This is a genomic window from Shewanella alkalitolerans (assembly GCF_019457575.1).
Taxonomy (GTDB): Bacteria; Pseudomonadota; Gammaproteobacteria; order Enterobacterales; family Shewanellaceae; genus Shewanella; species Shewanella loihica.
On the sequence record NZ_CP080422.1, the window covers coordinates 2,530,311 to 2,760,996 of the forward strand.

A 230,686-nucleotide genomic window follows, 5' to 3' on the forward strand; every position below is an offset into this window, starting at 1 on the left:
CCGCCATGAAGGCGCTGAAGGATAAGAAGCTTATCGACACCATCTGCTCCCTCACCCAGCCTGTGCTTGGCGTCTGCCTCGGCATGCAGATGCTGACCAAGGCCTCACAGGAGCGCGGTGGCTTAAGTTACGGGAATAGTAGCCAGAACTGTCAATGCCTTGGGCTGATCGACACCAATATCGAGCAGCTGGACGCCAAGGGCCTGCCACTGCCCCACATGGGCTGGAATCAGATAAGCCCGGGCGATCACCCACTGTTTGCCGGCGTCGCCGAGGGCTGCTATGTCTATTTCGTTCACAGCTACCGGGCGCCGCTGGGCGATTTCACCATCGCCAAGTGTGAATATGGCGAGGGTTTTAGCGCCGCCATCGCCAAAGACAACTTCATGGGGGTGCAGTTCCACCCGGAAAAAAGCGCCGCGGTGGGCGCCACCATATTAAGAAACTTTATGAAAATGAATGCCGGCAGCTTTGCAGGTAACCACAAATCTACACAGGAGAGCGCCCAATGATCATCCCTGCAATCGATCTCATCGAGGGACAAGTGGTGCGCCTCTACCAGGGCGATTATGCCCAGCAGACCACCTTCGATCTGAGTCCGCTCGCCCAGCTACAGGCCTATCAGGCCCAAGGCGCGACCTGGCTGCATATCGTCGATCTGACCGGTGCGAAAGACCCAGACAGACGCCAGACCCGACTCATAGGTGAACTGGTTGAGAATCTCGAGGCCAACATTCAGGTCGGCGGCGGCATTCGCAGCGAGACCCAGGTCAAGGAGCTGTTAGATCTCGGCGTCAAGCGGGTGGTGATAGGCTCCCTCGCCGTCAAACAGCCAGAGCTGGTGCAATCCTGGCTCGAGACCTACGGCAGCGATGCCATCTGCCTGGCGCTGGACGTGAACATCAACCTGGCGGGTGAGAAGATAGTCGCCGTGTCGGGCTGGCAAAGCGGCGGCGGCAAGACACTGGAGTCTCTGGTGGCCACCTTCGCCCCCTTTGGCCTCAAGCACGCGCTGGTCACAGACATCAGCCGTGACGGCACACTGCAAGGCAGCAATACCCAGCTCTATCAGGAGATCGCAGCGCGCTATCCCGATATTGAGTGGCAGGCCTCGGGCGGTATCGCCACCCTGGAAGATGTGAGCGCCGTGCGTGATAGCGGCGCCAGTGGCATCATCATAGGCAAGGCCCTACTCATCAACAACTTTACTGTGAAGGAGGCGATCGCATGCTGGCCAAACGCATAGTTCCCTGTCTGGATGTCCGTGACGGTAAGGTGGTCAAGGGGGTTCAGTTTCGTAACCATGAGATCGTCGGCGACATAGTGCCCCTGGCCGCCCGCTACGCAGCGGAGGGCGCCGACGAGTTGGTATTTTACGACATCACCGCCAGCGCCCACGACAGAGTGGTGGACAAGAGCTGGGTCAGCCGCGTCGCCGAGCAGATAGATATCCCTTTCTGCGTCGCCGGCGGCATCAAGAGTATCGAGCAGGCGCGGGAAAAGCTGGCGTTCGGCGCCGATAAGATCTCGATAAACTCGCCGGCCCTGAGCGATCCCAGCCTGATCGATCGCCTGCAGGATGAATTTGGCCGTCAATGTATCGTGATAGGCATAGACTCTTATTATGACGCCGACACCGACAGCTACAAGGTGAAGCAATTTACCGGTGACGAGGCCGCCACCAAAGATACCCAGTGGTACACCCAAGACTGGGTGGAAGAGGTGCAGAGACGTGGCTGCGGCGAGATAGTGCTGAACGTGATGAACCAGGATGGCGTTCGTCAGGGCTATGACATCAAGCAACTCGCTATGGTACGCGCCATCTGCGACGTGCCCCTCATCGCCTCGGGCGGCGCCGGCACCATGGAACACTTCCTCGAGGTGTTCACCCAGGCGGGTGTGGATGCGGCCCTCGCGGCCAGCGTCTTTCACAAAGGGATCATTGAGATAGAGGCGCTGAAGCGATACCTGCTCGACAACGGCGTACAGATGCGCCTGTAACCGCCGCAAATTTGTTCAAGGAATTAAGATGAAAAACCTAGAAGATTTTAACAACTTAGATTGGGACAAACAGCAGGGGTTGCTGCCCGCCGTGGTCCAGAATCACCTCACGGGTAAGGTGTTGATGCTGGGCTATATGAACCAAGACGCGCTGGCTCAGACCCTAAGCAGCCGCAAGGTCACCTTTTTCAGTCGCAGCAAGCAGCGGCTGTGGACCAAGGGCGAAACCTCGGGCAACACCCTAGATCTTATCGCCATCGACAGCGACTGTGACAACGACAGCCTGCTGGTACAGGTGATCCCCAATGGCCCCACCTGCCACCTAGAACGGGAAAGCTGCTGGCCCGACGGCGAGGCGCACCCCTTTATCGACAATCTGGCGAATCTTATCGCCTCGCGCAGGGGACAAGATGCCAAGAGCAGCTACACGGCGCACCTGTTCGAGCGCGGCACCAAACGGATCGCCCAAAAGGTCGGCGAAGAGGGACTGGAGACCGCCCTCGCAGCCGCCACCCATGACAAGGAGGAGCTGATCAACGAGGCCTCAGATCTCATCTATCACCTGCTGGTGCTGCTTGAAGATCAAGACCTTAGCCTGGAGGATATCACCGCCAACCTGCTGGCGCGTCACAGCGCCGCCAGCAAATAGACTAAGGCTAGCGTAGCCATACAATCAAGGGCGTCCGGGAGAAGCGGGCGCCCTGATCTAAATCTTGCCATGACGGTTTATGACCCCCCCTCTATCCCCTTTTCTTACTCCTCTGGGCGACTGAATCCACTATCTCTAAAATCGACTACGCTATCTCTAAAATCCGCTACGCTATCGCAAAAATCCACTTCCCTGGCGTAAAAATCCACACCGCTATTGCAAAAATCCACTCTGGCACATAATATACATTCATATACAAAAGAATACATGGCGTAACAAACGGACTTATTGGCAACAAATTCATTACAAACTCACCGATGAAATGCCCACTGATGTTAGCGTTTAAACAAGAGGTATCCGGTTATGGCTAGGCGTTTTCGACAGCTCACACTCAAAACAACTACATGCTTTGCCTGTAGCTTAATACTACTGCTCTCTAGTCAAGTCGCGGCAAATGCTAGCCTTACTCAACCTCAGCCTATGCTCATGCCTTATGCACTCACATCTCACGCCCTCATGCCTGGCGCGTTGGCCGCCCCCTATAGCATGGTCGCCACCGCAAGCCCTAGACTCGATCAGAGCGGCAAACCATTCCAGTTTGCCCCGGCGCAATCTAACCTGGCTTCCGTAGGCCTTTCCCAAATTTCCAAGGCCTCAGCATCACCTCTGCACGACCCAAGCCGTCAGGTCGGCTTTGCCTCCTCATGGCTGGGCGAGCTCAAAGCCCATTATCCGAATCTGCTGCTTCATTATCTTGCGCCGCTTATTGCCATCGCCTTGGTGATGCAGCGGGTTTACAGACAGGCTAGTACCCTATCCAGAACACGACTGGAGCAAGCGATCGATGAACGCACTCAGGCGCTGCAACTTGAAAACCTGCGCCTGCAGGAGATGAGTCACAGAGATCCCCTGACCGGACTTAAGAATCGCCGCTTCATCGAAGAGATGATTGCCCAAGACCTGAATCGGGTCGACCGCAGCTATGACGCCACGCAGCTAAGGAATGAAGAGCTGCCGACCAAAGCCGACCTGCTGGCGCTCATCATAGATATCGATCACTTTAAGCCCATTAATGACACCTATGGTCACCTGGCCGGCGATCGCGTGCTGAGCCAGGTGGGTCAGCGACTGACGACTCTGTTTCGCAACTATGATTATGTGGTGCGCTGGGGCGGTGAGGAGTTTCTGGTGGTAGCACGCTTTATCGATCGCCAACAGATAAACCACCTCGCGGAAAAAGTCCGTCACGCCATCGAGTCGATGGAGATCGAACTCGACGCTAAGCGCACCATCAAGATCACCGCCTCGGTCGGCGCCGCACCCTACCCCTTCTCCACAGCCCAGGCGGACAGGATAAACTGGGAGCAGGTGATTCACCTCGCCGACATGGCGCTGTACCAAGCCAAGACAAGTTCGCGCAATACCTGGTTTAGTTACAGGGGGAGTGACCAGCTGCCTATCCCGGATGAGCTGCAATTAGACCCCGCCAAGATCCCTCGAATCGCTATGGTTTCATCTAAGCCTTTGTCCAGGCAGAGTCTCGATCTAAGGAAAGCCGCTCTTTAAGCAAAGCTTCTCGCCATCCAACCACAGCCTTATCTCGTTCTGAGTGCTAAGTGCTAAGTGCTAAGTGCTAAGTGCTAGTTTTATGTTTAAGGCAGGGAAGCCTTAAACTTTTTTATCTCCCCTCAGCTTCTAACCCTTCTAGTACGCGGTTAACTTATGTCGCTAACTTATGCAGCTAGCTTATGTCGCTGGCTATAGTTTCTAGCCACTCTTCTAAATTAAGCTTCGAAAATAAACGTCGAAAATAGGCTTGGAAAATAAGCCTGTTTGCCACTAAGTTGGACCAATTTTGCGCTAACTATTGCTTTCACAACAAGTTTTATATACATAAACATACATTAGAATACAAAAGTGATATATAATAACTGGCAATAAACCTTTTACAGTATTGCAACACTTCAGAGGGATATCGTGAAGGATAATAACTGGATACTGATTGTCGATGACGATGCCGATCTGGCAAACCTGGTCGCCGATTTTCTCGAGATGAACGGCTATAAGACCGAGATAGAACACAACGGTGCCAAGGCCGTCGAGCGCATCATTGCCGAGCAACCTATGTTGGTTATCTTAGATGTGATGCTGCCCGACATGGACGGCTTGTCCATCTGCCGCGCGGTGCGTCATGGCCATACGGGGATCGAAGGTAGCTACAACGGCCCTATCCTGATGCTGACCGCCCTTAACAACGATATCGACGAAGTTGCCGGCCTGGAGACAGGCGCCGACGACTACCTGGCCAAACCCGTGCGCTCCCGGGTGTTGCTGGCCAGAGTCCGGGCCCTACTGAGACGTAAGCCTGAGCCACCTGTCACCGAGAAGCTCAGTAAGCTGCACAGCAATAACGATAGCCTCATCGAGTTTGACGGCCTCAGCATAGATAAGAAATATCAACGTATCCAACAACATGGACAGGATATCGAACTCACCACTGCCGAATTTGAGCTGCTGTGGTTGCTGGCCAGCCGACCCGGCGAGATCTGCGACAGAGACTCTATCTCTGATTACTTCAGCGACCTGGGGTACGAGAGTTCCCACAGGACCATAGATCTCAGGGTGTCACGCATTCGCCGCAAGCTTGGCGACGATCCCAGCCACGCCACGCGCATCAAGACGATCCACGGCAAGGGTTATCTGTTTGTCGGAGACTGACGCTAGATGCGAAAAAAGCCCATTGCCTTACTACTGCTCGCGATACTGATCAGCCTAAGCCTGGTCGGTATCGCCGCACGTATGGATCCTCCCGAGGCAAGGGCCGACATCACAGAGCGAGAGGCGCAGCTGACGACGCTACCGGAAAACCAGCAGGGAGAGCTGCTCACCGCGCTGGTCAAACATTATCGCGACAACGACCCCCTCAAGAGCCTGGCCTATGGTGAACAGGCGCTGACCCTCTTCTCCAAGATCCCCGACGATATCCGTAAAGTCACAGTGCTGAACAACATGGCCTGGATATATGTCTCCCTGAGTCAGTATGAAAATGCTCAGCTGCGCACCGACCAAGCCAAACAACTGGCCAAGGCAAGCAATGACCCACATGGACTCTTTACCGCACAGACCATGCAGGGGATCATCTATTGGCGCAAAGCGGACTATCAGACCGCCCTCAAGACCTTCGAACAGGCGCAGGAGATAGCCAAGCAGGAGAAGAATCTCAGGGGCATCGCCAGCACGACCAACTATATGGCGATCATCTACCAGACTCTGGGGCAACCGGAGAAGGCGCTCGACTATTTCATACGCGCCTTCAACATTCAAAAAGAGGTGGGTGATGAGAAGAGCATTGCCGTCTCCCTCAATAACATCGCCAACATGTATGGCACCAGCGGCAACTATAGCCTGGCGCTGGACTATCAACTGCAGTCGAGGAAGATTCGCGAGGAGCTGAACGATCTGCCTGGCCTGGCGCAGATCCTAGGGAATATCGGCCTCACCTATTTCTATCTGAAGGACAGCGAGCAGGCCCTCTCTTATCTGCAACGCTCTCTGGGTTACTACGAATCCCTCAAGGATCAACAGGGCATAGCCGAGATCCACGGCAACCTCGGCATGGTCCATCTGCACGAGCATCAATTGGAGTCGGCGCTGTTGCAGTACCAAGAGGCCCTGGCGCTGGCCAAAGCGATCCCGGATACGGCGCTCGAGGCCAGGATCAACATAGATCTCGCCAATGCCTATATCGAACTCGATGACCCCGAGCAGGCCTTCAAGCAGATCACCACGGGCTTAGATCAGGCCAATAAGCTCGGCATCGTCTCTCTCAGCGCCTATGGCCTGCTGACCCTCGCCAAGGTGGAGAAGCTACGCGGCAACAGTGAACGCGCCCTCACCTTGAGTGCGGCGGCGTTAAACAGCTCCCAGCAGCTGCAAGATAAGCGTATCGTGCGCGACGCACACGAGTTTCGCTATCAGCTCTACAAACATCTCGGGCAGGCCGAACAGGCGCTGGCGAGTCTGGAAGCCTTTAAGCAGGTGAACGATGAGATGTTTAACTCTGAGAGCGACCAGAGAATGGCCTTTCTCCTCAGCCACTTCGAGGCCGAGCAACAGGAGCAGCAGATTAAGTTGCTGCAGGCCGATCAGGCGCTGCAGAAGACCCAACTGGCGCAACATACTTATCAGCGCAACGTATGGCTAGGTGGTCTGAGCGTCTTGTTTATCATCCTGCTCCTGCTGGTGAATCGACATCACCAGCGCAAGATCAACGCCTCCCTCAATCAGAACATTCAATCTCAACGTGAATTAATTCAAGCCGTTGCCCACGAGTTTAGATCCCCGCTTGCCCGGGTTCAGCTGGCCTTCGACATGCTGGAAGAACAGTTTGAGCAGGACAAACCCACTCGCCTCATCGACACCATCAACAAAGGCCTGAGTGAACTGGAGAAGCTGATCAAAGAGGCGCTGGATTTCATCCAGATAGAGAGTAAATCCAGGCCGTTGCACCTCTCACAGGTTAACCTCAATAAGCTGCTGGGTGAGTTGATGGACGCTAATAGTGTCCTCTATCCCGATAAGGCCTTTAAGCTGGAGGTTAACCCAAGTGAAGCTTGCCTGGTTAAGGCCGATAGCACCCAGATTACGCGGGCATTTTCCAATATACTGCGCAACGCGGCGCGCTTCGCCCGCTCTCAGGTACTCATTAGCCTCAAGCAAGAAAAGTCCCGTATCCTGGTCATCATAGAAGATGATGGTCCTGGGATCCCCACGGAGCAGAGAGAAAGGGTATTTGAGCCCTTCGTCAGGCTAGATCAAAGCCGTTGTCGAGATTCGGGCGGTATCGGCCTGGGTCTCGCGCTGGCCAAGAAGATATGCGAAGCCCATGGTGGCGCCCTCACCATCTCCTCGTCCCAGCTCGGCGGCGCCAAGTTGTCGCTCGCCTGCCCTTTAGTTAACAGAGAGTCTGATAACTAACATTCTTCAACCAAGGCAGCTGAACACTAAGCGGTAGAACATAAGGCAACGGAACATCAAGCGGCCGCTCACCAAGCTGCCACAAGCAAAGCCCCTGAAAACAGATAAGCTAGAAACAGAACGTCGGTAAAGCCTGTAGAAACAGGCCTATAAAACCGATGCGCTAATAGTGCCAGTTCGCTGCTCATCCCCCTTCCTCTTCTAATGCCGCTGCTAATCTCCCTGCTGATAAGCCAACTTTTCACGCCCAAGCGACGAGAATTTATCCGGTTGCATCCCAACATTTTCCGCCTAACGCACTAAACCACCCTAAAAAATGTTTGTTATTTGTTAAATACATTTGATCAAATGAATATCTTTGTATATATATGTATATTTAAAGCTGTAAATCTTGCAGAGAAATCCCCCTCAGCAAGGGGAACGGCGCCATGAGCCTAGCTCATCCCTACCACACACAATAACAACGAGGCACCTGAGCCGGCAGCGGTATAGCAGGATATGCGAGCTGCCAATGCAACAGGAAATCGAGGAGCATATAAGATGAAAATCAGTAAACTAGCAGGCATGATCTCACTAATCACACTGGGCATCGCCGCCTCGAGTCAGGCATCAGACAACCGCTATGTGGTTCAAGTCGATAATCAACACAAGGGCATAGTGAAGGCCCTGGCGGTCAAATCTGGCGCGATAATCGAACTCGACGGTGATGGCTTCTTCGCCGCCAGCTTTAACGCCCAGGATCTCGCCCAGGTCAAAGGCCTGTTAAACAATCCCCATGTGAAACTGGTCGAGGAAGACCAACGCCGTACTCTGCAGTCACTCTATCAGGATGATGCGGGCGACCCTATGTTGAGCCAACTCACCCCCTATGCCATCTATCAGTCTCAGGCAGATCAAGTTGATTTCGTGCCGGGCGCCGGCATTAAGGTGTGCGTGATCGACTCGGGCCTGGATAGAAGCAACCCCGACTTTAACTGGGGAGCCATCACAGGCGATAACGATTCCGGCACAGGCGATTGGGATGTCAACGGCGGACCCCACGGCACCCACGTTGCCGGTACCATAGGCGCTGCAGACAACGGCATAGGTGTCGTTGGTATGGCACCTGGGGTCGACATGTATATCATCAAGGTCTTTACCGCTAGCGGGTGGGCCTACTCTTCTGATCTGGCTCATGCCACTGATCTCTGTAGCCAGGCGGGCGCCAACATCATCAGCATGAGCCTGGGTGGTGGCGGTGCGAGCAGCATTGAATCTAACGCCTTCGAAGCCTTTACCCAGGCAGGTGGCCTGGTGGTCGCCGCTGCGGGCAACGATGGTAACAACGCCCGCTCCTACCCAGCCGCCTATCCCGCCGTCATGATGGTTGGCGCCAACGATGCCGATAACAATATCGCCAGTTTCTCACAATTTCCTAGCTGTAGCAGTGGCCGAGGCAAACATGCAACCCAAGATGAAATGACCTGCGTAGAAGTCACCGCCGGCGGCGTACAAACGCTGTCGACCTATCCAGCCAAAATGGCCACCATAGCCGCCATGTCGGCGGATGATGTTTTCTTCGAGGCCTCGGCCATGGAAAATATCGGCAGCGCCAGTGGCAGCACCTATTTCATGGGCACGGCCGAAACCTTAGACACCCGAGCCCAGGGCAGTGTCTGCGTTATCGATCGCGGCAACATCTCCTTCCATGACAAGGTCGCCAACTGTGAGGCCTCTGGCGGTATCGGCGCCATCATCGTCAATAACGTCGACGGCATGCTATATGGCACGCTGGGTGACGCCAACAGCACTCAGATTCCCGCCGTGGGTGCGGCGCTCAGTGACCGCACAGCCTTAATGGCAGCGACTCAGGCATCAGTGTCTATCGCTAGTGGCGATTACGGTTATATGAGCGGCACCTCGATGGCGACCCCTGCCGTGTCGGGCGTAGCGGCACTGGTGTGGTCAAACTTCCCAGAGTGTACTGGTAGCGAGATCCGTCAAGCACTTAAGGCGACCGCCGAAGATCAGGGCATACCTGGACACGATGAGTATTTTGGCTATGGCATAGTCAAGGCCAAGGCGGCTTATGACTATCTGCAAAGCAGTGGTTGTAATGGTCAAGGCGGCACGCCGGGAACCTTTAGCCTAAACGCCGAGTATGAATACGCGCGAGGCAAACACAGGGTTAACCTGACGACGGTCGCGGCATCGAGCCCTAAGGTTGACATCTACCGTAACGAGCAGCTCATCGCCACGGTAGCGGCAAACACCCTCTATACCGATAGCTTTGGTCGCAAGGCGACTGGCAACTTCAGCTACAAAGCCTGTGAGGAAAATACCCAGATCTGTACCGAGACCCAAAGCGTCAACTTCTAGTCACGGAGATTTGTCGCTGCAGCTAATCAAGGGCGATTTGGTAAGGTGCTGATAGCCTTAGAGATGAGTGCTGTAGCGGCTGACGCTAGCCATTGAGCAATAGCTCATCAAGCGTGAGCTCATTGGGCACTGTCTCGCTAAGAAAAAGCTCGCTAAGAAAAGGCTCGCTAAGAAAAAGCTCGTAAAGCACAAGCTGATTGAGCACAAACTCGTTAGACACGAGCGCCTTATGCGTAAGTAAATTGAAGGGCGGAGATCATCTCATTTGATCTCTGCCCTTATACTCTATGCAGCAGAGCTCACGCGATTAGACAAAGCTCGGCTAGACAAATCTCGGCTAGACAGGGCTCGATTAAACAGTGCCCGATTAAGCAGTGCCTGATTAAGCAGTGCCTGATTAAGCAATGTTAGTTGAAACCCAGTGTTTGTCGCCTAGGAATTCGTCGATCCTAGTACATTTCCCCAACTCATACACTGCCTCACCACTTCCACACTATATACAGAGCACTCCCCTTCTCGATCGCATCCATCTCCAATCAAATTATATTTTTTATAAATATCAGTAGATTGTGAGCACGGAGTCAGATTAACACACAAACATTGATATACATAAATTCACATTTAAGACGAATTTGTGACATTTTTGATAAACAAATGTTGATCAAAACCAAATCGAGGTATATAAATGTATACATATCGAATACATTTGTATGTGATATAGCCCTATTGAAGACCTCATCAAGTAACTGGGTGCGACAACACTGGGTACTTATAAATTTTATAACAACAGGAGAACAGTTGATGACTACACCCAAGAAATCATCTTCCAAGCTGCTCACAACACTATTAGGTGCCTCACTCTTAACTGGTTTGAGCCCTGTAGCACTGGCCGTAACCAAGGCGCCGCTGAAGGCAATGCCGCAGTACGATAACCAAAGCGTACTAGTCAAGTTCAAACAGAAAGTCACTAAGAAAGATCGTAAGGCGCTGACCCGTAACCTGGGCGTCTCTTTCAAAGATAAGAACAACGACGGCGTGGATGACCGCCTACGTAACATCGCCAATGGTCGCCTGGCCGTGCTGGATCTGGGCCAGGGTCGCCAGGTAGAGGCCGTCCTCAACAGCCTGAAAAACCACCCTCTAGTTGAATACGCAGAACCTAACTACATAGTACACACCACTGCGGTGCCCAACGATACTTCATATGCAAGCCTTTACGGCATGCAGAAGATCCAAGCTGAAACTGCCTGGGACTATGTGATCGGTGATTCTTCTGTTGTTGTTGGTGTGATCGACACCGGCTTCGACTTCAACCACCCAGATCTAGCTGACAACATCTGGACCAACCCAAATGAAATCGCGGGCAACGGTATCGATGACGACGGCAACGGCTACATTGATGATATCCACGGTATCTCAGCTATCCTGGATAACGGTAACCCGTCTGATACAGGTGCTCATGGCACTCACGTATCTGGTACTATCGGTGCCAAAGGTAACAACGCCCTGGGTGTTGTCGGGGTAAACTGGCAAACCAACATGGTCGGCTGTAGCTTCCTCGGCACAGGCGGCGGTACCCTAGCCGACGGCGTTCAATGTATCGACTATATGATCGGTCTTAAAAACGCCGGCAACAACATCCGCGTGCTGAACAACAGCTGGGGTGGCGGTGGCTTCACCCAAACCCTAAAGGATGCCATCTCGGCGGCCAACAATGCCGACATCCTCTTCGTTGCGGCTGCGGGTAACGATTCTGCAGACATCGACAACGGTGGTTTCTACCCTGCCGGTTACGATGTGCCTAACGTAGTAGCGGTAGCCTCTACCGATAGCGCCGACAACCTGTCTGGTTTCTCTAACTATGGCGATCAACTGGTTCACCTGGCTGCACCAGGTTCATTTATCCTGTCAACGACGCCTAACAACAGCTACGACACGTTCAGCGGTACCTCGATGGCGACACCGCACGTAGCCGGCGCCGCAGCCCTGATCCTGGCGGGTAACCCGAACCTGACCACGTCTCAGCTAAAAAGTGTACTCATGAATACTGGTGATGCGCTTACCGCTTTGCAAGGTAAAACCATCTCAGGTAAGCGCCTGAATCTTGCCAACGCCCTGATCGATTCAGGCGGAGCGGGTCCTTCTTTCTTCATGGAAGCAACACCAACTAAATCGACCGTCAACCAAGGCGACAGCCAAGCTTATGCTATCGATCTGGTGGCTGCGGGCGGTTTCAATGGCACAGCGACTATGAGTCTGAGCAGCGTACCTGAGCTCAACGCAGAAGTGGTATTTGCACAAAACCCAGTTGCGGGCGACACCACTAACACTATGACTATCAATACGACCGAGCAAACTGCGCCAGGTACGTACAACATGACGGTCAACGCCACCGACGGAGCCGTGTCTAAGAACATCAACCTGGAGCTGAAAGTATGGCCTCAAGGTACTGTTTCTACTATGTTGACCAGCAACCAAGTCGTGCCTATCAGCGATAACGATCCTTCATTCCCTGCAACCAGCAGCATTAATGTTCCATACGACATGACGCTGACTCAGGTTGAAGTGTTTGTTGACATCACCCACGCCTGGGCACCTGACATGCTTGTGTCTGTCATTTCACCAGCCGGCGAAGAAGTCATTCTGCACGACCGTGCGGGCGGCAATGGTACTGGCCTTGTTGGCAACTTTATTCCTACCGAATACGAGCTGGACAACGCATTGGGTGAGTGGACACTGAAAGTTGTCGACGAAGTTGCGGGCGACACGGGCGCTATCAACAGCTGGTCGCTAAAACTGACTGGCGCACCATCGGCAGGCACGGACTTCGTACCAAACGTACAGATAGCGACGCCTGCTAACCAAGGCGCGTACCTGACCGGTGAAACCGTCAGCTTCAGCGCAAGCTCAAACGACACCGAAGACGGCGACCTGACGTCTGGCATCGTTTGGACCTCAAGCATCGACGGCGTTATCGGTAACGGCGCATCGTTCACTAAGTCTAACCTGTCGGTAGGCGACCACGTGATCACTGCGACCTCTACTGATTCAGCAGGCCAGGCAAGCACAGAAACTGTTGAGCTATCTGTTGCCGATGCTAACACTACAGTTAGCGGTGCTAATAACACGGCTATTGCTATGCCTGAGATGGGCGGCAAGGTATTTACTGAAATCGACCTGCCTACTGGCGTTGCTATCGATGCAATCGAAGTCAATGTCGATATCTCGTTCGAATCGGTTCAATACCTGAACGTGTGGCTACAGTCTCCGTCTGGCACCCTGGTTAAACTGGTGACTTGGCGTCAGTTCTGGAACAAAGACCTGGTTAAGACCTTCAACCCGGTTGAGTTCGCAGGTGAGTCGAGCATGGGTACATGGCGCCTGTTTGTAGAAGATACCTCTAGCTACATCATGAATGGCGTACTGAACAACTGGAGCATCTCGGTTTCAAACGGCGACGCGGTACTTCCGCCTCCTGCTGAAAACACAGCGCCTGTGATGACTATCAATGCTCCTATGGGTGGTTCTAGCTTCAACCTGGGCGACAGCATCACCTTCGAAGGCAGCGCAATTGATGCCGAAGACGGTGACGTAAGTGCCGGTATCGACTGGTACTCAAACTTCGGCGGAAAGATTGGTACCGGTGGTTTATTCACGACTAGCTCACTCGTCGCAGGCGACCACATAGTGACAGCGGTAGCTCACGACTCTGAAGACGCATTCGACCAGGCACAGGTAAGCTTTACCGTGCTAGATGCGCCTGCTAACGAAGCCCCAGTGGCTGACTTCAGCTTCGCGACTAACTTCTTAGCGGTGCAGTTTAGCGACCTTTCGGGCGACAGCGACGGCGCGATAAGCAGCTGGTCTTGGGACTTCGGCGACGGTGCTAGCTCAACGCTAGCAAACCCAGGCCACAGCTATGACGCCGCAGGCATCTACACTGTCACCCTGACCGTTAGCGATGATGACGGCGCCGAGCACTCAGTCACTAAAGAAGTAACTGTAACTGAGCCATCTATCGTACTAGAAGGCAGCGCAAGCAGTGATGGTAGCCGTGTGGTAGCAAGCTTGTCTTGGACTTCGAAGAATAAGGTAAACTTCGATGTATACCGCGACGGTGCCCTAGTAAGCTCTGGTGTAAGAAAAACAAGCTACACAGATCGCTTCAGCTCTAGCGCTACTAGCTTCACTTACCAAGTATGTGAAACTGGCACAAGCACCTGTTCTTTAGAGGAAACCATTGTGGCTACTCCTAAGACTAAAGGTAGAAACAAGTAAGTTGTAACCCAGGGAAGGCTCTGCCAAGAGCCTTCCTTTTTTTCTATCTATATCTAATTTTAGCTAACGCTATCTAACGTTATGAAAAGCAATCACTCCGCCGCTGGATTGACCTACATCCAGGCCGGGCAGACACCCGAGGCACAAGCGGTGAACAACAACCGACTCTCCCTATTCGCGATACTCCTGCTATTTATGCTAACGCCCTTCACCCATGGCTCGAGCGAATTTCGCGCCTACCAGAGCCGCTATGACGACCCACTGCTCAATATGGTTGCCGAGGACAGGGAAACGCTTGAAAAGTTTAACGCCCAGAGCAAGGCAACTATCGGCTCAGTAGAGATAAAACCCAAACGGATAAGCGAAACGAACACAAAAAGCAAGACGCCGATAGCGAGCGTTCAAAAGGAGGCTTCAGCAACTCCAGAGGACAAGCCTACGGAATTGACGCCCGGTTTCGTGCTGTCGGTAAAAGAGAAACGCTTAAGCAGAGCTGCTGGCGAGACCGCGATTTATCACTTCTCGACACTTGAAGACAGGACGCTTGTAGACAATAGCCATACAGCTACAAGGTTAGCAAGCGAGAAATTAGAGGAACAGATATGCCTGAGCCTGGCCTCCTCGCTTCCCGGCGCCAGGCTCACTAAAGAAAGGATTCATCCTGGCGACACATTCAGCCTCTTGGTGCCATCCAATAGTGACGCCCAATGGGGCGACTACATGTTTACCGTGACCGCCTCTGCTGACGGCGGCAATTGGGTTAAACAGCAGAGCGTCAATCTCAGCCTGCTTCCCGGCGACATACGCGAGATACAGCAGGCCAACTTCACCTGGCAGCCCATCACAGACAATGTCCCAAAGGGAATAGAGAGCCGCATCACCGTCGAAGATGAACTTGCCGCCTTTGGCGTGCGCGTCTTAGTTAATGTCTCCCATACCTGGCACAGAGATCTTAGCATGACCCTCACCTCCCCCATGGGCACAAGCTATCAACTAGAAAGCGAAAGCTATGCTGCAAAAGAAAGTAAAACAGTAAAAGCTAGCAATTCGTCAAAAGAAAGCCATGCTGGAAGAGACAATCAGCATCGGGAATATCGTACCCTGGCCTTCAATCACGAGGCGATAAGAGGCGACTGGATCCTCCAGGTGAGTGACCTGGCAGCAGGCGACATAGGCACGCTAAGGGGCTGGCAACTCCTCATCTCGGGTTACTCGGCCGCCCAGCCACAAGATATAAGTGCTAGTCCTTAATCCTCCATAGACCAAAGTCCATAGTCCTTGCTGTAACATGAGCCAGATACGTACTGAATCACAGCTGACCAACACCCGAGAATCCTAGCCCTGAAAGCCGCCATTTCGCGCGAGAAAACGCCAATTTTATCGTGCATCTTACATTCACCTTCTTCCAATGAGAACACTCTGTTTTCGCAAAAGAATTAAAGCGAAAAAGCTGTTGTCCCATAGCAGTTCTGCTACAATTTCGCCGTAATTTCCTCCTCTAACATTACATATAAAAATAGTACCCTATGAATCAATCTAATAAAGTTCTAGCCGTTAACGATGATCTGCCCATCCGCACCGACAAGCCGGTACATTCAGGTAAAGTCCGCAGTGTTTATTGGTTAACCGCCGAAGACAGTGCGCGCCTGATCGAGCAGAAAGGTTATGACGTTCCCGCCGACACGCCGCTGGCGATCATGGTGATCAGTGACCGTATCTCTGCCTTCGACTGCATCTGGCAAGGCGAAAATGGCCTCAACGGCGTCCCTGGCAAAGGGGCGGCGCTTAATGCCATCTCTAACCATTGGTTCAAGCTATTTAAAGAGAAAGGCTTAGCAGACAGTCATATTCTGGATGTTCCACATCCTTTCGTGTGGATCGTGCAGAAGGCGCAGCCAGTGATGGTCGAAGCGATCGCCAGACAGTACATCACAGGTTCTATGTGGCGTGCCTACAGCAAGGGTGAGCGCGACTTCTGTGGTATCACCCTCCCCGAGGGACTGGAGAAGGATCAGAAGCTGGAAGAGGTGCTGATCACTCCATCGACCAAAGGTGTACTGACAGGTCTTGAGGGCGTCCCCGAAGCCGATGATGTTAACGTCTCACGTGCGGATCTGGAGCGTCACCTTGAAGGCTTCAACTTCCACAGCAAGGGCGATATCGACCTTTACGAGAAGCTGCTTAAAGAGGGCTTTGCGGTGATCAGCGAGGCCCTGGCCGAGCAAGATCAGATCTTCGTCGACACCAAGTTTGAATTTGGTTACGTGAAAGATGCCAGTGGTCAGGAAAAACTGATCTATATGGATGAAGTCGGCACCCCTGACTCATCACGTATCTGGGACGGTGAAGCCCGTCGTAACGGCAAGATCGTCGAGAAGTCGAAAGAAGGCTTCAGACAGTGGCTGCTAAACCACTTCCCAGATCCCGATATTCTGCTCAACAAGGAGCGTATGCCTGAGCGTTTCGCCCTGGCGCGCGACAACAAGCTGCCAACCGAGGTGATGATGGATATCTCTAACACCTACGTAGGCATCGCCGAGACCATCATAGGTCATAAGCTACACCTGAGCGAGAATCCTCGTCAGGAGATCATCGATATCCTGCGCGATGAGTATCAGCTGATCCAAGCCTAATGCCGCTAAGCTCCTGATGCTCAACTGGCATAATTTGCCAGGGCAAGATGAGATAATCAGGGCTGACTAGAAAACGAAGGCCAGCGTTCAACAGACGCTGGCCTTTTTATGCGTGTTTATCTGCGTTTCACCTGAGATTCGATTGGGCCTTTTTATTGGAAAGTCACCCAGAAGTGGTTTTATCATGCTTGAGCTTGAGCCCTAAAAGCCGCTAGCAATGGCGCTAAAACCTGCCACAGCTCGCTCATAAGACGATGATGAAAGAAAATTAATCTGCTAAAGCAGATAGGCGCGCCATCGAACGGCGACTAAAAACTCGCTTAATCTGCGCCAATGATTCGCTTTGCCCAAACATGACCAAGATGGCAACTTACCTCAGAGTGGGAAACCTCATACGCGGTCGGCCGGCATGGCTTAGCTCAAATAGCGCCAGCACATCCATTTAAATGATTTAACACACAATAACCATTAAAATCAGTATGATATACAAGCCTCAATCCACTCAGGCCTGGGTATTCGGTGGTGATAAAAGCTGCAATTCATCTCTAAACCGCCGCTTGCCTCAACTTTATAAAAGGTAAGGCAACGAAAATGAACATTAACTAACGAGAGACAAACAAGACAGGATCTGGCAACTCAAACCGCAGTTAAAAAACCAGTTGTAAAGATTGCCTTAATATTTTCTCACAACTTTATTAATCCAATCTTAAACTTTTGATTTGCCGCGCCCCTGCCCCGCTTGATAAGGTATGGCGGCAATCACATCTTTAGCGCCCCCATGCCTGTTAGGCAGTAAAAAAACGATTGGGCGCCAGCAACAGGGAGAACCCATGCGTAAGTCTATCCTCACCACGGCTATCTTAGCCGGTCTATATCTCACTGGCTGTACACCAGCGAGTCAGGAAGCAAGCAATACAGAAGTAGCAAGTACCGAAGCGGCGAAGCCCGCCGTACAGGAGAGTGAAGGCCAAATCAATGCCAGCAACGTACTGCTCAAGAAGAGCGTGCTACAGTATCAGGCGCCTGAGTTTGATAAGATCACCTTCGACGATTATGCACCAGCATTCACCCAAGGGATCATAGAGCACGATAAAGAGATCCAGGCGATCATCGACAATCAGGCCGCCCCAGATTTTGACAACACCATAGTCGCCATGGAAAAGTCTGGCAGCCTGCTTACCCGCGTGGCCAAAACCTTCTTTAACCTGGCCAGCGTTAACTCTAACAGCCAGGTACAAACCCTGGAAGCCGAGCTAGCACCTAAGCTGTCTGCGCACTGGGACAACATCTTCCTTAACCCTGAGCTGTTTGCCCGCATCGAGAGCGTCTACAAGAGCCGCGACAGCCTGAGCGCCGAAGATAAACACTTGGTCGAGTATTACTACCTGGCATTCGAGCGCGCCGGTGCCAAGCTATCTGACGCAGATAAAGAGAAGATGCGCGATCTCAACGGTCAGCTCGCCAGCCTAACCACAGAGTTTTCTAAGAACGTTCTAGATTCATTTAAGAACGAAGTGATCATAGTTAAAGACAAGGCAGAGCTCGACGGCCTATCTGACGCCGAAATCGCTACCCTCGCCCAGGCCGCAAAGGATGCAGGCAAAGAGGGATACCTGATCACCCTTGTGAACACCACTCGCCAACCTATCCTCTCCAGCCTAAACAATCGCGAGCTAAGAGAGAAAGTGTGGAAGACCTCGGCAAACCGCGCCATGGCGCTTAACGGCCCGAATATCGTCAAGCAGTCACACCTGCACGCCGAAAAGGCGGCGCTACTTGGCTATGACTCCTGGGCAGCCTACACGGTAGCCGATCAGATGGCCAAGACACCGACGGCCGTATATGAGATCTTAGATGACCTAGCACCTAAGGCTGTGGCCAAGGCCAAGCTAGAGGCGGCGGACATACAGGCGCAGATTAAGGCATCGGGTCAAGACTTCGAACTGGCACCTTGGGACTGGGCCTATTACAGTGAGAAGGTTCGTAAGGCCAAATACGACCTGGATCAGAGCCAGGTTACGCCTTACTTCGAGTTTAACCGCGTCCTCAACGACGGTCTCTTCTTCGCCATGGAAAAACTCTACGGCATCACGGTCAAGCCGCGCAAAGATCTGCCTGTCTGGAACTCGGATGTGCTCGCCTATGAGATCTTTAACAAAGACAAGAGCTCAGTCGGCATCTTCTATCTGGACCCTTATGCCAGAGAAGGTAAGAACGGTGGCGCCTGGATGGATGAGTTCGTGACCCAGAGCGGCCTACTGGGCACTAAGCCTGTGGTCTACAATGCGTTGAACATTCCAAAGCCGGCTTCAGGCCCAACCCTGATGACCTATGATGAAGTCAGCACCATGTTCCACGAGTTCGGTCACGCCGTGCATGGTCTCTTCTCTCAGGTGAAATACCCAAGCGTTGCCGGCACCGCCACCCCGAGAGACTTCGTCGAATTCCCATCACAGGCCAACGAAGACTGGTCGATCGATCCCGAAGTTCTGGCCAACTACGCTAAGCACTATCAGACCGGCGAGCCTATTCCTGCCGAGCTATTGAAGAAGGTCCTGGCGGCGAGTAAGTTTGGACAAGGCTTCGATACCACAGAGTATCTGGCAGCGGCCATCCTGGACATGGAGTGGCACTCCATTGGCGTCGATGCCAAGATCGACGACGTGGCGAAGTTTGAGCAGCAGGCACTGGCGAAACACGGCATTGATTTTGCGCCTATCCCGCCACGCTACAAGTCAACCTACTTTAGCCATGCATTCGCCGGCGGGTATTCGGCGGGCTACTACGCCTACCTGTGGACCGAAGTCTTTGCGGCAGACGCCTTCGACTTCATGAGCCACAACGGCGGCCTGTCACTGGAGAACGGTAACAAGTTCCGCGACAACGTGCTGTCTAAGGGTAACAGTGAAGATTTGATGCAGGACTACATCAAGTTCACCGGCAGAAAGCCAACCGTGGATGCCCTGTTAAAGCACAGAGGCCTGACGGAATAAGTCTGGATTTCAGGCATTAAAAAAGCGGCTCATTGAGCCGCTTTTTTTATCGCTATCTGCTTCAGTGCAATCTTTTCCCTAACTCTAACGCAAACTTTCAAGAGCTTACTTTAAAAGCTAGTAGATAGAGGCTTCGCCCGGCGGACGAGTACGCAGGAGTTTGAGGAACCACATATATTGCTCTGGATAGGCGTTTATCACCTGCTCCACCGCGCGGTTTAATGCTAAGGCCTCATTCTCCTTGCCCTGCATCTCCTCGGGTGAGATGGGCGGCAGTACCGTCAGCAGGTACTGACGCTTTTGCTGATCATAGCCAATCTTCACCGGCATCACCTGAGCGTTGCCCGCCGAGGCCAGACGCCCCACCACAGGCAGAGTGGCCTTAACAGTGCCAAGAAATGGCGCGAAGACGCTCTTCTCTGGGCCTAGGTCTTCGTCTGGTAGATAGAAGAAACTGTTATCGTTTTTCAGCTCTGACAGGAGCGCACGTATACCCGCCTCGCGCATATAGACGTTGCCGCCCTTGGAGCTACGCATGCGGTTATTGAACCAGTCGAACAACTTGTTACGATGAGCCTTGGCCATGGTGACCATGGGGAGCTCCAGGTTCAACCTGAGCCCGGCGTATTCTATGCCCCATACATGGGGCATGATGAAGATCACCGGCTGACCGGCATCACGGGCGCGCTGCACATGCTCGAAGCCTTCAAGTTGAACCCGGCGACGAAGATTAGCATCTGAGCGCAGCAGCAGCTCTGACTGCGCCAACAGGATCAACACGAAATTCTCGATATTCTCTTCGAGTAGCTTATCGATTTCGGCCTTGGATTTATCCGGGAAACAGGTCTCCAGGTTTGCCCTGGCCACCCTGAGGGGCTTCTTGGCGATCTTCTTCACCAGACGCGCGAGCAGGCGCGCTATCGGATCCCTTAGCCAGGCGGGCATCAGGCCAAAAAACACCAGCAGCCCTATGGCAAACCAGGTGGGCCAATGCTTAGGATGTAATAACTCGGCGCGAAAGCGGCGATCGAAATACTTAGGTTTTCTAGACAAGAGTACAACCTCTTACTCATCCAGCGCCTGTGACCACACAGGCTTAAACAACAGATAACCAGTTCAGAAGAAACAGAAAAAGCCACTCAAGGAGTGGCCTTCTCTATGTATTAAGTCGGATTATTTACCGGCGTTAGCCTCTTCAACACGACTCTTAAGTTTCTGTCCTGGACGGAAAGTCACCACGCGGCGAGCAGAAATCGGGATATCCTCGCCTGTTTTAGGGTTGCGACCCGGTCTTTGATTTTTGTCCCTTAGGTCAAAGTTGCCAAAGCCAGATAACTTGACCTGCTCACCGTTCTCGAGGGCTTGACGAATTTCTTCGAAAAATGCCTCAACCATCTCTTTCGCAACTCGCTTGTTAATGCCAAGCGTTTCAAAAAGATGTTCTGCCATTTCGGCTTTGGTAAGTGCCATACTTTTAATCCCTCAACAGTGCGTTGAACTCGGTCTTGAGTTCAGAAACTACCTTTTCTACCATTTCAGCAATTTCTTTCTCTTCAAGTGTACGAGCGTTGTCTTGTAGTGTAAGTGCAATCGCCAGACTCTTTTTACCTGGTTCAACACCTTTACCTTGGTATACATCGAACAAGTTTAAGCCAACCAACTGATTTTCGCCAACTTTTCTTATCAAATTTACAACATTTCCTGCCGAGACATCTTCATCAACCAGGATGGCAATGTCACGTCGGTTTGCTGGAAACTTAGACACAGTCTGGGCTTGCGGCAAACTTGCGTGCAATAAGGCGTCTAATTCGAGCTCGAATACGATGGTTTTACCATTTAAGCCGAAGGGCTTTTCCAGGCTCGGATGGACGGCACCAATGACACCAATCACACGATCATTTCTTAAGATTTCAGCACATTGCCCCGGATGAAGCGCCGGATGAGATGCTTTTTTAAAAGTAAATTCATCCTCTGAAACTGTCAAGCCGATAATGGCTTCCAGATCGCCCTTAAGGTCGAAAAAGTCTACAGTTTTTGATTCCATCGACCAATGTTCGTCATTTTGGTTACCGGCAATGACGGCACCTAGCATCGCCTGCTGACGCACACCCGATTCGGCGTTGGCATCTGGCACGAAACGCAGACCGGTTTCAAACAGGCGAACACGGTTTTGCTGACGGCTCTGGTTGTAGCCCACGGCAGTCAACAGACCGGTAAACATAGACAAACGCATGGCCGACATCTCTACCGAGATAGGGTTTGGTAGCACCATGGCATCGCTGCCCGGATGTACCAACTGCTGCAGCTTAGGATCGACGAAGCTGTAGGTCACGGCTTCCTGGAAGCCACGGGCCACCATCATGGCGCGCACGCGCTTAAGGTCGATATCAGACTCTTTGTGAAGTGGCATGCTCAGGGCCGCAACAGGCGCAACATTCGGAATGTTGTTGTAGCCATAGATGCGGGCAACCTCTTCGATAAGATCTTCTTCGATCGCCATATCGAAACGGTAAGTCGCAGTAACGACCTGCCAGTTGTCGTCCACACGTGACACGCCAAAGCCAAGACGCTCGAGGATTTCGGTCACATCGGCATCGCTAATATGATGGCCTAGCACGCGATCTAGCTTGCTACGACGCAACAGTATGTTAGCAGGCTGAGGCAGATGCTCGTCGGCCTTAGACTCAACCACAGGGCCGGCTTCGCCGCCGCAGATCTCTAGTACCAGGCGCGTAGCACGGTCGATCGCCTTATGTTGTAGCTCAGGGTCAACGCCACGCTCGAAGCGATGTGACGAGTCAGTGTGCAGGCCAAGACGACGTGATTTACCCATGATCGCCAGCGGCGCAAAGAAGGCGCACTCCAGCAGGATATCTTGGGTCTCACCGGTCACACCCGAGTACTCGCCACCAAACACACCGGCCAGGGCCAGAGGTTGGCTGTTATCGGCGATAACCAGGGTATCGTTTGGTACGGTAATTTCGTTGCCATCGAGAAGAGTCAGCTTCTCCTCACCATCACCCAGACGGATCTGGATCTTGCCGTCGATTTTCGCCAAATCGAAGGCGTGCATCGGCTGGCCGAACTCGATCAACACATAGTTGGTGATGTCGACGATAGGATCGATAGAGCGAATGCCGCTACGACGCAGTTTTTCCTGCATCCAGAGTGGCGACTGCGCCTTAACGTTAACGTTTTTCACCACACGACCCAGGTAGCGTGGACAGGCGCTAGGCGCCTGGTTGTCGATCTCGATAGCATCTTCGATGCTAGGGGTGACCGCTTCCCATGTCGGGGCAACAACTGCTTGACGGTTAAGCACACCCACTTCGCGGGCCAGACCCACCATGCCGAGACAGTCGGCGCGGTTGGCGGTCAGATCGACATCGATCACCGCGTCATTAAGGTCCAGGTACTCACGTACGTCCTGACCGATAGGCGCATCGAGCGGCAGCTCGATAATGCCATCGCTCTCGATGTCGATACCCAGCTCGCCATAGGAGCAGAGCATACCAAATGATGGCTGACCGCGTAGCTTGGCCTTCTTGATCTTAAAGTCGCCCGGCAATACCGCGCCAACCATGGCCACCGCCACTTTCAGGCCCAGACGGCAGTTTGGCGCGCCGCAGACGATATCGATCAACTCATCCTGACCGACATTAATCTTAGTGACACGTAGCTTGTCGGCGTCTGGGTGCTGGCCACATTCGACCACCTCACCTACGATAACGCCTGAAAAATCACCGGCTACCGGGTCGACACCGTCGACTTCCAGGCCCGCCATGGTGATCTGATGTGACAAATCGTCACGGCTAATACTTGGATTGACCCACTCACGAAGCCAAGACTCACTGAATTTCATTATTTACTCGCTCCGTTATTTGAATTGCTTAAGAAAACGTAGGTCGTTTTCGAAGAAAGAACGCAGGTCATTAACCCCATAACGCAACATAGAGAGGCGCTCTACCCCCATACCGAAGGCGAAACCTTGGTACTTCTCGGGATCGATGCCAACGCTGCGCAGGACATTAGGGTGAACCATGCCGCAACCCAAGACTTCTAACCACTTGCCGTTTTTACCCATTACATCCACTTCGGCTGAAGGCTCTGTAAATGGGAAGTAAGAGGGACGGAAGCGTACTTGTAGATCTTCTTCGAAGAAGTTACGCAGGAAATCATGCAAGATCCCTTTCAACTCCGCGAAGTTAACATTTTCATCGACAAACAGACCTTCAACCTGATGGAACATAGGCGTGTGGGTCTGGTCATAGTCATTACGGTAAACGCGGCCCGGAGAGATGATACGCAGCGGCGGCTTTTCCGTTTCCATGGTGCGGATCTGCACGCCCGAGGTTTGGGTACGCAGCATCAGCTTAGGATTAAAGTAAAAGGTATCGTGATCGGCACGTGCCGGATGATGCTCAGAAATGTTGAGCGCATCGAAGTTATGGAAATCGTCCTCGATCTCTGGCCCCTGCTTTACGCTGAATCCTAGCTCACCAAAGAAGGTTTCGATACGTTCGATGGTACGGGTCACAGGATGCAGGCCACCATTGTCGATGCGACGGCCAGGTAGGGTCACGTCGATGCTTTCGGCGCTCAGCTTAGCTTCGAGCTCCTGAGCCTTTAAGCCTTCGATACGCTCAGACAGCTTTTGCTGTACCGCTTGCTTCGCCTGATTGACCGCCTGACCAAAGGCTGGCTTCTCCTCTGGACTCAGCTTACCCATCATCTTCATCATGTCGGTGATCTTACCTTTCTTACCCAGGTAATCGACACGAAGGTCATCGAGGGCTTTCAGATCATCTGTCCCTTCGATTGCCTGTAAGGCCTGTTCTACGATTTCTGTTAACTCTGACATCATCTCTTCCAGTACGCCCGCCCTCACGCTGAGAGCCAAGACTTTCTATATGCTGACTATTTAATCTTTACGAAAATAGAAAAAGAGACAAATTTTACGTGACCATAAGACGTTTGACTAGGGCTTATTTGGTATTTTTCTAACGAAATCCGTGAGAAAAGGCCAAGCTGGCTAAGCATCAAACTCAGATAGGCTAAAAAGCCATCCCAAAATGTAATTTTGATTCGCCGCGATCACAGCAAGCATGTACACTTGAGCCGTACCTTATTTAACAATAACGATAAAATCCCAGTACAAATAAACAACAAACAAACGCCCTGAGGCAAAATTCTCGTTAAGTAATCACTTTGCGATCCGATAACGAGATCATCCCCAGGCGGCAGAGAAAAGCTATGAGAGAAGTAAAGTTTCGATGGATAGATCAGTATCTTATCCATATGACCCTGAAAACCAAATTTACCATTCTGGCCATCATCCCCATCATCACCCTCATGGGGCTTTCCTATATCCTGTATGGGCAGTTCAATAGCCAGATTAAGCAGAGTCACCAGCAGAGTGCCTTGGCTGACGCCCAGAAGATGGTGGAGCTTATCGACCTGAGCCTTAAGTACGTGCCAGACGACAAGTCGGCGAGCTTTAAGCAGGAACTGGTCAGTGCCGGCTTTGCCGATACACAATCGTCCCTCAACGCCAAGGCGAGCCGCCTGGTACAGGCCGGTGGTGGCACCTTAATGCAAGGTGACAGCCTGACAGCCCATAGCCGCGCCTCAAGCGCCAACCTGGTAGCCAAGACAGAGGTGACAGATCTCGATCAGGTACTGAGCTCGGCCCAGAGCGTGGTCATTATCAGCCTGGTGGCACTTATCTTTGTTATCCTGCTAAGCAGCTACTATATCTCCACCTTCGTCGGCGGCGCCCTCTACACCAACGTGATGGCACTTAAACGCGCGGCCGATGGCGATCTCACCGGACGACTGAACTTCTTCGAGGTGAAAGATGAGTTCAGCATCCTGGCGGTGAGCATAGACACACTCGTCGAGCGTCAGCATCAGCTGGTGAGCCGCATGACTCAGGCCAGCAGCCAGATCCGCACCGTAGTGCAGGCCTTCAGGCAGACGGCCCAGGAGGGACAAACTCTGGCCGCCGAACAGCGTCAGCATCTGGATTCACTGGCCACGGCTATGGAGGAGATGACCGCCGCGGTGAAAGAGGTGGCCCGCAACGCCGAGCAATCATCTAACGAGACCCAAGAGGCAAACCAACAGGTTGAGGCGGGCTCGAAAGATATCGCCATCACGGTTGAAGCCATTGGCGATCTTGCCAACGAGATTGGCGACGCCTCGACGGCGGTGAATACCCTGAACGACAATGCCGCCAAAATCGACGAGGTGGTCACCACCATCAACGCCATCTCAGAGCAGACCAACCTACTGGCGCTTAACGCCGCCATCGAAGCGGCCCGCGCCGGTGAACAGGGTCGCGGCTTTGCCGTGGTCGCCGATGAGGTCAGAACCCTAGCGGGACGCACCCAGGCCGCCACGGTTGAGATCAAGTCGATGATCGAGGCATTGCAGACAGGCTCTCACGCACTCACTCAGGTGATGAAACGCACGGTCGAGAAGGCCCAGGACGGCAAGCAGCATGTGCTGGAAACCGGTGAGGATCTCAAGGCCATCGCCCACCACAGCGAGCGGGTGTATGAGATGAGCGTGCTGATCGCCACCTCGGCCGAGGAACAATCGGCGGTCGCCAACGAGATCGCCACCAACCTGATGGAGATCCGCAACCAATCGCACGATGTGGAGCAGTCCGCCAACCAGTCTGTCTCAGGCTGCGACGAGCTGCACGCCACCGCCGAGCAGTTGGATCAGCTATTGGTTGGACTGAAAGTCTAGTCACTAATGCTCTAGTCACTAAAAGCTAGTCACTTTAACGGCTTAGGGAGGCAACTCGTCACCCTAAGCCGACTTCATAAGAGTTTAATCCTGTCGCATTTTGATTTAATCTTGAGCTATCACTAATGCATGAATGGATCACAAGCCCCTATGGTCGCCAATGAGAAAGACGAGGCCGGCTCATTAAACACCCAGTGGAAAAACAGCCTTACCTTTAAATTCACCATAGTCCAATTTGTGGTCGCGGTTCTGATCATCGCCTCAAGCATCTGGTTGATCTTCTCAACCGAGAAGAAACATCACATGGACACCCAGCTCTCGCTAAGCCAGAACTATGGCCTGGCGGTAATAGAACAGCTGCAACAGGTCACCTCCAAAATCGAGACACTGGCGAACACTATAGGCATAGTGGGCGAAACCTATCGCGGTCAAGATGAGGTGGTGAAAGAGCTGATCCCTTCCCTGCTGGATATTGGCGAGCGCCATCAGCTGATCGCTGGCGGCGGGATCTGGCCCGAGCCCGGCATGTTTGGTAAACAGAAGACGCGCAACAGCTTCTTCTGGGCGCGGGACAAGCATGATGAGTTTCAATACCTGGACAACTACAACAGCGCCGAAGGCCCTGGCTATCATCAGGCCTTCTGGTACCTGCCGGCAAAATATTTCCAAGACGGCCATACCCACTGGTCTAAGTCCTATGTCGACCCCTACACCAAGGAGGTGATGATCACAGCCTCTATACCCATGCGCGCCGACCACAGCTTCATCGGCGTGGCCACGGTCGACATCGCCCTGCGCGGCCTGGATAAACGCTTTAATTTTTCCGACCAGAACCCCCTCTCTAAGGGATATATTCTGGCGCTGGACAGCTACAACAATCTGCTTGCGGATCCTTTCGACGAGTCTGATAAGCAGCAGACCGCCATGCTCGGCCAGCCCCTCTCTAGACTTATTCAGCGCTACCCGCAGCTCGCCCCCATTGCCAAACGCATAGAGACGATGGACCAGACCTTTAGTCAGCAGATAATGACCAGCCCAGCCTATCGCCCCGAACAGCTCGAGAAAGTGCTGGTACAGACGCCTAGAGAGGAGCGAGAGCGCTTAACCACACTCATCAATGCCTCTATCAGGGGAAGCCATGGCAAGACGCCTATAGTGACCCTGGAGCTAAGTAGCGATCCCCTGTTTAACGAGCCCGTGCTGGTGTCTATCCTCACCATGGCCCAGACCCAGTGGAAGATCATCCTAGTGACGCCGCTGTCGAGCCTTGCGTCCCAGGCCAACGCCATCGCGCTGAAGATAGGCGCGTTTCTGTTGCTGGCGCAGCTTATCGCCCTGCTCATTCTGTTTATCTTTCAGCACAAGCTCTTTATCCGGCCAATCTTTCAGATCGTCTCGGCGCTGCAAAACGGTAACCTGGGCAGGCTGGAGCTCGATGCCAACAAGCGCCATGATGAGGTGGGTCAACTGGCTAAGGCCTTTATCGCCCGCAGCAATCAGCTGGAGATCGCCTATGCCAGTCTCGATGCCAGCAACCTAGCGCTGGAGCAGCAACTGGCGATGCAGCAACTGGCGCAGCAGGAGCTGGAGAATAAGAAGGAGTTAATCAACTCCCTGCTCAACGCCTCGCAAAACCTCATCTGCATCAAGGACACCCATGGCTGTTACTCCTTGGTCAACGACAAGTTTTGCGAGGTGATGGGCATAGAGCGAGCCCGGGTCATCGGCATGCGCGACAGCGACCTCTATCCAGCGCATATCGCCGAGATCATCAATCATCATGACCACATCATCTTGGGCAGCGATCAAGCCCAGAGTTTCGAGCAGCCCATGCCGACCGTGCATGGTGAGCGTATCTACCTGATCACTAAGTACCCGATCAAAGACAAGGATGGCAACATCATCGCCCTGGGTGCCATGGCGGTAGATATCAGCAGCCTCAAGGCCAAACAGGCAGAGCTGGAACAGACCATCAAGCTACAGGGGGCAAGAAACACAGAGCTAAAACAGGCCTTAGATGCCAAGCCACAAGCCGTGGTAAAAGAAGGGATAGATCTCAAGGGGCTGGCGCAGCTTAAACAGATAGAGCTGGCCCAGCAGGCTATCTTGCCTCAAGTAGTTCATCTGTTACTGCGCCAGGAGCTGCAGGCGCTAGAGCAGATCTTTATCCAGCTGCGTCAGTTAGATGCAGGTGATATCGATGAGCCTCAACTTGCCAAATTTACCGAGGCCCTGACATCCCAGATAGATATCATACGCCATGGTCAATCCTTGATCAGCGCAGACATCACAGATGTTCGCGCCACTGTGCCCGACCTCTTCTTGCAAGACCTGGTGGCCATGTTAAGACCTCAGCTCGACGCCAAGGGAGTAGCGGTGGAGATAGACTGTCCCCATCACCTGACACTGCCCATCTCACCCTGGCATTTTCTGGTGCTCTGCCACAGATTGATCGGTAACAGCCTGCAACATGCCTTTCCCGACGGTCAGGCGCTCAATCGACCGAAACAGCTGCGCATAGGTATTCGCTATCGAGAGGGTGTGCTCAACCTGACCCTGAGAGACAACGGCCTGGGGATTGGCCAAGCTCGGCTGGAGAAACTCACCCACGCGCTAGACAGCAGTAGTAATAATAATAGTGGCAAGGGACAAGGCTCCCTCATCCATATCAATCAGTGGCTCAAGGCCCACTTCAACGGCAGACTCACAGTTAGCAGCCAGAGCGCGCAGTTTACCGAGCTGGTATGCGAGTTACATCTCGATAAGGCATAAAAAAATCCCCGGAGGTAGCCACTTCCGGGGACGCTATTTTGTCTGCCGTGTCTGACGGGTTACTTCGCGACGTCGACCAGGTAGTGGCCCTGCAACCAGTTACGGCCTATCAAGAGCTTGTTGGTCATCTTAGTACGGTCTCTCAGGTTCACCTTGACCTTATACTCCCTGCCCGGCTCGCCCACATTGAGTTCCACCATGTAGCGCACCTCACTGCCCTGGGCATTGCGAATAAGCGAGGTTTCGACGATACGGGCATGGACACGTTTTGTTTCACCTTTCTCGTTTTCCGTGGTGAAAGCGAGCATCTTACCGACATTTTGCTCCATATCTTCGACGCCATTTTCCACCTTGAGATCCACCGCGTGCAGCGAGTTCTCTACCGCGCCGGTATCGATACGGGTATCAAACAGGAGGCCAGTTTCCAGGATGCTGATGGGGGCCCTGGCACCTATCACCCGCTTTTCAGACACATCCACCACATACTTGCCTTTTAGCCAGTTACGGCCGATCAGCAGCTTATAATCCATGTGGCCTCTGTCTCTAAGGTTTACCTTGACCTTGCGGGTCTCACCGGCAAAACCGACGTGCATCTCCACCATGTAACGTGTCTCAGTGCCCTGAGAGTTGCTGACGGTAGAGGTTTTAACTATCTTGGCGCTCAAGCGCTTACGCTCGCCGGCAACGTTTTCTGTGGTAAACCAGATAGTCTTACCCACGTTGTCTGCCATCTTCTTGGCGCTGCCCCCTTGGATCTCAAGATCGAAGGCATGCAAGGAGGTATTACCTGCGCCGGTATCGATGCGGGCCTGATAGACGAGCCCGGCTTCATCGACCGTCATCATGGCCGTCTGGCCAATGACGGCTTTATCGTCGCCATAGGCTGGCGCCAGCAGAAATAGCGCCACTAATGTTAATGCTTTGGTCAACGCTTTAAGGCTCGACATTCTCAAGGTCAACATTCTAATCATAAAAAATATCCTAAACCCAATTAAACGAAGCCGACTGAGTGTCGGCCTATCTACAATCTTAATCCGGCGAACTCTCACCCAGCCAGTGCAGCGCCTCATCCGCCGCTTGCCGGGCAAATACCTTCACCGGACAGGGCGCCATATAGGCCATCACTTTGGCAGTGTTGGCCACCCACTCACTATCTGTGATGATGGCGACTCTGGAAAAGTCCGTCAAATGAAAGAATCCTAATTTGGCATCATCCCACAAGGTTTCAACAGATACCCCTTCAAATTCTTCACTAAATTCATACCAGAGCTTAATGGTTGAGTGATCTTGCAACTTGGTCTCTATCGCCGGAACCAGAGTCTGGTCATAGTCGGCCCGAGAGAGCACGCCTCTGGCTTTGACCGCCACGGTATCATGATGAAATCCCGACAGTAGTTCTATCATCAACCACTCCTTTTGAACTAATAAACAAAATGATAGACGAAGAGACAAAATAGCGTACAGGTACAGACACAATGCACCAGGTGCTCGCTGATGTTGGGCCCTAATCGTATGTACCTGTAATGACGTACAAACTGCACCCCCAACCAGACCAAGATGAAGGGCACAAAGGGCAAGGAGATGACAAACGGAATGAACCCCCAGCCAAACGCCAAGGCGTTAGCACTAAAGATCTGAAAAATGACCCAAAACAACACGAGTACCGCATAGATAACAAAATGTTGTTTACTGATAGAGGTTGCAGACATGCACACAAACTTCCCAATTTCGCACTTATGCTAACAGTAGGAATAAAGGCTGACATTCTCAAGCAGTGAGTTGTAAACACCTGTTTCGGATTGCAAAACCTAAGCTTGCATCTTGGCAATTTCTTGATCGAACAGATTTTTGATCAATCCCGAAAACTCGGTAATAAACAGGGTCTGCTCTTGGGTGGCATTGTGGTTTGCCACCTTGGCTAAGATCTCTTCTAAGTCATAGACGATGGCGTCGACTTCGCGGATCACCATGTTGCGCTCGGCAAAGGTTAAGGAAGGATTTTGGCCACACACCATGATGATCTGCGCCGCCAACTGCTCTTCAAACAACTCCATGACGGTGTCACCCGCTACCCCACCCGCTTCGGAGGCCTCAAACAAGCCTAGATGCTCGGTAAGATATTGTATTAGATGTATGTATCCGTCTTTATCAGTAACCATTTTTTACCCTAAACACACGACTTATATATGAGCATGGTATAGCCCATGCTCAATATCCAGTTTCTACCGCCATTATGATATAAATCGAGTATCCAATCTTGTTGTTAGTGCACGTTTTTCTATCGCATTAAGGTTAACACGAAAGAAACCGGCACCGCCTTGCTGATAGCAGGCAGACCGGCTATTTCTCTGAGCTTCTCAACCCCAGGTGTCAGACCAAAGTCACCTGCATTGACCACCAGTGGCGCCTCACTGGCCACCATCAACTTATCATTGGCCACCTTGGCCACACTCACCATCACAGGAAGAGTCTGGGTCTTACCATGCAGGCTCACCTTGGCATCGACACTCATCGACATTATGGTGCCGACACTGGCTTTGTCGATCGCCTGTCCGTCGAGACTGGCAGTTAATTCGACGCTCGGATACTGAGCGGTTTCAAACAATATCTCTTTCATGCGCTGATCTCGGATCTCCACATTGGTGACCACACTGTTAAGGGGAATAGACAGGCTAAAGGCGCCGGCGTCGCTAAGCTGGCCCGAGACCTGAGTAAAATGATGCACCTCTGCGATATCACCCTTCTTGATTGAGATAAAGTTAACCCGTGACCCCTGGTTACTCACCTGCCAATCGGCCGAATAGGCGTTTAAGCTTAAGATCCCAAGTCCTGCAGCCATGATCAGTGTTTTCATTTTACGCTCCATTTATAACCCTAAGTCCGTCGAAACCTCTGCGATGAAACCCAGCTAGTTTAATGATTAGCAAGGTAATCTTATCTATATTAGCCTAATACAACAGATTATGAACCACTAATATTTATCTCAATAAAAAAGCCCTAACTCAGTTAGGGCCCTTCTTAGATAATTGACACTCTGTCAGTTAGGCTTTCTTCTTTGCCTTTGGCTTAGCCTTGGCTTCGCTGACCCACTTGCCGCCGACAAACTTGGCCGTCCAACCGGTCGCCTTACCGTCGATTTCGGTTGCCACATACTGCTCCTTGGTCTTACGGCTAAAGCGCACAACCGCCTTATTACCGTCTTCATCCGCTACAGGGGCATCGGCCAAATATTGATACTTGGGCCATAGGAGCTCACGGTACTTCACCAGCTCTTCCACCAAAGGCGCGCGGGTTTCACGTGATTTAGGGAAAGTGCTCGCGGCCAAGAAGATGCCTGCGGCGCCGTCTCTGAGCACGAAATAGCCGTCAGACTTGGTACATTTCAGCTCGGGCAGGTGGATTGGATCTTCCTTTGGCGGAGCCACTTCACCATTTTTCAACAGTTTACGAGTATTCTTACACTCGCTGTTAGTACAGCCAAAATACTTACCAAAACGGCCATTCTTCAGCTCCATATCGTTGCCACAGCGGTCGCATTCGATAATCGGCCCTTCGTAACCCTTAATCTTAAACTGCCCCTGCTCGACTTCGTAACCGCCACAGATGGGGTTGTTACCACACACATGCAGCTTGCGCTTCTCATCGATAAGATAGCTGTCCATCGCCGTGCCGCAAACATCACATCTGTGCTTGGCGCGCAGTGCATCGGTTTCGGCATCTTCGCTGTTTTCGCTGACGGCCTCTTCACCCGGCGTCAGATTCATGGTCGTCTTACAGCGCTCTTTCGGCGGCAAGGCATAGCCTGAACAGCCCAGGAACACGCCGGTAGTACCGGTACGAATGCCCATTGGACGTCCACAGGTCGGACAGGCGATATCGGTCAGCACCATCTCGTTAGGGCGCATGCCGCCCTCTTCCGGCGGTAGTTCGGCCTTTTCAAGCTGAGCGGTCAAGCCTTTATAGAAGTTATCCAGCACCTTCTTCCATTCGAGCTGGCCCTGGGCCACGTTATCCAGGGTCTGCTCCATGCCGGCGGTGAAGTCGTAACTCATCAGCTCTTCGAAGCTGCCGATGAGGCTCTCGCTAACGATCTCCCCCATCTTCTCGGCGTAGAAACGACGATTCTCGACCTTCACATAGCCACGGTCTTGAATGGTCGAGATGATGGTCGCATAGGTCGACGGACGGCCAATACCGCGCTTCTCGAGCTCTTTTACCAGTGATGCTTCGCTATAACGCGCCGGTGGTTTAGTGAAATGCTGCTTAGGTAACAACTCTTCTAATGCCAGCACATCACCCTCGGCAACCATTGGCAGGGTGTTGTCTTCCTCGTTTTTCTTCTTAAGCGCAGTCTGGACCCGAGTCCAACCGTCAAACTTAAGGGTACGGCCACTGGCCTTGAGTTCGTAATCCCCTGCGGTGACAGTCAGACGCGTCGCATCGTATTTCGCTGGGGTCATCTGACAGGCAACGAATTGGCGCCAGATCAACTCATAGAGACGCTGGGCATCTCTTTCCATATCGCTAAGGCTGCTGGCACTGACATTCACATCAGACGGACGGATCGCTTCGTGAGCCTCCTGGGCCCCCTCTTTGCTACCATAACGGATCGGTGCATCAGGCAAATACCTATCACCATACTCCTTGCCGATCATGTCACGCACACTGTCGAGGGCTTCCTGACTCAAATTGGTCGAGTCGGTACGCATATAGGTGATATGACCCGCCTCATAGAGACGCTGAGCCATCATCATGGTCTTCTTCACACCAAAGCCGAGACGGGTACTGGCCGCCTGCTGAAGGGTCGATGTGATAAAGGGCGCCGAGGGCTTGCTAGAAGTCGCTTTGACTTCACGGCTAGTAACCTGGTACTTACTGTCTTTTAGTGCGTTAACCGCCACCATGGCCTGGGCTTCGTTTACAGGGTTAAAGTTATCCCCCTTAAACTTAGCCACCTGCATCTTGAGCCCTTCGTTGCTCAAGGTCGTCAGCTCTGCATGAATGTCCCAGAATTCTTCTGGTACGAACGCCTTGATCTCGCCTTCACGCTCGACCACCAAACGCGTCGCTACCGATTGCACACGCCCTGCGGAGAGGCCACGGGCCACTTTTTTCCACAGCAGAGGTGACACCATAAAACCCACCACGCGGTCGAGAAAACGTCTCGCCTGCTGGGCATTAACCATATTGGTGTTGAGCTGCGACGGATGGCTGAACGCCTCTTGAATCGCGCTCTTTGTGATCTCATTAAAGACCACGCGCTGGTAGCGCTCTGGATCCCCACCAATCACTTCTTGAAGATGCCATGCAATTGCCTCCCCCTCTCTATCCAAATCGGTTGCGAGGAAGATATGATCTGCATTTTCAGCAAGTGACTGTAATTCTTTGACAACTTTCTCTTTGCCCGGAAGCGTCTGATACTTGGCCTTCCAGCCTCGCTCTGGGTCGACACCCATACGCGCAACCAGGGCTTTCTTCGCTTTGTCAGCCTTATATTTAGCCTTCTCTTCGGGGGACATCTTGCGCACTTCGGCGGGCGATTTAGTCGACGAACTGGCGTCACTGGAGGATGAGGTAGGGAGATCACGGATGTGACCCACACTCGATTTTACGATGTAATCTTTGCCGAGATATTTGTTAATAGTCTTGGCTTTGGCCGGTGATTCGACAATAACTAGCGATTTACCCATAGAATGATCTGCGCCAAAAAGTCTCAAAATTCTGTAAATTGGCTCCATATATAGAGGGTTGTATCAATAGTTTCAAGCTAATCCCTGTTTTATTTGTTACGGCGAGCCAATTTTTAACCGTTTTTGAAAAAAATGTGAAAAATAATATTGCGTAATTAAAAACTAATATTTCATTATTCCCCAACTAGCAAGTAATACTTATGCATTTCTGAGCCAATATCACAGATAAGGCTCCATCCCCCTAGCTTGTTATGCCCCAAAGCTCAAGTATACTGGAGCACAAATTCAACGAATTACGGCGCCACCTCTAACCTGTGTTGACGCCCTATTAAAGCAATAATAACTTGAAGGATATGCAATGAAGCATTACGAAGCGAATTTTGATGGACTCGTCGGACCGACTCATAATTATGCGGGCCTGTCATACGGTAATGTGGCTTCTTTAAATAACGCCGCCGCAATATCCAGCCCTAAGGCGGCTGCGAAACAAGGCCTCAAGAAAGCCAAGGCCCTCGCCGATTTAGGCTTGGCCCAAGGGATGCTTGCCCCTCAGGAGCGTCCAGATCTTCACACACTGCGTCGAATTGGTTTTTCTGGTACAGATGCCGAAGTATTAAATAAAGCCGCCAAACAGGCCCCTGCGCTCCTCAGAGCCTGCTGCAGCGCCTCAAGCATGTGGACGGCCAACGCGGCAACCGTCTCACCAAGCGCCGATACCCATGATGGTAAGATTCATTTCACCCCGGCAAACCTGGTAGACAAGCTCCATCGCAGCATAGAACCGGTGACCACAGGTAACATACTGGCCGCCACCTTTAATAATTCGTGTTACTTCCACCACCATCAACACCTGCCTGAGCACGTAAGTTTCGGCGACGAAGGCGCTGCTAACCATACACGTCTTTGCAGCGAATACGGTCATGCGGGTATCGAACTCTTCGTCTACGGTCAGGAAGCGACCAACCCTAACGCGCCAAAGCCAAAGAAATACCCGGCGAGACAGACTCTCGAAGCCTCACAGGCCATCGCCCGTCTGCATCAACTCGATGATGAGAGCAGCGTATTTATCCAGCAAAACCCAGATGTCATCGACCAAGGCGTGTTCCACAACGATGTGATCGCCGTGGGTAATCAGAATGTACTCTTCTACCACGAGCAGGCCTTTGTCGATACGCAGAAGAAGCTGGCCGAGATCCAAGGTAAGTTCAACGGTAAAGAGCTGCACTTTATTGAAGTCCCTACCGCCAAAGTCGGCATTCAGGATGCGGTGAAGAGCTATCTGTTTAACACCCAGATAGTCACCCTACCCAATGGTGAGATGGCAATTATTGCGCCGACAAACTGTCAGGAAAATGAGGCGGTATATGCCTACCTTAACGAACTCGTCACCTTGGGAACACCGATCAAGCAGGTGCACTATTTCGATGTGAAGCAGAGCATGCAAAATGGCGGCGGCCCCGCCTGTCTACGACTGCGTGTCGCCATGAATGAGACAGAGCTTGCTGCCGTCAACCCAAACACCCTTATGAATGATGAGCTGTTTAACAGGCTTAACCTCTGGGTGGATAAACACTATCGTGATGAGCTTGCAATCGACGACCTCGCCGATCCTCAGCTCATCGTCGAATCGCGCACCGCGCTGGACGAACTGACACAGATAATGAAGCTCGGCAGCGTGTATCAGTTCCAGAAATAGCTATTAATTACTAAGTTAAAACTGAAAAAGCCATCTGAAAAGATGGCTTTTTGCATTCCTAAACTCAAGTACTGACTTTCCTTCCCCGTCCAACTTACTCAGCAATAAAGGCTCCTGTTCAACGCTCCTTATTTTAGATAAGTTAAATGAAAGGGATATACATCTTAGTAATACACAAGGTTAACAATTGATTAGTCTCATAAATTCTATATTGAACATTATTTACTCTAAGATAAATCTCATCTGTCAATATCAATTACAACTAGAAACAAAAAACGCACAACAATCTGCGCTTTTATACATGGTCGAGATCAACTTAGTGAATCACAATAGGAATACTTGCCAACTCAGTAATGTCACCTTTTGGCGTAGTTGCTTCAATGAGAAGCGTACCCGCATCTGGTTGTTCAGCACCTTTAATAGTCACACTATAAGGTACAGAGCTGTTTACGTTGGTTGATTCGACAACAAATCGTCCTTTGCTCGCCAAGCTTCCCGCCGATGGAGTAAAAGTAATCACTGTCCCTGCAGGTAAAGGTTGATTGTGGAGATCTCCAATGATGATCGAAGCACCACCGATAGTCTTACCTAATATATCGATAGTTTGATCACCATTTAAACCCTTGCAAGGATCAGTATCGCTACCATCCTCAATACAGCTATCAACAATGACTGGAGTCGAAGCAATTGCATTGCTTCCCGACATAACTAATACCAATGAAGCTCTTACATCTAATGATTTCTTCATAGAAGAACAACCCACATGAGGTGTGCCAGTTTCGTCTAAGGCACACAAGCTGCCATTGTATAGATCATCACCAACATCAAACATCCCGTTGTTATTAAAATCGACAAAAGTTTCAGCATCACCACCAGCTTCGCCATTGAACTTCGGATTGAAAAATCCATCCTCATTATGATCAACAAAAGCTTCATCTAAATCATAAGGATTTCCAGAGACATCATTTCCCTTAAAACGATCAAACTCAGCTAAATCGAAACGTCCATTACCGTTAAGATCAGGGAAAGACTCTTCGCCGATAGCTCTCGCCAATATGGTTACACGTCCGCCATAAGGCTGTCCAATATCGGCTCCCAACGACGGTTCTTGGCCAAGTTCAAATAGCGTCTTGCCTGTAGGTCTAGGATTTTGGCTCGTCCACTTCACCGAACAAACACCATCTTGTGTAGTACACGATGAATCAATTACGCCACCCTCAGTGGTAAAGGTTACTGCAGTACCATCAGGTACAGGGTTGTTAAAGGCATCAGCCAAACGTGCAGTGATATTGACGACTACACCATCATAATCCCAACCTTCAGGGTTAAGAACATCCGCAGAAAGCGAGAAACTATCCTGATCTGGCAAACCAGTCGATATGACCAACAAATTAGATTGACTGGAAATCTCAGGAGAGCTGCCATCAACAACCGCTGTTACTCTAACAGATGTAGATACGGTACCAGAGTTAACCACTGTTTGCGCTATACCTTGGCTGTTAGTCGTTGCAGTTGTTGGATCGAGTACAATATCACCAGTATCCGTGTTAAGCGAAAAATTCACCCTTTGATTGCTGACAGGATTACCATTGTTATCTATCACTTGGAATTTAACAGTCGAGGACTCGGCTCCACCAGTTCCTTTTAGACGAATAAGTTCTGGAATTGCTTCAACAAACTTGATACTACCCACACTTGCAGGTAAGACATTGACCGTCGCCTTTGCAGACAATGACTTACTGCCAACAATTGCATTGACATTTATCGCGTCATCACCCACACAGCCTTTTGCAAGATATGTAGAAGTTGCTACACCATTAACGGCAACTACTGGCGTACTAATCTCTGCTTCAGCTGGTGTTTTATTTGCACAAACAGATGAAAACTTAACTTCTACTGGCTCGGTAAAAAGATTACCAGCGTCATCTTGAAGTGTCACAGAGATACTTGCAGTACCGCCTGCTGAAACAACCGCTGGCGAAACAGCCGCAACTTCAGCTTGGAAAGGCTCACCACTCCCCATCAATACATTTGTAGCTCCAACCTTAAAGACTAACTCTGCATTTTCACCAGTAACAAGTGTTGCTGTAGCAATCCCAGCTCCAGGCTGAGAACCTGCCAAAATTTGAACATAAGCTTTACCATCTTCAGTTGCCGCTGTTTCAATTGGTAACTCGCCAATATCACTGGTGAACTTTACGATTGTTGCTTTAGATATTCCCGATACCGTGGCGACCAAATAACCTGGCGATAATGACGATATAGTATTGATCGGGGCCATAGTAGTTAAATCGTCTACCAATATCAGAGCAACTTGAGCGCCACCTGTTGCTGCGCCGCCATCACCTTGAGTATTAAAAGAAACTGAAGCTTCTACTGTTGTTCCACTCTCAACTTCATATGATGCGGTTATCTTACCCGATCCCAGCTTATCTCCAGGAAGGACGTCTATTGATACATTACCATCAGCGTCACTGACACCACTATCAGGAGTAAGAACCCCTTCACCTTGAAGTGAAAATACGATTCTGCCACCAGACAAGGGAGAACTATTCTTGGTTAGGGTCGCATATAGTTTCCCCGGTTGAGCATTGGAAATGTCAGTAGTTGGTTCACCACTTCCATTAACTAATGCAAGAGACAAACTATAAGAGTCCTCACCTGGAGTCGGTGTACCGCCACCACCGTCCGTGACATTTCCCCCGCCGCTACAGGCGACAATAAAAAGCAAAAATAAATATGAGGTAAAAACTTTAAACGCTGACTTCATTGTCAGACTCCCTGTTACTCAGATTATCATTATAAGCATCGGCTTATTACTTATAGGCTAACATTACACAATTTTCCCATAACTTTTCCATCACTAATCGCAATTAAGGACCCAAAAGTGACAAAAACTTTAACTATTTAGCCGTTTCATCACCTGGGGTTTCTTGCTAGGCTTTAGGTGCAAATTGAAAAGCATAAAAATAATACAGGAAGCACTATGGCTGGCACGCAAAACAAAAAATTAGGCCTCACCGGAAAAATACTCATAGGTATGGCCGGAGGCATTTTAATCGGGCTACTGTTACGCAGTTTTTTCCCCGGTAGTGAGTTTATCGAAGAGTATATTACTAACGGCTTATTGAACGTGGTCGGCAGTATTTTTATCTCGAGTTTACAGATGTTGGTCGTCCCTCTGGTCTTCATCTCCCTGGTCTGTGGTACCTGCTCGCTGAGTGACCCATCATCCCTTGGTAGGCTCGGCGGAAAAACCATCGCTTTTTATCTGTTTACCACGGCGATTGCCCTTTCTATGGCCATCTTGGTCGCGCTGCTTGTTCATCCAGGTAACGCCTCGCTAGCGGCAGAGAATATGCAGTACAGCGTTAAAGAGGCCCCTAGCCTTTCGGACGTATTGATCAACTTGGTTCCCCGCAACCCGATACAGGCAATGACAGAGGGGAATATGCTGCAGATCATCATCTTTGCAGTGATCTTTGGCTTTGCCATTTCCCATATTGGTGAGCGCGGCAAACGTGTATCGGCGCTATTTAATGACTTAAATGAAGTGATCATGCGCGTGGTCACCCTCATCATGCAGCTAGCCCCTTACGGTATATTTGCCCTCATGGGTAAACTCGCCTTAACCTTAGGTCTCGAGACATTTGAAAGCGTCGTTAAATATTTCGCGGTAGTTCTGGCGGTGTTATTAGTCCACGCCTTCGTGAGCTACCCAGTGCTATTAAAACTCTTCTCCGGACTCAGTCCCTTTACCTTTATTCGTAAGATGCGCGATGTGCAGCTGTTCGCCTTTAGTACGGCCAGCTCAAATGCCACCCTGCCAGTGACACTAGAAACCTCTGAGCACCGTCTAGGGGTGGATAATAAGGTTGCCTCTTTCACTCTGCCGCTTGGCGCCACCATAAACATGGACGGCACGGCGATTATGCAGGGTGTCGCCACGGTGTTTATTGCCCAAGTATTTGGTATCGACCTCACTATCACCGACTATGCCATGGTGGTGGTCACAGCAACCCTAGCCTCTATCGGCACAGCAGGTGTACCAGGTGTCGGTCTTATCATGCTAGCCATGGTGCTTAATCAGGTGGGTCTGCCTGTCGAAGGTATCGCCCTTATCATGGGGGTCGACAGACTGCTGGATATGGTGCGCACCGCGGTCAACGTGACTGGCGACTCGGTGGCGACTGTGATCATCGCCAAATCGGAAAATGCCTTTAACCAGGCAACCTTCGATGATCCTCAAGCAGGTAAGACGGCGGGCAGCTTCGTCGATCAGGTAAACGCCGAGCTCAAAGAGTAAATATGCTAGATATCATCAATCTGTAAAAGTAAAAATCCACCTGCATAGCAGGTGGCTTTGCTTTTGAGGCACCCTATAAGGGTGCCTTTTATATCGATAGAGATTTTAGTGTTCTCTATGACCTACTCTCGTCTTCACCTACATTATTTTAGTTTTCACTCTTCCTCAATCATTCCACCACTAGCAATACCTAAACCAGAAGAATCTCACAAGTATTCAATCACTTAATAACAAAGGTGTTTTGAATAAATATGGAAAGATTGAAAATACGAGAGATACTGTTCAGGAGAAAGTACGGGCATAGGCCAGAAGGAACGATCACCACCTCCATAGGAGGTCGTTTCAGATTGCCAACGAAAAAGGCGTCCAATGGACGCTTTTTCTATTGATATATGGTTGAACAGGAATTAGCTTAATCGAGCCTTTCTAAATCAGCACAAGCCTCTTTAAAACAGCACAAGCCTATTTAAAGCTGCCAAAACCTACCTTTCCCAATAGCCTATCTTTCCCAGTAAGCTTCTTCCAGGCTGTCTTCCCGCTCAGGCAGGCCGCGAGACAGACGTGGACTGTGCTGCGCCAACACCTCGTAGGCTACGCGGTTGGCATACTTACAGATCTGCGAGAAAGAGGAGTAACACAGGCCGTCGCGCTTATGCTTGCTTGAGCCCGGCACATTGGCCTTATGATAGGTGTTAGAGGCAAGGTCGTGCAGCAGCGCCGCCAGCGCACCATCTCCCGCACCATTGGTGTTACGTATGATCTCAGGGCCGCCCATATAAGGCGAGATATGCGCAAATACCTTAATAGGCGTCTGGCAGTCACGCTTTAGCTTGGGCCTGGAGAATTCATAGCGATTAAATTCTGGAATTGCGCCAGGTAGCAGCGTATGACTGGTTTCGCGCTTCTCAGAGTCCTCGGTATAACCCGCGGTGTAGAGCCCCAGCGGACCTGCCGTAGTAAGCACCATATCACACCACTCAAGCGCCGCATTGCTGGCACTCAAGGGGTCTTTGAACCCGGTCAGGGCTTCGCCCTCATCTTCGTTCATCGCCAGTATGGTGACATTTTCCTTAATGAATTCGATCCACCACTGTGGATCTTCCTCAATAAGGAACCGTGTTCCCAAAGTCAGTACCACGGGCACATCTGCCGCCTTGGCGTATTCGATGGCTTTTAACGCCGCATCTGTGATCTTATCGCCACCGCTTGCGCGCATCAAATAAGCGGTAAGCACTAGTGCCGACGAGGTCTGTACTATCTCCTGGTCGATATATTCAGGCGTAAGCTTATCCATCGATCCCTTGCTGATGGCAAAGGTGCGCTCGCCGCACTCTGAGATCAGGGTGAAACAACGACCGATAGGCCCATCGACTGGCTGCAGAAAATTAAGATCCACCTTAGAAGAGGTGTTGCACAGGTAACGATAGGCGTAGCTACCCACCTCGATGTGGTTGCTCATTACCCCAAACAGCACTGAGCGATCGTCGGCGAGAATAGAGTAGTTGTGTACCGTGTTACCTATGGTGCCACCGGCAAATTCATCGCTGATCAGCTCAGAAGACTTCAGTTCTGTGTAGAGCTGATGCGCCTTCTCGTCATCGATCAGCGTCGAGTTTCCTTTCGGCAGGGCGTAACGGCTAAGCAGTTCGTCCCCCACTTTGGCTTCGATGTCGACCAGCGTCTGATCGATTCCGCTGATATGGGTGGAAATATGCTGCGGCTGCAGGGTTAACTGCGCCAATAATGGATCACGATTCTTAACTGGAAAGTAATGTTTCGACTTACGTTGACCGGGAAACTTCATACAGAACTCACTCTAATGCATCCATGCTGAATCAAATAAGAATAAACAGCACACTAGACCCCCTTAGTCTGCTGTCTACCAGGCCGCGTTATGGTTAATGCTACGCGGACGCCATCGCCTCAAAAAAACGGCGGCAGATCGTACCATATAAAATAGCATCGGGCAGTGATTTATGCCGTTTACCTAAGATTCTTTGCTTAAGATTTAAGCCAGCCCGCCGCCTGCTCATCGACCAAGTCCGCGAGCAGCTGCATGTGCGCTTCATCCTCGTTCAGACAAGGGATGAAATGATAGGCCTCCCCGCCCGCCTCGATAAAGCTCTCCTTGCCGCCAATGGAGATCTCTTCAAGCGTCTCCAAACAATCCACGGCAAAGGCCGGGCAGAGAATATCCACGCGCTTAATCCCCTGACCCGGCAGGCTCTCGAGCAGCGCGTCGGTTGCCGGTGTCAGCCACTCCTCCTTACCAAATTTCGATTGAAAACACAGACGCCACTGTGACTCGGTCAATCCCAAGGCCTCGGCTAATAGCTCGGCAGTGCGTTGACACTGGTTCTGATAGGGATCGCCCTCGTTCACATAACGTAGCGGCACGCCATGAAAGGACATCAAGAGGCAATTCCCCTGCCCCTTATCTTGCCAGTGACGCCTTACAGATTCGGCCAGCGCCGCGATATAGGCTGGATGCTCAAAATATTCTTTACTGAAACGGGTCTCGGGATAGTTGCGTCTGCCCTTATAGTCACTGGCGATGGCATCGAATACCGGTGCCACGGTGGAGCAGGAATACTGGGGATACAGCGGCAGCACCACCAGGCGCTCAACACCCTGAGCCACCAGCTTGTCTATCCCCGACGACAATGAAGGGTTACCGTAACTCATCCCCAATTCCACCGGAATATCGCTGCCATGACGCGCTTTTAGAATCGCACTCAGCGCCTCACGCTGACGCTCACTGATCACCATCAGGGGCGAGCCCTCGGGCCACCAGATAGACTCATAGAGCTTGGCTACGGCCTTGGGACGCGTATTTAATATGATGCCATTGAGTATGGGTTTCCAGATCCAAGGATTTAGGTCCACCACACGGGGATCGCTGAGAAACTGTTTTAAGAACTGCTTTACATCTTTAGGCGTGGGCGTATCTGGCGTGCCGAGATTAACCAGCAAGACACCAAGCTTAGCGGGAGATAAGTTGTCGACTTTATTCAAGAATTACTCTACTCATATTCTCTGGCAAGGATAGCGCTAGGCTAGCACCCACCCTGGCATAAAAAAAGCCCACCTAGGTGGGCTTTTTCAAATATGAGAAGCAGCTCATATAGCGCTTCGCTTTATCGCAGCGGAATTAGCCAATCGCCTTAACGATAGCTTCGCTCACAGCGCCAACACTCTGGGTGCCGTCGAACTTGTTGTAGGTCAGCTTGCCTTGTTCGGCGACTTTACCGTAGTACTCAACCAGCGGCTTAGTCTGCTCATGGTAGATGCCTAGACGCTTACGCACTGTGCTCTCTTCATCATCTGGGCGGATAGCCAGATCTTCGCCGGTTACATCGTCTTTACCTTCCACCTTAGGTGGGTTGTAAACGATGTGGTAAACACGGCCAGAGCCTGGGTGTACACGACGACCGCTCATGCGCTTAACGATCTCTTCGTCTGGCACGTCGATTTCGATCACGTGATCGATATCGATACCGCTAGCCGCCATGGCATCTGCCTGAGGAATGGTGCGTGGGAAACCGTCGAGCAGGAAGCCCTTGGCGCAATCGTCTTGGGCGATACGCTCTTTAACCAGTCCAATAATCAGCTCATCAGAAACCAACTGTCCTGCATCCATCACTTTCTTGGCTTCTAGACCCAGAGGCGTTCCCACTTTAACGGCTGCACGGAGCATGTCGCCCGTAGAAATTTGTGGCACACCGTATTTTTCCATGATGAATTGGGCTTGAGTACCTTTACCGGCACCTGGGGCACCTAATAGCATAATGCGCATCTGAGAGTCCTCTTATTTCGCATAAATTTGATTATTAGTTTTATCTGGGCGGCGATCTTCGCACAAATGGGCGTCTATTTGAAGGGCCGCATGGCCAGTTTTAATTCGACTTTAGGCTGATACCACAGATACCACCTTATAAAGCGACCGGGTCAGCATATATCACTGGTATGATGACCCGCTGCAGAGACTCATTAGGGGCTGTTGTTCTTTCAAGTTTAATTTTTGTTCAATCTAAACGCGTTTTGCACGAGGCGAGAGTCATGAAACATAGTTACTCTATGTGAATGGCGAACAACCAAGAAATCGTCTGGAACGATTTCTAACAGCATTGCTGACCGCCCACGGTGAAAGGCAGGAAGCCTTTCATAAAGTGCAGTGCGTGTTTAGATGAACCCATTGGGCAGTGTTTGTAGGCCATTTTTATAGCATTATCGCCCGTTTGTGTAACTCTGGTTTATAAAAACACTACACGCACAGGCTCTGCCTTGTATAAATCACCTACAAACTGCTGCAAAAACAAACAGCAAAGATCAACAGGACCTAGTAGAGCAAGGTGTATAATTTGCGGCGATATTGATTGGCCACGGCATGTCCCTGACCCAAGGCGGTGAGGATCTCCATGAAAAGCTGCTTGATCTCACCTTGCTGAGCCTGCAGATCTGTCTTTAATACCAGATAGAGACGCTCGAGGGCTTCTTCATCGCGCTTGGCGCCATGAAGCGCCTTGGCAAGGGACAGGAGCTTGGCAAAATCGCTGGGGTGTTGTTCGACATCATCCAGCAGACTTCTGATCTCCGGTGTATCGGCGGCGTCCAGCGCCAGGGAGAGCTTGGCCTTGAGGCTCTGATAGTAAGCGTCTTGATCGGCAAGGCCGACACCATCGAGTAGCACCTTAGCCTGATTGATGTCTGACACGGCCAGCAGCGCATCAGCATACACTAAGGATACCTCGGCCGTCTGGCACTCTTGATAGGCTTGCTTGAGCAGCGGCATCGCCCCTTCGGCATCGCCCTCGGCGAGCTGTACCTTGGCCTGATTGAGCGCGACTTGCCAGGCCTTAGGCAGATGCTGGTCGAGTAAGGCCTCAATTTGCGCCGCCTCTTGCAGGCCGGCAAAGCCATCGACAGGCTTACCCTCTTTCAGTACCAAAGTGGTTGGTAGACTCTGGATCTGAAAATAGTTGGCTATCTCCATCTCCTGATCGCAGTTGACCTTAGCCAGCAGGAAACGTCCCTTTGCGGCGATCTGGGTCAGCATCTGCATCAGCTGCAGGCTCTCTGGGCTCTGCTGGCTCCAAAACGTCATGACCACCACCTGCTGCATGGAGGCATCGACCACTTGCTGAATGTTTTCTTTGGTTAAATCCAATACTGAATCCATAATATCTCTTTTATCGAGAGCGTCTCTTTTTTTGAGAGAGCTTGTCTCTGTTAATGAGTTAGCGATAAGTAGATAGCATAAGAGGCAGTCAAACTGCCTCTTACTAACTCTAGCTTAGATTTATTTAACGCTGGCTAACAACATCTTGTTCATCAGTTTGATAAAAGCTGATGGGTCTGCCAGGCTGCCTTTCTCAGACAGCTGCGCCTGTTGCAGCAAGAGGTCGGCCCACTGACCAAACACCTCTTCATCCTGCTCAGTGTCCAGACGTTTCACCAGCGGGTGCTCAGGGTTAAGCTCAAACACAGGCTTGCTCTCTGGCACGGCCTGGCCTGCGGCCTGCATCAATTTAATCATCTGCGACGACATCTCACCGGCGCCGGCAACCACACAGGCTGGGGTGTCGGTTAGACGACTGGTCACCTTCACCTCGGCCACCTTATCACCCAGCACCTCTTTGACGCGTTTCACCAGTCCTTCAGACTCGGTTTCCAGCTTCTCCTGGGCCTCTTTCTCGGCGGCATCTTCCAGCTCACCCAGTTCGAGATCGCCACGGGTCACTGAGTGCAGCTGCTTGCCGTCGAACTCAGTAAGATGGTTGATCAACCACTCGTCGATACGCTCTGACATCAACAGCACCTCGATACCCTTCTTACGCAGTAGCTCTAGGTGTGGGCTGTTGGCCGCCGCGTCATGACTGTCGGCAACGATATAGTAGATCTTGCTCTGACCTTCCTTCATGCGCTCAACATAGTCACTCAGTGACACTGTATGAGCCGCCTCGTTAGCGTGAGTCGAAGCAAAGCGCAGCAGGCCGGCAATCTTCTCCTTGTTGGCGAAATCTTCCGCCGGACCTTCTTTCAATACCTGGCCAAACTCGGCCCAGAAGGTTTGATACTTCTCGGGATCGTTCTTAGCCAGCTTCTCTAGCATGCCAAGCACGCGTTTGGTCACCGCTGTGCGCAGCGCCGTGGTGATCTTGTTGTCCTGCAAAATCTCACGCGAGACGTTTAGCGGTAGATCGTTTGAGTCGATAAGACCCTGCACGAAACGCAGGTAGCTCGGCATAAACTGCTCGGCATCATCCATCACGAATACGCGCTGAACGAAGAGTTTCAGGCCGTGTTTACGGTCGCGATTCCACAGATCCCAAGGCGCCTTCGACGGGATGTAAAGCAGACTGGTGTACTCCTGTTTACCCTCGACGCGGTTGTGGCTCCACAGCAGAGGATCGGTAAAATCATGGGAGATATGCTTGTAGAACTCTTGATACTCTTCGTCGGTGACATCGCTCTTGTTACGAGTCCACAGGGCGGTCGCCTTGTTCATCGCCTTCCAGTGACCTTCGGTCGCAGGAATGGCTTCACCGCCCTCCTCGGTCGCTTCCTGGGCTGGCGTGCCTTCTTGCCACATCTCTACCGGTACCGAGATATGATCTGAGTATTTGGTGATGATTGAGCGCAGGCGGTAATCGCTCGCAAACTCTTTCTCTTCTTCGCGAAGGTGTAAGATGATCTCTGTACCACGACTCTCTTTGACGATGTTTTCGACAGTAAATTCGCCTTCACCGGCTGATTCCCACTGCACCGCCTCATCTGCCGCGTGACCGGCGGCGCGAGTGCGTACGGTCACCTTGTCGGCAACGATGAAGGCCGAATAGAAGCCCACACCAAACTGACCGATCAGCTGTGAGTCTCTAGACTCATCGCCCGACAGGTTCTTGAAAAACTCCGCGGTGCCAGACTTGGCGATGGTACCCAGATGCTCTATCACGCCATCGCGGGTCATACCGATACCATTATCTTCAATGGTCACTGTACCTTTCTCGCTATCGGCACTGACGCGTACGCGCAGCTCACCGTCGCCTTCGTAAAGCTCATCTTTAGTCAGGGCTTCGTAGCGAAGTTTATCGGCCGCATCGGCGGCGTTAGAGACCAATTCACGCAAGAAAATCTCTTTATTGGAGTATAAAGAGTGGATCATCAAATTGAGTAGTTGTTTGACTTCTGTTTGAAAGCCATGGGTTTCTTGATGTGACATGGATGTTTCCTTCTCTATTTCACAAAAACGCTTATGGCTTTAGAGATGGGGCTAGATTTTCGCTTTTCAAGCCAAAAACAGACAAAGGGTTTTAATTGGTCAAAAAAAATCCAGCTCAAGATGAACTGGATTTTATTGCAGGACTTAAAAGAGCCTTATAACGGAATGCGTCCATTAAAGGAGAGCGCCAGCGTGGTGCTGTCGACATACTCAAGCTCGCCGCCCACGGGCACACCATGAGCGATTCGGCTCACATTGACCTCGTGCTGCTTGGCCATATCGGCGATAAAGTGCGCCGTCGCGTCCCCTTCTACCGTGGGGTTGGTCGCCAGGATAAGCTCGCTCACCTCGCCACTGGCCAGATGGGTCTCCAGCAGGCTCAACCCAAGCTCGTCCGGTCCCACACCATCGAGGGGTGACAGGTGGCCTAAGAGCACAAAATAACGGCCAGAGAAGTGACCGCCGGCTTCAATCGCCAGCACGTCTGCAGGCGTCTCGACCACACAGATCAGATCTGAGCTGCCACGGCGACTACTGGCGCAGATGGGGCACAGGCTCTCTTCGGTGAAGGTGCGACAACTGCTGCAGTGTCCCACATCACTCATGGCACTCGACAGCGCCTGGGCGAGCTTGTGACCCGCCTTGCGATCGCGCTCGAGCAGCTGAAACGCCATGCGCTGAGCCGACTTGGGGCCAACCCCGGGCAAGCAGCGCAGCGACTGGATCAACTCATCGACCAGGGGACTAAATTTCATCGTTAGAAAGGCATCTTCATGCCAGGTGGCAACTGCATGCCGCCTGTGACTTCAGCCATCTTCTCTTTCTGGCTCTCTTCGACACGACGCGCCGCATCGTTACAAGCCGCCGCGATCAGATCTTCGAGCATCTCTTTGTCATCTTCTAGCAAGCTTGGGTCGATCTCGACCTTACGTACGCTGTGAGAGCCTGTCATAGTGACCTTAACAAGACCCGCACCGGCTTCACCGGTCACTTCCATACGCGCGATCTCTTCTTGCGCCTTGGCCATCTTGTCTTGCATCATCTGGGCCTGTTTCATCAGGTTGCCCATACCGCCTTTTCCAAACATATCGAGTTCTCTTCAATATTAAAAAAACTGGCTAATCTTACTGAATTAGCACCAATAAGCAATCAAAGCTGATCACCAATCTTAAAACTTATGACCTGCGAGCCCTTTCGCACCGCTCGCCCCATTCATTCTATCGAGCCAACTGCACTAGCTCACTGCACTTGCTCACGACACTTGCTCACGACATTAGTAAGCCGCACTAATGACTGACTCAAGCTATCCCTCATATGAGCGATAACTCGTGTGAGTTAAGACTCCTCTGTCGCCACAAAGTTCGACTTATCGATAAGTGCTATCGTCTGACCCCGCTTACCCAGCAGCTCCGGCAGATAACTTAAGCTGTCTGGCTCCATCTCTGCCTGCATCACCTGTGTCAGCCACTGAATGTTTTCATCTTGCAATAGCCCCTGATGCGCCTGCTCTAACAGCTCACGATGAAAACGCTGACGTATCTCTAGCGGTGTCTCGCGCTCAGGCTCGACGCCGACACTAAACCCCACCTGGCAGCTGCCGCCCAAGGCCTTCGACAAGGCATCTTCGAGCTGACTGATGGCGCCTGGCGCCGCCAAATGCTTCTGATTGGGTTTAAGCACCAAAGGCAGTGGCTCAATAAAGGTCTTACATACGGCGTTGACCGCCAGCTGTCTTACCCGGCCGCCGATCTCCAGCGCCGACATCAAGCGGTACCATTTAAGATCCGTATCGTGGCCTGTGATCTCATCGGCCACAAAGGTCACTTGTGTAGTCTGGCTGACGGGCTCAGTGACGGCTGAAACTGCCGTCGCATCCTGGACCGCAGGACTCTTAACTGATTGATTACCGTTGTCTGAATTTTCCTCTAGATCTTGACCATCCAGGCCTCGATTCTCAACGCCTTGGTCATTCCCAGCAACGCCATCGACGCGGGCTTGCGACTCTGTCTGAGTATCAACTTGCACTACCTGATTAGGCGCTTCATCGCTTGGCGCGGTCATCGCCTGCAGGCTCGGCTCAGGCGACACCCAAGGCGGCCTGTCTTCATCATTTAGGTAGGCAGTAGGCTGCTCCGCAAAATTATTGTTCTGCGTCTCAGGCGCTTTCGTACCATGCTCAGTCATTCCCGGCTCGATCGTCACAGCCGTGTCCGAGATAGCTTCGACGCTCTGGGCATTATCTTGATCGTTCTGAGCTGTCTCACCAAGGCTATGGGGGGTAGCTTCCCCGCTCGAAGCTATTTCACCGATGCTCTGGGCTTCGTCATTCCCGCTCAGGGCTGCTTTTTCTCCGCTCAGGGCTGCTTGCTCTGGCCGTTTGGGTGGCACATAAGGCTCTGCGCCAAACTTGTTCTCTTCGCCCGCCTGCTGTTCGCTACTCGCTTGAACCTGGTTAGCCCCAGGCTTCTTAGCGCCGACTAGAGGCTTTTTTGATGCGCTCTCCTTAGCCGCGTCCTCCTTAGCCGCATCTTCCTCAAGATCGCTAAGCAGACTCTGACGCGCGTTCAATACGGCATCGAGCAGATCATCTTCTAACAGGTTGGGCGTGGTTTCTTCACTCGCCGATGCAGTATCGGGCGTCAAGCCGCCATGGGGGGCATTTTCACTTACCGGAGCGCTAATAGTCTGGGCACTGTTGTCACCAGTCGTTGTCGCCTCAGAGGAAGAGTTATCGCCAGATGCCTGACTATCCTGTCCCTGTTGATAGGCAAGGTAGGCTTCATAGTCGCTTGGGTCACCAGACTCATCGTCATCTGCACTGAAATAGAGATCATCGTAAAAACTGCCGCTCTCGTCTGCCGATGATGCAGCTTGCTCGGCTGCTGTAGTTGTTTGCTCGACGCTTTCTGCCGGCATTTTTAGCTCGCTAGGCAGAGCCGCTTTACCGCCTTGTGCTGTCGCAGCACTCGTCGACACATCTGCTTTAGAATCGGCAGATGCTTCGCTTACGGGACTCTTATTTGCCGAGCTTGTTTCTTGCGAGCTCGGCTCAGGGCTAAGCTCAGGGCTGTGCCCTTGGCTTTGGGCCTGACTCAAGATCAGCTGCTGCTCGGCAAACAGATCGAGTGCGCCCTCATCTTCTTCAAGCGCATCCTTTTCTGTAGAATCAGCTTCAACTAAATCCGCTTCAACTAAATCCGCTTCGACTAAGTCCGCTTCAATTGGGCCGTCAGTATCGTTTAACTTTTTCGTCTGCTCAGCAGTTGGCGTTTGCGCATCTTCTTGAGAAAACATTGCCGCACTTGCTTCACTGCTGGCCTCGACCTTAGCTTTTTCTTCAACCTTAGCTTTTTCTTCAACCTCGGCCTTGTCTTCAACCTCGGCTTCCGCCTGACTGTTTGGCACAGACTCAGCAGGTTTCACCAACTTAACTGTTTCATCTGGCTTAGCAGAGGTTGGCGCAACTTCTTCACCCTTGCCCTGTTCTGGTAAGAGAGGTTCAGGTAAGAGGATCTCACTGCCGGCCTCGCCCATCCAGCGCTGCACGGGCGCCTCGGGCACGAAAGCGATAGCGCGCAATAGCGCCATCTCCAGGCCTGACTTAGGGTCGGGCGCGTGGGGCAGATCCTGACGACCATTTAGCAATAGTTGATAATAGAGCTGTACCTGCTCGGGCCTTAGCTGCTTGGCGAAGGCCTTGATCTGCTCGGCATATTGCGACAGCTGAGCGGCGCTGGGTGCAAACTGGGTCAAGGTGATCTGGTGCAGCAGTTCCAGCAGGCTGCGCAGTACCTCACTGGGATCGGCGCCAAAGGAGAGCACTTCTCCGGTCACCTTCATCAGCTGATCCACGTCGCCATCACACAGGGCTTTGAGCAACACAATCACATGGTGCTCATCTATGGTGCCTAGCATAGTTTGCACCTGAGTGAGCCTGACTTGACCAGCCCCGAAGGCGATGGCCTGATCCGTCAGACTCAAGGCGTCACGCATACTGCCGTTGGCCGCCTTGGCGAGTAGTTTTACCGCGCCATCGTCATAGCCAACCTGCTCCTGCGCCAGGATGTGGCCAAGCTGCACGCAGATCTCATCGAGTGTCAGACTCTTAAGGTTAAATTGCAGACAGCGGGAGAGTACGGTTACCGGTAGGCGCTGGGGATCTGTGGTCGCCAGCAAGAACTTAACATGCTCAGGGGGCTCTTCCAGCGTCTTCAACAGCGCATTGAAGCTGCTGCGCGAGAGCATGTGCACCTCATCGATAAGATACACCTTGAAGCGGCCGCGTGTGGGGCGGTACTGAACGTTGTCCAGCAACTCGCGGGTGTCGTCGACCTTGGTGCGCGACGCCGCATCCACCTCGATAAGATCGACAAAACGGCCCTGGGCGATCTCGACGCAGCTGGCACACTGGCCACAAGGCGAGGCCGTTACCCCTTGCTCACAGTTCAATCCCTTGGCAAATAGCCTGGCCAGACTCGTCTTACCTACCCCTCGGGTACCGGTAAACAGATAGGCATGATGTAGACGGTTTTGCGATAAGGCATTGGTAAGGGCATGCAGCACATGTGACTGACCGACAACTTGCTCAAATGTTGCAGGGCGCCATTTTCTGGCTAACACCTGATATGACATGGAACTCCCCAAGGTTGGTAACTATTACGAAGCACACTTCATTAATCAGCAAACAATAACATGTCAAGGTCCATCTCGCTAGCAAGCTAAGCGCTTAGCGCGCCTTAATTTATCTTTGTTAAGCCAGCTTGCTTCATGTTTAACCTATCACCCGCTTTGCCCGCCATTTAAAGGCCTATTTCTAAGCCATCAAGAGCGACCATTTCGGTCACTGACAGGGCAATGTTAGCCATCTCCCCTCACCCATCAGCCGCATTTGATAGACAAAAGGCTCACATATCTCATCGGCCTGAAATCACTGACCCAGATAGCAAAATGCCGCGGCATAGCCACGGCACTTAGATGCTCAACATGAGTGAGCAATTAGACGATATTACTCGCCTTCAAACTCACATAGGGTCATCAGAGAGAGGCCCATCTCGGCTAGACGATGCTCACCGCCAAGCTCTGGCAGAGAGATCACAAACGCCGCATGCTCAACCTCACCACCGAGCTGACGGATAAGCTTTACTGTCGCTTCGATAGTGCCGCCTGTAGCCAGCAGATCGTCGACCACCAATACCTTATCGCCCGGCTTAATGGCATCCGTGTGGATCTCCAGCATGTCATGGCCATATTCCAGCTCATAACTCTCAGAGATGGTTTCACGCGGCAATTTACCCGGCTTACGCACAGGCACGAAACCTACGCCCAGCTCTAATGCCAGCGGCGCGCCGAAGAGGAAGCCACGCGCCTCGGTGCCCACTACTTTGGTCACGCCAAGATCTTTATAGCGCTCAACAAACAGGGCAATCGTCGCCTGATAGGCCGCGGGGTCTTCCATTAAACTGGTTACATCGCGAAACATAATCCCTGGTTTCGGATAATCTGGAATTGTCTTAATGCTCTGCTTGATCAAGGCTAACTTGTCTGTATTCATTACTACCATCTTTTTCGTTTGAGCCCTTAAAAAGGACAAACTGGCCATAGGGCCAGTTTTGACTAGAATTTTCGGCTAAAGCTTAAGCTCCTTTGATATGGGTTGCAACAGCGAATGTCACAAAGCTTAACCAAACTCACCGCCAAGGTTCACAACCTAAGTTCACAATCAGTCGTCTAATTCGGGAATTTGCCTGAGATAAAGCAGCAAGCCTGTCAACATGGCCAGCAGCATCAGCTTCACCCACAGCAGCGGCACCAAGATGATACTCACGCTAAAACTCAAACAGGTGGCGATATAGGCCTTGCGCTTCAAGCCGCGGCGAATGGCGCGCTCGCTATGCCAGTTCTGCAGCGCATCGGCAAACCAAGGATGGGTCATCAGCCAGTCATGCAGACGCGAACTCGAGCGTGCGAAACAAAAGGCTGCCAGCAAGATAAAAGGCACGGTCGGCAGCAGCGGAAGGGCGATGCCAAGCAGGCCGAGAAACAGACTGCTAAGGCCTAGGAGTAGATAGAAGCCCCGCTTGATAACCATGAGTTCCTCGCATAAAAAAACCACTCAAGAATGAGTGGTTAGTATACCCGACTTAGCCCGCTAAGCTAGTTGCTTAACCGCTTAAGGCTAATGCTTAAGGCTAACGCTTAAGAGATCAGGTTTAGGTGTTTCAACCATGATAGGGTAGCTGGCAGCGTAGGCAACATCATTACCAGCAAGAAACCAAGAAAATAAACAAAATTAAACGGGTCTTTAAACGGCTGACTCATACTTTCCTCACTCATGATTAACAACTTTTATTGATCTAGATCAATTTTCGCCGCCATTATAGTGACAAGCCAGCACGATAGAAAGGCCTAATTGGACAAATTTTATCTCGCGGCGACCACTATGCCCCGCTGAGCCATATCCAGCAGCAACTGCCGACAACCCTCTACTATCTGAGACCTCGGCATCTGACGATAAAGCGATGCGAGCCAGTCACATAGCGCAGCAAACTCCACACCATCTTGCTGTTCGATATAGGCCAGCACCTGCGCCGTAAGCGGATTAAGCTGCAAGAAACAGACTTCATCGTCAGCATCCCGGTAGATACAGAAAAAGTTAGGCTGCTCGCTAGGCGCCTCGGGGCGATACTCGGGGCTGATACGCTGCACCTCAAAATGGTATTGGGCCACCCTGGCAGCCAAGCTTAACCCCAGGGGCTGGGTTTCCAGGCTTTGCTCGTCAATACGTTGCGACTGTCTGTCATCGAGCGCCGTGGCCACCACCAGCTCCAACCATTCATAGTGAGCCAGCTCTAGCATGAAGGCGGGATCTTGCTCGCTCAGCTGATACTCGTTTTGCAAAAACAGCAAAAACTCCTGGGCGATTTCGATAAAGATCGGCGTCTGACAATCATGGGTCACAAAAAACTGCTGCACCAGCGCCTGCCAGTCATCTTCTTCATACAAGGAGCAGAGCACGGGAAAACCACTGGCGACAAACCCCTTCACATTATTAAAAAACAGTTCGCGATAGATCCCCATACGCCTTTCGTCCGTCCCCTGAGGCAGGGGCGATGAAGGGTCTTTGATGTAATCGATAAACGACTGCTGAACTTGGGTAAAACTCATCTAGGCGCTCCGATGACTGGGCTGCAATGCCTTAGTCTGATAGTCATGTATCTTGTTGATCTCTTTGAGCAACTCAGAGGTGGCTGGAATATTAAAGTCACGCTCAAGCAAGGTGGGAAACACACCATGGGTCTGATAGCAAAGCGCTAACAAGCGCCACACGGGGTCGATCACCTCGCTGCCATGGGTATCGACCTTAAGATCTTCCGCCTCATCGTAATGACCGGCAATATGCAGATAGGCGATACGCTCGCTGGGCATGGCCCTTAAGAAAGCTTCGGCGTCATATTGATGATTGATCGAGTTAACATAGATGTTGTTCACATCCAGCAGCAGGCGACAATCTGCCTCTTCTAGCACGGCGCTGACAAACTCGCACTCACTCATCTCGCTCGCGGGCGCGGCGTAAAAGGATACGTTTTCCAAAATAAAGGGACGCTCTAAGATATCCTGTACCTGCTCGATCCGCCTTGCCACGTGGCGCACCGCATCATCAGTAAAGGGAATTGGCATCAAGTCATACAGATGACCCTTGCCCGAGCAGTAGCTTAAGTGCTCCGAATAGATCTCTATGTCGTGATGATCGAGAAAGGTTTTAACCTGCTTAACGAAACGCGTATCTAGGGGCTCTGGGCCACCGATAGAGAGCGACAGTCCGTGGCAGAAAAACTTGTGCTTCTCGGTTAACTGCCTAAATTGACGGCCAAACTTACCACCAAGTGTCATCCAGTTCTCAGGCGCCACCTCGAAAAAATCGATGGCACCAGGGACAGACTGGCAAAACTCATCTAGCATCTCGCGGCGCAGGCCGAGCCCCACCTTAGCTTGTGTCATCATCACTCCACCTCTAGTGAACAAATTGACGCATTTACCTTATGTAAAAAGAATTAGGCCAGTATTCACTGGCCTAATCGACATGGGCAATTGCCTTAAGGCCTATTACTTATGGCCGCCACACTTTCCTTCTTTGCCCTTCTTCATATCTTCGCCGCACTTGCCCTCTTTGGCCTTCATGTTCTCGCCACACTTACCTTCTTTGGCTTTCATGTTTTCGCCGCACTTACCCTCTTTATGGGCCTTCATCTGGGCGCCGCATTTACCTTCGCCACACTTACCTTCTTTGGCGCCTTTCTTCATGCCTTCGCCACATTTACCCTCTTTGGCTTTCATGTTCTCGCCGCACTTACCTTCTTTGGCGCCTTTCTTCATGTTCTCGCCGCACTTGCCTTCGCCACACTTACCTTCGCCATCGGCGATCTGGTAACCAGCTTGCATTTCACTGTAACCAAACGGATTAGCTTGAGCCTGCGCCGCAAACGCGCTACCAACAAACACAGTGCCTAACGCTACAGCAACAGCAGTATTCTTAACTAATTTCATAATCTCTTCCTTTGTTGATCTCTTATATGCAATGGTTTGCCAACATCAGTGCGTTGCTGGCTCGGATAATATGACCCGGCCCCCTAGATTTTTATTTCAAAAAACTTATCAGGCATCACATTTATGACCCAAATTATGTGTTAGCGCAAGCATCTAAACAGCAGTAATCGATTGATCTCACGTCTTTATTGACTAGAAATCGATAAGCCAGTCATAGATAACAAAAGATACTCGCATCTAACTCATAAGTTTGGCTGGGCGCAGCCGTTATCCCCACACCTTCCCGCACGCACACAGGCTTTGTATCTGCCAGGCGCTTGACGTAGAATAAGCGCCCTTTTACCCGGCCTGGCAATGCAGTATGCAAGCAGTACGTACACCATGGCCGACAGGTTCACCTTTTTAGGCTCTGCGCCTTAAATTAATGAGAAAACGAGAATCATGCGTGTCATCTTAGCCCCGATGGAAGGCGTTGCCGACGCCCCGATGCGAGCCCTGCTAACCAGCGTTGGTGGCTATGACATGGTGATCAGCGAATTTATTCGTGTCGTCGATCAATTACTGCCGGAAAAAGTCTTCTACCGACTCTGCGCCGAGCTTAAGTACCAATGCAGAACCGCCTCGGGCACTCCGGTGCGCCTGCAATTGCTGGGGCAGGAGCCTAACTGGATGGCAGAGAATGCCATTCGCGCCGTCGAGCTCGGTTCTCGCGGCGTCGACCTTAACTATGGCTGCCCTGCCCCTATGGTTAATCGCAGCAAGGGCGGCGCGGCGCTGTTAAAAGAGCCTGAAACCATCTACCGGGTGACCCAAGCCGTGAGGCAGGCGGTGCCCAAGGACAAGCCTGTGTCGGCCAAGATCCGCCTGGGGTGGGATGACAAGAGCCGCTGCACCGAAATTGCCCAGGCTATCGAGGCGGCCGGCGCCACCGAACTCACGGTGCACGCCCGCACCAAAGAGGAAGCCTACCGACCGCCGGCGCACTGGGAATATATCGCGCAGATAAAATCTGTCACTCGTCTGCCCATCATCGCCAACGGCGAGATCTGGGGCAGAGAAGATTACCTGAAATGCCGCGAGGCCAGCGGCTGTGATGATGTCATGCTCGGGCGCGGCGCCCTGACCATCCCAAACCTGGCCCACGTCGTTAAAGGCGAGCAGACGCCTATGCCCTGGCCCGAGGTGCTGGCGCTGCTGCTGCAGTATTCAGAGTTTGAGATAGTCAGCGAGAAAGAGAAGTACTATCCGGCGCGCATCAAACAGTGGCTGAGGTTTATCGCCCGCCACTATGAAGAGGGCGAAGCCCTGTTCCGCCAGGTACGCGTACTGAAAGATACCCAGAGCATCTTGTCCCTGCTACGCAGTTGCTAGCAGGAAACTTGTGCCTGACGGTCGCATCTGTAGGCTCTATGATGCTTCAGGGCATCAGGCACTGCTAACCTTCAAGCCTTCCCTATCTCAAGGCGCGACAAATAGCCAGCCCAGTCGCGCCTTAACTGGTCTGATCTTCACATCCCTCAACGCGATTCACCATAAAAGTCACCGACTTTTGATCTTAGTCATAGCCAATACGCCCAAGCGGTTTAGACTGATTATCTAAGAATATCAACTAGGCAATGATTTGTGAGCAGATCCCATATCAGACATGAACTGTCGGTGCTTGAAGCGAATCTCAGGAAAGAGTTAGGTACCCTGCTGGCATTACATCAAATAACGCTCGATACCCAGCAACTCTCGCTGACCTCCCTCATCGACGAGATGACCGCGGCCAAACTGGCCGACGAGCCCCTATTTATCAAGCTGACCCAACTCGATGCGGCGCTGTGCCAGCTGGATCTGGGCCTCTACGGCTTATGCTCAGACTGTGAGGCCGACATCGAAGCCGAGCGGCTCAACGCCAATCCGCTCGAGCAGCGCTGCACCCAGTGCGCCGCCGATTACGCCCACGAACACAGGCACGAGCTCAGGCTCACCCACTAAGCACAGTTCAATAAGCGGACTGCTTGTTAATCGAGCGGTTCGCTTAACCGCGACAGTAGTCAAATTACTGGAAGGCAGTCCAGAAAAAGACGTACATAAAAAAGCCGCACCCTCGAGGGAGTGCGGCTCTTTATATCTTTAGACCAAATGGCCTAATCTAGTCGCCTAATCTAACAGCATAACCTACAAGCGGTTCAACCTAGCTTCTTTGACGCGGCGTTTTACCCGCTGTGGTCTTGTGCTTACGCACAGCGCGGCGGATCTTGGCGCTTTTCACCTTGGCGCGGGCCACACTGTGTTTGTCTGTGCCCAGCAGGGTGCGCGTCTCCTCATCCATGCCGGCTAACTTACGCAGATAGTTCACCTGCTCGATTGGCAGCTCGACCCAACCACCGCGAGGTAGGGATTTAGGCAGATCTATCATGCCGTAGCGAATGCGGATCAGGCGGCTCACCTGCACTTCCTGCGATTCCCATAAGCGGCGAACCTCGCGGTTACGGCCTTCGGCCAGCGACACATGCCACCATTTATTCATGCCCTCGCCACCAGCAGGCTTCACCTTGTCAAAATGAGCCGGGCCATCTTCCAAGGTTACGCCGCTGCGCAGACGCTGAATGCAGGCGTCGGTCACCTCACCAAAGGTACGCACGGCGTATTCACGCTCCACCTCATGGGACGGGTGCATCAGGCGGTTAGCCAGCTCACCGTCTGAGGTAAACAGCAACAAGCCTGAGGTGTTGATATCCAGGCGACCTACCGCCACCCAGCGAGAATCTCGGGTCTTAGGCAGACGGTCGAATACCGTCGGACGCCCTTCGGGATCTTTGCGACTGCAGATCTCCCCTTCAGGCTTGTGATAGGCGATCACGCGGCATACCAAGTCGTCTTCCGACTTAATCGATACCGTACGACCATCAATACGCACCTTGGCATCGGCCTCGATACGATCGCCAAGTTTGGCAATTTCACCGTCTATACTAACTCGGCCTGCAGCAATCCATGCCTCCATCTCACGACGGGAGCCATGGCCTGCACGGGCCAAGACTTTCTGCAATTTTTCACTCATTAGGTAGACTCTTCATCGGTTTGAGGCGCTGTGTTGTCAGGGGTCGACTCGACCGCCTGGGTTTGTCCAAACAGCGCCGCTAGTGACTCGGCATCGGATAAGGGAGGAAGGTCCGCTATCCTGTCCAAGCCAAAATAGGCTAAAAATTCATTTGTGGTCGCATAGAGCGCGGGTCTGCCCGGCACCTCTTTATGACCAACAATCTTAATCCAGTGTCTATCGGATAGACTCTTGATGATATGGCTTCCCACTGCCACACCACGTACAAACTCAATATCGGCGCGGGTGACCGGCTGACGATAGGCGATCACCGCCAGGGTCTCCAGGGTCGCCCGGGAATATCTCGGCGCCTTCTCCTGCCACAGTGGCTGCAGATAGGGACTCAAGGTCTCGATGGACTGAAAACGATAACCGCCCGCCACCTTGACTAACTCTATGCCGCGCCCCTGATAATCCTGCTGCAACTCCTCTATGGCAGCCTTAACCTTGGCGCGGGAAACGCTAAAGTTTGCCAGCACACTTTCATTTAAGTGCTTGATAGAGACAGTCCTAGCCATCACAAACAGACTGGCTTCAATCAGCTGCTTGAGCTGATCCGGGTTTATTTGCAGTTTCTTACTCGACAATCAATAGGCCCTAACATGTATGGTCGACAGCGGCTGCGCCTGAATTAGGTCGACCAGAAGCTCTTTTACCAGCTCCATCAGCGCAAGAAAGCTCACGACCACGCCGGCTCGCCCCTCAGAAACATCAAACAGCTGCTCGAAAGGCACATAGGACTTGCCTTCTAGCATAGCCAATATTTGCGTCATGCGTTCCCGTGTCGACAGATGCTCGCGCTGCACATGGTGATGCTCTGTGGCCTCGACCCTCTTTAACACGGCGGCGAAGGCACCGGCCAACTCCACCAGGGAAACCGACGGCGGCACTAACACCGGCTTGATATCAGGCGCGGGCAACACCTTAGCCTGAAACACATCTCGCTCGAGTCGCGGCAAGGCATCTAGCCTTTGCTGCGCGTCTTTAATCACCTCGTAGGCCTTAAGCTGTCTAATCAGCTGGGCACGGGGATCGGCCTCATCTTCCTCTGCAAGCTCGGGTCTTGGCAGCAAGAGGCGCGACTTGATCTCGGCCAGGGTAGCGGCCATTACCAGATAGTCTGCGGCCAGTTCCACCCTCGCCCCCTGCAACAGCTCGATATACTCAAGATATTGATCCGTCACCGGCGCGATGGCCATCTCGACCACATCCAGTTTCTGCTTACGGATCAGATAGAGCAGCAGATCCAGCGGGCCTTCGAAAGACTCGAGAAACACCTCTAGCGCCTCGGGCGGAATAAAGAGATCCGCCGGCAGCTCCTTAACGGGCTCGCCCCTGACCACGGCCAAAGGTAAACTTTGCTGAGTCCCCTGCATCCGCTCTCCAAGTCAGCAGACTGACATTTGCCTGCCACAGGCTAAAGGTTAGATAATAACGATAAATTACCGCCATTTAGGGCGAATAATCACCGGTTTCTGGCGAGGCTAATCGACACCAAACGCGCGATTATACCTGCAAATTTGACCAATAGACAGGGCTTTAGCCAAACTGGCTAACATCCCCTGCGCCTTCACGTAAGATCTCGATATCGCCCTCGGAGAGATCGATAACCGTAGTTGGTTTCTCACCCAGATAACCGCCATGAATAATCACGTCTACCTGATGCTCGAGGATGTCACGGATATGCTCGGGATCTGACTCGGTAAACTCTTCACCCGGCAGGATAAGACTGGTAGACATCAGCGGTGCATCGAGCGCCTCCAGCAGCGCCAGGGCAATCACATTGTCTGGCACGCGAATACCGATAGTCTTCTTCTTCGGGTTCTGTAGGCGCTTAGGCACCTCTTTGGTGGCCTTGAAGATGAAGGTAAAAGGACCAGGAGTGTTGTGCTTGAGCACGCGATAGGCCTGGTTATCCACCCTGGCATAGGTCGCCAGCTCAGACTGATCACGCACCATCAGCGAGAAGTTGTGATCGTTCTCGATCTGACGAATACGCACTATGCGGGTCATCGCATCTTTCTCACCCAGCAGACAACCTAGGGCATAGCCAGAGTCTGTGGGATAGACCACCACGCCGCCTTGCTTGATCACATTGACCGCCTGATTGATCAGACGAACCTGAGGATTTTCCTCGTGTACATAAAAAAATTGACTCATGGGTTTCCCATCCAATTATCCATTTGCCAAACCCAATCGACACCTTGGGGTTGGAACATATTTCTGCCTAACTCGAGCCAGCTACCGGGAAAATGAAAATCGCTTCCCAGCGAGGCATGCAGTTCATTTAGCCGACTCAAGGCAATTAAATTGTTACGATCGTCCAGGGTTTGCTGCCCCAGCACCACTTCCATGGCATCGCCCCCGGCGGCCTTAAATTCACGCACCAGACGCTTTAGCCATTTGGCCGACAACTTGTAGCCGCTAGGGTGTGCCAGCACGGCGACGCCGCCCGCCTCATGAATGATGGCGATAGCGGTTTCCATGTCAGACCAATTGTTTGGCACATAGCCTGTCTTGCCCCGGGCCAGGTATTTCTTGAACACGGCGGCAGCATTGGTGGCATAGCCGTTGTCCGCCAACCAGCGCGCATAGTGGCCGCGACTCAGGGCGGCGCCTTCGGCTAACGCCTTAGCCCCTTCATAGGCGCCGCTGATGCCCGCCTTCTCCAGGCGCACGCCTATCTCCATCGCCCGCGCCTCACGCAAGGCACGCTGCTGGGTCAGGAAGGCATCCAGCCCCTGATGTTCAGGATCAATATTTAAGGCGACGATATGAATATCGAAGTTATTCCAACGGGTAGAGATCTCGCAGCCGTTAATCAGAGTCAAAGGCTCGGCTTGACTGTCGTTGAAGCTGTGGGCTTCCTTGAGACCGGCTAAGGTATCGTGATCGGTAATGGCCAGCATCTGCACCCCATTAGCGAGGGCACGGGCCACTAATTCTGACGGGGTTAACTGGCCGTCGGATGCCGTGGTGTGGCTGTGAAGATCGATTAAACGCGTTTCATCTGTCATCCCTTTATTCTACTCGACTTTGTTATTAGAAACATCTAATTGGATGAAAATGGACGAAATTGCATGAGATTCGTTAAATCTTCTCGGTTATCACTGCAGATTGTGATCTTAAAGTGCTAAATAACAGCCAAATAGAAAAATATTCAATTGACAAGGCAACGGAGGGGATGTTTTTATATAGCCATCAACGAGATTTTACCTTTACATGAGATAGACACTGAAATGACGACGCAGCGATTCAACAACATCAACTGGTGGTGGCACTTCCCAACATAGCGGGTGGTGTGAATTTCTGTGCTCATGTAAAAGAGACAAGATTTAAACAAAAAGCCCGCACTCGATGCGGGCTTTTTGCATTTAATCACCTAATTTTATTAATAGATTTATAAACGACTAACCCAAACGCATAAACAAGTTAGTCTACTATCGGCAAGTAGGAGCGCAAATATGGGGCAAGAGTTTCTGGCCAGCGTCAACACGATAAAGGAGCGGATCACCTATCATGATGATCCTCTCCAGCTGTATCAGCACCTGACGCAGGATGCGGCACATACCATGTTGCTGGAGTCGGCTGAGATCGACAGTAAGGACCACCTTAAAAGCATCATCATGACCCACGCCGCCCTGGCCATACGTTGTGAAGGTTACCAACTCAGCTTCACCGCGCTGAGCGACAATGGTCAGGCGCTGCTGGTCCCCATCGCCCGCTTCTTCGGCGAAGATGAAAGTCAGGTCGATGGCAAGACGTTGACCTTAGTCCTGCAAAAAGACACCTCGCTCCTGGATGAAGATGCCAGATTAAAATCTACCTCACCGCTCGATGGCCTGCGCAGCCTGATAAAGCATATCGAGATGGGTAATAATGCCCAGTTCGAGAGCCTGTTCCTCGGCGGCGTACTGGCGTTCGATCTTATCGACACGGTAGAGCCGCTTCCCAAGGTGAGTCAGAGCGCCAATACCTGCCCTGATTATCTCTTCTACCTGGCCGAAACTCTGATCCTGGTCGATCACCAAGCGCGCAGCGCCGATATCATCAGCCATGATTTTACCCAGAAAGCAGATGTTAAGGCGGCATTGGCCGAGCGAGTCGCACAGCTGCACCAGTCCTGTAGCGAACTTCCCGATATCGCTCCGCTCTGCCCTGTGGATGCCGAGACCCAGGTTAATGTGTCAGATGATGAGTTTAAGACCATAGTGACAGATCTTAAGTCACACATCGTCGCCGGCGATATCTTTCAGGTGGTGCCATCGCGTAGCTTTAGCCTGCCTTGCCCGAATGCCCTGGGCGCCTACCGCGCCCTGAGACTGACCAATCCCAGTCCCTACATGTTCTACTTCAGAGGCGATGACTTTACCCTGTTTGGCGCCTCACCAGAGAGCGCCCTCAAATATGAGGCCAGCACCAACCAGGTGGAGATCTACCCCATCGCCGGCACCCGCAAACGCGGCAAGACCGCGAGCGGCGAGATCGATTTCGATCTCGACAGCCGCATCGAGCTGGAACTGCGCCTGGATAAGAAAGAGCTGTCTGAACACCTGATGTTGGTAGACTTGGCCCGTAACGATGTGGCCCGCATCAGCCAGAGCGGCACCCGCAAGGTGGCCGAGCTGCTGAAAGTGGATCGCTACTCCCATGTGATGCACCTGGTCAGCCGGGTCACCGGCCAGCTTAGAAGCGATCTCGATGCCCTGCACGCCTATCAGGCCTGCATGAACATGGGCACCCTAACCGGCGCCCCTAAGGTGAGCGCGGCCCAGCTTATTCGCGGCGCCGAAAAGACCCGCCGCGGCAGCTATGGCGGGGCCGTAGGCTATCTCAACGGCCTTGGCGACATGGACACCTGCATAGTGATCCGCTCCGCCTTCGTTAAAGCGGGCACGGCCCATATTCAAGCCGGCGCTGGCGTGGTGTATGACTCAGATCCCCAGGCGGAAGCCGACGAGACCCGCCAGAAGGCCCAGGCGGTCATATCAGCCATCAAGATGGGAGGCGGACAATGAAGCTCTACCTACTGGATAATTTCGACTCTTTTACCTACAACCTGGTGGATCAGTTCCGCAGCCTGGGCTTCGAGGTGGTGATCTACCGCAACGACTTAGATGCCCAGTTTATCGCCGACAAGCTACTGCAAGAGCAAGGCAAGGCGGCGCTGGTATTATCCCCCGGCCCGGGCGCGCCCCATGAGGCAGGCTGTCTGATGGCACTCATCGGCCTGTTGGCTGGCAAGGTGCCCATGCTGGGGATCTGCCTCGGCCACCAGGCAATGATCGAACACTTCGGAGGCAAGGTGGAGCGCGCCAAACAGGTGGTCCATGGCAAGGCCAGCCCAACCGAGCACAACGGCCAGGGGATCTTTGCCGGTCTACCCTCGCCGCTACCTGTGGCACGATACCACAGCCTGGTGGCAACGCAGGTGCCCGACTGCCTCGAGGTGATCGCCACCACAGAGGAGATGCCCATGGCCATCTCCCACAAAACCGTCAAGGCGGTGGGCTTTCAGTTCCACCCAGAATCTATCTTGACCACACTCGGCAGCCAGTTGCTGACCCAGACATTGACCTACCTGACCCAAGATGCCCAACTAAGCAGCGGCCAAGGAGTATAGTAATGAGTGAACTACAGCCGATTTTCGACAGGCTTTATCAGGGGCAAACCATCAGCCGCGAGGAGACCAAGGCGCTGTTTAGCGAGATAGTCGAGGGTAAAATGGATCCCGTGGCCATGGCCGGTATGTTGGTCGCGATGAAGATGCGCGGCGAGACAATAGATGAGATCTCCGGCGCGGCCGACGCCCTGCTGCAAGCCGCCAAGGCGTTTCCCGCCCCCAGTGAGGCGACACGCACCCAGGGCATAGTGGATATCGTGGGTACGGGCGGAGACGGTCACAACACCATCAACATCTCGACCACCTCAGCCTTCGTGGCCGCGGCGGCGGGCGCTAAGGTGGCCAAACACGGCAATCGCAGCGTATCGAGCAAGTCTGGCTCGTCTGATCTGCTGGCGCAGTTTGGTATCGATCTCAACATGGCGCCCGAGACTGCAAGAGACTGTCTCGACAATCTGGGGCTCTGTTTCCTGTTCGCGCCCCACTATCACGGCGGCGTGCGCCACGCGGTGCCTGTGCGTCAGGCACTGAAGACCCGCACCCTGTTTAACGTATTAGGTCCATTGATCAATCCGGCCAGACCCGACTACATGCTTCTGGGGGTCTATGATCCTATGCTGGTACGCCCTATCTGTGACGTGCTTAAGGCGCTGGACGTCAAACGCGCCATGGTAGTCCACGGCAGCGGCCTGGATGAGGTAGCGGTTCACGGCGAGACCTTAGTCTGTGAGCTGAAACAGGGCGAAATCGTCGAATATTACCTCTCACCCGAGGCCCTGGGGCTGAGCCGCGCCGAGATAAGCGATCTCGCCGGCGCCGGCCCTGCAGAAAACGCCGAAATCACCCGCGCCATATTGCAAGGCCATGGCCAGTTGGCGCACACTGAGGCGGTAGCTGCCAATGCAGGCTGCGCCCTCTATGTTTCCGGCTGCTGTGACAGTCCACAGCAAGGCACGGCGCTGGCGCTACAGACCCTCGCCAGCGGCAAGGCATACACCCTACTCGAGCAGCTTGCTAGCGCGAGCCAAAGTGACAACCTAGGAACAAACTGATGCAAGCGAGTGTAAACAGTCAAACTGGCGAATCCAAGACAAGCAGCAACGTGCTGACCCGTATCGTCGACACTAAACCGGCCCACATCGCCGCGCTGAAACAGCGCTTCCCCGAGGCCTCGCTAACGCCCAAGGTGTCGGATCGCAGCCTGTACCAGGCACTCAAGGCGCCCAATGCCGGCTTCATCTTCGAGTGTAAGAAGGCCAGCCCCTCTAAGGGCCTGATCAGACAAGCGTTCGACGTCGAGGCCATCGCCGATGTCTACAAGCATTATGCCGCAGCCATCTCGGTACTGACCGACGAGCAGTTTTTTCAGGGCGACATGGATTACCTGCCCAAGGTACGCGCCCGGGTGAGCCAGCCCATCTTATGTAAAGATTTCTTCGTCGATCCCTATCAGGTGAAGCTGGCGGCCCACCAAGGCGCCGATGCCATACTGCTGATGCTATCGGTACTGGATGATGACCATTACCGCCAGCTGGCAAGCCTGGCGGCCCAGTACCAGCTGGATGTGCTGACCGAGGTCAGCAATGAAGAGGAGCTCAAGCGCGCCATCGCCCTGGATGCCGCCATCATAGGGATTAACAACCGCAACCTAAGAGATCTCACCACAGATCTGGCGACCACGGAGGCTTTAGCCCCGCATATTCCATCAGACCGCGTGGTAGTGAGCGAATCAGGCATCTACACTCAGCAGCAGGTGAGACGCCTCAGCCCCCTGGTAGATGGCTTCCTGGTGGGCAGCTCGCTGATGGCCGAGGCCGATCTTGATCTCGCCTGCCGCGCCCTGACCCTTGGCCACAACAAGGTGTGCGGCCTGACCCGCAGTGAAGATGTGCGCACTGTTGCTGACGCCGGCGCCCTCTACGGCGGACTAATCTTTGCCAAGAAATCGCCTCGCTACGTGAGCCCAGAGCAGGCACTAGACTTAGTCGAGCAGCAGCGAAGCAGTGGTAAGGGGCTGAATTTTGTCGGCGTCTTCGTCAACGAAGAAGTCACCACCATCGCCGAGCTGGCCAAACGTTTAAACCTGTTTGCGGTGCAGCTTCACGGCAGCGAGAGCGAATATGATATCGATCAGCTCAGACTTAAGCTAAATGAACTTGATTGCCAGACCCAGATCTGGAAAGCGGTAGCCGTCAGCGTCGATAGCGACGATTGTCAGGCCCCCTCCACGCCAGACAATGCCGATCGCCTGCTCTACGACAGCAAGACAAAGGCGACAGACGGCGTGCAGTTTGGCGGCACGGGCCATGCCTTTAACTGGCAGCAGCAACTGCCGAGCAAAGCTGATGCCATGTTGGCCGGTGGGCTTAACGCAGGCAACGCCTTCGACGCCGCCCGGCAGGGCTTCTTTGGCCTGGACTTTAACTCGGGCCTCGAATCGGCTCCCGGCATCAAGGATGCAGAGCTTATCAAGCAAGCCTTTACTGCCCTTAGAGAATATTAACGTTTTGCGGCGCACCTTAACGGCGCCGCCCCATACAGAGAGAGCTTTATGATGACTAAGCTGGACCCTTATTTCGGCGAATATGGCGGTATGTTTGTACCGCAGATTTTGATGCCCGCCCTCAAGCAGCTCGAAGCCGCCTTCGTCGATGCGCAGAACGATCCGAGCTTTCAAGCCGAATTTACCGATCTGCTGAAAAACTATGCCGGCAGACCGACCGCCTTGACGCTAACCCGTAACCTCAGCCCCAACCCACTGGTGAAGATCTACCTCAAGCGTGAAGATCTGCTCCATGGCGGCGCCCATAAGACCAACCAGGTATTGGGTCAGGCCCTGCTGGCCAAGCGTATGGGCAAGAAAGAGATCATCGCCGAAACCGGCGCAGGACAGCACGGCGTCGCCACGGCCCTGGCCTGCGCACTATTAGGCCTCAAGTGTAAGGTCTACATGGGCGCCAAAGATGTCGAGCGTCAATCGCCCAACGTGTTCCGTATGCGCCTGATGGGCGCCGAGGTGATCCCGGTCACCTCAGGCTCAGCCACCTTGAAAGATGCCTGTAACGAGGCGATGCGCGACTGGTCTGCCAGTTACGACAAGGCTCACTACCTGCTAGGCACCGCCGCCGGCCCCCATCCCTTCCCCACCATAGTGCGCGAATTCCAGCGCATGATTGGCGAAGAGACCAAGGCGCAAATACTCGACCGTGAAGGACGTCTGCCCGACGCAGTGATCGCCTGTGTTGGCGGCGGTTCAAATGCCATCGGCATGTTTGCCGACTTTATCGACGAGCCTTCGGTGAAGCTTATCGGCGTCGAGCCAGCAGGACTCGGCATAGATACCCCTAAACACGGCGCGCCGCTCAAGCACGGCAAGACGGGGATCTTCTTCGGCATGAAGGCGCCGCTGATGCAAGATAAAGAGGGCCAAATTGAGGAGTCTTACTCCATCTCGGCAGGCTTAGACTTCCCATCTGTGGGGCCACAGCACGCCCATCTGGCGGCGACCGGTCGCGCCACCTATGAGTCGGCCACAGATGATGAGGCCTTAGCCGCCTTCCAGCTGCTGGCCCGCAGCGAGGGGATCATCCCGGCACTGGAATCGGCCCATGCCCTGGCCTACGCCATCAAGCTGGCCGAGGCCGCCACCGAGGAGACCCTATTGGTGGTCAACCTCTCTGGCCGCGGCGACAAGGATATCTTCACCGTCGCCGATATCTTAGAGAAACAACAAGCAAACAACGAGGAGAGCGGCAATGAGTAACCGTTATCAGGCAGCATTTGCCGCACTTAACGCAAGCGGGCGCGGCGCCTTCGTGCCTTTCGTCACCATAGGCGATCCCAACAGAGAATTGTCACTGAAGATCATCGAGACTTTAGTGGAAAACGGTGCCGATGCCTTGGAGCTGGGCTTTCCCTTCTCCGATCCCCTCGCCGACGGCCCGGTGATCCAGGGCGCTAACCTGCGCGCCTTAGCCGCGGGCACTACGCCGGGTGGCTGTTTCGAGATCATCACTGCGGTGCGCGCCAAGTACCCAGATCTGCCCATCGGCCTGCTGCTGTATGCCAACCTGGTATATGCCAACGGCGTCGAAGCCTTCTATGCCAAGGCCAAGGCCGCCGGCGTGGATTCTGTGCTGATCGCCGACGTGCCGGTGGAAGAGGCAGCCCCCTTTATCGCCGCCGCCAAGGCCCACGAGGTGGCGCCAATCTTTATCGCGCCGCCTAATGGCGATGCCGAGACGCTACGCCAGGTGGCCAATCAGGGCCAGGGCTACACCTACCTGCTATCACGCGCCGGCGTCACGGGCACTGAGTCTAAGGCAGGCATGCCGCTGGATGATATCCTGGCCCAGCTAAAAGAGTTCGACGCGCCGCCGCCCCTACTGGGCTTTGGCATCGCAGAGCCGGCTCAGGTCAAGGCCGCCATCGACTCGGGCGCGGCGGGCGCCATCTCGGGCTCTGCCGTGGTGAAGATCATCGAAGCCCATCAAGACGACGAACAGGCGCTGCTCGGTGCTCTGGGTCAGTTTACCCGAGAGATGAAGGCAGCGACCTAAGCCTAAACGTCTAACCCCCTTCTCATCCAATCTAAGATCCCCGCACCAGCGGGGATTTTTTTTTATCCGCTACTCCCCATTACTGATCCATTAGTCGCCGGGCGCCGTATCACCTCAATCAAACCAAATGAGAGCCGGCGCTTGAAACGCTCGCTAATGTCAGCCCTGACAGGAGTGACAGGCCGCTACTGGCTATACTTATAGCTATTAAGCTAGCGACTTTCTTAACAGCAGCCTTCTTAACAGCAGCCTTCTTAACAACAGCCTTCACCTTCAATCTAGATAAGGACACGCCATGCAGAGCTTTAATAACTTGTTTAAGGGAGTCATCTTCGACCTCGACGGCACCTTAGTGAGCAGCTCCCTCAACTTTAAGGCCCTCAAACAGGCGGTCGGCTGCCCGTTAGACCAGGATATTCTCGCCTTCGTGCAGCAGCTGCCAACAGAGCGTGCCAAGAAGGCCCATAGCATCATCACTCAGGCCGAGCACTTAGATGCCCTGAGTGCCAGGGCGATGAGTGGCGCCTTAGCCCTGCTGGATTTTTTGTTGCTGCAACAGATCCCAACGGCAATCGTCACCCGTAACAGCCGCCAGGCGGCAGAATTAAAGATAGAGCGCTGCGCCCTGCCGATCGATCTCATTCTCAGCCGCGACGATGGCCCGGCCAAGCCAGATCCCAGCTGTCTGCTAGCGCTAGCAAAGTTGTGGCAGCTGCCGCCATCGCAGATAGCCTATGTGGGCGACCATCACTATGATATCCAAGCGGCCAAACGGGCGGGCATGCCATCTGTGCTGCTCAGCGAGCAGAGAACCTATGGCGAGCAGCATGGCGCCAGCTACATCTTCAGGGATCTCATGGCGCTACACAGGGCCTTACCCTCCATTTCTCTGTGCGCCTGAGCTTGCAAACAATAAGCAGCGCACATGAAGATGCTACTTGGCTTGACCTTGCTAGGTCCTTACCTTCTCACTATCCAAGGAGTCGATACTAAGATGGAAACATTAGCCTTACTGACTCACCCAGGTCACTGGCAAATCGTCAACGATGGGGTAATGGGAGGCCGCTCCCAGAGTGAGCTGAGTGAGTTCCTCAACGCCAATCAGCAATATCGACTGCGCTTTAGCGGCAATGTCTCCCTCGAGAACAACGGCGGCTTCGCCTCAGTGTCGCGCACCCTAAGCCAGGAGGAGCAGCAGATTTTGCAACAGGCTCATCCAGGCGGCATTCGCCTCACCACCTTAGGCGATGGCAAGCACTACCAGCTCAGACTCAAAGTGCTTAAACAGGGCGAGCTGGTCAACTACAAGGCAAACTTCGATACCCAGGCGGGCAGACTCGAGCAGTGGACCTTTGCCCCAGGGGAGTTTATCGAGACCTTTCGCGGCGCGGATTATCCAACGCGCCCCTACCCAGACCTGACGCAACTGGTCGCCGTTGGTCTCTTGATTGGTAATGGCCAAGCGGGAGATTTTGAGCTGCAACTCGCCGAGCTGGCCATTCAATACGCACCGGCCTCGCAATGACCACGGAAAGCCCTATTAACTCAGGACGTTATAGAGCTAGGAGTTAAATGAGCAAAGGCGTTAATAAGCTAGCGCTTGACCAAAAAAGCGCTAGCCCTCGTGGGAGAGAAACTCGATGATCTCATCCATGTCGAGGTCGAAATCATCGGCGCGGACATTCTTGACTATGATGTCGTCACGCATCGCCGCCAGATCGATATTGGCGGAGATCTCGAAATGATTGGGATTCAAGCTGTAGAAGGGCTTCACCTTGGGGCGGATAGGGTCTTGATGGTTATGACTCTCGACGATCGCCAGACGATTAGATTCCAGCTGCACCAGAGAACCCACGGGATAGACTCCCATGCACTTGATGAAATGATCCACCAACTCGGCATCCAGCTCGTTATTCTCCCCCAGGGCGCGCAGTATGCTAAAGGCCTTCACCTGAGGATAGCCCGCCTTATAACAGCGATTGGCGGTTAAGGCGTCGAAGATGTCGCAGATGGCGATCATCCGGCCAAAACGGGAGATCGCCTCTGCACTGACGCCAAAGGGATAACCCTTGCCGTTGAGCTTCTCATGATGCAGCCTGGCGACCTCAAGGCTCAGCGGGCTGATGTTGGGCGTATTCTCTATGATGCGGATGGAGTGATTGGCATGAGTCTTCATCACCTCAAACTCCTCGGTCGTCAACCGACCCGGCTTGTCGAGAATGCTTGGGGGGATCATGATCTTACCCACATCGTGCAGGAAGGCACCGATCGCCAGCTCACTCACTATCTCTTTGTCTATCTTGAGATAGCAGGCAAAAATCGTCATCAGCACAGAGACGGCCACCGAATGTTCCAGCAAGTACTGATCTTTATGGCGTATGTTAATCACACAGGCCAGCGCATCGGGATTATCGAATATCGCCTCGATAGACTGATCCGTGACCTGTCTTACCGGCTCTAGTGACAGGGGCACGCCAGCTTGGGCATCGTCAAACAGGCGTCTCTGTATCGCCTTAGACTCGTTGAACAGCTGCTTGGCCTGGCTCAGTCGCTGTTTAAACAGTCCAGGAGGTTTCGTTAGCTGGGCAGCTTGTTTAACCTTGGCAGACTCACTAGGCTGTGGGCGTCGCTTGCTGCTGTCGACTAACAACTTCTCAATGCCTTTACGCTTAAAGCCATCGATCACCTGCTGTTTAGTGATCCATCCCTGCTCCGCCAGTTGAAACTTGTTCTTGGGCTGAGTGATCTCAACCACATACATGCCAACGGCCAGTTCAGAAACATCCAGTTCCACTTTCATATGCTGTACGCCTGCCCCCAGGAGGAAATTCGCTGCTTGCTCTGAGACACCAAGGTTTTCAAAAACCTACTTGGCATCACCTGCAAAAATGTAACACAAGCTTAAACAAAAAACTGCGCCTCAATAGCATCAAGATTTGAGACAAATCAAAAATCTCACCAATAATCATTAACATACAAACAACAAATATCCACTAAGGCTAGCCTGACTGCGCAAAAGAGCAACAGCCAGGTCACTTAATTATCAAACACCAGGTGTGCGCTACCCCAGATTAAAGGAATTTCATCCCAATTGCGCCGCTTTCACCGCGCCCCAACGTTTGCCCCACTCAAGAGGCATGTTACACTGCCAGCCATCTTTATCCCTTGTTTGGTGAACTAGCCTACATGAAACAACTGCTCGACTTTTTACCTCTGGTGATCTTTTTCGCCGTCTATAAATTTTTCGACATCTATATCGCCAGCGGCGCCCTGATCGTGGCCACCGCACTGCAGTTGGTAGTCACCTATCTGCTCTATAAGAAGATAGAGAAGATGCACCTGATCACCTTCGCCATGGTGAGCTTCTTCGGCACCCTCACCTTGGTCTTTCACGACGATGCCTTTATCAAATGGAAGGTCACTGTGGTCTATGCCCTGTTCGCCCTGGCGCTGGCGCTGAGCCAATATCTGAAGAAGCCGATCCTCAAAGGGATGCTGGGTAAGGAGCTTATCGTCGCCGACAAGATCTGGTCGCGGGTCACCTGGTATTGGGTCACCTTCTTCATCGCCTGTGGCCTGGTTAACATCTATGTCGCCTTTAACCTGTCTCAGGAAACCTGGGTCAATTTCAAGGTGTTTGGCCTCACGGCCCTGACACTGATCAATACAGTGATCACTGTGGTATACCTCTACAAACACATGCCTGAAGAACATAAAAAGGAACTCAAATAATGTGGTACATGATCTCATCTCAAGATGTTGAAAACAGCTTAGAAAAACGCCTTCAAGCCCGTCCTGACCACCTGGCACGCCTGCAGGAGCTCTCTGACGAGGGTCGCCTGATGATCGCCGGTCCACACCCAGCTATCGACAGCGACAACCCAGGTGAAGCCGGCTTCACAGGTTCACTGGTAGTAGCCGAGTTCGACTCACTGGAAGCGGCCCAGGCCTGGGCAGACCAAGACCCATACGTGGCCGCCGGTGTCTACCAAAGCGTCATCGTAAAACCCTTTAAGCGCGTACTCCCTTAACCAAAATCGCAGGAAGCAAGCACTTGAAAATTGTTTCATTTAACATCAATGGTCTCAGAGCCAGACTGCACCAGCTACAGGCGCTGATCGACAGCCATAGCCCGGATATCATCGGCCTGCAGGAGACCAAGGTCCACGACGAGGCCTTCCCCCTGGCCGAGGTCGAGGCCATGGGCTATCAGGTGCACTACCATGGTGGCAAGGCTCACTATGGCGTCGCCATGCTCTCCAAACTGCCACCGGTCAAGGTACAGAAGGGGTTCCCCACAGATGATGACGAGGCCCAGCGCCGAATGATCATGGGCACCTTTACCCAGGCCAACGGCCGTCAACTGACGGTGCTCAACGGTTACTTCCCCCAGGGCGAGAACATCAGTCATGAAACCAAGTACCCGGCCAAGCGCAAGTTCTACCAAGATCTGATGCACTATCTGCAGCAGCACCATAGCCCAGATGAAGATATCGCCATCATAGGCGACATCAACATCTCGCCAATCGATTTGGATATCGGCATAGGTGAAGTCAACGCCAAGCGTTGGTTGAAGACGGGTAAATGCAGCTTCCAGCCCGAAGAACGTGAGTGGCTACAGACGCTGCTGGATTGGGGATTAGTCGACACCTTCCGTCAGCTGCATCCAACACGCAGTGAGCGCTACTCTTGGTTCGACTATCGCAGCAAGGGCTTCGATGATAACCGCGGCCTGCGCATCGACGTGATCCTGGCAACGCCGTCACTGGCTGAGCGTCTGACCGAATCTGACGTAGATTATGATCTGCGCGGTATCGACAAGCCATCCGATCATGCGCCCATCTGGAGCTGCTTCAAAGATTAGTTCGTGATGGATCGAAAAAGGCGCCCTGGGCGCCTTTTTTATTGAGTCACTTTTATAGACTATGTGATTCATCTAGCTACTGCAGGCGATATTGCGACAGAATGCCATCCAGCTCAGTGGAAGATTGCTGCAGCTCGCTCGCCAAGACCACAGAACGCTCGGCGGTCTCCTTGATGGTCTGCGACTGGTCACGGATCTCATTGAGTTGCGAGGCGATATCCCGTGCCGACACGCTCTGCTCCTCTGCCGAAGCCGCGATCTGCGAGCTCATGTCGAACACCTGATCGATAGAATCGGCCATGGTATCCACATCGCTGCCCACAGACTCTATGGCCGCACGGCCAAGTTCGGCCTGCTCGACGATCTCATGGGTAATATCCGCCAGCTGACCCGAGCCCGACTGCAAGCCCTCGATCATCGACTGTATCTCCACCGTCGCCTGCTGGGTGCGTCCCGCCAGGGTGCGAACCTCGTCGGCTACCACGGCAAAGCCACGGCCCTGCTCACCGGCACGCGCCGCCTCGATGGCCGCATTCAGCGCCAGCAGGTTGGTCTGCTCGGAAATACCGTTGATGGTGGTCACCACGGCGCCAATCTCAGTGGCGTTGCCCGACAGCTGATCCACCGCGCTGGAGGCCGCATCAATCTGGCCGGTCAACTGGCCGATACGGCGCACCGCCTCGGCGATACGCTGCTTGCTGTCGGCCGCGGCCGTCGCATTATGCTTGGTGTGATCTGAGGTGTTGGCCGCGTTATGGGACACCTCTTCGATGGCGGCGGTCATCTGATCCATCGCCACGGCGACGGTATCGAGAAACTGATGCTGGAACTGCGCCAGCTCATCATTCTGTTTCGCCTGCAGATTAAATTCATCGGAGGCATTGGCGAGCGTTCTGGCGTTATTGCCTATGGCCTTGACCATCTCGCTCATGTTGTCGGCGTTTCTGTCTATCTCCCGGGCGATAAGGCTAAAGTCATCCTTACCGAAGAAATTGAGTCTGAAGGAGAGATCGCCATCGGCTAGCCGCTTGATGGCAATATACATGTCCCACAGGCCGCCGCCCAGGGAGGTGGAGATCCAATAACTCAGCTGATACAGCGGATAGAGGGCGATAAGGGCGACCCACAGCATCCACCAGGCATCGCTCTTGCCTTCGGCCTCCCAGGCGGTCACCTCTTGGCTCAGCTGCAGATATTGACCCGCAACCGGCGCGCTGGCGGTCACGCTGTCACCGCGGCGCGACTGCTCATCGCGAGATGCCAGCCTCAGGCCGTTGTCCTGGGCAAAACGCCCCAGGGCCTCACCGCTTAAGCCCATCTGGCTCGCCACCTTGGCATAGGCGTCGACGCCCGCCTGTACCCGGGCCGCCGAGCTGGCGTGAAGTTGGTTGTTGGCGGCGTTTAAGTTCAGCAAGGCGATGGTCAGGGTAATGGCCGTCACCATAGAGCAGACCACCCAAAATTTACCGTTAAGACTGAGTTTGATCAGCAAGGCATCTATCTTTCTAAACTGGATAGCTTTCATGGAAACCCACTTGTTTATCAGGCTAAATTGACAATTTCTTTCGACCTACAGAATCAAGTTAAGCACAATTTTTATTGTTGAGCCTTGATTAGACGTAACTTTATGGCAGGTATGGTCTTGGCGGTAAAAGCCACCATCTGCCCCGTCAGGAGTGTCATGGCATAACCCAGCAGCGCACCTATCACGAGTGGCGGCAGTATGCTTGCCATATCGCCACCCAGGGCGAAGGTAATGCAGCAGCCGATGAAGGCGCCGGGAATGAAGGCGAGTCGTTGATAGCTGGCTTGCAGGCACATCAGGCTGGTGACGATACCCGTCAGCAGATAACCCACGAGCGGCGTATCGAAATAGCTACCACCGGAGATCACCACCCAGGCCCAGAACACACCGGAGAGATTAGTGAACCAAGTCATTAACACCCCTTGAAAACCCGCCTTTGGCTGAGCGAAGAAAGTGCTACACGCGAGAAAGCCAACCCAAGTGACTAAGTGAAATGCATCGGCGACCCCTGCCCAAACGGCAGCAAGTAGCCCTGCAGATAATGCGACCTGCATACGATTTTCCATGTATGACCCCTCATTACATTGGAATATTATTTTTGGTTAAATTACTCCAAATTGAATGACAAAAACAGGATCTAGGCCAAATAAACCGGATTAAATGTTATTGAATTGAAAAACCGGCACCATTTGTAGTAAAAGAACCAAAAATCGTGTCACAAATGCATAAGAACGGCGAGAAAAAAGCCAGTCGATATAACGACTGGCTCTAATGGTCTACAGCGTATCTATGGATAGCGACTAGATCTTGAAATGATCGCTCAGGGGCAGATCGCGAATGCGCGTGCCACTGGCCGTATAGATGGCGTTAACGATACTGGGCGCGATGGGCGGTACGCCCGGCTCGCCCACCCCGGCGGGCGGCGCCATAGATGGCACTAGGATGGTCTCTATCTCGGGGCATTGACTCATGCGCAGCAGCGGATAGTCATGAAAGTTAGACTGCTCTACACGTCCATCCTTAAAGCTAATGCGCCCCATCAGGGCGATGCTCAGACCAAACATCACGGCGCCTTCGAGCTGAGAGGCCACCCGGTCGGGGTTGACCAGGGTGCCGGCGTCTATGGCGATAACCGTCTTAAGCACCTTAAGCTGCTTATCCTGAGTCACCTCAACTAGGCTCGCGGCCGCCACATAGGCGGTAAAGCTGCGGTGCACCGCAAAGCCCCACCCCTGGCCTGCTTCAGGCTTAGCCATCTGCTTCACCTTCTGCTCCACCGCTGAGATCACCCCTTTATAACGGGCGGTGTCCACAGGGTGACGCTCTAGTGTCTCGCCATAGTTGCCATAGTTGAACTGCTGATCGCTAAAGGTCTCCTGCCTGTCCTTACCCAGCAACTCGCGCCACATGGTATAGGTATCCAGGCCGCGTTTGTTCGCCAGCTCATCGACAAACACCCCGATGCCGAAGCCATGCTGAATGTTGCACACAGAGCGCATCCAGCCGATACGGGTATGGGCGCTGGCTTTTACCGACTCACAGCGCAGGCTGTCGATGGCCAGAGGCACATCCACGAAGCCCAGATCCAGCTCGGAGGCGCTGGGTTCATCCACACCCTCGGCGAAGGTAGAACTGATACTGGGGAAGCCAGTGCGCTGCAATATGGCCTCGACCGCCTTGTCGCCGACTCTGGCCTTGAAATACTGGGCGCTGATGGCATGCAGGTAACCATTTTGCAGCTCATCTTCCCGGCTCCAGCACACCTTGACCGGCCGCCCTGTTTTTTGGGACAACAGCGCCGCCTCGACGCAGAAATCTGGCTTAGACTTGCGACCAAAGCCGCCCCCCAGCAGGGTCACATGCACTGTCACCTGCTCGGCCTGCAGCCCCAAGGCTGCGGCAACTGTGCCCTGGGCACTCTGAGGCGTCTGGGTCGATGCCCAGATCTCGGCAGTCTTATCGGTCACGCTGGCGGCCGCCGCCGGTGGCTCCATCATGGCATGGGCCAGATAGGGCACGCTATAGACCGCCTCTATGGTCTTGTCCGCCGGCCAGCTCTGGCTCTGCTCGCCGAGCTGCCTGACGGGCTTGCCGCTCTTCTGCACCGCGCGCTTCAGCTGCGCCAGATAGGCGCTAGAATCGTGCCCATCGTTTGGCGAGTCACTCCAGCTAATCTTAAGCGCCTTGCGCCCCTGGGCCGCACTCCAGGAGTTAGTGGCCAGCACGGCCACGCCGCCCAGCGGCTGAAAGCTTGGCGCGCCCTGATGTCCCGGCAGGGTAATAACATCCACCACTCCGGCGACGGCGCGGGCCGCCTTATCATCGAGCTTGTCCACCTTACTGCCCAGCACCGGCGGGCGTACTATGCTGGCATAGAGCATGTTTTCCAGCTGGATGTCGTAACCATACTCGGCGCTGCCGTCTAAAATCGCCTCCATATCCACTATGGTGTGGCCCTTGCCGATATGGGTAAAGGCCTTCGCTGACTTGAGCTTAAGGCCGGTCACCTCAGGCAGCGGCAGCTTGGCGGCTGCCATGGCCAGCTCACCGAAGCTGAGGCTGCGGCCGGAGGCCGAGTGAGTGACCTTGTTATCGGCTGTGCTCAGCTCGGCAACCGGCACCTTCAGACGTTCGGCCGCGGCCTGCTCCAGCATGGTACGCGCCATGGCGCCCATCTCGCGCATCTTGTCGAACCCCTTGCGTATGCTGCGAGAACCATCAGTATTCTGACTGCCGTAGCGTTTGTCGGCCAGCCCCTGCACCACCACGACCTTGTCCCAGTCCGCGCCTAGCTCGTCCGCCAGCACCTGAGGGATACCGGTGCGGATCCCCTGCCCCATCTCGGAGCGGTGACAGGTGAGATAGACCCTGTCATCCTCGCCGATGGCGATAAACAGGTTGAGGCGCGCCTCGCCGTTTTGGGCCAGCGCCATCGGGCTCCAGGCAAGGCCACTGGCTCCCAGGGCCAGAGCGCCACCGGCCGCGCCGAACAGCTTTAATACGTCCCGGCGACTGAAATTTTGTACCGCGCTGAACTGACTCATGCCTCAATCTCCCTTAAGCTCTGCTCCCTTTCGTTCAGATCAAGCTGAGCCGCTGTGCCGCTCGCCTGTTTGATCGCCGCCTTGATGCGGGTATAGGTGCCGCAGCGACACAGGTTGCCCACCATGGCCTCCTCTATCTGGGCATCGTTTGGCTGAGGATATTGACTCAGCAGCGCCGCCGCCGACATCAACTGCCCCGCCTGACAGTAGCCGCACTGGGGCACGTTATTGTCGCGCCAAGCCTGCTTGAGGCCATCGGCCGCCAGCCCCTCTATGGTGCTCACCTGCTTGCCCTGCACCTGCTTTAGGCTGGTGAGACAGGCCCTGGCGGGCTCGCCATCGACATGTATGGTACAGGCGCCACAGAGGCCGGCGCCGCAGCCATATTTGGTGCCCGTCAGCCCCAGGAGATCTCTGATGGCCCAGAGCACGGGCATATTGGGATCGGCATCTAAGGTGTAATCTTTTCCGTTTATCTTGAGTCCAAGTTTCGATTGGGACATCAGTTTCTCCTTGTTGACCAATAGGCTATGGTTAACGGCCTTGCTTTAATTTGAATAGCTTTAATTCGAGTCGGTTGTATCATTGGGCACCCGCCTTTCTCCTCGCCAGGTACGCCATTAGCTGAGATCGGGTATCGATATCGACGCTGGCATCCTCCATCGCCATGGCGATGACGCTGCCCTCCTGGTAGCGCCGGGACAAGAGGGCCTTGGCGCCGCGATCGCCGCTCAGGGTCGACAGCGCCTCATAATCGTCGAAATGAAACAGCGCCGGCGCCCCCAGAGTTAACTCATAATAGGCACAAACCCGGGTGTTTGCCCGGGCGCGGGCGCGAAACAGCCCGAGGTAATCATCGGTCTCCAGCAGCAGCTGATCCCCAAGGGCAATCAGTAGCGTCTCGGCCCGTTGCGCCCTAGCCTCCTTGGCCGCCGCCGCGATGGAGTGACCAAGCCCCCCTTGCCAGTCAGGGTTATGCACTAGCTTAGCCGATGGCGGCAGACAACTGGCCACCGCCTCATGGTGGGCACCGATGATCACACAAAGACTCGCGCCCAACCTGGCTGCCACCTCGCTTAGCGCATGAAATTGATGACCTATCAGGGTCGTCGGCGATGGACTGGCAACGGAATGAGCCACTATGTTTTTAAATTCAGTGGGCTTAGGTACTGACGAAGCGCTTGCTAGGTCATTAGCGATTAAGTCATCACTCGCCAAATCATCATTTGTTAGGGGCTGCGCCAGCTTAACGCCGCCGAAACGTCGGCTCTCCCCCGCCGCCAGCAGGGCGATCATCACCTTACCTTCGATGCAGGTATCAGGCTTCACGCCATCACCTCTTTGAGGGCGACCCGCTTGCCGCCGTGCAGCACGCCGTGACATTCGGACAAGATAGAAAGCGCGATCGAAGCCGGCAGCTCGCCCCCTAACGCCAGGCCGGCCGGCGCCGAGAAATAGGCACCAAAGCTTGCGACCTCGAGCCCGGCAAGGGCCAGCACCCTGTCACGCCTATGGCCAGGGCCCAACAGCGCCAGGTAGCTAAGCTGCTGCGCGTGTTGATGAATTGCCGCCAGGGCCTTGGCATCCAGCTCCAGGTTATGTTGCATGACGATGGCGCCATCGAGACGAGTCCAGAAATTCTGGGGCAAATCATTAACCGGCAACTTGATGATATTGGCGCCGACAAAGTCATACTCCCTGGCATAGCTGGTGCGACGGTCGACCACATCCACTCGCCAGCCCAGCTGCTGGGCAATTTGACACACGGGCTGGGCATCCAGGCCGCCGCCGAAGATGGCGATGCGATGCCGTTCGCGCAGGGGAATGATGAGACTGGCTAGCTCACCCTGCAGGACGCCGGGACGGGGAAAGTCGCTCAGTTGCCAGCCCGCCTTGGCATCATCCAGGGCCTGCTGGCTGGTCCACACCTGAGCGCTTATAACATTACTGTGACCAGATGAATCAGAGGAACCCGCGGCACCTAGCGAATCTAACGACAGAGAATTATCGACGAGATCTAGCTGATAATGGCATCGCCCCTGGCTGGCGAGCGCGGCCTTAAGCGCCTTAAAGTGCAGATAGTGATTGGCGGCGCACAGGGGCACCAGCATGAGATGAACGAGTCCACCACAGCCTAGCTGATAGCTGGCATCGGCCTCGTCGGTGGCATCGTAACAGACGCTGGCCGCCTGCCCCGTCTGAATCACCTTCTGGGCCCGGCGGCGCAGGTCGGCCTCCAGGCAGCCGCCGCTCACCAGGCCGACACTCTTACCCATACCGTGGATCAGCATCATGGCGCCCACCTTGCGATAGGCCGAGCCCTCCACATGGGTCACCACGGCCAGCACCCAATCATCTTGGGGCGCCGCCGACCAGGCGTTGAGCAGATCTTCGATGTGATGTGACATATCCCTGTGTCTCTTAGGCAAAATTAAGGACTAATGCCTTAACCTAGCAGACACAGAAATAAAAAACAGACTCAAAGCGTTGCAAAAGATTTCACAACGAAAAAACGGCGATTCGAATGAACCGCCGTCTTAAAACAAGCATTTAGAATCTTGGTTATCAAGATCAGTTAGTGAGATCAGTTCAGCAGTTGATCCGCCACGAAGGGGTTTTGCTGCCGCTCGGCGCCGAAGGTCGAGATAGGCCCATGGCCGGGAATAAAGCTCACCTCTCGGCCCAAAGGCCAGAGCACCTGGGTGATGGAATTTATCAGATCCGTATGACTCGACTGAGGAAAATCGGTACGGCCGATAGAGCCCTTAAACAGCACATCACCCACCCAGGCCAACTTGTCGGCCGCACTATAAAACACGATATGGCCCGGCGTATGGCCGGGGCAATGCAGGACTTCCAGGGTCTGCTCGCCAACGGTGACGCGATCGCCCGAAACAAGATACTGGGCCGGCTCGAAGGCGGCCACGGGCAGAAAACCAAAGTGCTTGCTCTGTTGCGGCAGGCTCTCCAGCCAGAAGGCATCGTCCTTATGGGGGCCTATGATGGGCACACCCGCCGCGTCGGCCAGGGCCTTGGCGCCGCCCACATGGTCGATATGCCCATGGGTGAGCAAGATCTTCTCCAGGGTCAGGCCATGATGGGCCAGCTGCTGCTGGATCCGCTCTATGTCGCCACCCGGGTCGACCACGGCCGCCAGTTTGGTTTTTTCACACCAGATGATGCTGCAATTTTGCTGAAATGGCGTCACAGGCACAATTTGATACTTCATCTTATTCTTTCCACTTTCATCCACCCCGGCATAGGTTAAATCATCGGGTTGGGATTCTCTAACGGCACTGACAAAAAGATTGATCTAGGATAACCTATCCGCGTCATTTAGTACCCTATTGCCTGACATTAGCGCACATTTATTCATCAAAAAGCATTACCAACAAGAATCAATTAAAGGCTCATCATGTCCGATCTACAACGCCTCGCCGGCATCCATTGCCGCAAACACTTTTTTTCGCTGCCATTGGATCACCAAGCCCCAGATGGCGAGTGCATCACAGTCTTCGCCCGGGAGTTAGTGGCGCCTGAACACACAGATAGCAATCTGCCTTATCTGGTCTACTTCCAGGGTGGTCCGGGCTTTGGCGCCATCAGACCCGCGGCCAACGGCGGCTGGATAAAGCGCGCCCTGCAGGAATATCGCGTCTTGCTGCTGGATCAGCGCGGCACCGGCCTCTCGAGCCCGATCAACTATGCCTCACTGGCCCATCTGGACTCACAAGCCCAGGCCGACTACCTCAGCCATTTTCGCGCCGACAGCATCATCCAGGATGCCGAGCTTATTCGCGCGCAGCTGATAGGTGATGAAAAGTGGAGCATACTCGGTCAAAGCTTCGGCGGCTTCTGCGTGCTGAAATACCTAAACGATGCGCCCCATGGCCTGCATGAGGCCTACATCACGGGCGGCATCCCCTCGCTGACCCGCAGCGCCGATGAGGTCTATCAGGCCACCTACAAGCGAGTGCTGGCCAAGAACCAGGACTTCTTCACCCGTTTCCCAGACGCTCAAGCCCTGGTTAAACGCCTGGCCGCCTACCTGCAAGAGCACGAGGTGCGCATCGCCAGCGGCGAGCGTCTGACGGTGGAGATGCTGCAGCTGCTGGGGATCAACATCGGCATGGAGCAAGGGGGCGAGCCTGTCTATTACCTGCTGGAACAGGCGCTCATCGAGACGGCCCAAGGCACTCAGGTCAACCCGCTGTTCTTGGCCCACTTCTGTCAGCTGCTGGACTTTAACACCAACCCCATCTTCGCCCTGCTGCACGAGAGCATCTACTGTCAGCAAGAGGCGTCGAGCTGGGCGGCCCATAGGGTAAGACAGACCTATGATGAGTTTAACTATCAGGCGGACAAGCCCTTCCTGTTTACCGGCGAGATGGTCTACCCCTGGTTCTTCGACCAGTTCACCAACCTCAAGCCGCTGAAACACGCGGCGCACCTGCTGGCCGACAAGGCCGACTGGCCCATGCTCTACGATCCCGCCAAGTTGGCCGACAACCAGGTGCCTGTGGCCGCGGCCATCTACAGCGAAGATATGTTTGTGGAGATGAACTACAGCCTGGAGACGGCGGCTCAGGTGGGGAACCTGAGGTACTGGCTCACCTCTGAATATGAGCACAATGGCATCCGCATGGATGGGGAGCATATTTTGGATAGGTTGATTGGGATTAATCGAGGGGAGAGACTTAGGTAAGCCTGGTCGGGGGCGTATCGCTCGCCCCTATTCCCCAGCTCTATCTCTTGCTCATTTCCTATTTCATTCGGCAACTCGAACATCGAGGCTATTTCACTTTTTAGTATGATGACTTTCGCCGTTAGCGGTGTTGGCGTTTGTTAGGGTGATTTGAAGGTCGAACCTTCATTGCTGTTAATTGCCTGCGGCAGGCTTATGTGCAGATACGCCAGTGAGACGCCGTGAATAAATCCATTTAGGCTCTACCGAAACATCCCTGTTTCGGAAGCTCACCGGCGTATCTACACTCGGTATCCAACGTCTCTTCGATTTGGCTTCATTTGTTACGAGAAGTAATTGTAACTGTTCATCTGTTAAGTGAGTTGGGAGTTGTACCTTCATTGCAATCTAACGCCTGCTCCGGCGGGTGCTGTACATGGAAGTACAAATGTCGTAATCACAGGGATGTGAAGGAACGACGGATGTGCAGATACGCCTGTGAGACGCCGTGAATAAATCCCTTTAGGCTCTACCGAAACATCCCAGTTTCGGAAGCTCACCGGCGTATCTGCACTAAGTATCTAACGTCTCTTCGATTTAGCTTCATCTGTTTCTCGTTGATATAAGCTATTATTTTTAAGGAAAACAGCGCATAAAATATGACGCGTCATGTTGAATACCAACTATAGATTAGATTAAAGTTTCACCAGTCAAGGACAGAGCTAGGCCAACTCGATTCAAACATCGACTACGCCATACAGGGAATGAAAAAACCAACAAGCACCAATCAAATCCCTCAATAAGTTAACTCTGACCCTATTTAATTGGGAAAACAGCCGGAATCACGCGATCGTACTTTATGGAAATCTTGGCACCAGGTCTGGACAGATGGACAAGTCATAGACGATGTGCTTGGTGAAATGTTGGGTGGAGTAATTTGAAATGAACAAGCTGATTTTAAGTACATTTTTAGGTATCTTGGCTGTACTCAATACTTTTAGTGCTAGTTCAATACCACAAAGCATACAGATTAATAAGTCTGGCGAGATTATAAATGGTGAGTTTTCAACATCATTTATGTCACCTGCTCTTGAAAAGTTTGTCATTTCGATCTCTATGGTTGATGATACGAATATTAGCAATATTCAGTTAATTATGCCGAGTGGAGTCGTCATTAATTCTGAGAATGCTTCAAATTACAATTGTAACTTTCTATTCTTTACCCCATTGACTCCGCAAGAACACTTAATTTCGTTAGAAAAGAGCCTTATCATAGAGCTCAATAATGTTACCTCAGGTAACTATGTCATTACAGGAAAGGCGAGTGGCTCTCAAACTCCTATTCCAATCAGTATAAAATTCCCTACATCAAAGATAAATGTCGCATTAACAGTTGGCGAGGTTGGTCCAAATAAAAAACCAATTAGCGTAGGAAATATGTTTCCTGTCGATGTGCAACTGTATGATGATGGCGTTCCACTGGCTACAGCCGAAGCCTCTTTTGAGTTTGTGAAAGATGGTGTTGTAGTCAGCAAGATTATAGCTGTAGATGATGGCGCTGGAATGGACTTCAAAGCCAGTGATGGGAGTTATCATGCTTTTTTCATCCCTGAGATTGAGGGGGAGTACACTGTACTTGTCAGAATTAATGGTACTAATTTAAACGGTGAGAGGTTTGAAGTCAGTGTTGACCAAAGCTTTAAATCTATACTCCAACAAGTATATGTTACCGGCAGTGTTAATGAGATATTGGTCGACTTAGATAAAGACGGTTATATTGATGAACTCAGATTGGAGTTTGAGACTGCTGGCCCATTTCAATCGACAGGATTTTATTATAATAGGGTTACGTTAGAGACCGAAGATGGTACTAAAATTTTTGCAGGGAACAAAATCGATGCTACAAAAAATAAAATTTTTGTAACATTTAAGGGGGAGGAACTAAGGAGCCTAGGATATTCAGGTAAATATACAGTTTCAGATTTCTGGCTTGATTATGGTTATTTGAGGATTCAAGATAAAGATAATTTTTACACTACTTCATATTTTGAACAAGATTTATGGGAACGAGACGATTTACTTTTTTTAGGTAATGTGACATTCGAGCCCATTGACAGCGCGGATGGGCGTTTCATAGATATGATAGACGTATCCTTTGAGGTCGATACGCTTCCCGCAGCAGCAAAGTTTGGCTATTCGGCCACAATAACCACTGTCGGTAATGAGCATGTCGGAGTCTATGGCAATCCTGACATCGAACTGAAGAAAGGGATTAACAGAATTACATTCTCCATTCCTGCAGCTGATTTTGCAAAACTACAATCAAACACGGCATTGAAAATAAACCAATTAACCATGTATCCCTTGATAATGGGTGGCAATGTTATATCTAAAAGGAATGTGGCAACCAGTGAATTATATTCCTGCTGGGACTTTCGAGGCTGTTCAACGGCCGAGAATGCCATTCCCGTTGCGGTAGACGATGAGGTCACTTCTACTGGAAAAGCCATGTATATACATGTAGCCCAAAATGACTATGACGGTGATTTGCTCAAGGTTAGCGATCAAAAGAAAGATAATTTTGGCACATTAACACAGTGGAGCATTCAGTTTGATTAAGTTAAGAATATTAGAGGCGTTGTGTTCGCTATTATTCGGCGCTGCACTGTTTTACAGTGCAGCGCCCGGGGATACAGGTGTCTCTTTTTTCCCTATGTTGCTGGATTTGGAGCCGCTCTACATATGCTTTGCTATCTGGCTGATATTGTCCGGTCTTATCGCTTGGTATTTCGTGCCTGTTAAATGGCCGAATATGTTGATTTTTGGAACCATAGGCATGTTGGCTGTTGTCTTGTTATATCCTGTTGAAAAAAGAGTCTATCAGCCCCCAAGCAAGATAGTTGCCGCGGCGAAACAGTATTTGGATGACAACAATGTCTTATATAGCGATTTTAGTGTAGTTGCACGGACTAGAAGCTTGTTTGATCCATTTAGACCTCATTATTGGACTATTAGTGTTTACGCCAATAATAAATTTCCCAGTGAAGTAGAAACTGATGTTTCCTGGGATCTAGAAAAGCATGGGCGGTTTGCAGTGTATGTTAGAGAATCATTTTGGGGAACTCTGGATATTAAAAGTGGAACATGGTCATCCGATCCCTCATTTTTTTGGCATAAGAAATAAGTCACATAAATTATGGACACCATCCAACAACACTTCAACATCATTCAAGCCCGTCTCTAGAGCGCAAAAAAATTAATCGGGCTAACCATTATGATATGTGGAGTCAGTGATATGTGGGGTAAGAGTATACTTTATTTGATTACCATATTTTTCCTCACCCCCAGCTTTAGAGTTCATGCTCTATCGCATTTCTGTCCAAAAGTTTCTCGCAAGGTCAAATCGAATCAACTTGGGGAGAGACTCAGGTAAATCTTCTCGGGGCGTATCGCTCGCCCCTTTTCCCCTGCTCTATCTCTTGATCATTTCCTGTTTCGTTCGTCGATTCGTCCATCGAGGCTATTTCGCATTTCTAGCATGATTATTTTAGCCGTTGGCGGGATTGGCGTTTGTTAAGGTGATTTGAAGGTCGTACCTACATTGCAATCAAACGCCTGCCCGGCGAGGGATGTGCAAGCACACTTTTGGCACGCCGCAAGCACATCCGTGTGGGCTTCACGGCGGCGTCCATGCCGCCGAGAGTCAAAAGCGTGCTTACACCAGTATCTAAACGTCTCTTCGATTTGGTCCCATTGAGTGCGGAAAGGAGTCAAAAAGTTAACTTGTTTATACCCAACGCGCGTTTGTACACGTGATATTTCATATAACTCATTTTTATCAATCAGTTATGTATTCACAATTTGAGATAATAGGTTTGGAAAACCCGCATGCGCGTTTTTCCAGATGGTATATTTAGCAAAATGCTGATAAGTTCATTGTATACATATAGTTAACTGTGCGTGTTTTCACTGGTCCAACGAGGTAAACGCGCATGCGCACTAATAAAATGTTAGCTCTTCGGTCAACTTCAGAGGGAAATTCATGCATAGAGGAAGAATACAAGCACAAGGTGATGGACTTGAAGAGTCTGAAAGTTGGAATGAAAACACTCCACTTACTCATGCTGATGGACTAGCTAAAAAAGCAGATTTAAAAAATAGGTTACCCCGAAGAGAATTAAATGTAAGAGCTGACGCATTCAATAAAGCTAGAACATTTATTGATCGTGCAAGAGATGCAGGTGGTGTAACCGCCGAAGTTTCTAAAACATATATGGTAAAAGGCGAAAGCCAAAAGCGAGTTGATATAGAAGTTAGAGCTGGAGAGGCATTTGTTTAATGGATACTCTTTATAAAAATTTCTTAAAAGAAAATAAAGTATATCGTCCTAATATTGCTTATTGGCATCGTCAAATCAAAAGAATGCTAAAAGAGGCACATATTGACCTTGAGCGAGAAAAATATTTAGCTGATAGGTTTCATGATGGGACATTATTTTTTGATGGCAACCCTATATTCAATGCTTGGTTAAAAGGTTCAAATAAAGCGTTTAGAATCATCCAAGAAGATCCTGAAGAATTTGATGACTATTATGCCTCGTTCAAAAAAGAAATCACTATAAGCGGCATTCAATATGAAGAATTGGTTATAGTGTTAACGTTATCTAGGACTAGGCGAGAAAAAGCATTAACAGAAATTAAAGAGTGGCTAAAGAGCTAACAAGTTGCTTAAACGGTCGTAAAACAGTTGGCTTACGTTCGTTCCTCACTAATTTTAGCCAACTTTTTTACGCCGCTTAGCAAGGCGTTATCCCATAGAAATTTTTATCCGAAAATGACAGGTGAGAGTCAAGGCTTTTACTCGAAAATGTCCAGAAGTATACCAGAAGGCCAAATCGAAGAAACGATAGATACTGGTGTAAACACATTCGTGACCTTCCTATGTATGGCCAAAAATGTTCCCGACATTTTTGGCATTCCCTCCTTCCGTGGAGATCAGATGCCGAGGTAGAGCTCACAGGGAAGTGCTCGAACAACATCCTTGTCTAACGGCCAGTTCGGCATCCATGCCTCTCGTTCGTATGCACGAAGCTAGGCTTCACTCACCGTGTCACAAATGTGTTTGCACATGGGGCCTGCCGCAGGCAATTCAACACTATGAAGGTCAAGGCTAGCATCGGCGAAGTAAAAATCTTTACGGCTAAATGTTTCAAGCCAAAAAGCAAAAGCCTTCATCCGAAGGCTTTTTCTATTTAAAAACAACTTACGACAGGTTTATGCCCGGAAATCACACAACCCAGGCGTAGGTGTCTAGGGCGAGGATTTGTAGTTCGATGCTTTGGTGCAGTCGTAGTGGCGGCTTGGTGGCCTCATTAAACCCTTCACCCTGCCCTGCGCCTAGGGCGACGTAGAAGGGCATCAGGTGTTCTATGCTGGGGTGGTTGAACCTGGCATGTGGTGCCTGGCGCTCGACATCCAGCAGTGCGGGCAGATCTCCTTGGGAAAGCTTATCGGCGATCCAATTCACAAAGCTCTGCATCTTCTCTACCTTTTGCGGGTCGCCGGGGCGGCGAAACAGCTCGCCCAGGTTGTGGCTAATGCCACCCGAACCCAGTACCAATACGCCGTCTGTGCGCAGGGATGTTATCGCCTGTCCCAGGCGGTAGTGATAGTTTGCGCCCTGACGGCTGTCTATAGAGACCAGCACCAGAGGGATATCCGCCTCGGGATAGAGACGGCAGAGCGGCGTCCAGAGGCCGTGATCCCAGCCAAGCTGCTCATCTAACTCGGCGTCAAACCCGGCGGTTTGCAGAAGATCCGCGACCTTAGCGGCCAGCTTGGGCGCGCCAGGGGCCGGATAGTTAACTTGGTAGAGGGCGTCGGGAAAGCCGTAGAAGTCGTGCACTGTGCGCGGGGCCTCGCTAGATGCTATACGCACCTTGCCGCCTAAATCCGTGTGGGCCGAGAACACCAATATCGCCTTGGGTCTTGACAGCACCTGGCCTAGCTCTGCAAGAAACGCCGCGTTGTCGCTGTCATCCAGGGCCAACATGGGCGAGCCGTGGGAGACGAACAGGCTCGGCATTACACCTGCACTGGTTGCAGCCTTTAGCTGATCACTCACCTCAGGGGAGATCTGTCTTAAGCTCTTACTTGCGCTCATATTTGTACTCATGCTTGAACTCGCTTTTAAACTCTTTCTGAACTCACTTTCGACTCCATACCTGGCGTCATAAGCTGACCTGCGGGCCGACAGGCACTATGCCTGTCGGATTCAGCGCCTTAATTGAATAATAACCCTGCTTGATATGCTCGATGTTGACCGTGGCAGCGATGCCATCGAGAGCGTAGATGCGCTGCAGATAGGCCTGTAGCTGCGGCTTCTGGGCGATCAGCTCACGGTTGCACTTGAACAGGCCATAGTAGGCGAAATCGAAGCGCACCAGGGTCACGAAGGCGCGAATATCCGACTCGGTCAGCTGCTCGCCGAGCAAGTAGGGGCGGCCATCGCTCAGGGTCTGCTCCAGCTCATCGAGCAGGCTAAAGACGCCTTGATAGGCCTCTTCGTAGGCAAACTGACTGGTGGCAAAGCCCGCCTTGTAGACGCCATTGTTTAACTCGTGATAGAGACGGTCATTCAGGCTATCGATAGCTTGATGCAGCCCCTCTGGATAGAGGTCCAATGCCGGATTTAATGCCGAGTCGGTAAGGTGATCGAAGGCGGTGTTTAACATGCGTATGATGTCTGCCGATTCGTTATTCACTATCACCTGGCGCTGCTTATCCCAGAGCACGGGCACGGTTGCCCTGCCGGTAAAGTGTGGATCCACCTGGGTATAGAGCTGATGCAGATGCTTGTTGCCATTGAGGATGTCGCTGTCTCCAGCTACCTTGCTATCCTGCGCGCCGCCAAACTGCCAGCCCTGCTCCGAAAGCACGGGGTTGACCACGCTGACGCTGATATGCTCGTTAAGGCCTTTGAGCGCCCGCACCATCAGGGTACGCGAGGCCCAGGGGCAGATATAGGCGACATAGAGATGATAGCGGCCAGACTCCGCCTTAAAACCGCCCTCACCCGTAGGACCAGCCTCGCCTGTCGGCGTTATCCAGTTGCGAAAGCTAGAGATCTGACGCACGAAACGCCCCTCATCATCCTTCGCCTGCACCGGCTGCCAATCTCCATTCCAACGACCATCGACTAACATCTGCTTCTCCTTCTAAACCCGTAACAGGATGCGGGGCATAGTCTCCTACACCCGCCCCTACCGTAAAATTGGCTAACCTTAGAGACGGCCGGTCAGTAGCTTGTCGATTGAGTAGCGTCCACCGCCCTGCACCGCCAGGGATAGCGAGGCCGCCAGCAATATCAAGGCAAACTCGTAACCGTTATTAGAGACAAACAGGCCGTTGCCCACGTGCAGCGTCATGGCCACCGCCATGGTGAAGGCGGTCAGCGCGGCGGCGGGACGGGTCAGCAGACCCAACACCAGTGCCAGACCACCGAAAAACTCGGCGCTACCGGCCAGCAGGGCCATCAGGTAACCGGGTTCGAAGCCGACGCTGGCCATCCATTGCCCTGTGCCTTCCAGGCCATAGCCGCCGAACCAGCCGAACAGCTTCTGGGCGCCGTGGGCGGCGAAGATGAGTCCTAGGGGTAGACGCAGTACCAAGGGGGCCAGTCCTGCATCGCTGTTAAGTAGTTTGATTAACGTTTGCTTGTTCATAATGATCTCCTCAAAGATGTTTGGTTTGCAGCCTTTGGCCTTTGACTTTGATTAGGTATAAGTCATTAGCCATTCGCTGCCGATGAGGTAAATGTAGCTCTCAACGAATAATTGATAAACATCACTATCATTTAATAATTAACAACAAAATGGCGACAATAAGCCTAGATGGCAGATGGGGCTCACGTCTTTAAGCTTTAGTCTTTAGTCTTTAGTCTTGAAGCATAGGGCTTAGGGCTTAGGGCTTAGGGCTTAGCGCTTAGCGCTTAGCGCTCGGGCGCGGAAAGCTTGAGGACGAGAAAACGGGTTAATGCGAGCAAGCTAGCTAGAGCGAGAAAGCTGGCCAGAGCGAGAAAGCTGGCCAGAGCGAGAAAGCTGGCCAAAGCCAGCTAATCGTCTATCGCATCCCAGTAAGGAGTCTTGCCATAGTATTGGCTCAAAGCATCGACGAAACAGCGCACCTTGCTGGCGAGAAACTTACGGTGCACATAGACGGCGTACAGGCCGAAAGGCTCTGGCGTATACTCGGTGAGGATCGCTTTGAGCTTACCACTACGCAGGGCCTTGCTCACCAGAAAGGTAGGCTGCACCACTATGCCGCGACCGGCGATGGCGGCCTCCACCAGCATGTCACCGTTGTTACAGGCCAGGTCGCTTGGGATCTTCAGCGCCGAGAAGTGCTCGCCGAAACGACCGAAGGCCGCGCCCAGATCCGAATAGCTAAAGTGCAGGTAGTTGTGATGGATAAGATCCGCCGGGGTCTTGGGCTCACCGCGCTCGGCCAGATACTCGGGAGAGGCGCAGACAACCAGCTTGATCGGGGTGAGCTTCTTGGCGATAAGCGAGGAGCTCGAGAGCTGACCTATGCGCAGCGCCACATCGACGCCATCCTCCAGCAGATCCACCTTCTTGTCCGTCAGAGTGATATCCAGCCTGACATCCGGGTGTTGCTGCTGAAACTGCACCAGGGCGCTCGGCAAATGGTGAATACCGAAAGACATGGGGGCGCTGACCTTAAGCAGACCCGAGGCGGTCTCGCTAAGGTTGGTCAGGGCGTTGTCCATCTCCTCGATATCGATAAGTACCTGCTGACAGCGCTCGAAGTAGGCCCTGCCCGCCTCGGTCACGTTAACCCGCCGCGTGGTGCGATTGAGCAGGCGCACCTTGAGATGCTCCTCGAGCTGAGACACATACTTGCTGACCAGCTGTGAGGAGAGCCCTAGCCTGTCTGCCGCCTTGGTGAAGGAACCCTCCTGCACCACGGCGGTAAAGGCTTTCATGGTATCGATTCTATCCAAGATAAGCTCCCCTATTCGTTCTTAATTAGTCGTCAAATTAGTCATCAGATGTTGATAATCAAAGACAAAGTAGCCTATTTAAGCGAATAACTGAAGGTAATAGCGGGAAAATTGCGGGAAAGAGACAAAGAAAAAAGCAAAGAAAAAGGCCATAGCAGCGGGAGCGTGCGCTGTGGCCCTTGTCCCCAGACTCGGCACTGGGCGCCCTAGCCGAACTTGGCTAACGTTTCATCTTAGGGTACTTAAACTCATGACACTGATTACAGTACACCTTGCTCTCCTTGTGTTCCTGGTGACAGTAGGTACAAGGAAGATCGCTGCCATAGTGCAGGCTGTCGTGGGGATTCGGCTCTACGCTGTGGCCTGCCCCCTCGGGGCGCTTGGTCAGCTCGGCCATCTCGGCCGCCGTGCCGTGGCAAGACTCGCAAGCACTCATCTTAGGTATGCTCTTGCGTTTCGCCTCACCATGACAGGCGCTGCACTCCACCTTGCCCTGCTCGTTGGTCATGATCTCTTTATGATAATCTTTTAACTTCATGGCCTGTGCGCCCGGCGCGCTCAGTAGCGCCGCCAAACAGAGGGCCGATAATACTCTTAACATCTTGAATCCTTAATGTGGGGCGACCAGCGCCCCAGCTAATAACTTGCTTAGGCTAACGCCCAACCCATCAGTACTTGACGATGAAGTCGTGTGACGCCTGAATGTCTGGCGTGAACGGACGGTCTAGCTCGACGAATGGCACCTGCTGACGATACGCCTGGTACATGGCCTGGGTCGCCTTACCTAGCTTAAGGTCGGCGTTGGCGGCCTTGCGCAGGTCGATCGCCTGGGTAGAGTGCAACAACTCCAGGCCATACATGGTGTTGATGTTGTCGACTATTTGGATCAGGTTATCGCTCGCCAGCTTAAGGTTGGTGAAGGTGTCTTCGATGTTACCGGCGATCTGAATGCCGTCGAATGACACTGGCGTCGCCAACATCTTGTTACGCACCTGCATATCCACGAAGGTTTTCTGGATGGCACCGAAGGCGTGACCATTGTTACCCGGCGCGCTCAAAAAGCGTGGCAGATGGGTAAAGTGATCGTCCGACAGATGAATGGTACGCATGGCGCTGTTGTGAGACACATGGGTCAGGGCCACACTCAATTGCTGCACCGCCAGGGCCACGGGGAGCGGCTCGAAGTTAGTAGTCGGGAACACACCGCCCTTGCCTTCGACCAGGTACTTGGCCACCTGAGAGTTTTCGGCGTACTGCTTGCTGGCGCCCAGGATCACCCCAGGGTTATCGTCTGAGTGGTTGATCTGAATGTCGATCACCTGACCGAGATCAGACAGCGCCTTCTGGGCACTCGCCAAGGTATAGGCGGTGGTGCGGTAGCTCAGCGGGTCTTGCAGCGGACGCTCGCTGTTGAGATCCCACAGGTAGCTGCCAGAAAGTGAGCCTAAGATATCCTCAGTGGTCGCCTTCAGATAAGGGAAAGGACGAATATCATTGGTCTGTGGCAGGAATGGCGCCACGTTACCATTTAGCCCTTCCAGGCTCAGGCCAAACACGGTTGGCGAGACCTCTAGCAGATGCTCGGCGTCCTGATAGCCTTGCATGGCGTAGGCCACGGCGACCGAGTTGTTCGACAAAATAGAGAGCGCATCCTTACCAATAGGCTTAAGCGGCTTGACGCCTGCCTTGCTCATCGCATCGAGGCTGCTCATGCGCTTGCCTTGATAGAACACATCCCACTCGCCGATCATCGCCAGACCCACGTGAGATGCCAGCAGAATGTCCGCCTCGCCTACTGTGCCCAGCGATGGAATCACAGGGGTGATCCCCTTGTTCAGGTAGGCCTTGTAGATCTCGGCCACATAGGGCTGCACACCGGTATGACCAGACAAGATGGTATTTAAGCGAACCGCCAGGGCGACACGGGTGAGTCTCACCGGCATTGGCTCGCCAACGCCCGCGCTGTGTGCTCTTAGGGTGCTGTAGTTAAAGGATTTAGAGGCCGCCATCACCTCGGCGCTTAGCTCGCCATTGGCATCGAACAGCTTGTGGTCCTTGTTCAGGCCCACACCTACGGTGAGACCATATACGGGCTTACCCAGACGAGCCGCTTCCATCAGCAGATCGTGAGCCTTCACCAAAGCGGAGGCCGCCTGAGGCGCGATATCTACCTTGGCACCATCGGCGATCGCCCAGGCCTGGGCCTGAGTCAGATGCTGACCGTCCAGCACCACAGTATCGCTTGCCATAGCGGCGCCAGAGGTCATCGCCAAGGCGCTGGTTGCCAGGGCGGTAGTTGCCAACAGAGTATTTACTTTTTTCATCATCAATTCCTTAATATTTTTCTCGGCTGCACACCTGTGCTAAGCCTGTTTTAATTCGATTGCCGCGCTCGCCGCGCAGATACGACCGGCGTTTCTGCCCGTCACCACACCTTCTGCCACGGCGCAGGCGCCGAGACGGCTCGCCCCATGGATGCCACCCGTCGCCTCACCGGCTGCATACAGGCCGTCGATCGGCTCGTTGCTCACTAGGTGCAGCACCTGAGACTGGGTATTCACCTTCACGCCGCCCATGCAGTAGTGCACCTTGGGCCACATACGCACGCCATACCAAGGGCCCTCTTCCAGCGCCATGGCCTTCTGCATGGGACGACCAAACTCCTTGTCTTCGCCGGCTTTTACCGCGTCGTTCCAGCGCGCCACCTGGGCCTTCAATGCCTTTGCGGGGATCTGATACAGGGCCGCGAGTTCTTCTAATGTGTCCGCCTTCTGGATCACCTTGTACTTGAGGCCCCACTCCAAGGTCTGGGCCTGGGCCGCGCCCTTGGCATTGGTAAAGCCCACGGGATAAACGGGATTACCCTGGTCATCACGGCGGGTCATGATGGCGTCGGCGCGGGCCTTACGGTCGGCCAGCTCGTTGAAGAAACGCTCGCCGGTACGCACATCGACCACTATGCCGCTGGGGTAAGTGGCGATGGTGTTGAACTGAGAGGCGGTGCCGAAGCCCTTCTCGTCCGGTGATGCCCAGGGGCCGAGCTGGATCTGGTCCAGATGGATCGGGTTGGCGCCGATCAACATCATCTGCTTGAGGGCCTCAGAGGTCGCGCCGGGATGGTTGGTCGAGTCGAGATCGCCATTTAATTCAGGCTGCTGCATCTGGCGATACTCGAGATCGCGAGAGAAGCCGCCGGTGGCCATGATCACCCCTTTGCGTGCACCGATAAGATGTATTTTACCCGTGCGCTCCTGCGGAAAATAATAGCCATCGCGAACTTGGACACCGATCACGCGACCGGCCGGATCTTTCACGAAAGATTCGAGCTTGGTCTGATTTCGCATCTCGATACCGTGCTGCTTCGCCGCCTTGATCAGTGGGCGAATGATGCCGGCGCCTGAGCTCTGCACCGTCTGCAGCACACGCGGCAGCGAGTGACCACCGAAGTGCTGCACGAAAGGCTTCCACTCAACGCCATAGGCCTCCAGCCACTGGCAAGACTCGGCGGTGCCGTTACACACCAGCTTGAGCATCTCGACATCGTTCATGCCGCGACCCGCCTTGAGCATGTCGGCCACCATGGTATCGACCGAATCCTTGATCCCCTCCTTGGCCTGCAACTTAGAACCGGCCACCGCCATGGCGCCACCATTGATGGTGGAGTTGCCGCCAAACACGGGCATCTTGTCGATCACCATGACGCTGGCACCGGCCTCTTTGGCCTGCAGCGCCGCCGACATGCCGGCGAAACCGCTGCCGATCACCAGCACGTCGACTATCTCATCGAACTTGGGCGGTTTATCGCCACTACACTCGGCCGCCTGGGCGCTCATGGCACCCAGTCCCGCCACACTGACGGCCATCGCGGCGCCGCCTTTTAACAGCTGGCGACGACCCGGGCTTATCAGATCTTTCTGTTTCATTTTTAATTTTCCTTTCGACCATTTGAGCAATTTAAAACCGGGGGAATTCGCCTCGATTTCATGCAGATAAGATTGCACCCGGCATGCCAACTACCTAAAAAGAGGGGGATAAGGAACAATTTATGAAGGGGGGCACAGAATCACGAAATATGATGATCTACAATCACGAAACTTCGTGATCACCGTGACATTTCAATGCAAAAACAATTCTATTTCGAAGCCACCCAGCGACTGTGCAGCAGCCTGGAGCTGGAGCAGTCCCTGCGGGCCTACTTCGAATATGTCAGGCAACACCTGCCCATAGACGGCATCTACCTCAATATCTACCGCCCCGAATATGGCGACATCCAGTTTCTGGCCCATGTGGATGAGGCGCAGACCACGGCGCTGAATAAACAGGTGAAGATCTCCGCCGAGATGGAGGCCCTGCTGAGCCAGCCCGACCGTCCGGTGATCCGCATCATCAACGATCTCGAGCACGATCAGGTGACAGGCTTCGTCGCGCCCCAGGTGATCCCCAATATCCAGTCGGTGATTCTGCTGCGCATGCTCAGCGGTAACACCCATCTGGGGGTGGTGGGTTTCTATGCCAAGCAGAAGGCGCAGTTTTGTCATCGCCACGCCGAGCTTATCGAGCCCCACAAGGATACCCTGTCGCTGATCACCGCCTTTAATCTCAAGGGACGTAACCTGCTCAGGGCCAATCAGGCGCTCACCCAGCAAAACCGCCTACTCAAGCAGGCCTTCAACCCCTGCGGGGTGATCGGTGCCGACTCTGGCCTTAAGCGGGTGATGACCCAGGTGGAGGCGATCGCCAAGCTGCATACCAGCGTGTTGATCCTGGGGGAAACTGGCTGTGGTAAGGAGGTGATCGCCAACGCCGTTCACTGCAAGTCACAGCGGGCCGACAAGCCCTTCATCAAGGTCAACTGCGGCGCCATCCCAGAGAGCCTCATCGACTCTGAGCTGTTTGGCTATGAGAAAGGCGCCTTCACCGGCGCCGAGCATCGCAAGGCGGGTTTCTTCGAACAGGCCAACGGCGGCACCATCTTCTTAGACGAGATCGGCGAACTGCCCCTGTCGGTGCAGGTGCGACTGCTGCGGGTGCTGCAGAACGGCACCATCACCCGGGTAGGCGGTTTCGATGCCATCAACCTAGATATTCGGGTGATCGCCGCCACCCACAGAAACCTGCAGGCCATGGTGAAGAAGCAGACCTTTCGTGAGGATCTCTGGTATCGCCTGGCGGTCTTTCCTATCGAGATCCCTTCGCTGCGTCAGCGCCGCTCGGACATACCCCTGCTGGTGCAGCACTTTATCGAGGTGCTGGCGGCCAAGTTTAATCTGGACAAGCTGCCCAGGGTCAGCAGTGAACAACTCGACAGCCTGAATCACTACCACTGGCCAGGCAACGTGCGCGAGCTGATCAATGTGCTGGAGCGGGCCATGATCGAGGCGCCCGAGGGGCCGCTCAACTTCAACCTGACTCAGGTGGACAAGGTGGAACCCGCGGCCAGCGGCAAACATGAGACCATCATTATCGATCCCAGTCATGCCAGCGATAAACTGGTGCCCCTGGATGTAATGGTGAGTAAGTATATCGCCCATGCGATGCGGATCACCGGCGGTAAACTCTATGGTCCGGGCGGCGCCGCCGAGATGCTAGATATCAACCCCAACACACTGCGCAGCAAGATGAAGAAGCTAGGGCTGTGCTAAATGCTTTGGCATTAGGAGCTTAGCGTTAGAAGCTGGCGCTAAGCCTCTAAATCTTCAAGACAAAAAAAAGCACTCCGAGGAGTGCTTTGAACTTTGCAGGGAACAATCAAACTAGAAGAAGTAGCGGATACCGACGGCGTAGCTGTTGTCTTGTGCCGCCTCGAACCCCTTGTCATCCATGTCGCTGAAGTCGAACTTAGCTTCGGCAAACATCACGGTATCGCGGCTGTAGCGATAGTGCAGGCCTAACACGGCAAACTGACGTGTCCAGTTACCCTTGATGGCCGTGTTCTCGTCGGTATCCAGATCCTGGTAAGAGATCAGGAAGCTTGGCACGAAACCATTGTCATAGTGGTAGGCCACCAGGAACTCGGCGCCGGTAGAGTCATACAGCTGACCGGCCACCAATTCGTTTTGCTTGCTCTGATGGGCGTTGAAACCGACATAGAGGCCCTTGGCGTCGCGGCCCGGCGCATACTGGTAGAAGGAGCCATACTGGGCGCCGATACCTATGATCTCATTGGTATCATCGACGCTAACTCCGGCCAACTCACCCTCGAAATCGCCGCGGTTAAAGCCGGCAAGTACCTTAAACTTATCGGTCACATGATAGGTCAGGTTGGCGCCATAGCTGGTGTCGAAGCTAAGGTGAGAGCCATCGTCCACCGCCTGACCATTCTTATCAAACAGGGCGACATCGCCATTTTGCTTGGCGGCGTATTGCAGGGCGATATCCAGATCGCCGAAGCTGTTACGATAGATGAAGGCTGAATCGGCACGGCCCGCGCCCGTTAGGCCACCGTCACCGAAGGTATAGGCGCCAACCGAATAACCGGTATAGACGTTGAGCACGTCGGTGGTGTAGGCCACGTCATAGTAGGCACCCCACTGCTTACCAAAGCTCAGGCTACCCCACTTGGCGTGTGATAGGCCGACATAACCCAGACGGTTAAACAGGAAGTCTGAGGTCTTCTGCGCGCCCAGCTGGCCGCCCACATATTTGAGCGAGTCGTCGCTGGTGACCATGTTGATGCCCCACTCGGTGTGAGCGAAGCTGCGCCAGCCGTTCTTCTCCTGACGGTCAAACCGGAAGCCGACACGCGAAAAATTATCGACCACGGCGGTGTCGTCACCATCGTTAACCGCGGCGAAACCTAGCCAGCCCATCATATTCAGTGCATTGGTTTGATCCTTGTATAACTCGATAGCCTGCGCCGAGCTGGCCATCAATACAGATGGGATCAACAGAGCCAATAACTTCTTATTCATCACATTTTCCCTTTATCAGTGTTTACGCTGTTTTTTTGTTAGCTTGGGTATTCCCAATGACCTCTCTCTACCAGCAGCTAACGTGCCAGCACTGGATAAAAGGGCTGTATCGACAGGAAGTTAGAATAAGATCAAACGTTCACGAAATATCGTGAAACGTCATCACTAAATATCGTGTTAACAGTTAAATATCGTTGTAAATAGCTATGGAAAGAGGTGTCATCAAAGGGCTGAGCCGAGTAACAGCGCCGTTGTCAGCCCATAAAAACTGGGCTAAACCTATAACAGATGCATACTCAGATGCAGGAGGACGAGATGGATTACCACTTAACCCAGCTAAGCGGCGATATTCTGGTGGGCATAGTCAACGAGCAGCTCAGGCTGAACTGTCATGACAGGCAAGACCTCTTCTACCAGCTGGACATTCCCAGCGCCCAACTGGAGCAAAAGCTGGCCGCCTCTGGGTTCGAATATGACCCCATCAGCAACCAATACAAGGCCTGCAAATAGCGATTATCCTGTCTGTAGCTCAAGAAGCAGTAAACCAAGACGCAGTAAATCAAGACGCAAGTTAGCTATATCCCTGGGGATTACGACACTGCCAGCGCCAGCTGTCTTGCATCATCTGCGTAAGATCTCTCGCCGCCCGCCAGTCGAGCTCCCGGGCCGCCTTATCAGTACAGGCATAGCTAACGGCGATATCCCCTGGGCGGCGCGGCGCCATATGCAGCGCAATATTTTTACCGCTCGCCTGCTCGAAGGCCCTTACCATCTCAAGCACAGAATAGCCCTGCCCCGAACCCAGATTAAAGGTATGACAGCCCGCCACCCCATGTAGCCGCGTCAGGGCCGCCAGGTGTCCCTGCACCAGATCCATCACATGGATATAGTCGCGCACGCCTGTGCCATCGGTTGTGGCATAGTCGCTACCAAATACCGACAGATAGGGCCGACGCCCCATGGCCACCTGGGTGATATAGGGCAAGAGATTATTGGGCTCTCCCTTGGGATCTTCGCCAATCAGCCCGGACTCGTGGGCACCGACAGGATTAAAGTAGCGCAGCAGGATCACGCTGACATCTTGCTTTGCGTTAGCCCACTCGGCGCACATCTGCTCCACCACCAGCTTGGTCTGGCCATAGGGGTTAGTGCTGGAACGGGGCGCCGCTTCCATTATGGGCAGCGGCGGATTGGCCCCATAGACGGTCGCCGAGGAGGAGAAGACCAGGGTCTTCACCCCGTGGCGCGTCATGGCGCTAAGCAGCCGCATGGAGCCGACCACATTGTTGTCGTAGTATGCCAGTGGCAACCGGGTCGACTCCCCCACCGCCTTGAGCCCGGCAAAGTGCATCACGGCATCGATATGGTAACGGGAAAACAGGGCATCAAGCGTCCGCTCATCGCGAATATCCCCCTCGACGAAGGTGAGTTTGGCCGCGGTGATCTGCTCGACCCGCGCCAGGGACTCAAATTTGGCCCGCGACAGGTTATCCAGCACCACCAACTGATGCCCGGCGCTCAGCAGCTCGACGCAGGCATGGGAGCCGATATAGCCGGCGCCCCCTGTGACTAAGACGTTCATCTTTTCACCTTTCATCTGCTGTAATGCCCTACCACCAGGTGACGTAGAGGAAGTTGAGGATCACCACTACCCCAAGGGCGCTGAGGTTGAAGGCTCTGCCCGTCTTGAAGCTGACGCCGCCTAGCGCCACACTCGCCCCCTCTTCGAGAGAGCGCCCCATGAGGGAAACCAGCACGCTAAGGACCAGACAGAGCAGGAACACCAGGCCGATGCGATCCATGAAGGGCAGCTCGGGCCAGTAGAACCTTAGGCCGAAGGAGAAGATGGCCGAGCCCAGCGCCGCCGCCAGCGCGCCTTGAGAGGTCGCCCTGCGCCAGAACATGCCCGTTAGGAAGATCACCACGATCCCTGGGGTGAATACCCCGGTAAACTCCTGAATATATTGAAATGCCTGCTCGAACTCACCCAGCAGCGGCTGGGCCATCACCAGGGCTATCAACAGGCTTATCAGGCTAGAAAGCCTGCCCACCAACACATAGTGCCCCTCGGATTTGGCCGGGCGCAGCATGGCATAGATATCCATGGTGAATATGGTCGAGATGCTGTTGGTCATGGAGGCCAGGGAGGAGACGATGGCGGCCACCAGGGCGGCAAACACTAAGCCCTTCACCCCGGCGGGCATCAGGGCCATCATGGAGGGATAGGCCTGATCCGGCGACTCCAGTCCGGGATAGAGGAGCACGGCGGCTATCCCCGGCAACACCACAATGAGCGGCATCAAGAGCTTGAGGTAGGCGGCGAAGGCGATCCCTTTCTGCGCCTCGGCCACGCTCTTGGCCGCCAGGGCGCGCTGTATGATGTACTGATTAAAGCCCCAGTAGCTGATGTTCATGATCCACAACCCGCCTACCAGCACAGAGATCCCCGGCAGGCTCATGTAGTGGGGGTTACTCTGACTCAGGATCATCTCGAAATGTTCCGGCAAGGCGCTGGAAAGCCTGTCGAACCCGGCCCAGACGCCCTGCCCGTCCGCGACCCTGTCCAGCGCCAGATAGCTGAGCAGCAGGCCGCCGAAGATCAGCAGCACCACCTGAATGATGTCTGTGTAGGCCACCGCCTTGAGGCCGCCATAGAGGGAGTAGGCCAGGGAAAACAGCGCCAGGAACACCATGCCATAGAGCCAGTCTATCCCCGCCACCGTCTCGATCGCCAGTCCGCCGAGCCAGAGCACGGCGGTGAGGTTGACGAAGATGTAGACAGACAACCAGAACAGCGCCAGTGTGGTCTTCACCCGCTTGTCGAAGCGCTGCTCCAGGTACTGGGGCATGGTGTAGATCTCGTTCTTGATGAAGATGGGCAGCATATACTTGCCCACCAAGATCAGGGTGATCGCCGCCATCCACTCGTAGGATGCGATGGCCAGACCGATGGCATAACCAGAGCCCGACATGCCGATGATCTGCTCGGCGGAGATGTTAGAGGCGATTAAAGATGCGCCGATCGCCCACCAGGGCAAGGCCTTGCCCGCCAGAAAGTAGTCCTTTGTGTCTCGCTCATGACGTTTGCCCTGGCGGGAGATCCACAGCGCCAGCCCCAACAGCCCAAGGGCGTAGACCAGCAAAATGCCAATATCCAGTGTCTCTAACATAGTCGTCTTCTCTTATTCTTATGACTTTTTCTATGGCGAGCCCCTGGCCCGCCCCCAAACAGGCTTAAGCACTTAGACGCTTAGGCGAAGGCCCCCGCCCCGCTTTGGCACAGATAGATGTCCGCCGTCAGCCCTGTCTTTGCCTGATACTCGGCGGCGATTGTCTCGCGCACCTTGGCTATCTTGTACTCTGGCAGCAGGGCGACCACGCAGCCCCCGAAGCCACCGCCAGTCATGCGCGCGCCGCCATCCATGCCCAGCACCTCGCTAACCAGTGCCACCAAACAGTCCACCTCTGGGGTGCTCACGGCAAAATCATCTCGAAGCGAGCGATGCGAGTCAGCCATCAGACGGCCGATACGGGCGCTATCGCCAGCGCTTAGCGCCTCAGCCATCTCAAGCACCCGGGCGTTTTCACTCACCACATGGCGGGCACGCCGAAACAGAGTGGACTCGAGCGAGGCTTCTGCCTGACACAGTTGCTCGTAGCTCACCTGCCTAAGAGAGCTCACGCCGAAATGCTGCGCCACTTTTTGGCACTGCTCGCGCCTCAGGTTATATTCGCTACCTACCAGCGCCCGCTTCACGTTAGAGTTGATGATCATCAGGCTTAGGCTGCACGGTAGGGCTACCTGATTGATAGCGAGATCGCTGCAATCGAGCAGCATGGCGCGCTCCGCCTCTCCCATCGCCGAGATCAACTGATCCATGATGCCGCAGTTACAGCCGACAAACTCATTCTCCGCCTGCTGGCCCAGCTGCGCGGCTTTTATGCCGTCGACCTTGAGATCGAACAGCCCGGCGAAGGCCTTGATCAGCGCCATCTCAAGAGAGGCCGATGAGCTCAGCCCAGCTCCTTTAGGCAGATTGCCGCTAATCATCAGGCTAGCGCCCCTGAGAGGTGGCTGACCCGTCTCGGCCAGATAGGCGCTGAGCATCTTCACCGTGCCGCGCACATAGTTGCTCCAGGGCGAGACGCTATCCAGTGGCATTTGATCCATTGCCTGGTCATCTAACGAAAAGCTAACCTTCTCGTTGTCCATGTCTTTGGCCACCACTTGGATCTGGCTATCATCGCGCTGTGATGCAGCCACTAAGGTGCCCCTGTCGAGCGCCACTGGTAATACCCAGCCCAGGTTGTAGTCGGTATGATCGCCTATCAAATTGACCCGCCCCGGGGCATAGGCCACCAACGCAGGTTCTTGGCCGAAGGCCTGGTTGAAGGCATGAGTAAGGGCTTGAGTTAGCTCGCCATTTTTCATCTTTCTGTCCTTTTATTTAAAGCCTGGCTTTATCTGTGTTTTTATTGGCTCTGCTTGTTGTGGCTGTTCTTGTAATGGCTACTCTTGTAGTGGATTGGGGATTGTTCCCTCAGACGTGCGGCGGCCTGCTCTGGGGTGATGTCCCGCTGGATCTCGGCCAGCAGCTCGTACCCCACCATGAATTTTTTCACGCTGGCGCTACGCAGCAGCGGCGGATAAAAATGAGCGTGCAGGCGCCACTCGGGGTGATCCTGGCCATCAAACGGAGCGCCGTGCCAGCCCATGGAATAGGGAAAGGCGCACTGAAACAGGTTGTCGTAACGCACGGTAAGCGCGCCTATGATCTCCCCCAGGCTTTCGCGGGTCTCGTCGGTTAACTCGGTCATGCGCCGAATATCGAACCTTGGCAATACCAGAGTCTCGAAGGGCCAACTGGCCCAATAAGGCACCAGCGCCACCCAGTCATCATTGCTCACCACGATGCGCTGCGCTGTCTGCTGCTCACGCTCGACATAATCGGCCAGAAGGCTGCTTTGATAGCGCTGGTGATAGTCCCCTAGGCGCTGCTGTTTCGTCGCCACCAAGGTGGGAAGGTGGTTATGGGCCCAGATCTGCCCATGGGGATGGGGGTTAGAGCAGCCCATGGCGGCGCCCTTGTTTTCAAATACCTGTACCCAGAGATATTTCCGCCCCAATAGCTCGCTCTGGCTCTGCCAGGTGGCGATCACCGCCTGCATCGCCTCGGGGTCGAGCTGCGCCAGCGTCAGGCTGTGATCCGGCGAGAAGCAGAGCACGCGACTCTCCCCCTCTACCGTCTCGAAGCGAAACAGCGGGTCCTCCCCCTGAGCTTTGGGACCGTCACTATTGAGGGCCGCGAAGTCGTTTTGAAACACGAAGGTGGTGTCGTACTTGGGGTTTTGCTCGCCATTGATGCGTCTGTTGCCAGGGCAGAGGAAGCACTCGCTGTCGTAGCTGGGCGCCGTGGTCAGATCCAGCGCCTCGGTCTGCCCCTGCCAGGGCCGCTTACTTCTATGTGGTGACAGCAACACCCACTCGCCGGTGAGAGGATTGAAACGGCGATGGGGGTGTTCATCGGTTGAAAACTGCGGCTTAACCTGGGTCTTTTGAAACATAATAGCGATCTACATCCTTGGTTCTTAAGTGATCGCTATGCTCGGCCAGTTGCCCCTTACAGTCATTCCTGAAAAGGGGCTTTTATTTCCCATTTTCTTGCTTGGCCGCGAATTTAAGCTTGCTCAAACTTCTCGGCGCTGAAGACATTGAGCCTTAGGCTAGCACCTACCAAGCCTAAAATATTTCCAATCACGTCCTTTCTGGCTTAAGCGTCTGAGCATGCAACTGCTGAGTATGAGGCCGCAGTTGCTCAGGACTGTTACTACGCGCCTCCATGCGGCGAAAAGCGAGCACACCGGCGAAGATGATGATCACCCCAAGCAGCTGCAGCGGATTGACCGCTTTGACCACAAGGTCGAACAGCACGCCGCTCAGCAGCTGACCCGAGATCACCAGCAGGCTGCAGAGAGTCGCGCCCAGTCTTAAGATGACCAGGGTATTAAGCACCACAAATACCGCGCCCACGACGCCGCCAAGCCAGGCATAGAGGGGGGCATCGAGCAGGCTCGCGATGGGCGGAGTCGGCATAGACACCAGCAGCAGACTTAAGAAGACAAAGCCCACGCCATGGTTCCAGAGCGAGGCATAGTAGGCATCGCTAGCCTGACCCAGACGACCGTTGAGGATGCGGCAAAGGCCGATACAGACGCCGTTAAGCAGCGCAAGCAAAACAAGCGTTAGCATCACGCGCCCTCCTGAGCCAGCAAGACAATCAGTGCGCCCAGGGCCATCACGGCCAGAGATGCGCCCTGCCCCCAATTTAGACGGCGCCTCGCCATGCCAAACAAGCCCAGGCTATCGCACATCAGGCCGAAGAGGATCTGCCCCGCCATGATGAAGGCGATGCTGGCGCTTAGCCCCAGGGTGCTGTTGACCGTCATGGCTCCCAACACCACGGTGAAGGCGCCGGGCAGGCCGCCCAGATAGGCCCACCAGGGCGCTGCCTCGTTGCGCCTTGTAAGGGCACCTTGTCTCAGGCGCACCGCGCCCAGCAATAGGAGGGCGACTAGTGTGCCGACCCCATGGGCCACCCAAGAGGCCAGCAGCGGCGAGCCATACTTGGCCAGCTCGCTGTTTAGGGCGATCATCACCGCCAGAGCCACTCCGCCCAGCAGCCCGAGCATCAGGTTCAGCGGCGTGCTTGCCTGTGGCTTAAGGTCAATGTGAGCCTGGCTTGTCGCTTCTTGTGGCACTAGTTGTGGCGTTAGTTGTATCGATTCTTGTGGCATTAGTTGTGTCGATTCTTGTGGCATGGGCTGTCGAATTAGCTTTATCGTCATTGTCTCGCTCCACGCTAAATAGCGTCTTATTAGTCATCTTCATCTCGATGGCGCCACTTTAATCTGTTTCTATGAAATAGATAATCCGTTATATTCGAAACTCTTTGTTGCCAAAATGGAAACTATATTGGACATCTACGCCAACATTCCGCTGTTTGTCTCGGTCGTCGAACTGGGCAGTTTCTCCGAGGCCGCGCGGCGTTTAGGCATCAACAAGTCGGCGGTGAGTAAGCGCATCAGCGCCTTAGAGCAGGCCTTAGGGGTCAAGCTTATCCAGCGCACCACCCGCAGACTGCACCTCACAGATGCCGGCAGACAGTACTATGAGTATGTGCACCAGGCCGCCGCTCTGATGCAGCAGGCCCAGGATGCCCTGGCCAGCCAACAGGGGGCAGTACAGGGCAGCTTAAAGGTGAGCCTGCCCAACGTCTTCGGTCAGCGCCATATCGCACCGCTGCTGAGCGAATTTAGCCGCCAATACCCCGCCATCAACTTAGAGGTGAGCCTGGACGATCGCGTGGTTGATCTGCTCAAAGAGGGCTTGGATATGGTGGTGCGAATCGGCGATCTGCCAGATTCCAGCCTAGTCGCGGTGAAGCTCGCCCCCTGTCACAGCCTGCTGTGCGCCTCCCCCGACTATCTTGCGCGACAGGGCGATCCCAGAAGCCTTGCGGATCTCAGGGGACACAACTGCCTCTTCTACTCGTACTTTCGCGGTGGACTGGAGTGGAGTTTTGAGCGGCGCGGCGAAGTGAGTCGAATCAAGCCCCAGGGCAACATCAAAGTTAATAACAGCGATGTGATCCGTCGCCTGCTGCTCGATGGCATGGGGATCGCCCTGATGCCTAGGTATCTGGTGGAAGAGGAGTTGGCTGCGGGCACCCTGGTGCCAGTGCTCAGCGATTACCAGGCGCCGACACATGGCATCTACGCCCTCACTCCGGAGCGGCAACATATGCCCGCCCGGCTCAGGGTGTTTATCGATTTTCTCAAGCAGGCGTTGGCAGAGCGCGGCGCGAACTGGTAACACCTTGCCAGACTGACCTCACTTTAGCCTGACCTCGCTTAAGCCTGACCTCGCTTAAGCCTGACCTCGCTTAAGCCTAATATTCGGCCTGAGATAAAGCCTGAGAATAACCCTGAAAATAGCCCTGAGACTAGCCCTGAGTTAACGCCCGGATAAAGGCCCTGTGATCCGGCAGCTTCTGCGCCAGAAAAGCCTTGGCGTGGGCGATCTTATCCAGCTGCGCCCTGGCCTGCTGGCGCGCCGCATCATCGAGCGCCTTGGGCTGAGTACTGAAGCCCATGCCATAGAGCAGATAGAGGTAGTTATCCACCCCAAACACCTCGAACTGAGAGAAGAAGTCGTCGGGATGGGGCGTGAAGTGTTGCCACAGGGCGAGTCGCCGAGGCAGCTCCTCGGATGTTGGCTGGGCACTCAGATGAGTACGATAGTCGCGCCAGAAGGCGGAGTCGCTGCGGTCCGACAACTGATAATGCAGCGCCACGAAGTCGATCACCGCCTGCCAGGCATGACCGACGATACGATTAAACCTGGCCTCAAGCACTGGCAGTGTCTCACTGTCTGTGGGGAATTTGCGCGCCAATAGCGATGCGGCAAAATCAGTCAGCAGGATAGAGGTCGCCTCCAGGGGCTCGAGGAAACCCTGGGCCAGCCCAAGCGCGACGCAGTTGCCCTGCCAGAACTTTTGCAGATGCCCTACCCGCATGGTAAAGCTGCGAAACTCGCCGGCACTTGGCAGCTGGTCACCCAGATACCGCTTGAGCTTCTGGTGCGCCTCATCGTCGCTCAGGTAGCGGTCACAATAGACCAGACCCACGCCTCGCCGCTTGGGCAGGGCGATATCCCAGATCCAACCGGCCTGATGGGCGCTCGCCTGGGTATAGGGCGGCAGCGGCGCATCGGGCGCGCTGGCCACCTGAGTCACTAACGCCTTATTCATCCAAAGCTTATTCGCAAGGGAGGTGAACTCGACGCCGAGGGCTTTCTCCATCAAGAGGCCGCTAAAACCCGAGCAGTCTAGATAAAAGTCGAAACAACGGCGACCGCCCTCTCTCAGGTGCAGCGCTACTATCTTAGTGACACTACCCTCTTTGAACCTGTCCGTCTCAACTTCGAGCAGATGATCTTGAAGATGCTCGACATCGAAACGCTCCATGGCATTCTCCCTGAGCAGCTCGGCAAACTTGGCGGCGTCGAAGTGATAGGCATAGGCGTGAGCCCCCTGATAGGGCGCGGAGGCGAGCGTCTTAGGCGCCTTTTGCGCCTCGCAGCTGAAACTCTGGGGCGACAGGGCTTCATCGAACCCCATGGGGTTCTCACCCTTTGCGAGCCCATCGAGCCAGAAGTCGCTGAGATCCACACCAAAGGGACTCGGCGGGTCGAACAGGTGATGAAAGGCGCTCATCTCGCTGCCAGGCTTTCGGTGACGCCAATTGATGAACTTGATCGATTGCTTGAAGCTGGCATCGCAGCGCCTGAACAGCGCCGTCTCCTCTATACCAAAGGCCTGTAGTGACTTGCGGATCATAGGCACTGTGCCTTCGCCCACCCCTATGGTGGCAACATCGGGCGACTCGATAAGGGTAATACTCACCTTGGGGCTACGCCCCTTGAGCGCCAGGCCCAGATGGTTGGCGGCCAGCCAGCCGCTGGCGCCGCCACCGACGATGGCAATGGATAAGATGCTCACAGCTAGGACCTCCGATTTGGGCTAAGGCGATCTAAACCTGACTCGCAACAAGTTGAAGACGCGCCCTTCCGCCCCCTTAAAGGCCAGAAAGGCGCTTGTTAGCGATAACAGTTTAGAGCGAGAGCGACACAGGTCCCTTGCCGTCCCAGCTGAACTTCTGCTCCTTGCCGCCTGGCTGCTGGACGCTGATCTGATAGGCATCATCGCCCTTGGCCTGAGTGCGATTAACGCAGAGATCTACCTTGCTGTTGAAGGCGCGGATCCCCCTTAAACACATCTTGTCCCAGCCGGTCGGTAGATAAGGGGCGACCTTGAGGCGATTAAAGCCTGTGGGTTCCATGCCGAAGATCCCCTCAGTCACGACCCTGGCGTAGAGGGCGCTCTCGGCTGAGAGGTGGCGCTGGTTACCCTCGGGCCAGGCCTCGACCGCATAGGGCACATGCTCCCCCAGCAGGCGTTTGCGCGAATAGTACTTAAAGTAGCGCATGGCGGTGTCTGTCTCCTGGGCGCTGAAGATCCCCCTGAAGGCATACAGGGTCGCCCTGTCCCAGAAGGTCTTGTTGCCCGCCTCGCTGTAGATCCCCTCTGGGCTCCATAGGTAGTCCGACAACAGGGCATCCAGGGTCGCCTGCTTACGATCGAAGATGCCGAAGGTAAGCGGCAAGGCGATCCAGGCTCTCAGTTTGTCGTTGCCCTGATAATACTGATAGGTATCGAACCCCTGCACGTTCGCGCCAAAATAACCCTCGATGGCGGCCTTTAGCGCTTCGGCTCGCTGGCGATAGTCGCTGGCTAGCTCTGTGTGGCCCAGCTCCTGATTCAGGTAGGCCGAGGAGATCAGTGCGCCATAGGTCAGCATGTTGGTGCTGAGATTCACCTCTCCTGCGGGGAAACGTCCCTCCAGCTCGTCGCTGTCGGAGGCGATGACACCTTCTTTCGTCTGCTTCTTGTAGCTAAAGTCGATACACCAGTCGATGAGAGGCAGTAGCTCGCGGGCCTGCTGCTTGTCACCATAGGCCAGGGCGAAACGGCTGGCACCATAGGCGATCATGGCACAATCGCCCCTGTCGCCGGCGCCGTTCCAGTAATCGTCACCCTCGGCGATGATAGAGGATGGGATCGCCCGGCCCTCATCGTTCATGTAACGGGCAAAGTGGGCGAAGCTGTTGATGGCCGACTCGTTGCCGCGTTTATCCCCCAGGAAGGGGAAGAAAGGGTTGATATATTCAGCCTGATCGTTGGCCCAGATCGCCGCGTAGTAGCGACCGCCGCCAGGGCCATGCATCAGGCCGCCCTTGGTCCTGAAGATAGACTCGGCGCTGCGCAGCTTGGCAAACTCGAACATCTTGTTGAGCACAGGATCTGGCGTCTCCAGACGAAGGTTTTGATTCAGCTCGGCGACATAATCCTTACGTGCGGCTATCTCTTGTGCTGGCGTTAGCTCTTGTGCTGGAGAGAGCTCCTGAGCCGGCGTTAGCTCTTTCGCTTGAGCTCGCGCCTGGCCAGGACCCGCCTCACCGGCTTGCTTGTCGGCTCTGTGGGCCTCGAAGGTCACGAAGAGCTCTAGGTCGCTGCCGGGCGCCAGGCTGAACTGCCCCGCCTTATCGCTGCTGGCCTGGATAAGATAGCGGCCATAGACCCCCTTATCCGCATCCGTCTCGACCCTGTAATCTAAAGGCTTAAACTCCAGCACGACGGCCTGCTCGCCCTGGTTAGTAAACCGCAAGCGCTCGATCATCTTAGGCCCTGTGGTGCTGGGCGACAGGGTGCGACTGAGGCGGACCTTGCTGCCCTGCCCATCAGATAGCTGGCTGGTTAGATTCAGGGTGCCATCTATGGTCACACGCTCAAGCGACTCTTTCACAAGCGGCTTACCGCCAAGCATGATCTCGGGCGAGACGCTCAAGGGAAAATCATGGATCAGGCTGGCATGGGTGTCGTTAGGAATGGTGCGCAGCATGGGCCAGACCAGCTTACGCTTCAGGGTCAGCTGTCCCTGCTCGTCGCTGCCATAGTAGATGATGGCCGAGATCTGCTCGCCGCTCATCTCGATATGATCCTCATGCTTGTCCTCTACCTGCCAGGTGATCCCCTCATCGCCTAACTGCCAGCGATCATTTAGGGTATTGGCCAGATCGTTTAATTGCACCTGATCGTTTAACTGCACCTGATCGCTTAACTGCAATTGGGCCTGAGGGGCTTCTGGGGCGACTTGCTGCTCGCCTGAACGGGGCGCTTGATGAGAACAGGCCGATAGGATGGAGATTGCGCATGCCGATAATAAAATGCTTTTTTTCATACTCTTCTCGGTATTAATAACGTTTTTATCTTGTGTCATTCGAATATTTGGCTGCTTATAAAATCAAAATATAAAATAAGCCGATAAGGCTTAACCCAATAATCAAAGACACTCGGTTATTACTATTCAGTATTATTTTTTATAAGTGGCTCATGCCGATAAATATCCAAGAAAACGATACTCTTGTTAGATAATCTTCCTAGATAGTCTTGTTAGATAGCCTTCTCTATTTACCCGCTAAGCCTTTATTCGCTGCGCCTTCATTGATTAGCCGTTCTAGACGGGCTAAGCGCGAGCGCTTTACAGATTGAAGCACGCGAGAGCGGCAACAGGCTTACTAAAAAACAATGACACTTTCTCGAAAAATAACCCTCATCCCACCCGGCGACGAAACTCCAGCGGCGACATGTTGAACTCACGCTGAAAGATGTCATAGAAGCGGCTCACCGAGCCAAATCCCGCCTCCAGCGCTATGTTCAGCACAGGATTCTCGGTATCGATAAGCAGCGCCTGGGCATGTTGCAGCCGTAGCTGGTTAATATATTGTTTTATTGAGACTTTCATTACGCGATTGAAGAGCTTCATCGCATAGTTTTTGTGCAGCCCGGTGGACATTGCCACATTCTCTATGGTGATCTTCTGATCATAATGGTCGGCGATATAACGCAGCATGGTCTGGATATGGTTAAGCCCACCAAACACCGGCTTGTCGACCCCATGGCCGCTGCGATGGGCCAGATTAAAGGTGCTGTAATGCTCTATCGCCATGCGGCGGATACGGTTGCGGATCTCGTTGATCACCTGGCTGGCGAGCAGAGGCTCCTGGCTGGCGATATCTGCCTCCCAGATCTGCGTCAGCTGGCGATCGCACACATAGAGGCTGTCAGACACCATCACCTCGCCGTGGAGCAGCTGGCTGACAAACTCCCCCGGCAGCATCCAGGTGAGGAAGGCCTGCAGCGGAATGTAGATGTTGACTATCTCGCCGTCGCCATGACAGGCGGTCATCTGGTGGGGAATCGAGGCCCAGAAGATGATCATCCGCCCCTCGGGCACAGAGATCTCCTGACCGTTAATCAAATAATCGGCCGAACAATCAAAGAGGTAGTTAATCTCTATATGGCCATGCCAATGGCTGTGGGCCATCACCTCTGGCCGTTTGCGATGAAAGCCAAACTTATTGTCCTGCGCCTGCGCCGTTAACGGACTGGCTTCACTAAACGAAATTTTCTCGACCCATTCGAACATAAGGATAACCCCGGTTAACCCACCTTTAGCGAAGCTAACCCAAATACATTTGATTAACAAACATAAGTTATTTTTTGGGAAGTTATACCTGATTTTCAGGAAGGTTCAGAGTGAAACTTACTCAAGTAGCGAGCATGAAAATACCTGATGTTAAATATTCGTTAGGATATTTTCTGGAAATCATAGGCACTATTTCGGGAAGTTTCCCTTCCAGTCTCGGGGATATAAATATCAGGGTGAACTGATTTCAAAAATTAGTTTATTGAGCCTGATAAGAATTAATTCAGCCCAAACAATAAAGCTCAAAAAGCCTGAAAACACGAAGGGAACACTATGAAAAGAAATTATCTTGCCTTTGCGATTAGCCTTGCATTGGCCTCTTCACTTCCCGCCTACGGGGCCGACGACGAAGAGAAGCAACAAAATGATGAGACCGAGATGGAAGTCATCGAGGTGCGGGGGATCTTAAGCAGTCTGAAAGAGGCGCAGTCGATCAAGAAGGAAGCCGACAACGTGGTCGACGCCTTGGTCGCCGAAGATATAGGTAAATTCCCCGACAGCAACGTCGCCGAGGCGATGCAGCGTATCCCTGGGGTGAGCGTTAACCGCCTGCGCGGCGAGGGTCAGAGCGTGACCGTGCGCGGACTATCCGGCGACTACAACGTCACCACGCTCAACGGCAGAAAGATCGCCTCGGAAACCGTGGGGCGCGACTTTAACTATGATCTGATCGCCGCCGAACTGATTGGCGGCATTCAGGTCAACAAGACCCAGCAGGCCTCCCTGCCCGAAGGCGGCATAGGCGCCATCATCAACATCGACACCCTCAAGCCCCTCAACGTGGGCAGTAAGGTAGCCGGCTCTATCGAGGGTTACTATAACGAGCGCGCCGGTGAGACAGATCCCCAGGCCTCGCTGTTGATCAGCGAGACCTTTAACGACGACGAGCTGGGGATCTTGATCTCCGCCAACCACACCTCCTCCTTCACCCGCTTCGATAGCCACAGCGCACAGTGGGGCTGGAATGAATGGAGTGAGGCGGAGCTGATGCCAAACGGCGATCCTAACCTGTCGGGCCGCTTCCCCAGCTGGCCTAACATCATGGTGAGCACGGATCAGCGCGAGCGCAGCGGCGGCACCCTGGCGCTGCAGTGGCGCCCGACCCCGAACCTGGACATCAACTTCGATGCCCTCTATACCAAGTATGAGATTGAATCCACGGGGAACATGATCTCCCTGGCCCTGTTTGAGGGCACCAACCTGGACAACATCCAGGATGTGCAATTTGGCGCCGACGGTCACACCAACAGCATCACTATCGGTGAACCGGGCAACATGGACTCGCCGGCCATCGCCGAGCTGCTGGAATCGCAAAATCCCCGCGACAGCGATGCCATGCAGGTGGGGCTGAACCTCAACTACATCTGGGACAACTTTAACTTTAACGTCGACCTGGCCTACTCTGAGGCGGAAGATGCCTCGGCGGCGGTCAGCTGGGTGGTGGTGCGCACCGCCATCGACACCCTCACGGTCAACTGGGATAACGGCGAGCAAGTGCCCGACATCTCCTTCGGCGATACCGTGCTGGATGAGAACATCGACTATGGCGCCTGGTATGCCCGCATCGACGGCGACAAGGTAAAGGACAAGACGGGTAACTTTAACTTCAACGGCACCTATGAGCCGGACGATGGCATTCTCAGCAAGGTGCTGTTCGGCACCGGCTATAACATGCAGGACAAGGGCAAGACCTACTGGAGCCAGGAAAACCCCAGCGCCTATACCTTCCGCAACGGCGTCACAGAGAGTGAGTGGATCAATGCCCCCGATATCGAAAAGGTAGATATTGCCGGCAACACCCTTTGGGGGCCACTACCAGCAACAGCGCTTAATCCGGGCAACTTCGACGACTTCATGGGTAGCTCAAATGCCATGCTGCCCAACACTTGGGCGGGGATCAACATTCCCGGGCTGTTCGACTATTATCGATCCTTGGACAGCGAGGCGTTCGATCAATACCTAGTGCCCAGACCTAACCTCACGGGCGGCAACACCTATGGGGTGAAAGAAGAGACCATTCACGCCTACGCCGAGCTGATCCTCGAAGATGAGATCGCCGGCATGCCCTATATGCTCGACTTCGGTCTGCGCTATATAGACACAACCGTCACCTCCTGGGGCTACTCACAGGATCCGGCCAACATCGCCTTCGATGAAAACGGCCTGTTTACCGACGCGGTGGATACCGTCGGCCTGGTGGAGTTTGAAGGCAACTACAACAAGTTGCTGCCGAGCTTCAACGGTAAGCTGGGGCTAACCGATGATTTAGTCTGGCGTCTGTCGCTGTCACAGGCGATATCACGTCCGCCGCTGACCAACCTGTCGCCGGTTACCTCTATCTGGCAGAACGAAGAGAAAACGCCGCCGGAGAACTTCATCTATGAGAACGATCCAGGCCTGGAGCCCTACTATGCCGATCAGCTCGATACCACGCTGGAGTGGTACTACAGCGATAGCGGCACCCTCAACCTGGCCTTCTACTACAAGGAGCTGCACGGCTTCGTGATCTACGAGCCGACGCGGGAAACCATCAATGGCGCCAGCTTCGAGGTCACCCGCCCCTACAACGACGATGAAAACCAGTCGCGTATCCGGGGTTATGAGCTGAACTGGCTACAGACCTTCGACGACTTCCTGCCTGATGCCCTCGCGGGCTTCGGTGTGCAGGCCAATTATACCTATAACAACAGCGAGTCGGGTGAATACACGGACGATGGCGAGCAGTTGCCGTTTAAAGGATTGTCTGATCATCAGTACAATGTGGTCGCCTTCTACGAGAACCATGGGCTTAAGGTCAATGTGGCCTATAACTATCGCTCCGAGTACAGCCTAGGCAAGCAGTGGTATTGGTCAAATGCCCTCAACGACTGGACCTCTGAGACCCTACAGGTCGACGAATGGGGCCAGCTGGATATGCAGGTGGGCTATGACGTCACAGACAATATCACCCTCACCTTCGAGGCCAACAACCTGCTTGACCCCGATTATGTGCAGTACCTGAACGGGGACAAGAACCATGTGGACTATATCTCCAGCTGGGGCCGTAGCTATCGTGCGGGGGTTCGCTTCAAGTTTTAATCTCCCTTGTTAAATGATTCGCTCAAAGACAATTGAAGCAATCGTTTTGTTCGCCCATTACCACTAGGTGATGGGCTTTTTTTATCCCCATCCCTCGCCGCAAAACTTATCTTATCCAACTGATATTCCTGAATAATTAATAGTGTTTCTCGAAAACTATTTTAGGAGTGATTAGCCCTTGAATGGGCTAGCCTGGATGGCTTAATTTTTAGTCGCTCATGGATATCAATCCATCATCAACACAATCACCTACTTCTTCACCGACAGGGAGATTTTTCACATGGAAAGACATTTAAGCAATAAGCCAAACAGGCAATTAAGCAATAAGCCAAACATACAGTTAAGCAAGCACGGAGCATCCACCCTACTGAGCCTACTCTTCTTAGGTATCATAGGCCTGAGCCTGCCGGGCTGCGGCTCGGGTGGCGATGACGGCCCGACTAGCGAGCCAGCGGTTACACCACCGGTAGCCACACCGACACCAGAGGGGAGCCTCACAGTATCCGCCAGCGAAAGCGGCGGCGCCATCTACCTAGATGGGCACTTCACTGGCAAGCTGACCCCGGCGGAGCTCACACTCGAGCCCGGCGAATACACCATAGGCGTGGGGCTCAACCAGAGTGAGCAGTATCTTAGACGCACGGTTCAGGTAGAGGCCGACCAGACCATTAGCCTGGCGCTGGATGAGAGCGATCGCCAGGCGCCCAAGGCCTGGAAGGCGCTGTTTATCGGTGTGGCCAAGGTGCAGGCTCAGGGTACTGGCTGTGTCAGCCAATACCAAACCGAGCAGCTCGACGCCGGCTTTGACTTCTTTCGCTGGAGCTTTAAGGAGCGCGTCGAGCCCTACAGCTATCACACCATGGATTGGCAGTTTGAGCGCCTGGATATCACGGATGAGGTGGTGACCCTCAGCAATGACAAGCTCATCGGCCCGGCGGAGATCGAGCCCTATCTGACGAGCGTCGACAAGGGCGACTATGACCTCATCGTCAGCTTCTTTCGCGGCGGCGCCGGCAGCGATGACTGCTATATCGACGACTTCAAAGGCATCGCCTGGTATGACTATCGCGTGCTCAACTCAGGCTCCTCCTACTACACGATACGCTTCTATGGTGATGTTAGCGGGCGGATCGAGGCGGCCAAGGCAAATGACAGAGACCCTGGCATGTACATCCACGAGTGGCTGCACACCACGGCGGAGTGGTTCTTTCCCGATCAGGGCTATGCCCAGCCCAACAGCGACGGCCAGGTGGTCCACGCCGCCGAGATATACGGCTACAGCTGGCCCTGGATGAGCTGGTATCGTGACCTTATTCGCGGCCAGGTGAAACAACAAGCAAGCTATGTGGGCATAGGCCCGGACGCCCTGCTCGGCTGTAGCGTCAGCGAAGACGCCTTAGGCCTGTGCCCGAGCGCCTCGAGTCAAGCAGCATCAGACGCCTCGAGTCAAGCGGCGCCAGAGGCCTTGATTCAAACATCCTTGCTCTATGACAAGAGCGCCGGACAACTGGTGCCCTGGCAGACAGTGAGCCGACCCTATCGAGATGGCCGGGTCTCATTTGGTCAGATCCCGTCCGGCGAGCAGCTCTGTCTCAATCGTCACTCCGTCAGCTACCTGCTCGGCGACGGCACCCTAGCGCTCACCTTAGATGAAAGCCTCTGCGGCGAGCCGTCCAGCGCCAGGCTCAGCTTTACGCCTTGGCTTGCAGAGGAGCAGTCGTCGCGTGCAATCACGCTGCCCATTGACCAAGCCAGCAGGCTTTTAGCCAGCAGGCTTTTAACCAGCAAAAAACCCTTTATTGAACATGAGCACCTCGACTTAGATGAGATCTTAATTGAGCTAAGGGCGCTGATGGCGCACTCGTTCTAGGAGCATCTATCTAACACGCGTCAGGCGGGGCGAAACAGAGGTTATTTTTCGGGAAACATTAGCCCCGTTTTCATGCGCCCGGGCGTCAATCGACATGCTTCAATGACTTACCTTCGGGAATTTCCCCGTATGAATCAGGAGTAATGAAACATGTTGCAGCGTTTTTTGACGGCGCCCCAGGCGTATAAGCAGCTGATGTTGGCAGGAGTGCTAACGCTTCCCAGCGCACTGGCCATGGGCGAGACCTATCAACTCAGCTCCCCGGATGGCAGTATCTTGGTCGATGTCATCGCCGAGGAGCAGCTCAGCTACCGCGTCAGCGTCGACGGCCAGACCATCCTGGCCCCATCACACATCGCCATGACCTTTGCCGATGGCACGGCGCTCGGAAAGTCGCCTCAAGTGGTTGAGGTCAAGCGCAGCGCCATCTCAGAGCAGCTCACCCCGGTTATCAAGGTGCGTACCGCCAAGATAGACAACCATTACAACCAGTTGAGCCTGAGTTTCAAAGATAACTACAGGGTGGAGTTTCGCGCCTTCGATGAGGGGGTCGCCTATCGTTTCAGCGCCCAGCAATCTGGTAAGAGCGCCCTCACCTCTGAACAGGCCGAGTTTAACTTCGCCAAAGGCGCCTTCGCCTACTTCCCCTTCGAGAAGAAGTTTGCCAGCGCCACCCAGCCCAGATTCACCCCCATCGCCGCCAAGGGGATAGACAAGGAGGAGCTGGGTAGCCTGCCGGCCCTGTTTGTGGTCAATGGCGTCAATGTGTTGCTGACCGAGACAGATCTGCAGAGCTATCCCGGCCTCTGGCTAAGGGGCAAGGGCGATGGCAATGTCTATGGCGTGCATCCATTCGAGTTGGATAAAGATGAGCAGTACACAAAGGACTTTGGCATAGTAAGCAAGTCTCGCAGCTATCCCTGGCGCATCCTGGCCATCGCCCGCAGCGACGGTGAGCTGCTCGACAACCAGATGAGCTACACCCTGGCCGAGCCGTCACGCATCGAAGACACCTCCTGGATCAAACCCGGCAAGATCGCCTGGGACTGGTATAACGAGAACAACCTCAAGGGGGTCGACTTCAAGGCGGGGATCAACACAGAGACCTACCAATACTACGCCGATTTTGCCGCCGACTTTGGCATCGAAAACATCCTTATCGACGATGGCTGGTCATCACAGGAAGATGTACTCACCGTGCTGCCAGGCATAGACATGCAGGCGATCATCGCCCGTGCCAAGGAAAAGGGCGTCGGAGTGCAGCTCTGGGTACCCTACTCGGCGCTGGACAAGAACCTGGAAGAGGCGTTTAAGCTCTACGCCAAATGGGGGATCAACGGCGTCAAGATAGACTTCATGGACAGCGATAGCATCAAGCGGGTAGATTTCTACTGGCGCGCCGCCGCCATGGCCGCCAAGTACAAGCTGATGGTCAACTTCCACGGCGCCTACAAACCTGCTGGGATCCACAGAACCTACCCCAACGTGATGACCCGCGAGGGAGTCAGGGGACTGGAAAACAACAAATGGTCTGAGGTGACCTCGACCCACAACCTGCATCTGCCCTTCATCCGTATGATAGCGGGCCCGCTGGATTACACCCCGGGCGCCATGGCCAATGCCCAGCAGAAGAACTTCAACAAGGTCTGGTCTCGTCCCATGAGCCTGACCACCCGGGCGCAACAGATCGCCATGTATGTGATCTACGAGAGCCCGCTGCAGATGCTCGCCGACACCCCCACCAGCTACCGGGCCGAGCCTGAGATCCCGCGCTTCATCGCCGCCATTCCTACGGTATGGGATGACTTCAAGGTGCTGCATGCCAGCATAGGCGAGTATTTCACCATAGCGCGCCGCGCAGGTGATAACTGGTACATCGGCGCCATGACCAATACCCAGGCGAGAAGCCAGCAGATCAACCTGGACTTTCTGGGAGATGGTGAGTATGAGATGCAGCTGCTGCAAGATGGCATCAACGCGGGTAACTTCGCCGAAGACTATAAGCTGATTAAGAAAACCGTTATCAAGGGCGACAGCCTAGATCTCAACATGGCGGCCAACGGCGGCTATGCCATACAGCTGATCAAGCGTTAAACGCCCCACCCCAAGGGTCTGAGTTGCTTAAGCTTCCATGCGTTCAGGCCCTTGCCTATGCTCAGAGTTATGACCTTGCTTAGCCTCTTATTTAGACCTTTGCCTTAGCCGCGGCTCTAGTTGCAGTCTTTTTCGCCCCGCTAGCCTTGCCTTTGGCAGCTGTCGCCCCGCCGCGTCGATTGCCGTAGCCACGCTTCTTAAACGAACGCTTAGGCGCCTCAACCCCTTGCAAGGCCTTGGGCAGCTGGGCACCGGCCTGCATGATAAGCCCATTGAGCGACTCGACTAGCGGCGCCATGAAGCTCAGGTACTTGGCCTCTTTACGGCTGATGGCGTCAAGGTGACTCTCCCACAACGCCGTCATATCAGGCGTGGTGGCAGATTCGGGTAGGCTATTGATGAGGCCGCGACCTACTGGGGTCGAGACGATAGACTTTCCCTGGCGCGTCAGAAAGCCACGCTTGAACAGCAACTCGATGATCCCGGCGCGGGTCGCCTCTGTCCCCAGGCCGTCGGTTTCCTTGAGGATCTTACGGATCTCAGGGTTGGTCACGTAGCGGCTGATCCCCGTCATGGCGCTCAGCAGGGTGGCATCGGTAAAGGCCTTGGGAGGCTGGGTCTGCTTCTCGATAAGCTCTCCCTGGCCAGAGTGCAGCATCTGACCCTTATGTAGCGGCGGCAGCTGGGCCAGCGCCTCGTCGCCCTCGCCGTCGGTCTTGTCATCGCTACGCTTAGGGAACAGTTGCTTCCAGCCTAGGGCGATCTCCTGTTTGGCCTTGGTGTGAAAATGGCCGCCGGCGATCTCCACCTCAACCTGAGTCTCATGATAACGATAGACGGGGTAAAACTGCGCCAGATATTGACGGGCCAGTTGCAGGTAGATCTGTTTCTCGGCCTGGCTCAGGGCGCTCAGGTTGGCCACCTTCTCGGTAGGCACTATGGCGTGGTGGGCATCCACCTTGGCATCGTTCCAGGCCTTGGAGACTATCTTAAGATCCGGCGCGGGGCACTGGGCCGTGAGTTCGCCTGCCCCCTTGAGTACGGCATCGATTACCCTGGGGGCCAGGGCCAGCTGCTCCTTGGGCAGATAACGGCTGTCAGAGCGCGGATAGGTGATCAGCTTATGTTTCTCATACAGTGACTGACAGGTATCGAGCACCGTCTTGGCGCTCATGCCGAATCGCTTCGCCGCATCTATCTGCAGCGACGACAGGTTATAGGGTAAGGGTTGTCCCTGCTGCTTATCTTTGGCCTGCAGATCCGTCACCTTGGCAGCTTGCTCTGTGATCCGTCCCACTACGTTTTCCGCCAGACGCCGCGACAGCACACGCCCCTCCTCATCCATGTAGGGCTGACAGGCCTCACTAGGCTGCCACTTGGCCTTAAAATGCGCTTGTTCTTGGGTATAGAGATTGGCCAGCACCTCATAGAAAGGCTTGCTGACGAAATTCTCAATGGCCTCATCGCGGCGCACCACCAGGCCTAAGAGTGGCGTCTGCACCCGACCGACTGAGAGCACCCCCTGATAGCCCACCTTACGCCCCTGCAGCGTATAGGCGCGGGTCATGTTCATGCCATAGAGCCAGTCGGCACGGGAGCGCGCCAAGGCCGAGGTCGACAGGGGGATAAACTCACGGTTGCTACGCAGCTGCCCTAGGGCGCGTTTGACAGCCTGAGGGTTGAGGTCGCTCACCAGCAGGCGCTGGGTCTGTTCTAGCTTGTCGCCCTTGACCCCCAGATAGGCGATCACCTCATCCACCAGCAGCTGACCTTCACGGTCAGGATCCCCGGCGTTCACCAACTGACTGGCCTGCTTGACCAATTTTCTCAGTACGCTGAGCTGTCCCCGTGTCTTGCTCTTAGGGGTCATCTTCCACTGCTGCGGCACTATGGGCAGGTGGTCGAACGACCAGGACTTAAAGGCAGGATCATAGCTGTCGGGCTCGGCCTGCTCCAGCAGGTGGCCTATGCACCAGGAGACGGTGTCGCCATTGGCCGCCGTGATATAGCCCTCGCCCTTCTTGTGGGGTTTAGGTAACACATCGGCGATTGCCCGCCCAAGACTGGGTTTCTCTGCTATGTATAGGATCATGCTGACATCAATTACTGTATAAATTAACAGTAACTTTAAACCACTCGCGGCCTTGGCGCAAATAGGAAAGGCGATCTCATGCTTACTTGTAAATTTAGTTGAGAACAATTCTCACTAAGAGCTAGTCTAAGGGCTATTCACGGAGGCCGATATGCACACACGACTCAAGACCCCACAACGACCCGAACGCCTACTGATTTACGCCACGCTGATGACGACGGCGCTGCTGTTACTCTCGCTGTCATCCTCCCTCTTTCCCTGGCGCCTGGATCCTCTGGTGCAATTTAGCCTGCTGCTGTTGTTAAGCTGCGCCGGCACCCTGTTTGCCCTCGCCCGCCATGGCGCACACCATAGACCGGCCCTTGGACTACTCTTCGGCCTCTGGCTAATGGTATGGGTAAGCCAGGGGTTGCTCATGCCGGTGTGATCGCTAACCTGCGCTTGCCTCTATAAGCTAAACTTAGCTCTGCCGTGCATTCGATGCGGCTGCCATCTGGCCACAAAAAAGGCGCCTCCCAGGAGACGCCCTATCACAATGCCAAGACATTTTAGGTCTTTAACTTGCCCAGCTGCTGGTGCTGTTGCTCTACAAGGCCCGCCAGGCTGGCACTGCTCTGCTGGGCCTCGTCGGCGAGTCTCGCCAGCTCGGAGGCGGAATCTGAGATGCCTGTGATGTTACGGCTGACCTCTTCGGTGACGGCACTCTGCTCCTCGGCCGCGGTGGCGATATGGGTCACCTGGCTGGAGACCTCCTGAATTTGATTCACTATGGTGTTGAGTGAACTCAGGGCCGACTCTGTCTGGGCCACGGCGCGCTGAGCACCATCCACCCCTTGGTCGATGATCTGCGAGGCACTGTTGACCTCGCGCTGCAGCGCCTCGATCAACTTGCCTATCTCATCGGTCGAACTCTGGGTCTTGGAGGCCAGCGCGCGCACCTCATCGGCGACCACGGCGAAGCCCCGGCCTTGTTCACCGGCGCGGGCGGCCTCGATGGCGGCGTTAAGTGCCAGCAGATTGGTCTGCTCGGCGATGGCGCTGATCACCTCGAGGATCTTGCTGATGTTGGTGCTGCTTTCCGCCACCTTACCCACGGCCTCCTTGGCCAGCAGGGATTCTTGAGACATATGAGTCACATAGCTCATGGCCTGGCTCAGGCTGTCTTCACCTGCCTTGACGTTGAGGGTCATCGCCTCGGTTTCCGACGCCGTCTGCTCAGACGCCTTGGCCACCTCGAGCGCGGTGGCGCTCATCTCATTAACTGCGGTTACCACACTCTCGATATCACTGTACTGACGATTGACGCTGTTGTGGGTCTGCTGAGCTATCTCCGCCGCCACCTGACTCTCGGCCTGCGAGCGTGACGCCAGCTCCTTAAGCTCGCCGATCAACAGCCTCAACTTATTGATAAAGCCGTTGATGCCACCGCCCAGGGCGATGAGTTCGGCATGGGACTCCACTGTGACCTGCTGGGTCAGATCCCCTTCGGCGCTGGCTAAGTTCTCCACCCGGCTCTGAATCACCTTCAGCGGCGCGACAATAGAGCGGATCACTAGGCTAATGGTAACCACGGCAATCAGCGAAACGATGACGCCTACGATCAGCAGCAGGCTGCCCAGAGAGCTGGCCATGGCAGACATCGCCTTATCCATGGCATTCGCCGCCTGATAGGCGTCGGCCTTGGCCACCTCAATTACCAACGACCACTGCGCCTTGGCGAGCGGGATCTCGATAGGATAGGCAACTATGATGTTATCCCCCTGCTCCAGATAACCGCCCTGGCGATGCAGCCCAGTCAACTGACTGGCGAGCGACGGGGCGATAGACTCGCCCAGTGGACGCGCCTTCTTATCATAGTGGCTGGCCGCCACCACTAAACCCTTCTGGCTCAGCAGGGTCACCTTGGCCTTGCCCTGATACAGGCTGGCGGAGAGCTCGTCGATCAGCTTCTGAAACACAGGCAGATTAACATCCACGCCAATTACGCCGCGAAAGCTGCCGCCCACCACCACAGGCACGGTTAAGGAGGTCATCAGCGCCGTGTTGCCTGGGCTGATCTCATACAGGTAGGGCTCCATCAGACAGGGCTGCTTAGTATCCTTGGCGCACAGGTACCATTCGGCCTCGCGCACGCCAAACTCCTTGAGAGTGGCATCATACTTCTCGCTGGCGTCATCCACCTGCTGATGCTCGACGCTGCCATCATCGCTGCGGGTGTAATAGATCTCCAGGGTACCCACCTCGGGTACGCTGTGACTGATCTTCTGGGTATAGTCGCCGTCGCGGCCATCGTAGCCGTTGGGCTCAAACTGGGCATACATAGAAGAGAGCTGACTGTTTTTTCGCAGCACGCCGGCCACCGACTCCTCTACCCCTTCCCTCGATAGCGGCTGGCTAGCGGCGCTCTGCTCTATCATGCCGGCAAACGAAAAGGGGATCCGATAGGCCTCGTTGATAAAACCCGCCACCCGCTCGCCATACTCACCGGCCCGGGCACTGAGGCGCTGGCGAGTTTCATCATGCAGCGCACCTTGCACCTGGCCCGCCAGTTGCGCGTTTTTATCGCTGAGCGACCACCAGAGGCTGAAGGAGAGGATGGCGACTATGATCAAAAACAGCGCTGAGGTGATCCAAAGCAACTTAGTACTGATGGACAAGTGTTTCATTTATCACTCCTAGGGATGACGGCAGGCTTGAGGCTTAATACTTTCACTCATTAAACATAGCACTAAAGCATTAAAACACCATGCTATCAGGTATTTAATTAGCCTTGCAGGGTAAGAGATGTAGCAAAATGCCCCATAAAAAAACCGACCTCTAGGGGTCGGTTTTTAGCTGACGCATGTGCTATCCCTTAGGGATGACAGACGTTATGTAGCTCTAAGTTAGTGCCGATATCCTTGATGCGATTGGCCTTGGCATCGTCATTACGCAGCTGGGTCAGGTGATCCAGATAGGCCTGATCCACGTCGTTGGTAATATAGTTACCGTCGAATACCGAAGTCTCGAAACGTTTGATATCTGGGTTCTCCTGACGTACGGCTTCAATAAGATCTTGCAGGTCCTGGAAGATGATGCCATCGGCACCAATCAGCTTGTTGATCTCTTCCGCGTCGCGACCGTGGGCAATCAACTCACTCGAGGTTGGCATGTCGATACCATAGACGTTAGGGAAACGGATCTCAGGGGCCGCCGAGGCGAAGTAAACCTTCTTGGCACCGGCTTCGCGGGCCATCTCGATGATCTGCTCAGAGGTAGTACCGCGCACGATAGAGTCATCCACCAGCAGCACATTCTTGCCCTTAAACTCAGCGTTGATGGCGTTTAGCTTGCGGCGAACCGACTTCTTACGCTCCTGCTGACCCGGCATGATGAAGGTACGGCCGATGTAACGGTTCTTCACGAAGCCCTGACGGTATGGCAGGTCCAGGTTACGGGCGATCTCTAGGGCGATATCGCATGAGGTTTCAGGGATTGGGATCACCACGTCGATATCGTGATCTTCCCACTCTTTCTTAATCTTCTCACCCAACATGGTACCCATGTTGACGCGGCTGCCGTAGACAGACACCTTGTCGATGGTGGAGTCTGGGCGGGCGAAGTAAACGTATTCGAAGATACAAGGTGAATAGCTTGGCGACTGGGCACACTGACGGGTATAGAGCTGACCATCTAACGAGATATAGATGGCTTCGCCTGGAGCGACATCACGTACCGTCTCGAAGCCTACGGCATCAAGGGCCACGCTCTCAGAGGCCACCATATATTCGGTGCCCTGCTCTGTCTCGTTCTTACCCAGTACCAGTGGACGGATGCCGTAAGGGTCACGAAACGCCACCAGACCCTGGCCGATGATCATCGCCGCCACGGCGTAGGCGCCGCGTGTCAGCTCGTGTACCTTAGTGACCGCCTCAAACACCTCGTCGGCAGTGAGGTACTGGCTCTTGGTGTGTTGCAGCTCGTCGGCCAACAGGTTAAGCAGGACTTCAGAATCTGAGGTGGTGTTAACGTGACGACGTTGCTTCACCAGACGCTCGTGCAGCTCGACCGTGTTGGTCAGGTTGCCGTTGTGCGCCAGAGAGATCCCGAAAGGAGAGTTAACATAGAAAGGTTGCGCCTCAGACGCGCTCGAGCTACCCGCAGTTGGGTAACGCACGTGACCTATGCCGGCGGTGCCCTGCAGGCGCTGCATATGCTTAGGTTCAAATACGTCTTTTACCAGACCATTGGCCTTACGCAATCTAAACGCATTGCCATCAACGGTGACAATGCCCGCGGCGTCTTGGCCACGATGCTGTAGCACTGTGAGTGCATCATAGATTGTCTGATTAACCGATGTTCGGCCAACTATTCCGACGATACCACACATGGGTAGGTTTCCTCATTTTAAGATGTTCTGATAATTATTATCTGCGGCCATGACCTGAGGTTAAGGCACGCCTATGCTTACGCATTCTTATATTTTAGGTACAAAGCTTGAGGTGTTTTCCACGTAGTCAAAGAACCACTGGATAACCACTCCGAATTCGGGAACCAGTTGCGAGCTGGCCCACCAGTCTGTCTTGGGCGCCCCGGTAAAGGCGTCCAGGAAAAAGAGTATCGCGCTAACGATGAGTGCACCGCGCAGGGCACCAAAACAGAGGCCCAACACCCTGTCTGTGCCAGACAGGCCTGTCTTGACCACAAGTTGGCCGATAAGGTAATTGACTAAGGCGCCGAGAATAAGGGTCGAGATGAACAGGATGGCGATGGCGATACCGTTACGCACCATTTCATCTTGCATCTGGGTAAGGTAGACGGCGAGATCTTCATAAAATTGACTCGCCACGAAGAAGGCGGCAAACCAGACCACGAGTGACATGGCTTCCTTAACGAAACCACGAAGCAGACTAATTAAAGTCGAGATTGCGATGACCGCAATAATGGCATAATCGATCCAAACCATTGAATAAGGTGATCCAGCATTAGCATTAAGACGGCGGGATTTTACCAGAGACTGAAGACATTCTCACCCCCTAGCTGATTTAAAAGTGATTTAGTTTATCCGCAATTACGGACACTGAGTTCTGACTTGAGGCTATTTTCACCCTGTAGCGCAGACAAAAACGCCCAGGACAAAGCCTGGGCGTTTGGAAGTGATAACGGCAAATCAGAGCTGTGAGTTAGAGCAGCGGATTATAGTCGACCACCGCGGACTTAAGGCCGGTAAACTTATCCAGCTTGGTCTGCAGCTTCTGTAGCTTGCTCTTGGAGATATCCGGGCCGACAAACACCTTAGTCAGCTGACCATCCACCGGCTTTTGCGGCACCGTATAGGCACGGTAGCCCTCGCCTCGCAGACGTTTAACCAGGGCGTTCACATTCTCGGCATTCTTAAAGCTACCCAGTTGCAGGGTATAGGCTGAGCTTGCGACCTCAACCTTAGATTCAGTTGCCTTAGCTTGCGTGACTTTCGCTGGGGTTTGCTTAGCTTCACTGGTTTTAGCTTCACTGATTTTAGGCTCGCTGGTTTTAGCTACGTTGGCATTAGAGGTGTCCGTTTTCGCCGCGCTTGTCTTATCATCCGCGTCACCATTCGCCCCCTGCTGCTCGGCTGAAGTTTGGCTCGCGCTATCATTCTGGGCGTTCACCTGGCTGTCGAACTGAGCCTGCTGCTCACTCAGGTCAATGGCCGTAATACTCTCCTGCTCATCGAGGCGGGACTCGGCCTGGGGCCGCAGTGGGATCTCGGCAAACTGCTCTTCCTGATGCTGCTTCTTACCATCTAAGATATCAGGCAAAAAGATCACCCCCAGGGCCACCAAGACTATGATGCCCACCAGACGGTTTTGAAACTGGCTCGATACCTTCTCTTGTTTGACTTCTACTTCATCCACCTGCATTTAACTTAGGTCCAATTGCTTAAACTCTGCCACAGTGTAAAAGGAGCCAAACACAATTACCACATCAGATTGGCCAATCTCTGGCTTTAACGCCTGGTATGCCTGCTCAACCGAGGCAAACCCATAGGCAGCTTTATCGCCAGTCAGATAGCTGAGCAAGTCCTGCGCTTTGGCGCTGCGCTCACAGTTAAGATCCGTCAAATACCAGGCGTGGATTTGATCCTCGAGCAGGCCGAGCACGGCGCGGCAATCCTTATCTTTTAACATGCCGCACAGGGCGAAGATACGCTTCCCCTTGTAAGCCTCGAGCCGCTGGGCCAGATAGGCCGCCGCATGGGGGTTATGGGCCACATCTAAGATGATCTTAGGCTGCTCGCTGACCACCTCCAGACGACCGGTTAACTTAGCCCCGCTTAGCCCGGCAGCGATAGATGTGCGAGCCGCTTCTGTCACAAACTGTTCTGCCAGCAATAGCTGCACCACAGCCAGGGCGGTTGCCGCATTAGCCAAGGGTAAGGTTGGCAGTGGCAAGCCAGACAATGAAAATTGGGGCACAGACGATTGAGGCATATCACCTAGCTCAAAACACCAGTCAGTCTCGCTCGCTTGATAACTAAATTCGTGATTCACCCGCACCATCTTGGCGCCGATAGACTCGGCGTATTCAACAACGCTTACCGGCAAATCTGGGTCGCCAATCACCGCGGGACGGCCCGCGCGCATGATCCCCGCCTTCTCGCGGCCCACCAACTCCCGGGTATCGCCCAGGTATTCCTGATGGTCGATATCGATGGCGGTGATCACCGCGATATCGGCATCGATAATGTTGGTGGCATCCAGGCGTCCACCCAGCCCCACCTCGAGTAAGACGAGATCCAGCTTCGCCTGCTTAAACAGGTAGAGTCCGGCCAGGGTGGCATATTCGAAAAAGGTCAGCGAGGTGTCGCCGCGCGCGGCATCTATGGCACAAAACGCCTCGATAAGCGCCTCATCGCTGGCATCTACCCCATCGATGCGTACCCGCTCGTTATATTTGAGCATGTGAGGCGAGCTGTAGACTCCGACGCGCTGGCCGGCTTCTCTCATGATGGCTTCTATCATGGCGCAGGTAGTTCCCTTGCCATTGGTACCGGCGACGGTCACCACCTTGGTGCCCTCGAGGCTGTCCAGCCCCATGACCTTGGCGACGGCCGCGACGCGGCCAAGACCCATATCTATCTCTGTGGGATGAATTGCCATCAGGTGATTCAGCCAGTCATTGAGGCCGGATTGTGCGTTGGGTACAGGCGTCATATCAGAATCTTTCTAACTCTCTGTTATTCAGTGTCGTTGTTGTTCAGGATCTTGATTATTTAGGTTTAGTCGAGCATAAACAGTGGCCCCAGGGCCAGTTTAGGCAGGGCATAGTGCTCGGGATAGGTCACATCCACCAAGTAGAGACCGTTAGGTTTGGCGGTCGCCGCCGCCTGAGTGCGATCCTTCAGCGCCAGCAGCTCCTTAATCCAGCTCACGGGTTGGCGACCATAACCCACCTCGAGCAGGGAGCCGACTATATTACGCACCATGTGATGCAAGAAGGCGTTGGCCTTGATGTCGACACAGATATACATGCCCTGGCGGGTCACATTGACCTCGTGAACACAGCGAAACGGGGTGTTTGACTGGCACTGGATGGCGCGGAAGCTGGTAAAGTCCTGCTCACCCAGCAGATACTGGGCCGCCTCATGCATCTTGCTCTCATCTATCTGCCCCGGATAGTGGCTCACGCCAGAGCGGAGAATGCCGGGTCTGAACTGATGGTTATAGATCATGTAGCGATAACGGCGGGCGGTGGCGGTAAAACGGGCGTGGAACTCGTCATCCACATCCTTGGCCCAGCGCACGGCGATATCATCCGGCAGGTTAACATTGACCCCTAGGGTCCAGGCACTCTCTTTACGTACGGCATTGGTCTCGAAATGCACCACCTGCCCCGTAGCATGAACACCTGCATCGGTACGTCCGGCGCACTGAATCGAAATAGGTTCGTTGGCAACGAAAGATAGGGCTCTCTCGAGCTGGGCTTGTACCGAATCTACCTCGGCCTGACGTTGCCAGCCAAAATAACGGCTGCCATCATATTCGATACCTAATGCTACGCGCATGAAATACCTGTCCTCATGTTTAATTACTCACGTTTAAATAAATCTGTTCGCTAGGCGGCGGATTCTAGCACAAGCTAGGTGTTAACTGGATAGTAAATGGCGCGTTAACTGGATAGTTAAGTAAAGAGTTAAGTAGAGAGTTAAGTAGAGAGTCAACCACCCCGATAGTTAACGACCTGGCTCGCCGCCATAAAAAAACGGCGCCTAAGCACCGTTCTTCAAATCGCTTCTCTGATTTAGAGCTCGTCAGGATTAGAGCTCGTCTAGCAGCTTCTTGGCTTCCTGCTGCTGACGCTCGTTGCCGTCCAGCTCGACCTCTTTAAGCAGCGCCTTGGCGCTGTCCATGTCGTCGATCTCGATATAGGCGCGGGCCAGATCCAACTTGGCGTTGACAGCATTCTCTTCATCGTCCACATCAACCATGGCGGCATTGCCCATCAGGCTATCGAGCTCTCCCATGTCGACATCCAGCTCCTTGTACTTATCGACATCGAGCTGCTCCTCGTCCGCCTCATTGAGCAGTCTGTCGATATCGATAAAGCCGTTGTCTTGCTGGAAGGCGGTCAGGTCGTGCTCAGGCACGGCTCTGGCGGGACGCTTCTTCTCCGCCGCATCAAGAGCAGCCAAGGCCTGATCTACGGTCAGATTATCATCATCGTCCAGCTGCAGCGATATAGCATCGTCATCGTCCTCAACCGGCGTCTCTTGGGCGCTTGGCGCGTCGCTGGTCAAGGCTGATTCCCACTCCAGCATATTATCGCTGCTACGCTTGTTCCCCTTGAGATCACCGAAGAAACCCGATTCACCCTTTTCGACCTTAGGCTCTTCAGCCTCTTCGACCGATTCGAGATCGGCGAGCAGCGCGTCGAGATCCACCTCGCCATCATCTTCGGCCTTAATCTCTTCCTCAGCTTCTGCCTCTGCAGCCGGCTTATCTTCACCCAGGTCGAACTCGAGCGGCGCGTGACCAGCCGGCTTGCTCTCTTGCTGGCTATCTTGCTGAGAGCCTGCTTCCTGCTCTGCGGCTAACTCGGCTGCAACGTCAAGTTCTGGCGCTGTCTCCTCAGGTGCAGTCTCCTCAGCTTCATCCTCGGCGAACTCAAGATCGGCGACTTCGGCTTCTGGCTCGCTTGTCGGCGCAGCAGGTTCGAACTCGGCCAGTAAGGCATCGAGATCCGCCTCTTCAACCTCATCGTTTTCCTCCTCAAGCTCGGCGGCGATCTGACGCGCAATCTCATCATCCTCGCTATCGGACGCTTGGGCTGCCGGCTCGGCATCGAATCCGGCCAGCAAAGCGTCGAGATCTGTCTCATCGACGTCGCCCTCATCACCTTTGGCCTCGAACGCCTCCTCAAGCTCCTGGGCGATCTCATCGGCCAAGGTTTCCTCGGACGCTGCTGTCGCTTCAGGCTCGGCGGCTTCTTCTGGCTTAATCTCTTCTAAGCTAGTCTCTTCTGCGCGAGTCTCTTCTTCTACGCTAGTCTCTTCGGTCACAGTTTCTGCCGGCAGGTCAAACTCCGCCAGCAGCGCATCTAAGTCTTCCTCTTTAGCATCTTCGCTTGGCGTCTCTTGCTCAAATTCGGCCAGCAGTTCATCGAGATCTGTCTCTGTGGTCGCCTCTTCTTCAAAAGTTGGCGCCTCGAAGGCTGTTTCTTCGAGGCTCTTCTCTTCGACATGCGTCTCTTCGATTGGCGCTTCTTGCGGGGCATCCAGTTCGGCAAGCAGGCTATCGAGATCATCTTCCTGAGTTGTCTTGGCTTCTTCCTGCTCCTGCTCACCCATGGCTTCGGCCCAGAGATCGTCCAGCGATTGACCTTCATCCTCAATCGGTGACATCACCTGCTCATCACCCGCATCCACTACCATCTCGGCAGCTTCTTGGGGCAGCTCATCACTCAGATCCGCCTCAGGCTTAAGCTGAGTCTCATCGACCTTCATCAAGGAATCCAGCGAATCGGCCTCATCATCTGTATCCAGATGCACAGCCATCATCTCTTCACTATCTTCAGGCGCTGGCGCGACTGGCTTGTCGTCCATCGGCGGCGTTACGGGCGCGCTCGACTCGACCGCCTCGCTCTTATTGTTACGGCGCTTGATGAACAGCCATACCAATACCAACAACAATAGCGCCGGAATGGCCGCAAACAGACCGAGATAGAGCGGATTGTCCATCATAGTGCGCCAGCTGTCGTCCACCTCTTTAGGCTTGGCCGGTTGGGTCGCGGCGGCCAGCTGCTGACGAAGCTGCTCGACTTCGCTGTTTAGCTGCGCCTTCTGCTCCTTTTGAACCAGCAGCGCCTCTTCCAGCTCGGCGATGCGGCTGCTTTGTTCGTCTATCTTAGCCTGCAGCATCTCGCTGTCGTTGTTGCCCAGGTTCAACTTATCCTGAGCCCTGGCCAGCTCGTCGGTGAGCGACAGGTTCTTGGCCTGCTCGGCCTCGAGCTTGGCGGTTAACGCCTCGATCTGCTTCTGCTGCTCGGCGCTAGGCTTATCTGTCTGAACCAACTCTGGCTGACTAGCTTCTGACGCCTGAGCCTGTTTAGTCGTTGTCGTTACCGGCTTAGGCTTAGCTGCCGTCTGTGGCTTCTGACGCCAACCTTTATCGTTACTCTCTGCCTGCTGTTTGGCCAGGCTCTTAGGAATAGCCAGCATCACCTCTTTAGATGGGATCAGCAGGATCATCCCCTTCTCTAGGCTATTGTAGTTGTCGCTGGTAAAAGCATGAGGATTGGCTTCATAAATCGCTGCCATCACCTGATAGATGGTCACACTCGCATCGGGACGGGTTTTCTGCGCAATACTCCAGAAGGTATCGGATGCCGTGGTCGGCCCGTATTGGCGCAGGGTCTGGCGACTTTCGCCATCTGGGCCGGTAATATTGAGAGGTTCTGCGGCAGATAAAAGACCCGAAGTCGACGAGAGAACAAGCAGAGCGCTGGCTAGCAAACCAGCAAGATGCGATGTGCGAAAGTTCATCAATTCTTCCCTTTCAAGCGATGATGGACTGCCATTTGGCAGTGTGCTTTAGGCAATTGTATTTATTGAGGTTACTATAAACCAGTTTTAGATGGCCTGCTACTGTTCACATTTCAAAAACAAGTGATCACACAAAAAAAGCCTGCAAACTGCAGGCTTTTTCTCCACTTATGCGCTACTTCGCCCGTCAGGGCTAGGGATCAGTAGTAGTCTCTGACCAAGACTTCGGCGATCTGCACGCTGTTGAGCGCCGCGCCTTTTCTAATGTTATCAGACACAACCCAGAGGTTGATGCCGTTAGGGTGAGAGATATCTTCGCGCACGCGGCCAACGTATACAGGATCGGTTCCCGCCGCTTCGGTCACTGCCGTTGGATACTCTTCGTTAGACTCGAACAGCTCAACACCCGGCGCATCACGCAACACGGCCTTAACATCCTCTGCGCTCACCGGCTGCACGGTTTCGATATGCACAGCTTCAGAGTGACCATAGAATACCGGCACTCGTACCGCAGTTGGGTTAACCACTATCTGGTCATCACCGAAGATCTTCTGGGTTTCCCATACCATCTTCATCTCTTCTTTGGTGTAGCCGTTGTCCATAAACTTATCGATCTGTGGCAACACGTTAAAGGCGATCTGCTTTGGATAGGCCTTAGGATCTACCGGCAGCCCCTGGAGCAGCTTGGCGCACTGATTAGCCAGCTCTTCGATGGCCTGCTTGCCCGAGCCAGATACCGACTGGTAGGTCGCCACATTGATACGTGAGATCCCGTAAGCATCATAGATAGGCTTAAGGGCAACCAGCATCTGGATAGTCGAACAGTTTGGGTTGGCGATGATGTTGCGATTACGGAAATCGGCGATCGCCTGTGGGTTCACCTCGGGAACGACCAGAGGGATATCGATGTCGTAACGGAAGTGCGAGGTGTTATCGATCACCACACAACCGTGTTCGGCGGCGATAGGTGCCCACTTGGCCGACACGTCACCGCCCGCCGAGAAGAAACCTATCTGCGCCTGAGACCAATCGAAGGTCTCCACATCCAAAATTTCGACCTGTTTACCATGGAAAGTTACCGTGTCGCCCGCACTACGACTACTGGCCAGAGGATACAAGTTGGCAACGGGAAAGTTGCGCTCTTCGAGGATCTCAATCATTGTTTGACCCACGGCTCCCGATGCACCTAAAACGACGACGTTAAATTCCTGCGACATAATTACAGACCGACTCCTGAAAAACCTAATTCGAGCAACCAATCTACATCAGAACCCGCGGTATTGGCTAGCATTAACGCGCTAAATTCACGTCGATGCTTATGATTTTTTCTCATCAGGTCGAAGCCTTTGTCATTTTGAAAGCGCTGGCGAAACAGTTCGTCGTCATCACGCAGGTCATAGACCAGGCGCACCAGGCTGAGCAAGGCCTTTTCATCGGGCAGAGACAAGGGCGACAACTGATGACTCCAGAGCGGTGGCAGCAGGCTGGCAAGTGACTTGTCCACCGCCCTGCCCAGCTGCGCCATCAAGGCCTGATACAGCATAAAGGTGCCGCGGGCCTTGCCCTCCAGGCTATAGCCGGCTATGTGAGGGGTGGCTATCTCAACCAGTGGCACCAACTCAGGCATTGGCAGCGGCTCACTCTCCCATACATCAAGCACCAGCTTGAGATCGCTGCGCTGCTGTTTCACCTCGATAAGCGCACGGTTATCGATCACCTCACCGCGACAGCAGTTCAGCAGCCAGGTATCTTCGGCAAGTGTGTTAAGACGCTCCTTATCAAACAGATAGTGGGTGGGATGCTCGCCATCTCGAGTCAGGGGCACATGCAAAGAGATCACGTCGCAGCGCTCGATAAGCGTATCTAACGAGACAAACTCTCGCTCATCGCCCGCCTCTTCGAGCAAGGGATCGTTAAGCAGGGTCTTCACCCCATAGGCCTGCAGACACTTTTGCAGCGCCGTGCCCGTGTTACCTGCGCCGACTATGCCGACCGTCTTGCCCTTGAGTGGACTGTGAAAGCGCCTGGCCAGCTCCAGCATGGCATTGAAGGCGTATTCGCCGACGGCCACAGCGTTACAGCCCGGCGCATTGGTGCAGAAGATGCCGCGCTGCTTAAGATAGTCCAAGTCCAGATGATCCATGCCTATGGTGGCGCTACCCACGAAGGAGAGCCTGTCGCAGCCATCCAGTAGGCTCTTATTCACCTTAGTGACAGAACGCACCAGCAGCACATCGGCATCTTTTACCTGAGCCTGGGTCAGGGTGCGGCCATCGACCATCACCACCTCACCAAGATCGGCAAACAGGGCTTCGACATAGGGCATGTTTTCATCGGCTACAATTTTCATCGACTTCTCTTCACAGTTTACTTGGGGCTACTTTATCGTATTATTTCGCCGTACTATTTTGCCGCACTATTTTTTTGCAGTAAATTTCGGGCACAAAAAAGGAGCCCTAAGGCTCCTTTTCGAGTGTTTTGCATCGGACTCGGATTAACGAGTACGTGGGCAAAGTTCTTCAGCGCTGAAGAAGTAAGCGATTTCACGCTCTGCAGAAGCAACGGCGTCAGAACCGTGAACGGCGTTCTCGTCGATGCTGTCAGCGAAATCAGCACGCAGAGTGCCACGAGCCGCTTCAGCTGGGTTAGTTGCACCCATGATTTCACGGTTAGCCAGAACAGCGTTTTCGCCTTCCAGTACTTGAACCATGATAGGACCAGAAGTCATGAACTCAACCAGTGCGCCGAAGAAAGGACGCTCGCTGTGCTCGGCGTAGAAGCCTTCAGCTTGTTCTTTGCTTAGGTGAACCATTTTAGAAGCGATGATTTTCAGGCCAGCGGTTTCAAAACGGTTGTAGATAGCACCGATGTGGTTTTTAGCAACGGCATCAGGCTTGATGATAGAAAAAGTACGTTCGATAGCCATGTCTAGCTTCCTTCATTAAACAGGTTTTTAAAAATTCGCGCGGATTATACGAAATTAAATCCGAAAAACCTACCTTTATAGCGAGATGAATGAGACATTCATCAAACCGTCATCTAGGCTGGCGCGATCCGGCTAGCAAACTGGCATGTGCAAATCGAATCCAGCTAGTAAGCAAGCGAGACTTTAAACCTCGATACAGGCTCAGTACTCGTTGATCCAGCAGGCCTGAATCGCCTCCAGGATCCGCTCGTTGCAATGGTTGGGGTCATCGTCAAACTCATCCAGGTCCAGGATCCATTCCCGCAGATCGGTAAAGCGGATCTTGGTGGGATCCACATCGGGATGAGCCTCGAGCAGACTGAGCGCCACATCGAGAGAATCTATCCATTTCATTGTCTTACCTCTATCGCAAATACTTATCCCTTAAGTTTAGCCCCTAGAAAATTGGCAGGATCAAAAAAGCCGGTCTGATAGACCGGCTTTCTTTGAAATTGCTAATACGTTAAGCAGGCTTAGCCTTCGCTCACCATGTTGATGGTGTATTTAGGGATCTCTACCACCAGATCGCTGTCAGGCACCTTAGACTGGCACGACAGACGGCTCTCAGGCTCCAGGCCCCAAGCTTTATCCAGCATGTCATCTTCCAGCTCATCGCTCTCTTCGAGCTCATCGAAGCCTTCACGAATGATCACATGACAAGTGGTACAGGCACAGGATTTCTCACAAGCGTGCTCTATGGTGATGCCGTTACGCAGCGCCACATCCAGCACTGTCTCGCCCACCTGGGCCTCGACTACCGCGCCGTCCGGGCATAACTCTTCATGGGGTAAAAAAACTATCTGAGGCATATTGTTACCTATATATTGTCAACCGACTGGCCCTTGAGCGCCAATCGAATGGAATTATCCATACGTTTCGCGGCAAAGTCCTGGCTGGCATCGTCCAGCGCAGCAATTGCCTTCTCGATGGCGTCAGTATCCGACTGGCTCGCCACCTGTGCCAAATTGGCCATGCCCGCCTGGATGGTCGCCGCTTCCGCTTCGTCCAGCAGATCGCCATCTTTGGCCAGCGCCGCCGACAGGGACTCTAATACCCTGGCCGCTTCTACCTGCTGCTCCGCTAACATGCGGCGCTCGATATCCTCTTTGGCATGGGCCATCGAATCTTTGAGCATGGTGCCGATCTCTTCGTCGGTCAGCCCGAAGGAAGGCTTCACCTGAATGCTGGCCTGCACGCCAGAGGACTTCTCCATGGCAGTCACGCTGAGCAAGCCATCGGCATCGACCTGGAAGGTGACGCGAATATGCGCCGCGCCGGCTGCCATAGGCGGAATGCCCTTGAGGGTAAAGCGTGCCAAGGAGCGGCAATCGGCCACGAGTTCACGCTCGCCCTGCACCACATGAAACGCCATGGCCGTCTGACCATCCTTAAAGGTGGTGAACTCCTGGGCGCGGGCGACCGGAATCGTGGTGTTACGTGACACCACCTTCTCCACCAGGCCACCCATGGTTTCGATACCCAGCGACAGCGGGATAACATCCAGCAGTAGCAGATCCGATTCTGGCTTGTTACCCACCAGGATATCGGCCTGAATCGCGGCGCCGATGGCGACCACACGGTCAGGATCGATTGAGGTCAGCGGCGCCTTACCGAAGAAGCCTTCGACACGCTCACGTACCAGAGGCACGCGGGTCGAACCGCCCACCATAACGGTTTCCAGCACTTCATCGTTGCTGATCCCCGCATCGCGCAGTGCGCGGCGACAGCTGGCGATGGTCTTCTTCACCAGAGATTCGATCAAAGCATCAAATTGCGTCTTATCGACTACTTGTTCATGTACTGTGCCCTGTTCAAGGGTCAGACTCGCAGTCACGCTGGCCTGTTCGGTCAGGGCCTCTTTCACGCGGCGACTCTCGATTAAGAGTGCGCGGCGCTCACTGGCAGTGAGGCTGCTGAGTTGCCAGCTACTCTGCAGATGTTCGGCCAGGGCGTGGTCGAAGTCATCACCACCCAGCGCCGAGTCGCCGCCGGTCGCCAGAACCTCAAACACACCTTTATTCAGGCGCAGAATCGAGATATCGAAGGTACCACCACCCAGGTCATAGATGGCAATCACCCCTTCCTGGCCCGAGTCCAGACCATAGGCGATGGCGGCCGCCGTCGGCTCGTTGAGCAGACGCAGCACCTTGACACCAAGCAGATTTGCCGCCTCTTTGGTGCCCTGACGCTGGGCGTCATCGAAATAGGCCGGCACTGTGATCACCACGCCTTCTAAAGCACCACCAAGGGTCTTCTCTGCGCGATCAACTAGTGGCCTTAGGATGTCGGCAGAGATCTGAATGGGATTAAATTGCCCCGCCTGAGTATTGAACAGTGGCAGGCCATTTTCGCTGGCAGAGAAATGGTAAGGTAGCGAGGCATCCTTGGCCTGAATATCACTCAGGCTGCGGCCCATGAAACGCTTCACCGAGACCACGGTATTGAGTGGGTCCTGGGCGGAGAAACGCTCGGCATCCACGCCAACCTGCACTCCGTCTTCGCTGTAACGCACAACGGAGGCCAGGGCATGACGACCAGATTCGTCGGCCAGGGTATCGGCTACGCCACTGCGCACGGCCGCCACCAGTGAGTTGGTCGTACCTAAGTCAATGCCCACCGCCAGCCTGTGCTGGTGCGGCGCGGCGCTCTGTCCGGGTTCAGCGATCTGCAAAAGTGCCATATCTTTCCAACTTAAAAAAATAAAGGCTCAGTCGACCGCAATCGACGACAGAGCCATAAAAAACATTCGCGCTTAAAAGAGAGCGTCTTCGGCTCGCTCGAGTTCCGCCTGTAACTTATCCATAAACTTGAGTTTACGCACCAGGTCGGCGGCCTGCTCCAGGACTGAAGCCTGGTCACTGCCTATCTTTTGCGCGAGCTGCGCCGTGATGTCGCTGCGATACTCGCCAAAGGATTGATGCAGGTGCTCGATAGCCTCGTCGGGATCGTCACTGTCGGCAATCTCCTCCAGCGCCTCGCGCCACTCCATCTGCTGCATTAAAAACATTGTGTCTTTAACCGTGGTGGATTCGTGGCTGAGGTCGATTCCCTTGAGGCTGAGCATGTGCTCGGCGCGCGAGATGGGATGTTTCAGGGTGTTATAACCATCGTTGACCTGGGCGGTGTGCTGCACCGCCAGGCGCTTGTCCTGCTCGCTGGCATTAGCAAACTTGTCTGGGTGCACCGCACGCTGCAGTTCGCGATACCGCTCTGAAAGCACAGCGGTATCTAGCTCAAACGATGGCGATAAACTAAACAACTCAAAATAGTTCATGTATCTCGATTCGCTCTAAACGGTGAAGCTCTCGCCGCAACCACACTCCCCTTTCGCATTGGGGTTGTTGAACTGGAAGCCCTCGTTAAGTCCCTCTTTGACGAAATCTAACTCGATCCCCTGTAGGTAGATGAAGCTCTTGGCATCGATGATGATTTTCACCCCATCGATCTCATAAACTTCATCGTCGTCGTTGAGTTCGTCGACGAACTCCAGCACGTATGCCATGCCGGAGCAGCCGGACGTCTTCAGTCCCAAACGTAATCCGATACCTTTACCGCGGTTGGCCAAGAAGCTTCTTACTCGATCGGCCGCCGCCGGTGTCATCGTTATTGCCATTATTACTCCGACTATTACTTTTCGTGCTTAGCCTTATACTCGTCTAACGCTGCCTTGATGGCGTCTTCAGCCAAGATTGAGCAATGAATTTTCACAGGCGGTAGGGCAAGCTCTTCAGCAATATCCGTATTTTTAATCGCTTGCGCTTCTTCAATCGTCTTGCCCTTCACCCACTCGGTGACCAGAGAGCTAGACGCGATAGCGCTACCACAGCCGTAAGTCTTGAACTTGGCATCTTCGATGATACCGTTGTCGTCGATCTTCAGCTGAAGCTTCATAACGTCACCACAGGCAGGCGCACCTACCATACCGGTCACCACTGAAGGGTCGTTCTTGTCGAATGAACCTACGTTACGCGGGTTCTCATAATGATCTATTACTTTTTCACTGTAAGCCATGATTCTGCTCCAATCTCTATTCGTTTATCGGTCGGATTAATGGTGTGCCCACTGCACTGTTGACAGGTCAACACCATCTTTAAACATCTCCCACAATGGAGACATCTCTCTCAACTGACCGATAGACTTGGTAATGGTCTCGATCGCATGGTCAATCTCCTCTTCAGTCGTGAAACGACCGATAGAGAAACGGATTGAGCTGTGCGCCATTTCATCGTCTAATCCTAATGCACGAAGCACATAGCTAGGCTCTAAACTTGCTGAGGTACAGGCAGAACCAGAAGAGACCGCCAGATCTTTCAGCGCCATCATCAAAGACTCACCTTCGACGAAGTTAAAGCTGACGTTCAGGCTGCCGCAGTATCTTTGCTCTGCATCACCGTTGATATAGGTTTCTTCGATATGCTTGATGCCGTCCCACAGTCTGTCGCGCAGACGACGGATACGGGCGTTATCGCTTTCCATGTCGGCCTTGGCAATCGCCGCCGCTTCACCCATGCCCACAATTTGGTGAGTCGCCAGGGTACCACTGCGCATGCCGCGCTCGTGTCCACCACCGTGCATGGTCGCTTCCAGACGAATACGTGGCTTACGACGGACATACAGGGCGCCAATGCCTTTAGGGCCGTACATCTTGTGCGCCGAAATTGACATGAGGTCAACCTTGCTCTGTTGCAGGTCGATAGGTAGCTTGCCGGCACTCTGAGCCGCATCCACGTGGAAGATCACCTTCTTGGCACGGCATAGCTCGCCGATGGCGTCGATATCATGGATCACGCCTATCTCGTTGTTAACATGCATCAGGCTGAGCAGTATGGTGTCTTCACGCATCGCCGCTTCGAGCTTCTCGATAGGGATGATGCCGTTTGACTCTGGCTCAAGGTAGGTCACCTCGAAGCCTTCACGCTCAAGCTGACGACAGGTGTCCAGCACGGCCTTATGTTCTGTCTTGCTGGTGATGATGTGCTTGCCTTTCTTATGATAAAAATGCGCAACACCCTTGATAGCCAGGTTGTCAGACTCGGTAGCACCCGAGGTGAAGACGATCTCGCGTGGATCGGCGTTGATCAGCTCGGCGACCTGGTTACGGGCGATATCCACCGCCTCTTCGGCTTGCCAGCCGTAACGGTGAGAACGTGAAGCGGGGTTACCAAAAATCCCGTCCATCGTCATGTATTGCATCATTTTCTCTGCCACGCGCGGATCGACCGGCGTCGTAGCAGCGTAATCTAAATAAATAGGAAGCTTCATCTCACACTCCGTACTGAGTAGTCATGGCGCGACCACTTAACCACGTACATATAGTAATAATTAATAACAAAGTTAACTTACAGGGTTACCCTTTGTTCCTGTTGCATCTTGTCTTGCTTGATTGAGATAAATTGCACATCTCGCTTGTTCATCAGACCCGCAAGGCTAATGCCATTTAAAAAATCTGAAATCTGTTTGCTCAAATCGCCCCAGAGCGAATGGGTTAAACATCGTGTGCCGCTCTGACAATTTCCCAAACCTTGACAACGTGTGGCGTCGACCGACTCATCTACCGCCCTAACCACCATGCCCACGGAAATATCGCTGGCGTCGAAACCGAGACGATAACCGCCACCGGGTCCTCTGACGCTGGAGACTAAACCATGCTTACGTAATTTCGCGAAGAGTTGTTCAAGATAGGAAAGGGAGATTCCCTGACGCTCGGAGATGTCAGCTAATGGGACCGGGCCAGAAGTAGAATGCATTGCAACGTCTAACATTGCCGTTACCGCATACCGACCTTTTGAAGTTAGTTTCATAGCTACCACTGCTCTCTAAAATGCTTGGGTCAATTCAACCATACTTGACTGTTTTAGTCAAGTATAAAACCTAGCAGATTAGTCAGGTATTAAGGACGTTATCGGAAACAGGAAATACCCTGCTTCATTGCTGGGGTATTTAACCTGTTTCAAGGCAAAGATTCAACGCTCAGAGGGCAATAAATCTCACTCTTTATTAAATAATGGGATCAAACTCATCTATCGCCTGCTGGCGCTTCTCGGCCGCGGCCTGCTCGGCGTCGCTAAATTCACCCACTTCAAGCTCGGGAAGGCGCTCGGTACAGACGCTGCCGCCCATGCTCTGCACGGCCTGACACACCTCTTGTACCTTAGAGTCCATCAGGTGCATATGATCCAGCATCTTGCCGATGGCATTGGCCACAGGGTCCGGATTATCGGGCGATACCGCGTAGGCATCGAAGCCATATTTCTTGGCCATCTCGGTGCGGCGCTGAACATGCTCCTTGGCCTCTTCGCTGGGTCTGGCCACCTCACGGGCGGGGATCCCCACCACAGTAGTATCTTTGGGTACCTCTTTGACCACCACAGAGTTAGAGCCGACACGGGCTCCATCATGCATGGTGATCGGCCCCAAGATCTTGGCGCCGGCGCCCACCACCACATTGTTGCCCAGGGTCGGGTGACGCTTGCCCGCCTGCCAGGTCGTTCCCCCCAGGGTCACGCCATGATAAAGGGTACAATCGTTGCCTATCTCGGCGGTCTCGCCTATCACCACGCCCATGCCGTGGTCGATAAAGAAACGGTCGCCAATGGTGGCACCAGGATGGATCTCCACCCCGGTCAGCCAACGGGAGAAAGTTGAGATCATGCGCGCGGTGAGACACCACTTGGCCTTCCAAAGCTTATGGCTGACACGGTGGATCCAAATCGCCTGCATACCAGGGTAGTTGAGCAGGATCTCTAGGGTACCGTTTGCCGCCGGGTCTCTGTGATAGATGGAGGCTATGTCATCTTTAATTCTGGAAATCACGCCCATGGCTCTATTCTTCCTTCGTTGACTGTGCGTCTTGTGTGGCCTGCTGTGCCAATTCAACCTTCTTATCCACCGAGGTCAGGATACCGCGGAGGATATTCATCTCCTGACTCTCGATTCTCGCCCGGCTAAAGAGGCGTCTAAGCTTAGTCATCACCTGCCCCGGATGTTGCTTGATGATAAACCCAGTCGACAGCAGGGTCTTCTCCAGATGAACGAAGAAGTTTTCCTGCTCCTTGGCCAGGGGATACGCCTGCTCTTCTACCGTCTCGGGATCCATGGCGAGGTGCGCCACGCGCGCCTCATAACAGATGATCTGCACCGCCTGGGCCAGGTTCAGCGAGGTGTACTCAGGATTGGCCGGTATGGTCACATGATAGTTGCACTTTTGCAGTTCGTCGTTGCTCAAACCGTTACTCTCGCGGCCAAAGACGATGGCTACTGGGCCGTTAACGGCGGCGCCGGCGAGTTTCTCACCTGCCTGACGGGGATCCAACATGGGCCAGTCCAAGGTGCGGCTTCGGGCACTGGTGGCGATCACCAGACTGCAATCTGCGATGGCATCTTCAAGACAATCGACAGTCACCGCATGTTTGAGGATATCCGACGCCCCGGCGGCAAGGGCCACAGACTGGCCATCGGGTGCCACCTTGGGCTCGGCAAGATAAAGCGTGGAAAGGCCCATGGTTTTCATGGCACGGGCGGTTGAACCTATATTACCTGGATGAGTGGTTCCTACGAGAACGACACGAATATTGCTAAGCATGAAACAAGTTTGATTTCTTTCTATAGAACAGTGGATTGATGGTACCACAGCGCAAGGGGATCCCTTAATATAAAAATCTATATTTGATATAACGGTTGAAAAGCGTATAATACGCGCCGATTATTTATATCTGTTCTTTAACATCCAGGGGATTGTAATGCATCCGATGCAGACTATCGCCGTGCGCGCCGCTCGCGCCGCCGGCCAAACAATTATGCGTGCCTATACCGAACTCGACCGTGTAGAAGTTAGCGCAAAAGGTATCAATGACTACGTGACTAACGTAGATAAAGAAGCTGAAGCTGCCATTACATATCAAATCCGCAAGTCGTACCCGGACCACACCATAGTGGGTGAAGAAAATGGTGAGAACAAGGGTCAAAACAGCGACTACATGTGGATTGTCGATCCTCTGGATGGCACTAACAACTTTGTTAGAGGCATCCCTCATTTCGCGGTATCTATCGCCGTACAACACAAAGGCAAGACAGAAGTTGCCGTCGTCTACGATCCTGTTCGTGACGAGCTGTTCACCGCCGTGCGCGGTAAAGGCGCCAAGCTAAACGATTTCCGTATTCGCGTAAGCAAGGCGAGCGATCTCGATGAGGCCATCGTGGGTACAGGTTTCCCCTTCAAGGCGAAGCAACACACTGAAACTTACATGAAACTTTTTGCTTCTACCTTTAGCCAATGTGCCGATCTGCGCCGTGCAGGTTCAGCCGCCCTGGATCTGGCTTATGTAGCAGCGGGTCGTATGGACGCCTTCTTCGAGATCGGTCTCAAGCCTTGGGATATCGCTGCTGGCGACCTGATCGTCCGTGAAGCCGGCGGTACCGTCACCGACTTTACCGGTAACCATGGCTACATGGGTTCAGGCAACATCATCGCTGGTAGCCCTAAGGCGACTGTTGCCATGGTGAAGAGCTTCCGCCCTCTGCTGAGCGATGCCCTTAAGCGTTAATCCCCGGATTAAATAGCATCGCACGCTAAAGACCGCCTTCATGGCGGTTTTTTTATGTCTGAATTTTAAGGCATCTGTTAATCGATTTTGTTTATGTCTTCGAGTAGCGCTTTTCTCTATGTCTGTCCTACGTTCAACTGTTAGTTGCAGTCAGCTTTCCTCAAGAGTTCGCCTTGTTAAAAGCCGCCACGCGAAATTGCTGTCCCAGACGAAGAAGCCGCCTTCATTCAAAGCCGGTGCACGGAATCAATCCTGGTTAATTAAAAGCGAGCAGCGCTTATTTACATGTATATAAATTGCACCTTATAATATCCGACATATTTACTCGGATATATAATGAGACGCGTATGCTTAACATAGACGAACCCGCCCATCTCCAACCCAAACTCGCCCTGCTACGTTTGGGATTTCGTCCCTTCTTCCTGTTTGGCGCCCTATTCAGCCTGGTGGCACTGGCGCTGTGGGGCAGCTTCCTCACCGGTCGTCTCGGCTTCACGCCCCATGGTAATCCGCTATGGTGGCACGGCCATGAGATGTTATTCGGCTTCGTGATGGCGATTGTCGCCGGCTTCCTGTTAACCGCCTCGCAGACCTGGACCGGCCAGAAGAGCATCAAGGGCTGGCCGCTCGGCGCCCTCTTCCTGCTATGGCTGGCGCCGCGCATCTTGCTGGCGAACAATCAATGGGGCACATTTGAGGTGGTCGCCATGCTGGATCTGCTGTTCGCTCCGGCGGCCGCGCTGGTACTGGCGAGACAGGTGATCGCCGTCAAACAGTGGCGCAACTTTGCCTTCATCCCCATCCTGCTGTTGCTGACGGTTGCCAACGCCCTGAGTTACTACGGCGTCAGCAGCCAAAACAGTCTGCTGGTGTCCCATGCGTTTCATGGCGCCACCATCTTGATGGTGACCATAGTGGCCCTCATCGGCGGTCGGGTGATCCCCTTCTTCACCGACAGAGCCACACAGTGGCAGCGACTGGACAACATCTCCTGGCTGGAAAAGCTCACCTTCGTCAGCCTGATGGCACTCTTTATCGCCATGCTTATCGGTCAGTCTCTTGCAATAATGCTCTGCGCCGCCGTGGCCGGGATCACCCTACTGGTGCGCTGGTCCCGCTGGGGCGTGCAGTCTACCTTTGGCGCGCCACTGCTCTGGTCACTACATCTGAGTTATCTCTGTATTCCTGTGGGTCTACTGCTTATCGCTGTGGGCGCCAGCGTCTCCGCCGGTCTGCATGCCATGACGGTGGGGGGACTCGGCGGCATGATCCTGGCGATGATGGCGAGGGTCTCGTTAGGTCACACGGGTCGTAACCTCTTGCCACCTAAGGTGATGACGGGCGCTTTTGCGCTGATCCTCATCTCAACCATCACCCGGGTCTTGGCCAGCCTGTTCCCGACGCAGTTTATGCTCTGGCTGACTATAGCGCTGGTCACCTGGGTTTTCGCCTTCGGCACTTTCGTTATCTGCTATGCCCCTATTTTGCTCACGCCAAGGGTAGATGGCAGACCGGGCTAGGCCCTAACAGAGGCTAAAGCGTCAGATTGTGAAAAGCATCACACCCAGACGCTGGCGTAGCGCTCAATACTTGTTACCATCTATAAAAACACTATTGAGCGCTATTTATGGGAAAACTCTACACGCAATATGGCTCTAAAAGCCTCAAAGCAATAGAACATTTTGTTTTAATTATCATCGCCATCGCCACCATAGTCGCCATAGGGCAAGAGATAGCGCACATCATCAAGATGGGAGAGGTGGCGCTGGCGGATCTGCTGCTACTCTTCATCTATCTCGAGGTGCTGGCCATGGTGGCCAACTACGCCGAGTCCGGTAAGTTGCCGGTGCGGATGCCGCTCTATATCGCCATCGTCGCCCTGGCTCGTTATCTGATTCTCGATATGAAGGGAATGGAAGACTGGCGCATTCTGGCGATCTCAGTATCTACCCTGGTACTCGCCAGCACGGTTATCGTGATCCGCTGGGGTCAGCTAAAACTCCCCTATCCGCGCAAAGAGGACGACCACTAGCCTGTTTATGAGCCTGTGAGCTCTAGGCAGGCAATGGCCAGCAAGTTATGGGGCGGTAAGCTATTAAGACGGTAAGCGCCGCCCCTCTTATCACAAAATGCCTGACTCGGCCGACACAGCAACAAGCCAAGCGTCACTGCGCACCTATTCACTCCTCATCGCTCCTCACTAGCCAATTTACACCATCAGCTCGCCCGCAAATAACTAACCGTTATTCATGTTGTTATAACTATTATTTCCCTCATAAACTGTGCTACGTTTAAAGGGCTTTACCCCTATCTCTAATAGCAAGGAATACTCTGATGGATCAAAGCCACGAAGATTTTGAAGAACGCCGTCAATCCCTGCGGGTTGACATGGAAGCCGAACGCATACAGATCTCATGGACAGATGGCTTAGGCGTGGTGCACACAGATGATGCTATCTGTATGGATCTGGCACGTCGTGGTGTGCTGATTGAATACAAGCAGGCCTTTACCCTGGGCGAGCTGCTCAAAGTTACCTTCAATCCCAACACAGATAAACAAAACAGCATCAAGGCTCAGGTGTGTCGCTGCAGCGAATGTGCCCCGCACCGTTTTCAGGTTGCGATGCAAATTATTTAGCCTTTTCAGTGAACTAAAAACGGGAGTTCAGGCAGTATCCATAACTCTGTTCTATACTAAACAGCACAAGTTCTGCGACATAAATCAGTGCCAATGCTTGAGGGAGACACGCTATGATTCTGCTTGTTGGGGGTGAGAAAGGCGGCGCGGGCAAGAGTTGCCTGGCTCAGAATATCGCCGTACATATCACTCAAAAATTCAATGCCAACGTATTGATGGTCGACTGTGATCCCCAGCGCACCACCTCAGACTGGATCCAGGCCCGTAACGAAGATGCCAGTCTACCCGCGATCAACTGTATTCAACTGTACGGTAAAATCCGTAATGACCTGCTTGGGTTAGACCAAAGGTTTGACTATGTGATTGTCGACTGTGGCGGTCAGGACAACCTGGCGATGCGTGCGGCCATGTCGGTAGCCACCTATGTGGTGCTGCCACTCAGGCCAAAGCGGCGCGATCTCAAGACCCTCCCCCATATGGAAGATATGCTCAGCACCTGTAAGATGGTTAACCCTAAGATGGTAGCAACCGTGGTGATGACACAATGCCCTGCGCTGCCCAGCCAATATAAACGCATATTGGAGGCCAAAGATGTGGTTGAGTCATTTGGGCTGAGGGTATTGGACGCGGTAACCTTTAGCCGCAACGTCTACGATGACAGTGAAGAACAGGGATCGTCGGTCATCGAAATCGAACCGGATGGAAAAGCCGCCGCCGAGATACGTGCTATCGCCGATGAACTGTTTGCGATACCACCAGAAAATTCCTATGAGCTTAACTGATCTTAAACGTCGTAAATCCAAACCTCGCAAGAAATTGTCGGTTGAAGATTTTATCGAGGATGCCAACAACTATGCGTTTGGTCAGCCAAGCCTTGCCAATCGCGTCAAGAAATCGCGTAAAACCAACACCACGGTCAATCAGAAGAAACAGGCGAGCCGCATCTTTCGCCACGCCACCTTCACCCTGACCGAGACCAGCATAGCCCAGCTCAATACGCTGGCGAAGGAGAGCAAGGTCGCCAAGTCTCGGCTGATCCGTATGATGATCACCGAGTTCGCCAGAAAATCCAAGGCCGAGCTAGAGGTGCTAATAGAGCTCAGCCAAGACTAGTCATCCGTAGGGGCTATTCGTTAGTGACTATTAGTTGATGACAAGTCGTTGATGACTAGTCGTTAATGATTACAGATACGATCGGCTGCGGTGGCTATCCCCTCGGCCGACTCGGTAAACTTACCCTTGCGCTCGAGAAACGCGATCAGCTCCTGGGCATCCATCTCGCTGGCCGAGCAAGTATGGTAACGAGCCTGCTCACCAAACTCCTTATGCATGAGCTGAGTCAGCTCCCCCTTAGATATTGCGCGGCCCAGGGACAACATAAGTTCCATCACCTGATGGCCATGAATTGAATCTGACATACTCTTCCTAAAAGATATAAAATAGATGTCACTTTATAACCTATCTCGGTAGCAGAAACTTTGATCCCGAGCCCAAAGCCCGCCCTTGTCCTAAAACCAGCGCCAGTGCTATGCTGAGGATCACTAAGGCCTCTCCCACACGAGTACCCAGTTTTCTATGCCTTTAATCCTCCTGCTGACCCAACAGATGTGCCTCTACCTGGTCATAGTGTACCTGCTGAGTAAGACGCCGCTGTTTAAGCTATTTGCCGAGACGGCAACCCGTCTGCCCCATAAGATCTACATCTATCTTATCTTCTCGGGTTTCTGCATCATGGCCACCTATTTTGGCGAGCAGACCAACGATGCCATCGCCAATACCCGCGCCATGGGCGCCGTGCTCGGCGGCCTGTTGGGGGGACCGGTTACCGGCTTTCTGGTGGGCCTAACCGGCGGCTTGCACAGATACAGCATGGGCGGCTTTACCGACTTGGCCTGCGCCATCTCCACCACGTTAGAGGGCCTGTCGGCGGGCATCGTCGGCTATTATCTTCGCAAACAAAATCGCAGCGAGATGGTCTATGCGCCGCTGCTGGTCGCCCTGGTCACCTTCTCGGCCGAGATGTTACAGATGGCGCTAATCCTGGCCATCGCCAAACCCTATGGCGAGGCCCTAGCCCTGGTGAAACAGATCGCCCTGCCCATGTTGACGGTCAACTCCATAGGCGCCGCCCTCTTCATGAGCATGGTGCGGGATCAGAAGACCATGTTCGACAAGCTCTCCTCCGCCTTCTCCACCAAGGCGCTTAAGATTGCCGAGCGCAGCGTGGGGATCCTCTCCAAGGGGTTCGACCAGGAGGGCAGCACTAAGGTGGCGCAGATCATATTGGAGGAGACCAATGTCGGCGCGGTGGCCATTACCGATAGAGAGAAGCTGCTGGCGTTTATCGGCATCGGCGACGACCATCATATTCCCGGCACCCCCATCTCCTCAAAGATCACCCAAGATGCCATAGAGCAGAACTGTGTCATGTTCGCCGACGGTGTGGAGACCCCCTATGCCTGCTCCATCTCGCCCCAGTGCCGCCTCGGCTCCAGCCTGGTGATCCCCCTGAGGTGCGAGTCTGAAGTGATAGGCACCATCAAGCTCTATGAGCCCAAGAACAAGCTGTTTCTCAACATCAACCGTACGCTGGGCGAAGGGATCGCCAGGCTGATGAGTAACCAGATCCTCTATGGCCGCTATGAGCTGCAACAGAGCCTGCTGACTCAGGCTGAGCTCAAGCTGCTGCAGGCGCAGGTCAATCCCCATTTTCTGTTTAACGCGCTCAACACTATTGCCGCCATCATAGGCAAGGATCCCCTGATGGCGAGGCAGCTGCTGCAACACCTGTCACAGTTTTTGCGCATCAACCTCAAGCGCACCACAGGCCTGGTGACCCTCAGCGATGAGCTGGAACATATCGACGCCTACCTCACCATAGAGAAGGCAAGATTTATCGATAAGCTCAGCGTGCATATCGACATTCCAGCAACGCTGCACCAGTACCGCCTACCGGCCTTTACCCTGCAGCCCATCATAGAGAATGCGGTAAAGCATGGTACCTCACACCTGCTGGAGCCCGGGGAAATCTGGGTCAGTGGCAGAGCCGAGCAAGATTTATTAATATTGGAAGTAAAAGATAATGCAGGTCTGTATCGGGAAGAGCTCAATGCAGACACCTCAGGATTAGGTATGTCCATCGTCCATAAGCGGATCCAGAGCCTGTTTGGCCCCCACTATGGCGTTAAGATCAACTGCGAGAAGGACCGTTTTACTCAAGTCATTATTACCCTGCCGCTAAATGATGTGGCACAGACGGAACCCACAGCGTGATCACTTGCTTAATTATCGACGATGAACCCTTTGCCCGTGAAGCCCTCAACGACCAACTCAAGATCTATCCCGAGCTAGAGGTGATAGGCCAATGCAGCAACGCCATCGAGGGGATGCAGGCCATAGGCAAGCTCAAGCCGCAGCTGATCTTCGTCGATATCCAGATGCCCAAGATAAGCGGGCTCGAGATGGTGGCCATGTTGGATCCCGACAGCATGCCCAGGGTGGTGTTTGTCACCGCCTTCGATGAATACGCCATCAAGGCCTTTGACAATCATGCCTTCGACTATCTGCTCAAACCCGTGGATGAGGCACGCCTGGCCACCACCATATCCAGGGTGCGCCGGGACTTGCACCAGGTGCCACTCGATGCCGTGTTGCCAACGATGCTCGAACATGTCCCCTGTTACTGCGGTAACCGTCTCAAGGTGATCAACGTCGAAGAGGTGGAGTTTGCCTTTAGCGATCTCAGCGGCATCCATGTCACCACGGCGCAGGAGCAGGTGCACACTCATCTGACTCTCAAGGTGCTGGAAGAGAAGACGGATCTGGTGCGCTGCCACAAGCAGTATCTGGTTTCACCCCAGGCGATCAGCGAGATAGTTATCTTAGAAAACGGCGCCGAGGTCCTGACCCACTCGGGGAAGACGGTTCCCGTCTCCCGCCGCTTCCTGAAACCGATAAAACAGCTCTTCGGCTTTCACTAATACCGTTACTGGCTCGATTTTACCGCTTAATCTGCTTATTCGACCACTCACCTAAATGTCGGTTTCCTTAAATTGCCGACAGGTTACACTCTTGTTAACTTTAAATGGGAGTACTAATTATGATGTGGTTTCTAATGTGTGTCGGCCTGCTACTCGGCGGATACTTCATCTACGGTAAGTTTGTTGAGAAGGTGTTCGGTATCAATACCGCTCGCCAAACCCCCGCCTTTACCAAGACAGACGGCGTCGACTATGTGCCTATGTCAAAAGGTAAGGTTTACCTGATCCAGCTGCTGAACATTGCAGGTGTCGGCCCCATCTTCGGCCCTATCTTAGGTGCCCTCTATGGTCCCGCCGCCATGCTGTGGATCGTGATCGGTTGTATCTTCGCCGGTGCGGTGCATGACTACTTCTCTGGCATGCTGTCGGTACGCAACAATGGCCAGTCTGTGCCAAACCTTGCCGGTAAATACCTGGGCAACAGCGCCAAGCACTTCATGAACGTGTTTGCCATCATACTACTACTGCTCGTGGGCGTGGTCTTCATCTCTGCGCCTGCAGGACTGCTCGGCAAGTTAACCGGTTGGGACGTTAGCCTGTTCCTCGGCATCATCTTCACCTACTATCTGATCGCCACCATCGTGCCGGTCGACAAAATCATTGGTCGCCTCTATCCCTTCTTCGGCGCCCTACTGCTGTTCATGTCTGTGGGTCTGACCATAGCACTGATCGTCTCTAACGAGCACACATTGCTGCCAGGTTTCAGCGCCGGTGACTTCCTGTCTAACCTGAATCCTAACGACATGCCTCTCTGGCCTGCCCTGTTCATCACCATCGCCTGTGGCGCCGTATCTGGCTTCCACGCCACTCAGTCACCGCTGATGGCTCGCTGCGTCGAGAATGAATCTAACGGCCGTTTCGTGTTCTACGGTGCCATGATAGGTGAAGGTATTATCGCCCTGATCTGGTGTGCTATCGCCCTGTCATTCTTCGGCGGTGTAGAAGGCCTGAATGCCGGCATGGCAGGCAACCCTGCAAACGTTGTGTATGAAGCTTCTACCGGCCTGCTAGGCGCTGTGGGTGGATTCATGGCTATCCTGGGTGTGATTGTTCTCCCTATCACCTCTGGCGATACCGCATTCCGCTCTGCACGTCTGATCTTGTCTGAGTTCTTCAAGATGCCACAGACTGCATTGCCTAAGCGTCTGGTCCTGGCTATCCCACTGTTTGTGATTGGTGCAATTCTGACTCAGGTCGACTTCGGGGTGATCTGGCGTTACTTCGGTGTGGCTAACCAAACCACAGCCGTGATGATGCTTTGGACCGCTTCTGCCTACCTGCTGCGTCATAACAAGCTGCACTGGATCTGTACCGTACCGGCCATGTTCATGACCACAGTGGTTATTAGCTTCCTGCTGAACTCTGCCACCTTAGGTGCAGGCCTACCGATGACGGTTTCTACCATTGCCGGTGTAGTATCGACCTTGGTCATTACCGCACTCATCATAGTGAAGACTAAGGGTCGCGGCGAAGAAGAGTTACCCGAAGAAGCCTAAACACTCCAATAACATCCCCCAAAGTAAAAAACCAGTCGCAAGACTGGTTTTTTTATGTCTGTGTCGGTGTCGCTCACAACACCAATCGTTTTAGCGCTATACGCCTGAGCGATTTATCCCTTTAGCTGCTCAGGGGTAATATGCACGCTGCCGCTATCGTTGGAGAGCCACACCTCACCCTCGCTGATATTATATTGCAGGCTCATGTTGCGACTGACCATCTCGCCCATTGCCTTCACCTGCTCTTCGGGCAGGTTCCACACAGCAAGGTTCTGATAACGGCTGAGAGCCTGCTCATTTTGCTGCCACCAGATCGGCACGGCGCGGCCGCCATAGGTATAGAGCAACACCCGATCGGCGCGGCTGCTGGCCTTCCTCAGCCACTTCTCATCGCTCTGACCAAACTCAATCCACAGCTCTATCTCGTCGCTTAAGGATTTCTGCCACAGCTCGGGCTCGCCCTCGACGCACAGCCCCTTGCTAAAGGCCAGGGTGTCGCTGGCATTCAGGGCAAAGGCCAGCAGCCTGACCATCATGCGGGCATCGGTTTCGGAGGGGTGCTGTGACAGCGTGAGGGAATGATCTTGATAGTAGCCACGATCCATGTCGGCAATCTGCAGCTGCACTTTATAAACGGTTGCTTTGGGCGCCATAATGCTCAGTCGTTAAGAATAAAGCGCCTAGTTTACCCTAAATAGGCGCCCTTTGAGCAATAGATGCGTTACAGTGCGCCCGGGCGCAGGTGTTTCGCCATGGGGAAATGGGCTACCAGCTGGGCTATGGTCTCAGTTTCAGCGTAGACCATCACCCGCTCGCCCTTGTCTAACCTGGCTGATAACTCACTGAGCGGTAACATGGGCTGACGTCCGGCGTCGCGGCGCACCAACTCAGACAGACGCTCTGGCAGCACCAAGTCACTACAGAGCCAGTCGAGGCGCTGCATCATAGGCACGGCGGCCAGGGGCAGCAGATCGATTGACGTGTGGGCTTCGAGCAGCAAAAGCTCACCGCAACCCGAAAGCGTGCCGAACGCCTGTTCGAAATAGTTATCCGTGCGCTCATCGAATCTGTCGCCATTGAGGCGGAAGAACTGCTCCCAGAACAGCTTACGCTGCTCAAATTCCGGCAGGCGATGCTGCACCTCGGTGCGTTTATCGGCGATGAAATCGAACAGTTCACTTAAGGATGCCGGCAGCCAGGTCTCCAAACGTGCCCTAAGCTCGCGGGCAAACACAGGCGCGGCGCCACTAGTGCTGATGGCAACCTGTAAGCGGCCCCTGTCGACGATGGCGGGGGTGATGAAGTTACAGAGTTTGGGGGCATCGACCACATTGACCCAGAGCCCAAGCGCCTTGGCCTGCAGGGCAAACTGACGATTGAGAGGCTCGTCACTGGTGGCCATATAAAGCAGATCTATCCCTTCGAGGTCGTCGAGTTCGGCGAATCTCTGCTCCAGGGCGATCTGCCCCTGGTTAGCCATGGCCATCACGGCGTCACAGACATCCGGGGCAATCACCCGAATATGGGCCTGGGTGCGGCTCAGCAGTTCAAGTTTGCGGCTGGCGACAATGCCTGCGCCTATCATCAGGATCTTCAGCCCATCGGCCTGGGCGAAAATGGGAAAATATTGCATCGATTAAATGACTTGTCTCGACTAAGGATAAGACAAGAGTAAAGTAAGCCTCTGCGAGCGGCAAGCACTACTAGCTAAGCTGCTCGCTACGCTCGGCGCTGCAATGCCAGCAGAGCTCAAAGTTACCTTCATTCATCTCGTGGCATTTGACGCACTGCCACTTGGGACTCTCGCTGTTTAGGGTCTCAAGCTGCGCCCTGGCCGCCTCATACTGAGACTCCGCCACCCACAGCTCGACATCCTGCAAGTCGACCGGCAGCTCGCCGATCCCACCCAGCAAGGCCTCACCTCGCAGCTCGACCCCGATACCGCAGGCCTCCAACATCCCTTTCCAAGCATGGGCCTGTAACAAGTTACCACCGGCCACCAACTTACTGCGCTCTTCCATCTTTATCCCCTACAACGCTTGCTCTTTTTGGCAAATTATCAGGTGTATTGATTAATCGCTGAACATCCTAGCCTTAAAACTTACATTTTGTCGAGTCGGGATCCGGCCAAATTGGCAATAAAAAAGCCACGAAATCGTGGCTTTTTCATGACACTGGTCGGGCAGCATGTGCCTATGGCATCAATGCATCCTGATCCGCGCCCTCTTTTTCGATCTCCACAGGCATCATATGCTCGCGGTTGATCCCCAGCTTGACCGCCAGGAAACTCGCCACATAGATAGAGGAGAAGGTACCCACGAAGATACCCATCAACAAGGCTGTCGCGAAGCCGTGGATCATGGTGCCGCCCTTGAGGAACAGGGCCACAACCACCACCAGGGTCGTACCTGTGGTGATGATGGTACGGCTCATGGTTTGGGTAATAGAGTTGTTCACCACCTCTTCTGGAGTACCCTTACGCATCTTGAGGAAGTTCTCACGGATACGGTCAAACACAACGATAGTATCGTTGAGCGAGTAACCTACTACCGTCAGCACACCCGCCAGCACCGTCAGGTCAAACTCCAGCTGGAACAGCGAGAACACACCTAGCGTGATGATCACGTCGTGCGCCAATGCCGCCACCGAGCCTAGGGCCAGACGCCATTCGAAACGGAAAGAGACATAGATAAGGATACAGATCAGCGCCACCAAGACGGCTAGGCCGCCCTGCTCGGCAAGCTCTTTACCCACCTGAGGACCAACAAACTCGACACGCTTCTGGCTCACGCCTGGATCGACTTTGGCCGCGGCCTCCATCACATGCGCAACCTGTAGGTCGCTCTTCACGCCTTCCTTTACCGGCAGACGGATCAGCACGTCGCGGCTCGAACCAAAGTTCTGCACCACGGCGCCATCTGTCTCGTCTGAGGTCAGGGCTGCGCGCAGCTGATTCAGATCGACAGGGTTTTGAAACTCCATCTCAACGACGGTACCGCCGGTGAAATCCAGACCCCAGTTTATTCCATTAACTGCCAGTGAAGCCAGAGAGCCGATCACTAAGATGAGTGATAGCGCACTGATAGCCACGGCGTGACGCAGGAAGTTGATCGTGCCTTTAATTGATAAAATCTCGAACATGGTCAACGTCCCCTTAAATAGACAGTTTCTTCACGCGCTTACCGCCCCAGATAGCGTTAACTATCGAGCGAGTACCCACGATGGCGGTGAACATAGAGGTCGCGATACCTATCATCAGGGTCACGGCGAAGCCTTTCACGGCGCCGGTACCCACGGCAAACAGGATCAAGGCCGTCATAAAGGTGGTGATGTTGGCATCGGCAATGGTTGAGAACGCGTTGCCATAACCTTCATGGATCGCCTGCTGAACGCTGCGTCCGGCACGTAACTCTTCACGAATACGTTCGTAAATCAGTACGTTACCGTCAACCGCCATACCGACTGTCAATACCATACCGGCAATACCCGGTAGGGTCAGCACGGCGCCAGGGATCATAGACATGACGCCCACTACCATTACTAGGTTAGCCGTCAGCGCCAGGTTAGCGATAAGGCCAAAGCCGCGGTAGTAGACCAGCATGAAGATTAACACGACCGCCATACCCCAGATCATCGCCTGCAGACCGTTGTCGATGTTTTCCGCACCCAGGCTAGGACCAATGGTGCGTTCTTCGACAATTGAGACTGGCGCGATCAAGGCACCGGCACGTAGCAAGAGGGCAAGGCTTTGCGCTTCAGAGTGGTCAAGACCGTTAATAACGAAGTTACGGCCCAGACGCGCCTGGATGGTCGCAACCGAAATCACCTCTTCGATCTTATCCATCTTCACGCTGCCGTCAGGATTCTTGGCACCGTTATCTTTATACTCGATGAACAGGGTCGCCATCGGCTTGCCGATGTTGTCCTTGGTCACGTTGGAGAAGATAGAACCACCCTTAGAGTCCAGGTTAATAGACACCTGAGGACGGCTGTATTCATCGAAACTTGGCTGTGCGCCCTGGATATGGTCACCGGTGAGCATCACCTCTTTGTGCAGGGCCACTTTACCGCCCTCGCGGCGATCATAGATCTGCGAACCTGGTGATACGCGACCGGCTGCAATCGCCGCCGCATCGGCCTTCTCGTCTACCATGTGGAATTCGATAGACGCAGTCGCACCCAGGATATCCTTGGCGCGGGCCGTGTCTTGAACACCCGGTAGTTCGACGATGATGCGCTCCGCGCCTTGGCGCTGAACCACTGGCTCGGCAACACCCAACTCGTTTACACGATTACGCAAGGTGGTGATGTTCTGCTGCAGCGCTTCCTCTTTAACTTGCTTGAGGTAGATCTCGCTCATGTTCGCCAGCAGCATGAAATCGCTACCAGACGACGCATCGACGAACACCATCTCGTTAGTGCGGCTCTTGAGGAATCGTTCTGCCTTAGCTAAATTCTCGGCATCACGAAACTTGATCTCAATCCCTTTAGGGGTATTGCGAATACCCGCATAACGAATTTTTTCACCACGAAGATCGGTTCTGAAATCGGCAATTTTCGCTTCGGTCATCTTGCGGATCGCCTCGCTCATGTCCACTTCCATCAGGAAGTGCACACCACCACGAAGGTCCAGACCCAGCTTCATCGGGCTACCACCCATAGACTCCAGCCACTGAGGCGTAGCCGGGGCCAGGTTAAGCGCCACGATATATTTGTCGCCGAGTACCTCGGCAATTGCTTCTTTCGCCAGCAGTTGCTGGTCCGCATCGGCAACACGTACCAATAGCTGACCATTTTCCAACTCTGAACGCTTTACCGCGATGCCTTTCGCCGACAGGATGTCAGTGACTTCACTCTGAGTCGAAGCATTAACTTCCGCGCCACGTGTGGCCACGACCTGCACCGCGTGATCTTCACCAAATAAATTTGGTATTGCGTAGAAGGCACCGACGGCGATGATCAACGCCACCATCAGGTTCTTCCACATTGGGTATTTATTTAACACACCATCGCCCTCTTGGCTTAAAGTGACTTAACTTTCAACTTAAAGTGACTTAATAGACCCTTTAGGCAAAACAGCCGCTATGTAATCCTTCTTGATTGTGATTTCTGAGGTTTCGTTGATCGTCAGCAACACATAATCGTTGTCATCGCTGATCTTAGCGATCTTACCCAAGATCCCACCACTGGTGAGCACTTCATCACCCTTGCTCAACGAGCTCATCAGGTTCTTATGTTCTTTTACACGCTTAGATTGCGGACGGAAAATCATGAAGTAAAAGATCAGACCGAAAATGACCAGCATGAAAACCAGTTCCATGGTACCACCCGCACCACCTACTGGCGCATCGGCTGCGTATGCATTTGAAATGAACATATTTCTCTCTTCTTATTAGCAGTAAAATTAATCGGATAACTTAGGAACTTCGCGACCTTGACTGGTATAGAACTCCTCAACAAAGGCGTCTAATGTACCTGTCTCGATAGCGCCACGCAAACCTTCCATCAACATTTGGTAGTAACGCAAGTTGTGAATGGTGTTTAAACGTGCTCCTAAAATTTCATTACAACGATCTAAATGGTACAGATACGCCCGTGAGTAGTTCTTACAGGTGTAGCAGTCACACTTAGCATCGAGCGGTGAAGTATCATCACGATGACGCGCATTGCGGATCTTGATAACCCCTTCACTGGTAAACAGGTGGCCGTTGCGCGCGTTACGAGTCGGCATGACGCAATCGAACATATCGACACCTCTACGTACCCCCTCAACGAGATCCTCCGGTTTACCTACCCCCATCAAGTAACGCGGCTTATCGGCCGGGATCTGTGGGCAGACATGCTCAAGAATACGATGCATATCTTCCTTTGGCTCCCCAACCGCCAAACCGCCGACGGCATAACCGTCGTATCCTATCTCTAACAAGCCTTTAAGGCTCTCATCGCGCAGGTCTTCATACACACTGCCCTGAATGATCCCGAACAAGGAGTTAGGGTTTTCCAAACGGTCAAACTCATCGCGTGAACGCTGTGCCCAACGCAGCGACATCTGCATCGATTTACGTGCCTCGTCGTGGGTCGCCGGGTATGGCGTACATTCATCGAAGATCATCACCACATCTGAGCCCAGCGAGTATTGGATCTGCATCGACTTTTCCGCGTCCATGAAGATCTTCTCACCGTTGATTGGCGAGCGGAAATGCACGCCCTCTTCGGTGATCTTACGAATGTCACCCAGGCTAAATACCTGGAATCCGCCTGAATCGGTCAGAATTGGACGCTGCCAGTTCATGAAGTCATGCAGATCGCCATGCTTGCGCATGATCTCTTCACCAGGACGTAACCAAAGGTGAAAGGTGTTCCCCAGCAGAATATCGGCGCCCGTGGCGCGCACTTCTTCTGGCGTCATCCCTTTTACCGTACCGTAGGTGCCCACTGGCATGAATGCCGGCGTCTCTACCGTACCACGTTCGAACACTAAGCGACCGCGACGCGCGCGACCATCGGTTGTATCTAATTCAAATTTCATTTTTAACCTCGCCAGAGAAACAGTCTGACTCTCTTCGTGCCATTAAAACAGACACAGCTGAACAATAGAGATAAGGGCAAACAACTCAGTATCAACCCTTATCAATAAAAATCTCTAAAAAAATACCCACCTCAAGTGTGGGTGGGTATTTTAAAGCAAAATCATCGCTTAGATCGCTTTTTTAGTCACAAACATGGCATCGCCATAGCTGAAAAAGCGGTATTTTTGCGCAATCGCGTGCTGATAGGCGTTTTTCACCTCATCGAAGCCGGCGAAGGCGCTGATCAACATGATGAGGGTCGATTCCGGCAGGTGGAAGTTAGTCACCATGGCATCGACAACCTGAAACTCATAACCTGGGTAGATAAAGATATCGGTGTCGTTGCTATAGGCCTGCAGCTCACCTTCGCTGGCCTTGGCCGCACTCTCTAATGAGCGCACCGAGGTGGTGCCCACGGCGATGACGCGATTACCGGCCGCCTTGGTGGCCTTAATACTATCGACCACATCCTGAGGCACCTCGGCCCACTCTGAGTGCATCTTATGATCTAAGATGCTGTCGACCCTAACCGGCTGGAAGGTGCCCGCGCCCACATGCAGGGTCACGAAGGCAACATTTACCCCTTTCTCTTTCAACGCGGCAAGCAGAGCATCGTCAAAGTGCAGACCCGCCGTAGGTGCAGCCACCGCGCCAGGGTTCTGGTTGTAGACTGTCTGATAGCGCTCCTTATCGGCATCCTCATCGGGACGGTCGATATAGGGCGGCAGTGGCATATGGCCAACCTCTTCGAGCACCTCGAGTATGGTGGACTCGCTATTGAGTTCAAGCTCAAACAGGGTGTCGTGACGGGCTAGCATGGTCATCTCATAGCCGCCATCTAGACAGATGATGGTGCCAGGTTTAGGTGACTTGGAGCTACGCACATGAGCCAGAATACGCTTGTCGTCCAGCATACGCTCGACCAAGATCTCCAGCTTGCCACCGGTTTGCTTCTGACCGAAGACGCGCGCCGGGATCACTCGGGTGTTGTTGAACACCATGAGATCGCCAGGGTTAACCATCTCCAGGATATCGGTAAATTGCTTGTCCGCCACCGCGCCGCTATTTCCATCGAGTGTCAATAGTCGGGACGCCGTGCGATTAGGCATGGGGTAACGGGCGATCAACTCATCGGGAAGATCGAAAGAAAAGTCGGCAACGCGCATAGTCTGTCTCTGCTTAGCATAAATCGGCCGCTAGTCTATTGGCTGATGATGATAAGATCAAGACACACAGCTTAGCTGGCCTTCTTCTCCTTGTCGGCCACGACAATATTGGCCTGTAGATCTAAGCTAGCTTTTCGGTAACTGTGCTGTTCGAAGGGGATATCGACCTCGACCCGCCGCCGTCGAGAGGAAGATTTTTTGCCTAGGCGTTTCATTAACCAGTTCCACATCATCCATGATCCTTTAAACCGATAATTAATATGAGGAGTCATAGGTGCACATCCTGTCGATCCCAATACCTAAGCGAGCAGTCGGTTAAAGATAACGTCGCGTAGAATAAAGGTTTCATCGCACCTTCTGGCATGATAACGTGAAAAGCGTGATTTAACAAAGCAATTAACTTTATCTAATGAACTTTTTGGCTCATCTGCACCTGGCAGATAACAGTAAAACCGATCTTGCCGCCAACCTTGCCGGTGATTTTGCCAAGGGCAATATCGCCGACCATCCCAAGGCCCTGCAACAGGGGATCTGGCTGCACAGGCAGATAGACTCGCTTACCGATAGCCATGAACTCACCAAGGAGCTCAAGGCGGCCTTCCCAAAGACGCTGCAACGCGCCGCGCCGATACTGATCGATCTGGCCTTCGACCATATGCTGGCCAAATATTGGGAAGAGTATCACCACCTGCCACTGCCCGACTTTGCCCAGCAGGCTTACCTAGCGCTCAGTAGCGCCGAGCAGCTGCCGGTTAATCTGAGCGATCTCATCATACGCATGCGCCAGGAAAACTGGCTAATCGCCTATGAGAGCCGTGAAGGGCTGAATCAGACCATCAAGGCAGTAAGCAAAAGGGTTTCTAAGCCGGAAATTTTCGATGGCGCCATCGACACGGTTAAGCGGATGGATACCGAGATAGAGATAGCCTTTCGCACCTTCTATCCTCAGTTGATGGCCTACAGCCGCATCTGGACCCGCCAGACGCCGCCCGAGTTTCTTTAGCGGGTGAATAGCTAAACCTAAGGGTTCAATTCTGTGTCGTCGACCTTCAAAAGCTTGGTAAGCAAGCTAAAGCCGTTCGTTAAGCCTAAGCGCAAGCGGTATCGCTATCTCAGAGATGCGGCGTTAATGGTGCTGGTTGCCTTTGCCCTGCTCAGCTATCAGCAGCGCAACATGATCTCAGGCGAGGCGCCGCCCCTGCGCGGCATCACCACCCAAGGTCAGCCCATTGCACTTGAGCGGGGGCAAGTTACTCTGGTCTATTTCTGGGGCACCTGGTGCCCGGTCTGCCGCGTCACCTCGCCCATGGTCAATAGAGTGGCCGAGCAGCACAAGGTGATCAGCATAGCCGTTGCCTCGGGCACGGATGGTGAGATCAACCAATTCATGGCTGAGCACGGCTATCAGTTTGACGTCATCGGTGATGAGGAGATGCTGCACCAGGCCTGGGGCGCAAGCGTTTTCCCCGCCATCTACATCGTCGACAAGCAAGGGCAAATTCGTTTTAAGACCTCTGGTGCCACCAGCAGCTGGGGCATGAGACTCAGGCTGTTGCTCGCGGCCTGGTGAGCTATCGCTTTAATTGACATAGACGCTATCGTTAGCCTCCTTGAGCGACAGCAGGCCGCTAATGCGGCAACACAGCTAATCTAGACCAGCTGATATTTCTCCAGGCGATAGAGAAAGGCCTTATAGCTCAGGCCTAAACACTTGGCGGCCTTGGTGCGATTGCCTTCGAAACGGTCCAGGGCTTGGCGCAGGCAATCCTTCTCGAAACTCTCCCACTCGATACCCGCCTCGGGTAAGACAAAACGCCTGGTATCCAGCGGCTGCGGCGCGGCGCCGAGTTCCTGCACCATCTCCTCTTCATCGCCGAGTAACACGAAACGTTCGATGCGATTCGCCAGCTCGCGCACGTTACCCGGCCAGCTATGGTCCAGCAGCGACTTTAAGGTATCCCGGCTTAGCTTGGGCACCTCCATGCCATATTGATTGGCGTGGAGTTTAAGAAAGTGCTCCACCAGTCGGCCGATATCCTCGGGTCGCTCCCTAAGCGCCGGCATATGGATAGGCACCACGTTGAGGCGGTAATAGAGATCCTCGCGAAAACGCCCCTCAGCCACCTCCTGCTGCAGGTCCCTATGGGTCGCGGCGATCACCCTGACATCCAGCTTTATCTCGCTGTTCTGCCCGAGGCGGGATATTACGCCCTCCTGCAAGAAACGCAGCAGCTTGGTCTGTTGCAGCAGGGGCAGCTCGCCTATCTCGTCGAGAAAGACGGTGCCGCCATCGGCCGCCTCTAGCTTACCTATCTTCTGGGTATTGGCCCCCGTGTAGGCCCCCTTCTCGGCGCCGAACAGTTCAGCCTCGGCCAAAGACTCGGGGATCGCGCCGCAGTTGATGGCGATGAAGGGCTTATGGCTACGCGCCGACAGCTGGTAAAGCGCCCTCGCCGCCAGCTCCTTGCCCGTGCCACTCTCGCCGCCGATCAGCACGGTTGCATCTGTGGCGCTCACCCGCTGCACCCTCTGATACACCTTCTGCATCAGGGCAGAGCGCCCCACCAGCCCCACCAGCTCCTGCTGCTGAGACAGCTCGGAAGAGAGGCGGCGGTTCTGCCGCTTCAGCGCAATAGATTTGGCCACCTTCTCTATGGCCAACAGGAGGCTCTGGCGCTGATAGGGCTTGGCCAGATAGTCGTCTGCCCCCGCCTGCATGGCGTCTACCGCATGGGTGATGGTGCCGTAGGCGGTGGCGATGATGAAGCCCATGTCCGGATGTTCGCGCCGCACATAGTTAAGCAGATCCATGCCGGTTAACTGCCCCAGCTTCCAGTCGGAAAACACCAGATCCGGCGCCGATGCCTTTATCATCACGATCGCCTGTTCGACGCTGTCGGCGCTCTCCACCAAATACTGGTTGGCCGTCAACATCTGCACGATCAATGCTCTCTGATCCGGCTCATCCTCTACCACCAAAATATGCAACTTAGGCTGCTCCATCATACTTCCTCTGTCTGGGGCTTATCTTCTTGCTGTGTTTTATTACTATCGGGCTTGGCGAAATAGAGGGTCACCAGAGTGCCGCCGCCGGGATTATCAGCAAAGGTGATGCGCCCACCGTAGTGCCCTTGAATCAAACGCTCGGCGATATAGATCCCCATGCCGGTACCCTCCGCCTTGGTGGTCACGTGGGGCTGGGCCAGCTTATCACGCACCTCAGGGCTGATCCCCTTGCCGGTATCGGCCACCACTAAGGTATAACTCTCATCATCCTCCGCCAGGGTCAGGTCGATACGGCCTGTGTCCGGGGTGGCCTCCACCGCGTTGATCATCACGGCATGCAAGATGCTGCGGATCTCCGACTCGGCGCCCTGCACCTGGATCCCTTGATCCTCACAGTGAAAGGCGATGCTGGGCTTGCTGCCGTTGATCGACAGTTCCAGTAAGATATCCTGCACTGTGGCTGCCAATGGCACCCAAGACTGGCGATTCACCTGAGTGCTCGACAACGTCAGCAGAGATTGAATGCTCTTATCCATCATGGCGATCTTCTGCTGCATCTGGCTAAGCAGCTTGTTTGCATCCTCTATCGATTCTGACTGAGCGACCGCCTCAGACAAGAGCCCCAGGGTGTGCAGCGGATTACGCAGGCTATGGGCGATCCCACGAGTCACTTCACCCAATTCGGCAAGCTGTTTCTGTTGCGCCATCTGCTTCTTCTGCTCGCTTAGGGAGGCGAGCTGACTGCTCATCTTATTAAAGCCGTTGAGGATACTCTTTAACTCTTTGACCCCACGCTCATCCACCTGATAACCAAGCTCCCCCTGTCCCAACTTCTTATGGCCCTTCGCCAGGGCCGATAACGGCGCGCTGATCACATGGCTGAGCATATAGACCAATAAGAGGCCAGCCAGTGAGCTCATCAGAATCGCCCCTATCATGGACTCGCTGAAACGCTCCAGTTGCTCGTTGGTCTCCTGATTAGGCAAGTTGATATCATGGGCAAATTCCACCGCAACCTTACCCTTCTCCGGCGTAGTGGGCGAGATAGGCGCGTCTATGATGGCCACGTTACCCTTGTCGAGCCAGCTGTTGGTGTCTATCTCTATCTGACTCACGGCGTCATGCAGGCGCCGGCGATACTCATCGGCAGCCTCGCGCTTGGCCTCGGCAATACTGGCTCTCTGACGCTGCTTAAGCTCCTTCTCGTAGGACATCATGGCGTTGAGATGATCCCTAAGCTCCTGCTGCTTGGCCGCCAGCTTGGCGCGAAAGAAGGCTTTTTGCTCGGCGGAGGCATTATCCGTCTCCATCTCCATGCGCACCACCTCTTCGCTGAGCTGGGCAATCGCCTGGGAGACAGATTCGATATCCTGCTCAAACTCCTGCCTGAGCGCCTCGGCATCTTGAAGCGACTCCTGCAGGGCCTGCTCATCGAACTGCACCACAAACTCTTGTTCTGTGCCGACGTTGTCGATCAGCACCTTCACCAGGTTTTGCGACAGATCCCGCGAGCGCTCACTGAGCTCGCTCTGCAACTGCGCCTTATAGAAATGGGACACCAGCAGCTGGCTGCCTCCCAATATCAGGATGAGCGCGCCAAATAGCACAAACAGATAACCTTTAATCGACATAGAGCCCTCTAGTTTCAATAACAATGCCACGCCGGCGCTTGAGAAGATTAGTAATAGAGCGCCCGCCTCTCAGGTTATACAAAAACAGTACCAAGATAAAACCCCTTGTGGATCACCCGATTAGCCACCGGGGGTCTCTAGCCATGCCCAGACTAAGCCATGCATTTCCCCAAATCGGGAAATCCATGTCCTATATGGGGGTGAATCGCCAGGGGCGACAGAACTGATTTTTCAACCCGAGCCTCACCAATGCCCATCCAGACTGGATTTCGCTAATTTGGCACGCCTCTAGCAGTACATAGGGAAATCATTCATCACGAATTCATCACTACGGAAGGAAACACCATGAAACTCAGTAAACTCACTTCGTTTATCGCCTGCTCTGCACTACTGTCATTTACCCTGGCGGCAGCACCTACCAACGTGCGTCAAATCGATTTTAATGACAATCAACTCAAGGCCAACTTGATTCAAGATGGCGACAAGGGCACTAAGTTTACCCTGGACCTCCAGGGTAAACAGCACCACTACAGCTTCAGCAATGATGAGATAAAAGATGAGAAGCTCATTAGGCAGAAGCTCGCTAAGCTGCCTAAAGAGACCCAAGATAAGATGGTCCGCCTGCTCAAGCAGATCGACGGTGACGAGTCTCACTACCATTACCTGCGCCACAGCGAACTATCTGAAGCCGATCAGGCCAGAATGGACGCGCTCACCAAGAAGATGGCCAAGAAAGAGGCCGAACTAGCCAAGCACATCGCCAAGATAGAAGTTAAAGTTGCGGCTAAAAGTGCTGAAATGGAGGCCAAAAGAGCCGAAATGGAACGTAAAGCCGCTGAGCTTGAGGCTAAGGCCCGTGAATTCGAGGTGATTATAGATACGCAAGATGGCGAGTTTAATAAAAACATAGAGCTGTTATCGGACGATATCGCCGAGATCGCCACCGAGATAGCCGAGATCGAAATGAAATACCACGGTGACGGTGAGCGAGAGTTTGTGGTGATAAGAGGCGATGACGAAGCCGATGTGGAGCAGCTGATCCAGCTTATCGAAACCGGTAAGCTGAGCGATGACCAAAGGCGCAAACTTCAACAGGCGCTAAACAATGATGATCGCAAATAAATGAAATTGTGAACAATGCGATAGAATGCGCCGCTGCCCCAAGGTAATCTGCCACCAAGATGTTTACTCTCACTCCGACAACTTGAGGCAATTATCATGTGGTGGCGCATTCTCATCATCTTTCTCGCTTTTGCACTGCTCGGTGCTCACTTTATGCGCTTCGGCCAGACGCTGATCAGCGCGGCCTTCATCGCGGCACCACTGCTGCTATTCATTCGCCACGTAGCAATCACCCGTACCCTACAGTTGGTGCTTATCTTAAGCGCCATCTTCGTCTGGGGCCTGAGCGGCCTGGATTATGTGCAGATGCGCATCTCCATGGACGCCCCCTGGCTAAGACTCGCCATCATAATGTCGGCGGTGACCCTGTTTACCCTGCTGGCATCATTCTGCTGCCAAGGCGTGCAGCGCCTGAGACAAGCTAGACGTTAGACTCTCATTTAATAGTTATGCGCTAATAAGTCATGCACTAACGAGTCATTCGCTAACTTGTCTTTCGCAAAAAAGTTAGACCACGCAAGATACCTGGCCGACCGCCATCCCTTGATTCAGGCGCTTGGCCAGCATTCGCCGCGCCAAACTATCCACCAGCACGTTGAGTAAAGCGGTCACGATAAGCAGATAGAAGGCGTTGTTGTAACGTATCTCGCTAAAGGCGCTATCGATATAGAAGCCTAGCGTCATCACCCCGAGCACGCCAAAGATGGCAGTCTCCCGCAGTATCACCTCGAACCGATAGAAGAGTAGCGACATCAGGTTGGGATAGATGCGCGGCAACACCTCATAACCATAGTGGTCGCTGCGGCGCTGGTACAGGGCGCTGGGGTTGACCAGGCTGTCCTGGCGCGTCAGCAGATAGGCGATCAGGGCGCCGTTGTGCAGCCCAAGAGCCAAGATGGCGGGTAACATGGAGGGGCCACAGAGCATCATGAAGATGAAGGCCAGAATATACTCAGGCATGGAGCGCATGATCAGTAGCAGAAGCTGCCCTATGGGCATAGAAAACTTGCCGCGGCTATGCATGCTGACAAAACGATGGCCAAGCAGTGCCAGCAGATGGGTTAGCCCCAGCGCACTGACCGCCAGCACTAAGGTGGCGCCCACGCCGGGTAAGGCCTGCTCCAGTGTCAGGCGCTGCCACCAGCTGGCAAATCGTGAAAGTCCCTGTGCAAACTCTTGCTGCCCATAGATCACCTCGCGGATCCCAGGAGGCAGAATATCTACCGTTAAGAACTGCCAAACCAGCTGCAGATCCACGCTGGTCAGCTTAGGCAGGGTAAACAGCGCCGCCAACAGATAGAGCGGCAATAGACGCCTGCGTGACCAGAGCGGGATAGTGCCAATCAGGACCACGAAGAGAATGAGCAGCGCCGCCCCCTCATGATACTTACCCTGACGAAAGGCGGTCTCTAAGTAGAAACCCAGGGTCGGCATGCCGATGAAGCCCAGTACGGCGCTGCTGCGCAAGGCACACTCGAACCGGTAGCGCACATAGGCCAGCATCAAAGGCAGCACATGACCAAGCTTTCCGTAGAAGTAAGCGCTCAGCCTGTCGCAACCGAAAGGCAAGGTTTCATTGGTGCTAATGGGTGCCTGCTGCAGTATGTCATGAAATACCCTGGCGAAGGTGGCGCCATAGGGTAAGGCGATCGCCAGCACACCCGTCACCGGCGACAGGCCAAAGACTTGCAGAAAGAGCAGCGCCCAGAAGATCTCATGGATCCCCCGCACCATGGCGCAGATCCCAGCTATCCAGGGCGAGCGATAAACCAATGCCAAGGGGGAGCCGAGCAGCAGGCCGAAACTCACCCCAAGCAGGGCAAAGCTCACCGTCTGCCACAGGGCATTGACCAGCGACTCGGTGGCGAAGAAATCTGGCGTCAGCAGCCCCTGCCCCATGCGCAGCAGTTCACCCCAGGGATCCAGACTGATGATCTCAATATCGACAAACAGCAGACTGATCGCCACCAGCAGCCAGAGGCCCAATGTCAACCGCTGCCAGGGCCCGACAAACTTAAACATCTGATCTAAACATCGAATGTGAACATCTAATTTTAAACATCTAATTTTACAAACCCTAGCTCGCCGCCATCTGGTTATCGAAGAAGCAGGCCAGCTGCTCACCATCGAGTTGACTCGTCGGCTTATCGAGCACCAACTTGCCCTCGCTAAGGCCTATGATGCGATCGAAGTGACTCAGCGCTAAGTCGCTGTCATGCAGCACCATGATCACGGTTTCGTGACGAGCCTTGACCAGACTCAGCAGGCGCTGGGCCATCACGGGATCCAGGGCCGAAAACGACTCGTCGCCGATGAAACTAGGTTTTTGCTGATAGAGCGCCCGCGCCAGGGCAACCCGTTGGCGCTGGCCGCCAGAGAGCGAAGAGACAGGCTTCTGCAGCGGCGCCTCAAGGTACAGCTCAGCGCACAGCAAGGCCACCTCTTCACGCCTTGCTGCCAATGGCCAGGCGAGATTTAACAGGTTATAGGCAAAGGAGTGCCTGGCCAGCGCGCCCATATAGACGTTATGGAATACGCTCAGGGCATCGACCAAACCTTGGGATTGACTGCATAGGGCGGCGTCTTGCTTAAGCTGCTCGTAAATATAACTCAGCAGCGTCGACTTACCCGCCCCAGAGGGACCGACTATGGCTAAAGACTCTCCCCGTTTAATCGACAAGTCGAGATCGTCGATGACCCGAGTCTCACGATAACTCAGGGAGAGTGATTCTATTTGGAGCACTGAATTAATCTAGCAGGCCGATCGCCGTGGCCACAGATTCGATAGGCTCGTAATCTGCGTTGTCTGCCTCAACAAACGACTGACGTGGGAAGCTGGCTAGCAGATCCGGATCTTTCATCTCCAGTAGCGCCTTGGTCAGCTTCTCGGTAAAGCCTGCACCGAAACGTTGATCGGCATCGGCACGTACCGTCCACTGATAGTCTGGATAGGCAGGGGTTTCCCAGATCACCTTCACCTTGCTGGTATCGACTGTGCCATTGGCCACCGCCGTTTCCCATACCTTGTAGTTTACCGCGCCTACCTGATAAGCACCGGCCTCGACTTGGGCGATGGTGCGACTATGGTCGCCAGAGAAACCGATACGGGTAAAGATATCTTTCACCTGCTTGCCCATGTTGCGCTCGATGTAAAATTGCGGCATCAGGCGGCCAGAGGTCGACCCTTTCGAACCGAAGGTAAAGGTATAACCGTTCAGGTTAGGGAAGTTGGTCGACTGCTCGAGCGGAGTCGAGGCATTGGCGATGAAGAAGCTCTTAAAGTATTGATCTTCATAACCCTGGGCAATCGCTTGTGATCCAGGCACCAGACGTCTCGCCTGCACGCCAGAGAGACCACCAAACCAGGCCAGCTGCACCTGATTGTTACGAAACGCGGTAACGGCTGCCGAGTAAGATTTGACCGGTACATAGTTAACCTTAACGCCCAGTTCAGTCTCCAGGTACTTTGCTACCTTGTTAAAACGCGTCTTTAGCTGACTCTCGTTTTCATCAGGGATGGCGGTAAAGGTAAAGGTTTCGGCTAACGTCGCCGGCACAAACAAACAGGTAAAGATTAAGGGTAGAATTTTAGCGAAGGACATATCTAGGCCTAAACGAGTAAGAAATTTACCGGATTCTAACCATTTGACAGGCAAATTAACAGGCGGAACATGACCTTATTGCTCACAAAAATCTAACAACTAAACTTTGTTTGAAGATGAGTCAGTCCCTGTTAAGCTAACCTATTATAAATTAATGTTTTATAAAACGTCCTACGCTTGGCGAACAATTGCCCCAACGGGTCACCGAGCGAGCACTTAAATAAACATAGGCAAAGTATATGAGAATTTTGGTCGTTGAAGATGATCCCCTACTGTCCCACCACCTCAAGGTACAACTGAGCGAGTTAGGCAACCAGGTTCAAGTCGCCCAGACCGCCAAAGAAGGCTTCTATCAAGCGACTAACTATCCCATAGACATTGCCATCATAGACCTTGGGCTGCCGGATCAAGACGGTATCTCGCTGATCCAGTCTCTGCGCAAGGCCGAACTCAAGGCGCCAATTCTTATCCTCACCGCCCGGGTCAACTGGCAGGATAAGGTCGAGGGGCTCAACGCCGGCGCCGACGACTATCTGGTGAAACCCTTCCAAAAAGAGGAGCTGGTCGCCAGACTCGACGCCCTGGTGCGTCGCAGTGCGGGCTTCGTCAAACCGCAGATCACCAGCGGACCACTGGAGCTGGACTTGGCCGCCAAACAGGTCACGCTGGATCAGAGCCCCATGGAGGTGACCGCGTTTGAATATCAGATCCTCGAATACCTAATGCGCCACTGTCACGAGGTGGTGGCCAAACAGCGACTGCTGGATGTGATCTATGGCGATAAGGAAGGCGATCCCAACACCATTGAAGTAATGGTCAGCCGTCTGCGCAAGAAACTGACCAAGGGCGGACTGGAAAACCCCATCGCCACCATTCGCGGTCAGGGCTACAAGTTTAATCTGCCATGCAAATAAGGTTTAAACCCAAACAGCGTCTGCTCACGCGGATGTTTCTCACCTCGCTCTCCATCATCGCCTTGGTAGGCTTCGGCCTCGCCTGGCTGGTCAACCTATTGTACGCCCAGAATAGCTACAACGAAGAGACCGCCGAGCTTATCGCCGAGATCCCCAAGGTGGCCGCCGAGCTGAGAGAGCACGACCTGATCCCCGAGACCTCAGAATGGCTCGACGAGAACAACACCCCGGAAAAATATATCATCGCCAGCTGCAACGAGGAGTTTAAGCAGGTATGGACCTCCTCTCTGGCCGTAGATCGTGGTCTGTTCGACACCTGTGAGCGCTTCAACGAGATACGCTTCGACTCGCCACCCTACTACCTCAATCTCGCCGACAGTAAAAACTACTTCGTCTACCTGCTCTCGGTGGAGATCGCCAAGCAAAAATACAACCTGCTGGTGATGAAAGACGCTCAGAAGCTGGAGCAGGAATTCGACAAGTTCAGTCGCCGCACCTACTGGCGCCTCGGCATGATCTTGGCCCTGGCCTTAGTGCTATTGATCAGTGCTGGCTACTGGGGAATGCGTCCATTGGTGCGTATGCGGAACGAGCTGCACCAGGTCAGCAGCGGCAAGGCCAAGGCGCTCTCCGAGGATTACCCTGTGGAGCTCGAAGGGGTCACCCAGGCGCTCAACCAGCTGCTGGTACAATCCAGCGCCCAGCAGGAGCGCTACCAGAACGCGATGAACGATCTCGCCCACAGCCTGAAGACGCGTCTGGCGGCGGTGCACGCCATCACGGACGATCAGACCCTGAGCAAGTCGAGTGCCAGCGAGAAGATCATGGAACAAGTCAGTCAGATGGATCAGTTGGTCAAGTATCAGCTCAAGCGTGCCATGCTCGGCCGTAAGGGCCTCAAGCAGGAGCAGACCCTGGTTGCGCCGCTGATCGACCAGCTGTCGCAGATGCTGTTTAAGGTCTACCGTGACAAGCAGATCCAATTTAGCGCCGATATCCCGGATGATCAGGTGTTCCCCGGCGACAAAGGCGATCTGATGGAGCTGTGCGGCAATCTGATGGAGAACGCCTTCAAACTCTGTATCAGCAAGGTCGCGGTCACCGCCCGTTACGGCGAGAACAGCGAGTTTATCTTGATCGTGGAAGATGACGGCCCGGGGGTTCCCGAGGCCATTCGTCAACGTATCATAGAGCGCGGCGTGCGCGCCGACACTCAGAAGGCCGGCCAAGGCATAGGGCTAGCCGTCTGTAACGAAATCGTCTCCAGTTACAACGGCAGCCTCAGCATAGATACCTCATCCCTCGAGGGAGCGAGGTTCACCATCAAGATCCCGCTTTAACCCACAGGGGCGTATAGCTTCTCGGCGCGGTTAAACATCACCCAGGAGGTGGCGATATACTTATCGCCACTGATGGGCATATTGCCCCTGTGACTGTGAGTGAAGCCTGCCGGCGCAATCACCATAGTGCCCTTCTTCGGCTTAATCTTACGCTGCTGATAGAAGAACTCGGTTTCACCGCCCTCTTCCACATCGTTCAGATAAAACATATAGAGCACGACCCTGTGCAGCGCCTCGTTGTGTCCCATCTGCGGAAACTGCTCCGAGTGCCAATGGGGGTAGCCCCCCTTACCCTGCTGATAATGCTGAATATTGATGGTGCCGCTGCGATACAGGTACTGCACCAAAGGCTGCACCCTGTGCCTTCCCAGGGTATCGAAATTGTCCGGGGTCAGGGTCTGTGGCTTACCCTGTTCGTCCGCCAGAGTGACCGCCACCGCCCCCATCAACCCCAGGGCATATTTTTCAAAATATTGCGCGCTGTGTTTTAGCGTATAATTAAGGAGTTCGTTTCTCAGTGGCAGTAACTCCTGAAAGTTATCCATGGTTATGTCACGGCTAATTTTCTTTTCCAGGTCAACACCATGACCCGTAATACCATCAATGACACCAGGATGTGTGTTGACGGTCTCGATGAGACGATCGCACAGTTCATCTGGAATGGCATTGGGGTAGACTTCGATGAAATCCATGTACAACTCGCTAAATTAGACAAATTTGTGATGCAACTATGCTGACACATAGCTTAAGTAATTGTAAAGCCAGCTGGTTCAGATAAAATAACGCGCAACTTAAGGCAAACGTAAAGACACATGAGCAGAAGCTGTAAGGTAAACACAAACCAACTACAAGTGGGCAATTTTGTTAGATTACCTGTCTCCTGGAAAGACCATCCCTTTCTATTTAATTCCTTTAGACTCAAGCAAGAAGCTCAGATCGAACTAATCAAAAAACTCGGTATCGAGTATGTGTTTGTCGACCTGGATAAGAGCTCAACGCCGCCGCTGGGCAAAGAAGATGCCTACGATGCCCCAAGCTTTAGAGATGACGGCGACCTGACCAAACTCAGTCAGCAGATGAATCAAAACAAGCAGGAGCGTATCGAGCACCTCAAGAAACTCAAGCGCGATCTCAAAAAAACCGAGCAGGAGTTTGACCGCTCAGTTGCCATGATGCGCAACCTGATCGCCAAGCTGAGAAATCGCCCGCTTAACGCCATTTCCGACGCCAAGGAGCTGATCAACAGCATCACCGAAGAGCTCCTCAACTCCGACAACCTGGTGCTGCACCTGATGAGCGACGCCAAAGACAGCGACGGGATCTACTATCACTCCCTCAACGTGGCGGTGCTCTCTATGATGATCGCCAAGGAGCTGGACTGGCCAAGAGAGGATATCGAGGCCGTCGGCATGGGCGCCCTGTTCCATGATACGGGCAAACTCAAGATCCCGCCTCAGCTGCTTCGCAAGAAGACGCCGCTCACCCAGCCCGAGCTTAACTTCATCCGACAACACCCCGCCATGGGGATAGAACTGTTGAAGCTGGCCAATAACTTCCCCGAAGATGCGGCGCCAATCGTCAGAGACCATCATGAGTTTCTCGATGGCAGCGGCTATCCCAGAGGCTTGAAGGCGGAACAGATCAGCCTGCCAACCCAGCTGGTCGCCGCGGTCAACCTCTACGATCAGCTCTGTCACCCAGAAGGGCAAGTTAAGGCACGAACCCCCTATGCGGCACTCGGCTACCTGTATAAGAACTACAAGGAGCGGCTAAATCAGGAGGCAATTGGTAAGCTCATCAAGATGCTTGGCGTCTATCCGCCAGGCAGTGTGGTGGAACTTTCCAGCGGACAATATGCCATGGTGATGGCGGTGAATCTCGAGAAGATCCTCTTCCCAAGGATCTTGGTATACGATGCGCTCGTGCCGAAAGAGCAGGCGCCTATCGTGGATCTGGAGAGCGAAGGCCTAACTATCGTCAGGTGTATCGCCCCCTCGGCCCTGCCGGAAAAGATCTTCAAATACCTGAGTCCCAGAGAGCGGGTCAGCTATTTCTTCGGTGGCGATAAGAAGGCGTAACGCACGCCTGACTGTCTTTCTCCGCAGGCCAGACTAAAATTAGAGTACTGGCCTTGCATTATGGCGTTTATGCGCTAAGGGGAAAGAGTATGGTAGAGCTACCCGATTTCGACAGCCTGAAATGGCTGGCGCAGCATGCGCCGCAGCAACTGGCCACCCTGCAGAAAAATCTCAACAAGGCCTTGATCAGCGAGGCCCATGCCAACAACCGCGCCCAACTGGAAACCATTCGTCATCATCTTGAGTTCAAGCTGTCGCGCTGCAGCACGCCTTACGCCCGCTGCTATATGGCGCTGCGGCTGATGAATGACAAGTTCATCACCTTAAATCAGGTGATCAATCAGCCCGACCTTTACACAGATAACAGAGCTAAGGTGCTCTGTTATCCAGGTAAATAACTCACGCCGTTAAAATGTGCGTTTGGCTGCCGGCCAAAGCTTTAAGCCAGGCCGGTACCAAGCTCAGGCTGATATCAGAGCCAGCCTTTACGCTTGAAGAAGAAATAGGTCGAGGCCGCACTGCCAATCATCATCATGATCGCCATAGGATAACCCCACTGCCACTCAAGCTCAGGCATGTTGGCGAAGTTCATCCCGTAGGCGCTGGCAATCACGGTCGGAGGCAGGAAGATCACCGCCGCAACCGAGAAGATCTTGATGATCTTGTTTTGTTGTAGCCCACTGAAACCCATGGCCGCATCGAGCAGGAAGTTCAACTTATCGAAGATGAACTGACTGTGGGGCATCAGAGATTCGATATCCGACAACATCTCCCGCAGATCTTTCAGGTCTTCCTCGGTCAGCTTGCCGCGATAATAACGCTGCATGTAACGCAGGGAGCGCTGGGTATCGAGCAAACTCAGGCGGATCTTACCGTTGGAGTCTTCCTGCAAGGTGATCAGCTTAAACACATCGTCGAGTTCACTGCTCTCAAACACCTGCTCACCCACACTATCGAGCACAGAATAAACATCTTCGATAAGATCCGAGAGGTAATCCACCTTAAGATTGAACAGCTCCAGGAAGAGTGCCTGTGGCGTCTGTACCTCTAAGCGGCCTAATCGCAGATAGTTACGCAGTAAGCGGATCAGCCCCACATCATCTTCCCTCATGGTCACCAGAAACTGTGGACGCAGGTTAAAGGAGACGTTCACCCCTTTAACATCCTGCCCCACACGCTGGGGGAACAATGAGTTGATGTGTAGACCATCCTTGTTTTGATAGAAACGCGCCGAGGCCTCAATTTCGTTAATATCTTCCTCGTCCGGTAGCTCCTCTACCGAATAGCCCCTCAGCCATTCACGTTCGTCATCTTCAGGTTTGTAGAGATCCAGCCATAAGGTACCCTCGGGAACACTGTCTCGAATATTCAACTCGACAATGGATAACTTATTCGCTTGAAAGACATAAGCCGTGATCATAGGACCTCCTGAAAAAGACACTTAGATGAAAACGCACCACATCCAAGCGCAGGGTATAATTTGGCGTTATTCTACCGAATAACGCGCCATTGAACAGCCTAATCGACTGCTAATGAAGGGAATATAACCAAAATAAAAATGAAGCGGTGTTAAAAACCAGCCTACCTCATATTCGGCGGGGTATCGGCTATCACTATTCGCTCTTGGGTCGACAAGCGTACCTTAAGGCCATCGACTGTGGTGAAGGCATCGCTCTGTAACTCGCGTTTACGTACCTGGTAGACCTCTTTCGAGGCAGACGCCGGCGAGATAATGGTGACATACACCAGCTGATTGCCCTCTTGCCAGGACCAATACCAGTAGCCACCACTCCCCAGCAGTGCCAGGGCGGCGATACCAAAGGCAAAGTATTTAAACACGATTCGCTGACCCAATTGACTTGCCGTCGGTTGGCTGGACACCTTAGGCTTTCGAAGATAGGCGATCGCCGCGGCAATCACTAACAGAGTCACTAAAATTTTAGTTAACACGCTAAGCTCCTGGAATTAATCCACACCATTATAGAGTCTTAGCAAGCAAATTACTGTAACCCATCCCCCAGGATGCTCAAAAAGCCCAATGGCCGCTTGTAAAGTTGTCCAACTAGGCCACGAGGTGCTATAACACAGATAAATTATTCTTTTCCCGGTTTACCATGAAATCTTTAATCCATTGCCTATTCTTGATCCCACTCTTTTTTGTACAAGCGCACGCCGAAGTCACCATCACACTGCCAGATAGCGCAGAACCATTGCTGCTTAACGGTAAGGATATCACTAGCCATCAGCTGATCTCGCAAAATGGCCCGCAGCAGCTGGTCTTTAATGCCCGCGCCAGCTACCGCGAATTTGGCCAACAGAAGCGCTTCGTCTCAGAGACCCTTATCGTCACCTTCTCTGGCGATAACAATCACTATCGCGTCGCCATCCCTAAGATCAACTCACCGAAATCGGCGGAGAAATTTAACGACGCCCCCCAAATTAGCCTCACAGATACCCAAGGCAAGAATGTCGCTTACAAGATGGATAAGTTGCTAAAGGATGGAATTCAGATAGGCCGCGATTACAGCGAAGAGATAAAGGCCTACAACATGGGCCAAGGCGTTGCGGCCATAGCAATCAATCAAGCAGTCCAAGTAGCGCCTACTAGCACCTCAAACAGTGCCTCAAGCAGCGCGTCAAGCGGCGCAGCAAGCCCTGCAGCAGCCTCAACGGCCTTGGCTGCGCAGCATACCACTGCGCCACAAGGCGCTCAGCCGGCTGGCCAGGCAACGAGTCAACCAAGCACTCAGCCTGTAACTCAAACAGGCACGCCACGCCGCGATCAGATCAATGTCGGCCAGATGCTAGATTTCTGGTACGAACAGGCTGATGAAGCCACCAGAGAAGCCTTTAAAAAGCGTATAGGACTCATCGAACAGGCTCAGCGAGACGGGCACTAAGCCAGCCGTGCTGACTACTCAAGGTATCGATAGGCGGCATTACTTTCAGTGAAATAGCTTTCAGTGAAACAGCTTTCAGTGAAACAGCTTTCAGTGAAACAGCTTTAAGTGAAATAGCTTAAGCCAGCATAACGTTATGCGGCACGCTTCACGGTGGAAAGGCTATCCTGTTTCAGGAACTTAAACCCCGCCAGCCGCCCGAGGCGGTAATCCCTATCAAGCTCTGCCGTCGAACTGCCGAGTAACTTGCTCGCCAGTGCGCGGCGGGGAAATAGCTGAATGATCTCCACGCCCTCAGGTGGATTGTCGATAAAGGAAAGTGAGCGCTTATATTCGGCTTCATGGTGCAGGTAATACTCAATCGCCCTCGGGCAGCGATTCGAGCTGCAGATCCAAGACTTGAGACGATTCACCCAAGGGGTATAAGCCTGGTATTCCTCGGGCATGGTACGGATCACCACTATCTTAGTCGCCCCGCGCCGATAGGCCTCCTCCACCGGCAACGGCGCCGACAGGCCGCCATCGACATAAAAGCTGTCCTCTAAAGGCACCCCTTGGCGATAGAGAAACGGCAGCGCGCTCGACGCCTTGAGTAACTCAAGCCAGTTCTGCTTATTGGGCTGACGAAATATCGCCTGATAGTTAGAGCCATTGGTCATGCTAAAAAGCAGCCGGCGATGGCTCAATGCCCGCATCCCGGCAGACAGATCCAAGCCTAACGACTCGCCTTGCACCTGATTAAAGTACCAATCGAGATCCACAGTACTCTTTCCGGCAAGACCGCGACTCACCTTCACAAATTGCGGATCTCGGGACACCCCCTTAATCGCCTGCTTGGCAAAGCCAATCTGCCCAGTGAGATAACTCGAGAGATTCTGCGCACCAGCGGAGGTCCCGATGAGCAGCGCAAAAGGGTTATACCCCCTCTCAAGCCAGGCATCTAATACACCGGCGGTAAATATCCCCCGCTGCCCACCGCCTTCGGCGATCAGTGCCGTGTTGGCCTGAACGGGCGTAATTACTCGCTCAATCTGACTGCCCTCTCCCCTAGGAGTCAAGGATGGCCCCAGCAGAGAAAGCGAGCCGGTAGAATCAGTATTTTGAGAACCAGTGTTAGGAAAACTGGCAGTGGGAAAACCAGCATTAGGAAAGCCCGTATTAAGAGAATGCATCACAGATTTAGTGCCCCAGTTAGCCATTAGCTTCATACCCTAAATCTAAATCCCCCTAGCTCCCCTGTATAATTGAATGATCAAATCGTGCAGATAGAAAACATCTATTAACGCCCAAGTAAGCTCAAAGTAACCTATCCGAGCCTCTCACATAGAGGCGTAAGACATCTGCCAATTCAATGCTTATTAACGGATGTATTAACGGATGTATTAACAGATGGAGATAAACTGCTAGGTCGAGACCCAGCAAAAGAAATGGCGCACGCAGACGGCCTCTCACATGGGGGCGTAAGGTATCCGATTAGAACTTAACACAGGGAATAAACATTCCTGTTACTTTGTCAAAGCAAAAAAACTGTAGCAGCTGAAAATGACCTACTCGGTTCGCTTAGCGAACACATGGGGGTGAAAGTGAGGCGCTTTAAATACGCAGTATTTAGCCTCACTTGAACGCGGAGAAGCTATGCTTCGTAGCCGGAGACCCCGCTTAGCGGTGGGCGACCGCCATGGATGGCGGAAGTGTCGATATAGAAGGAGCATTTATCGACCGACGTCGGGAGTAGGCATTCATGCCTACATAAGTGAATAAGCCACCTGACTTTACTTAAGGTGGTTTCGAGAGGGTATGCCGATAATTTCATAAACCCCAAACGCAAAAAAGCCACCTTATTCAGGTGGCTTCTTCACTTAATTAGGCGCCTGGAAATGACCTACTCTCACATGGGGAGACCCCACACTACCATCGGCGCGATTGCGTTTCACTTCTGAGTTCGGGATGGGATCAGGTGGGACCACAATGCTATGATTTCCAGACAAAATTGGAAATTCGGAAAGCTATACTCTTATCTAAGAGTCAATCTGAGTTTTAGTACACGGATGTACTGTATGTCATAAATACAGGAGCAATTTATGACCTCACTTCAATCAAGTACTTTGTATTCTTTTGATTACGTAAAACCATCTTACGAAACCCTTTTGGGTTGTATGGTTAAGCCTCACGAGTCATTAGTACAGGTTAGCTCAACGCCTCACAACGCTTACACACCCTGCCTATCAACGTCCTAGTCTCGGACGGCTCTTTAGAGACCTTAAAGGTCTAGGGATGACTCATCTTAGGGCTCGCTTCCCGCTTAGATGCTTTCAGCGGTTATCGATTCCGAACGTAGCTACCGGGCAATGCCATTGGCATGACAACCCGAACACCAGCGGTTCGTCCACTCCGGTCCTCTCGTACTAGGAGCAGCTCCCTTCAATCATCCAACGCCCACGGCAGATAGGGACCGAACTGTCTCACGACGTTCTGAACCCAGCTCGCGTACCACTTTAAATGGCGAACAGCCATACCCTTGGGACCGACTTCAGCCCCAGGATGTGATGAGCCGACATCGAGGTGCCAAACACCGCCGTCGATATGAACTCTTGGGCGGTATCAGCCTGTTATCCCCGGAGTACCTTTTATCCGTTGAGCGATGGCCCTTCCATTCAGAACCACCGGATCACTATGACCTGCTTTCGCACCTGCTCGACGTGTATGTCTCGCAGTTAAGCTGGCTTATGCCATTGCACTAACCGTACGATGTCCGACCGTACTTAGCCAACCTTCGTGCTCCTCCGTTACTCTTTGGGAGGAGACCGCCCCAGTCAAACTACCCACCAGGCACTGTCCTCAACCCCGATTCAGGGGCCAGAGTTAGAACATCAACACTACAAGGGTGGTATTTCAAGGATGACTCCACGAGAACTGGCGTTCCCGCTTCAAAGTCTCCCACCTATCCTACACATGTAGGGTCAATGTTCAGTGCCAAGCTATAGTAAAGGTTCACGGGGTCTTTCCGTCTAGCCGCGGGTATACGGCATCTTCACCGCAATTTCAACTTCACTGAGTCTCGGCTGGAGACAGCGTGGCCATCATTACGCCATTCGTGCAGGTCGGAACTTACCCGACAAGGAATTTCGCTACCTTAGGACCGTTATAGTTACGGCCGCCGTTTACCGGGGCTTCGATCATGAGCTTCTCCGAAGATAACCCAATCAATTAACCTTCCGGCACCGGGCAGGCGTCACACCGTATACGTCATCTTGCGATTTTGCACAGTGCTGTGTTTTTGATAAACAGTTGCAGCCACCTGGTATCTGCGACTCCCGTCAGCTTAGAGAGCAAGTCTCATCACCAACAGGAGCGTACCTTCTCCCGAAGTTACGGTACCATTTTGCCTAGTTCCTTCAGCCGAGTTCTCTCAAGCGCCTTGGTATTCTCTACCCGACCACCTGTGTCGGTTTGGGGTACGATTCCTGCTAACCTGAAGCTTAGAAGATTTTCCTGGAAGCATGGCATCAACTACTTCATCACCGTAGTGACTCGTCATCAACTCTCAGTATTAGGTGCCCGGATTTGCCTAAGCACCCTACCTACAGCCTTAAACGCGGACAACCAACGCCGCGCTAGCCTAGCCTTCTCCGTCTCTCCATCGCAGTTAGCAGAAGTACGGGAATATTAACCCGTTTCCCATCGACTACGCCTTTCGGCCTCGCCTTAGGGGTCGACTCACCCTGCCCCGATTAACGTTGGACAGGAACCCTTGGTCTTTCGGCGAGGAGGTTTTTCACCCCCTTTATCGTTACTCATGTCAGCATTCGCACTTCTGATACCTCCAGCGTGGGTTACCCCTTCACCTTCAACGGCTTACAGAACGCTCCTCTACCGCACCAGCGCAAGCGCTAGTACCCATAGCTTCGGTGTATTGCTTAGCCCCGTTATATCTTCCGCGCAGGCCGACTCGACTAGTGAGCTATTACGCTTTCTTTAAATGATGGCTGCTTCTAAGCCAACATCCTAGCTGTCTAAGCCTTCCCACATCGTTTCCCACTTAGCAATAACTTTGGGACCTTAGCTGATGGTCTGGGTTGTTTCCCTTTTCACGACGGACGTTAGCACCCGCCGTGTGTCTCCCGAGTAGTACTCATTGGTATTCGGAGTTTGCAAAGGGTTGGTAAGTCGGGATGACCCCCTAGCCTTAACAGTGCTCTACCCCCAATGGTATTCGCTCGAGGCGCTACCTAAATAGCTTTCGAGGAGAACCAGATATCTCCCGGTTTGATTGGCCTTTCACCCCCAGCCACAAGTCATCACCGCATTTTTCAACATACGTGTGTTCGGTCCTCCAGTTGATGTTACTCAACCTTCAACCTGCCCATGGCTAGATCACCGGGTTTCGGGTCTACACCTTGCAACTAAACGCGCAGTTAACACTCGGTTTCCCTACGGCTCCGCTATTCGCTTAACCTCGCTACAAAATGTAAGTCGCTGACCCATTATACAAAAGGTACGCAGTCACGGTCTCAAGAACCGCTCCCACTGCTTGTACGTATACGGTTTCAGGTTCTATTTCACTCCCCTCACAGGGGTTCTTTTCGCCTTTCCCTCACGGTACTGGTTCACTATCGGTCAGTCAGGAGTATTTAGCCTTGGAGGATGGTCCCCCCATATTCGAACAAGATATCACGTGTCCCGTCCTACTCGTTTTCACCTAAAGTTAGTTTTCATGTACGGGGCTATCACCCTGTATCGCTGTGCTTTCCAACACATTCCACTAACACCCTCTAGGCTTAAGGGCTAATCCCCGTTCGCTCGCCGCTACTAGGGGAATCTCGGTTGATTTCTTTTCCTAAGGGTACTTAGATGTTTCAGTTCCCCTCGTTCGCCTCACTAAGCTATGTATTCACTTAGTGATGACACCTTATGGTGCCGGGTTTCCCCATTCGGACATCGTTAGCTCAAATGCTTGTTACTAGCTCGCCAACGCTTTTCGCAAGTTACTACGTCCTTCATCGCCTCTGACTGCCAAGGCATCCACCGTATACGCTTAGTCACTTAACCATACAACCCAAATGAGTTTCATCTGAGCTGCATCGCAACTAACGGTTTCTACTTTCGCCAAAAGAATACTCAAGTCACTTGATTAAAGTGTGTTTTGAGAACTCAATTATTTTTCGCAATAACCTTTCGGTTATTACTATCAGCTTTCCAAATTTTTAAAGAACGACCTCCACGGATGGTGGAAGTGTCGAAAATCGTATGGAACGATTTCGACCGGGCTTAAAAAAGCCAAAGATAAATTCTGCATTTATCTTTGGCATCTCTAACCATAACTGCATGCTCTCTTTAAGAGCAAATGGTGGAGCTATGCGGGATCGAACCGCAGACCTCCTGCGTGCAAGGCAGGCGCTCTCCCAGCTGAGCTATAGCCCCATTACATGCAGCGAACAAAGTATACATTTGCCAATTCGAGTTGAAACAAGGCATGTATTGAGGACGTTTAGCCTGCTAAACGACGAAATACATAACGCAGTATCAACGAAGAATTGGTGGGTCAGAGTGGACTTGAACCACCGACCTCACCCTTATCAGGGGTGCGCTCTAACCAGCTGAGCTACAGACCCATTTATACTTGTTTCTTTGCTCCATCGCGTTGTTGTTTTTCATTACTCACTCAGTCATGTAGCTATCTACATTCCTTCGTTAGTAATTCAAACGCCTAGCGCTGAAACAAATTAACAGCGTCTAAATAGACGTGTATATCTTTGCTCTATCTTTCTATCAAGTAATCTGTGTGAACACTCAAAAGGTACACGGATGTACCGAATGTCGAAAATGCAGGAGCAATTTTCGACCAAGTATCAATTCAATCGTATAGGTAAGGAGGTGATCCAGCCCCAGGTTCCCCTAGGGCTACCTTGTTACGACTTCACCCCAGTCATGAACCACACCGTGGTAAACGCCCTCCCGAAGGTTAAGCTATCTACTTCTGGTGCAGCCCACTCCCATGGTGTGACGGGCGGTGTGTACAAGGCCCGGGAACGTATTCACCGTGGCATTCTGATCCACGATTACTAGCGATTCCGACTTCATGGAGTCGAGTTGCAGACTCCAATCCGGACTACGACCGGCTTTGTGAGATTAGCTCCACCTCGCGGCTTCGCAACCCTCTGTACCGACCATTGTAGCACGTGTGTAGCCCTACTCGTAAGGGCCATGATGACTTGACGTCGTCCCCACCTTCCTCCGGTTTATCACCGGCAGTCTCCCTAAAGTTCCCGGCATTACCCGCTGGCAAGTAAGGATAAGGGTTGCGCTCGTTGCGGGACTTAACCCAACATTTCACAACACGAGCTGACGACAGCCATGCAGCACCTGTCTCAGAGTTCCCGAAGGCACCAATCCATCTCTGGAAAGTTCTCTGGATGTCAAGAGTAGGTAAGGTTCTTCGCGTTGCATCGAATTAAACCACATGCTCCACCGCTTGTGCGGGCCCCCGTCAATTCATTTGAGTTTTAACCTTGCGGCCGTACTCCCCAGGCGGTCTACTTAATGCGTTAGCTTGAGAACCCAGTGTTCAAGACACCAAATTCCGAGTAGACATCGTTTACGGCGTGGACTACCAGGGTATCTAATCCTGTTTGCTCCCCACGCTTTCGTACCTGAGCGTCAGTCTTTGTCCAGGGGGCCGCCTTCGCCACCGGTATTCCTTCAGATCTCTACGCATTTCACCGCTACACCTGAAATTCTACCCCCCTCTACAAGACTCTAGTTGACCAGTTCGAAATGCAGTTCCCAGGTTAAGCCCGGGGCTTTCACATCTCGCTTAATCAACCGCCTGCGTACGCTTTACGCCCAGTAATTCCGATTAACGCTTGCACCCCTCGTATTACCGCGGCTGCTGGCACGAAGTTAGCCGGTGCTTCTTCTGCGAGTAACGTCACAGCTAACGGGTATTAACCGTTAACCTTTCCTCCTCGCTGAAAGTGCTTTACAACCCGAAGGCCTTCTTCACACACGCGGCATGGCTGCATCAGGCTTGCGCCCATTGTGCAATATTCCCCACTGCTGCCTCCCGTAGGAGTCTGGGCCGTGTCTCAGTCCCAGTGTGGCTGATCATCCTCTCAGAACAGCTAGGGATCGTCGCCTAGGTGAGCCATTACCTCACCTACTAGCTAATCCCACCTAGGTACATCCAATCGCGAAAGGCCCGAAGGTCCCCTTCTTTCCCCCGTAGGGCGTATGCGGTATTAGCAGTCGTTTCCAACTGTTATCCCCCTCGACTGGGCAGTTCCCTAGGCATTACTCACCCGTCCGCCGCTCGTCATCTTCAAAAGCAAGCTTTTGAAATGTTACCGCTCGACTTGCATGTGTTAGGCCTGCCGCCAGCGTTCAATCTGAGCCATGATCAAACTCTTCAATTAAAAGTTTTTGTATTTGGCTTGCGCCAAACGACTCAATGAATTCTACTGTTTCTCATTCACTGCGTTCACAAAGAAGCAGTAAACTTGATACTTACATTTCTGTAAGACATATTGCTATGAACACTCATTATCTCTAATGAGAAATTGCATTGAGATTTAAATCGTTTTCGATTAACTCAATACCTGTGAGTGTCCACACAGATTACTTGATAAATTGTTAAAGAGCGTGCCCATGCTGGCTTAAACACCTCATGAGCGCTAGCACATCTCGGCAGTTCCAAGTGGCTAGGGCTGCGTATTCTACTCAGGGCGACCGAGGCGTCAAGGCCTTTTCTCAGATTGTTTTATAAATTCGGATCAAATGCTCAAACATCGAACAATATGACGAATTAGCCATCAGAAAAGGCACATTTTGAGGAATGATATAGTGATTTTCGGTCACTAGGTTCGTCTAATCTGGTCGAGATAAACGAGCAAAAAGGCGATTCTGACTAGATTCGCCCATCAAAGGCATATAAAGGCGACTTAATAGCTATTAATAACCATAGATAATACATTCATCAGATAACGACTTAATCCGATAATGACTTCATCACTAGCTTATAAGGACTTGTAACTAGTATAGCGACGCCAGGTAAGTCGGCACATCGGCGATAGAGTCTAAAACGACAGTAGCCGCGGCGATGGCTTCATCTGTTACCGTTTTGCCGGTGCGCACTAAGATACGGGTCGGTACCCCTGCCGCCTCGGCGGCCAACATATCGTCACGCTTGTCCCCCACCATGACAGAGCGACTCAAGACTATTTTCAAAAATTGCGCTCACTCTTGAAATTGCCTGGCTCAAGCTCAGGGTTTGGCTTATGACTATCACAGTGCACTTCCTTACCCTATTGCTTGTTTGCCCTATACTTAAACTCTTCAGCAGGCTACGCATTTGTAAATACTTTAACTACCACTTATGACTGCAATAGATCTCTCTTAAAGTGTCTTAAAAAACGAGTAAGACCGATAATGCCTCAGCCAAGCATTAGCTAAAGCAAGAGTCTAGTTAGCTGACCTGATTGTTAATTCATTTTAGAAGCCAATGCTATTTTAAGATTTTTCTGTGCACGCTCAAAATAAGTAGGTGAAGTGTCTATCGCTTGCTTAAACATAGTGATCGCATGCTCATACTTTCCTTCTAACATTAAGAAGTAACCCAGATCATTTAATGCATCTGCTTTGGACATTGTCTGCTCAAAACTAGCCAAGGCTTTTCGATACAAACCTTGGCGTATGTAGACCAGGCCTAAATTTGACCATGCTCGATTAAAACTAGGATCGGCTCTTAATGCCTGCTTAAGATAGACTTCTGATTTTTCGTAGTCTCCAACTAGGTAAAATGAATAACCTAAATTAGTCGCAATTACTGATGATTGGGGCTGAAACGCTAAGACCAACAAAAAATAGGTCCTCGCCATCTGATGATAATTCTCAAGGTCTTCTAAAATCCCCAATGCGTTATACACTCTTAAAGGAGACAGCTCATCCAAAGCAATATACCCAGTATTAGCAGCGGCATTCTTCTGCTCTGCTAATCTTTGTTGATCGAGCAAGACAGTCTTTTCAAGATGTTTTCGTGCCAAAGTGTATTGACGCTGGTCAATCTCAAGAATCCCTAATTCTGCATTGGCTAACTTGTGCTCTGGAGCAATAGTCAGAGCTTCGTTATACGCTTTAAACGCAATATCTTGATTACCTTTAGCCAAGTTAATTCGAGCAATTTGATAGAAAGTATCGGCATTGTTCTGATTAAAATCTAACGCTTGAATATAAGCATAAAGCGCCTTATCCAGATCTCCTGCTCGCTCTGCATCGATGGCTCGTTTGAGTGCATCCTGCTCAGACATTGGCGCACTCGCTCCCAAAGTTACTTGAGACTGCCCTTTATATAGATCTTGACGCTGAGGTTGGGGAGATATTTGAGCTTCCTCATTGGTAGATGCGCAGCCACACAGAATGAGTAAAAAAACCAACACGACAACTGTCAATTGCCGCGATCTCCCGTAGTTAATTTCCATAAACTCGCTCCTTAGTTTATTTAAAGCACAGCATATTGCCCCATTCCAAATTTAGAAAGCTTGCCCCCAGACTTTCATCACTTTAAGCACTGCCGGACCCACGGCAACAATAAAGAAAGAGGGCCATATACAAAACATCATCGGAAATATCATTTTCACGGCCATCTTTGCCGCTTGTTCTTCGGCTTGTTGCAAGCGTTTGTCACGATATTCCTCCGAAAATACCCTTAGAGTGGCTGCAATCCCAGTACCTAATCTTATGCTTTGTGAGATAGCCGAATTGAGTCCCTTAATATCCTCCAGACCTGTGCGTTCTGTAAACTCATTCAAGGCGACTTTTACTGTCAGCCCCGCTCGTATTTTATTACACACCAATTCAAGTTCACTGGACAGATCGGGATGACTCAATGAAAGCTCTCTGGCTACACGCTGTAAGGCAGCAAGAAGCCCTAATCCGGCCTCACAACAGACAACCAGCAGATCAAGTGCATCTGGAAACCCTACCCGCAATGCTCGCATACGTTTATTGGCCATATAGGTCAAAATCAACGAAGGAGCTAAAAAGACCCCCCCCATAATCAAACATACTAAATAGATGCTGATCATGGCGGACAACTCATTTAAATATTGAAGAAGAACGATAGAAATCCCTGCACCAATCAAGAGTAACAAGAGCCTAATTGCACTAAATACCGCTAATGCGTTATCTGAATGCAAACCTGCATGTATTAGTAACCGACGAGTTTCATCATTAGATAAATTCAAAAAAGAAAACTTACTTAACTTTCCAATTCCATGTTCTAAGGTCTTGTTGACATCGCTCTGCTCATCCGTTCCTGAGCTAGTTTGATCACCAGCAATATGCTGTAAACGTTTTCTTACAGGCGAATAAACACCGCTAATTAGAAATGAAACTGATAGCGCGAGAGTTATGCCAACTATCGCTGCGACAATATATATCGCCCATTCAACATGTTTCGGATCATCAAAAACCTGGTTAATAAGCCCTATTAAGTAATCCATATCACATATCAATCCTAATCAATTTACTGATCCAAAGCCCACCGAGGGTCATGCCAATCGCGCCCCATACTAATAAACGACGCCCATCTTCAGTTCCCGTGAGTTCGCCAACATAACTAGGTGTCTGTATGTAAATCACCGCAAAGAGTACGAAAGGCAATAAAATTAAGATCCAAGCAGAAAGTCTTCCCTCTGCCGAAAGGGTTCTCACACGTCGACGAAACATAAAACGCTTACGAATAACTTGCGATAAGTTCTCAATATTTTCCGCTAAATTACCGCCCGTTTCTTTCTGCACCATGACCGCACTTGCAAATGCCATTGCAGATACACTTGGTACACGTTCAATAAATCCGAGAATGGCTCTTTTAGTGTCTTTGCTGTAATTGATGTTTGCAAACATTAGACTAAACTCTTTGGCCAGTGGACCGTCCATTTCTTCAGTCACTAACTTAATTGCATCAGAAAAGGAATAGCCGGCTTGCAAAGCTCGCCTTAACACATCAAGTGCATCAGGAAAACTTGCTTCAATGGCATCCATCCTTTTAGCAGTATCCTTATTAAGTTTGAAAAAGAACAACATAAATACCATCAAAATGGCGAACACCGTCATTAATGGTTCCCGCATGTACCACCAGCTCCCCCCCCCGACCAAGCCGGCTATCAACAGTGCCAATAGCAAGAATTGATGGCCTAACAACCGATAATCAGCAAGCTCGAGTCGATAGCTCAAATCTTCGATAAAACCTACATGCTCTAATGCTCGCCCTATCGCGCCCACTTTACTTAAACGATTTTTTCTAAGTAACGAAGTCTCTAGCACACCATCACCAGACTCTTGCGATAACTTCTGTAAGCGTTTACGAACTTGCGCTGTTTTAGCGCGCTGTGGACTATATACAGGTAGAAATAAGGCCTGAGAAAGGAAAATAACAGCGATAAATATTAGCCCTAAAAATATCATTTCATTAGAAAGCATAAATTAAGCTCCTAAAACTTAGCGAAAGGATCACCACAATTAAACAACTTATAGGATAGATCGATCCCATGCTGTTTCAGTTTAGAATGAAAACCCGGTATAACTCCTGTCGCTTCAAAACGGCCCTTAATTTGGCGATGTTCATCGATACCTTCACGAGTAAAACGGAATATTTCAGACATCGTAATGATGTCCCCCTCCATTCCATTAATTTCCTGAATGCTAATTACACGCCTGTGCCCGTCTTCTTGTCGCTCAAGTTGAACCACCAAATCTATCGCTGAGGCGATCTGAGTTCTAATATTATTCACAGGCATATCGAACCCAGCCATGCAGACCATGTATTCTAATCTGCCTAGTGCATCTCGAGGGCTATTGGCATGCAATGTAGTGAGTGATCCTTCGTGGCCAGTATTCATTGCGGTGAGCATGTCTAATGCTTCACCTCCACGAACCTCACCCACTACAATTCGATCTGGTCGCATACGCAAACAGTTCTTAACGAGATCTCGCTGAGTCACCTCTCCACGACCTTCAATATTTTGCGGACGCGTCTCTAATCTAACGGTATGCGGCTGTTGTAATTGGAGTTCGGCAGAATCCTCAATGGTTACAATACGTTCATCAGATGGAATATAGCCTGACAACATGTTAAGTAATGTTGTTTTACCACTACCTGTTCCGCCCGAAACCAATACATTTAACTTTCCCTTTACGACGCCTTGGAGAAGCTCGACCATTTCAGCTGTAATTGACCCATAATCGATCAACTCTTTTGCTGTCAATTTATCGACTGAAAAACGTCGAATAGAAAGCGAAGGGCCGTCTAAGGCCAAGGGAGGAATAATGGCATTAACCCTTGAGCCATCTGCCAATCGAGCATCAACCATAGGCGAGGACTCATCAATACGACGACCGACACTGGAAACAATACGATCAATAATATTAAGAAGATGAGCATTACTATGGAACTTAATATTAACATGCTCTAACTTACCATGGCGTTCAACATATACCCGATCAAAAGAGTTCACTAAAATATCAGATATAGTCGGATCTGCTAATAACGTCTCTAATGGCCCCAAACCCAACACTTCATCTATAATAAGTTTTATTAGTTTTTTTCTAGAAGCAAGGTTAATAGGAATGTGCAACTCATTTATAAGTCGTTCACATATTTCACTTATTTGACTACGCGCTTGTTCAGCAGAAACAGTTTCAATTAATGATAGATCCATCACACCTAGTAGCTTATCGTACAACCTAATTTTTAGCTGTTGTTCTTCAACGCTCAAGGGTTGATAACTTTCTTTAGCAGCCAAACTCTTATTATCCATCATTTGGTCCCTCAATCAATTATCCTAATAAACGCGCCCAGAAACCTTTAGCTTTATCTTCTTTACTACCGTTTGCAGGAATTAATTTTTGTGTTAAGTCGACCAAATCAAGATACATTCTCTGTTTTTTAGCTATTTCTGTGATGGGACGACCTAAATCTTCACATTGACTCGCTAATTTATAATCATTTTCTACAACAAAGACAGAATCTACACCAATCGCATTTTTAACATCATTCAATTTGATTTGCGCATCCGACCTATCATACCTATTAACCAATATATGAACCCTGTCTTTATCAATGGCCAAATGATTAATCAGTTGCAAAATAAGAGCCTTCGCCTCTCTAATCATTATTAAATTCTGTTGCACTACAATCAAAATATCTGCATTGCGGAGCAGTTCAATATTCCAATACTCTGGCCCACGTGAATAATCCAAAATAACCTGATCATTATATTGGCGACATTTCCAGATTAGATCATATATATTTTCCAGCTTAACATCGTTATGCAAATTCAATAATGAAAAAGGAGCTGCGGCAAGTAAATGTAATTTACCTTTCGATATCATTGCACTACGTAATGCTACCTCATCAAGATCATCCAACGCCTGTAAAGCATCAACAAGATAGTAATTGGGTTCTACACCTAAAATATGGGCCAACGCTCCATGATGTAAGTCGGTATCCAATAAAGCTACATCCATATCACCACGCTGAGCAGCAATGGCCGCAAGACTTGATGCAATAAAACTGGCACCAGACCCTCCTTTCCCGTTAACCACTGCTAATACAGGAGAAAGCTCGGCCTTGGAGCTTAACCGCTGCGCAACATTTTTAAGCGCAGTGATCAATTCAATATCGGGCGCATCCATAGGGATAAAGTCACTCACTCCATACTGAAATGCGTGCCGTATTACTTCTTGAGGAGTATCCCTCCCTAAAATAATTACCTCAGACTTATAACCAGCAGCACATGCTAATGCTTGTTGAGCTAATGCCTCTTCATTAGGGATCACCAACAAAATTAGGTTAAACGACTTACCTGAAGCATCAGCATTTTTACTCCCGGTTAAATCCGTGGTCTTTTCCCAATGTAAATTGACACATTGCGTTAAATTGGCCTCAATCTTTGGCAAAAATTCTTTTTGCACGTCTATTAACAAGACATTCAGCGGAGAAGGCATGTAAAAATCCATTTTCCCCTCCAAACTTGAAGCACTACTTGATGCGCTAGTGAATAATTTCAATGGTTTTTCCATACAATCAACCTTGAGTTACGACAACAATCCCTATCATTACTATAGTCGCTATTTCGAAGAGTCATCATATTAATATTGAATTATTGGCAGACAGTGGTTCCTCCAGGAAAAACTCCCAAACTCTCTCGCGGGAGCGTAGTAGTGAATACTGGCGAGTTCAGGCTAAGATGTAATCCAGGTATCCATAAATCATGCCGATAGTTCTTAATTTCAGCTTTGACAAACTCTATATCGGCACCTGTTGCAGAGTCACCATTTCCCAGGAGAAAGCTAATATCTAAGTTATCTGCTGTTAAATTTGGAACTAAATCCCTGCCATTAAACAAGGCTAAACTATCTATATTTGTTGTCGGTTGACAGACAACAGCTAATCTCGCCGCACGACGTGAGGCTTCTTGCAATACACTATAAGTATACAACAACCTCCCAACCTCAATTGCAGCAAATAATAAGAGAAAAAAAACAGCCGCAACAATAGCAAACTCAACAGTATAGATACCTTTTACTCTATTCATAATGCTGTGACCGCATAGTTTGTTTTAAGATTAAAACTAAGATCAACTTCATTACCTAAGCCAAAAGTTGTAAGTTTTTCCCCCAATATAGGTTGCCAGTTGTAGGAAACAGAAATAACCAATCTCCGACTGCCTACGGGAATTTCACTAATATTAATATCTGCCGCACTTAATCCCTTTAAGAGCGGGTCTGTCCCTCCACTCGTCTTTCCATAAATAAGTAAATTTTTGGTTTCTGAAATACAGTTACCACATTCGGCATCAATCAATGGATAAGGAAGGTTCGATGTTTGCCGAGTATCAGCGTGAGCCCCTAAATACAATCCAGCGTCACGGACTAACTTAGTCAAGGTATTATACTGAAACAAAAAACGGCCCAACTCTCCTGTTGCAAAAACCAGTAGTAACATAAAAGGCAAAAGAATGGTCATCTCAACTGCCGCGACGCCCTTTTGTAACGAAAAGTTCATTGCATTCTCCTAGGAGTCTGGGCTATCAGGATCTTTATAAAGCACTATTGTATGATTATTACTAACGAAATCGGGATCGACTGACGCATTTCCAGTTCCCGGACACTCGGTCACAAATTCCCCAACCACAAAAGACTCTTGCCCACCTTGGTCAACATCTTGTACTAAGAAAAAGCAACCGGTGGTTTTCACCTCGATATCATTACGACCATTCGTCAGTCCATCGCAAACACCAATAACCACTGGCATCTCTCTGCGATAATTTGCGTCTATGTTACTGTCTATACAATTATCAATATTGGAGTCTGCTAAGTATTGGCTATGACTATAGTAGGCGGCGTTAGGGTTCGCTATGTTACCATCGGCATCGATATTAATTCGTTCTCCCTGGCATATGTTGCGATCTCGTGGGTGATCAGTGGAATTTAATCCCCCGCCTTGCCACTGACCAAACCGCGTATTCAGACCTTGAGCAACAGGACCAACATTATTACCAGGTTCCGTCGGTACCGAATCACCTGCTCCAACACAGCTATTATTTGAATATTCACCCGCCAGCGCCGCGCGCATAACATCTGCGCCTGTGCCGTCCAAAGCTAACAATTGAAAATTACCCGGCCCGATAGCTGTGTCACCAGCCTGCGCTGAACCCGACTTCATCGCATACAAGCTGTTAGTCTCTATGCCATAGGGGGCTGGTACTTGCTCCCCATCTGGGCCGGTTACTGTATAATCAGGATTATCATTCACTGCACAAACCAACAAGGGCACAATTCTATTATTGCAGGTTATATCCGTGCTACGCCCCGCAACCGCTGATGCCCTCACACGCTTATTGAAACTTAACAGTTGGGCAAGAAAATTATCTAAACCAACATTTTCAACTCTCACTCTGACATATTCACTCCCTTCGGTTGTGACAGGGATAAAAGGGTCGGGTAACGCTGAGAATTCGACAAAAATATTACTGGTTACATCATTATTACTGTAATCTGCGGGGCTAAAACTGATATTAATTTCAAGTTCATTATTTTCTTTAAAAGCAAGGTTTTGTGACAACATACTCACCGCAGCCTGCCTCGCTTCGGCTAGCGTCGCCCCGCTATCGAGTACTTTAGCGGCATGCAGCGCAGACGCATCAACCACATTTTGTAACCGCCCCTTACTTAGTAACATATGGCCACCATCGAGAGCCAATGCCGCCACGGCAAGCAAGGAAAATAAGCCTATGGTAAACATCACCAAAATTGCCCCGCGCTGACGCCTTACGCGTATATGCGTTGTCGAGTCATTACCTGCCGTGGTATACATATTTGACCTCCGACCAAAAATTATTCCATTATCATCGATGTACTTAACTCTTTCGCCTTAGTGGGGACTTCATTACTATTTCGATAATTTAATATCACTTTTTGTCCATAGGCTCCCTCGAGACTTAAGACTAATCCATCGTTACGCTCAGATGCTTCAGGATCGAGAATTTGAGCATTTCTCACTTGCGTATAACTCTCTCCCATAGCGAAATTATGTTCATTAGCACAAGCAGATACAAAGAGGCTGCATACAATAATACATAGCCACTTATTCGCTTCAGTCACTCTGGCATTAAAATTGTTCATACTCTTCGCTCCAATCTAAAGTGAATGGCCATATTTTTGTTGGGTGCCACTGTTTTCAATTTTGACATTAGAGATCACAGGTTCGTATGGCGTATCCGTCTTATCCTTAGGGGACTCTTTGGTAGAACTTTTACCCAATAGATAAAACTCGACATCCGAAGGAGAGACAAATCCATCTGTAGGAAGGGCAATATCTTTTCTATTAAAAGGTCTCACTAAGCGCGGCGTCACTAAAATCACCAACTCTGTTTGACCACTACGGAAGCTTTTACTCGAAAAAAGTTGCCCTAACACAGGAACATCACCTAGGCCTGGAACCTTATCGATATTTTCACGTAAGGTATCGCTGATAAGCCCACTAATCGCTATAGTTTGACCGTCGGCTAACTCGACGGTTGTAGCAGTGCTGCGTTTAACCAGAGAGGGAACGATTAAAATAGACGTGGTATTACTCCCCGATATCGACACAGAATTTGAGTTACTTATTTCGCTGACGACAACATCCAAATTTAAGTTTATCTGACCAGAATCCAGCACTGTCGGTAAAAATTTCACTCCGACGCCAAAATCACGGTATTGAATCGTGGTACTACCATCTTTGTCTGGTACCGGGACAGGGAATTCGCCACCCGATAAAAACTCTGCCGATTGGCCACTCATGGCGGTGACATTCGGCTCAGCTAACACTTTGGCTAATCCATTTTGCTTAGCCACATCGAGGGCAAAATTCATCAGCAAATCTTGATTAATATACTGAGCAAAAAAACCTTTACTGGTTACCCCACCAATACCCGAATCAACAAAACCACCACCGCCACCAACGATACCGCCTGATAGATGTGAGCCTTGATTGAAGATCAAAAATTTTGAATCAAACTGTCGCGCAATTTCACGCTGAACCTCGGCAACAACTACTTCTAGCATGACTTGATGCCCACCTCCGATGGTCATCATATTTAGTACGGTACTTTTGGGTTTACCTATGGTAGGCGAAGCATCTACATACGCCTGGGCTAACTCCATAGCCGTATTCATTTTTTGTAAATTGGAGGCTTGACCACTTAATAGAAGCTGTCCTTGAGAAGTTTGCACCGCAAGCTTTTCATTAGGTAGAAATTCATGTAAACGCAACTTTAATCCATTTAAGTCATGGGTCACTTCAATATCCATAACGCTGGTTAATATTTCATTTTCATCCCAAATCATCACATTCGTACTACCCAATTTTTTGCCTAATACATACAGGTTATTCTTGGGAAGCAGCTTGATATCGGCGATCTCAGGATTCCCTACTGAGACTCTTTGTACTGATTTGGGCAGCGGTATAACACGAGACTTAAAGATAGGGATCTGCTTTAAGGCCTTTGCTTCCTCAAACGGCCCCCCCGCCATTACAGGTAATTGCATTAAGGCCGAAATGAACACTAAAAACACGCATCCTAACTTCCAAGTTTTGCCAGTCGAACGCAGCATAGTCCACTCCTCTTCAACACTTAGGTTGTATCAAATAAGTTTTCAAGCAATTAATCATTTACCTTAACTTCTTGCTCATTCATTCCCTTTAATATTAAAACTTTAGCTTTAGAATTCGACTGAACATAAACCACCTTCTCTGTTGGTACAGATGGTTTATCAAGTACTGGCTGTGCTTTAACAAGAGGTTTTATCGACTCGAGATTTCCAGATTTTTCTTGATTGAGTAAAGCCACTTCAATTTGTGCTTCATCATTGGGATTTCTTAAAGCCAACTGCAGTGAGCCACGCCCTTTGGCAACCAACAACTGCTCAGCTTGCTCCATGCTCAACTCTAAGGTCACTGCTCGAACCAACATGGGCTTATTCTCATCGTTTGACGCTCGCTGATCGATAGCCAGAATCTTTACGTTAGAGAGCACCACATCAGTTTTATACTCGCCCTCTTTAAACAGGTTAATCACATCCACTCGGTTTCCTGGCAGTAAAAAACCAGCCACGCCAACCACATCGTTAACCCTTATAGTGACCGCACGCATATTAGGTTGAATAAGACTAGCTAACGTACTGCCCTCACCTTTATTGGTCAGTTTTTCTTGGCGTAAAATCTCTCCAGGATACAGCTTTTGATTTACGACTTTTCCTTCGGCATCTTCAAACTTAGTCACTGATCCCTTAGGTACTATGGCTTCAGGAACAGCGGTGAGCACTAAATGCTTGCGATCAACAATGGTCCCCATAGGCACTAGGCTAGACACTGTTACCACATTGGTGGTGTTTGCCACTTTGGTACCACTAGTGTTAGACTCAAGCCAGTTTTGAGCGAGAAAAACGGCTATTACACCAAATATCATTGACAAGACGACAAATAGAATCGTTTTGTTATTCATAGTGAACTCCCGTTGTTAACTAAATCGTTAACGAAAACATGTCATTAACTTCATTATTCAACAAAATAGATAGACCATGCCGAGCCAATCAGTGACTGTGTCACCACTGGTTCAAGTTCCATAAAACAGATTTGATCAGACATAATGCCGAGTAGGTCCCGTGGGTAACATGGAATCAAAGGCTTAGAAAATTTTTTATGGTATTCTCTAAGCAGATGTAAATACGTGTCTTCATCACAGCTTAGTCCTAATTCACCACATACCCGGAACCAAATCTGGCGGTAAAGCTTCTCATCTAGTGCATCAAAATGGATCTTGTAACCAAGTCGTCGAAGAAATGCTTCGTCAACTAACTCTTTAGGATCTAGGTTAGTAGAGAAGAGCAGAATTAGCTCGAAAGGGATCTCAAAATGTTCGCCTGACTGCAAGCTTAAAAAGTCTCTATGTTCTTCCATCGGTATGATCCAACGGTTAAAGAGTTGCTTGGCACTGATACGTTGGCGTCCTAAATCATCGAGCAACAAAATGCCATTGTTGGCTTTAAGTTGAAGTGGCGCCATATAAGTCCGACTATGGGTATCAAACTGTACCTCGAGCATTTCGGCCGTAAGTTCACCACCGGTTATCCTTAGCGGACGTTGGCATTGAATCCATCTCGGATCGTGACCGCTGCCTAAATCCAATGGGTTACCTGTCTCTGCAACTTCGGTACGATGATGCAACTCGGGATCAAAAACCTGTATGATTTCATTGCCTATGGCAATCGCATAGGGAATAAGCACAGCATCGCCCAAAGTAAGATTAAGGTGTCGACACAGATAGCTTTTACCTGTACCCGGTGGACCATATATCAATACTGGACGGCTGGAATTCATAGCCGGCCCTATTTTCTGTAGCAGATCTTGAGGCAACACGAGTGCTTTCAGCCCTTGTTCGAGCATCTCATAAGTAATGGGTCGAGCTCTGCTAGATTGTTGTTTACAGATGGGAATATATTGTTTGAGTGGCACAGGAGCGAGTCCGAGATAACCGCTTCGGCTAAAAACTAATTTTGCATGAATCTCACCCGTATGACTCAAAGCGTAGCGCATCTGACCATCGGCCGTAGTCTGGCGATTTTCAACCCATCCCAGCTTTTTGGCAGTATCGAGCAACTGTTGCAAGATACCACCCGTTATCCCCATTTTGGCAACCATCAACTCTTTAGTAACCACGCCTGAGGTAAATATATGTTTAACCAACAAATCTAATAATAATGCTTCAGATAAACCTGTGGCATCGATCGAAATAGGCTTAGGTGCCAATTTACTAGCATCACAAATATATTCGTTATCTCTAGGCTGAGTTAATGACTGAACGTCTATAGAATCATCCACATCCGTTTGCAACATATTATAATTCCCATCCTAATTAATGACTTAACTGCAGATAAACTCTTGGTAAATCATAATTAATAACGCACGCCACCAGCCAACCAATGGCTAATGCAGGTGCATATGGCACCTTTTGTCCCGCAGCTTCGCCAGGCTCTGGTTTAAAATAAGTTCTGCAGTAAATACAATCCCAATAACGTTTAAGTGTTTTCATGACGCCACTTAGACCCGTTTGCCACACCACAAGAAACACACTGGTGACAGCACCAGCAACAACGCCATATAAGAGACTCCATGCCAAGAGTTCTGGCCCCATTAAAGCACCAATTCCCATCATCAATTTAATATCTCCTGCACCAAGCACCCTAACAATGAAGATGGGAAACAAAATGATAAATGCCAGTGCAAAGCCAAAACTCGCTAACAGCAAGCCATCGAGGTGTGCATAATAGCCATTGATGACAAAACCACATAAAATTGCCGCAAGCGATAGGGCATTAGGAATGCGTTGCGACCTTAGGTCTGTGATAATGGCCATGATAAAAAAAATCGCAGCCAAGGTGACTTGAAGTAGTATCTGGACATCTGTCATTGCGATCGTACCTCTTTAAATTGGCATCAAAAGTGCTAATCAAATAGCATAGGTGCCTAGCTTGCAGATCAACCTAGGCACCTCCATACCAAGCTAAACAACCTAAGGAGTTGTACAATCTGTACTGGCTCCATTCACCGCAGAGGCTAGACACTCAATCTTAGCTGTTGCGTTATCACCTAACAGATTAAATGCGGCAATCATGCCCCCCACCACTAAGCCACCTGCAATGGCATACTCCACTGCCGTTAAGCCAGTTTCATCTTCAATAAAATCTTTCATCAAGTTTGTAAGGTTCATTGTTTTCTCCTAACGACCCTAAGGGACACCTTATTGAGGCTCTTAACCCAGCTCCTAGGAGCGATATACACACTGTAAGCCTTAGTTCTCACCTTGCTCACTTCGAGCTCATTGCCTCAATTCCATCGGTGCCATAACTCACCACCGAATGTTCGTCCCTGTTGCCACATATCAATAACCGCAAGGACAAGCTTCATCACTCACTGTTTAACCAGCCATACAGCAATATTAGACAGACCACGCCACTTAACATTGCTGTTACATATAAAGGTAGCAAAGTTTTCACATTGCGCAGATTAAAATAAAAACTAGTAAAGTGAAGTTATTGGGCTTCAGGAGCTCATTTTATTTGGAGTGCAGGCAGATTTGGTACAACACTTAGTCAGCAAGATTTTACGCAAAGAGAGCGCTCAGGCTTGATTAGCATGATCAATTCCACCATGAGCCTCTTTACCCATGTGTCACTTAACTAAGTGAATTTTACAAATATCACCACCGCAATTACCTTCATGGCGTTATTTATATAGTAATCAACAACCAAGCGCCCAATTGTTGTGGATGAGCCAAGCAAAGCTTAGGGGTAATCTAACTTGTAAATGTCCGGGCGAAACTGCACGACTCCCCGAGCATCTACCCAAGCCGTTAAATAGGTCATCAATACGGGTAAGGGCTCAGTAAGCTTTAAGTAACGCGGTGATTTTTGTGCTAACGCATCTTTAATAGCTGCTGGTGACTGATTAATGTGTCTAGTTAATAGATAGTTAACTAAGATGTCGGCTTTTTCTAAACGTACACAACCATGGCTCAAAGCCCTATTTGGACGCCTAAACAGGCTTTTTACAGGAGTATCATGTAAGTAAATCGCTTCATTATTCAAAATCGAAAATCTGTATCGTCCCAAAGCATTATCGGCTCCTGGTTGTTGAACCAGTTGGAACTCACTCAGTTGAGTGGCGATTTGCTTAGAGGATTGGTTTGCCAATGGTACCGCTAAGGAGTTCCCCTGGGTCACCTTACGCAGCTCAAACCCGTGAGCGGCAAGATAACCAGGATTACGTCCATTTTTAGGTAATAACTCACCATAAATAATACTGCTAGGCGGCGTCCAGGTTGGATTCAGTGTCACCAGATTCAGTGTTGTCGCCATTTGTGGCGTCGGCGTTTCGGGTTTGCCGACAATCACACGCATACTCAATACACTGTTATTATTCTCCATTACCTGTAATTGGTACGCAGGAATATTGACCCACAAGTATCGCTCCGGCAATTGAATGGGTAACGCAAACCAGCGTAATAACGCTTTGCGCAGATGAACAATCTTTTGTGAAGGCGGTATCTGCAGCGCTTTGCGGGTCAAGCTATCTAGCTCGCCGCTTTCAGGTAACCCATGCCTTAGTTGAAAATGCTTTATGGCGCTGACGATACCAGGGTCATAAATCGCCTCTCTATAGGTATTGGAGGGTTTAGCTGGTAAGTCGCCGAATTGAGTGAGCATCCACCTCAGTTTGGCTATTTCGGGTGACCTCTGACCCAAACGATAATTCGTGGACGAGATTGTTGGCCAGACATACTTTTCAAGTTGTTGATAACGCCTAATTTGTTCACGCAACAATTGAACCTGCCTATGCTCAGGCAACATGCTATCGAGTAAATTATGCAGATGATGAGCTTGTGCTGCTTGACGAAGTTGTTCAACACCTATGGGCTCATCGATGTCCTGCTCTGGCCTTATCGTTTTTAGCATTTCGATAAAAAGTTGAGAGTAACCATCATCTAATTCTCTTGAGATCTGCACACTTGCCGTATTCGGTGACAAGCCCTTCGATTGCCAGAAACCCAAGTCTTGAGCTAACGCAAGCATATCTAGCGTTAGTGGCTTAGGTCCTTGCTGATCGAACCAAATAAAATCGTGTACGTCGCTAAATACATCTTGGTCTGATTGCACGACCTGAGCTATCTCCGCTTCAGCAAAAACGGGGGCACAGATGAGACTCAGGCAGGAACTCACTATACTGGCGGAAAAAGTCAGGGCATAAGGTAAGAGTAATTTCATATTATCGAGCCCATCCTATTCAGCAGCAAAATTGTAAAAACGATAGCCGCTTGAAATACTAAAGATAAATCAACCTAGTCGGCAATGGTTAATACAACCGCTATAAGGTGATGAGATAATTTAATCGCAACGATAGCTCAGGTTTAGTTCAGACATGGCGTTAAGACAAGATTATTTAGCGTTTTAAGTCGTCAAATAACGCCTAGTTAATCCCTTGAACATCACACGTAGATTATTCATCTATACTTTACACATCCGATAAGTCATCGCGTCACGTATAGATGGCGTGTTTTAACAAGGACAATATCGATCAATGGTAAAGATGGGGGCAACTAAGCAGCTGATGCTTCAGGTGATATTAATTATGCTGATCACTATCTTATTGCTGGTGATTAGCTATCCAGCGTTCACTGTGGCAAATGCTCGTTTTAGACTCAAAACCGACATCGAATCTGGTGCGACCTTAGCGGAGCGATACTTAATACTAGGTGATTGGCCCTCGGGGAATGAAGATAATTTATTGTCTTATTTCAATGGCTTTCAGGTCAAAACAGACGCTGCACCAAATGACTCAACACTGAAATTACGTGAAACATCCAACACGCTACCGGTAAAAGATCAGACGGTAATCCCACAACAACCACGATAATGCATCTAGAAGAAGGCGAAAAGAGCAATAAACCACAGAGGAACTTTGAAGATTTTTGCAGCTATCCAGTAGAGAGATACTATGCCTGACTCAGCAGAGCAAATCACAAAAACAACCAACGCCGTCTCACTCAGGCGCACTTTTTTTAGAACACTAGCAATGCTCATTTTTTTTCTTGTCATTGCAATTAACTACAAACAATTACTGCAGTATTACTCTGCTTTTTCGCTAGCAAACGCCATGACACATATCGAAGCTGAGCATCTGCTCAGTAAAGGGTTGATGTTAGACCTAACTTATTTTGCACTTATGATTCTTGCACTACATGTTTGCTGGGCTTTGGTCATTACCCTATCCTGTCGTCCATGGTTTGCCATGTTCTCATCGAATGACAACGTCAAAACACAAATTTGGTTAGTGTTGCTGCTGCTGCACTGCATTTGGGTTCTATCAGCAAATGCTTATTTTTACCCTACATCCTTACTAAGTTTTTTTCGTGGTACGCCGCTGGCGACAGGTATCGCAGTGACCTTCTTGGGGTTATTACTGTTAGCCAACATTATTTACGCTTTAATTAACGCGCTAACTTGCCACAAAAAAAGCTTAAACGCCCTGATATTGCCTAGCCTACTAGTATTTAGTTTTGTACCAATTTACTTAGTAACCAGTTACACAACTACGCCAACTTACTCCGCGAACAGTACTCAACCTAATATTTTTATTATCGGCATTGATGGTTTGCGCCCAGATCACCTTGCCTATCGCGGTGCCGATAGATCCCTTGCGCCATCACTGAATCAGTTGTTATCAGAATCACTAATTTATGATCAAACCTATACACCCCAAGGGCGCACTTTTGTTGCTTGGATGGGTATATTATCGGGCTTATATCCGACTAAAAACGGTGCTAGGTTTAACCTTGCACCACCAGAATTGGTCGATAAGCCATTTCCTATATTAGATCTGCTTGCGGCCAATGGCTATCAGACCACTTATGCCATTGATGAACGTCGCTTCAATCAAATCGATGCAAGTTACGGCTTTGATCGCGTAATTGGTCCTAAGGTAGGTGCAGCCGATGCGATTATATCGAATTTAGCCGATCTCCCGCTAATCAACTTGGCGATCAATTTTCCTTTATTACGAAGCTTGTTACCCTACCTCTATATCAATCGTGCTTATGGTAAAACTTACGACCCTTTGTTGTTTAATAGTGAGGTTTTACATAGCTTGTCGTCCGATAAACCTAATTTTTTAGCAGTACATTTTTGTCAATTACACTGGCCTTTTACTTCGAAAGATTTTATCGAATTGGACAAGTCACGTTGGCATGGTAATTACAATCACTATATGTATGGCGAAATGATTAAAAAGGTCGATATGCAGGTAGCCGATTTCATCGCTAACCTGAGTCAAGAAGGCCTGTTAGACAACGCAGTAGTGTACCTGCTATCGGATCACGGTGAAGGCTTCTTGTTGAATCAAGATAGACTTGCGCCCGCCGGTAATGTGGCACCAACAGACCATCCTGAACAACTCGCTGCGCTCAATGTGGCTGCCTGGGGGCATGGCACCAATGTTTTATCTCAGGAGCAATCACAGGTAGTTCTAGCGACATTGAGGTATAGAGGCGGTAAACCAGTAAACCCGGTGGGTAAAGTTGAAGGTTTGTTTTCGCTGATTGACGTCGCACCGAGCATAGTCGCCAATCTTTCTCCGACAGCCAACCAGGCAATCGCCTCTAAAAAATTGATATTCGACGGTCTGCCACTACCACAAGACTTAACACGAGCTCAAAGCCCTAGAGCCGATCAGCGTTATATATTTGTCGAGTCATCGCTACCGGTGCGCTCAATTAACACCAGCTTTATCGATGATAAGAAGGTGATGTCAGAAACCGCATCTCATTACGAAATAAGAGATGATGGTCGAGCGGTGATGAAACCTGAGTCCTATCATAATAACATTCAATTAAAGCAGCGTTCTGTGTATGCAAGGCACTGGCAACTGGTCATGCTACCTAAAGATGAGCGACTTATCTTAGTCGATACGGCAAACAAACGCTGGCATAATCTCAGTGAATATTCGGGTGATGCGCCTTGGGAAACTATGCTTGATTCACTATGTCAACACTATCATGCCGATTTTATTGACACTCCGCGCAGCGAATGTAGTCCTTCATTTAAGCAGAGGCTAATCAGAAACAACACTGATAACGCACAATATGCCAAAGGACAACATACGTCGCCGCTGAAGGCAGGCAATCGTCTAGATAACAATTAAACCGGTTTATCTTGTGGTATTACACTCAGTACTTAAACCTTTAAGCACCTACCCTTAGCAAAGTTACCACCACGTAATGTTTCGGCAACGATTGCTAACGATAAAACAAAACTATTGGTTAAAAAGCGAACTCTTCGCCATTAAACCGCTTTCAAAGTGCTTAAGTAGGCTGGCACATCGGCGATAGAGTCTAAAACAACAGTGGCCGCGGCGATGGCTTCATCTGTTACCATTTTGCCGGTGCGCACTAAGATACGGGTCGGCACCCCTGCGGCCTCGGCGGCCAACATATCGTCACGCTTATCCCCTACCATGACAGAGCGGCTCAGGTCTATCTTTAAAAACTGCGCCGCACTCTTGAGCATTCCAGGTTTAGGCTTACGACAATCACAGTCCTGTTTATACTCGCCAATGCCTTTTTCGCTGTGATGAGGACAGTAATAGATGCCATCGAGGTCGACCCCCTTATCGGCGAAGTTCCAGTCCATCCATTCGGTCAGACTATGAAACTGATCTTCAGTGTAGAGTCCGCGGGCGATGCCCGACTGATTGGTCACCACCACCAGCTTATAGCCTTGCTGCTTTAACGCGGTGCACGCATCGAATACTCCCTCGACATATTCGAAATCATCGACCTGATGCACATAACCATGGTCGATATTAATCACTCCATCTCTATCCAGGAAAACGGCACGATTCACGAAAACTTCCCCAATCCGACTGAAACCAAAAATTAGTTGGCCATTATTATCACACTTGAATCAACAAAATGCACCGAACAATCACGAATAAAGTCGACGGGGACTAGAAATGAATAAAATATACAAATATAGTTAAGCCATTCGCATACCGCTATAAAGAGATAGGGATAGAGATGCCCGCAAACAGCCAATATGTAATTAGACGCCAACGCCTGATGGATAGCCTACCCGAGGACAGCTTTGTGATCCTCGTGGGTTATCAGCAAAAGGTGCGTAGCAAGAACATCAAGTATCACTTTCGCCAAGACAATGATTTTCTCTACCTCACAGGTTTTAACGAGCCTGATGCGGTTGCCCTACTCTATCGTGGCCCGCAAGGCGAGATAAATTACACTTTGCTCTGCCGCCCAAAGGATCCTCAGCAAGAGGTCAGCTTCGGTGCCAGAGCCGGCATTACCGGTGCCCTCGAACATTTTGGCGCCAACCAGGCGTTTGATATCGCCGAGCTAGAGAATGTCATCGCCGCCAGCCTCACTCATCAGACTGAGGTTTATATCAGCGACGAGCTGGGCCGTTTCAATCATCAACTGCTGGCGTGGTGTAACGCCCAGCGTCATGGCAGCGCCTTCGATACGCCTAAATGCTTTCGCAGCATCACGCCGCTGGCCAAGCATCTGCATCCACTGAGAGTGATCAAAGATGAGAGCGAGCAGGCTGCTATTCGCGCTGCGGTCAATGCCTCTATCGACGGCCATAAAGCAGTAATGACAGCCTGCCGCTCAGGGATAAATGAGGCGCAGCTTGCCGCCACCTTTAATTTTGCCATCGCCGCCCACGGCGCTAACGAGGTGGCCTACCCCAACATAGTGGCGGCGGGCGACAACGCCTGCTGCCTGCATTATGAGGAAAACTGCTGCCAGCTCCAATCTGGTCAGATGCTGCTGATCGATGCCGGCGCCGAGCTCAATCACTACGCCGCCGATATCACCCGCAGCTATCCGGTAGATGGCCGCTTTACGCAGGCACAAGAAGCGATCTACCAGCTTGTGCTCGACGCCCTCGATGCCGCCATCGCCAAAGTCAAACCTGGCACGCCCTGGAATCACCTCTATGAGACCTGTATGCAGGTGATGGCCCGCGGCCTCGTCGAACTCGGCCTGTTACAGGGGAGCTATGAGGAGGTGATGGCCAGCGAAAGCTACAAGCGCTTCACTGTGCATAAGACGGGGCACTGGCTGGGAATGGATGTCCACGATGTCGGCCCCTATCATAATGAGGATGGCGAGTGGCGCAAGCTTGAGCCTGGGATGATCTTTACCATAGAACCCGGCATCTATATACCAACATCGGCCACAGATGTACCTGAAGCCTATCGCGGCATGGGGATCCGCATCGAAGATGATATCCTGGTTACTGCTGACGGCCATGAAAACCTGTCAGAGAAAGTACCTAGGTCAATTGCCGAGATCGAGGCCTTCATGGGCCGAAGCTAGTTTTTTATGACGTGAGCGCTATAACAGCATTAGGGTTCTAATGACTCGAGGTTTCTTGGGTTTAGAACCCAAAATCTAGCACGCGAGGGCGCTTGCCACCCTTGCCTTGAGCACGGGCAATAATTCGGTTTCAAACCAAGGGTTACGCCTGAGCCAGAGATTGTTGCGAGGGCTGGGATGAGGCAGTGGCATGATCTGATTGCCGTAAAGTTGCCAGCCTTGCACGCACTCGGTCACCCCACCACACTGCTTACCGAAATGATAGGCCTGGGCATATTGGCCTATCACCAAGGTGAGTTTAATGTTTTTTAGGTGTGCCAGCAGAGGTTCTCGCCAAACCGGCGCACATTCACCCCTTGGCGGCAGATCCCCAGAGCGTCCCTTCCCCGGATAGCAAAACCCCATGGGGACTATGGCAAAAAGGGAAGGATCGTAAAACTGCTCGCGATTAACCCCCAGCCAATCCCTGAGCCTGTCACCGCTGGGATCGTCGAAAGGAAGTCCGCTGGCCGCGGCCTTAGTGCCCGGCGCCTGACCGACAATCAACACCTTGGCGTTCGATGCCGCCTGCAGCACGGGCCGCACCTTATGACTAAGATGCGGCTGGCAGATCTGACAGCGGGCAATACGCTCGAGTAGTTGTTCTAAGGTTTCCATAAAGGCTCCGGCAAAATATCATTAACCAATATAATGCTACAGCAATGCCAAAGCTAAAGCGCAATCGAATCTTTACCGAGATGCAATTTTTCAGACATGCATGCCCACCTTCCTTTTATATCGTTATCCTTAAATCACTAAGTTTGTCTCTGAGCATGCCGCTTAAAATCGGTCGATACGGTAAGGGGTTATATCCACCTGAGTCTTCTCCCCCTTGATGGTTTCCGCCATAAGCTGTGCGCTAAAGGCGGCCCAGGTGAGTCCCAGGTGCTGGTGACCAAAGGCAAAGAAGATCTTATCGCTCTTAGGTGAAGCGCCCAGCACAGGCAGGGAGTCGGGCAGCGAGGGCCTAAAGCCCATCCAGCGCTCTCCCTGGGAGGTTTTAGCACTGGCCAACACATCTGGCAGCAGCGCCTTGGCATGGGGCAGCAGACAGTCAGCCCTGGCCTCGACCAGCGGCGCCTTAAGACCGCCAAATTCAACCGTGCCGGCCAGACAGGTCCCCCGGTTCATGGGGGTGATGATGAACTTGCGCTCGAAAGAAGCCACCGGCCGCTGCAGACGGCTTTGCTGTGGCATCATCAGATGATAGCCACGCTCGGTTTCCAGTGGCACCTTAAAGCCAAGCTGCTGCGCCAGAGGTTTTGACCAGGCGCCGGCGCTGAGCAGTAACTTATCACTTTGATAATTAACACCTTCGCCCACACAGACGCTGACACATTGCTCGCCCTTGCCGACATGAGCCAATCGAGTCACCTCTCCGATCACCAGCTCGCCCCCCAGCTTCTCAAACTGGGTTGCCAAGCGATGACACAACTCGGCCGGGTCTGGCGTATGGCCTACCTGGGTAAACCACAGTCCGTGGTTGATATTGGGGCTGAGATCCGGCTCTAGCGTCCTCACCTCGTCACCGCTGAGTAGCTTCACAGCCACGCCGGCATCACGATAGCCTTGGTATACCCGCTCAACCTCGATAAAAGGCGTCTGTTCAAACACCAAGAGACTGCCCTGCAGTTTGAGTAACTCGGAGCAGCCACACTCGCGCACCAGTTGCTGCCAGGCATGGATACTCTTTTGATTTAAGGCCTTGATCGCCGCCGAGTTATGGGCGCGTCTTGCGGGCAACATATTGGCTAAGAAGCGCATAAACCAAGGCAAGGCCTTGAGAAAATAGCGCGGCTGAATGCGAAACGGCCCTAATGGGTCGAGCAACATGCCGGGCAGTTTGAGTAGCATGGCCGGGTCGGCCAGGGGAAACACCTGCTCGGTGGCGAAGTGGCCCGCGTTTCCAAAGGAGGCGCCCGCCGCCACCCCTTGCTTGTCGATGACGCGCACACTAAAGCCGGCCTGTTGCAAGGCGATGGCATTGGCAAGGCCTATAACGCCAGCGCCTATGACAGTGATATCCGCGTTTCGGGTAGAGGCAGCGCAGGCCTGCGAGGCTTTATCCTGGTCTGTTAACTCATGGTTTGTCATATGATTAGCCTCGATCATCTGAGCATAAATCCCTGCTGAAACTGATCCTTAGGATCTAAGATAAACTCATGACGCCCGGTAATAAAAGCGCGGCCACTCACCTCGGGGATCACCGCTGCCTTGCCATAAAAGTCGGCGTTATCCACCGCGCAAACCTGCATGGCGCCATCGACGATACTCTCAATCTTCAGGCGCTCACCCAGTGCGACCTCGCCGCGAGCGTGAAGCAAAGCTATTCGACCCGCAACCCCAGTGCCTGTGGGCGAGCGATCCACTTCGCCATCGGCAAACACACACACATGGCGCGAGTGGGCATCATTGGAGCTGGTCTTACTCGAGGTAAATATAGTGCCGTAGAGAAAGCCCAAATCCGCTTCTAATGGATGAGCTAACGGATGCTGAGCCATCACGGCATGTTTGATGCGCCGACCCCAATCGATCAGCTGAGCAACATTTTCCGGCGCGCAGCTTAACCCCAGCGCGTCAGCATCGACATAGGCGTAATAGGCACCGCCGAAACCGATATCGTAAGCCACCTCGCCTATCCCCTGGACGGTTACGCGACAATCCAGCGCCTCGGCCCAGGAAGGCACGTTACGAAAACTCACCTTGAGCTCACCCGCCTCATCACGATAGGCCTTGGCGTGAATAAGCCCTGCCGGCGCATCTATCTTTATCTCTCTTGGCGTATCGCCAAGCGCTAGGGTGCCCGTCTCGACAGCCACTGTTACCAAGGCCAAGATGCCGTGACCGCACATGCTGCTGTACCCCTCGTTATGGAGAAACAGCACGCCGAAATCAGCGCCCGGGGTGATAGGCGCAGTGATGATGGCGCCGTACATGTCGGCATGGCCCCTGGGCTCATGCATCAAGAGCTTACGATAATGGTCCAGATGCGCCGTGAGATATCTGCGTTTGGCCAAAATGGTATCCCCCGGGATCTCGGGATATCCCTCCAGCAGGATCCGCAACGGCTCGCCTTCGGTGTGAGCGTCGAGGGTCTTAAATCGGGTACAAGCATTGAGAAAGCTAGGACTTAAATCTAATAGGCGCATCGGGACTTCCTTTGTTATTGTTTGTATGCAATATATAGTATTTACCGGTGAGAGATAAAAACATAAATAGCGGCAATCTCACCAAGGGGCTTTTCTTTCCCCTAAAATTGTATACAATATACCATAGCTTTTGGTAAACGCCAAAACTTGATATCACTTTTTCGCCGCGCACGTTGCACGGCAATATCTATAGAGGTCTGAACATGAAAGTAAACTGGCAAGGTGTATTCCCAGCAATTTCTACCCAATTTAATAACGATGGTTCGATCAACTATGAGTCGAACGCAAGAATGCTGGAAGACCTCATTCGTGACGGTATCGATGGGGTGATCGCCCTGGGTACCATAGGCGAGAACGCCTCCCTTTCTCCGGAAGAAAAACGTGAATTTATCAAGCACACGGTCGAGACGGTCAATGGCCGCATCCTGGTGCTCTCTGGCTGCACCGAAAACACGGCACAGCAGGCGGCGAAATACGCCCAGGATGTCGAGGCGCTCGGTGTCGATGGCCTGATGCTACTGCCCGCCATGGTCTACCGCGGCACTGACCGCGAGGTGATCGCCCACTACCAACACGTAGCGCGCTCGACCAAACTGCCAATCATGATCTACAACAACCCTGTGGGTTATGGCGTCGACATCAACCTGGAGATGACCGCCGTGCTGGCCGAAGAGCCAAACATAGTGGCCATCAAGGAATCGACCACAGATACCCGCCGTCTCACCGAGTTGCAGAGCCGTTTCGGCGATCGTTTCAACATCCTCTGCGGTGTCGACGATATTGCGCTGGAGAGCATTTTGCTGGGCGCCACAGGTTGGATCTCTGGCCTAACCAATGTCTTCCCAAGAGAATCTGTTACTCTATTTAAACTGGCCCGTGCCGGCCGTATCGAAGAAGCTCGCGAGATCTACCGCTGGTTCATGCCGCTGTTGCGCCTGGACACCATTCCGACCCTGGTACAGTGCATCAAGTTTGCCGAGCAGATCGTCGGCCGCGGCAGCGAAAATGTGCGCCTGCCGCGCATGACCTTGATCGGTGACGAACGTGCCTATGTGGAAAAGGTGATGGCCGAAGCCTTGGCTACCCGCCTGGATCTCGACAAGTACAACCTCAACTAAATCTAGGGAGTATGGCATAGATGTTAAAAGGTACCTTCTTTTGCGTCGATGCTCATACCTGCGGCAACCCGGTCCGTTTGGTCACCAGTGGCCATCCGGACCTCAAGGGTCGCACTATGAGCGAGAAGCGCCAGGATTTCCTAGCGCAGTATGACTGGATCCGCAAGGCGCTGATGTTTGAACCCAGGGGCCACGACATGATGTCCGGCGCCTTCCTCTACCCCCCTTGCAGCGACAACGCCGATGCCGCCATCCTGTTTATAGAGACCAGCGGCTGCCTGCCCATGTGTGGCCACGGCACCATAGGCACCATCACAGCCGCGCTCGAGTCTGGCCTATTAACCCCTAAGACGCCGGGTCAGCTCACCATAGACGTGCCCGCCGGGCAGATTAAGGTGCAGTATCAGCAAACCGGCGCCAAGGTAGATTGGGTCAAGATCTTCAACGTGCCCGCCTATCTAGCCCATAAAGATGTGGTGCTGGATATCCCAGGCCTTGGGCCGCTCAAGATAGATGTCTCCTACGGCGGTAACTACTACGCCATCGTCGATCCCCAGGCTAACTTCGCCGGCCTGCGCCACTGGAACGCCGGCGATATCCTGCGCTGGAGCCCAATCGTGCGCGAAATCGCCCACAGAGAACTAAACTGCGTGCACCCGGACGACCCCACAGTCAACGGCGTCTCCCACGTGCTCTGGACCGGCGACACCATCAGCGAAGGCTCCAATGGCGCTAATGCTGTGTTCTATGGCGACAAGGCGATCGACCGTTCACCCTGCGGCACAGGCACCAGCGCCCGTCTGGCGCAGCTCTATAGCCGCGGCGAGCTCAAGGTCGGCGATGAGTACACCCATGAGAGCATCATAGGTAGCCAATTTGTCGGCCGCATCGAAGCCGCCACCAAAGTGGGCGAATTTGACGCCATCATGCCAAGTATCAAGGGCTGGGCGCGCATCACCGGGCACAACGCCATCACGGTCGACGATGACGATCCCTATGCCTTCGGATTTCAGGTGGTCTAACCGGCCAGCCCAAAAGGACAATAGCAATGACACAAAGCATCACCAACAGATTAACCGGTCAGCATTACATCAATGGCGAGTGGCAGGGCGAAGCCTCCGCCTTTCAAAGCTTTAACCCCGTCGCTAATGCTCAGATTGATTGGCACTTTGCCTGCGCGGACGATGAGCAGCTCGCCCTGGCCACCAAGGCGGCTGAGCACTCCTTTAACAGCTATCGCAACAAGAGCGACAGTGAGCGCGCCGCCTTTCTAAGCGCCATTGCCGAGCATATCGAGGCCGACAAAGAGGCGATAATAGAAGCCGCCCACCTCGAAACCGGCCTGCCTCTGGCCAGATTACAGGGCGAAACTGGGCGCACCTGTGGTCAGCTGCGCCTGTTTGCCCAAAACCTTGTTAACCCAATAGAGCAATCGATTGCAGACATGGCTCAACCAGAGCGTCAGCCGCTGCCAAAGCCAGATACCCGTCTTGGTAAAGTTGCTTTGGGGCCTGTGGCCGTCTTCGGTGCCTCTAACTTCCCGCTGGCATTTTCCACCGCGGGGGGCGATACCGCATCGGCGCTCGCCGCTGGTTGCCCCGTTATCGTCAAGGGTCATCCGGCACATCCGGCCACCAGCGAGCTGGTCACTCAGGCCATAGAAAAGGCGATCAAGGCATGCGACATGCCAGCCGGCGTATTTAGTCTGCTGCAGGGACATACCCCGGCGCTTTCGACAGGCTTGGTCGAGGCGCCAGAGATCAAGGCGGTGGGCTTCACCGGCTCGTTAAAGGTAGGCCGCATCCTGGCAGATCGCTGCGCGGCGCGCCCCGAACCAATCCCCTTCTATGGCGAACTGGGCTCTACCAATCCACAATTCCTACTACCTGGGATACTCGCCGAGCAGGCAGAGACGCTGGCCGAGACTCAGGTGCAGTCTATGATGATGGGCCATGGTCAGTTCTGCACCAGCCCTGGGGTGATTGTCGCCATCAAGGGCGAGGCGCTGACCCGCTACTGCGATAGGCTCAGCCAGACTCTGGCCGAACAAGCCGCCAGTGCCATGCTTACCCTAGGCATCGCCGCCACCTATCAGGAGCAAACTGAGGCGCTTCTGGCAGATCCACGGCTAACACTTTTGGCCCAGGGCAAGGCAGCCGAGGCCAGCCACCATACCCGCCCGGCGGCGGTAAAGGTGGATGCGGCAGGTTATCTGGCCGACAGCGCCCTGCAACAGGAGGTCTTTGGGCCCTTCGCGATAGTAGTCGAGTGCCAAGACGCCGCGCAGATGCAGGCCGTTGCCGAGCAGCTCGAGGGGCAACTTACCGCCACGCTTCATGGCAACGAGGGCGATTGGGCTCATGCCCATAGCCTGGTGGATGCCATCGGCCAGCGAGTCGGCAGGCTTATCTTCAATCAGATGCCAACAGGCGTCGAGGTGTGTCACTCGATGAACCATGGCGGGCCCTACCCTGCCAGCACCGACAGTCGCAGCACCTCGGTGGGCAGCAAGGCTATCCACCGCTGGACACGGCCCATCTGCTATCAAAACATGCCATCTGCTTTGCTGCCCGAAGCATTGCGAGATGGACAAAGTCTCCTAAAGCGCTTCTAACAGGCATATTAAATAAAGGGAAACCACGGTTTCCCTTTATTTATAGTGCTATAAGCGGTAATCTTATGCGGATCACATATAATAACGAAAAGACATTACGGGAACTATGAGCCGAACAACTCCAATCGTTCATAAAACGCGCACCCAGGTCGTGGTGGAAGTCTTAAGAGAGAAAATCCTTTCAGGCGAAATTGCCGCCGGCGAACCATTACGCCAGAGCGCCTTAGCCGAGGCACTGAACGTCAGTCGCATCCCGGTCAGAGAAGCCCTGCTGCAACTCGAAGCCGAAGGACTCGTAAAGTTTGAAGCCCATAAGGGCGCTACTGCCACCGAATTGTCGGTCGATCAAGTCACCGAGCTGTTTGAGCTAAGGGCCCTAATCGAAACCGATCTGCTTGCCAAGGCGATCCCGAATCTCGATGATGAGATGCTGGCTCAGGCCCAGGGGTACCTGGATGAGCTTGAGGCGGCTTTCCAACAGGAAGATGCTGTGAGCAGCTGGAGTGAACTCAATACCAAGTTCCACACCTGCCTGTATCAGGCGGCCGATCGTCCTCACACCATGGACGTGGTACACGGTCTAAATACCAACTGTGATCGCTACATACGTCTACAGCTTCTGCTGGCAGGCGGCATCCCCAGAGCGGCGCAAGACCACAGAGACTTGCTCACCTACTGTCGTAACCAAGAAATTGACAAGGCAGTAACGCTTCTGAGAGACCATATATTACATGCAGCCAATGCCATACGTGAGCTGGTTGCCCAACAGGTGAGCTAAATCACTGTAGCTTGCTTGACTTATTGCTAGGCTTATTAGATTAGTTTGATAAGGCAGAGCTGATGTACTCTGCCTTTTTATTTTTGAGAGAATATTCAGATGCAGTACGCCACCATTACCGGCTGGGGAAAATGTGTTCCCCCCGCAACGCTTACCAACCATGATCTTGCCACTTTTATCGACACTTCCGATGAATGGATTAAGCCGCGTACTGGGATCAGTCAGCGACACATCAGTCATGTCAACACCTCTGAGCTAGCAACCGTTGCCGCACAGCGTGCCCTGGCAGCTGCCGGTGTTAAGGGCGAAGAGATAGATCTTATCATACTGGCGACCGCCAGCCCTGATACGCTCATTCCAAACATAGCATCAACCGTACAGGCCAACATTGGCGCCAGCTGCGGTGCGTTCGATATCAATGCCGCCTGTAGTGGTTTTCTCTACGGCTTAGGTTTGGCCAGCTCACAGATCAAGAGCGGTCAGTCGAAGAAGGTATTGGTGATTGGCGCCGAGCGTCTCTCCTTCTACCTCGACTGGTCTCGCCGGGAAACCGCGGTACTCTTCGGTGACGGCGCAGGAGCCGTGGTCGTCGAAGCCACAGATCTGCCAGGCGGCGTATTGGGCTATGAGCTCAACAACGACCCAGCCGGTCGCGATATCCTCAAGGCGGGCTTTGGTACCGCCATGGACAGATTCAACGCCGCTTCACTGGATTTCTACATCGAATTCAACGGTCAGGAGATCTTCAAGCGCGCCATCGCCGGTATGGGCAAGCTCAGCAACACAGTGCTGGAAAAATGTGGCGTCGACAAAGACGAAGTGGATCTGGTGATCCCGCATCAAGCGAACGAGCGCATTATCGATACCCTGATCAACCGCATGAAGATCCCGAAAGAGAAGGCTGTGGTGAACATTGCCAACTACGGCAACACCTCGGCGGCCACTATCCCTATCGCCATCTGCGATGCGCTGGAGAAGGGACTGATCAAGCCAAATCAAACCATCTTGTCTTGTGCCTTCGGTGCTGGCCTGACCTCGGCAGCAGTGCTGTTCAAGTGGGGCGAGCGCGTGACACCGATCAGCGAATCGGATGCCGAGCTACCGCCATGCGATCAGACAGGCATCGAGCTGGTCAAGCGCGCCGTGAACTACTTCTGCGGCGAATAATCGCTAGATTGGAAACAGAAAATGCCGACATGATGTCGGCATTTTTTTAGCTTAAGACTTAATGAATTGACCTTCGAACCAGGTCCAAGCTAAGCCTTTCTTAATCGCGTTTCGCTATTGCCGCCTCATCCCAATAGATGGCCTGGGCGAAATGGCTGGCCAGCAGACGATTAAACTTATCGAAACTCGAGATACTCAGCTCCTCGCCAGTAAGACAATACCAGACGAAGCGATGGCAGTTGTTATCGAAGAGATCATAGTCGCGATACTGATAGATGGCCTGCTGCGCCCTCTTCAGCACGGACTCGCCGATTAAGGGCCTATGTTGATGGTCACAGGCGACGAAGATACGGCTACCTGTGCGCCCCGCCAAGAACCGCTTAGATGACACAGGCCGGATCAGCCCGCTGCCGTGTAACTCTACCAAGGTATCGTCGCCAAGCCAGATCCCGGTATGCTCTATCACCCCGAAGACGAAGCAGCACACCAGGGCGCCGGGAGGCGGCGTGACCTTGACCTCACCCAGGTGCAACACACTGGGGGCGAGTGGGCTCACCCGCTTACCCTCTGGCGCCTTGGGCGCACGACCTAACCGCCTGTCTAAGGTCAACTGTCGTTGTTTCTGCTTGGCGTCGGCGATAAAGGCGGCCCCCAGGGCGGCCCCACCGAGCCAGAGTAAAGGAAGCGCCATGATTAACCTCTTTGCTCTAACCGTTACACTGCCGGACACCTACTTGTCTCAATGCGTCCAACATCTTGTCTCTACTGAGATAATGGCGGAAAGTCGCCAAAGATAAAGGCGCAAAATGTAACCAAGTATAATCAGGTATTAAGGCAGCAGCTCGGCGATCTTTACCTTAGTTGCGCCGCCCATGGCCGCCACCTGCGCCAGCAGCAACTCGCCGCAGGCCAGCGCGTCGATGAGTGCGTTATGAGCCGCATACACGGGCAGACCATATCGGGCGCGGCTGCGCCCCAGGCGCAGACTGCCCTCTTGCAGATGTTCCTGTTGTCTGAGCAGTCGCTGCTTCTCTAGCAATAAGGTATCTATGGCGAGCAGGCGCGGCTTCTCTCCCAAACAGGCCTGCAGGCCAGATTGTAAGAAGGCGAGATCCAGCGGCGCATGGTGGGCCACCAACACCATTCCCTCACTCACAGATAAAAACCAGGCCATCGCCTGCTCCGGGGTCAAGGCCGCATCCAAATGAGTGTCTAAGATGCCGTGTATGGTGGCACTCTGGCCGACGCTGCCCTCTATCTGCACCAACTTGTGCTGCGCCTCGCTGAGAATAAGCTGCCCCTGACGGATAGGCACCACGCCGATACTCAAGATCTGATCGAAGCTGGCATTGAGCCCCGTCATCTCGAGATCTATGGCGAGCAGCTCCGCCTCAGCGAATGACTTATCGATAACCGGCATCAGCGCCTGCTGATAGGCCTTGAGCCCGGCATCTTTTGCCTTCAGGGCTCGCCAACAGAGCTGCGATCTGACCTTCACCCCTGCTAGCACCTAGAAGCTCCGGGTAAATTTAAGTTTCAGACCCGCCTGCGCATCATGTACCACCTTGAAGGCGTCACGCAGCTGATGACGTACCAGCGAGGAGAGCTGCTGGGGCATCAGATAGTTGGTGAGGGGCTGGTTGTGAGTATACTGATAGCCCTGATTCGACAGGCGCATGTGTGCGATAAACTCGTGGGCATCGGCGAGATTCAGGGCATCTTTGCGATTGATGATGTTCTGCTCCATCAGCAGGCGGATGCGCTTGGCGGTATTCACCTCGCTAATGCCCGCCGACAGCGCGTAGACTCTGGCGATATCGTTGATAAGCGCGCTGCCCTTGTGCTTGAGATCGATCCCCTTCACCTCCTGGCCATCACGCTCCAGGACAAACTTCTTGAAGAAGCCCAGCGGTGGTGACACCTGCAAGGCGTTGCCGGCCATCCCCGCGAGGAAGATATCGTTATCCTTGGTGGATTCCAGCACCTGAGACTGCAGCCCCTCAAACAGGCTCGAAGGCCCATAGACGCAGCGCATATCGAAGAAGATGCTGGCATGCATCAAGGCCTTAGGCTCGGGATGTTCGACCCAGTTGGCAAACTTCTGTTGCCACTGGGCCAGCGTCATCCGCCATTTGAGGTTCTGCGCCATGATATCCCCAGGACAGTAGACATAACCGCAGCGATCCAGCCCGGCGCAGACCGCCTTGGTCAGGGCCTCGAAATAGCCCTGGGCATGCTCATCCATCTCATGTGCCAGCAAGAGGCCATTATCCTGATCCGAACAGGCCGCCTGATCCTGGCGCCCCTGAGAGCCGAACGCCAGCCAGCAAAATGGCATGGGCGCCTGACCGAGGATCTGCTGATTGAGCACGATCAGCCGCCGGGTCAAGGCATCGGTCACCGAGGTCAGCACCCTGCCTATCTCCTCGGCCCTGGCATCGGCGCTGATGAGGTTTTGCAGCAACAGCGGGATCTGTTTAGAGACATGGATCAGGCTCTCGAGATCATGTTGTCGCTCTATCTCGCCAATGAGTAGCAAGGGCTGCGAGCTCTGGCCGCGCAAAATATCTGTGCTGGTGATCACCCCTATGGGGTGTCCCTCGTCCATGATGGGCAGATGGTGAATGTTGTGCTGGCTCATCAGCAACATGGCCTCGAACACCAGGGCATTGGCACTCAGGGTGGTCGGGGTTACCGTCATCGCTTGGTGCACAGGCAGGCTGCCATCGAGGGATTCGGCTAGCACGCGATTGCGCAGATCCCTGTCGGTGAGGATCCCCGCAAGCTTGTGGTTATCTATGATAAGTACCGAGGAGACCCGGTTATCCCGCATCAGACGGGCGGCGTCGCTGACGCTGGCATTGATATCCAGACACAAGGGCTGTTTGGACATCAGGCTGCTGACCCTGTTGGTGGAGCCAAGCTCCTTGGCCTTGAAGCGCCCCTGATGGCGCAATCGCTTGGCAAAGGCACGGTTAAAGAAGCGATCGAACTCGCGACTCTCACTTCTCAGCTGATTGAAGGTTTCAGGGTCTAAGTGATATACCAAACCATCTTCGAGGATCTGTACTCTGTTGCTCACCTTCTCGCCGGAGAGCAGCGAGGGAAAGCCGAAAAAATCGCCGTCGCCGAGCCTGTCGATCAGGTCGCCATCTTCACCGCGCACCTCGAAGGCACCGCTGCGGACGATATAGAGCTGAGGGTGCTCCTCATCCAGCGGCACATAGACGGAGGAGCGGCTGTAATAACCGACGGTGAGGGCGCGGCAGCAGCGCTCCAGGGTCTGCTCAGATAGACTGTCAAAGGGCGTCAGCTGGCCAAGAAATTGGGTAATAGGTTGCAGTTCGCTCGCGTCCATGATCTCCCTCTTGCGTTATGGTCGGCATCTCGCCCTGGACTCTCGCCAAGCATCGGCCGTTTTATTCACTATAGCCTTAACAAACAAACTCTTGTATACGACTAATGGCCAGCCGATTCCCTAACGCCGCCTAGCAATGATGAAGAGATCCACATCGCCCCGCTCGGGATAGTCCTGACGGTGGCAGTTTAGCAGCTCAAAACCTGCCGAGCTCAGCTCAGCGCTGAGCCACTCGCCGCAGTGATAATAGATGAAAGCCTGATCGCCGCTGCTGGAGGTCTGCAGCTTTGAGGCGGCATAATCGCCCTCCATGGTGCTCAAATAGAGCAGCCCACCAACATTCAGCCTTCTTGCCATCGCCTGGATCAAGGCCTTGGCCTCATCACGATTGAGGTAAGGCAGGCAAAATCCACACACTATGGCATCAAACATCTTAGTTAAACTGTCGATAGCCAGGCAGTCCATCACCTCAAACTTGCCGGTGGGATTATTCTCTCTTGCCAGGCTCACCATCTGCGGTGCCAGATCTGTCCCCAAATAATCGAGCTGAGGATGGCGCGCTAACAGATAGCGGGCGATGTTACCCGGGCCGCAGGCAAGCTCCAGCACCCTATCTTGCTCGCCGAGTAACTCACTCAAGCGGGCATAGGTGGGCTCGTAGAGCGGCATTTGCATATATTTATCCTGATACTGGCGCGCCAGCTTATTAAAGGTAGCCACAGATAATTGATAGTTACTCACCCCTACTCCCCTAAAACTCCAAACATGAATCCCAACTATAAACTCCAAACACAAACCCTGAGACTGCCAGATAAGCAAAAGGTAAATCAATAAGATATGAAATAAAAAAAGGGAGCGCACTGCGCTCCCTAGGTCGATAAGTTTATCAACTTAGTGATCGTGGGCCTCACCGGCTCCCTTAGGGAAGCGGATTGATTCGACCATATCAACCACATTCTGTGGTACCGCAGCCGTTACCTTGCTGACGATAAAGGCTACCGCAAAGTTGATGATCATACCCAGCATGCCTATACCTTCTGGCGAGATACCAAACAACCAGTTAGCCGCGTTGTTATCACCTGGATTCACAAACTTGAAGTAGATGATGTAGCTTGCCGAGAACAGCAGACCTATCACCATACCAGCAATGGCGCCCTCTTTATTCATGGTACGAGAGAAGATACCCATGATGATCGCCGGGAAGAGTGACGATGCCGCCAGACCGAAGGCGATTGCCACCACGGCCGCTACGAAGCCTGGAGGATTGATACCAAAGTAACCCGCCATGACGATACCCAGCGCCGCAGCGATACGGGCATAGAGCAGCTCCTGCTTATCCGAGATATCCGGCATGAAGTTCTTCTTCAACAGGTCGTGCGATACCGACGTTGAGATAACCAGTAGCAGACCCGCAGAAGTTGACAGCGCCGCCGCCAAACCACCTGCCGCAACCAGTGCGATCACCCAAGCTGGAAGATTAGCGATCTCAGGGGTAGCCAGTACCATGATGTCGCGGTCAATCTTCATCTCGTTGGTTTCGCCCTTGGCATAGTAGATCTTGCCGTCGTTGTTCTTATCGTCCCACTTGATCAGACCTGTCTTCTCCCAGTTCTTGATCCAATCTGGTGCCGTTTCATAAGCCACACCCGTTGACTCAGGACCATTGATTGTCTCAATCATGTTCACGCGAGAGAAGGCGGCCAGTGCAGGAATAGTGGTGTACATGATGGCGATAAACACCAATGCCCAACCGGCTGAGACACGTGCATCTTTTACCTTAGGCACGGTGAAGAAGCGAACGATAACGTGCGGCAGACCCGCAGTACCGAACATGAGTGCACCCGTGATGAAGAAGACGTCGATCATCCCCTTAGAGCCCTCTGTGTACTGAGAGAAGCCAAGCTGAGCTGACAGTCCGTCGAGTTTTTCAAGCAGGTATACCCCCGTGTTGTTGCCCGCAGCATCCACCAACTCGGCGCCGAAGCCAAGCTGCGGCAGGATATGGCCTGTCATCATCACAGAGATGAAGATAGCAGGAACCATGAAGGCGAAGATCAATACGCAGTACTGAGCCACCTGGGTATAGGTAATGCCTTTCATGCCGCCGAGTACTGCGTAGAAGAAGACCACGGCCATACCGATATAAACCCCGGTATCGACCTCTACTTCCAAGAAGCGTGAGAACACCACGCCCACACCGCGCATCTGACCGGCGATGTAGGTGAAACAGATGAAGATGGCACAGACTACCGCAACGGTACGGGCCGCCTGGGAGTAATAACGATCGCCGATAAAGTCGGGCACGGTAAACTTGCCAAACTTACGCAGATAAGGTGCCATACAGAGCGCGAGCAGCACATAACCGCCAGTCCAGCCCATCAGGTAGACGGAACCGTCATAACCGACGAAGGAGACGATACCCGCCAATGAAATGAAAGACGCCGCCGACATCCAGTCTGCCGCCGTGGCCATACCATTCATCACAGGGTGTACGCCACCGCCAGCAACATAGAACTCTTTAGTTGAGCCGGCGCGAGACCAGATCGCAATGCCAATATAGAGGGCAAAGGTAAAGCCCACAATCAAATAGGTTAACGTTTGAACATCCATCTCATTGCTCCTTAGTCTTCATGAACATTGTATTTTTTGTCTAAGGCATTGGCTTTCGCCACGTAGACAAAAATCAGTGCAACGAATACATACATGGCCCCCTGCTGAGCAAACCAGAAGCCCAGTTTGAAGCCCATGAAATGGATCTCATTGAGTACATCGACCAATAAAATACCGCAGCCAAATGACACTGCAGCCCAAATTGCTAGCAGTCCGAGCACTAGACGTAAATTTTCACGCCAGTAACCTTCTGCCTTTTCGTTATTTTCAAAAGCCATTGCGACTCCCCTGTGCTGATTATTATTAAGTCATGAATTAATCTAGCAAGCGCAGTCATTAGGACAATCGCGACTTTGGTCTAACGCCAGCGTCAACCTGAGCGCGAATTAAAACATTTTCTTTACAAAACAATAAGATCAAAGTTGACGCCAGCGTAAACCTATAATTTTCATAGGCTTGCAAACTAGACTAAGGTCGAACAGAATTGTTAATGGATTGTACAAAAAAGCCGCCAAGCGGCGGCTGATGGGATAGAGAGGCTTCCCTGTTGAGAAGCTTCACTGATGAGAAGAGTGACCTATTTCAGGGTCGAGAGATAGGCAAGCAGATCGGCCAACTCCTCGGCGCTGCGCTGCTTATTGCTCACCAGATATTTGCCGTTCACCAGCAGCGAAGGCACCCCGCGGATCCCAGATAATTGCGCCTGAGTATCATAGTCGGCGATCGCCAACTTGTTATCTACCGACGCCAGCGCCTTGTCGACCTCTGCCTTCGACAGGCCCTGCTCGACGAAGAACTGACTCAGCTCCTCCTGACGCTTAAAGGCGCCGTTCCCCTCATGGATCCGCTTAAACAAATTGCCATGGGTCTGCTCGGTCACATGAAACTTCTTCGCCAGGTAGTAGGCTTCCTGGCTTAGCTGCCAGGCAGCACGCCCACCCGCCACCGGCGTGCGCTCAAATGCCAGCTTATCACCCAAGTCGGCCTTTAACTTGGCCACGGCCGAGGTGATCAAGCCATCCTGACGATAACAGTGGGGGCAGTTATAGGAGAAGAACTCGCGTACCACAGGCTGATTCACCTCAGGGATCCCCGCCACCTTCACATAGTCGACCCCTTCGACATACTTAGCCTCAGCGCTAACCTGAAAGGCGGCCAGGGCGATAAACAACAGACTCACATAACGACATAGATTCACGACTCTTTTCATAACCAACTCTTCTTATTATTGAAAAATGTTTCTACCCCAAGCTTAGCTGAGGCTATTTATTTATCTTGCAACCTTCTCTCACAATCTTCTCTTACTATCTTCTCTTACCAAGACAAGGACTCATAAATTCAGTCAAAAGCGCAACCAAATACGCTTCGGCCTTTTGAACGCAAACCTTTATGAACATTAGCCTTCACGAACACTGGCTTTCACAAGCATTAGCCTAGCAATGGGCCAACATAGCTAAGGGATCGGTAAACTTATACCGATAGTTTAGCTCCCGGGTGATAAGGCCTCCATCGACGCGCTTATCTTCAATTAAGTCACCCTCGATAAAGCTTGGCGGCGTGAGCCCCAACTGAGTCGCCGCCTGTTGATAAAAATCCGCCTTGGTGGGATGCAGCGGCGCGCAGAGATTATAGGCTGGCGATAAAGGCCCCTCGGCTTTCAGCAGTGAGGTCACGGCACCAATGCAATCATCGAGATGCACCATATTCACCGCCAGGTTACCACCAGGCACATTCTCTCTTCCCGCCAGGAATCGCCCTGGATGCCTTTTGGGACCTATGAGGCCGGCGAAACGCACGACGACGCAGTTATTCTTAGACTCGCCAACGGCAGAGTTAGCACCTGAGAAGAGCGCCTCGGCGGCCAGCAAGGTCTCGCTCGCCGGGCTGTGGGCCTTAGCATCGCTCTCGACGCAACCACTCTCAGCACTCTCGCTCGAAAAACAACCACCACCGGCAGGATAGACACCAGACGTGCTGATAAAAATGATTCGCTGATATTCGTGAGTCCCCATTAACGCCTTGAGGCGCTTGAGGCGATCAAGATAACCGTTATCACCACGGCGAAGTCCGGGGGGAATGTTGATCACTATGGCATCACAGGCGAGGCCTTGGGTTATCGCTTCGCGGGCCTGAGAGGACAAACCTTCACTCTCAAGCGTTTCTAAATCCAGCGCAAAGCCTGCGATTCCATCGGCTGATAAGGCCTCGGCCTCCTGTGGCGAGCGTTTGGAGCCCGTGACCTTTAATCCTTGGCTCACTAACTCCTTGGCCAAAGGCAGACCAAACCAGCCGCAGCCGACGACGGCAACAGAAGTTATCATCTTGAATGCTCTAAATTAAAATATTTTGACTTGAAACCAGACTTCTAAAATAACGCAAGGGGACTAGGGGGTGCCAGCAAAATAAAAACTAATTCCACTGTCGGCCTGTAACACGCGCATTGCACCTTCGGTTAATTCTTCAAGCTTTAGCACACTATCGACAAACACCTCCTCCTGGCTGAGGAAGCGCAGGCCGGGCTCGCTGCCGTCGGGATGACAGGCCCACACCTGGGGCTGTTTCACCGATTGAGTAGTGACCATCACCTTGCCGACATCGCCATCGCTGAGACGCACCAGAGTGCCCGGCGGATAGATCCCAAGCAATTTAACCAACACGGCAATCAGCGTCTCCGAATGTTTCCCCGCATGATTCTTAAACAGATAACCCAGGGCTATCTGAGGCGAGCGGCTCTCTTCGGCCCACAGCTGACCGTCATAATCGTTAGCCAGACTCACCAGCTGGGTGGTGATGGGAATCTTCTTCTCTGTCAGACCGTCGGGAAAGCCCGAGCCATCGATAAACTCGTGATGATGCAGGACAATACTGAGCACCGCCTTATTAAACAGCCCCGTCTTGTTGAGCATCTCGTAGCCAAAGTTGGGGTGCATCTTGAGGAAATTGGCTTCTGAGGCCGTTAACTGTGTCTTCTTGCGCCGGATAGACTCGGGCACCTTGAGCTTGCCTATGTCGTGGAACAGACAGCCCAGCGCTATGTCGCGCATATCTGATTTTGGCAGCTCCATGGCCCTGGCGATCATCAGCGCTAATACCGCCACCGAGATACCGTGTTGGGTCACGCTATTGTCACTCTCACCTGCGGTCACTAACGCCAGGTGGGTCTGTTCATACTCAAACATATGCTCGATGAGGGACTCCACCAACGAGGCGGCCTCACGATAGGCGCCCTCGGGATCGCTGGCTATCTTGCTAAAGGTCGAGCGACACTCGTTGACACAATCGATGAAGCGTTTCTGACTCAGACGCAGGGATTTGCGCACATTGCGTTTGGCTTCTACGATGGGATCCACCACCTCTTCTGCCTTTTCAGCCTGCTCGTCCCCCTCATCATTCTCCTCTTCCAACAGTTCTTCGCCCGACACCAACAGAACATAGGGCACGCCAAGACTCTTGATCAGCTCTATCTGCGCCTCTTCTTCAATCTTGATGCGGTTAAAAAGGAAAGGATGGTTTTTCCAAGACAAGGGTAACTTAACAGTGATACCTGTTTGTAACTTAGACAGGGGTAATTGTATCGGCTCAGTTCTGGCCACTCGAAGCAACTCCATTGATTTTCCCCATACCCATTGGGTCCCCTCATCCAGATCTGGATGCGGGATGATCCCCTAAGAATATGAAAAGCAACCTAACTTTAATAACATAACTATAGTCAATAGCAACTCAATTTGTACAATCTGTCATTAAATTGACCACTTACGCACAGATTGACGCCAAAGTGCACCGAGAGACGATTAGCTGCTGGTTATAAGATATGCAAAAAATCTAAACTAAGATTGAAATTATTTATTGTATACAATATTCAATTGGTGTTAGTATGCTTCTGTTCTTTAGAGATACGTAGCAACCCCGGATTATGTTTCTTTAAAGAGTGTTGCTGTCAATTGTCCTTAATATAAGTCCTGTGAATTTGTTGTTTTTCACATTGATTTATAAGGTATTTTGTAACATTCCTATATCTTGAGACTGAATTTTCATTCAAAGAGATATGCTTAGCGCTGCTTCTTGCAGCGCTTTTTTTTGGCCGGGATTCGCTAATCCGTCTGATTGCGCCAATCCTGCAGGTAGTATTTAAGGTGCTTCGACTTGGCGATATAGAGCAGGCTCCAAAAGAGAAACAGTGCGTCCAGGCCAAAGCTCCAGCTATAGAGAAAATGGTTATGAATCAGGCGCTGCAACAAAAGGCCGGCATCTACCATCAAAAGCGCAATCAGCAGAGGTTTAAGTTGATTAAAGACGGGTCTTAACCAGAGTGGAGCGCGTTTACGCTCGGCGATCACTAATCCATAGAGAAATAAGCCACCGACGCCTGCGGCCAAGGCCATCAGAAAGTCAGACTTTTGCGGATAGATGAGGGCGACCAAACCGGCTCGATCGCTGGCCTGAGTCAGAGAGGCGATAAACACACACCATCCCCGGGCGATAAAGGCCAGCATCAGGTACAACATAAGCGGCGGCTTAAAGTGTCCCTTATCGTCTAACCAATTAATATGTCCAAAATTCAATAGTGTTCTCCCTCCCCCGTTTCTCTCTATATGGTGATGATGTCGCGGATTTCAACATCTGATAACAAATGGAGGCGGTGAACGATAAAAAAAGCGCCATCTCTCGATGACGCTCTCGTTTAGCTTAGATCTAATCTAGTCGGCTAATTCACACAGCCAATTTAAGAGCCTAGGATTGCCAAGAGCTCTGCCTCATCGATCACCTTAACTCCAAGCTCCTGCGCCTTGGTCAACTTAGAGCCGGCGGCCTCACCGGCGACCAAGCAATCAGTATTTTTCGAGACGCTGCCCGCCACCTTGGCACCTAATGCCTGCAGCTTAGCCTTGGCATCGTTGCGATTGAGTTGCGTCAAAGTGCCGGTTAATACCCAGGTCTGCCCCTTCAGGGAGAGCGCCTCTTCGGCAACCTCTTCGATGTCGGGCCAGTGCACACCGGCCTGCAACAGGCCATCGATCACCTCAAGGTTATGGGGCTGCTCGAAGAAGTGCACCAGATGCTGGGCGACGATCACCCCGACATCGTCAACCTTCATAAAGGTCTCGGCATCCGCCTGCTTGAGATGCTCAAGAGTCTTGAAATAGTTAGCCAGGTTGGCGGCGGTGGCTTCGCCCACCTCCCTGATCCCCAGCGAATAGAGGAAACGGGCAAAGGTGGTTTGCTTGGCCGCTTCCAGGGCATTGACCAAATTAGTGGCTGACTTCATCCCCATGCGATCCAGCATAGTGATCGCCGAGGCGGTCAGCTTGAAGAGATCCGCAGGGCTGGCCACCAGCTCCTTATCGATCAGCTGCTCTACCACCTTATCGCCCATGCCATCAATATCTAATGCCTTGCGAGAGGCGAAGTGCTTGATCGCCTCCTTACGCTGGGCCTCACAGTAGAGGCCGCCGGTACAACGGGCAACCGCTTCACCCTCGACACGCTCCACGTCGCTGCCACACACTGGGCATTGCGGCGGAAACTGGATCGGCTGGGCATCGCTCGGGCGCTTCTCGGGCACTACGGCAACGACCTGAGGGATCACGTCACCGGCGCGGCGGATGATCACGCTATCGCCTATCATCACCCCGAGACGGGCTATCTCATCGGCGTTATGCAAGGTGGCGTTGGAGACGGTAACCCCACCGACAAAGACGGGCTGCAGGCGCGCAACCGGGGTCACAGCGCCGGTACGGCCCACCTGGAAGTCAACTCCTTCGAGCAGGGTGATCTCCTCCTGGGCCGGAAACTTATAGGCGGTGGCCCAACGAGGCGCCTTAGCCACAAAGCCAAGAGTCTGCTGCTGGGCGATATCGTTCACCTTAAGCACCACGCCATCTATCTCATAGGCCAGCTCGCTGCGACGGGTCAGTATGTCCTGATAATAGGCCAGCACGCTGGGGATATCCTCACATACCTTAACTTCACTGCTCACCGGACAGCCCCACTCTTTAAGCTGCATCAGCTGCTCGAAATGGCTGGCTGCCAGCGGCCAAGTTTCTGGCTCCACCACGCCCAGTGCATAGGCATAGAATGCCAAGGAGCGACTGGCGGTGATCTTGCTGTCTAGCTGACGCAGGCTACCGGCGGCGGCATTGCGCGGGTTGACGAAGAGCTTCTCGCCCTTGGCGCGGGCCTTGTCGTTAACTGCCTCGAAAGCAGCCTTAGGCATAAAGACTTCGCCGCGCACCTCGAGCAGTGGCGGAAAACCGCTGCCTCTGAGTCTCAATGGCACAGATTTGATGGTGCGTACGTTCTCGGTGATGTCTTCACCGACGGTGCCATCGCCGCGAGTGGCGGCGCGCTCAAACACGCCATCGCGGTAGAGGATACTCACCGCCAGACCGTCTAACTTAGGCTCACAGCAAAATGCCGGCGTCTCCGGCAGCTTATCGCCGACGCGCTTATAGAAGGCGTTGAACTCCTCTTCGCTAAAGACGTTATCCAGGCTCAACATGGGCTTGAGGTGAGTCACCTGATTAAACTTGCTCAGGGCCTCGCCGCCGACTCTCTGGGTTGGCGAGTCGGCCTGAGCCAGCTCGGGATGCTCGGCCTCCAGCTCCTGCAGGCGACGCATCAGACGGTCATATTCGGCGTCGGGAATAGAGGGCGCGTCATCGACATAGTAGCGATAGTTGTGCTGATTAAGCTCGTCGGTTAACTGTTTAATCTCGTCTTGTATGGCTTGCATGATTTCTTATCCAGTTTAAGCAACAGAGGCCGCTGATGCGGCCTCTACTTCAATGTCGGTCTAGGGATCACATCTGCGCGCGAATGCGCTGCAGGTAAGACTGCTTGGTCTGCTCGCTCCAGGCGCCGCGACCACCGTCGAGCACTTCGCCGCCGAGATCGTCGGCAAGCTGATGGGCCGAGTTAAGCATGATGGAGAAATTCATCAGAGGATCGCCATAGCAAGGCAGCGTCATAAACAGCACTATGCCCTGAGTGGCAAACTGCTCCATCTCATCTGGGTTGAATACCCCAGGCTTAACCATGTTAGCCAATGAAAACAGCACCTTGCCTGTGCCAGCATTATCCTCATGACGATGGAAAATATCCATGTCACCAAACTTGAAGTTAAGGGTCAACAGGCTAGGTAGCAGCTCGGCGCCATTAAGGGCCTCGCCCTCTTTAGCCACCACGTGCAGCACCAGTACATCCTGTGGATCGCCAAGTGGCGCCTCTTCGACCACTTCTGGCGCTGGCTCTGGTTCAACAGGCACTGGCTCTACAGACGCAGGCGCTACTGACTGAGGCGCTTCGACTCTAGATGCGGGGCGCACAGCTTCCTGCTTTCGCTCGGTAACAGGATCTTCAAACAGCGAAGGCTGCGCCGGGGCCTGACCCAGGCCAAGCTCCATCTGCTCAAGATGGGCGTCGCTAACTTCCTCGTTAGGGGTTGCCGACATCACCGGCTCTTGACGCGAACGCGGCGCCTTCTGCTTGGGCTCGTCCGACAGAGAGAAACTAGGTGAGACTTCTGCTGGCTCACTCTCTTGCGCGCGTGCACCTGCAGGTGTGGCACGGCTGGTCGAGGTGGCCTTAGGAATGCTGCGATCTTCGCCGTTATTTTTAATTACTCTTACAGGGCCAACGCCATCGGCGTCGAAACCGTCACTGTCACGTGTCTTATCTGTATATAGGCCAGTCATGGGCGATTCTTTTAATGATTTAGGTTGCTGCCGCCTAATGGACCAAAAACCATGCACAAGTACCGCGATAATGGCTACCGCGCCTAACACGAACAATACCAGTTGCAAATTTTCCATTGATTACCCTGTTTTTCCCAAAATTATACTGCGTCGGCTAATGCCACCGCCTCATCGATATCGACGGCAACTATGCGTGAAACCCCTGGCTCGTGCATAGTGACACCTATTAGTTGATCGGCCAATTCCATGGTGATCTTATTGTGACTAATATAAACAAATTGCACGCTCTGAGACATCTCTTTTACCAGTCGGCAAAACCTGTCGACATTGGCATCATCGAGCGGTGCATCGACCTCATCCAACATACAAAATGGCGCCGGATTCAGCCTGAAAATCGCAAATACCAATGATAAAGCGGTTAATGCTTTTTCTCCACCCGAAAGCAGGTGAATCGTACTATTCTTTTTCCCCGGCGGTCTGGCCATGATGGTGACCCCAGTCTCCAGCAGATCATCATCGGTCAGCGCCAGATAGGCACTGCCGCCGCCGAACACCTTAGGGAAGAGCACACCAAGATCTTGGTTGACCCTATCGAAGGTCTCCTTAAAGCGCGTTTTGGTCTCGCGGTCGATCTTGCGGATCGCCTCCTCCAGGCTGCCAAGGGCCTTGGCCAAGTCCGCATCCTGACTGTCGAGATAGGCCTTGCGTTGACTCTGCTGCTCGAACTCTTCAATCGCCGCCAAATTTATCGCGCCAAGATGTTCGATCTGCGCCTTTGTGCGCTCAAGCGTCTTCTGACGATGACTCAGGCTCACAGTTAGATCCAGGGTTGCCTGCACCTCGGTGATATCCACCTCTTGGCTCTTGATCTGGGCTAACTGACTGTCAATTTGACCTTTTATCCCTTCGCGACGTAACTTTAACGCGCTGATGGCTTGAGTCAAGTGCTCTAACTTGCCAAGTTGTTGTTTTTGCTTGGCGCCGATCTCGTCTGCTTGATTTTGCAGCTCAGCCTGCTGCAGACGCAGGGCATCGAGCGCCGCCTGCGCCTCCCCCTGACGCGCCAGGGCATCATTGAGCTGGGCCGTCATGGCATCGGCTTGCAGCTTACCATCTAGCTTATCCTGCCCCTCGAGTTGCCCCTGAAGCTCGCTCAGCTCTTGGGCCAGCTCCTTCATCTGCCGCTCGAGCTGCTCACCCTGCTGACGGCTAAGCGCTTGCTCGGTATTGATTGCCTGCAGCGACTGCTGTAACTGCTGGGACTGCTGCGCCAACGTCTGACGCTCACGGCCCAGCGCTTTATGCTGAGCGCGGCGATCGGCAAGTCCTGCCACCTGGCTGTCGGCTGAGCGCGTCAGCTCAGTCAGCTGCGCCTCGTCTTGATCGCGGCGACTTGTCAGCTCACTCAGGCTTTGCTCCACGGCTTCGAGCTCGCCGGTCTGCTCTTCGAGCAAGGCCTCTAGCCTGGCTTGCTGCTCACCTTGCTGGGCGATACGCTCCTGAGTCGCCTGAGCCTGCGCCATCAGGCGTTCACGCTCAAGCTGCGTCCCCTGCAAACTGGTATTAAGCTGGGTGAGCGTCTCACGCTGCTCATCCAAGGCCTGATTGACCTCGGCAAGCACCGCCCTGCGCTCATCGATAGCCTCGACACTGGCCGCTATGCTGAGCTCCAGCGCCTGCTGCTCGGCCTTAAGCTGCACCAGCTGGCTGCCCTGCTCTGCCTTTTGCAGCACAAAGCCTTTACCGACGATGTAGCCATCGGCGGTGACGATGCGCTCGTCATCTTCGAGTGATCCCAGCATGGCCTTTGCCTGACTCAGGTTATCGACCCAGGTGAGCCTGGACAGCCAGGGCGCCAGATTGACCTCGCTGCTGAGCCCTGTCCACTTCTGAGATCGGCTTAACGCAAAGCCACTCTCATTTTCTATTTCCTTTGCGCTGGATTTGTCACTCACCTTCTGGGTGAGCAGACCGTCGAGCAGCAGGTCGACCGCCGCTTCCCAGCCGGGTGTGACCTGAATCGCCTGCCAGAGGGCGCGGCCCTGAAGCACGTTTTCCTGAGGTAAGATACGCTTGACCACCGCCAGACGTCCTCTCTCCTCGGCCAGGGATTGCGACAAGGCATCGACCTGCGCCTGGGTCTGGCGCGCCTGCTCTTGTAACAGAGACTGA

The 230,686-nt window shown here is 52.7% G+C and carries 192 protein-coding genes, 2 tRNA genes, 3 rRNA genes and 1 pseudogene (2 of these 198 only partly in view); 67 read left to right on the forward strand and 131 right to left on the reverse strand.

The annotated features are described in order from the left end of the window. From hisH to K0J45_RS11320, 12 genes are all read left to right on the forward strand, one after another. Positions 1–512, forward strand: the 3' portion of a protein-coding gene (gene hisH, locus K0J45_RS11265; protein ID WP_220042632.1) for an imidazole glycerol phosphate synthase subunit HisH. Its footprint begins 163 nt before the window's first position; the window shows 512 of its 675 coding nt (coding positions 164–675); the start codon falls outside the window, past its left edge; its stop codon occupies positions 510–512. Continuing rightward, positions 509–1,246 carry a 1-(5-phosphoribosyl)-5-[(5-phosphoribosylamino)methylideneamino]imidazole-4-carboxamide isomerase gene (gene hisA, locus K0J45_RS11270; protein ID WP_220042633.1) on the forward strand — a complete coding sequence of 246 codons (738 nt, stop codon included), beginning with the start codon at positions 509–511 and terminating at the stop codon, positions 1,244–1,246. The genes hisH and hisA overlap by 4 nt, the downstream gene beginning before the upstream one ends. Continuing rightward, positions 1,228–2,001, forward strand: coding sequence for an imidazole glycerol phosphate synthase subunit HisF (gene hisF, locus K0J45_RS11275; RefSeq protein WP_220042634.1), 774 nt, complete (start codon positions 1,228–1,230; stop codon positions 1,999–2,001). Before hisA ends, hisF begins: the two co-directional genes overlap by 19 nt. A 28-nt stretch (positions 2,002–2,029) precedes the next feature. Further along, positions 2,030–2,650 (forward strand): bifunctional phosphoribosyl-AMP cyclohydrolase/phosphoribosyl-ATP diphosphatase HisIE, encoded by a 621-nt coding sequence (hisIE, locus tag K0J45_RS11280; protein ID WP_220042635.1) that lies wholly within the window; start codon positions 2,030–2,032, stop codon positions 2,648–2,650. Positions 2,651–3,136: 486 nt separating this feature from the next. Further along, positions 3,137–4,216 (forward strand): GGDEF domain-containing protein, encoded by a 1,080-nt coding sequence (locus K0J45_RS11285; protein ID WP_220042636.1) that lies wholly within the window; start codon positions 3,137–3,139, stop codon positions 4,214–4,216. A 411-nt stretch (positions 4,217–4,627) separates the two neighbouring features. Then, positions 4,628–5,368, forward strand: a complete 741-nt coding sequence (locus tag K0J45_RS11290; protein ID WP_220042637.1) for a response regulator — start codon at positions 4,628–4,630, stop codon at positions 5,366–5,368. A gap of 6 nt (positions 5,369–5,374) precedes the next feature. After that, positions 5,375–7,627: a tetratricopeptide repeat protein gene (locus K0J45_RS11295; protein ID WP_220042638.1), complete on the forward strand. Its 2,253-nt coding sequence runs from the start codon at positions 5,375–5,377 to the stop codon at positions 7,625–7,627. Between the two features lie 540 nt (positions 7,628–8,167). Then, on the forward strand, positions 8,168–9,985 hold the full coding sequence (locus K0J45_RS11300) for a S8 family serine peptidase (RefSeq protein WP_220042639.1): 1,818 nt from the start codon (positions 8,168–8,170) through the stop codon (positions 9,983–9,985). Positions 9,986–10,786: 801 nt separating this feature from the next. Next, the gene (locus tag K0J45_RS11305; protein ID WP_258406834.1) at positions 10,787–14,263 is read left to right on the forward strand and encodes a S8 family serine peptidase; all 3,477 of its coding nucleotides are present in this window, start codon (positions 10,787–10,789) and stop codon (positions 14,261–14,263) included. An 81-nt stretch (positions 14,264–14,344) separates the two neighbouring features. Next, positions 14,345–15,514, forward strand: coding sequence for a proprotein convertase P-domain-containing protein (locus K0J45_RS11310; protein ID WP_220042641.1), 1,170 nt, complete (start codon positions 14,345–14,347; stop codon positions 15,512–15,514). 275 nt (positions 15,515–15,789) lie between these two features. Beyond that, positions 15,790–16,896, forward strand: coding sequence for a phosphoribosylaminoimidazolesuccinocarboxamide synthase (locus tag K0J45_RS11315; protein WP_011866009.1), 1,107 nt, complete (start codon positions 15,790–15,792; stop codon positions 16,894–16,896). 830 nt (positions 16,897–17,726) lie between these two features. Continuing rightward, positions 17,727–19,889 (forward strand): M3 family metallopeptidase, encoded by a 2,163-nt coding sequence (locus K0J45_RS11320; RefSeq protein ID WP_220042642.1) that lies wholly within the window; start codon positions 17,727–17,729, stop codon positions 19,887–19,889. Positions 19,890–20,006: 117 nt separating this feature from the next. On the opposite strand, the gene lpxM is transcribed toward K0J45_RS11320, so the two are convergent. From lpxM to pheS, 4 genes are all read right to left on the reverse strand, one after another. Next, positions 20,007–20,942 (reverse strand): lauroyl-Kdo(2)-lipid IV(A) myristoyltransferase, encoded by a 936-nt coding sequence (gene lpxM / locus K0J45_RS11325; protein ID WP_220042643.1) that lies wholly within the window; start codon positions 20,940–20,942, stop codon positions 20,007–20,009. A gap of 120 nt (positions 20,943–21,062) precedes the next feature. Next, on the reverse strand, positions 21,063–21,359 hold the full coding sequence (gene ihfA / locus K0J45_RS11330) for an integration host factor subunit alpha (protein ID WP_011866012.1): 297 nt from the start codon (positions 21,357–21,359) through the stop codon (positions 21,063–21,065). A 4-nt stretch (positions 21,360–21,363) separates the two neighbouring features. Next, positions 21,364–23,751 (reverse strand): phenylalanine--tRNA ligase subunit beta, encoded by a 2,388-nt coding sequence (pheT, locus tag K0J45_RS11335; protein WP_220042644.1) that lies wholly within the window; start codon positions 23,749–23,751, stop codon positions 21,364–21,366. Between the two features lie 15 nt (positions 23,752–23,766). Next, complete coding sequence (pheS, locus tag K0J45_RS11340; protein WP_041407220.1) at positions 23,767–24,750, reverse strand: phenylalanine--tRNA ligase subunit alpha; 984 nt, start codon at positions 24,748–24,750, stop codon at positions 23,767–23,769. 392 nt (positions 24,751–25,142) lie between these two features. Between pheS and K0J45_RS11345 the strand changes: the two genes are divergently transcribed. Both K0J45_RS11345 and K0J45_RS11350 read left to right on the forward strand, forming a co-directional pair. Next, on the forward strand, positions 25,143–26,645 hold the full coding sequence (locus K0J45_RS11345) for a methyl-accepting chemotaxis protein (RefSeq protein WP_220042645.1): 1,503 nt from the start codon (positions 25,143–25,145) through the stop codon (positions 26,643–26,645). Between the two features lie 129 nt (positions 26,646–26,774). After that, positions 26,775–29,417, forward strand: coding sequence for a PAS domain-containing protein (locus tag K0J45_RS11350; RefSeq protein WP_220042646.1), 2,643 nt, complete (start codon positions 26,775–26,777; stop codon positions 29,415–29,417). A gap of 59 nt (positions 29,418–29,476) precedes the next feature. On the opposite strand, the gene K0J45_RS11355 is transcribed toward K0J45_RS11350, so the two are convergent. The 5 genes from K0J45_RS11355 to topA all read right to left on the reverse strand — a co-directional run bounded on the left by K0J45_RS11355 (position 29,477) and on the right by topA (position 35,107). Further along, on the reverse strand, positions 29,477–30,388 hold the full coding sequence (locus K0J45_RS11355; RefSeq protein WP_220042647.1) for a putative ATP-dependent zinc protease: 912 nt from the start codon (positions 30,386–30,388) through the stop codon (positions 29,477–29,479). Between the two features lie 58 nt (positions 30,389–30,446). Beyond that, positions 30,447–30,821: a SpoIIAA family protein gene (locus tag K0J45_RS11360; RefSeq protein ID WP_220042648.1), complete on the reverse strand. Its 375-nt coding sequence runs from the start codon at positions 30,819–30,821 to the stop codon at positions 30,447–30,449. Between the two features lie 404 nt (positions 30,822–31,225). Beyond that, positions 31,226–31,576 carry a DUF3802 family protein gene (locus K0J45_RS11365; protein ID WP_011866020.1) on the reverse strand — a complete coding sequence of 117 codons (351 nt, stop codon included), beginning with the start codon at positions 31,574–31,576 and terminating at the stop codon, positions 31,226–31,228. A gap of 119 nt (positions 31,577–31,695) precedes the next feature. Continuing rightward, a complete protein-coding gene (locus K0J45_RS11370; protein ID WP_258406672.1) occupies positions 31,696–32,271 on the reverse strand; it encodes a YceI family protein in 576 nt (191 codons plus the stop codon). A gap of 187 nt (positions 32,272–32,458) precedes the next feature. Continuing rightward, positions 32,459–35,107: a type I DNA topoisomerase gene (topA, locus tag K0J45_RS11375; protein WP_220042650.1), complete on the reverse strand. Its 2,649-nt coding sequence runs from the start codon at positions 35,105–35,107 to the stop codon at positions 32,459–32,461. Between the two features lie 358 nt (positions 35,108–35,465). Here topA and astB point away from each other — a divergent pair, with 358 nt between their 5' ends. Further along, entirely contained in the window at positions 35,466–36,803 is a 1,338-nt protein-coding gene (gene astB, locus K0J45_RS11380) for an N-succinylarginine dihydrolase (protein ID WP_220042651.1), read from the forward strand. 316 nt (positions 36,804–37,119) lie between these two features. Here astB and K0J45_RS11385 read toward each other — a convergent pair whose 3' ends face one another. Then, positions 37,120–39,573, reverse strand: a complete 2,454-nt coding sequence (locus tag K0J45_RS11385; RefSeq protein WP_220042652.1) for an Ig-like domain-containing protein — start codon at positions 39,571–39,573, stop codon at positions 37,120–37,122. A 216-nt stretch (positions 39,574–39,789) separates the two neighbouring features. On the opposite strand from K0J45_RS11385, the gene K0J45_RS11390 reads away from it, so the two are divergent. Next, entirely contained in the window at positions 39,790–41,109 is a 1,320-nt protein-coding gene (locus tag K0J45_RS11390; protein WP_220042653.1) for a dicarboxylate/amino acid:cation symporter, read from the forward strand. A gap of 499 nt (positions 41,110–41,608) precedes the next feature. Here K0J45_RS11390 and K0J45_RS11395 read toward each other — a convergent pair whose 3' ends face one another. From K0J45_RS11395 to K0J45_RS11455, 13 genes are all read right to left on the reverse strand, one after another. Continuing rightward, the gene (locus tag K0J45_RS11395) at positions 41,609–42,913 is read right to left on the reverse strand and encodes an inosine/guanosine kinase (protein WP_220042654.1); all 1,305 of its coding nucleotides are present in this window, start codon (positions 42,911–42,913) and stop codon (positions 41,609–41,611) included. Between the two features lie 197 nt (positions 42,914–43,110). Next, entirely contained in the window at positions 43,111–44,124 is a 1,014-nt protein-coding gene (gene hemH, locus K0J45_RS11400; protein WP_220042655.1) for a ferrochelatase, read from the reverse strand. Between the two features lie 136 nt (positions 44,125–44,260). Further along, positions 44,261–44,905, reverse strand: a complete 645-nt coding sequence (gene adk / locus K0J45_RS11405) for an adenylate kinase (protein ID WP_220042656.1) — start codon at positions 44,903–44,905, stop codon at positions 44,261–44,263. Between the two features lie 543 nt (positions 44,906–45,448). Beyond that, complete coding sequence (locus K0J45_RS11410) at positions 45,449–46,288, reverse strand: co-chaperone YbbN (RefSeq protein ID WP_220042657.1); 840 nt, start codon at positions 46,286–46,288, stop codon at positions 45,449–45,451. Between the two features lie 120 nt (positions 46,289–46,408). Further along, positions 46,409–48,328: a molecular chaperone HtpG gene (gene htpG, locus K0J45_RS11415; RefSeq protein ID WP_220042658.1), complete on the reverse strand. Its 1,920-nt coding sequence runs from the start codon at positions 48,326–48,328 to the stop codon at positions 46,409–46,411. Between the two features lie 155 nt (positions 48,329–48,483). Beyond that, a complete protein-coding gene (gene recR / locus K0J45_RS11420) occupies positions 48,484–49,083 on the reverse strand; it encodes a recombination mediator RecR (RefSeq protein ID WP_144202937.1) in 600 nt (199 codons plus the stop codon). 2 nt (positions 49,084–49,085) lie between these two features. Next, a complete protein-coding gene (locus K0J45_RS11425) occupies positions 49,086–49,415 on the reverse strand; it encodes a YbaB/EbfC family nucleoid-associated protein (RefSeq protein WP_144202934.1) in 330 nt (109 codons plus the stop codon). Between the two features lie 248 nt (positions 49,416–49,663). Continuing rightward, positions 49,664–52,960 (reverse strand): DNA polymerase III subunit gamma/tau, encoded by a 3,297-nt coding sequence (gene dnaX, locus K0J45_RS11430; protein WP_220042659.1) that lies wholly within the window; start codon positions 52,958–52,960, stop codon positions 49,664–49,666. Positions 52,961–53,333: 373 nt separating this feature from the next. Next, on the reverse strand, positions 53,334–53,888 hold the full coding sequence (gene apt / locus K0J45_RS11435; RefSeq protein WP_083764354.1) for an adenine phosphoribosyltransferase: 555 nt from the start codon (positions 53,886–53,888) through the stop codon (positions 53,334–53,336). A 159-nt stretch (positions 53,889–54,047) separates the two neighbouring features. After that, on the reverse strand, positions 54,048–54,416 hold the full coding sequence (locus K0J45_RS11440; RefSeq protein ID WP_011866035.1) for a YbaN family protein: 369 nt from the start codon (positions 54,414–54,416) through the stop codon (positions 54,048–54,050). Positions 54,417–54,748: 332 nt separating this feature from the next. Beyond that, on the reverse strand, positions 54,749–55,492 hold the full coding sequence (locus tag K0J45_RS11445; RefSeq protein ID WP_220042660.1) for an HvfC family RiPP maturation protein: 744 nt from the start codon (positions 55,490–55,492) through the stop codon (positions 54,749–54,751). After that, positions 55,493–56,329, reverse strand: coding sequence for an HvfB family MNIO-type RiPP peptide maturase (locus tag K0J45_RS11450; protein WP_220042661.1), 837 nt, complete (start codon positions 56,327–56,329; stop codon positions 55,493–55,495). A 102-nt stretch (positions 56,330–56,431) separates the two neighbouring features. Further along, complete coding sequence (locus tag K0J45_RS11455) at positions 56,432–56,872, reverse strand: HvfA family oxazolone/thioamide-modified RiPP metallophore (protein ID WP_011866039.1); 441 nt, start codon at positions 56,870–56,872, stop codon at positions 56,432–56,434. Positions 56,873–57,313: 441 nt separating this feature from the next. Here K0J45_RS11455 and dusC point away from each other — a divergent pair, with 441 nt between their 5' ends. Then, the gene (dusC, locus tag K0J45_RS11460; RefSeq protein ID WP_011866040.1) at positions 57,314–58,243 is read left to right on the forward strand and encodes a tRNA dihydrouridine(16) synthase DusC; all 930 of its coding nucleotides are present in this window, start codon (positions 57,314–57,316) and stop codon (positions 58,241–58,243) included. A gap of 252 nt (positions 58,244–58,495) precedes the next feature. After that, positions 58,496–58,852 carry a TraR/DksA family transcriptional regulator gene (locus tag K0J45_RS11465; RefSeq protein WP_011866041.1) on the forward strand — a complete coding sequence of 119 codons (357 nt, stop codon included), beginning with the start codon at positions 58,496–58,498 and terminating at the stop codon, positions 58,850–58,852. Positions 58,853–59,051: 199 nt separating this feature from the next. On the opposite strand, the gene rluB is transcribed toward K0J45_RS11465, so the two are convergent. The 5 genes from rluB to rnm form a co-directional block, all read right to left on the reverse strand. Next, positions 59,052–59,918: a 23S rRNA pseudouridine(2605) synthase RluB gene (rluB, locus tag K0J45_RS11470; RefSeq protein ID WP_220042662.1), complete on the reverse strand. Its 867-nt coding sequence runs from the start codon at positions 59,916–59,918 to the stop codon at positions 59,052–59,054. Next, complete coding sequence (gene scpB, locus K0J45_RS11475) at positions 59,918–60,529, reverse strand: SMC-Scp complex subunit ScpB (protein ID WP_220045285.1); 612 nt, start codon at positions 60,527–60,529, stop codon at positions 59,918–59,920. Before scpB ends, rluB begins: the two co-directional genes overlap by 1 nt. A 15-nt stretch (positions 60,530–60,544) precedes the next feature. Further along, entirely contained in the window at positions 60,545–61,333 is a 789-nt protein-coding gene (locus K0J45_RS11480) for a segregation and condensation protein A (RefSeq protein ID WP_011866046.1), read from the reverse strand. Positions 61,334–61,496: 163 nt separating this feature from the next. Beyond that, on the reverse strand, positions 61,497–62,117 hold the full coding sequence (locus tag K0J45_RS11485) for an L-threonylcarbamoyladenylate synthase (RefSeq protein WP_011866047.1): 621 nt from the start codon (positions 62,115–62,117) through the stop codon (positions 61,497–61,499). Beyond that, on the reverse strand, positions 62,114–62,974 hold the full coding sequence (gene rnm / locus K0J45_RS11490) for an RNase RNM (RefSeq protein ID WP_220042663.1): 861 nt from the start codon (positions 62,972–62,974) through the stop codon (positions 62,114–62,116). Before rnm ends, K0J45_RS11485 begins: the two co-directional genes overlap by 4 nt. A 447-nt stretch (positions 62,975–63,421) precedes the next feature. On the opposite strand from rnm, the gene K0J45_RS11495 reads away from it, so the two are divergent. The 8 genes from K0J45_RS11495 (at position 63,422) to K0J45_RS11530 (ending at position 71,664) form a co-directional block, all read left to right on the forward strand. Further along, entirely contained in the window at positions 63,422–64,975 is a 1,554-nt protein-coding gene (locus K0J45_RS11495; protein WP_220042664.1) for an anthranilate synthase component 1, read from the forward strand. Next, positions 64,972–65,580 (forward strand): aminodeoxychorismate/anthranilate synthase component II, encoded by a 609-nt coding sequence (locus tag K0J45_RS11500; protein ID WP_220042665.1) that lies wholly within the window; start codon positions 64,972–64,974, stop codon positions 65,578–65,580. The genes K0J45_RS11495 and K0J45_RS11500 overlap by 4 nt, the downstream gene beginning before the upstream one ends. Before the next feature lie 2 nt (positions 65,581–65,582). Beyond that, complete coding sequence (trpD, locus tag K0J45_RS11505) at positions 65,583–66,632, forward strand: anthranilate phosphoribosyltransferase (RefSeq protein WP_434086936.1); 1,050 nt, start codon at positions 65,583–65,585, stop codon at positions 66,630–66,632. Beyond that, positions 66,632–68,083, forward strand: coding sequence for a bifunctional indole-3-glycerol-phosphate synthase TrpC/phosphoribosylanthranilate isomerase TrpF (gene trpCF / locus K0J45_RS11510; RefSeq protein ID WP_220042666.1), 1,452 nt, complete (start codon positions 66,632–66,634; stop codon positions 68,081–68,083). The genes trpD and trpCF overlap by 1 nt, the downstream gene beginning before the upstream one ends. Before the next feature lie 51 nt (positions 68,084–68,134). Further along, positions 68,135–69,343 (forward strand): tryptophan synthase subunit beta, encoded by a 1,209-nt coding sequence (gene trpB / locus K0J45_RS11515; RefSeq protein ID WP_144203214.1) that lies wholly within the window; start codon positions 68,135–68,137, stop codon positions 69,341–69,343. After that, positions 69,336–70,139: a tryptophan synthase subunit alpha gene (gene trpA, locus K0J45_RS11520; RefSeq protein ID WP_220042667.1), complete on the forward strand. Its 804-nt coding sequence runs from the start codon at positions 69,336–69,338 to the stop codon at positions 70,137–70,139. Before trpB ends, trpA begins: the two co-directional genes overlap by 8 nt. A 295-nt stretch (positions 70,140–70,434) precedes the next feature. After that, on the forward strand, positions 70,435–71,040 hold the full coding sequence (locus tag K0J45_RS11525) for an HAD family hydrolase (protein WP_220042668.1): 606 nt from the start codon (positions 70,435–70,437) through the stop codon (positions 71,038–71,040). 93 nt (positions 71,041–71,133) lie between these two features. Further along, positions 71,134–71,664, forward strand: coding sequence for a CIA30 family protein (locus K0J45_RS11530; protein WP_220042669.1), 531 nt, complete (start codon positions 71,134–71,136; stop codon positions 71,662–71,664). Between the two features lie 90 nt (positions 71,665–71,754). Here the strand turns inward: K0J45_RS11530 and K0J45_RS11535 are convergent, their stop codons facing one another. Then, positions 71,755–72,939 (reverse strand): cyclic di-GMP phosphodiesterase, encoded by a 1,185-nt coding sequence (locus tag K0J45_RS11535; protein WP_220042670.1) that lies wholly within the window; start codon positions 72,937–72,939, stop codon positions 71,755–71,757. Positions 72,940–73,325: 386 nt separating this feature from the next. Between K0J45_RS11535 and K0J45_RS11540 the strand changes: the two genes are divergently transcribed. From K0J45_RS11540 to xthA, 3 genes are read left to right on the forward strand one after another with little or no spacing between them, the layout of a single operon-like run. Then, positions 73,326–73,871 (forward strand): septation protein A, encoded by a 546-nt coding sequence (locus K0J45_RS11540; RefSeq protein ID WP_220042671.1) that lies wholly within the window; start codon positions 73,326–73,328, stop codon positions 73,869–73,871. Beyond that, complete coding sequence (locus K0J45_RS11545) at positions 73,871–74,170, forward strand: YciI family protein (protein ID WP_011866059.1); 300 nt, start codon at positions 73,871–73,873, stop codon at positions 74,168–74,170. The genes K0J45_RS11540 and K0J45_RS11545 overlap by 1 nt, the downstream gene beginning before the upstream one ends. 23 nt (positions 74,171–74,193) lie before the next feature. Next, entirely contained in the window at positions 74,194–75,003 is an 810-nt protein-coding gene (xthA, locus tag K0J45_RS11550) for an exodeoxyribonuclease III (RefSeq protein WP_011866060.1), read from the forward strand. Positions 75,004–75,079: 76 nt separating this feature from the next. Here xthA and K0J45_RS11555 read toward each other — a convergent pair whose 3' ends face one another. From K0J45_RS11555 to K0J45_RS11585, 7 genes are all read right to left on the reverse strand, one after another. Further along, the gene (locus K0J45_RS11555; RefSeq protein ID WP_220042672.1) at positions 75,080–76,528 is read right to left on the reverse strand and encodes a methyl-accepting chemotaxis protein; all 1,449 of its coding nucleotides are present in this window, start codon (positions 76,526–76,528) and stop codon (positions 75,080–75,082) included. A gap of 71 nt (positions 76,529–76,599) precedes the next feature. Next, a complete protein-coding gene (locus K0J45_RS11560) occupies positions 76,600–77,094 on the reverse strand; it encodes a DUF1097 domain-containing protein (protein WP_144202875.1) in 495 nt (164 codons plus the stop codon). Between the two features lie 234 nt (positions 77,095–77,328). Beyond that, on the reverse strand, positions 77,329–79,572 hold the full coding sequence (locus tag K0J45_RS11565; protein ID WP_220042673.1) for a xanthine dehydrogenase family protein molybdopterin-binding subunit: 2,244 nt from the start codon (positions 79,570–79,572) through the stop codon (positions 77,329–77,331). Beyond that, positions 79,569–80,075 carry a (2Fe-2S)-binding protein gene (locus K0J45_RS11570; protein WP_220042674.1) on the reverse strand — a complete coding sequence of 169 codons (507 nt, stop codon included), beginning with the start codon at positions 80,073–80,075 and terminating at the stop codon, positions 79,569–79,571. The genes K0J45_RS11565 and K0J45_RS11570 overlap by 4 nt, the downstream gene beginning before the upstream one ends. Before the next feature lie 79 nt (positions 80,076–80,154). Then, positions 80,155–80,901: an NTP transferase domain-containing protein gene (locus tag K0J45_RS11575; RefSeq protein WP_220042675.1), complete on the reverse strand. Its 747-nt coding sequence runs from the start codon at positions 80,899–80,901 to the stop codon at positions 80,155–80,157. Further along, positions 80,898–81,980: an XdhC family protein gene (locus K0J45_RS11580; protein WP_220042676.1), complete on the reverse strand. Its 1,083-nt coding sequence runs from the start codon at positions 81,978–81,980 to the stop codon at positions 80,898–80,900. Before K0J45_RS11580 ends, K0J45_RS11575 begins: the two co-directional genes overlap by 4 nt. 176 nt (positions 81,981–82,156) lie before the next feature. Further along, positions 82,157–82,801: an MBL fold metallo-hydrolase gene (locus tag K0J45_RS11585; protein WP_220042677.1), complete on the reverse strand. Its 645-nt coding sequence runs from the start codon at positions 82,799–82,801 to the stop codon at positions 82,157–82,159. A gap of 186 nt (positions 82,802–82,987) precedes the next feature. Here K0J45_RS11585 and K0J45_RS11590 point away from each other — a divergent pair, with 186 nt between their 5' ends. From K0J45_RS11590 to K0J45_RS11610, 5 genes are all read left to right on the forward strand, one after another. Then, complete coding sequence (locus K0J45_RS11590) at positions 82,988–84,277, forward strand: alpha/beta fold hydrolase (RefSeq protein WP_220042678.1); 1,290 nt, start codon at positions 82,988–82,990, stop codon at positions 84,275–84,277. Between the two features lie 921 nt (positions 84,278–85,198). Next, the gene (locus tag K0J45_RS11595) at positions 85,199–86,875 is read left to right on the forward strand and encodes a choice-of-anchor X domain-containing protein (RefSeq protein WP_220042679.1); all 1,677 of its coding nucleotides are present in this window, start codon (positions 85,199–85,201) and stop codon (positions 86,873–86,875) included. Next, positions 86,868–87,440, forward strand: coding sequence for a hypothetical protein (locus K0J45_RS11600; RefSeq protein WP_220042680.1), 573 nt, complete (start codon positions 86,868–86,870; stop codon positions 87,438–87,440). The genes K0J45_RS11595 and K0J45_RS11600 overlap by 8 nt, the downstream gene beginning before the upstream one ends. An 858-nt stretch (positions 87,441–88,298) precedes the next feature. Continuing rightward, positions 88,299–88,595, forward strand: a complete 297-nt coding sequence (locus K0J45_RS11605; protein ID WP_220042681.1) for a hypothetical protein — start codon at positions 88,299–88,301, stop codon at positions 88,593–88,595. Further along, positions 88,595–88,975, forward strand: coding sequence for a hypothetical protein (locus tag K0J45_RS11610; RefSeq protein WP_220042682.1), 381 nt, complete (start codon positions 88,595–88,597; stop codon positions 88,973–88,975). The genes K0J45_RS11605 and K0J45_RS11610 overlap by 1 nt, the downstream gene beginning before the upstream one ends. Positions 88,976–89,542: 567 nt before the next feature. Here K0J45_RS11610 and K0J45_RS11615 read toward each other — a convergent pair. The 7 genes from K0J45_RS11615 to K0J45_RS11645 form a co-directional block, all read right to left on the reverse strand. Continuing rightward, positions 89,543–90,430, reverse strand: coding sequence for a DODA-type extradiol aromatic ring-opening family dioxygenase (locus K0J45_RS11615; RefSeq protein ID WP_258406673.1), 888 nt, complete (start codon positions 90,428–90,430; stop codon positions 89,543–89,545). A 55-nt stretch (positions 90,431–90,485) separates the two neighbouring features. Beyond that, entirely contained in the window at positions 90,486–91,460 is a 975-nt protein-coding gene (locus K0J45_RS11620) for a glutathione S-transferase family protein (protein WP_220042683.1), read from the reverse strand. Positions 91,461–91,538: 78 nt separating this feature from the next. Next, positions 91,539–91,979 carry a DoxX family protein gene (locus K0J45_RS11625; protein ID WP_160798312.1) on the reverse strand — a complete coding sequence of 147 codons (441 nt, stop codon included), beginning with the start codon at positions 91,977–91,979 and terminating at the stop codon, positions 91,539–91,541. Between the two features lie 389 nt (positions 91,980–92,368). Then, positions 92,369–93,277, reverse strand: coding sequence for a LysR family transcriptional regulator (locus tag K0J45_RS11630; protein ID WP_220042684.1), 909 nt, complete (start codon positions 93,275–93,277; stop codon positions 92,369–92,371). 220 nt (positions 93,278–93,497) lie between these two features. Then, the gene (locus tag K0J45_RS11635) at positions 93,498–93,878 is read right to left on the reverse strand and encodes a cytochrome c3 family protein (protein WP_011866076.1); all 381 of its coding nucleotides are present in this window, start codon (positions 93,876–93,878) and stop codon (positions 93,498–93,500) included. 67 nt (positions 93,879–93,945) lie between these two features. Further along, complete coding sequence (locus K0J45_RS11640; protein ID WP_220042685.1) at positions 93,946–95,604, reverse strand: HAL/PAL/TAL family ammonia-lyase; 1,659 nt, start codon at positions 95,602–95,604, stop codon at positions 93,946–93,948. 36 nt (positions 95,605–95,640) lie between these two features. After that, the gene (locus K0J45_RS11645; protein ID WP_220042686.1) at positions 95,641–97,200 is read right to left on the reverse strand and encodes a flavocytochrome c; all 1,560 of its coding nucleotides are present in this window, start codon (positions 97,198–97,200) and stop codon (positions 95,641–95,643) included. Positions 97,201–97,395: 195 nt separating this feature from the next. Between K0J45_RS11645 and K0J45_RS11650 the strand changes: the two genes are divergently transcribed. Further along, entirely contained in the window at positions 97,396–98,919 is a 1,524-nt protein-coding gene (locus K0J45_RS11650; protein WP_011866079.1) for a sigma-54 interaction domain-containing protein, read from the forward strand. A 111-nt stretch (positions 98,920–99,030) separates the two neighbouring features. Here the strand turns inward: K0J45_RS11650 and K0J45_RS11655 are convergent, their stop codons facing one another. Next, positions 99,031–100,188 (reverse strand): porin, encoded by a 1,158-nt coding sequence (locus K0J45_RS11655; protein WP_220042687.1) that lies wholly within the window; start codon positions 100,186–100,188, stop codon positions 99,031–99,033. Positions 100,189–100,503: 315 nt separating this feature from the next. On the opposite strand from K0J45_RS11655, the gene K0J45_RS11660 reads away from it, so the two are divergent. Continuing rightward, complete coding sequence (locus K0J45_RS11660; RefSeq protein WP_041407236.1) at positions 100,504–100,698, forward strand: DUF4250 domain-containing protein; 195 nt, start codon at positions 100,504–100,506, stop codon at positions 100,696–100,698. Positions 100,699–100,759: 61 nt separating this feature from the next. On the opposite strand, the gene galE is transcribed toward K0J45_RS11660, so the two are convergent. From galE to K0J45_RS11690, 6 genes are all read right to left on the reverse strand, one after another. Then, on the reverse strand, positions 100,760–101,770 hold the full coding sequence (gene galE, locus K0J45_RS11665; protein WP_220042688.1) for a UDP-glucose 4-epimerase GalE: 1,011 nt from the start codon (positions 101,768–101,770) through the stop codon (positions 100,760–100,762). Between the two features lie 28 nt (positions 101,771–101,798). Next, positions 101,799–103,358 carry a sodium/sugar symporter gene (locus K0J45_RS11670; protein ID WP_220042689.1) on the reverse strand — a complete coding sequence of 520 codons (1,560 nt, stop codon included), beginning with the start codon at positions 103,356–103,358 and terminating at the stop codon, positions 101,799–101,801. An 80-nt stretch (positions 103,359–103,438) separates the two neighbouring features. Beyond that, entirely contained in the window at positions 103,439–104,620 is a 1,182-nt protein-coding gene (galK, locus tag K0J45_RS11675; protein ID WP_220042690.1) for a galactokinase, read from the reverse strand. Between the two features lie 41 nt (positions 104,621–104,661). Next, entirely contained in the window at positions 104,662–105,753 is a 1,092-nt protein-coding gene (locus tag K0J45_RS11680; RefSeq protein WP_220042691.1) for a UDP-glucose--hexose-1-phosphate uridylyltransferase, read from the reverse strand. Positions 105,754–105,943: 190 nt separating this feature from the next. Beyond that, positions 105,944–106,438, reverse strand: coding sequence for a DMT family transporter (locus K0J45_RS11685; RefSeq protein WP_258406674.1), 495 nt, complete (start codon positions 106,436–106,438; stop codon positions 105,944–105,946). After that, positions 106,438–107,034 (reverse strand): DMT family transporter, encoded by a 597-nt coding sequence (locus K0J45_RS11690; protein WP_258406675.1) that lies wholly within the window; start codon positions 107,032–107,034, stop codon positions 106,438–106,440. The genes K0J45_RS11685 and K0J45_RS11690 overlap by 1 nt, the downstream gene beginning before the upstream one ends. A gap of 127 nt (positions 107,035–107,161) precedes the next feature. On the opposite strand from K0J45_RS11690, the gene K0J45_RS11695 reads away from it, so the two are divergent. Beyond that, positions 107,162–108,061, forward strand: coding sequence for a LysR family transcriptional regulator (locus K0J45_RS11695; RefSeq protein WP_220045289.1), 900 nt, complete (start codon positions 107,162–107,164; stop codon positions 108,059–108,061). A gap of 130 nt (positions 108,062–108,191) precedes the next feature. On the opposite strand, the gene K0J45_RS11700 is transcribed toward K0J45_RS11695, so the two are convergent. The 3 genes from K0J45_RS11700 to K0J45_RS11710 form a co-directional block, all read right to left on the reverse strand. Further along, a complete protein-coding gene (locus K0J45_RS11700) occupies positions 108,192–109,748 on the reverse strand; it encodes a tryptophan halogenase family protein (RefSeq protein ID WP_220042692.1) in 1,557 nt (518 codons plus the stop codon). Positions 109,749–109,860: 112 nt separating this feature from the next. After that, positions 109,861–112,047: a glucosidase family protein gene (locus K0J45_RS11705; protein ID WP_258406676.1), complete on the reverse strand. Its 2,187-nt coding sequence runs from the start codon at positions 112,045–112,047 to the stop codon at positions 109,861–109,863. Positions 112,048–112,419: 372 nt separating this feature from the next. Beyond that, entirely contained in the window at positions 112,420–113,295 is an 876-nt protein-coding gene (locus K0J45_RS11710; protein ID WP_011866092.1) for a helix-turn-helix domain-containing protein, read from the reverse strand. A gap of 333 nt (positions 113,296–113,628) precedes the next feature. On the opposite strand from K0J45_RS11710, the gene K0J45_RS11715 reads away from it, so the two are divergent. The 3 genes from K0J45_RS11715 (at position 113,629) to K0J45_RS11725 (ending at position 120,397) form a co-directional block, all read left to right on the forward strand. Next, positions 113,629–116,433, forward strand: coding sequence for a TonB-dependent receptor (locus tag K0J45_RS11715; RefSeq protein WP_220042694.1), 2,805 nt, complete (start codon positions 113,629–113,631; stop codon positions 116,431–116,433). Positions 116,434–116,713: 280 nt separating this feature from the next. Further along, on the forward strand, positions 116,714–118,303 hold the full coding sequence (locus tag K0J45_RS11720; protein WP_220042695.1) for a PEGA domain-containing protein: 1,590 nt from the start codon (positions 116,714–116,716) through the stop codon (positions 118,301–118,303). A 150-nt stretch (positions 118,304–118,453) separates the two neighbouring features. Further along, positions 118,454–120,397 carry a glycoside hydrolase family 97 protein gene (locus K0J45_RS11725; RefSeq protein WP_220042696.1) on the forward strand — a complete coding sequence of 648 codons (1,944 nt, stop codon included), beginning with the start codon at positions 118,454–118,456 and terminating at the stop codon, positions 120,395–120,397. 91 nt (positions 120,398–120,488) lie between these two features. Here K0J45_RS11725 and K0J45_RS11730 read toward each other — a convergent pair whose 3' ends face one another. Next, on the reverse strand, positions 120,489–122,489 hold the full coding sequence (locus tag K0J45_RS11730) for a DNA topoisomerase III (protein WP_220042697.1): 2,001 nt from the start codon (positions 122,487–122,489) through the stop codon (positions 120,489–120,491). Between the two features lie 151 nt (positions 122,490–122,640). On the opposite strand from K0J45_RS11730, the gene K0J45_RS11735 reads away from it, so the two are divergent. Then, a complete protein-coding gene (locus K0J45_RS11735; RefSeq protein ID WP_144204485.1) occupies positions 122,641–122,916 on the forward strand; it encodes a hypothetical protein in 276 nt (91 codons plus the stop codon). A gap of 121 nt (positions 122,917–123,037) precedes the next feature. Here the strand turns inward: K0J45_RS11735 and K0J45_RS11740 are convergent, their stop codons facing one another. The 20 genes from K0J45_RS11740 to trmJ form a co-directional block, all read right to left on the reverse strand. After that, entirely contained in the window at positions 123,038–125,155 is a 2,118-nt protein-coding gene (locus tag K0J45_RS11740; protein WP_220042698.1) for a methyl-accepting chemotaxis protein, read from the reverse strand. Positions 125,156–125,343: 188 nt separating this feature from the next. Next, the gene (gene purF, locus K0J45_RS11745; protein ID WP_220042699.1) at positions 125,344–126,858 is read right to left on the reverse strand and encodes an amidophosphoribosyltransferase; all 1,515 of its coding nucleotides are present in this window, start codon (positions 126,856–126,858) and stop codon (positions 125,344–125,346) included. Between the two features lie 87 nt (positions 126,859–126,945). Then, the gene (locus K0J45_RS11750) at positions 126,946–127,434 is read right to left on the reverse strand and encodes a CvpA family protein (protein WP_011866100.1); all 489 of its coding nucleotides are present in this window, start codon (positions 127,432–127,434) and stop codon (positions 126,946–126,948) included. Between the two features lie 217 nt (positions 127,435–127,651). Further along, positions 127,652–128,371, reverse strand: a complete 720-nt coding sequence (dedD, locus tag K0J45_RS11755) for a cell division protein DedD (RefSeq protein WP_220042700.1) — start codon at positions 128,369–128,371, stop codon at positions 127,652–127,654. Beyond that, positions 128,372–129,664, reverse strand: coding sequence for a bifunctional tetrahydrofolate synthase/dihydrofolate synthase (folC, locus tag K0J45_RS11760; RefSeq protein WP_220042701.1), 1,293 nt, complete (start codon positions 129,662–129,664; stop codon positions 128,372–128,374). Between the two features lie 65 nt (positions 129,665–129,729). Beyond that, positions 129,730–130,515, reverse strand: a complete 786-nt coding sequence (truA, locus tag K0J45_RS11765; RefSeq protein WP_220042702.1) for a tRNA pseudouridine(38-40) synthase TruA — start codon at positions 130,513–130,515, stop codon at positions 129,730–129,732. Between the two features lie 252 nt (positions 130,516–130,767). Continuing rightward, positions 130,768–133,491 carry a FimV/HubP family polar landmark protein gene (locus tag K0J45_RS11770; protein ID WP_220042703.1) on the reverse strand — a complete coding sequence of 908 codons (2,724 nt, stop codon included), beginning with the start codon at positions 133,489–133,491 and terminating at the stop codon, positions 130,768–130,770. Between the two features lie 200 nt (positions 133,492–133,691). Further along, positions 133,692–134,708, reverse strand: coding sequence for an aspartate-semialdehyde dehydrogenase (locus K0J45_RS11775; RefSeq protein WP_220042704.1), 1,017 nt, complete (start codon positions 134,706–134,708; stop codon positions 133,692–133,694). Between the two features lie 2 nt (positions 134,709–134,710). After that, entirely contained in the window at positions 134,711–135,841 is a 1,131-nt protein-coding gene (locus K0J45_RS11780) for a 4-phosphoerythronate dehydrogenase (protein ID WP_220042705.1), read from the reverse strand. Between the two features lie 144 nt (positions 135,842–135,985). After that, on the reverse strand, positions 135,986–136,417 hold the full coding sequence (gene ndk, locus K0J45_RS11785; RefSeq protein WP_011866107.1) for a nucleoside-diphosphate kinase: 432 nt from the start codon (positions 136,415–136,417) through the stop codon (positions 135,986–135,988). A gap of 201 nt (positions 136,418–136,618) precedes the next feature. Continuing rightward, on the reverse strand, positions 136,619–136,810 hold the full coding sequence (iscX, locus tag K0J45_RS11790) for a Fe-S cluster assembly protein IscX (protein ID WP_220042706.1): 192 nt from the start codon (positions 136,808–136,810) through the stop codon (positions 136,619–136,621). A 119-nt stretch (positions 136,811–136,929) separates the two neighbouring features. After that, complete coding sequence (fdx, locus tag K0J45_RS11795) at positions 136,930–137,265, reverse strand: ISC system 2Fe-2S type ferredoxin (protein ID WP_011866109.1); 336 nt, start codon at positions 137,263–137,265, stop codon at positions 136,930–136,932. A gap of 8 nt (positions 137,266–137,273) precedes the next feature. Beyond that, a complete protein-coding gene (hscA, locus tag K0J45_RS11800) occupies positions 137,274–139,136 on the reverse strand; it encodes a Fe-S protein assembly chaperone HscA (RefSeq protein WP_220042707.1) in 1,863 nt (620 codons plus the stop codon). 72 nt (positions 139,137–139,208) lie between these two features. Next, positions 139,209–139,730 (reverse strand): co-chaperone HscB, encoded by a 522-nt coding sequence (hscB, locus tag K0J45_RS11805; protein WP_220042708.1) that lies wholly within the window; start codon positions 139,728–139,730, stop codon positions 139,209–139,211. 15 nt (positions 139,731–139,745) lie between these two features. Next, positions 139,746–140,069 carry an iron-sulfur cluster assembly protein IscA gene (iscA, locus tag K0J45_RS11810; protein WP_011866112.1) on the reverse strand — a complete coding sequence of 108 codons (324 nt, stop codon included), beginning with the start codon at positions 140,067–140,069 and terminating at the stop codon, positions 139,746–139,748. 14 nt (positions 140,070–140,083) lie between these two features. Further along, on the reverse strand, positions 140,084–140,467 hold the full coding sequence (gene iscU, locus K0J45_RS11815) for a Fe-S cluster assembly scaffold IscU (protein ID WP_011866113.1): 384 nt from the start codon (positions 140,465–140,467) through the stop codon (positions 140,084–140,086). 36 nt (positions 140,468–140,503) lie between these two features. After that, positions 140,504–141,718 (reverse strand): IscS subfamily cysteine desulfurase, encoded by a 1,215-nt coding sequence (locus K0J45_RS11820; RefSeq protein WP_220042709.1) that lies wholly within the window; start codon positions 141,716–141,718, stop codon positions 140,504–140,506. 77 nt (positions 141,719–141,795) lie between these two features. After that, complete coding sequence (gene iscR, locus K0J45_RS11825) at positions 141,796–142,257, reverse strand: Fe-S cluster assembly transcriptional regulator IscR (protein ID WP_011866115.1); 462 nt, start codon at positions 142,255–142,257, stop codon at positions 141,796–141,798. Positions 142,258–142,453: 196 nt separating this feature from the next. Continuing rightward, entirely contained in the window at positions 142,454–143,275 is an 822-nt protein-coding gene (gene cysE / locus K0J45_RS11830; protein ID WP_011866116.1) for a serine O-acetyltransferase, read from the reverse strand. A gap of 4 nt (positions 143,276–143,279) precedes the next feature. Continuing rightward, complete coding sequence (gene trmJ, locus K0J45_RS11835; RefSeq protein ID WP_011866117.1) at positions 143,280–144,038, reverse strand: tRNA (cytosine(32)/uridine(32)-2'-O)-methyltransferase TrmJ; 759 nt, start codon at positions 144,036–144,038, stop codon at positions 143,280–143,282. A 157-nt stretch (positions 144,039–144,195) separates the two neighbouring features. On the opposite strand from trmJ, the gene suhB reads away from it, so the two are divergent. The 6 genes from suhB to K0J45_RS11865 all read left to right on the forward strand — a co-directional run bounded on the left by suhB (position 144,196) and on the right by K0J45_RS11865 (position 148,749). Beyond that, a complete protein-coding gene (suhB, locus tag K0J45_RS11840) occupies positions 144,196–144,999 on the forward strand; it encodes an inositol-1-monophosphatase (protein ID WP_011866118.1) in 804 nt (267 codons plus the stop codon). 347 nt (positions 145,000–145,346) lie between these two features. Then, positions 145,347–146,519: an NnrS family protein gene (locus K0J45_RS11845; protein WP_220042710.1), complete on the forward strand. Its 1,173-nt coding sequence runs from the start codon at positions 145,347–145,349 to the stop codon at positions 146,517–146,519. Between the two features lie 107 nt (positions 146,520–146,626). Continuing rightward, positions 146,627–147,031 carry a phosphate-starvation-inducible protein PsiE gene (locus K0J45_RS11850; protein WP_011866120.1) on the forward strand — a complete coding sequence of 135 codons (405 nt, stop codon included), beginning with the start codon at positions 146,627–146,629 and terminating at the stop codon, positions 147,029–147,031. A gap of 302 nt (positions 147,032–147,333) precedes the next feature. Beyond that, positions 147,334–147,636, forward strand: coding sequence for a PilZ domain-containing protein (locus K0J45_RS11855; protein ID WP_220042711.1), 303 nt, complete (start codon positions 147,334–147,336; stop codon positions 147,634–147,636). 113 nt (positions 147,637–147,749) lie between these two features. Next, complete coding sequence (locus tag K0J45_RS11860) at positions 147,750–148,418, forward strand: AAA family ATPase (protein WP_220042712.1); 669 nt, start codon at positions 147,750–147,752, stop codon at positions 148,416–148,418. Then, on the forward strand, positions 148,405–148,749 hold the full coding sequence (locus tag K0J45_RS11865) for a replication protein RepA (RefSeq protein ID WP_220042713.1): 345 nt from the start codon (positions 148,405–148,407) through the stop codon (positions 148,747–148,749). Before K0J45_RS11860 ends, K0J45_RS11865 begins: the two co-directional genes overlap by 14 nt. A gap of 62 nt (positions 148,750–148,811) precedes the next feature. Here the strand turns inward: K0J45_RS11865 and K0J45_RS11870 are convergent, their stop codons facing one another. Continuing rightward, positions 148,812–149,054, reverse strand: a complete 243-nt coding sequence (locus K0J45_RS11870; RefSeq protein ID WP_041406649.1) for a YecH family metal-binding protein — start codon at positions 149,052–149,054, stop codon at positions 148,812–148,814. Between the two features lie 157 nt (positions 149,055–149,211). On the opposite strand from K0J45_RS11870, the gene K0J45_RS11875 reads away from it, so the two are divergent. The 3 genes from K0J45_RS11875 to K0J45_RS11885 all read left to right on the forward strand — a co-directional run bounded on the left by K0J45_RS11875 (position 149,212) and on the right by K0J45_RS11885 (position 153,172). Beyond that, positions 149,212–150,909, forward strand: a complete 1,698-nt coding sequence (locus tag K0J45_RS11875) for a sensor histidine kinase (RefSeq protein WP_220042714.1) — start codon at positions 149,212–149,214, stop codon at positions 150,907–150,909. Further along, complete coding sequence (gene btsR, locus K0J45_RS11880) at positions 150,906–151,616, forward strand: two-component system response regulator BtsR (protein WP_220042715.1); 711 nt, start codon at positions 150,906–150,908, stop codon at positions 151,614–151,616. The genes K0J45_RS11875 and btsR overlap by 4 nt, the downstream gene beginning before the upstream one ends. A gap of 119 nt (positions 151,617–151,735) precedes the next feature. Beyond that, entirely contained in the window at positions 151,736–153,172 is a 1,437-nt protein-coding gene (locus tag K0J45_RS11885; protein ID WP_220042716.1) for a carbon starvation CstA family protein, read from the forward strand. 113 nt (positions 153,173–153,285) lie between these two features. On the opposite strand, the gene K0J45_RS11890 is transcribed toward K0J45_RS11885, so the two are convergent. The 9 genes from K0J45_RS11890 to K0J45_RS11930 form a co-directional block, all read right to left on the reverse strand. Beyond that, positions 153,286–153,825, reverse strand: a complete 540-nt coding sequence (locus K0J45_RS11890) for a YaeQ family protein (protein WP_144204362.1) — start codon at positions 153,823–153,825, stop codon at positions 153,286–153,288. A 68-nt stretch (positions 153,826–153,893) separates the two neighbouring features. Then, positions 153,894–154,805, reverse strand: a complete 912-nt coding sequence (locus tag K0J45_RS11895; protein WP_220042717.1) for a precorrin-2 dehydrogenase/sirohydrochlorin ferrochelatase family protein — start codon at positions 154,803–154,805, stop codon at positions 153,894–153,896. Between the two features lie 70 nt (positions 154,806–154,875). Then, positions 154,876–155,193 (reverse strand): putative signal transducing protein, encoded by a 318-nt coding sequence (locus K0J45_RS11900; RefSeq protein WP_011866130.1) that lies wholly within the window; start codon positions 155,191–155,193, stop codon positions 154,876–154,878. A 172-nt stretch (positions 155,194–155,365) separates the two neighbouring features. Beyond that, positions 155,366–156,313, reverse strand: coding sequence for a protein translocase subunit SecF (secF, locus tag K0J45_RS11905; RefSeq protein WP_220042718.1), 948 nt, complete (start codon positions 156,311–156,313; stop codon positions 155,366–155,368). Positions 156,314–156,326: 13 nt separating this feature from the next. Next, positions 156,327–158,177, reverse strand: a complete 1,851-nt coding sequence (secD, locus tag K0J45_RS11910) for a protein translocase subunit SecD (RefSeq protein ID WP_220042719.1) — start codon at positions 158,175–158,177, stop codon at positions 156,327–156,329. Between the two features lie 39 nt (positions 158,178–158,216). Next, entirely contained in the window at positions 158,217–158,549 is a 333-nt protein-coding gene (yajC, locus tag K0J45_RS11915) for a preprotein translocase subunit YajC (protein ID WP_041406650.1), read from the reverse strand. Between the two features lie 27 nt (positions 158,550–158,576). Then, positions 158,577–159,701 carry a tRNA guanosine(34) transglycosylase Tgt gene (gene tgt / locus K0J45_RS11920; RefSeq protein ID WP_011866134.1) on the reverse strand — a complete coding sequence of 375 codons (1,125 nt, stop codon included), beginning with the start codon at positions 159,699–159,701 and terminating at the stop codon, positions 158,577–158,579. A gap of 168 nt (positions 159,702–159,869) precedes the next feature. Beyond that, entirely contained in the window at positions 159,870–160,907 is a 1,038-nt protein-coding gene (gene queA / locus K0J45_RS11925) for a tRNA preQ1(34) S-adenosylmethionine ribosyltransferase-isomerase QueA (RefSeq protein ID WP_011866135.1), read from the reverse strand. Between the two features lie 71 nt (positions 160,908–160,978). Next, complete coding sequence (locus K0J45_RS11930; RefSeq protein WP_186300684.1) at positions 160,979–161,140, reverse strand: hypothetical protein; 162 nt, start codon at positions 161,138–161,140, stop codon at positions 160,979–160,981. Positions 161,141–161,316: 176 nt separating this feature from the next. Here K0J45_RS11930 and K0J45_RS11935 point away from each other — a divergent pair, with 176 nt between their 5' ends. Then, entirely contained in the window at positions 161,317–161,910 is a 594-nt protein-coding gene (locus tag K0J45_RS11935; RefSeq protein WP_220042720.1) for an acyl carrier protein phosphodiesterase, read from the forward strand. 33 nt (positions 161,911–161,943) lie between these two features. Further along, complete coding sequence (locus tag K0J45_RS11940) at positions 161,944–162,477, forward strand: protein disulfide oxidoreductase (RefSeq protein ID WP_258406677.1); 534 nt, start codon at positions 161,944–161,946, stop codon at positions 162,475–162,477. A gap of 80 nt (positions 162,478–162,557) precedes the next feature. On the opposite strand, the gene K0J45_RS11945 is transcribed toward K0J45_RS11940, so the two are convergent. Together K0J45_RS11945 and K0J45_RS11950 are read right to left on the reverse strand one after the other, a co-directional pair. Next, entirely contained in the window at positions 162,558–163,910 is a 1,353-nt protein-coding gene (locus K0J45_RS11945; RefSeq protein ID WP_220045291.1) for a sigma-54-dependent transcriptional regulator, read from the reverse strand. Beyond that, positions 163,910–165,544: a sensor histidine kinase gene (locus tag K0J45_RS11950; RefSeq protein ID WP_220042721.1), complete on the reverse strand. Its 1,635-nt coding sequence runs from the start codon at positions 165,542–165,544 to the stop codon at positions 163,910–163,912. The genes K0J45_RS11945 and K0J45_RS11950 overlap by 1 nt, the downstream gene beginning before the upstream one ends. 345 nt (positions 165,545–165,889) lie before the next feature. Here K0J45_RS11950 and K0J45_RS11955 point away from each other — a divergent pair, with 345 nt between their 5' ends. Further along, a complete protein-coding gene (locus K0J45_RS11955; protein ID WP_220042722.1) occupies positions 165,890–166,666 on the forward strand; it encodes a hypothetical protein in 777 nt (258 codons plus the stop codon). A gap of 96 nt (positions 166,667–166,762) precedes the next feature. Next, positions 166,763–167,098, forward strand: coding sequence for a hypothetical protein (locus tag K0J45_RS11960; RefSeq protein WP_220042723.1), 336 nt, complete (start codon positions 166,763–166,765; stop codon positions 167,096–167,098). 75 nt (positions 167,099–167,173) lie between these two features. Here K0J45_RS11960 and K0J45_RS11965 read toward each other — a convergent pair whose 3' ends face one another. From K0J45_RS11965 to K0J45_RS11975, 3 genes are read right to left on the reverse strand one after another with little or no spacing between them, the layout of a single operon-like run. Beyond that, the gene (locus tag K0J45_RS11965) at positions 167,174–168,688 is read right to left on the reverse strand and encodes a PhnE/PtxC family ABC transporter permease (RefSeq protein WP_220042724.1); all 1,515 of its coding nucleotides are present in this window, start codon (positions 168,686–168,688) and stop codon (positions 167,174–167,176) included. Between the two features lie 55 nt (positions 168,689–168,743). Beyond that, positions 168,744–169,409 (reverse strand): ATP-binding cassette domain-containing protein, encoded by a 666-nt coding sequence (locus tag K0J45_RS11970; RefSeq protein WP_220042725.1) that lies wholly within the window; start codon positions 169,407–169,409, stop codon positions 168,744–168,746. 4 nt (positions 169,410–169,413) lie between these two features. Continuing rightward, positions 169,414–170,268, reverse strand: coding sequence for a putative selenate ABC transporter substrate-binding protein (locus K0J45_RS11975; protein WP_011866144.1), 855 nt, complete (start codon positions 170,266–170,268; stop codon positions 169,414–169,416). A 239-nt stretch (positions 170,269–170,507) separates the two neighbouring features. Here K0J45_RS11975 and K0J45_RS11980 point away from each other — a divergent pair, with 239 nt between their 5' ends. Further along, positions 170,508–171,182, forward strand: a complete 675-nt coding sequence (locus tag K0J45_RS11980; protein WP_011866145.1) for a response regulator — start codon at positions 170,508–170,510, stop codon at positions 171,180–171,182. Then, entirely contained in the window at positions 171,173–172,522 is a 1,350-nt protein-coding gene (locus tag K0J45_RS11985) for an ATP-binding protein (protein ID WP_220042726.1), read from the forward strand. Before K0J45_RS11980 ends, K0J45_RS11985 begins: the two co-directional genes overlap by 10 nt. Here the strand turns inward: K0J45_RS11985 and K0J45_RS11990 are convergent. Next, a complete protein-coding gene (locus tag K0J45_RS11990; protein ID WP_011866147.1) occupies positions 172,519–173,214 on the reverse strand; it encodes a 2OG-Fe(II) oxygenase in 696 nt (231 codons plus the stop codon). The two genes, K0J45_RS11985 and K0J45_RS11990, sit on opposite strands and share 4 nt — an antisense overlap. A gap of 120 nt (positions 173,215–173,334) precedes the next feature. On the opposite strand from K0J45_RS11990, the gene K0J45_RS11995 reads away from it, so the two are divergent. Together K0J45_RS11995 and K0J45_RS12000 are read left to right on the forward strand one after the other, a co-directional pair. Further along, positions 173,335–174,600, forward strand: coding sequence for a cyclic di-GMP phosphodiesterase (locus K0J45_RS11995; protein WP_220042727.1), 1,266 nt, complete (start codon positions 173,335–173,337; stop codon positions 174,598–174,600). Between the two features lie 89 nt (positions 174,601–174,689). After that, a complete protein-coding gene (locus tag K0J45_RS12000; protein WP_220042728.1) occupies positions 174,690–174,998 on the forward strand; it encodes a DUF3135 domain-containing protein in 309 nt (102 codons plus the stop codon). Between the two features lie 74 nt (positions 174,999–175,072). Here K0J45_RS12000 and corA read toward each other — a convergent pair whose 3' ends face one another. Together corA and K0J45_RS12010 are read right to left on the reverse strand one after the other, a co-directional pair. Further along, complete coding sequence (gene corA, locus K0J45_RS12005; protein WP_220042729.1) at positions 175,073–176,020, reverse strand: magnesium/cobalt transporter CorA; 948 nt, start codon at positions 176,018–176,020, stop codon at positions 175,073–175,075. A gap of 161 nt (positions 176,021–176,181) precedes the next feature. Next, a complete protein-coding gene (locus K0J45_RS12010) occupies positions 176,182–176,550 on the reverse strand; it encodes a hypothetical protein (RefSeq protein ID WP_220042730.1) in 369 nt (122 codons plus the stop codon). Positions 176,551–176,741: 191 nt separating this feature from the next. Here K0J45_RS12010 and K0J45_RS12015 point away from each other — a divergent pair, with 191 nt between their 5' ends. Next, the gene (locus K0J45_RS12015) at positions 176,742–177,500 is read left to right on the forward strand and encodes a DUF2057 domain-containing protein (protein ID WP_220042731.1); all 759 of its coding nucleotides are present in this window, start codon (positions 176,742–176,744) and stop codon (positions 177,498–177,500) included. Positions 177,501–177,634: 134 nt separating this feature from the next. On the opposite strand, the gene K0J45_RS12020 is transcribed toward K0J45_RS12015, so the two are convergent. The 22 genes and pseudogenes from K0J45_RS12020 to K0J45_RS12125 form a co-directional block, all read right to left on the reverse strand. Then, on the reverse strand, positions 177,635–178,558 hold the full coding sequence (locus K0J45_RS12020; RefSeq protein ID WP_258406678.1) for a patatin-like phospholipase family protein: 924 nt from the start codon (positions 178,556–178,558) through the stop codon (positions 177,635–177,637). Positions 178,559–179,369: 811 nt separating this feature from the next. Continuing rightward, a 5S ribosomal RNA gene (rrf, locus tag K0J45_RS12025) occupies positions 179,370–179,485 on the reverse strand. A gap of 171 nt (positions 179,486–179,656) precedes the next feature. After that, a 23S ribosomal RNA gene (locus K0J45_RS12030) occupies positions 179,657–182,549 on the reverse strand. Between the two features lie 296 nt (positions 182,550–182,845). Continuing rightward, a tRNA-Ala gene (locus K0J45_RS12035) sits at positions 182,846–182,921 on the reverse strand. A 114-nt stretch (positions 182,922–183,035) separates the two neighbouring features. Next, positions 183,036–183,112, reverse strand: a tRNA-Ile gene (locus tag K0J45_RS12040). Positions 183,113–183,367: 255 nt separating this feature from the next. Continuing rightward, a 16S ribosomal RNA gene (locus K0J45_RS12045) occupies positions 183,368–184,912 on the reverse strand. The 16S, 23S and 5S rRNA genes sit together here with 2 tRNA genes alongside, the layout of an rRNA operon. 616 nt (positions 184,913–185,528) lie before the next feature. Continuing rightward, positions 185,529–185,752 (reverse strand): annotated as a pseudogene (locus K0J45_RS12050) (HAD hydrolase-like protein); the annotation flags it as partial. A 225-nt stretch (positions 185,753–185,977) separates the two neighbouring features. Further along, positions 185,978–186,973, reverse strand: coding sequence for a tetratricopeptide repeat protein (locus K0J45_RS12055; protein WP_220042732.1), 996 nt, complete (start codon positions 186,971–186,973; stop codon positions 185,978–185,980). Positions 186,974–187,024: 51 nt separating this feature from the next. Continuing rightward, complete coding sequence (locus K0J45_RS12060; RefSeq protein ID WP_220042733.1) at positions 187,025–187,996, reverse strand: type II secretion system F family protein; 972 nt, start codon at positions 187,994–187,996, stop codon at positions 187,025–187,027. A 1-nt stretch (position 187,997) separates the two neighbouring features. Next, on the reverse strand, positions 187,998–188,975 hold the full coding sequence (locus K0J45_RS12065) for a type II secretion system F family protein (RefSeq protein WP_220042734.1): 978 nt from the start codon (positions 188,973–188,975) through the stop codon (positions 187,998–188,000). Positions 188,976–188,986: 11 nt separating this feature from the next. Beyond that, positions 188,987–190,312, reverse strand: coding sequence for a TadA family conjugal transfer-associated ATPase (locus K0J45_RS12070; protein WP_220045293.1), 1,326 nt, complete (start codon positions 190,310–190,312; stop codon positions 188,987–188,989). Positions 190,313–190,331: 19 nt separating this feature from the next. Next, a complete protein-coding gene (locus K0J45_RS12075; RefSeq protein ID WP_220042735.1) occupies positions 190,332–191,576 on the reverse strand; it encodes a CpaE/TadZ family protein in 1,245 nt (414 codons plus the stop codon). An 80-nt stretch (positions 191,577–191,656) separates the two neighbouring features. Continuing rightward, a complete protein-coding gene (locus tag K0J45_RS12080; RefSeq protein WP_220042736.1) occupies positions 191,657–192,091 on the reverse strand; it encodes a TadE/TadG family type IV pilus assembly protein in 435 nt (144 codons plus the stop codon). Then, positions 192,088–192,561 (reverse strand): TadE family protein, encoded by a 474-nt coding sequence (locus tag K0J45_RS12085; protein WP_220042737.1) that lies wholly within the window; start codon positions 192,559–192,561, stop codon positions 192,088–192,090. Before K0J45_RS12085 ends, K0J45_RS12080 begins: the two co-directional genes overlap by 4 nt. A gap of 9 nt (positions 192,562–192,570) precedes the next feature. Beyond that, on the reverse strand, positions 192,571–193,803 hold the full coding sequence (locus tag K0J45_RS12090) for a pilus assembly protein TadG-related protein (protein ID WP_434086937.1): 1,233 nt from the start codon (positions 193,801–193,803) through the stop codon (positions 192,571–192,573). Between the two features lie 89 nt (positions 193,804–193,892). Further along, complete coding sequence (locus K0J45_RS12095) at positions 193,893–194,180, reverse strand: hypothetical protein (RefSeq protein WP_220042739.1); 288 nt, start codon at positions 194,178–194,180, stop codon at positions 193,893–193,895. 15 nt (positions 194,181–194,195) lie between these two features. Beyond that, positions 194,196–195,653, reverse strand: a complete 1,458-nt coding sequence (locus K0J45_RS12100; RefSeq protein WP_220042740.1) for a type II and III secretion system protein family protein — start codon at positions 195,651–195,653, stop codon at positions 194,196–194,198. 50 nt (positions 195,654–195,703) lie between these two features. Further along, the gene (gene cpaB / locus K0J45_RS12105; protein ID WP_220042741.1) at positions 195,704–196,543 is read right to left on the reverse strand and encodes a Flp pilus assembly protein CpaB; all 840 of its coding nucleotides are present in this window, start codon (positions 196,541–196,543) and stop codon (positions 195,704–195,706) included. Positions 196,544–196,596: 53 nt separating this feature from the next. After that, a complete protein-coding gene (locus tag K0J45_RS12110) occupies positions 196,597–197,934 on the reverse strand; it encodes a DUF8689 domain-containing protein (protein ID WP_258406679.1) in 1,338 nt (445 codons plus the stop codon). 19 nt (positions 197,935–197,953) lie between these two features. After that, positions 197,954–198,508: an A24 family peptidase gene (locus K0J45_RS12115; RefSeq protein WP_220042742.1), complete on the reverse strand. Its 555-nt coding sequence runs from the start codon at positions 198,506–198,508 to the stop codon at positions 197,954–197,956. 102 nt (positions 198,509–198,610) lie between these two features. After that, positions 198,611–198,808 carry a Flp family type IVb pilin gene (locus K0J45_RS12120; RefSeq protein ID WP_220042743.1) on the reverse strand — a complete coding sequence of 66 codons (198 nt, stop codon included), beginning with the start codon at positions 198,806–198,808 and terminating at the stop codon, positions 198,611–198,613. 574 nt (positions 198,809–199,382) lie between these two features. Continuing rightward, complete coding sequence (locus K0J45_RS12125) at positions 199,383–200,861, reverse strand: L,D-transpeptidase family protein (protein ID WP_220042744.1); 1,479 nt, start codon at positions 200,859–200,861, stop codon at positions 199,383–199,385. A 313-nt stretch (positions 200,862–201,174) separates the two neighbouring features. Here K0J45_RS12125 and K0J45_RS12130 point away from each other — a divergent pair, with 313 nt between their 5' ends. After that, positions 201,175–201,510, forward strand: coding sequence for a hypothetical protein (locus K0J45_RS12130; protein WP_220042745.1), 336 nt, complete (start codon positions 201,175–201,177; stop codon positions 201,508–201,510). Between the two features lie 81 nt (positions 201,511–201,591). Next, positions 201,592–203,793: a sulfatase-like hydrolase/transferase gene (locus K0J45_RS12135; protein WP_220042746.1), complete on the forward strand. Its 2,202-nt coding sequence runs from the start codon at positions 201,592–201,594 to the stop codon at positions 203,791–203,793. A gap of 140 nt (positions 203,794–203,933) precedes the next feature. Here K0J45_RS12135 and gmhB read toward each other — a convergent pair whose 3' ends face one another. After that, positions 203,934–204,494: a D-glycero-beta-D-manno-heptose 1,7-bisphosphate 7-phosphatase gene (gene gmhB / locus K0J45_RS12140; RefSeq protein WP_220042747.1), complete on the reverse strand. Its 561-nt coding sequence runs from the start codon at positions 204,492–204,494 to the stop codon at positions 203,934–203,936. Between the two features lie 173 nt (positions 204,495–204,667). On the opposite strand from gmhB, the gene K0J45_RS12145 reads away from it, so the two are divergent. Then, positions 204,668–205,987 (forward strand): aminopeptidase P N-terminal domain-containing protein, encoded by a 1,320-nt coding sequence (locus K0J45_RS12145; RefSeq protein WP_220042748.1) that lies wholly within the window; start codon positions 204,668–204,670, stop codon positions 205,985–205,987. A 75-nt stretch (positions 205,988–206,062) separates the two neighbouring features. Here the strand turns inward: K0J45_RS12145 and K0J45_RS12150 are convergent, their stop codons facing one another. The 3 genes from K0J45_RS12150 to K0J45_RS12160 all read right to left on the reverse strand — a co-directional run bounded on the left by K0J45_RS12150 (position 206,063) and on the right by K0J45_RS12160 (position 209,175). Beyond that, entirely contained in the window at positions 206,063–206,644 is a 582-nt protein-coding gene (locus tag K0J45_RS12150; protein ID WP_220042749.1) for a uracil-DNA glycosylase family protein, read from the reverse strand. A gap of 162 nt (positions 206,645–206,806) precedes the next feature. After that, complete coding sequence (locus K0J45_RS12155; protein ID WP_258406680.1) at positions 206,807–208,120, reverse strand: NAD(P)/FAD-dependent oxidoreductase; 1,314 nt, start codon at positions 208,118–208,120, stop codon at positions 206,807–206,809. Between the two features lie 14 nt (positions 208,121–208,134). After that, a complete protein-coding gene (locus tag K0J45_RS12160) occupies positions 208,135–209,175 on the reverse strand; it encodes a proline racemase family protein (RefSeq protein WP_220042751.1) in 1,041 nt (346 codons plus the stop codon). A 203-nt stretch (positions 209,176–209,378) separates the two neighbouring features. Between K0J45_RS12160 and dapA the strand changes: the two genes are divergently transcribed. From dapA to K0J45_RS12185, 5 genes are all read left to right on the forward strand, one after another. Continuing rightward, complete coding sequence (dapA, locus tag K0J45_RS12165; RefSeq protein ID WP_220042752.1) at positions 209,379–210,293, forward strand: 4-hydroxy-tetrahydrodipicolinate synthase; 915 nt, start codon at positions 209,379–209,381, stop codon at positions 210,291–210,293. 20 nt (positions 210,294–210,313) lie between these two features. Further along, positions 210,314–211,315: a 4-hydroxyproline epimerase gene (locus K0J45_RS12170; protein ID WP_220042753.1), complete on the forward strand. Its 1,002-nt coding sequence runs from the start codon at positions 210,314–210,316 to the stop codon at positions 211,313–211,315. A 26-nt stretch (positions 211,316–211,341) separates the two neighbouring features. Next, positions 211,342–212,907 (forward strand): aldehyde dehydrogenase (NADP(+)), encoded by a 1,566-nt coding sequence (locus K0J45_RS12175; RefSeq protein WP_220042754.1) that lies wholly within the window; start codon positions 211,342–211,344, stop codon positions 212,905–212,907. Positions 212,908–213,013: 106 nt separating this feature from the next. After that, positions 213,014–213,685, forward strand: a complete 672-nt coding sequence (locus K0J45_RS12180; RefSeq protein WP_011866162.1) for a GntR family transcriptional regulator — start codon at positions 213,014–213,016, stop codon at positions 213,683–213,685. 99 nt (positions 213,686–213,784) lie between these two features. After that, entirely contained in the window at positions 213,785–214,852 is a 1,068-nt protein-coding gene (locus K0J45_RS12185) for a ketoacyl-ACP synthase III (RefSeq protein ID WP_220042755.1), read from the forward strand. A gap of 100 nt (positions 214,853–214,952) precedes the next feature. Here the strand turns inward: K0J45_RS12185 and K0J45_RS12190 are convergent, their stop codons facing one another. The 13 genes from K0J45_RS12190 to smc all read right to left on the reverse strand — a co-directional run. Further along, positions 214,953–215,543: a lecithin retinol acyltransferase family protein gene (locus K0J45_RS12190; protein ID WP_220042756.1), complete on the reverse strand. Its 591-nt coding sequence runs from the start codon at positions 215,541–215,543 to the stop codon at positions 214,953–214,955. Positions 215,544–215,681: 138 nt separating this feature from the next. Further along, positions 215,682–216,362, reverse strand: coding sequence for an exonuclease domain-containing protein (locus tag K0J45_RS12195; protein WP_220042757.1), 681 nt, complete (start codon positions 216,360–216,362; stop codon positions 215,682–215,684). Further along, the gene (locus K0J45_RS12200; RefSeq protein WP_220042758.1) at positions 216,363–218,210 is read right to left on the reverse strand and encodes a DUF294 nucleotidyltransferase-like domain-containing protein; all 1,848 of its coding nucleotides are present in this window, start codon (positions 218,208–218,210) and stop codon (positions 216,363–216,365) included. Between the two features lie 120 nt (positions 218,211–218,330). Further along, a complete protein-coding gene (locus K0J45_RS12205; RefSeq protein WP_220042759.1) occupies positions 218,331–218,951 on the reverse strand; it encodes a class I SAM-dependent methyltransferase in 621 nt (206 codons plus the stop codon). Positions 218,952–219,101: 150 nt separating this feature from the next. Next, on the reverse strand, positions 219,102–220,820 hold the full coding sequence (locus K0J45_RS12210) for a sodium:solute symporter family protein (RefSeq protein ID WP_220042760.1): 1,719 nt from the start codon (positions 220,818–220,820) through the stop codon (positions 219,102–219,104). 11 nt (positions 220,821–220,831) lie between these two features. Next, positions 220,832–221,098 (reverse strand): DUF4212 domain-containing protein, encoded by a 267-nt coding sequence (locus tag K0J45_RS12215; RefSeq protein WP_011866169.1) that lies wholly within the window; start codon positions 221,096–221,098, stop codon positions 220,832–220,834. A 299-nt stretch (positions 221,099–221,397) separates the two neighbouring features. Then, the gene (locus tag K0J45_RS12220) at positions 221,398–222,030 is read right to left on the reverse strand and encodes a thiol:disulfide interchange protein DsbA/DsbL (RefSeq protein ID WP_220042761.1); all 633 of its coding nucleotides are present in this window, start codon (positions 222,028–222,030) and stop codon (positions 221,398–221,400) included. 223 nt (positions 222,031–222,253) lie between these two features. Next, positions 222,254–223,141, reverse strand: coding sequence for an SDR family oxidoreductase (locus tag K0J45_RS12225; protein WP_220042762.1), 888 nt, complete (start codon positions 223,139–223,141; stop codon positions 222,254–222,256). 63 nt (positions 223,142–223,204) lie between these two features. Then, on the reverse strand, positions 223,205–224,413 hold the full coding sequence (locus K0J45_RS12230) for a cyclic di-GMP phosphodiesterase (protein WP_434086965.1): 1,209 nt from the start codon (positions 224,411–224,413) through the stop codon (positions 223,205–223,207). Positions 224,414–224,911: 498 nt separating this feature from the next. Continuing rightward, the gene (locus K0J45_RS12235; RefSeq protein WP_220042764.1) at positions 224,912–225,382 is read right to left on the reverse strand and encodes a DUF2919 domain-containing protein; all 471 of its coding nucleotides are present in this window, start codon (positions 225,380–225,382) and stop codon (positions 224,912–224,914) included. Positions 225,383–225,543: 161 nt separating this feature from the next. Then, positions 225,544–227,553: an NAD-dependent DNA ligase LigA gene (gene ligA / locus K0J45_RS12240; protein ID WP_220042765.1), complete on the reverse strand. Its 2,010-nt coding sequence runs from the start codon at positions 227,551–227,553 to the stop codon at positions 225,544–225,546. 67 nt (positions 227,554–227,620) lie between these two features. Beyond that, entirely contained in the window at positions 227,621–228,631 is a 1,011-nt protein-coding gene (zipA, locus tag K0J45_RS12245; RefSeq protein WP_220042766.1) for a cell division protein ZipA, read from the reverse strand. A gap of 23 nt (positions 228,632–228,654) precedes the next feature. Next, on the reverse strand, positions 228,655–230,686 hold the 3' portion of the coding sequence (gene smc, locus K0J45_RS12250) for a chromosome segregation protein SMC (protein WP_220042767.1). The gene runs 1,394 nt beyond the window's last position; only the last 2,032 of its 3,426 coding nucleotides appear in the window; the start codon falls outside the window, past its right edge; the stop codon is at positions 228,655–228,657.

Bases quoted from the DNA above. Each gene is read 5' to 3' on its own strand.
- K0J45_RS12145 (WP_220042748.1), top strand. From the start codon at position 204,668: ATGCCCGCAAACAGCCAATATGTAATTAGACGCCAACGCCTGATGGAT.
- K0J45_RS11770 (WP_220042703.1), bottom strand. From the start codon at position 133,491: ATGAACTTTCGCACATCGCATCTTGCTGGTTTGCTAGCCAGCGCTCTG.
- K0J45_RS11485 (WP_011866047.1), bottom strand. From the start codon at position 62,117: ATGAGTCAATTTTTTTATGTACACGAGGAAAATCCTCAGGTTCGTCTG.
- dapA (WP_220042752.1), top strand. From the start codon at position 209,379: ATGAAAGTAAACTGGCAAGGTGTATTCCCAGCAATTTCTACCCAATTT.
- K0J45_RS11455 (WP_011866039.1), bottom strand. From the start codon at position 56,872: ATGAAATTAGTTAAGAATACTGCTGTTGCTGTAGCGTTAGGCACTGTG.
- K0J45_RS11440 (WP_011866035.1), bottom strand. From the start codon at position 54,416: ATGGTTATCAAGCGGGGCTTCTATCTACTCCTAGGCCTTAGCAGTCTG.
- hscB (WP_220042708.1), bottom strand. From the start codon at position 139,730: ATGAACTATTTTGAGTTGTTTAGTTTATCGCCATCGTTTGAGCTAGAT.
- K0J45_RS11660 (WP_041407236.1), top strand. From the start codon at position 100,504: ATGGATTACCACTTAACCCAGCTAAGCGGCGATATTCTGGTGGGCATA.
- K0J45_RS11975 (WP_011866144.1), bottom strand. From the start codon at position 170,268: ATGTCCTTCGCTAAAATTCTACCCTTAATCTTTACCTGTTTGTTTGTG.
- K0J45_RS11965 (WP_220042724.1), bottom strand. From the start codon at position 168,688: ATGTTTAAGTTTGTCGGGCCCTGGCAGCGGTTGACATTGGGCCTCTGG.
- K0J45_RS11780 (WP_220042705.1), bottom strand. From the start codon at position 135,841: ATGAAAATTGTAGCCGATGAAAACATGCCCTATGTCGAAGCCCTGTTT.
- zipA (WP_220042766.1), bottom strand. From the start codon at position 228,631: ATGGAAAATTTGCAACTGGTATTGTTCGTGTTAGGCGCGGTAGCCATT.
- K0J45_RS11850 (WP_011866120.1), top strand. From the start codon at position 146,627: ATGGGAAAACTCTACACGCAATATGGCTCTAAAAGCCTCAAAGCAATA.
- K0J45_RS11445 (WP_220042660.1), bottom strand. From the start codon at position 55,492: ATGAGTTTTACCCAAGTTCAGCAGTCGTTTATCGATTACATCAAAGAC.
- K0J45_RS11545 (WP_011866059.1), top strand. From the start codon at position 73,871: ATGTGGTACATGATCTCATCTCAAGATGTTGAAAACAGCTTAGAAAAA.
- K0J45_RS11570 (WP_220042674.1), bottom strand. From the start codon at position 80,075: ATGTCCCAATCGAAACTTGGACTCAAGATAAACGGAAAAGATTACACC.
- K0J45_RS12115 (WP_220042742.1), bottom strand. From the start codon at position 198,508: ATGACAGATGTCCAGATACTACTTCAAGTCACCTTGGCTGCGATTTTT.
- K0J45_RS11645 (WP_220042686.1), bottom strand. From the start codon at position 97,200: ATGAAACAGAAAGATCTGATAAGCCCGGGTCGTCGCCAGCTGTTAAAA.
- trpCF (WP_220042666.1), top strand. From the start codon at position 66,632: ATGCAAGCGAGTGTAAACAGTCAAACTGGCGAATCCAAGACAAGCAGC.
- K0J45_RS11450 (WP_220042661.1), bottom strand. From the start codon at position 56,329: ATGATGACACAAGCTAAGGTGGGGCTCGGCCTGCGCCGCGAGATGCTA.
- K0J45_RS11355 (WP_220042647.1), bottom strand. From the start codon at position 30,388: ATGATTAGAATGTTGACCTTGAGAATGTCGAGCCTTAAAGCGTTGACC.
- K0J45_RS12200 (WP_220042758.1), bottom strand. From the start codon at position 218,210: ATGGACGCGAGCGAACTGCAACCTATTACCCAATTTCTTGGCCAGCTG.
- K0J45_RS11305 (WP_258406834.1), top strand. From the start codon at position 10,787: ATGACTACACCCAAGAAATCATCTTCCAAGCTGCTCACAACACTATTA.
- hisF (WP_220042634.1), top strand. From the start codon at position 1,228: ATGCTGGCCAAACGCATAGTTCCCTGTCTGGATGTCCGTGACGGTAAG.
- folC (WP_220042701.1), bottom strand. From the start codon at position 129,664: ATGACGCCTGTACCCAACGCACAATCCGGCCTCAATGACTGGCTGAAT.
- K0J45_RS12185 (WP_220042755.1), top strand. From the start codon at position 213,785: ATGCAGTACGCCACCATTACCGGCTGGGGAAAATGTGTTCCCCCCGCA.
- K0J45_RS11775 (WP_220042704.1), bottom strand. From the start codon at position 134,708: ATGTCGCAGGAATTTAACGTCGTCGTTTTAGGTGCATCGGGAGCCGTG.
- K0J45_RS11710 (WP_011866092.1), bottom strand. From the start codon at position 113,295: ATGTTCGAATGGGTCGAGAAAATTTCGTTTAGTGAAGCCAGTCCGTTA.
- K0J45_RS12100 (WP_220042740.1), bottom strand. From the start codon at position 195,653: ATGCTGCGTTCGACTGGCAAAACTTGGAAGTTAGGATGCGTGTTTTTA.
- K0J45_RS12130 (WP_220042745.1), top strand. From the start codon at position 201,175: ATGGTAAAGATGGGGGCAACTAAGCAGCTGATGCTTCAGGTGATATTA.
- K0J45_RS11670 (WP_220042689.1), bottom strand. From the start codon at position 103,358: ATGTTAGAGACACTGGATATTGGCATTTTGCTGGTCTACGCCCTTGGG.
- ligA (WP_220042765.1), bottom strand. From the start codon at position 227,553: ATGCAAGCCATACAAGACGAGATTAAACAGTTAACCGACGAGCTTAAT.
- K0J45_RS11950 (WP_220042721.1), bottom strand. From the start codon at position 165,544: ATGTCGATTAAAGGTTATCTGTTTGTGCTATTTGGCGCGCTCATCCTG.
- K0J45_RS11865 (WP_220042713.1), top strand. From the start codon at position 148,405: ATGAGCTTAACTGATCTTAAACGTCGTAAATCCAAACCTCGCAAGAAA.
- K0J45_RS12160 (WP_220042751.1), bottom strand. From the start codon at position 209,175: ATGCGCCTATTAGATTTAAGTCCTAGCTTTCTCAATGCTTGTACCCGA.
- galK (WP_220042690.1), bottom strand. From the start codon at position 104,620: ATGAAAAATGGCGAGCTAACTCAAGCCCTTACTCATGCCTTCAACCAG.
- K0J45_RS11725 (WP_220042696.1), top strand. From the start codon at position 118,454: ATGTTGCAGCGTTTTTTGACGGCGCCCCAGGCGTATAAGCAGCTGATG.
- htpG (WP_220042658.1), bottom strand. From the start codon at position 48,328: ATGTCACATCAAGAAACCCATGGCTTTCAAACAGAAGTCAAACAACTA.
- trpB (WP_144203214.1), top strand. From the start codon at position 68,135: ATGACTAAGCTGGACCCTTATTTCGGCGAATATGGCGGTATGTTTGTA.
- truA (WP_220042702.1), bottom strand. From the start codon at position 130,515: ATGCGCGTAGCATTAGGTATCGAATATGATGGCAGCCGTTATTTTGGC.
- hisIE (WP_220042635.1), top strand. From the start codon at position 2,030: ATGAAAAACCTAGAAGATTTTAACAACTTAGATTGGGACAAACAGCAG.
- K0J45_RS11285 (WP_220042636.1), top strand. From the start codon at position 3,137: ATGCCTTATGCACTCACATCTCACGCCCTCATGCCTGGCGCGTTGGCC.
- K0J45_RS11365 (WP_011866020.1), bottom strand. From the start codon at position 31,576: ATGGTTACTGATAAAGACGGATACATACATCTAATACAATATCTTACC.
- K0J45_RS11310 (WP_220042641.1), top strand. From the start codon at position 14,345: ATGAAAAGCAATCACTCCGCCGCTGGATTGACCTACATCCAGGCCGGG.
- adk (WP_220042656.1), bottom strand. From the start codon at position 44,905: ATGCGCATTATGCTATTAGGTGCCCCAGGTGCCGGTAAAGGTACTCAA.
- K0J45_RS11565 (WP_220042673.1), bottom strand. From the start codon at position 79,572: ATGAGTCAGTTCAGCGCGGTACAAAATTTCAGTCGCCGGGACGTATTA.
- K0J45_RS12110 (WP_258406679.1), bottom strand. From the start codon at position 197,934: ATGTTGCAAACGGATGTGGATGATTCTATAGACGTTCAGTCATTAACT.
- K0J45_RS11390 (WP_220042653.1), top strand. From the start codon at position 39,790: ATGGCTGGCACGCAAAACAAAAAATTAGGCCTCACCGGAAAAATACTC.
- K0J45_RS11300 (WP_220042639.1), top strand. From the start codon at position 8,168: ATGAAAATCAGTAAACTAGCAGGCATGATCTCACTAATCACACTGGGC.
- K0J45_RS12220 (WP_220042761.1), bottom strand. From the start codon at position 222,030: ATGAAAAGAGTCGTGAATCTATGTCGTTATGTGAGTCTGTTGTTTATC.
- K0J45_RS11895 (WP_220042717.1), bottom strand. From the start codon at position 154,805: ATGCAATATTTTCCCATTTTCGCCCAGGCCGATGGGCTGAAGATCCTG.
- K0J45_RS12060 (WP_220042733.1), bottom strand. From the start codon at position 187,996: ATGGATTACTTAATAGGGCTTATTAACCAGGTTTTTGATGATCCGAAA.
- K0J45_RS11590 (WP_220042678.1), top strand. From the start codon at position 82,988: ATGTCCGATCTACAACGCCTCGCCGGCATCCATTGCCGCAAACACTTT.
- trpA (WP_220042667.1), top strand. From the start codon at position 69,336: ATGAGTAACCGTTATCAGGCAGCATTTGCCGCACTTAACGCAAGCGGG.
- iscA (WP_011866112.1), bottom strand. From the start codon at position 140,069: ATGGCAATAACGATGACACCGGCGGCGGCCGATCGAGTAAGAAGCTTC.
- K0J45_RS11345 (WP_220042645.1), top strand. From the start codon at position 25,143: ATGAGAGAAGTAAAGTTTCGATGGATAGATCAGTATCTTATCCATATG.
- K0J45_RS11870 (WP_041406649.1), bottom strand. From the start codon at position 149,054: ATGTCAGATTCAATTCATGGCCATCAGGTGATGGAACTTATGTTGTCC.
- K0J45_RS11945 (WP_220045291.1), bottom strand. From the start codon at position 163,910: ATGGAGCAGCCTAAGTTGCATATTTTGGTGGTAGAGGATGAGCCGGAT.
- K0J45_RS11985 (WP_220042726.1), top strand. From the start codon at position 171,173: ATGCAAATAAGGTTTAAACCCAAACAGCGTCTGCTCACGCGGATGTTT.
- galE (WP_220042688.1), bottom strand. From the start codon at position 101,770: ATGAACGTCTTAGTCACAGGGGGCGCCGGCTATATCGGCTCCCATGCC.
- K0J45_RS12070 (WP_220045293.1), bottom strand. From the start codon at position 190,312: ATGGATAATAAGAGTTTGGCTGCTAAAGAAAGTTATCAACCCTTGAGC.
- dusC (WP_011866040.1), top strand. From the start codon at position 57,314: ATGCGTGTCATCTTAGCCCCGATGGAAGGCGTTGCCGACGCCCCGATG.
- K0J45_RS11935 (WP_220042720.1), top strand. From the start codon at position 161,317: ATGAACTTTTTGGCTCATCTGCACCTGGCAGATAACAGTAAAACCGAT.
- K0J45_RS11425 (WP_144202934.1), bottom strand. From the start codon at position 49,415: ATGTTTGGAAAAGGCGGTATGGGCAACCTGATGAAACAGGCCCAGATG.
- iscR (WP_011866115.1), bottom strand. From the start codon at position 142,257: ATGAAACTAACTTCAAAAGGTCGGTATGCGGTAACGGCAATGTTAGAC.
- K0J45_RS11900 (WP_011866130.1), bottom strand. From the start codon at position 155,193: ATGGAAGAGCGCAGTAAGTTGGTGGCCGGTGGTAACTTGTTACAGGCC.
- K0J45_RS11650 (WP_011866079.1), top strand. From the start codon at position 97,396: ATGCAAAAACAATTCTATTTCGAAGCCACCCAGCGACTGTGCAGCAGC.
- K0J45_RS12000 (WP_220042728.1), top strand. From the start codon at position 174,690: ATGGTAGAGCTACCCGATTTCGACAGCCTGAAATGGCTGGCGCAGCAT.
- K0J45_RS11705 (WP_258406676.1), bottom strand. From the start codon at position 112,047: ATGAAAAAAAGCATTTTATTATCGGCATGCGCAATCTCCATCCTATCG.
- K0J45_RS11980 (WP_011866145.1), top strand. From the start codon at position 170,508: ATGAGAATTTTGGTCGTTGAAGATGATCCCCTACTGTCCCACCACCTC.
- K0J45_RS11360 (WP_220042648.1), bottom strand. From the start codon at position 30,821: ATGATAGAACTACTGTCGGGATTTCATCATGATACCGTGGCGGTCAAA.
- cysE (WP_011866116.1), bottom strand. From the start codon at position 143,275: ATGGGCGTGATTTCCAGAATTAAAGATGACATAGCCTCCATCTATCAC.
- K0J45_RS12150 (WP_220042749.1), bottom strand. From the start codon at position 206,644: ATGGAAACCTTAGAACAACTACTCGAGCGTATTGCCCGCTGTCAGATC.
- K0J45_RS11580 (WP_220042676.1), bottom strand. From the start codon at position 81,980: ATGTCACATCACATCGAAGATCTGCTCAACGCCTGGTCGGCGGCGCCC.
- tgt (WP_011866134.1), bottom strand. From the start codon at position 159,701: ATGAAATTTGAATTAGATACAACCGATGGTCGCGCGCGTCGCGGTCGC.
- hisA (WP_220042633.1), top strand. From the start codon at position 509: ATGATCATCCCTGCAATCGATCTCATCGAGGGACAAGTGGTGCGCCTC.
- K0J45_RS11740 (WP_220042698.1), bottom strand. From the start codon at position 125,155: ATGAAACACTTGTCCATCAGTACTAAGTTGCTTTGGATCACCTCAGCG.
- pheS (WP_041407220.1), bottom strand. From the start codon at position 24,750: ATGTCAGAGTTAACAGAAATCGTAGAACAGGCCTTACAGGCAATCGAA.
- K0J45_RS11295 (WP_220042638.1), top strand. From the start codon at position 5,375: ATGCGAAAAAAGCCCATTGCCTTACTACTGCTCGCGATACTGATCAGC.
- trpD (WP_434086936.1), top strand. From the start codon at position 65,583: ATGAGTGAACTACAGCCGATTTTCGACAGGCTTTATCAGGGGCAAACC.
- K0J45_RS11530 (WP_220042669.1), top strand. From the start codon at position 71,134: ATGGAAACATTAGCCTTACTGACTCACCCAGGTCACTGGCAAATCGTC.
- K0J45_RS11555 (WP_220042672.1), bottom strand. From the start codon at position 76,528: ATGAAAGCTATCCAGTTTAGAAAGATAGATGCCTTGCTGATCAAACTC.
- K0J45_RS11620 (WP_220042683.1), bottom strand. From the start codon at position 91,460: ATGTTAGTCGATGGTCGTTGGAATGGAGATTGGCAGCCGGTGCAGGCG.
- K0J45_RS11845 (WP_220042710.1), top strand. From the start codon at position 145,347: ATGCTTAACATAGACGAACCCGCCCATCTCCAACCCAAACTCGCCCTG.
- K0J45_RS11350 (WP_220042646.1), top strand. From the start codon at position 26,775: ATGAATGGATCACAAGCCCCTATGGTCGCCAATGAGAAAGACGAGGCC.
- K0J45_RS11875 (WP_220042714.1), top strand. From the start codon at position 149,212: ATGCCTTTAATCCTCCTGCTGACCCAACAGATGTGCCTCTACCTGGTC.
- K0J45_RS11585 (WP_220042677.1), bottom strand. From the start codon at position 82,801: ATGAAGTATCAAATTGTGCCTGTGACGCCATTTCAGCAAAATTGCAGC.
- purF (WP_220042699.1), bottom strand. From the start codon at position 126,858: ATGTGTGGTATCGTCGGAATAGTTGGCCGAACATCGGTTAATCAGACA.
- K0J45_RS11990 (WP_011866147.1), bottom strand. From the start codon at position 173,214: ATGGATTTCATCGAAGTCTACCCCAATGCCATTCCAGATGAACTGTGC.
- pheT (WP_220042644.1), bottom strand. From the start codon at position 23,751: ATGAAATTCAGTGAGTCTTGGCTTCGTGAGTGGGTCAATCCAAGTATT.
- ihfA (WP_011866012.1), bottom strand. From the start codon at position 21,359: ATGGCACTTACCAAAGCCGAAATGGCAGAACATCTTTTTGAAACGCTT.
- K0J45_RS11890 (WP_144204362.1), bottom strand. From the start codon at position 153,825: ATGGCGCCCAAAGCAACCGTTTATAAAGTGCAGCTGCAGATTGCCGAC.
- K0J45_RS12080 (WP_220042736.1), bottom strand. From the start codon at position 192,091: ATGAATAGAGTAAAAGGTATCTATACTGTTGAGTTTGCTATTGTTGCG.
- queA (WP_011866135.1), bottom strand. From the start codon at position 160,907: ATGCGCGTTGCCGACTTTTCTTTCGATCTTCCCGATGAGTTGATCGCC.
- apt (WP_083764354.1), bottom strand. From the start codon at position 53,888: ATGGTAGTAATGAATACAGACAAGTTAGCCTTGATCAAGCAGAGCATT.
- K0J45_RS12190 (WP_220042756.1), bottom strand. From the start codon at position 215,543: ATGGCGCTTCCTTTACTCTGGCTCGGTGGGGCCGCCCTGGGGGCCGCC.
- K0J45_RS11610 (WP_220042682.1), top strand. From the start codon at position 88,595: ATGGATACTCTTTATAAAAATTTCTTAAAAGAAAATAAAGTATATCGT.
- K0J45_RS12210 (WP_220042760.1), bottom strand. From the start codon at position 220,820: ATGGATGTTCAAACGTTAACCTATTTGATTGTGGGCTTTACCTTTGCC.
- K0J45_RS11560 (WP_144202875.1), bottom strand. From the start codon at position 77,094: ATGGAAAATCGTATGCAGGTCGCATTATCTGCAGGGCTACTTGCTGCC.
- K0J45_RS11955 (WP_220042722.1), top strand. From the start codon at position 165,890: ATGAAACTCAGTAAACTCACTTCGTTTATCGCCTGCTCTGCACTACTG.
- K0J45_RS11750 (WP_011866100.1), bottom strand. From the start codon at position 127,434: ATGGTTTGGATCGATTATGCCATTATTGCGGTCATCGCAATCTCGACT.
- K0J45_RS11930 (WP_186300684.1), bottom strand. From the start codon at position 161,140: ATGATGTGGAACTGGTTAATGAAACGCCTAGGCAAAAAATCTTCCTCT.
- K0J45_RS11655 (WP_220042687.1), bottom strand. From the start codon at position 100,188: ATGAATAAGAAGTTATTGGCTCTGTTGATCCCATCTGTATTGATGGCC.
- K0J45_RS11315 (WP_011866009.1), top strand. From the start codon at position 15,790: ATGAATCAATCTAATAAAGTTCTAGCCGTTAACGATGATCTGCCCATC.
- K0J45_RS12125 (WP_220042744.1), bottom strand. From the start codon at position 200,861: ATGAAATTACTCTTACCTTATGCCCTGACTTTTTCCGCCAGTATAGTG.
- K0J45_RS11690 (WP_258406675.1), bottom strand. From the start codon at position 107,034: ATGACGATAAAGCTAATTCGACAGCCCATGCCACAAGAATCGACACAA.
- K0J45_RS11885 (WP_220042716.1), top strand. From the start codon at position 151,736: ATGATGTGGTTTCTAATGTGTGTCGGCCTGCTACTCGGCGGATACTTC.
- topA (WP_220042650.1), bottom strand. From the start codon at position 35,107: ATGGGTAAATCGCTAGTTATTGTCGAATCACCGGCCAAAGCCAAGACT.
- astB (WP_220042651.1), top strand. From the start codon at position 35,466: ATGAAGCATTACGAAGCGAATTTTGATGGACTCGTCGGACCGACTCAT.
- K0J45_RS11640 (WP_220042685.1), bottom strand. From the start codon at position 95,604: ATGATGAAAAAAGTAAATACTCTGTTGGCAACTACCGCCCTGGCAACC.
- K0J45_RS11720 (WP_220042695.1), top strand. From the start codon at position 116,714: ATGGAAAGACATTTAAGCAATAAGCCAAACAGGCAATTAAGCAATAAG.
- suhB (WP_011866118.1), top strand. From the start codon at position 144,196: ATGCATCCGATGCAGACTATCGCCGTGCGCGCCGCTCGCGCCGCCGGC.
- K0J45_RS11595 (WP_220042679.1), top strand. From the start codon at position 85,199: ATGAACAAGCTGATTTTAAGTACATTTTTAGGTATCTTGGCTGTACTC.
- dnaX (WP_220042659.1), bottom strand. From the start codon at position 52,960: ATGTCATATCAGGTGTTAGCCAGAAAATGGCGCCCTGCAACATTTGAG.
- K0J45_RS11385 (WP_220042652.1), bottom strand. From the start codon at position 39,573: ATGAAGTCAGCGTTTAAAGTTTTTACCTCATATTTATTTTTGCTTTTT.
- K0J45_RS11480 (WP_011866046.1), bottom strand. From the start codon at position 61,333: ATGCAGGGGACTCAGCAAAGTTTACCTTTGGCCGTGGTCAGGGGCGAG.
- K0J45_RS11540 (WP_220042671.1), top strand. From the start codon at position 73,326: ATGAAACAACTGCTCGACTTTTTACCTCTGGTGATCTTTTTCGCCGTC.
- K0J45_RS11860 (WP_220042712.1), top strand. From the start codon at position 147,750: ATGATTCTGCTTGTTGGGGGTGAGAAAGGCGGCGCGGGCAAGAGTTGC.
- K0J45_RS12155 (WP_258406680.1), bottom strand. From the start codon at position 208,120: ATGACAAACCATGAGTTAACAGACCAGGATAAAGCCTCGCAGGCCTGC.
- K0J45_RS12225 (WP_220042762.1), bottom strand. From the start codon at position 223,141: ATGATAACTTCTGTTGCCGTCGTCGGCTGCGGCTGGTTTGGTCTGCCT.
- K0J45_RS12095 (WP_220042739.1), bottom strand. From the start codon at position 194,180: ATGAACAATTTTAATGCCAGAGTGACTGAAGCGAATAAGTGGCTATGT.
- secF (WP_220042718.1), bottom strand. From the start codon at position 156,313: ATGTTCGAGATTTTATCAATTAAAGGCACGATCAACTTCCTGCGTCAC.
- K0J45_RS11715 (WP_220042694.1), top strand. From the start codon at position 113,629: ATGAAAAGAAATTATCTTGCCTTTGCGATTAGCCTTGCATTGGCCTCT.
- K0J45_RS11625 (WP_160798312.1), bottom strand. From the start codon at position 91,979: ATGAACAAGCAAACGTTAATCAAACTACTTAACAGCGATGCAGGACTG.
- hscA (WP_220042707.1), bottom strand. From the start codon at position 139,136: ATGGCACTTTTGCAGATCGCTGAACCCGGACAGAGCGCCGCGCCGCAC.
- K0J45_RS11410 (WP_220042657.1), bottom strand. From the start codon at position 46,288: ATGGATTCAGTATTGGATTTAACCAAAGAAAACATTCAGCAAGTGGTC.
- recR (WP_144202937.1), bottom strand. From the start codon at position 49,083: ATGAAATTTAGTCCCCTGGTCGATGAGTTGATCCAGTCGCTGCGCTGC.
- K0J45_RS11995 (WP_220042727.1), top strand. From the start codon at position 173,335: ATGAGCAGAAGCTGTAAGGTAAACACAAACCAACTACAAGTGGGCAAT.
- dedD (WP_220042700.1), bottom strand. From the start codon at position 128,371: ATGCAGGTGGATGAAGTAGAAGTCAAACAAGAGAAGGTATCGAGCCAG.
- rnm (WP_220042663.1), bottom strand. From the start codon at position 62,974: ATGACAGATGAAACGCGTTTAATCGATCTTCACAGCCACACCACGGCA.
- ndk (WP_011866107.1), bottom strand. From the start codon at position 136,417: ATGGCTATCGAACGTACTTTTTCTATCATCAAGCCTGATGCCGTTGCT.
- K0J45_RS12055 (WP_220042732.1), bottom strand. From the start codon at position 186,973: ATGGAAATTAACTACGGGAGATCGCGGCAATTGACAGTTGTCGTGTTG.
- K0J45_RS12065 (WP_220042734.1), bottom strand. From the start codon at position 188,975: ATGCTTTCTAATGAAATGATATTTTTAGGGCTAATATTTATCGCTGTT.
- K0J45_RS12120 (WP_220042743.1), bottom strand. From the start codon at position 198,808: ATGAACCTTACAAACTTGATGAAAGATTTTATTGAAGATGAAACTGGC.
- K0J45_RS12170 (WP_220042753.1), top strand. From the start codon at position 210,314: ATGTTAAAAGGTACCTTCTTTTGCGTCGATGCTCATACCTGCGGCAAC.
- K0J45_RS12075 (WP_220042735.1), bottom strand. From the start codon at position 191,576: ATGGAAAAACCATTGAAATTATTCACTAGCGCATCAAGTAGTGCTTCA.
- K0J45_RS12135 (WP_220042746.1), top strand. From the start codon at position 201,592: ATGCCTGACTCAGCAGAGCAAATCACAAAAACAACCAACGCCGTCTCA.
- trmJ (WP_011866117.1), bottom strand. From the start codon at position 144,038: ATGCTTAGCAATATTCGTGTCGTTCTCGTAGGAACCACTCATCCAGGT.
- K0J45_RS11855 (WP_220042711.1), top strand. From the start codon at position 147,334: ATGGATCAAAGCCACGAAGATTTTGAAGAACGCCGTCAATCCCTGCGG.
- corA (WP_220042729.1), bottom strand. From the start codon at position 176,020: ATGATCACGGCTTATGTCTTTCAAGCGAATAAGTTATCCATTGTCGAG.
- K0J45_RS11395 (WP_220042654.1), bottom strand. From the start codon at position 42,913: ATGAAGTTTCCCGGTCAACGTAAGTCGAAACATTACTTTCCAGTTAAG.
- K0J45_RS11960 (WP_220042723.1), top strand. From the start codon at position 166,763: ATGTGGTGGCGCATTCTCATCATCTTTCTCGCTTTTGCACTGCTCGGT.
- K0J45_RS11525 (WP_220042668.1), top strand. From the start codon at position 70,435: ATGCAGAGCTTTAATAACTTGTTTAAGGGAGTCATCTTCGACCTCGAC.
- K0J45_RS11500 (WP_220042665.1), top strand. From the start codon at position 64,972: ATGAAGCTCTACCTACTGGATAATTTCGACTCTTTTACCTACAACCTG.
- K0J45_RS11820 (WP_220042709.1), bottom strand. From the start codon at position 141,718: ATGAAGCTTCCTATTTATTTAGATTACGCTGCTACGACGCCGGTCGAT.
- fdx (WP_011866109.1), bottom strand. From the start codon at position 137,265: ATGCCTCAGATAGTTTTTTTACCCCATGAAGAGTTATGCCCGGACGGC.
- K0J45_RS12180 (WP_011866162.1), top strand. From the start codon at position 213,014: ATGAGCCGAACAACTCCAATCGTTCATAAAACGCGCACCCAGGTCGTG.
- cpaB (WP_220042741.1), bottom strand. From the start codon at position 196,543: ATGAATAACAAAACGATTCTATTTGTCGTCTTGTCAATGATATTTGGT.
- iscX (WP_220042706.1), bottom strand. From the start codon at position 136,810: ATGAAATGGATAGATTCTCTCGATGTGGCGCTCAGTCTGCTCGAGGCT.
- K0J45_RS12175 (WP_220042754.1), top strand. From the start codon at position 211,342: ATGACACAAAGCATCACCAACAGATTAACCGGTCAGCATTACATCAAT.
- K0J45_RS11495 (WP_220042664.1), top strand. From the start codon at position 63,422: ATGGGGCAAGAGTTTCTGGCCAGCGTCAACACGATAAAGGAGCGGATC.
- yajC (WP_041406650.1), bottom strand. From the start codon at position 158,549: ATGTTCATTTCAAATGCATACGCAGCCGATGCGCCAGTAGGTGGTGCG.
- K0J45_RS11730 (WP_220042697.1), bottom strand. From the start codon at position 122,489: ATGATCCTATACATAGCAGAGAAACCCAGTCTTGGGCGGGCAATCGCC.
- K0J45_RS12085 (WP_220042737.1), bottom strand. From the start codon at position 192,561: ATGAACTTTTCGTTACAAAAGGGCGTCGCGGCAGTTGAGATGACCATT.
- K0J45_RS11370 (WP_258406672.1), bottom strand. From the start codon at position 32,271: ATGAAAACACTGATCATGGCTGCAGGACTTGGGATCTTAAGCTTAAAC.
- iscU (WP_011866113.1), bottom strand. From the start codon at position 140,467: ATGGCTTACAGTGAAAAAGTAATAGATCATTATGAGAACCCGCGTAAC.
- K0J45_RS11685 (WP_258406674.1), bottom strand. From the start codon at position 106,438: ATGCTAACGCTTGTTTTGCTTGCGCTGCTTAACGGCGTCTGTATCGGC.
- K0J45_RS11735 (WP_144204485.1), top strand. From the start codon at position 122,641: ATGCACACACGACTCAAGACCCCACAACGACCCGAACGCCTACTGATT.
- K0J45_RS11605 (WP_220042681.1), top strand. From the start codon at position 88,299: ATGCATAGAGGAAGAATACAAGCACAAGGTGATGGACTTGAAGAGTCT.
- K0J45_RS11615 (WP_258406673.1), bottom strand. From the start codon at position 90,430: ATGAGTACAAATATGAGCGCAAGTAAGAGCTTAAGACAGATCTCCCCT.
- K0J45_RS11320 (WP_220042642.1), top strand. From the start codon at position 17,727: ATGCGTAAGTCTATCCTCACCACGGCTATCTTAGCCGGTCTATATCTC.
- K0J45_RS12215 (WP_011866169.1), bottom strand. From the start codon at position 221,098: ATGGCTTTTGAAAATAACGAAAAGGCAGAAGGTTACTGGCGTGAAAAT.
- K0J45_RS11535 (WP_220042670.1), bottom strand. From the start codon at position 72,939: ATGAAAGTGGAACTGGATGTTTCTGAACTGGCCGTTGGCATGTATGTG.
- K0J45_RS11635 (WP_011866076.1), bottom strand. From the start codon at position 93,878: ATGTTAAGAGTATTATCGGCCCTCTGTTTGGCGGCGCTACTGAGCGCG.
- rluB (WP_220042662.1), bottom strand. From the start codon at position 59,918: ATGAGTGAAAAATTGCAGAAAGTCTTGGCCCGTGCAGGCCATGGCTCC.
- K0J45_RS11680 (WP_220042691.1), bottom strand. From the start codon at position 105,753: ATGTTTCAAAAGACCCAGGTTAAGCCGCAGTTTTCAACCGATGAACAC.